This window comes from Pseudomonas sp. Q2-TVG4-2 (genome assembly GCF_013620795.1).
Lineage (GTDB): Bacteria > Pseudomonadota > Gammaproteobacteria > Pseudomonadales > Pseudomonadaceae > Stutzerimonas.
Window position 1 is genome coordinate 171,527 of the sequence record NZ_LGLW01000006.1, and the last position, 230,686, is coordinate 402,212.

194 protein-coding genes, 1 pseudogene and 2 riboswitches (2 of these 197 cut by a window edge) are annotated in these 230,686 nt (G+C 61.1%); of the genes and pseudogenes, 108 read left to right on the forward strand and 87 right to left on the reverse strand.

Going from position 1 to position 230,686, the window contains the following annotated elements:
• Positions 1–316, forward strand: partial view of a permease-like cell division protein FtsX gene (gene ftsX, locus H3028_RS14165; RefSeq protein ID WP_181297688.1) — the 3' end only. 695 nt of this gene lie to the left of the window's left edge; only the last 316 of its 1,011 coding nucleotides appear in the window; its start codon lies off the left edge, out of view; its stop codon occupies positions 314–316.
• A 107-nt stretch (positions 317–423) separates the two neighbouring features.
• Positions 424–1,278 (forward strand): RNA polymerase sigma factor RpoH, encoded by an 855-nt coding sequence (gene rpoH / locus H3028_RS14170; RefSeq protein ID WP_168422834.1) that lies wholly within the window; start codon positions 424–426, stop codon positions 1,276–1,278.
• Between the two features lie 93 nt (positions 1,279–1,371).
• Here rpoH and H3028_RS14175 read toward each other — a convergent pair whose 3' ends face one another.
• Complete coding sequence (locus H3028_RS14175; RefSeq protein ID WP_181297690.1) at positions 1,372–3,930, reverse strand: CHASE domain-containing protein; 2,559 nt, start codon at positions 3,928–3,930, stop codon at positions 1,372–1,374.
• A gap of 306 nt (positions 3,931–4,236) precedes the next feature.
• Positions 4,237–4,944: a monofunctional biosynthetic peptidoglycan transglycosylase gene (mtgA, locus tag H3028_RS14180; protein ID WP_181297692.1), complete on the reverse strand. Its 708-nt coding sequence runs from the start codon at positions 4,942–4,944 to the stop codon at positions 4,237–4,239.
• A 70-nt stretch (positions 4,945–5,014) separates the two neighbouring features.
• On the opposite strand from mtgA, the gene H3028_RS14185 reads away from it, so the two are divergent.
• From H3028_RS14185 to H3028_RS14205, 5 genes are all read left to right on the forward strand, one after another.
• Entirely contained in the window at positions 5,015–5,389 is a 375-nt protein-coding gene (locus tag H3028_RS14185) for a DUF423 domain-containing protein (protein WP_181297694.1), read from the forward strand.
• Between the two features lie 106 nt (positions 5,390–5,495).
• Positions 5,496–5,696, forward strand: a complete 201-nt coding sequence (gene thiS / locus H3028_RS14190) for a sulfur carrier protein ThiS (protein ID WP_122164645.1) — start codon at positions 5,496–5,498, stop codon at positions 5,694–5,696.
• An 83-nt stretch (positions 5,697–5,779) separates the two neighbouring features.
• Entirely contained in the window at positions 5,780–6,574 is a 795-nt protein-coding gene (locus H3028_RS14195; RefSeq protein ID WP_181297696.1) for a thiazole synthase, read from the forward strand.
• 108 nt (positions 6,575–6,682) lie between these two features.
• Positions 6,683–7,354: a tRNA (guanosine(46)-N7)-methyltransferase TrmB gene (gene trmB, locus H3028_RS14200; RefSeq protein WP_219920181.1), complete on the forward strand. Its 672-nt coding sequence runs from the start codon at positions 6,683–6,685 to the stop codon at positions 7,352–7,354.
• Positions 7,355–7,526: 172 nt separating this feature from the next.
• On the forward strand, positions 7,527–8,864 hold the full coding sequence (locus H3028_RS14205; RefSeq protein WP_181297700.1) for a DUF1329 domain-containing protein: 1,338 nt from the start codon (positions 7,527–7,529) through the stop codon (positions 8,862–8,864).
• Between the two features lie 102 nt (positions 8,865–8,966).
• On the opposite strand, the gene H3028_RS14210 is transcribed toward H3028_RS14205, so the two are convergent.
• From H3028_RS14210 to H3028_RS14255, 10 genes are all read right to left on the reverse strand, one after another.
• Positions 8,967–9,290 carry a DUF3392 domain-containing protein gene (locus H3028_RS14210; RefSeq protein WP_181297702.1) on the reverse strand — a complete coding sequence of 108 codons (324 nt, stop codon included), beginning with the start codon at positions 9,288–9,290 and terminating at the stop codon, positions 8,967–8,969.
• Positions 9,291–9,299: 9 nt separating this feature from the next.
• Positions 9,300–10,514, reverse strand: a complete 1,215-nt coding sequence (gene hemW / locus H3028_RS14215) for a radical SAM family heme chaperone HemW (protein ID WP_181297704.1) — start codon at positions 10,512–10,514, stop codon at positions 9,300–9,302.
• Positions 10,511–11,107: an RdgB/HAM1 family non-canonical purine NTP pyrophosphatase gene (gene rdgB, locus H3028_RS14220; protein WP_181297706.1), complete on the reverse strand. Its 597-nt coding sequence runs from the start codon at positions 11,105–11,107 to the stop codon at positions 10,511–10,513. The genes hemW and rdgB overlap by 4 nt, the downstream gene beginning before the upstream one ends.
• Positions 11,104–11,526 carry a DUF4426 domain-containing protein gene (locus H3028_RS14225; protein ID WP_181297708.1) on the reverse strand — a complete coding sequence of 141 codons (423 nt, stop codon included), beginning with the start codon at positions 11,524–11,526 and terminating at the stop codon, positions 11,104–11,106. The genes rdgB and H3028_RS14225 overlap by 4 nt, the downstream gene beginning before the upstream one ends.
• A gap of 26 nt (positions 11,527–11,552) precedes the next feature.
• Positions 11,553–12,152 (reverse strand): methionine biosynthesis protein MetW, encoded by a 600-nt coding sequence (metW, locus tag H3028_RS14230; RefSeq protein ID WP_181297710.1) that lies wholly within the window; start codon positions 12,150–12,152, stop codon positions 11,553–11,555.
• A gap of 9 nt (positions 12,153–12,161) precedes the next feature.
• Positions 12,162–13,301 (reverse strand): homoserine O-acetyltransferase, encoded by a 1,140-nt coding sequence (locus tag H3028_RS14235; protein WP_181297712.1) that lies wholly within the window; start codon positions 13,299–13,301, stop codon positions 12,162–12,164.
• 83 nt (positions 13,302–13,384) lie between these two features.
• Positions 13,385–15,346: a dynamin-like GTPase family protein gene (locus H3028_RS14240; RefSeq protein WP_181297714.1), complete on the reverse strand. Its 1,962-nt coding sequence runs from the start codon at positions 15,344–15,346 to the stop codon at positions 13,385–13,387.
• Positions 15,347–15,458: 112 nt separating this feature from the next.
• Entirely contained in the window at positions 15,459–16,049 is a 591-nt protein-coding gene (locus H3028_RS14245; protein WP_181297716.1) for a YggT family protein, read from the reverse strand.
• A 9-nt stretch (positions 16,050–16,058) separates the two neighbouring features.
• Positions 16,059–16,886: a pyrroline-5-carboxylate reductase gene (proC, locus tag H3028_RS14250; RefSeq protein ID WP_181297718.1), complete on the reverse strand. Its 828-nt coding sequence runs from the start codon at positions 16,884–16,886 to the stop codon at positions 16,059–16,061.
• A gap of 16 nt (positions 16,887–16,902) precedes the next feature.
• Complete coding sequence (locus tag H3028_RS14255) at positions 16,903–17,595, reverse strand: YggS family pyridoxal phosphate-dependent enzyme (protein WP_181297720.1); 693 nt, start codon at positions 17,593–17,595, stop codon at positions 16,903–16,905.
• A 66-nt stretch (positions 17,596–17,661) separates the two neighbouring features.
• On the opposite strand from H3028_RS14255, the gene pilT reads away from it, so the two are divergent.
• Positions 17,662–18,696, forward strand: coding sequence for a type IV pilus twitching motility protein PilT (gene pilT / locus H3028_RS14260; protein WP_181297722.1), 1,035 nt, complete (start codon positions 17,662–17,664; stop codon positions 18,694–18,696).
• A gap of 78 nt (positions 18,697–18,774) precedes the next feature.
• Positions 18,775–19,920 carry a PilT/PilU family type 4a pilus ATPase gene (locus H3028_RS14265; protein WP_181297724.1) on the forward strand — a complete coding sequence of 382 codons (1,146 nt, stop codon included), beginning with the start codon at positions 18,775–18,777 and terminating at the stop codon, positions 19,918–19,920.
• On the opposite strand, the gene H3028_RS14270 is transcribed toward H3028_RS14265, so the two are convergent.
• The gene (locus H3028_RS14270; RefSeq protein WP_181297726.1) at positions 19,921–20,751 is read right to left on the reverse strand and encodes a TIGR03915 family putative DNA repair protein; all 831 of its coding nucleotides are present in this window, start codon (positions 20,749–20,751) and stop codon (positions 19,921–19,923) included.
• Positions 20,751–21,962: a putative DNA modification/repair radical SAM protein gene (locus H3028_RS14275; RefSeq protein ID WP_181297728.1), complete on the reverse strand. Its 1,212-nt coding sequence runs from the start codon at positions 21,960–21,962 to the stop codon at positions 20,751–20,753. Before H3028_RS14275 ends, H3028_RS14270 begins: the two co-directional genes overlap by 1 nt.
• A 136-nt stretch (positions 21,963–22,098) precedes the next feature.
• Here H3028_RS14275 and H3028_RS14280 point away from each other — a divergent pair, with 136 nt between their 5' ends.
• Complete coding sequence (locus H3028_RS14280; RefSeq protein ID WP_181297730.1) at positions 22,099–22,497, forward strand: TM2 domain-containing protein; 399 nt, start codon at positions 22,099–22,101, stop codon at positions 22,495–22,497.
• Between the two features lie 56 nt (positions 22,498–22,553).
• Here the strand turns inward: H3028_RS14280 and H3028_RS14285 are convergent, their stop codons facing one another.
• The 7 genes from H3028_RS14285 to gshB all read right to left on the reverse strand — a co-directional run bounded on the left by H3028_RS14285 (position 22,554) and on the right by gshB (position 28,510).
• Entirely contained in the window at positions 22,554–23,825 is a 1,272-nt protein-coding gene (locus tag H3028_RS14285; RefSeq protein WP_181297732.1) for a dihydroorotase, read from the reverse strand.
• Positions 23,825–24,841: an aspartate carbamoyltransferase catalytic subunit gene (locus H3028_RS14290; protein ID WP_168422810.1), complete on the reverse strand. Its 1,017-nt coding sequence runs from the start codon at positions 24,839–24,841 to the stop codon at positions 23,825–23,827. The genes H3028_RS14285 and H3028_RS14290 overlap by 1 nt, the downstream gene beginning before the upstream one ends.
• A gap of 10 nt (positions 24,842–24,851) precedes the next feature.
• Positions 24,852–25,364 carry a bifunctional pyr operon transcriptional regulator/uracil phosphoribosyltransferase PyrR gene (pyrR, locus tag H3028_RS14295; RefSeq protein WP_181297734.1) on the reverse strand — a complete coding sequence of 171 codons (513 nt, stop codon included), beginning with the start codon at positions 25,362–25,364 and terminating at the stop codon, positions 24,852–24,854.
• 24 nt (positions 25,365–25,388) lie between these two features.
• Positions 25,389–25,817, reverse strand: coding sequence for a Holliday junction resolvase RuvX (gene ruvX / locus H3028_RS14300; protein ID WP_181297736.1), 429 nt, complete (start codon positions 25,815–25,817; stop codon positions 25,389–25,391).
• On the reverse strand, positions 25,814–26,383 hold the full coding sequence (locus H3028_RS14305) for a YqgE/AlgH family protein (RefSeq protein ID WP_181297738.1): 570 nt from the start codon (positions 26,381–26,383) through the stop codon (positions 25,814–25,816). Before H3028_RS14305 ends, ruvX begins: the two co-directional genes overlap by 4 nt.
• 92 nt (positions 26,384–26,475) lie before the next feature.
• On the reverse strand, positions 26,476–27,372 hold the full coding sequence (locus H3028_RS14310) for an energy transducer TonB (protein ID WP_181297740.1): 897 nt from the start codon (positions 27,370–27,372) through the stop codon (positions 26,476–26,478).
• Positions 27,373–27,547: 175 nt separating this feature from the next.
• Positions 27,548–28,510, reverse strand: a complete 963-nt coding sequence (gene gshB, locus H3028_RS14315) for a glutathione synthase (protein WP_181297742.1) — start codon at positions 28,508–28,510, stop codon at positions 27,548–27,550.
• Between the two features lie 236 nt (positions 28,511–28,746).
• Here gshB and pilG point away from each other — a divergent pair, with 236 nt between their 5' ends.
• From pilG to H3028_RS14355, 8 genes are all read left to right on the forward strand, one after another.
• The gene (pilG, locus tag H3028_RS14320; RefSeq protein WP_019339789.1) at positions 28,747–29,154 is read left to right on the forward strand and encodes a twitching motility response regulator PilG; all 408 of its coding nucleotides are present in this window, start codon (positions 28,747–28,749) and stop codon (positions 29,152–29,154) included.
• A gap of 44 nt (positions 29,155–29,198) precedes the next feature.
• Positions 29,199–29,564 carry a twitching motility response regulator PilH gene (gene pilH, locus H3028_RS14325; RefSeq protein WP_021206021.1) on the forward strand — a complete coding sequence of 122 codons (366 nt, stop codon included), beginning with the start codon at positions 29,199–29,201 and terminating at the stop codon, positions 29,562–29,564.
• Between the two features lie 38 nt (positions 29,565–29,602).
• A complete protein-coding gene (locus H3028_RS14330; protein ID WP_168422804.1) occupies positions 29,603–30,139 on the forward strand; it encodes a chemotaxis protein CheW in 537 nt (178 codons plus the stop codon).
• Positions 30,140–30,217: 78 nt separating this feature from the next.
• Positions 30,218–32,266 carry a methyl-accepting chemotaxis protein gene (locus H3028_RS14335; protein ID WP_181297744.1) on the forward strand — a complete coding sequence of 683 codons (2,049 nt, stop codon included), beginning with the start codon at positions 30,218–30,220 and terminating at the stop codon, positions 32,264–32,266.
• A gap of 58 nt (positions 32,267–32,324) precedes the next feature.
• A complete protein-coding gene (locus H3028_RS14340) occupies positions 32,325–33,191 on the forward strand; it encodes a CheR family methyltransferase (protein ID WP_181297746.1) in 867 nt (288 codons plus the stop codon).
• A gap of 11 nt (positions 33,192–33,202) precedes the next feature.
• Complete coding sequence (locus tag H3028_RS14345) at positions 33,203–40,396, forward strand: Hpt domain-containing protein (RefSeq protein ID WP_181298151.1); 7,194 nt, start codon at positions 33,203–33,205, stop codon at positions 40,394–40,396.
• Entirely contained in the window at positions 40,389–41,441 is a 1,053-nt protein-coding gene (locus H3028_RS14350) for a chemotaxis protein CheB (protein WP_181297748.1), read from the forward strand. Before H3028_RS14345 ends, H3028_RS14350 begins: the two co-directional genes overlap by 8 nt.
• Positions 41,438–41,908, forward strand: a complete 471-nt coding sequence (locus H3028_RS14355; RefSeq protein WP_181297750.1) for a chemotaxis protein CheW — start codon at positions 41,438–41,440, stop codon at positions 41,906–41,908. The genes H3028_RS14350 and H3028_RS14355 overlap by 4 nt, the downstream gene beginning before the upstream one ends.
• 55 nt (positions 41,909–41,963) lie before the next feature.
• Here H3028_RS14355 and H3028_RS14360 read toward each other — a convergent pair whose 3' ends face one another.
• On the reverse strand, positions 41,964–42,692 hold the full coding sequence (locus H3028_RS14360; RefSeq protein ID WP_181297752.1) for a 16S rRNA (uracil(1498)-N(3))-methyltransferase: 729 nt from the start codon (positions 42,690–42,692) through the stop codon (positions 41,964–41,966).
• Between the two features lie 81 nt (positions 42,693–42,773).
• On the reverse strand, positions 42,774–44,180 hold the full coding sequence (locus tag H3028_RS14365; protein ID WP_181297754.1) for an adenosylmethionine--8-amino-7-oxononanoate transaminase: 1,407 nt from the start codon (positions 44,178–44,180) through the stop codon (positions 42,774–42,776).
• 168 nt (positions 44,181–44,348) lie between these two features.
• On the opposite strand from H3028_RS14365, the gene H3028_RS14370 reads away from it, so the two are divergent.
• From H3028_RS14370 to adeC, 5 genes are all read left to right on the forward strand, one after another.
• Entirely contained in the window at positions 44,349–44,897 is a 549-nt protein-coding gene (locus H3028_RS14370; RefSeq protein ID WP_181297755.1) for a cytochrome b, read from the forward strand.
• A gap of 28 nt (positions 44,898–44,925) precedes the next feature.
• Entirely contained in the window at positions 44,926–45,501 is a 576-nt protein-coding gene (locus H3028_RS14375; protein ID WP_181297756.1) for a YceI family protein, read from the forward strand.
• A gap of 240 nt (positions 45,502–45,741) precedes the next feature.
• The gene (locus tag H3028_RS14380; protein ID WP_181297757.1) at positions 45,742–46,869 is read left to right on the forward strand and encodes an efflux RND transporter periplasmic adaptor subunit; all 1,128 of its coding nucleotides are present in this window, start codon (positions 45,742–45,744) and stop codon (positions 46,867–46,869) included.
• 24 nt (positions 46,870–46,893) lie between these two features.
• Positions 46,894–50,028, forward strand: coding sequence for an efflux RND transporter permease subunit (locus H3028_RS14385; RefSeq protein ID WP_181297758.1), 3,135 nt, complete (start codon positions 46,894–46,896; stop codon positions 50,026–50,028).
• Positions 50,025–51,455, forward strand: coding sequence for an AdeC/AdeK/OprM family multidrug efflux complex outer membrane factor (adeC, locus tag H3028_RS14390; RefSeq protein WP_181297760.1), 1,431 nt, complete (start codon positions 50,025–50,027; stop codon positions 51,453–51,455). The genes H3028_RS14385 and adeC overlap by 4 nt, the downstream gene beginning before the upstream one ends.
• A gap of 99 nt (positions 51,456–51,554) precedes the next feature.
• Here the strand turns inward: adeC and H3028_RS14395 are convergent, their stop codons facing one another.
• From H3028_RS14395 to H3028_RS14410, 4 genes are all read right to left on the reverse strand, one after another.
• Positions 51,555–53,384, reverse strand: a complete 1,830-nt coding sequence (locus H3028_RS14395; RefSeq protein ID WP_181297762.1) for a DEAD/DEAH box helicase — start codon at positions 53,382–53,384, stop codon at positions 51,555–51,557.
• A gap of 236 nt (positions 53,385–53,620) precedes the next feature.
• Positions 53,621–54,469 (reverse strand): methylenetetrahydrofolate reductase [NAD(P)H], encoded by an 849-nt coding sequence (gene metF / locus H3028_RS14400; RefSeq protein WP_181297764.1) that lies wholly within the window; start codon positions 54,467–54,469, stop codon positions 53,621–53,623.
• 94 nt (positions 54,470–54,563) lie between these two features.
• A complete protein-coding gene (ahcY, locus tag H3028_RS14405) occupies positions 54,564–55,973 on the reverse strand; it encodes an adenosylhomocysteinase (protein ID WP_181297766.1) in 1,410 nt (469 codons plus the stop codon).
• Positions 55,974–55,996: 23 nt separating this feature from the next.
• A riboswitch (S-adenosyl-L-homocysteine riboswitch) is annotated at positions 55,997–56,148 on the reverse strand.
• Positions 56,149–56,241: 93 nt separating this feature from the next.
• Positions 56,242–57,495, reverse strand: coding sequence for a sodium:proton antiporter (locus H3028_RS14410; RefSeq protein ID WP_181297768.1), 1,254 nt, complete (start codon positions 57,493–57,495; stop codon positions 56,242–56,244).
• A gap of 182 nt (positions 57,496–57,677) precedes the next feature.
• On the opposite strand from H3028_RS14410, the gene H3028_RS14415 reads away from it, so the two are divergent.
• On the forward strand, positions 57,678–58,112 hold the full coding sequence (locus tag H3028_RS14415) for a hypothetical protein (protein WP_181297770.1): 435 nt from the start codon (positions 57,678–57,680) through the stop codon (positions 58,110–58,112).
• Between the two features lie 72 nt (positions 58,113–58,184).
• Positions 58,185–58,631, forward strand: coding sequence for a cytochrome c (locus H3028_RS14420; RefSeq protein WP_181297772.1), 447 nt, complete (start codon positions 58,185–58,187; stop codon positions 58,629–58,631).
• A gap of 23 nt (positions 58,632–58,654) precedes the next feature.
• Here H3028_RS14420 and H3028_RS14425 read toward each other — a convergent pair whose 3' ends face one another.
• On the reverse strand, positions 58,655–59,020 hold the full coding sequence (locus H3028_RS14425; protein WP_181297774.1) for a DUF1090 family protein: 366 nt from the start codon (positions 59,018–59,020) through the stop codon (positions 58,655–58,657).
• Positions 59,021–59,076: 56 nt separating this feature from the next.
• Positions 59,077–60,747 (reverse strand): NAD-dependent DNA ligase LigB, encoded by a 1,671-nt coding sequence (ligB, locus tag H3028_RS14430; protein WP_181297776.1) that lies wholly within the window; start codon positions 60,745–60,747, stop codon positions 59,077–59,079.
• A gap of 362 nt (positions 60,748–61,109) precedes the next feature.
• Here ligB and H3028_RS14435 point away from each other — a divergent pair, with 362 nt between their 5' ends.
• Together H3028_RS14435 and H3028_RS14440 are read left to right on the forward strand one after the other, a co-directional pair.
• Positions 61,110–62,039 (forward strand): ABC transporter ATP-binding protein, encoded by a 930-nt coding sequence (locus H3028_RS14435; protein WP_181297778.1) that lies wholly within the window; start codon positions 61,110–61,112, stop codon positions 62,037–62,039.
• Complete coding sequence (locus H3028_RS14440) at positions 62,036–62,797, forward strand: ABC transporter permease (RefSeq protein WP_181297780.1); 762 nt, start codon at positions 62,036–62,038, stop codon at positions 62,795–62,797. Before H3028_RS14435 ends, H3028_RS14440 begins: the two co-directional genes overlap by 4 nt.
• Positions 62,798–62,884: 87 nt before the next feature.
• Here H3028_RS14440 and metK read toward each other — a convergent pair whose 3' ends face one another.
• From metK to H3028_RS14460, 4 genes are all read right to left on the reverse strand, one after another.
• On the reverse strand, positions 62,885–64,075 hold the full coding sequence (metK, locus tag H3028_RS14445; RefSeq protein WP_168422783.1) for a methionine adenosyltransferase: 1,191 nt from the start codon (positions 64,073–64,075) through the stop codon (positions 62,885–62,887).
• A gap of 15 nt (positions 64,076–64,090) precedes the next feature.
• Entirely contained in the window at positions 64,091–65,092 is a 1,002-nt protein-coding gene (locus H3028_RS14450; protein WP_181297782.1) for a metalloregulator ArsR/SmtB family transcription factor, read from the reverse strand.
• 78 nt (positions 65,093–65,170) lie between these two features.
• Positions 65,171–65,773, reverse strand: a complete 603-nt coding sequence (locus tag H3028_RS14455) for a LysE family translocator (RefSeq protein ID WP_181297784.1) — start codon at positions 65,771–65,773, stop codon at positions 65,171–65,173.
• Complete coding sequence (locus H3028_RS14460; RefSeq protein WP_181297786.1) at positions 65,770–66,663, reverse strand: TauD/TfdA family dioxygenase; 894 nt, start codon at positions 66,661–66,663, stop codon at positions 65,770–65,772. Before H3028_RS14460 ends, H3028_RS14455 begins: the two co-directional genes overlap by 4 nt.
• A 147-nt stretch (positions 66,664–66,810) precedes the next feature.
• Here H3028_RS14460 and H3028_RS14465 point away from each other — a divergent pair, with 147 nt between their 5' ends.
• From H3028_RS14465 to fba, 7 genes are all read left to right on the forward strand, one after another.
• Complete coding sequence (locus H3028_RS14465; protein WP_181298152.1) at positions 66,811–67,731, forward strand: LysR substrate-binding domain-containing protein; 921 nt, start codon at positions 66,811–66,813, stop codon at positions 67,729–67,731.
• Positions 67,732–67,896: 165 nt separating this feature from the next.
• A complete protein-coding gene (gene tkt, locus H3028_RS14470) occupies positions 67,897–69,894 on the forward strand; it encodes a transketolase (protein WP_181297788.1) in 1,998 nt (665 codons plus the stop codon).
• Between the two features lie 168 nt (positions 69,895–70,062).
• Entirely contained in the window at positions 70,063–71,109 is a 1,047-nt protein-coding gene (epd, locus tag H3028_RS14475; RefSeq protein WP_181297790.1) for an erythrose-4-phosphate dehydrogenase, read from the forward strand.
• Positions 71,110–71,170: 61 nt separating this feature from the next.
• Positions 71,171–72,334, forward strand: coding sequence for a phosphoglycerate kinase (locus tag H3028_RS14480; RefSeq protein WP_181297792.1), 1,164 nt, complete (start codon positions 71,171–71,173; stop codon positions 72,332–72,334).
• Between the two features lie 110 nt (positions 72,335–72,444).
• Positions 72,445–72,639: a hypothetical protein gene (locus H3028_RS14485; protein WP_181297794.1), complete on the forward strand. Its 195-nt coding sequence runs from the start codon at positions 72,445–72,447 to the stop codon at positions 72,637–72,639.
• 27 nt (positions 72,640–72,666) lie between these two features.
• Positions 72,667–72,999, forward strand: a complete 333-nt coding sequence (locus H3028_RS14490; protein ID WP_181297796.1) for an MliC family protein — start codon at positions 72,667–72,669, stop codon at positions 72,997–72,999.
• Between the two features lie 183 nt (positions 73,000–73,182).
• Entirely contained in the window at positions 73,183–74,247 is a 1,065-nt protein-coding gene (gene fba, locus H3028_RS14495) for a class II fructose-bisphosphate aldolase (RefSeq protein ID WP_181297798.1), read from the forward strand.
• A gap of 98 nt (positions 74,248–74,345) precedes the next feature.
• Here the strand turns inward: fba and H3028_RS14500 are convergent, their stop codons facing one another.
• A complete protein-coding gene (locus H3028_RS14500; RefSeq protein ID WP_168422774.1) occupies positions 74,346–74,723 on the reverse strand; it encodes a response regulator in 378 nt (125 codons plus the stop codon).
• Positions 74,724–74,936: 213 nt separating this feature from the next.
• On the opposite strand from H3028_RS14500, the gene H3028_RS14505 reads away from it, so the two are divergent.
• From H3028_RS14505 to H3028_RS14525, 5 genes are all read left to right on the forward strand, one after another.
• Entirely contained in the window at positions 74,937–75,557 is a 621-nt protein-coding gene (locus H3028_RS14505) for a bifunctional 2-polyprenyl-6-hydroxyphenol methylase/3-demethylubiquinol 3-O-methyltransferase UbiG (RefSeq protein WP_181297800.1), read from the forward strand.
• 203 nt (positions 75,558–75,760) lie between these two features.
• Positions 75,761–76,039, forward strand: a complete 279-nt coding sequence (locus H3028_RS14510) for a DUF3509 domain-containing protein (RefSeq protein WP_181297802.1) — start codon at positions 75,761–75,763, stop codon at positions 76,037–76,039.
• Between the two features lie 115 nt (positions 76,040–76,154).
• Positions 76,155–76,628, forward strand: coding sequence for a hemerythrin domain-containing protein (locus H3028_RS14515; RefSeq protein ID WP_181297804.1), 474 nt, complete (start codon positions 76,155–76,157; stop codon positions 76,626–76,628).
• 280 nt (positions 76,629–76,908) lie between these two features.
• Positions 76,909–77,271 carry a hypothetical protein gene (locus tag H3028_RS14520; protein WP_181297806.1) on the forward strand — a complete coding sequence of 121 codons (363 nt, stop codon included), beginning with the start codon at positions 76,909–76,911 and terminating at the stop codon, positions 77,269–77,271.
• A gap of 59 nt (positions 77,272–77,330) precedes the next feature.
• Positions 77,331–77,519 (forward strand): hypothetical protein, encoded by a 189-nt coding sequence (locus tag H3028_RS14525; protein ID WP_181297809.1) that lies wholly within the window; start codon positions 77,331–77,333, stop codon positions 77,517–77,519.
• A 39-nt stretch (positions 77,520–77,558) separates the two neighbouring features.
• Here the strand turns inward: H3028_RS14525 and H3028_RS14530 are convergent, their stop codons facing one another.
• Positions 77,559–78,743 (reverse strand): NAD(P)/FAD-dependent oxidoreductase, encoded by a 1,185-nt coding sequence (locus tag H3028_RS14530; protein ID WP_181297811.1) that lies wholly within the window; start codon positions 78,741–78,743, stop codon positions 77,559–77,561.
• Positions 78,744–78,902: 159 nt separating this feature from the next.
• Between H3028_RS14530 and H3028_RS14535 the strand changes: the two genes are divergently transcribed.
• Positions 78,903–79,661: a transporter substrate-binding domain-containing protein gene (locus tag H3028_RS14535; RefSeq protein WP_309109549.1), complete on the forward strand. Its 759-nt coding sequence runs from the start codon at positions 78,903–78,905 to the stop codon at positions 79,659–79,661.
• On the opposite strand, the gene yccS is transcribed toward H3028_RS14535, so the two are convergent.
• Positions 79,652–81,838 carry a YccS family putative transporter gene (gene yccS / locus H3028_RS14540; protein ID WP_181297813.1) on the reverse strand — a complete coding sequence of 729 codons (2,187 nt, stop codon included), beginning with the start codon at positions 81,836–81,838 and terminating at the stop codon, positions 79,652–79,654. The two genes, H3028_RS14535 and yccS, sit on opposite strands and share 10 nt — an antisense overlap.
• A 191-nt stretch (positions 81,839–82,029) precedes the next feature.
• On the opposite strand from yccS, the gene H3028_RS14545 reads away from it, so the two are divergent.
• Positions 82,030–83,508, forward strand: coding sequence for a PhoX family phosphatase (locus tag H3028_RS14545; RefSeq protein WP_181297815.1), 1,479 nt, complete (start codon positions 82,030–82,032; stop codon positions 83,506–83,508).
• A 129-nt stretch (positions 83,509–83,637) separates the two neighbouring features.
• Here the strand turns inward: H3028_RS14545 and dbpA are convergent, their stop codons facing one another.
• On the reverse strand, positions 83,638–85,017 hold the full coding sequence (gene dbpA / locus H3028_RS14550) for an ATP-dependent RNA helicase DbpA (protein WP_181297817.1): 1,380 nt from the start codon (positions 85,015–85,017) through the stop codon (positions 83,638–83,640).
• A 146-nt stretch (positions 85,018–85,163) separates the two neighbouring features.
• Here dbpA and H3028_RS14555 point away from each other — a divergent pair, with 146 nt between their 5' ends.
• From H3028_RS14555 to H3028_RS14570, 4 genes are all read left to right on the forward strand, one after another.
• Positions 85,164–85,685, forward strand: a complete 522-nt coding sequence (locus H3028_RS14555) for an ATP-dependent zinc protease (protein WP_181297819.1) — start codon at positions 85,164–85,166, stop codon at positions 85,683–85,685.
• 696 nt (positions 85,686–86,381) lie between these two features.
• Positions 86,382–86,645: a DUF4212 domain-containing protein gene (locus H3028_RS14560; RefSeq protein ID WP_045163945.1), complete on the forward strand. Its 264-nt coding sequence runs from the start codon at positions 86,382–86,384 to the stop codon at positions 86,643–86,645.
• A 6-nt stretch (positions 86,646–86,651) separates the two neighbouring features.
• Positions 86,652–88,424 carry a sodium:solute symporter family protein gene (locus H3028_RS14565; RefSeq protein ID WP_181297821.1) on the forward strand — a complete coding sequence of 591 codons (1,773 nt, stop codon included), beginning with the start codon at positions 86,652–86,654 and terminating at the stop codon, positions 88,422–88,424.
• A 97-nt stretch (positions 88,425–88,521) separates the two neighbouring features.
• A complete protein-coding gene (locus H3028_RS14570) occupies positions 88,522–89,043 on the forward strand; it encodes a hypothetical protein (protein WP_181298154.1) in 522 nt (173 codons plus the stop codon).
• 246 nt (positions 89,044–89,289) lie between these two features.
• Here the strand turns inward: H3028_RS14570 and H3028_RS14575 are convergent, their stop codons facing one another.
• From H3028_RS14575 to H3028_RS14610, 8 genes are all read right to left on the reverse strand, one after another.
• On the reverse strand, positions 89,290–89,499 hold the full coding sequence (locus H3028_RS14575) for a hypothetical protein (protein WP_181297823.1): 210 nt from the start codon (positions 89,497–89,499) through the stop codon (positions 89,290–89,292).
• Complete coding sequence (locus H3028_RS14580; RefSeq protein ID WP_181297825.1) at positions 89,496–90,620, reverse strand: PepSY domain-containing protein; 1,125 nt, start codon at positions 90,618–90,620, stop codon at positions 89,496–89,498. The genes H3028_RS14575 and H3028_RS14580 overlap by 4 nt, the downstream gene beginning before the upstream one ends.
• A gap of 59 nt (positions 90,621–90,679) precedes the next feature.
• Entirely contained in the window at positions 90,680–93,091 is a 2,412-nt protein-coding gene (locus H3028_RS14585; protein ID WP_181297827.1) for a TonB-dependent receptor, read from the reverse strand.
• A 164-nt stretch (positions 93,092–93,255) separates the two neighbouring features.
• On the reverse strand, positions 93,256–94,233 hold the full coding sequence (locus tag H3028_RS14590; protein ID WP_181298155.1) for a FecR family protein: 978 nt from the start codon (positions 94,231–94,233) through the stop codon (positions 93,256–93,258).
• 2 nt (positions 94,234–94,235) lie between these two features.
• The gene (locus tag H3028_RS14595) at positions 94,236–94,754 is read right to left on the reverse strand and encodes an RNA polymerase sigma factor (RefSeq protein ID WP_181297829.1); all 519 of its coding nucleotides are present in this window, start codon (positions 94,752–94,754) and stop codon (positions 94,236–94,238) included.
• Between the two features lie 127 nt (positions 94,755–94,881).
• Positions 94,882–95,586, reverse strand: a complete 705-nt coding sequence (locus H3028_RS14600; RefSeq protein ID WP_181297831.1) for a PolC-type DNA polymerase III — start codon at positions 95,584–95,586, stop codon at positions 94,882–94,884.
• The gene (locus tag H3028_RS14605; protein ID WP_181297833.1) at positions 95,583–97,517 is read right to left on the reverse strand and encodes a putative nucleotidyltransferase substrate binding domain-containing protein; all 1,935 of its coding nucleotides are present in this window, start codon (positions 97,515–97,517) and stop codon (positions 95,583–95,585) included. The genes H3028_RS14600 and H3028_RS14605 overlap by 4 nt, the downstream gene beginning before the upstream one ends.
• A gap of 187 nt (positions 97,518–97,704) precedes the next feature.
• Entirely contained in the window at positions 97,705–99,882 is a 2,178-nt protein-coding gene (locus H3028_RS14610) for a malate synthase G (protein WP_181297835.1), read from the reverse strand.
• A gap of 296 nt (positions 99,883–100,178) precedes the next feature.
• Between H3028_RS14610 and H3028_RS14615 the strand changes: the two genes are divergently transcribed.
• Positions 100,179–100,697, forward strand: a complete 519-nt coding sequence (locus H3028_RS14615; RefSeq protein WP_181297837.1) for a glycine cleavage system protein R — start codon at positions 100,179–100,181, stop codon at positions 100,695–100,697.
• A gap of 16 nt (positions 100,698–100,713) precedes the next feature.
• On the opposite strand, the gene rarD is transcribed toward H3028_RS14615, so the two are convergent.
• Complete coding sequence (gene rarD, locus H3028_RS14620) at positions 100,714–101,610, reverse strand: EamA family transporter RarD (protein WP_181297839.1); 897 nt, start codon at positions 101,608–101,610, stop codon at positions 100,714–100,716.
• A 194-nt stretch (positions 101,611–101,804) separates the two neighbouring features.
• Between rarD and H3028_RS14625 the strand changes: the two genes are divergently transcribed.
• Both H3028_RS14625 and treF read left to right on the forward strand, forming a co-directional pair.
• The gene (locus H3028_RS14625) at positions 101,805–102,572 is read left to right on the forward strand and encodes an SDR family NAD(P)-dependent oxidoreductase (protein ID WP_181297841.1); all 768 of its coding nucleotides are present in this window, start codon (positions 101,805–101,807) and stop codon (positions 102,570–102,572) included.
• A complete protein-coding gene (treF, locus tag H3028_RS14630; protein WP_181297843.1) occupies positions 102,569–104,194 on the forward strand; it encodes an alpha,alpha-trehalase TreF in 1,626 nt (541 codons plus the stop codon). The genes H3028_RS14625 and treF overlap by 4 nt, the downstream gene beginning before the upstream one ends.
• Before the next feature lie 154 nt (positions 104,195–104,348).
• Here the strand turns inward: treF and H3028_RS14635 are convergent, their stop codons facing one another.
• The 3 genes from H3028_RS14635 to H3028_RS14645 are packed head-to-tail and all read right to left on the reverse strand — an operon-like array spanning position 104,349 to position 107,002.
• On the reverse strand, positions 104,349–104,849 hold the full coding sequence (locus H3028_RS14635) for an LEA type 2 family protein (protein ID WP_181297845.1): 501 nt from the start codon (positions 104,847–104,849) through the stop codon (positions 104,349–104,351).
• Between the two features lie 5 nt (positions 104,850–104,854).
• Positions 104,855–105,616: a slipin family protein gene (locus H3028_RS14640; protein WP_181297847.1), complete on the reverse strand. Its 762-nt coding sequence runs from the start codon at positions 105,614–105,616 to the stop codon at positions 104,855–104,857.
• Positions 105,617–105,619: 3 nt separating this feature from the next.
• On the reverse strand, positions 105,620–107,002 hold the full coding sequence (locus tag H3028_RS14645; RefSeq protein WP_181297849.1) for a nodulation protein NfeD: 1,383 nt from the start codon (positions 107,000–107,002) through the stop codon (positions 105,620–105,622).
• A 213-nt stretch (positions 107,003–107,215) separates the two neighbouring features.
• Between H3028_RS14645 and H3028_RS14650 the strand changes: the two genes are divergently transcribed.
• The 7 genes from H3028_RS14650 (at position 107,216) to H3028_RS14680 (ending at position 115,172) form a co-directional block, all read left to right on the forward strand.
• Positions 107,216–108,049 (forward strand): MBL fold metallo-hydrolase, encoded by an 834-nt coding sequence (locus H3028_RS14650; protein WP_181297851.1) that lies wholly within the window; start codon positions 107,216–107,218, stop codon positions 108,047–108,049.
• The gene (locus tag H3028_RS14655) at positions 108,049–108,270 is read left to right on the forward strand and encodes a hypothetical protein (protein WP_181297852.1); all 222 of its coding nucleotides are present in this window, start codon (positions 108,049–108,051) and stop codon (positions 108,268–108,270) included. The genes H3028_RS14650 and H3028_RS14655 overlap by 1 nt, the downstream gene beginning before the upstream one ends.
• A gap of 399 nt (positions 108,271–108,669) precedes the next feature.
• A complete protein-coding gene (locus H3028_RS14660) occupies positions 108,670–108,828 on the forward strand; it encodes a YqaE/Pmp3 family membrane protein (protein WP_003282625.1) in 159 nt (52 codons plus the stop codon).
• 216 nt (positions 108,829–109,044) lie between these two features.
• On the forward strand, positions 109,045–112,554 hold the full coding sequence (locus H3028_RS14665) for a response regulator (RefSeq protein WP_181297853.1): 3,510 nt from the start codon (positions 109,045–109,047) through the stop codon (positions 112,552–112,554).
• A 1-nt stretch (position 112,555) separates the two neighbouring features.
• A complete protein-coding gene (locus H3028_RS14670) occupies positions 112,556–113,374 on the forward strand; it encodes a protein-glutamate O-methyltransferase CheR (protein WP_181297855.1) in 819 nt (272 codons plus the stop codon).
• Entirely contained in the window at positions 113,371–113,973 is a 603-nt protein-coding gene (locus H3028_RS14675; protein WP_181297857.1) for a chemotaxis protein CheB, read from the forward strand. The genes H3028_RS14670 and H3028_RS14675 overlap by 4 nt, the downstream gene beginning before the upstream one ends.
• Positions 113,974–113,975: 2 nt before the next feature.
• Entirely contained in the window at positions 113,976–115,172 is a 1,197-nt protein-coding gene (locus H3028_RS14680; protein ID WP_181297859.1) for a hybrid sensor histidine kinase/response regulator, read from the forward strand.
• An 18-nt stretch (positions 115,173–115,190) separates the two neighbouring features.
• Here the strand turns inward: H3028_RS14680 and H3028_RS14685 are convergent, their stop codons facing one another.
• From H3028_RS14685 to H3028_RS14710, 6 genes are all read right to left on the reverse strand, one after another.
• Positions 115,191–115,844 carry an HAD family phosphatase gene (locus H3028_RS14685; RefSeq protein WP_181297861.1) on the reverse strand — a complete coding sequence of 218 codons (654 nt, stop codon included), beginning with the start codon at positions 115,842–115,844 and terminating at the stop codon, positions 115,191–115,193.
• Complete coding sequence (locus H3028_RS14690; protein ID WP_181297863.1) at positions 115,844–116,845, reverse strand: ABC transporter ATP-binding protein; 1,002 nt, start codon at positions 116,843–116,845, stop codon at positions 115,844–115,846. The genes H3028_RS14685 and H3028_RS14690 overlap by 1 nt, the downstream gene beginning before the upstream one ends.
• A 40-nt stretch (positions 116,846–116,885) precedes the next feature.
• Positions 116,886–117,686: an ABC transporter permease gene (locus H3028_RS14695; protein ID WP_181297865.1), complete on the reverse strand. Its 801-nt coding sequence runs from the start codon at positions 117,684–117,686 to the stop codon at positions 116,886–116,888.
• Positions 117,673–118,584, reverse strand: coding sequence for an ABC transporter permease subunit (locus H3028_RS14700; RefSeq protein WP_258237800.1), 912 nt, complete (start codon positions 118,582–118,584; stop codon positions 117,673–117,675). Before H3028_RS14700 ends, H3028_RS14695 begins: the two co-directional genes overlap by 14 nt.
• Positions 118,581–119,384 carry an alkaline phosphatase family protein gene (locus tag H3028_RS14705; RefSeq protein ID WP_181297867.1) on the reverse strand — a complete coding sequence of 268 codons (804 nt, stop codon included), beginning with the start codon at positions 119,382–119,384 and terminating at the stop codon, positions 118,581–118,583. Before H3028_RS14705 ends, H3028_RS14700 begins: the two co-directional genes overlap by 4 nt.
• 170 nt (positions 119,385–119,554) lie before the next feature.
• On the reverse strand, positions 119,555–120,613 hold the full coding sequence (locus H3028_RS14710) for an ABC transporter substrate-binding protein (RefSeq protein ID WP_181297869.1): 1,059 nt from the start codon (positions 120,611–120,613) through the stop codon (positions 119,555–119,557).
• Between the two features lie 350 nt (positions 120,614–120,963).
• On the opposite strand from H3028_RS14710, the gene H3028_RS14715 reads away from it, so the two are divergent.
• Positions 120,964–121,680, forward strand: a complete 717-nt coding sequence (locus H3028_RS14715; RefSeq protein ID WP_181297871.1) for a UTRA domain-containing protein — start codon at positions 120,964–120,966, stop codon at positions 121,678–121,680.
• 538 nt (positions 121,681–122,218) lie between these two features.
• Here the strand turns inward: H3028_RS14715 and H3028_RS14720 are convergent.
• The 7 genes and pseudogenes from H3028_RS14720 to H3028_RS14750 form a co-directional block, all read right to left on the reverse strand.
• Complete coding sequence (locus H3028_RS14720; RefSeq protein WP_181297873.1) at positions 122,219–122,983, reverse strand: hypothetical protein; 765 nt, start codon at positions 122,981–122,983, stop codon at positions 122,219–122,221.
• Between the two features lie 2,733 nt (positions 122,984–125,716).
• A pseudogene (tssI, locus tag H3028_RS14725) lies at positions 125,717–127,726 on the reverse strand (type VI secretion system tip protein TssI/VgrG); the annotation flags it as partial.
• A gap of 187 nt (positions 127,727–127,913) precedes the next feature.
• Entirely contained in the window at positions 127,914–128,432 is a 519-nt protein-coding gene (locus H3028_RS14730; RefSeq protein WP_021206448.1) for an Hcp family type VI secretion system effector, read from the reverse strand.
• 281 nt (positions 128,433–128,713) lie between these two features.
• Positions 128,714–130,174 carry a protein adenylyltransferase SelO gene (gene selO / locus H3028_RS14735; RefSeq protein ID WP_181297875.1) on the reverse strand — a complete coding sequence of 487 codons (1,461 nt, stop codon included), beginning with the start codon at positions 130,172–130,174 and terminating at the stop codon, positions 128,714–128,716.
• Positions 130,175–130,255: 81 nt separating this feature from the next.
• A complete protein-coding gene (gene mscK / locus H3028_RS14740) occupies positions 130,256–133,555 on the reverse strand; it encodes a mechanosensitive channel MscK (protein WP_181297877.1) in 3,300 nt (1,099 codons plus the stop codon).
• 109 nt (positions 133,556–133,664) lie between these two features.
• Positions 133,665–135,410 carry a potassium/proton antiporter gene (locus H3028_RS14745; RefSeq protein ID WP_181297879.1) on the reverse strand — a complete coding sequence of 582 codons (1,746 nt, stop codon included), beginning with the start codon at positions 135,408–135,410 and terminating at the stop codon, positions 133,665–133,667.
• A 212-nt stretch (positions 135,411–135,622) separates the two neighbouring features.
• The gene (locus H3028_RS14750) at positions 135,623–137,425 is read right to left on the reverse strand and encodes an acyl-CoA dehydrogenase (protein ID WP_181297881.1); all 1,803 of its coding nucleotides are present in this window, start codon (positions 137,423–137,425) and stop codon (positions 135,623–135,625) included.
• Between the two features lie 308 nt (positions 137,426–137,733).
• On the opposite strand from H3028_RS14750, the gene fni reads away from it, so the two are divergent.
• On the forward strand, positions 137,734–138,783 hold the full coding sequence (gene fni / locus H3028_RS14755; RefSeq protein WP_181297883.1) for a type 2 isopentenyl-diphosphate Delta-isomerase: 1,050 nt from the start codon (positions 137,734–137,736) through the stop codon (positions 138,781–138,783).
• A 28-nt stretch (positions 138,784–138,811) separates the two neighbouring features.
• On the opposite strand, the gene H3028_RS14760 is transcribed toward fni, so the two are convergent.
• Positions 138,812–139,867, reverse strand: a complete 1,056-nt coding sequence (locus tag H3028_RS14760; protein ID WP_181297885.1) for a nitronate monooxygenase family protein — start codon at positions 139,865–139,867, stop codon at positions 138,812–138,814.
• 143 nt (positions 139,868–140,010) lie between these two features.
• On the opposite strand from H3028_RS14760, the gene H3028_RS14765 reads away from it, so the two are divergent.
• The gene (locus H3028_RS14765) at positions 140,011–140,850 is read left to right on the forward strand and encodes a 23S rRNA (adenine(2030)-N(6))-methyltransferase RlmJ (RefSeq protein WP_181297886.1); all 840 of its coding nucleotides are present in this window, start codon (positions 140,011–140,013) and stop codon (positions 140,848–140,850) included.
• Between the two features lie 84 nt (positions 140,851–140,934).
• Here the strand turns inward: H3028_RS14765 and H3028_RS14770 are convergent, their stop codons facing one another.
• On the reverse strand, positions 140,935–141,909 hold the full coding sequence (locus H3028_RS14770) for a serine/threonine protein kinase (protein ID WP_181297889.1): 975 nt from the start codon (positions 141,907–141,909) through the stop codon (positions 140,935–140,937).
• 67 nt (positions 141,910–141,976) lie between these two features.
• Positions 141,977–142,684 carry a ComF family protein gene (locus H3028_RS14775; RefSeq protein WP_181297891.1) on the reverse strand — a complete coding sequence of 236 codons (708 nt, stop codon included), beginning with the start codon at positions 142,682–142,684 and terminating at the stop codon, positions 141,977–141,979.
• An 83-nt stretch (positions 142,685–142,767) separates the two neighbouring features.
• Between H3028_RS14775 and bioB the strand changes: the two genes are divergently transcribed.
• The 10 genes from bioB to H3028_RS14825 all read left to right on the forward strand — a co-directional run bounded on the left by bioB (position 142,768) and on the right by H3028_RS14825 (position 155,102).
• Entirely contained in the window at positions 142,768–143,826 is a 1,059-nt protein-coding gene (bioB, locus tag H3028_RS14780) for a biotin synthase BioB (RefSeq protein WP_181297893.1), read from the forward strand.
• A 123-nt stretch (positions 143,827–143,949) separates the two neighbouring features.
• Positions 143,950–145,131, forward strand: a complete 1,182-nt coding sequence (gene bioF / locus H3028_RS14785) for an 8-amino-7-oxononanoate synthase (RefSeq protein ID WP_181297895.1) — start codon at positions 143,950–143,952, stop codon at positions 145,129–145,131.
• On the forward strand, positions 145,124–145,846 hold the full coding sequence (locus H3028_RS14790; protein WP_181297897.1) for an alpha/beta fold hydrolase: 723 nt from the start codon (positions 145,124–145,126) through the stop codon (positions 145,844–145,846). The genes bioF and H3028_RS14790 overlap by 8 nt, the downstream gene beginning before the upstream one ends.
• 14 nt (positions 145,847–145,860) lie before the next feature.
• The gene (bioC, locus tag H3028_RS14795; protein ID WP_181297899.1) at positions 145,861–146,664 is read left to right on the forward strand and encodes a malonyl-ACP O-methyltransferase BioC; all 804 of its coding nucleotides are present in this window, start codon (positions 145,861–145,863) and stop codon (positions 146,662–146,664) included.
• Entirely contained in the window at positions 146,664–147,350 is a 687-nt protein-coding gene (gene bioD / locus H3028_RS14800) for a dethiobiotin synthase (RefSeq protein WP_181297901.1), read from the forward strand. The genes bioC and bioD overlap by 1 nt, the downstream gene beginning before the upstream one ends.
• A gap of 90 nt (positions 147,351–147,440) precedes the next feature.
• On the forward strand, positions 147,441–147,698 hold the full coding sequence (locus tag H3028_RS14805; RefSeq protein ID WP_181297902.1) for a hypothetical protein: 258 nt from the start codon (positions 147,441–147,443) through the stop codon (positions 147,696–147,698).
• 236 nt (positions 147,699–147,934) lie between these two features.
• On the forward strand, positions 147,935–149,755 hold the full coding sequence (locus H3028_RS14810) for a phenylacyl-CoA dehydrogenase (RefSeq protein ID WP_181297904.1): 1,821 nt from the start codon (positions 147,935–147,937) through the stop codon (positions 149,753–149,755).
• A 147-nt stretch (positions 149,756–149,902) separates the two neighbouring features.
• Positions 149,903–151,201: a GGDEF domain-containing protein gene (locus H3028_RS14815; protein WP_181297906.1), complete on the forward strand. Its 1,299-nt coding sequence runs from the start codon at positions 149,903–149,905 to the stop codon at positions 151,199–151,201.
• Positions 151,202–151,310: 109 nt separating this feature from the next.
• The gene (locus H3028_RS14820; RefSeq protein ID WP_181297908.1) at positions 151,311–153,104 is read left to right on the forward strand and encodes an acyl-CoA dehydrogenase C-terminal domain-containing protein; all 1,794 of its coding nucleotides are present in this window, start codon (positions 151,311–151,313) and stop codon (positions 153,102–153,104) included.
• Positions 153,105–153,323: 219 nt separating this feature from the next.
• On the forward strand, positions 153,324–155,102 hold the full coding sequence (locus H3028_RS14825) for an acyl-CoA dehydrogenase C-terminal domain-containing protein (protein ID WP_181297910.1): 1,779 nt from the start codon (positions 153,324–153,326) through the stop codon (positions 155,100–155,102).
• 404 nt (positions 155,103–155,506) lie between these two features.
• Here H3028_RS14825 and msrA read toward each other — a convergent pair whose 3' ends face one another.
• The gene (gene msrA, locus H3028_RS14830; protein ID WP_181297912.1) at positions 155,507–156,154 is read right to left on the reverse strand and encodes a peptide-methionine (S)-S-oxide reductase MsrA; all 648 of its coding nucleotides are present in this window, start codon (positions 156,152–156,154) and stop codon (positions 155,507–155,509) included.
• Positions 156,155–156,254: 100 nt separating this feature from the next.
• The gene (locus tag H3028_RS14835; RefSeq protein ID WP_181297914.1) at positions 156,255–158,927 is read right to left on the reverse strand and encodes a bifunctional diguanylate cyclase/phosphodiesterase; all 2,673 of its coding nucleotides are present in this window, start codon (positions 158,925–158,927) and stop codon (positions 156,255–156,257) included.
• A gap of 109 nt (positions 158,928–159,036) precedes the next feature.
• Here H3028_RS14835 and H3028_RS14840 point away from each other — a divergent pair, with 109 nt between their 5' ends.
• A complete protein-coding gene (locus tag H3028_RS14840) occupies positions 159,037–159,564 on the forward strand; it encodes a hypothetical protein (RefSeq protein WP_181297916.1) in 528 nt (175 codons plus the stop codon).
• Positions 159,565–159,643: 79 nt separating this feature from the next.
• On the opposite strand, the gene aceF is transcribed toward H3028_RS14840, so the two are convergent.
• Both aceF and aceE read right to left on the reverse strand, forming a co-directional pair.
• Complete coding sequence (gene aceF / locus H3028_RS14845; RefSeq protein WP_181297918.1) at positions 159,644–161,647, reverse strand: dihydrolipoyllysine-residue acetyltransferase; 2,004 nt, start codon at positions 161,645–161,647, stop codon at positions 159,644–159,646.
• Between the two features lie 27 nt (positions 161,648–161,674).
• Positions 161,675–164,320, reverse strand: a complete 2,646-nt coding sequence (gene aceE, locus H3028_RS14850) for a pyruvate dehydrogenase (acetyl-transferring), homodimeric type (protein ID WP_181297920.1) — start codon at positions 164,318–164,320, stop codon at positions 161,675–161,677.
• Between the two features lie 277 nt (positions 164,321–164,597).
• On the opposite strand from aceE, the gene glnE reads away from it, so the two are divergent.
• The 14 genes from glnE to H3028_RS14920 all read left to right on the forward strand — a co-directional run bounded on the left by glnE (position 164,598) and on the right by H3028_RS14920 (position 181,539).
• On the forward strand, positions 164,598–167,543 hold the full coding sequence (gene glnE, locus H3028_RS14855; RefSeq protein WP_181297921.1) for a bifunctional [glutamate--ammonia ligase]-adenylyl-L-tyrosine phosphorylase/[glutamate--ammonia-ligase] adenylyltransferase: 2,946 nt from the start codon (positions 164,598–164,600) through the stop codon (positions 167,541–167,543).
• Positions 167,544–167,588: 45 nt separating this feature from the next.
• On the forward strand, positions 167,589–168,512 hold the full coding sequence (gene ilvE / locus H3028_RS14860) for a branched-chain-amino-acid transaminase (protein ID WP_181297923.1): 924 nt from the start codon (positions 167,589–167,591) through the stop codon (positions 168,510–168,512).
• 73 nt (positions 168,513–168,585) lie between these two features.
• Positions 168,586–169,620 (forward strand): lipopolysaccharide heptosyltransferase II, encoded by a 1,035-nt coding sequence (gene waaF / locus H3028_RS14865; protein ID WP_181297926.1) that lies wholly within the window; start codon positions 168,586–168,588, stop codon positions 169,618–169,620.
• Entirely contained in the window at positions 169,621–170,622 is a 1,002-nt protein-coding gene (waaC, locus tag H3028_RS14870; RefSeq protein WP_181297927.1) for a lipopolysaccharide heptosyltransferase I, read from the forward strand.
• Positions 170,622–171,743 (forward strand): glycosyltransferase family 4 protein, encoded by a 1,122-nt coding sequence (locus tag H3028_RS14875; RefSeq protein WP_181297929.1) that lies wholly within the window; start codon positions 170,622–170,624, stop codon positions 171,741–171,743. Before waaC ends, H3028_RS14875 begins: the two co-directional genes overlap by 1 nt.
• Positions 171,740–172,555 (forward strand): lipopolysaccharide core heptose(I) kinase RfaP, encoded by an 816-nt coding sequence (gene rfaP / locus H3028_RS14880; protein WP_181297931.1) that lies wholly within the window; start codon positions 171,740–171,742, stop codon positions 172,553–172,555. Before H3028_RS14875 ends, rfaP begins: the two co-directional genes overlap by 4 nt.
• Positions 172,552–173,289, forward strand: a complete 738-nt coding sequence (locus H3028_RS14885) for a lipopolysaccharide kinase InaA family protein (RefSeq protein WP_181297933.1) — start codon at positions 172,552–172,554, stop codon at positions 173,287–173,289. Before rfaP ends, H3028_RS14885 begins: the two co-directional genes overlap by 4 nt.
• Positions 173,290–173,356: 67 nt before the next feature.
• The gene (locus tag H3028_RS14890) at positions 173,357–174,796 is read left to right on the forward strand and encodes a lipopolysaccharide kinase InaA family protein (RefSeq protein WP_181297935.1); all 1,440 of its coding nucleotides are present in this window, start codon (positions 173,357–173,359) and stop codon (positions 174,794–174,796) included.
• 98 nt (positions 174,797–174,894) lie between these two features.
• Positions 174,895–176,634 (forward strand): carbamoyltransferase, encoded by a 1,740-nt coding sequence (locus H3028_RS14895; RefSeq protein ID WP_181297937.1) that lies wholly within the window; start codon positions 174,895–174,897, stop codon positions 176,632–176,634.
• A gap of 2 nt (positions 176,635–176,636) precedes the next feature.
• The gene (locus H3028_RS14900) at positions 176,637–177,788 is read left to right on the forward strand and encodes a glycosyltransferase (RefSeq protein ID WP_168424365.1); all 1,152 of its coding nucleotides are present in this window, start codon (positions 176,637–176,639) and stop codon (positions 177,786–177,788) included.
• A 29-nt stretch (positions 177,789–177,817) separates the two neighbouring features.
• Positions 177,818–178,513 (forward strand): CatB-related O-acetyltransferase, encoded by a 696-nt coding sequence (locus H3028_RS14905; protein WP_181297939.1) that lies wholly within the window; start codon positions 177,818–177,820, stop codon positions 178,511–178,513.
• Positions 178,510–179,469 (forward strand): glycosyltransferase, encoded by a 960-nt coding sequence (locus H3028_RS14910; protein WP_168424363.1) that lies wholly within the window; start codon positions 178,510–178,512, stop codon positions 179,467–179,469. Before H3028_RS14905 ends, H3028_RS14910 begins: the two co-directional genes overlap by 4 nt.
• Positions 179,470–179,471: 2 nt before the next feature.
• A complete protein-coding gene (locus H3028_RS14915) occupies positions 179,472–180,383 on the forward strand; it encodes a DUF6625 family protein (RefSeq protein ID WP_178114079.1) in 912 nt (303 codons plus the stop codon).
• A 25-nt stretch (positions 180,384–180,408) separates the two neighbouring features.
• Entirely contained in the window at positions 180,409–181,539 is a 1,131-nt protein-coding gene (locus H3028_RS14920) for a glycosyltransferase (RefSeq protein ID WP_168424361.1), read from the forward strand.
• Here the strand turns inward: H3028_RS14920 and H3028_RS14925 are convergent.
• The gene (locus tag H3028_RS14925) at positions 181,485–182,120 is read right to left on the reverse strand and encodes a toluene tolerance protein (RefSeq protein ID WP_168424360.1); all 636 of its coding nucleotides are present in this window, start codon (positions 182,118–182,120) and stop codon (positions 181,485–181,487) included. The two genes, H3028_RS14920 and H3028_RS14925, sit on opposite strands and share 55 nt — an antisense overlap.
• Positions 182,121–182,218: 98 nt before the next feature.
• On the opposite strand from H3028_RS14925, the gene H3028_RS14930 reads away from it, so the two are divergent.
• The 3 genes from H3028_RS14930 (at position 182,219) to hldE (ending at position 186,755) form a co-directional block, all read left to right on the forward strand.
• The gene (locus tag H3028_RS14930) at positions 182,219–183,403 is read left to right on the forward strand and encodes an O-antigen ligase (RefSeq protein WP_168424359.1); all 1,185 of its coding nucleotides are present in this window, start codon (positions 182,219–182,221) and stop codon (positions 183,401–183,403) included.
• On the forward strand, positions 183,400–185,217 hold the full coding sequence (gene msbA / locus H3028_RS14935; protein WP_168424358.1) for a lipid A export permease/ATP-binding protein MsbA: 1,818 nt from the start codon (positions 183,400–183,402) through the stop codon (positions 185,215–185,217). Before H3028_RS14930 ends, msbA begins: the two co-directional genes overlap by 4 nt.
• 116 nt (positions 185,218–185,333) lie before the next feature.
• A complete protein-coding gene (hldE, locus tag H3028_RS14940; protein WP_181297941.1) occupies positions 185,334–186,755 on the forward strand; it encodes a bifunctional D-glycero-beta-D-manno-heptose-7-phosphate kinase/D-glycero-beta-D-manno-heptose 1-phosphate adenylyltransferase HldE in 1,422 nt (473 codons plus the stop codon).
• 32 nt (positions 186,756–186,787) lie between these two features.
• On the opposite strand, the gene H3028_RS14945 is transcribed toward hldE, so the two are convergent.
• The 4 genes from H3028_RS14945 to H3028_RS14960 form a co-directional block, all read right to left on the reverse strand.
• Positions 186,788–187,675: a metal ABC transporter ATPase gene (locus H3028_RS14945; RefSeq protein WP_181297943.1), complete on the reverse strand. Its 888-nt coding sequence runs from the start codon at positions 187,673–187,675 to the stop codon at positions 186,788–186,790.
• Positions 187,676–187,712: 37 nt separating this feature from the next.
• Positions 187,713–188,525, reverse strand: a complete 813-nt coding sequence (locus H3028_RS14950) for an aldo/keto reductase (RefSeq protein WP_181297945.1) — start codon at positions 188,523–188,525, stop codon at positions 187,713–187,715.
• Positions 188,522–189,697: an FAD-binding oxidoreductase gene (locus H3028_RS14955; RefSeq protein WP_181297947.1), complete on the reverse strand. Its 1,176-nt coding sequence runs from the start codon at positions 189,695–189,697 to the stop codon at positions 188,522–188,524. The genes H3028_RS14950 and H3028_RS14955 overlap by 4 nt, the downstream gene beginning before the upstream one ends.
• A gap of 79 nt (positions 189,698–189,776) precedes the next feature.
• Positions 189,777–190,109, reverse strand: a complete 333-nt coding sequence (locus H3028_RS14960) for a multidrug efflux SMR transporter (protein ID WP_181297949.1) — start codon at positions 190,107–190,109, stop codon at positions 189,777–189,779.
• Between the two features lie 146 nt (positions 190,110–190,255).
• Between H3028_RS14960 and waaA the strand changes: the two genes are divergently transcribed.
• Positions 190,256–191,527, forward strand: a complete 1,272-nt coding sequence (waaA, locus tag H3028_RS14965; RefSeq protein WP_181297950.1) for a lipid IV(A) 3-deoxy-D-manno-octulosonic acid transferase — start codon at positions 190,256–190,258, stop codon at positions 191,525–191,527.
• A 146-nt stretch (positions 191,528–191,673) separates the two neighbouring features.
• On the opposite strand, the gene H3028_RS14970 is transcribed toward waaA, so the two are convergent.
• Positions 191,674–193,131, reverse strand: coding sequence for a TolC family outer membrane protein (locus H3028_RS14970; protein ID WP_181297952.1), 1,458 nt, complete (start codon positions 193,129–193,131; stop codon positions 191,674–191,676).
• A 197-nt stretch (positions 193,132–193,328) separates the two neighbouring features.
• Positions 193,329–193,435: riboswitch (TPP riboswitch) on the forward strand.
• A gap of 103 nt (positions 193,436–193,538) precedes the next feature.
• On the opposite strand from H3028_RS14970, the gene thiC reads away from it, so the two are divergent.
• Positions 193,539–195,419: a phosphomethylpyrimidine synthase ThiC gene (gene thiC, locus H3028_RS14975; protein ID WP_375154418.1), complete on the forward strand. Its 1,881-nt coding sequence runs from the start codon at positions 193,539–193,541 to the stop codon at positions 195,417–195,419.
• 153 nt (positions 195,420–195,572) lie between these two features.
• Positions 195,573–196,868, forward strand: coding sequence for a putative hydroxymethylpyrimidine transporter CytX (gene cytX / locus H3028_RS14980; protein ID WP_181297954.1), 1,296 nt, complete (start codon positions 195,573–195,575; stop codon positions 196,866–196,868).
• Here the strand turns inward: cytX and H3028_RS14985 are convergent.
• The gene (locus H3028_RS14985; protein ID WP_258237802.1) at positions 196,840–197,568 is read right to left on the reverse strand and encodes an RsiV family protein; all 729 of its coding nucleotides are present in this window, start codon (positions 197,566–197,568) and stop codon (positions 196,840–196,842) included. The genes cytX and H3028_RS14985 overlap by 29 nt on opposite strands.
• Before the next feature lie 227 nt (positions 197,569–197,795).
• Here H3028_RS14985 and nudF point away from each other — a divergent pair, with 227 nt between their 5' ends.
• The 9 genes from nudF to H3028_RS15030 all read left to right on the forward strand — a co-directional run bounded on the left by nudF (position 197,796) and on the right by H3028_RS15030 (position 207,170).
• Positions 197,796–198,413 carry an ADP-ribose diphosphatase gene (gene nudF / locus H3028_RS14990; RefSeq protein WP_181297957.1) on the forward strand — a complete coding sequence of 206 codons (618 nt, stop codon included), beginning with the start codon at positions 197,796–197,798 and terminating at the stop codon, positions 198,411–198,413.
• Positions 198,410–198,856: a DUF1249 domain-containing protein gene (locus H3028_RS14995; RefSeq protein ID WP_181297959.1), complete on the forward strand. Its 447-nt coding sequence runs from the start codon at positions 198,410–198,412 to the stop codon at positions 198,854–198,856. Before nudF ends, H3028_RS14995 begins: the two co-directional genes overlap by 4 nt.
• A 150-nt stretch (positions 198,857–199,006) precedes the next feature.
• Complete coding sequence (gene cpdA / locus H3028_RS15000; RefSeq protein ID WP_181297961.1) at positions 199,007–199,822, forward strand: 3',5'-cyclic-AMP phosphodiesterase; 816 nt, start codon at positions 199,007–199,009, stop codon at positions 199,820–199,822.
• Between the two features lie 157 nt (positions 199,823–199,979).
• The gene (locus H3028_RS15005; protein ID WP_181297963.1) at positions 199,980–200,597 is read left to right on the forward strand and encodes a YqiA/YcfP family alpha/beta fold hydrolase; all 618 of its coding nucleotides are present in this window, start codon (positions 199,980–199,982) and stop codon (positions 200,595–200,597) included.
• A gap of 18 nt (positions 200,598–200,615) precedes the next feature.
• Positions 200,616–202,502, forward strand: a complete 1,887-nt coding sequence (gene parE, locus H3028_RS15010; RefSeq protein WP_181297965.1) for a DNA topoisomerase IV subunit B — start codon at positions 200,616–200,618, stop codon at positions 202,500–202,502.
• Positions 202,499–203,482, forward strand: coding sequence for an esterase-like activity of phytase family protein (locus tag H3028_RS15015; RefSeq protein WP_181297967.1), 984 nt, complete (start codon positions 202,499–202,501; stop codon positions 203,480–203,482). Before parE ends, H3028_RS15015 begins: the two co-directional genes overlap by 4 nt.
• Positions 203,479–204,006 carry a TIGR02281 family clan AA aspartic protease gene (locus tag H3028_RS15020; RefSeq protein WP_181297969.1) on the forward strand — a complete coding sequence of 176 codons (528 nt, stop codon included), beginning with the start codon at positions 203,479–203,481 and terminating at the stop codon, positions 204,004–204,006. Before H3028_RS15015 ends, H3028_RS15020 begins: the two co-directional genes overlap by 4 nt.
• A complete protein-coding gene (gene parC, locus H3028_RS15025) occupies positions 204,003–206,261 on the forward strand; it encodes a DNA topoisomerase IV subunit A (RefSeq protein ID WP_181297970.1) in 2,259 nt (752 codons plus the stop codon). The genes H3028_RS15020 and parC overlap by 4 nt, the downstream gene beginning before the upstream one ends.
• 213 nt (positions 206,262–206,474) lie before the next feature.
• Positions 206,475–207,170 carry a membrane integrity-associated transporter subunit PqiC gene (locus H3028_RS15030; protein WP_181297972.1) on the forward strand — a complete coding sequence of 232 codons (696 nt, stop codon included), beginning with the start codon at positions 206,475–206,477 and terminating at the stop codon, positions 207,168–207,170.
• 172 nt (positions 207,171–207,342) lie between these two features.
• Here H3028_RS15030 and H3028_RS15035 read toward each other — a convergent pair whose 3' ends face one another.
• A complete protein-coding gene (locus tag H3028_RS15035; protein WP_181297974.1) occupies positions 207,343–208,902 on the reverse strand; it encodes an AhpA/YtjB family protein in 1,560 nt (519 codons plus the stop codon).
• A 205-nt stretch (positions 208,903–209,107) separates the two neighbouring features.
• Between H3028_RS15035 and serB the strand changes: the two genes are divergently transcribed.
• Positions 209,108–210,322: a phosphoserine phosphatase SerB gene (gene serB, locus H3028_RS15040; RefSeq protein WP_181297976.1), complete on the forward strand. Its 1,215-nt coding sequence runs from the start codon at positions 209,108–209,110 to the stop codon at positions 210,320–210,322.
• Positions 210,323–210,468: 146 nt separating this feature from the next.
• On the opposite strand, the gene H3028_RS15045 is transcribed toward serB, so the two are convergent.
• The 5 genes from H3028_RS15045 to H3028_RS15065 form a co-directional block, all read right to left on the reverse strand.
• Complete coding sequence (locus H3028_RS15045) at positions 210,469–212,535, reverse strand: EAL domain-containing protein (RefSeq protein ID WP_181297978.1); 2,067 nt, start codon at positions 212,533–212,535, stop codon at positions 210,469–210,471.
• Between the two features lie 63 nt (positions 212,536–212,598).
• Positions 212,599–214,422 carry a molecular chaperone gene (locus H3028_RS15050; protein WP_181297980.1) on the reverse strand — a complete coding sequence of 608 codons (1,824 nt, stop codon included), beginning with the start codon at positions 214,420–214,422 and terminating at the stop codon, positions 212,599–212,601.
• A 157-nt stretch (positions 214,423–214,579) separates the two neighbouring features.
• Positions 214,580–215,482 (reverse strand): archaetidylserine decarboxylase, encoded by a 903-nt coding sequence (gene asd, locus H3028_RS15055; protein WP_181297982.1) that lies wholly within the window; start codon positions 215,480–215,482, stop codon positions 214,580–214,582.
• 11 nt (positions 215,483–215,493) lie between these two features.
• Positions 215,494–216,309, reverse strand: a complete 816-nt coding sequence (locus H3028_RS15060) for a rhodanese-like domain-containing protein (protein WP_181297984.1) — start codon at positions 216,307–216,309, stop codon at positions 215,494–215,496.
• Positions 216,310–216,354: 45 nt separating this feature from the next.
• On the reverse strand, positions 216,355–217,869 hold the full coding sequence (locus H3028_RS15065; RefSeq protein ID WP_181297986.1) for an HDOD domain-containing protein: 1,515 nt from the start codon (positions 217,867–217,869) through the stop codon (positions 216,355–216,357).
• 164 nt (positions 217,870–218,033) lie between these two features.
• Here H3028_RS15065 and motA point away from each other — a divergent pair, with 164 nt between their 5' ends.
• Both motA and motB read left to right on the forward strand, forming a co-directional pair.
• Positions 218,034–218,885 (forward strand): flagellar motor stator protein MotA, encoded by an 852-nt coding sequence (gene motA, locus H3028_RS15070; protein ID WP_181297988.1) that lies wholly within the window; start codon positions 218,034–218,036, stop codon positions 218,883–218,885.
• Positions 218,886–218,887: 2 nt separating this feature from the next.
• On the forward strand, positions 218,888–219,904 hold the full coding sequence (gene motB / locus H3028_RS15075) for a flagellar motor protein MotB (protein ID WP_181297989.1): 1,017 nt from the start codon (positions 218,888–218,890) through the stop codon (positions 219,902–219,904).
• A gap of 46 nt (positions 219,905–219,950) precedes the next feature.
• Here the strand turns inward: motB and rsgA are convergent, their stop codons facing one another.
• On the reverse strand, positions 219,951–220,982 hold the full coding sequence (gene rsgA / locus H3028_RS15080) for a small ribosomal subunit biogenesis GTPase RsgA (RefSeq protein ID WP_181297991.1): 1,032 nt from the start codon (positions 220,980–220,982) through the stop codon (positions 219,951–219,953).
• A 125-nt stretch (positions 220,983–221,107) separates the two neighbouring features.
• Here rsgA and H3028_RS15085 point away from each other — a divergent pair, with 125 nt between their 5' ends.
• Positions 221,108–221,890, forward strand: coding sequence for a class I SAM-dependent methyltransferase (locus H3028_RS15085; protein WP_181297993.1), 783 nt, complete (start codon positions 221,108–221,110; stop codon positions 221,888–221,890).
• A 54-nt stretch (positions 221,891–221,944) separates the two neighbouring features.
• Positions 221,945–222,487 (forward strand): oligoribonuclease, encoded by a 543-nt coding sequence (gene orn / locus H3028_RS15090; RefSeq protein ID WP_181297995.1) that lies wholly within the window; start codon positions 221,945–221,947, stop codon positions 222,485–222,487.
• Between the two features lie 25 nt (positions 222,488–222,512).
• Here orn and H3028_RS15095 read toward each other — a convergent pair whose 3' ends face one another.
• The 3 genes from H3028_RS15095 to H3028_RS15105 all read right to left on the reverse strand — a co-directional run bounded on the left by H3028_RS15095 (position 222,513) and on the right by H3028_RS15105 (position 225,385).
• A complete protein-coding gene (locus H3028_RS15095; RefSeq protein WP_181297997.1) occupies positions 222,513–223,154 on the reverse strand; it encodes an oxidoreductase in 642 nt (213 codons plus the stop codon).
• Positions 223,155–223,174: 20 nt separating this feature from the next.
• A complete protein-coding gene (locus H3028_RS15100; RefSeq protein WP_181297999.1) occupies positions 223,175–224,854 on the reverse strand; it encodes a C13 family peptidase in 1,680 nt (559 codons plus the stop codon).
• Positions 224,855–224,929: 75 nt separating this feature from the next.
• Complete coding sequence (locus H3028_RS15105) at positions 224,930–225,385, reverse strand: MaoC family dehydratase (RefSeq protein WP_181298001.1); 456 nt, start codon at positions 225,383–225,385, stop codon at positions 224,930–224,932.
• Positions 225,386–225,573: 188 nt separating this feature from the next.
• Here H3028_RS15105 and H3028_RS15110 point away from each other — a divergent pair, with 188 nt between their 5' ends.
• From H3028_RS15110 to H3028_RS15120, 3 genes are read left to right on the forward strand one after another with little or no spacing between them, the layout of a single operon-like run.
• Complete coding sequence (locus H3028_RS15110; protein ID WP_181298003.1) at positions 225,574–225,936, forward strand: CidA/LrgA family protein; 363 nt, start codon at positions 225,574–225,576, stop codon at positions 225,934–225,936.
• On the forward strand, positions 225,933–226,652 hold the full coding sequence (locus tag H3028_RS15115; protein WP_181298005.1) for an LrgB family protein: 720 nt from the start codon (positions 225,933–225,935) through the stop codon (positions 226,650–226,652). The genes H3028_RS15110 and H3028_RS15115 overlap by 4 nt, the downstream gene beginning before the upstream one ends.
• Positions 226,653–226,661: 9 nt before the next feature.
• Positions 226,662–227,252, forward strand: coding sequence for an LON peptidase substrate-binding domain-containing protein (locus tag H3028_RS15120; protein ID WP_181298007.1), 591 nt, complete (start codon positions 226,662–226,664; stop codon positions 227,250–227,252).
• A 27-nt stretch (positions 227,253–227,279) separates the two neighbouring features.
• On the opposite strand, the gene H3028_RS15125 is transcribed toward H3028_RS15120, so the two are convergent.
• Positions 227,280–228,599 (reverse strand): bifunctional DedA family/phosphatase PAP2 family protein, encoded by a 1,320-nt coding sequence (locus H3028_RS15125; RefSeq protein ID WP_181298009.1) that lies wholly within the window; start codon positions 228,597–228,599, stop codon positions 227,280–227,282.
• Between the two features lie 244 nt (positions 228,600–228,843).
• Here H3028_RS15125 and H3028_RS15130 point away from each other — a divergent pair, with 244 nt between their 5' ends.
• Both H3028_RS15130 and nadD read left to right on the forward strand, forming a co-directional pair.
• On the forward strand, positions 228,844–230,109 hold the full coding sequence (locus tag H3028_RS15130) for a glutamate-5-semialdehyde dehydrogenase (protein ID WP_181298158.1): 1,266 nt from the start codon (positions 228,844–228,846) through the stop codon (positions 230,107–230,109).
• Positions 230,109–230,686: the 5' portion of a nicotinate-nucleotide adenylyltransferase gene (nadD, locus tag H3028_RS15135; RefSeq protein WP_181298011.1), read on the forward strand. The gene runs 82 nt beyond the window's last position; 578 of the gene's 660 nt are visible here — the first part of the coding sequence; the start codon lies at positions 230,109–230,111; its stop codon lies beyond the right edge, outside the window. Before H3028_RS15130 ends, nadD begins: the two co-directional genes overlap by 1 nt.

The window sequence follows — 230,686 nt, forward strand, 5'->3', positions numbered from 1 at the left end:
CGAGAACCGGCGCACCGAGATCGAGGTGGTCAAGCTTGTCGGCGGAACCGACGGTTACGTGCGTCGCCCCTTCCTCTACATGGGGGCGCTGTACGGGCTGGGCGCTGGGCTGATCGCCTGGCTGCTGCTGGCGTATGGCCTTGGCTGGCTGAACGAGGCGGTCGTCGGGCTCGCGGGCTTGTATGGCAGCGATTTCGGTTTGGCTGGTGTGCCGGCTGAGGATGGTCTGTCGCTGGTGTTGGGTGCCGTGTTGCTGGGGTACATTGGTGCCTGGCTGGCCGTAGCGAGGCATCTGAGCGAGCTTGCTCCTCGGTAAGTAGTTGATTTAGAAGCTTTTTATTAGCTGTAAGGAAACTTTTCCATAGGCTTGCAGTCTCATTCGGCAGTGCTAAACTGCTGCAGCTTCAATTTTGGAGGATCTGCATGACTACAAATCTGCAACCTGTTCAAGCCCTGGTCCCGGGAGGCAATCTCGAGGCCTATGTGCAGACGGTCAACAGCATTCCGCTGCTTACGGTCGAGCAGGAACGCGACCTGGCTGAGCGTCTGTTCTACAAACAGGACCTCGAGGCCGCACGTCAGATGGTGCTCGCCCACCTGCGATTCGTCGTGCATATCGCCCGGAGCTACTCGGGTTATGGTTTGGCCCAGTCCGATCTGATTCAGGAAGGCAACGTTGGTCTGATGAAGGCAGTCAAGCGCTTCAACCCTGAAATGGGTGTGCGTCTGGTGTCTTTCGCAGTTCATTGGATCAAGGCCGAGATTCACGAATTCATCCTGCGCAACTGGCGCATCGTTAAGGTCGCCACCACCAAGGCGCAGCGCAAGCTGTTCTTCAATCTGCGCAGCCAAAAGAAACGTCTGGCTTGGCTGAACAATGACGAGGTCGAGCGGGTTGCTGACAGCCTCGGTGTTGAAGCCCGCGAAGTGCGTGAGATGGAAAGCCGTTTGACGGGGCATGACATGGCCTTCGATCCGTCAGCTGATGCCGATGATGACAGCGCCTATCAATCGCCTGCGCATTATCTCGAGGATCATCGCTACGATCCGGCACGGCAGCTCGAAGACGCTGATTGGAGCGATAACTCCAATTCCAGCTTGCACGAGGCGCTGGACACGCTGGACGAGCGGAGTCGAGACATTCTCCAGCAACGCTGGTTGAGTGAAAGCAAGGCGACCCTGCACGATCTTGCCGCCAAGTACGGTGTATCCGCGGAGCGCATTAGGCAGCTTGAGAAGAATGCGATGAACAAGCTCAAGGGGTCCATCCAGGCCTAATATGGCTCTGACCCTCAGAGGCGCTGCAGCTGCAGCGCCTTTTTTATGCCCGCCAGATCGGGGTGGGTCACCGCTGTATATGAGTTTCGGTGGTCACGGAAGCGGCCGGGCGCCTTCCAGGGAATCGGTGAGTGCAATCAATAGCTGCGCTGCACTGATGGGCTTATGCAGCCAGGTGACGCCAGTGTCTTCATCGTTCTGCTCGAACTGGCTAGCCGCCGAAATCACGATGATCGGGAGTCTCTGCGTATCGGGGGTTCTGCGTATTTCGTCGATCAGCTCGCGTCCGCTGCCGTCCGGTAAGTGCAAATCGAGCGTGATCGCTTCGTAGCGGGTGCTGGCGAGTTTGTCCCGTGCCGCATGCAGGCTCTGCACCCGATCAACCGCATAACCCGCGTCACGCAGCATCAGGTGCAGCAGTCGACCGGTATCCGGCTCGTCCTCGATTACGAGCAGGCGTGGCTGGCCTTGATCCACTGCTGATGTGGTGGACTCGACGATGGGTAACTCGCACCAGAAGGTCGTACCGCGCCCCTCTTCGGTATCGAAGCCGACCCGCCCCCCCATGCGCTCGATGAATTCCTTGGTAATGGCCAGGCCCAAGCCGGTACCGCCTTTCTGGCGATTATCGGAGGCATCCGCTTGGGCGAACTTTTCGAATACCCGTGTCTGAAAACTCGGTGCAATACCCGGGCCCTGATCGGTGATGTTGATCCGTACATGACCAGTATCGGGCAGGCTGCAGTGCAGGGTCACTTCACCGCCTTCCGGGGTGTACTTGATGGCATTCGATAGAAAGTTGGCGAGCACCTGCTGCAGCCGCAGACCGTCGACCCAGACATTGACCTGTGCGGGGTTACGCAGCACGCAACTCACACCGAAATGCGCGGCGAAGGCCTGGTTGCTGGCCAGTGCCTCGTCCAATAGCCGGCAGAGCGAGTGTTCGCGCAGATCAAAAGACATTTTGCCGGCCGCGACCTTTTCCATATCCAGCAGATCGTCGATCAGGTGCCCCAGGCGTAGGCTGTTGCGATGGGCTATTTCCAGCATCTGTTGCATTGATGGCGGAATGTCACCCACGGCCCCGCCGGTCACCAGCGCCAGAGCGCCGCTGATGGAGGTCAGCGGGGTGCGCAGCTCATGACTGACGGTCGAGATGAACTGATCTTTCATCTGCTCGATGCGTTTGTGCTCGGTCAGATCCATGCTGGTGCCACTGATACGCAGCGGCTGGGCGTCCCTGTCGCGCTGGATGTAACCGCGAATAAGGACTGGAACTACCGTGCCGCTTTTATGCTGAAAGCGTAGTTCGGTGGTGAAGTGATCGACCGCCGAGAGCATGATCCGCGCGAGCTGTGTCCTGGCCTGGGGCAGGTCTTCGGGAACCATGATCCGCTCCCAGAGCTTGAGATCCGAGTGCAACTCGCCGGGACGATACCCGAGCATGTGCCAGGCGCGCGGCGACGCATAAAACGTTCCTGCATTCAGGTTCAAATCCCAGAGACCGTCATTGCTGCCCTTGAGCGCGAGGCTGAGACGCTCCTCACTGAGCTGAAGGGCGCGTCTGTTTTCTCGGATATGCTCGGTCATCTGTTGTGCCAGCGCCTCGGCGCGGCTGCGTCTGAGCGAAAGCGAGGAGATCAGAAAGAACAACAGCAGGCTCAGGCCAATGCCAAGGGCGAGTACCAGTTCGTTGTTGGCATGAAAAAACGCCTCGAACTCTGGGAGGCTTTCCAGGCGCAAGGTCCAGGTCCGTCCATAGACATCGAGGTGCAGGACTCGGCTGTACTGGGCCGGCTCGGTCCGTGGCAGCTCCCGGCTGGCGAAAATAAGGGACTCGGGTTGCTCGTCATCGCCGGCATAGATATGCAGGCTGAGATTCGGGTCGGCTGCACCGAGAATGCCACGCATCAGATCGTCCATCCGATAGGGGCTGTAGACGAACCCCTTGAGCGCTTGCAGGCGTTGCTGTGGAGAGCGGATCGGCGCGCCCGGTTGATACAGCGGCACGTACATGAGGATGCCGGCCTGCATCTTGCCGTGGGTTTCCTGGCGTAACCTGACCTTGCCGGTGATATGTGTCCGGCCCGATTCGGCCGCCTGGAGCATGGCCTGCCGTCGCACCGGCTCGGCGAACATGTCATAGCCGAAAGCGGCCAGGTTGCGGTCGCGGAAGGGTTCAAGGTAAACGATTGGCGTGCGCAGCGAGGCGTCCGGGTCGAGTGGATGCACGTCGTAGCTAGCAAATCCTTCGCTGCGAACGCTCTGGATGTGCGTCTCTAGCTCATCGGCAAGCACTGCCTTGGCGAATCCCACCCCCTGAATGCCGGGGTAGCGTTCGGCCAGCTGCAGGCGGTCGTTGTAGGCGCGCCACTGTGCGCGCGAGACCTTACCGCTGACATCGAACAGGCCGGCGGCGCCGAGAAGGACCTGCTCATGGTCGAGCATGCGCTTGCCGATGGCTTCGGTGGTGGTTTTCACCAGGAAATCGAATTGCTGGCTCGCAGCGCGATCCTCTTTCAGCTTCAGATGCTGAAGAATGGCCAGCTGCACCAATAGGGTGAAGACAAGGACAAGCCAGGCGATGCTGTTACGCCAGTGGAGAAATTGCCGCACCTTGTTCAAAGGGGCGTTGGTTGCGGTTTCGCTCATGCTATCGCTGCCGTGCGTTCCGTGGCGAATCGGTGAGAAGGTGACTGCACGTCTGCCTCGATGACCTTCTGCATCCGGGCGTGGTTTGCATTTCGCAACGTGTTAAATGCAGCTTACTCGTTGCGATAGCGTACTGCCATAACGCTCGCTCAGGCAGCGCCGGCCATCGTTTATTGTCCGCAGTGGCTGATTGTCAGCGGGCGTGGCGACATGTCGAAGCTGGAGCTGGAGCTGGCATCGCGTCGACGGGGCTGGTTCGGCGCGTTGGCTCGACGGGTCGACGCTCGCTGCGCGCTGGCGAGTCCGTTAACGTGTTTCGGCTCGAAGCTGGTTTAGATAATGGCTCCCGCCCAGCTGGCGTATCTGCTGCCGAATCCAGCTGGCGCGCCGGCGAACATGCGGGCCGGGACGACCCGCGCTCCACTCGCGCGGGTTGGGCAGCACGGCAGCCAGCTGGCTGGCTTGCGCCGCCGAGAGATACGGGGCGCCAACGCCGAAGTGGTGCTGAGCAGCCGCCTCTGCGCCGAATACGCCGCTGTCCCATTCAACACTGTTCAGATAGACCTCGAGGATGCGCTGCTTCGGCCATAGGAGTTCGATCCAGCCGGTGAACCAGACTTCGAGTCCTTTGCGAATCCAGCTGCGCCCGGACCAGAGGAACAGGTTCTTTGCCACCTGCTGGCTGAGCGTGCTGGCGCCTCGCAGCGAGCCGCCGCGTTCGTTATGTGCGAACGCCGCGCGGATGGCCGCAATGTCGAAGCCCCAATGATCGGCGAACTTCTGATCTTCGGCCGCAATCACCGCCATCTTCAGGTTATCCGGGAGCTCTTTCCAAGGCCGCCAGCTGCGCTGTAGGTCGATGCTTTCGCCGCCGGTCCAGGATTCGACCTTGCGCTCGATCATAAGCGCCGTGAAGGGCGGCGGAATCCAGCGCAGCACCAATACCAGCAGCACGGACAGCGCGGTCAGCCAGAGCAGCAATTTAGTGAGGCGGCGCAGCAGGGCTCGGAGCATGGGGCGTGGTCGCGACCAGGGGGAACGGGCATTATAACGGCGACATCCGACCCTGACTGGAAGCACCCGAATGATTCGTCTCTTTCTTCTGTTTGCCGCATTCTTCGGGCTGACCGGCGTGGCGCTGGGCGCCTTCGCCGCGCATGGTTTGAAAAGCCGCCTCGGCGCCGATTACCTCGCGGTATTTCAGACTGGCGTGCAGTATCAGCTGATCCATGCGCTGGCATTGTTTGGAGTGGCTCTGCTCGCCTTGCACGCGCCGAGCCGCCTGCTGGTTGCCGCTGGTGGTCTGTTCGCCCTGGGCGTTCTGCTGTTCTCAGGCAGCCTTTATCTGCTGACTCTGACGGGTTTGAGCAAGCTGGGCATCATCACGCCAATCGGCGGCACCGCGTTCCTGGGGGGATGGATCTGCCTGATGCTGGCGGCCTGGAACCTTCGCGGCTGAACGGGAAACACAGTGACCTGCCAAGATGAATGGCCGCGCTCACCGCCTTGGTGCTCCGGGTCGATCGGGCTAGAATGCGGGCCCCTCGGCAATGGTGGCGATCACTATGCACATTCAGTTGAACGGCGAGCGCTACGAACTCCCTGATGGTCAATCGGTGGCCGATCTGCTGCAACGCCTGGAACTGACTGGCCGCCGGCTGGCGGTCGAACTCAATCGCGACATCGTGCCGCGCAGCCAGCATGCCGCGACGGTACTGGTCGAAGATGATCAGGTCGAAGTCGTGCATGCCATTGGCGGCGGCTGACAAGCTCGCCACATCGATATTCCCGAACGCCGCCCGTGCAGCGGCGTACTTCTCGCTTCATTAGGTCTGAACAGGATGGTCGCATGAGCCCAGTTCCGCACGACAAACCCTTCACGCTTGCCGGCCGCACCTATCAGTCGCGCCTGCTGGTGGGCACCGGCAAATATAAGGATCTCGAGGAGACCCGCGCCGCCATCGAGGCCTCCGGCGCGGAGATCGTGACCGTTGCGGTGCGCCGTACCAATATCGGTCAGAATCCGGGCGAGCCCAATCTGCTCGACGTGATCTCGCCGGATCGCTACACCATTCTGCCGAACACCGCCGGCTGCTACGACGCCGAAGAAGCGGTGCGCACCTGCCGCCTGGCTCGCGAGCTGCTCGATGGCCACAAGCTGGTCAAGCTCGAAGTGCTGGCCGACCAGAAGACGCTGTTCCCCAATGTCATCGAAACCCTCAAGGCCGCCGAAGTGCTGATCAAGGATGGCTTCGACGTGATGGTTTATACCAGCGACGATCCGATCATCGCCCGCCAGCTGGCGGAAATGGGCTGCATCGCGGTGATGCCTTTGGCCGGCCTGATCGGTACGGGCCTGGGGATCTGCAACCCTTACAACCTGCGCATCATTCTCGAAGAAGCCACGGTGCCAGTGCTTGTCGACGCCGGTGTAGGCACCGCGTCCGATGCCACGATCGCCATGGAGCTGGGCTGTGAGGCGGTACTGATGAACAGCGCCATCGCTCATGCACAGAATCCGGTATTGATGGCTGAGGCCATGAAGTACGCGATTGATGCGGGGCGCCTCGCTTATCTCGCCGGACGCATGCCGAAAAAACTCTATGCCAGCGCCTCTTCGCCTCTGGAAGGCCTGATCCGCTAATTTTTTCTTGTTTCCGGCCGCGTGCTCGCCTGATCGCGCGGTCGGTTCACGTTATCTGCAGGTTCGTTCATGAGTGACACTTCTCCCCCGGCCAACGGCCAACGGCGCATGCGCACCGTTAAGAGTTTCGTGATGCGTGCCGGTCGCATGACCGAAGGCCAGCAGCGTGGTTTGGATCAGGGCTGGCCGCGGTTCGGCCTGGAGCTGGCCGACGGCCTGCGTGACTTCGATCAAGTCTTCGGTCGGCAAGCGCCGCGTACTTTCGAAATAGGCTTCGGCATGGGTCATTCCACCTTGGAAATGGCCGCGGCGGCACCTGAGCAGGATTTCATTGCCGTTGAAGTGCACTCGCCGGGTGTGGGTGCGTTGCTAAACGGGCTGCTGTCACAAAATATAAATAATGTCCGGGTCTACAGTTGCGATGCGCTTGAAGTGCTGCGTGAATGCGTTCCCGATGCCAGCCTGGACCGGGTTCTGCTGTTTTTCCCCGATCCCTGGCACAAAAGTCGCCACCACAAGCGGCGCATCGTCCAGCCGGCATTCGCCGATCTGGTGCGGCAAAAACTCAAAGTCGGCGGCGTGCTGCACATGGCAACCGACTGGGAGGCCTATGCAGAACACATGCTCGACGTCATGAGCGTCGCGCCTGGCTACAGCAATCAGGCAGCAAATGGACAGTACGTCGAACGCCCACAAGAGCGCCCGACCACCAAGTTCGAACGCCGTGGTGAGCGCTTGGGCCACGGGGTCTGGGACCTCAAGTTCGAACGCATCGACTGAAACGAAAAGGGCGGTATCGCGGCGCCCACCAGAGCCGTATCAACGGCCCAAGGAAGATCTGACGAAGAACGCCATGCCAGGACGGCACGATCCCCAACGCCTCATTAGCGCCCTGCCTGTCGGCAGAGGCCGTCAGCTGCCGCGCGCCGGTTGCGCAGCAAGGAGCAAAGAGATGTACAGGAAATTTGGAATTCTGCTGCTGGCGGTTTGCGCCAGCCATGCCCAGGCTAAGGTTGATGACGCTCAGGCCGCGCGTCTAGGGCAAGAGCTGACACCGCTGGGCGCCGAGCGCGCCGCCAATGCCAGTGGCAGCATCCCGGCATGGACCGGTGGGGTTCAGCCGCCCGCCAGCTATTCCGTCGGGATGCACCACCCCGACCCCTTTGCAGCCGATCCAATGCTCTACCGGGTCGATAGCAGTAATGTTGGACAATATGCAGCCCTCCTGCCTGAAGGGCTGCGGGCGCTGGTCGAGCGCTACCCGGACTTTCATATGCGTGTGTTCCCGACACGCCGCAGCGCCGCGGCACCGCAGCGCATCTATGACGAGACGCGTGCCAACGCGGTCTCTGCCGAGCTGATTGCCAATGGCAACGGTATCAAGGGAGCGGTGGCTGGCATCCCGTTCCCGCTGCCGCAGGACGGTATGGAGGTTATCTGGAACCATATCCTGCACTACAAGGGTGAGCAGACCCACATGATCAACAACCAGGCCGTGGTCATCAACGGCAGGGCCAATTTGATCAAGCGAGATCGGCACATCTACTACGTTTACAACCGCGAGGGCATGGATAGGGCGCAGCTGGATAACACACTGCTCTATTACAAGTACCGTGTCACCGCGCCGGCGAAGCTATCCGGCACGTCGTTGGTGGTACAGGACCCGATGGATCAGGTATTGGCGATCCGCAAGGCTTGGCGTTACAGCCCGAGCGACCGTCGCGTACGGCGTCTGCCTTCGCTGGCTTACGACTCGCTGCAACCGGACACCAGCGGACTGGCCACCGCGGACGTGGTCGACTCCTTCAACGGCGCCCCGGATCGCTATGAGTGGAAGCTGGTCGGCAAGCGGGAAATGCTGGTGCCTTATAACAGCTACGCCGTTCACCAGCAGGGCATCCCCTATGACTCGATCATCGGTGCGCGCACCTTGAATCCTGAGCTGCTGCGCTACGAGCAGCATCGGGTATGGATCGTCGAGGCGACGCTGCGCAAGGGGTTCAGCCATCCTTACAGTATGCGCCGGTTCTACATCGACGAAGACAGCTGGCAGATACTGGCGGTCGATCTGTTCGATGAGGACGCCGAGCTGATCGGCCTGCAGGAAAGCCACCCGATCAGTTACTACGAGGTGCCGATGTTCGGCAGCACACTGGAAACCCTGTATCACCTGCAGGATGGCAATTACTTCGTCGACGGCCTGGACAACAACGAGCCGATGTACGACTTCAACGCCCAGATGGGTCCCCGTGATTTCTCCCCGGCAGCCCTACGCCGCGGGGCGAACTAAACCGGCCCGGATACAACGAAGCCGCCTGTCAGGCGGCTTCGTCGTTTATGCGTATCCGGTCATGCAGCGGTACATCGTGCTCCGGGCTGCGCTGCACCTCGCTCAGTTGCGGTCGGCCACGACACCGATGATAAACAGCATCAACAACAGCACCGGTGCCAGGGTGTAGTTGTTGAATTGCCCCAGACCCTTGGCCAGCCAGGGGCTGAGATAGATGATGCCGAGGCCGTAGACCAGCGCGCAGAACACCACGAAGGCCAAGGTGCGCAAGACGAAATTCAACCCGCCAATGTTTTTCTGCACCCAGGCGTTCAGCGCCGGCCCGAACAGCACGAAGAGCGTGGCCATGATGGCCAGGGAAATATCGAATAAATGATGACGGCTCCAGCGCGACAGCGTGGCGATGAGGTCGAGTACAAGATCCATGCAAGGTCCTTAGGGCAGGAAAAGCTGTAGCAGGTCATTCAGGAACAGTTGTCCCTTGGGCGTGGCGACCAGCCGTTGCGGGTCGTTTGTCAGCAGGCCACGGGCTTCGGCCTCGTGCCGTGCTTCGGCCAGCAACTCCAGCGGCAGGCCGGTGCGCTGAGTGAACAACAAGGAGGGAACGCCGTCGGTGAGGCGCAGCACATTCATCAGGAATTCGAAGGGTAATTCGTCCGGCTGCAGGCGCTTGTCGCCCGCGCGAAAGGGCTTCGCTGGATCGAGGTAATCCTTAGGCAGGCGCGTCTTCCAATGACGCCGAATCTGCCCATCGGGATAGCTCGACTTGCCATGTGCCCCGGAGCCGATACCGAGGAAGTCGCCGAACATCCAGTAGTTGAGATTGTGCCGTGCCTGGCGTCCGGGTTGGGCGTAGGCGGAGGTCTCATATTGACCGTAGCCATGCTCGGCGAGCAGCGCCTGGCCGGCTTCCTGGATATCCCATAGCGTCTCGTCTTCGGGTAGCTGAGGCGGCTTGCTCCAGAACTCGGTGTTGGGCTCCACGGTGAGCTGGTACCAGGACAGGTGCGTTGGCTGCTGGGCGATGGCGGTTCGCAAGTCGCTAAGGGCATCGTCCAGGCTCTGCTCGGGCAGGCCGTGCATCAGGTCGAGGTTGAAATTATCGAAGCCGGCCGCGCGCGCCATGTCGGCAGCACGTACGGCCTCGTCACCGTCGTGGATGCGGCCCAGCGCCTTCAGCTTGGCGGCCTGGAAGCTCTGCACCCCGATCGACAGGCGATTGATCCCCAGGCTGCGGTAGTCGCGGAATTTGGCCTGTTCGAAAGTGCCCGGATTGGCTTCGAGGGTGATCTCGATGTCGTCGGCAAAGCCGACCCGCCGTTCCAACCCGTCGAGAATCTGGCCCAGCGCCCTGGCGGAAAACAGGCTTGGGGTGCCGCCACCGAAGAAGATCGAGGTGAGCGCGCGGCCCTGAACCTGATCTTGATCGCAATCCAGATCGGCAAGCAGCGCGGCGACATAGGCGTCTTCTGGCAATGCCGGGCCCGCTGCGTGCGAGTTAAAGTCGCAGTAGGGACATTTACGCACGCACCAGGGTATGTGGACGTAGGCTGCCAGCGGCGGTAGTTGGAAACCTGAATCCTGACGCTCGATGCTGCCGGTGTGCTTTTCGCTTCCAGCTTGCGGCTTCTGGCTCCTCGCCCCGCTCATGCGATTCCCAGGCGCTGCTTGAGCAAGGCCATGGCACGTGCGCGGTGGCTGAGTTGATTCTTGTCCGCGGGCGCCATCTCGGCGCTGGAGCAGTTGCGCTCCGGGACCCAGAACAGGGGGTCATAACCGAAGCCATGCTCGCCTTGCGCGGCATGCAGAATGCGCCCGTGCCACAGACCTTCGCAGATGATGGGCAACGGATCGTTGGCATGCCGAACAAGTGCCAGTGCGCAGACGAACTGTGCTCCACGCTCGGCATCCGGTACCTCTTTGAGGGCATCGAGCAGCTTGGCATTGTTCGCTGCATCGCCCTGGCCGTCGGCGTAGCGCGCCGAGTAGATGCCCGGAGCGCCGCCGAGATGATCCACTGCCAGGCCCGAGTCATCGGCGAGCGCCGGGAGTCCGGAAACCTTGGCCGCGTTGCGTGCCTTGAGAATCGCGTTTTCGACGAAGGATAGCCCGGTTTCTTCCGGCTCGACGTCGCTGAATTCACCAATCGAGCGGACGCGCACGGCGTCTCCCAGCATGGCTTGCAGTTCCTTGAGCTTGCCGGCGTTATGGCTGGCCAGCACCAGTTCGTTGAGGGGCATCATTCGTCCGGAAAGAATTCTTGAGTGAAGTCGAAGTTGATCGAGGCCGCGCCCGTGGGTTGTATGTTCAGGTTGAAGCGCAGGTTCTCTCGGGAGTCGAAGGGAAACTGTGCGAGGTAATAGATGGCCTCGTCACCTTCCTTGAGCTGCTTGAACGTCAGAGGATAATCCTGGCCGAGAAGGTTTCTCACCGTGCCACTGACTTGGGCGGCCACCGGCTTACCGGCCTTGAGCACCGAGACGTTAACCACGCCTTGGGCCTTGCTGCGTACAAGGCCAGCTGCAGCCGCAATATCAGGCTGCAGGAAGCCGGAATTGAAGGCGATGTAATGCACATCGTATTCGCCAACGCTGTGTTTGCGCTCGGCCATGGCAGGTAGTGTCAACAGCAGGGCGAATAGGCATATCAGGCTGCGTTTCATGGGCGTTCCTCCTGTGATGAAGCGGATCACCGGCCCGGGCCGGTGACGCGATAGATGCCGATCTCTCCGATCAGGTTGGGCCATAGCCGGCTGGCCACGCCGTGCCTGTGATGGCGGTCCACCGCCAGCCGCTCGAGGACCCGGGCACCGCTTTCGCGACACAGCCGCTCAAAGTCCTCGAAGGTGCAAAAGTGAATGTTCGGCGTGTTGTACCAAGTGTAGGGGAGAAACTCCGACACCGGCATGCGGCCCTTGCTCGCCAGGTACCAGCGGCAACGCCAGTGACCGAAGTTGGGAAAGGTGATGATGCACTGGCGGCCGACCCGGAGCATTTCCTTGAGCAGCAGGTGAGGGTAATGAACCGCCTGCAGCGCCTGGGTCATGACCACCATGTCGAAGCTGTCACTGGCGAAGTTGCCCAGGCCCTTATCGAGATCCTGCTCGATGACGTTGACGCCTTTCTCGATGCAGGCGGCAATGTTGTCGGGATCGATCTCCAGCCCGTAGCCACTGACCTGCTTGTTGCCTTGCAGCCAGGCCAGCAGCTCGCCGTTGCCGCAACCGAGGTCGAGCACGCGGCTACCTGCTGGTATCCAGTCTTGGATGATGTCCAGATCGGCGCGCATGTGAGTTCCTTATACAGCGATGCGGTTCATATAGCCGCGAAACGCCTGCAGATAGCGGGGGATAGGAATAAGAAAGGCATCGTGGCCCTGGGGAGCGTCGACTTCCAGGTAGCAGACATTCTTGCGTGCCGCCATCAGCGCATCGACGATTTCATGCGAGCGCTCCGGCGAGAAGCGCCAGTCGGTGGTAAAGGAAATCACGCAGAAATCCGCCTTGGCGGTCGATAAGGCTTTGGCCAGGTCATCGTTATAAGCGGCGGCCGGGTCGAAGTAGTCCAGCGCCTTGGTCATCAATAGGTAGGTGTTGGCGTCGAAGCGGCTGGAAAATTCCTCGCCCTGGTAGCGCAGATAACTTTCGACCTGAAACTCGACGCTGTTGAAATCGTAGTTGAGCTTTTCGCTCTTCAGGCCGCGGCCGAACTTGGTGCCCATGGCGTCATCGGATAGGTAGGTGATGTGCCCTACCATGCGGGCGAGCATTAGGCCGCGCTTGGGAATGACGTTCCGCTCCTGGAAGTGACCGCCGTGGAATTCTGGATCGGACAGAATCGCCTGGCGGGCCACCTCGTTGAACGCGATGTTTTGTGCCGACAGCTTGGGTGCCGAAGCAATGGCGACGCAGTGACGGACGCGCTCCGGATAGCTCATGGTCCACTGCATGGCCTGCATGCCGCCCAGGCTGCCACCCACTACCGCCGCCCATTGCTCGATACCCAGCACATTAGCCAGTCGTGCCTGGCTATTGACCCAGTCCTCAACGGTAACCACCGGGAAGTCTGCCCCGTAAGGCTTGCCGGTCAGTGGGTTGGTGCTGCTGGGGCCGGTCGAACCGTTGCAACCGCCAAGGTTGTTCAGGCTGACCACGAAAAACCGATTGGTGTCGATCGCCTTGCCCGGCCCGATGCAGCTGTCCCACCAGCCGGGCTTGCGCTCGTTAAGATCATGGAAACCGGCCGCGTGGTGATGCCCGGACAGGGCATGACAAATCAGCACAGCGTTGCTGCGCGCGGCATTCAGTTCGCCGTAGGTTTCATAGATCAGTTGGTAGTCGTTCAGCGTGCGTCCGCAGGCGAGTGCCAGCGGCTCGGCGAAATGCTCAACCTTCGGACTCACCAGACCAACGGAATCGGCTGGAATAGCTGTGGGCATCGACCCTGGCTCGTACTGGAAGAAGAAGGCGGCAAAGTCTAAAGGTTAGCGCGCTTCAATTCATCCTCAATCGTAAGCGGCGATCAGCTCAGGCTGGCGCTGGTGAGGCTGACTACCTTGCCCTGGCGGCGGATCGGCGCGGGTCGCCGCAGCAACCGCAGCATTTCCCCGGCCTGGGCCAGTTGCTGTTCCAACTCGACGCTGTAGCGCGCCAGCAGCCGACCACGCTGGCTGCTCTGCTGGCTGTCCTGCGCCAGACTCTTGAGACGTAGCATGTGTGCTTCGAGCTGCTGCTTATGCTCCAGCGAATGCTGCATCAGCGGCATCAAGGCTTCACCGGCCCATTGTTCGGCCTCTTGTCGCAGGCGTTGATGCATCCCGATCACCTCTTGCGCAAGGGTGGCGAAGAAGCGGCGGGTCAGGGTGCGTTGCTCGGTAAGGAGTGTCTTGAGCTGCAGGCGGAACTGGTCTCCCTTGATCTGCAGACCTTTGAGCTCCTGCTGATAAGGAGCAAGCAGAAACAGCGGAGCGTCCACGCCTTGCAAGGGGCTCGCTTCATTGTGCCGCCGATAGATCGCCGAGACGATCTTGTTTGCCAATGCTGCTTCGTGTTCAAGCGCGCCCAGGTCCTGCTCGACCGAGCGGAAGAAGTGCAGGATGCTCAGGTTGATGCCCAGGGTGGTCAGGCTGCCGGTCAGGCTTCGGCGCAGGCGTGTCAGGTGCTCTTCCAGGCGCTCGGCGCGCACGGTGCTGCGCAGCAGTTCACCCTGACGTTGCAGCAGGCGCTGGTTGGTCTTCAGCTGCAGTAGGCGCTTGTGGTGCTGGTTGTGTTCATGGCGAGTGCGGGCGGTCAGTTCCAGCAGCAGCTGCCCGCTGTCCTGACGATGGTTATTGAGCAGCTCGCTCTGCTCGCGAACCTTGACCAAACGCTGGGTCAGAATGTGTTGGCTGTTCTGCAGCAGGGCGAGCACCTGGCGCACCACTTGCTGCTCCAGCAGACCTTCCTTCTGCGCGAGGATGCGTTCGCAGAGCAGATGTTCCAATGCCAACAGTCGGCTGCGCTCGAGCAAGGCCTGGTCGCCGCGAATCTTTGCCAGCAGCGCCTGTTTAGCCGAGAGCGGTAGCACGTCTTCGACAGCGATCCCCAGTTGCTGAGCGGTGCTGGTCTGCATCCGTTGAATCGCCTCATTGACGAAGGCATCGCCGGAAACGTCGTCCCAGAGCACGTCGATCTTGTTCAGTACGGCGAACAAGTGGTTCTGGTTGCCGCCGTCGAACTGACGGATGTGCTGCCGCCAGATATCCATGTCGCTGGCCGTCACGCCGGCATCGGCGGATAGCAGAAAGATCACCGCCTGGGCGTTCGGTAGCATCGACAGGGTGAGTTCCGGCTCGCTACCCAATGCATTCAGGCCGGGGGTGTCGAGAATACGCAGGCCTTGGCGCAACAGTGGATGATCGAAGTTGACCATGGCGTGTCGCCAGGCGGGCACCATCACTTCGCCGGCAGTTTCCGATTGCTCCAGGGCGTCGGGGTGGAATCCGAGCTGGATGGCCTGTTCTTCAGGCAGCGACCTGGTGGCTGCGACCTGGATGAAGGCTTCGACCATGGCGTCCGGGTTGTCCGGATCCAGCGGGATATTTTTCCAGAAACGCGGGGTGCGCTTGAGCTGGGCGATGCTGGTCTCTTCCAGGCGTGATTCGATAGGCAGCAAACGGATGTAGGAGCGTTCCGCGCGCGGATCGAAAAACAGTTCGGTCGGACACATGGTGGTGCGACCAGCCCGTGACGGCAGTATGCGTTGGCCGTACCCGGAGAAAAACAGGCTGTTGATCAGTTCCGTCTTGCCCCGGGAAAACTCGCCGACAAAGGCCAGTGTAATGTGATCGGTGCGCAGCAGTTTCAGCGCGCGCTCCAGTCTGGCATCGACCGTCTCGGAACTGAGGCGATTGTGTGTCAGCCAGCTGCGGTAGCGAGTGATCTCTCGAATGAGGTCGCGCTTCCAGGTGACGTAGGCATCCACCTGCCGGTCGAGTCGTTCCATGATCGTGCTGCATCCTGAAGGCGTAATCGGGCGATTATCCCAGTCGCCCGGTGCGCGTCAATGTAGCCGTTGTGAACTGCCGCCCAAAGGTCGCATCAGGCGAATGGCGGCGTCAGATCAGCGAACGAAGAATGTTGGGCATGTGCGTCATCATTGCCAGGTTATTAATGACCAGCATGTCCAGCAGCTTGATCGCGAGAAACGCAAAGATCGGCGAGATATCCAGTCCGCCGAGATTGGGCAGGAAGCGGCGGAACGGAGCGAGCGCCGGCTCGCAGATCTGGCTGACCAATTGCGCACCGGGGTTGTGGCTACCGGGCGCAACCCAGGACAGGATTACGCTGATGATCAATGCATAGAAGAAGATGTTAAGGAACAATCCGGTTACGCCAATGATCGCCCAGACCAATAGCTGCAGCGGGTTGCCAATGCTGCCATAGGCGAGCATGAGGATCGCGCCCATCAGCAGCAGCTGGATTATGATCGCCAGCACCAGCGATGACAGGTCAATGCCGCCGATGCTTGGAATCACGCGGCGCAACGGCCGTAGCAAGGGGTGCGTGGCGCGCACGATGAACTGGCTCAGCGGGTTGTAGAAATCAGCCCGAACCAACTGCAGGATAAAGCGCAACAGCACGATCAGCAGGTAGAGACTGCCGAGCGTCTGGATGATCAGGATCAGGGCTTGCGAGAGTTGTGACATGAAGGCTCCTTAATTGCCCAGTTGTTCGGCGAGTTCGGCCGAGCGGTGTGCGGCTGCATTCATCGCTTGTTGAACCAAGGGCTCGAAGCCGCCCGCCTGGAAGGCTTTGATCGCCGCTTCGGTGGTTCCGTTCGGCGAGGTGACCCGGCGCCGCAGTTCCGCTGCTTCGAGGTCGCTTTCGCAGGCCATGCGGGCAGCGCCCAGCGCGGTATGCAGGGTGAGCTGCGCCGCGGTTTCGCGCGGCAGGCCGAGCTGCTCTCCGGCCGCGGTCATGGCTTCGATCATCAGGAAGAAGTACGCCGGGCCGCTGCCGGATACCGCAGTGACGGCGTCGATCAATGCCTCCTTGTCTAGCCAGAGCGCCAGACCAACCGCCGACAGCAGCTGCTCGGCCTGCTGTTTCTGTGCGTCGCTGACCTGGGCATTGGCAAACAGCCCGCTGACGCCCTGGCGCAGTAAGGATGGTGTATTCGGCATGCAGCGCACGATCGCTCGTGGCGTCTGCGCGCCCAGCCAATCCTGCAAACTGGTGCAATTGATCCCGGCGGCGATCGACACGATCAGCTGATTCGCTTGCAGATGCCCGGCAAGGCCACGGCAGACCGCCTGCATCACCTGTGGCTTGACTGCCAGCACGACGACATCGGCACCAGCCAAGGCCTGGCCGTTGTCCGCAAAAGTCTCGATGCCGTGGGTGGCCTGGAGCTCGGCGCGGTTGTCGGCGCCGGGATCGCTGGCACAGATGGAGGTGGCTGGGATGCCTTGGGCACGGAGCCCACCGATCAGGCTGGCAGCCATGTTGCCGCCGCCGATGAAGGCAATACGGGGTGTGCTCATGCGTGGGTTCCTTTGTTCATGCGGGCGGGCGGCCATAGTCTCGAGCACCGAACAGAGCGGTGCCGATACGGACCCAAGTGGCGCCTTCGGCGATGGCGGCCTCCAAGTCCTGGCTCATGCCCATGGAGAGAGTGTCGAGTTCGAGGTCGAGCTCGTTTTGCAGTTGACGCAGGCGGGCGAAAGCGGCGCGCTGCTCGGCGGGGTCGTCGGTCGGTTCGGGAATCGCCATCAGCCCGCGCAAACGGAGGCGGGGTAGGGCGGCAATGGCGTGGGCCAGTTCCGGTACATCCTGCGGTTCGCAGCCGGACTTGCTGGCTTCGCCGCTAACGTTGACCTGCAGGCAGATATTCAGCGGTGGCAGTGATTCGGGACGCTGGTCGGAGAGCCGCTGAGCGATCTTCAGGCGGTCCACCGAATGAACCCAATCGAAGTGTTCGGCGATCGCCTTGGTTTTGTTTGACTGAATGGGGCCGATGAAATGCCAGGTGAGGGAGAGGCCGCCCAGGTCGGCCTGTTTGTCCAGCGCCTCCTGCAGGTAGTTCTCGCCAAAATCGCGCAGACCGGCATCGCTGGCCTGGCGAATGGCGTCGGCGGGCTGCGTCTTGCTCACGGCCAGTAGGCGCACCTCGTCGGGATCGCGCGCTACAGCTTGCGCCGCCTCACGGATGCGCGCTGCGACCTTTGCAATATTGTTCGCTATCGTGGACATTACCTGCGCCTGCCACCTTAGGGTCTGCGCGGCATTCTACCTGCTTGCTTGTAATTGGGGAGTCCCATGGATATCACAGAACTGCTGGCCTTCAGTGCCAAGCAGGGTGCGTCTGATTTGCACCTGTCTGCCGGCCTGCCGCCGATGATCCGCGTCGACGGCGATGTGCGGCGAATCAACCTGCCGGCGATGGACCACAAGCAGGTGCACGCGCTGATCTACGACATCATGAACGACAAGCAGCGCAAAGATTTCGAGGAATTCCTCGAGACCGACTTCTCGTTCGAAGTCCCTGGCGTGGCGCGCTTTCGGGTCAACGCGTTCAACCAGAATCGCGGTGCCGGTGCGGTGTTCCGGACCATTCCGTCGAAGGTGTTGACCATGGAAGACCTCGGCATGGGCGAGGTCTTCCGCAAGATCACCGACGTCCCGCGTGGCCTGGTGCTGGTGACCGGTCCCACCGGCTCGGGCAAGTCGACCACCCTGGCGGCCATGCTCGACTACCTGAACAACACCAAGTACCACCACATTCTCACCATTGAAGATCCGATCGAATTCGTTCACGAATCCAAGAAGTGCCTGGTCAACCAGCGCGAAGTGCACCGCGATACCCTGGGCTTCTCAGAAGCCTTGCGCTCGGCGCTGCGGGAAGACCCGGACATCATCCTTGTCGGCGAGATGCGCGATCTGGAAACCATTCGCCTGGCGCTGACTGCCGCGGAAACCGGCCACCTGGTGTTCGGCACCCTGCACACCACCTCGGCGGCCAAGACGATCGACCGCGTAGTCGACGTATTCCCTGCAGAAGAGAAATCCATGGTCCGCTCGATGCTATCCGAATCCCTGCAGGCGGTGATCTCCCAGACGCTGCTTAAGAAGGTCGGTGGCGGCCGGGTCGCGGCGCACGAGATCATGATCGGCACACCCGCGATCCGCAATCTGATCCGAGAAGACAAGGTGGCGCAGATGTATTCCTCGATCCAGACCGGTGGATCGCTGGGTATGCAGACGCTTGACTCCTGTCTCAAGGGCTTGCTGGCCAAAGGGTTGGTCTCGCGCGATAGCGCCAAGGAAAAGGCCAAGCAGCCGGAAAACTTCTAACCTACCGTAGGCTCGGCGGCGTTGTCGCCGGGCTTTCGCTTCGCTACGACGCGGCTACGCCAGACTACGAGAACGACGATGGAATTCGAGAAACTGTTGCGCCTGATGGTGGAAAAGGGCGGCTCCGATCTGTTCATCACCGCTGGTGTGCCGCCTTCGATGAAGGTCAATGGCAAAATCCTGCCGGTGAACAAGACACCAATGTCGCCGGAGATGACCCGCGAAACCGTGCATGCCGTGATGAACGAGCAACAGCGCCGCGAGTTCGCCGAAAACCACGAATGCAACTTCGCCATCAGCGCGCGCGGCATCGGCCGTTTTCGTGTCAGCGCCTTCTATCAGCGCAATCTTGCCGGAATGGTGCTGCGCCGCATCGAAACGAACATTCCGACGCTCGAAGAGCTCAAGCTACCGGACGTGTTGAAGAAGCTGGCGATGACCAAGCGTGGCTTGGTGCTATTCGTCGGTGCGACCGGCACCGGCAAGTCCACGTCGCTAGCGGCGATGATCGGCTACCGCAACAAGAATTCCAGCGGTCACATCATTTCCATTGAAGACCCGATCGAGTTCATCCATCAGCACCAGAGTTGCATCGTCACTCAGCGTGAGGTCGGCATCGACACCGATTCCTTCGATGTGGCCCTGAAAAACACCCTGCGTCAGGCCCCTGACGTAATTCTCATCGGTGAGGTGCGGACCCGTGAAACCATGGATTACGCTGTGGCTTTCGCCGAAACCGGCCACCTCTGCCTGGCGACCCTGCACGCTAACAACGCCAACCAGGCGCTGGACCGGATCATCAACTTCTTCCCTGCCGATCGTCAGCAGCAGGTCTGGATGGACCTCTCGTTGAACCTCAAGGCCATCGTCGCCCAGCAGCTGATTCCCACGCCGGATGGCAAGGGGCGCCGTGCTGTTATCGAAGTGCTGATCAACACGCCGTTGGCGGCCGATCTGATCCGCAAGGGCGAGGTGCACGAACTTAAGTCACTGATGAAGCGCTCCACCGACCTCGGCATGCAGACCTTCGATCAGGCGCTCTACAACCTCTACGTGCAGGGTGAAATCACCTATGAGGACGCTTTGCTCCACGCCGACTCGTCCAACGACCTGCGCCTGATGATCAAGCTGGGCTCGGAGACTGATGGCGAGCACCTGTCCAGCGTCTCGCAGGGACTGACCCTGGAAGCCAGCGACGACAATCCCGGTCGCAGCTTCCGCTGATTAGATCTGTCCGGGCAGGCCGATGCGTTTACCCGGGCGGCTGGCAACACACTCGGCCTGGCCATCACGTTGGGCGCCGGCTCGGGCGCGGCTCATCAGCTGCGGAATTAACGGGCCTTCCGGCAGGTTTTTCCAGAAGCGTACGGGCAAGTTGCTCTGCATCACCTCGCGGTTGAGCCGTGCCGGGTTGAAGGTGCTTTCGTAGTAGGTTTTCCACAGTTGCGCGCCCGGATCTTGTGCGGTCTGTGCCAGCTGCCTCCAGGCGGGTGGGCAGGGCTCGGCGTAGTGCATGACCTGGCCATCCCATAGCACCGCGTCATCCGGTGTTGCGATCAGCCAGGAATGCAAGCCCATCCGTTCGGCGAAATGGAGCGCCGCGCTGGGCAGGATATCGTGTGCAGGCTCGAACCAGGCCACATAGTCCGGGGCGTCTTTTGATTCCGTTGGACTGAAGCGGAGAAAGGCATGCAGATGGTGCGTTTCGCGGCGTACTGCCTTGATCCGCGCCTGAAGCTCGCTGCCATCGGCATCGCCGACCAGTCTCGCTGTTTGATCACCTTTGGCGACTCGCCAGAGAATGCGATACAGCAAGCTCCAACGATCACCCGTGCGAAAGCGCGCAGCTGCCTCCAGTTCGGCTAGCAGTTGCCGTTGAATGCGTATCGGCCGGGGCTGCTCGATCAGCTCGAGCGCATCCGGCTGATCGAACAGACCACCCGGCGTGTCACCGCTTAGCCATTCCACCTGATGCGGTGCGACCCTGCCGAGCAGCAGACGGCGCGCGGCGGCGCGCCAACCATTGAAACTGCCATCAAAACGTACCTGGCGCATCACCAAAGCCCCATCTGTACGGGGCCTTCGCTGAGCTGCCGGCGCAAGGTGGCTGACTCACGGTAAGCCAGACTGGGTCGGTAGTCCTGGGTAATGACGAAAGGTTTGGCTTTCTCCAGCGAGCAGCGCAGGCGGGTCAGGTCTTCGAAGCGGATGTGCTTCTGCCGACGCAGGGCGACCAGGCGTTTGGCACTGAGTATCCCGATCCCAGGGACGCGTGCGATCAGTGCGGGCTCGGCTCGGTTCAGATCCACCGGAAACTGGTCTCGATTGGACAGGGCCCAGGCCAGCTTGGGGTCGATGTCCAATGGCAGGTTGCCGGGGCCGCTGAGCAGTTCGCTGGCCTTGAAGCCATAGCCGCGCATCAGAAAGTCGGCCTGATACAGGCGATGCTCGCGCAGCAGCGGCGGTGCTTCGAAGGGTACGGTCTTGGGGCTGTGCGGAATCGGGCTGAACGCCGAGTAGTAGACCCGGCGCAGACGGTAGTCGCCATACAGCGACTGAGCGGTATGGAGAATCGTGCTGTCGTCCGTAGCATCGGCACCGACGATCATCTGGGTACTCTGGCCCGCCGGAGCGAAGCGAGGCGCGCGTTTTTCCGCCTGGGCTTCGGTCTCGCCCTGGTGAATCGAACGCATCGCCTGTTTGATCGTCACGATCTGCTTCTCCGGCGCCAGGCGGATCAGGCTGGATTCGGTCGGCAGCTCGATGTTGACGCTGAGACGGTCGGCGTAACGGCCTGCTTCTGCGATCAGAAGAGGGTCAGCATCGGGAATGGTTTTCAGGTGGATGTAGCCACGGAACTCGTGCTCCTCGCGTAGCAGCCTGGCCACGCGATTCAGCTGTTCCATGGTGTAGTCCGCCGAGCGAATGATGCCTGAGCTGAGGAACAGGCCGCTGATGCAGTTTCGGCGGTAGAAATCCAACGTCAGCGTCACTACCTCTTCCGGTGTGAAGCGAGCGCGGGGTACATCACTCGAGCGCCGATTAACACAGTACTGGCAGTCATACAGGCAGAAATTGGTCAGCAGAATCTTCAGCAGCGCTACGCAACGCCCATCCGGTGTAAAGCTGTGGCAGATGCCCATACCATCTGTGGCGCCGAGCCCGCTGCGGCCTTTCGAGCTGCGTTTTGGTGCGCTGCTGCTGGCGCATGACACGTCGTACTTCGCGGCGTCGGCCAGTACGCTGAGTTTCTCTATCAGTTGCATGAGGGCTGCCATAACACTGTTTGTATGTACAGTATCACGATGGCGTGGCTGAACAACGCCCGCTCGGCAGAAGCTACAAGCAATCGGAATCGGATAAGCTCAACGGGCGTTACCCAAACCAGACAGCGAGGCTCAGATGCGGCAGAACACCCATAGCACCCTGATCGGTTATCTTCTGTGGATCTTTGGATTCCTCGGCTCCCACCGTTTCTATTACGGCAAGCCGATCACTGGCACCATCTGGTTCTTCACCCTCGGCTTGTTCTTTGTCGGCTGGATCATCGATCTGTTTCTCATCCCGTCGATGGATCGGCAGGCCGACATGCGCTTCCAGCCGGGACCGATCGATTACACCGTGGCCTGGATCCTGCTGACCTTTCTCGGCGTGTTCGGCGTGCACCGTATGTATCAAGGCAAATGGATTACCGGCCTGATCTATCTGTGCACGGGCGGGCTGTTCTTCCTGGGCGTGCTCTATGATTTCTGGACGCTGAACAGCCAGATATCGATGCGCAACATGGAAAAGCGCTGGTAGCGGCGAGTCTCAAGGCGGCCTGGGCTTGCGAGCCGGGCCGCCTGAGCATCATCGAGTCAGCCTTGGAAGGCGACTCGGCCGTCCACGATTGTGTGGCGCACTGCGCCCGGCAGACAGTGGCCGATGAAGGGGCAGTTGCGGCCTTTTGAGTGCCAGACTTCGCCGGCCAGCGTAGAGCTGCGCGGATCGAACAAAACCAGATCGGCAGCTTCGCCTACAGCCAGTCGTCCGACAGGCAGACGCATCGCGGCGGCCGGGCCGCTGCTCAGGCGGGCTAGCAGCGCTGGCAGTTCGAGCAGGCCATCTTCCACTAGCGTCAGAGCCAGCGGCAGGAGAATTTCCGCGCTGCTGATACCTGGCTCGGTTTCACCGAAAGGTGCCTGTTTGGCATCTGCTTCGTGGGGCTGATGGTGGCTGGAGATCACCGAGATGACACCGGATCTAACGGCATCACGCAGGCCCTCGCGGTCGGCTGCGCTGCGCAATGGCGGCTGCACGTGGTAAAGGCTGGAAAAGCCATGCAATGCGTCATCGGTCAGGATCAGCTGATACATCGCCACATCGGCTGTGACCTGCAGACCGCGCGCCTGGGCTTCGGCGATCATCTGTGCACCACGGGCTGTGGTGAGCTGGCTGAAGTGGGCGCGAACGCCGGTCTGCTCAACCAGCAGCAGGTTGCGCGCCAGCGCGATGGTCTCGGCGGTTTCGGGGATGCCGGCCAAGCCCAGGAAGGCCGCTGTGGGGCCTTCGTGAGCCAGCCCACCGGTGGCCAGGTCGGCGTCCTGGGAGTGGATAACCACCGTGAGGTCGAACGTCGCCGCGTATTCCAGAGCGCGGCTAAGGTTGCGATTGCTGTTGAAGTTGGTCAGGCCGTTGCCGAAGGCGACGCAGCCAGCATCGCGCAACGCCACCAGCTCGGCGAGCTGTTCACCCGCCAAGTCGCGAGTCAGGGCGCCGATCGGGAAGACCTTGGCATGACCGGACTCGCGGGCGCGGTCGAGAATCAGCTCGGCAACCGCCGCGGTGTCCAGCACCGGCCGGGTGGCTGGTGGGCAGCACAGGCTGGTGATGCCGCCTGCCGTAGCGGCGAGTGTCTCGCTGGCGATGTTGCCCTTGCGGCTATAGCCCGGCTCGCGGAGGGCGACGGACAAATCGACCAGGCCGGGCGCGGCGACCAGACCCTGGGCGTCGATGGTGTGCGCTGCGCTGAAGCCTGCCGGCGCCTGGCCGATCGCAACGATCCTGGCGTCCTGGCAGTAGATATCGGTGACTTCATCGCGCCCGCTGGCAGGGTCGATCAGGCGTGCACCGAGGATTTGGGTTGGCATCAGTTCTGCTCCTCGGCTGCGTATTCGTTTTCGAGCTGCCGTTGGGCAGTCTGGCCGCTCATCGCCATGGAAAGCACTGCCATACGGATTGCGATGCCATAGGTCACCTGGTTGAGAATGACCGACTGAGGGCCATCCGCCACTGCCGACTCGATCTCGACGCCACGGTTGATCGGCCCCGGATGCATAACGATCGCGTCCGGTTTGGCCAATGCCATGCGCTGTGTGGTCAGACCGTAGAGGCGGTAGAACTCGCCCTCGCTGGGCAGCAGGCCACCTTGCATACGTTCACGTTGCAGGCGCAGCATGATCACCACGTCGACGTCGCGCAGGCCTTCGTTCATGTCGTGATAGATGCTGACGCCGTACTGCTCCAGACCGACCGGCAGTAGCGTTTTCGGACCGATCACACGAATGTCCGGACAGCCGAGGGTCTTCAGGGCAAGCATGTTCGAGCGGGCCACCCGCGAATGCAGTATGTCGCCGACAATAGCCACCGACAGTTTCTCGAAGTCGCCCTTGTGTCGGCGAATGGTGAGCATGTCGAGCATGCCTTGGGTCGGATGCGCGTGGCGACCGTCACCGCCATTGATGACCGCCACATCGGGGCAAACCTGTTCCGCGATGAAATGCGCGGCGCCTGAATCGGCGTGGCGGACAACGAACATGTCGGCGGCCATGGCTTCAAGGTTGCGCAGCGTATCGGTGAGGGTTTCGCCCTTGCTGGTGGAAGAGGTCGAGACGTTCAGCGTGATTACGTCTGCCGATAGCCGCTGGGCCGCCAGTTCGAAGGTGGTGCGGGTGCGCGTGGAGTTTTCGAAGAAGACGTTGCAGACAGTTTTGCCGCGCAGTAGCGGGACCTTCTTGACTGCCCTGGCGCCGACCTCGAGAAAGGAGTCGGCGGTGTCGAGGATTTCGGTAAGCAGTGCGCGCGGCAGGCCATCCAGGGACAAGAAATGGCGCAACTGACCGTTGTCGTTCAGCTGTAGCGGGCGCTTGGCGTCGATAGGCGTCATCGCGAGGGTCTCAATTGGCGGAGGCGAGGGTCTGGAGCTCAAGTGCGAGCGGGGTGGGGCCAAGCAATTTGACGCGTTGGTCGGGCGGCAGAGATAGCGTCGCCCCGACCACGTCCGGTCGGATCGGCAGCTCGCGAGCGTTGAGGTCGAGCAGGCAAATCAGGCTTACGCTGGCGGGTCGGCCATAGTCGAACAGCTCGTTGAGTGCGGCGCGGACGGTTCGCCCGCTCATCAGCACGTCGTCAATGAGCACCAGGTGTTGTCCATCGATCTCGAACGGCAGCGCCGAGGGGCGAACCTGGGGATGCAGGCCGTTCTGGGTAAAGTCGTCGCGATAGAAGGACACGTCCAGCACACCGAGGGCTTCCTGTTTGCCGCGCAAGTCCAGCAGTGCCTGGGCGACCCAGACGCCGCCGGTGTGGATGCCGATAAAGCGGGGCCCCAATATGCCGTGGCTGCTCAGGTGCTGCTCCAGTGCTGCGGTCATTTCCGGAAGCAGTTGGTCAGGATTCGGCAGGATCATTCGTTTCTCTCCTTGAAGCGGCTTTCAGGCGTTGTGCTGCGCGGTCAGCCAGCCTTCGAGTAAAAGGGCCGCGGCGAGGGCATCGACCGGGCGCTCGCGATAGCCGCCTTGCTGTCCGCCGCGCAGGCGCTCGCCTTTGGCTTCGTAGGTTGTCAGGCGCTCGTCGTGGGTGTGTACCGGCAGATTGAACCGGCCGTTGAGGCGACGCGCGAACTTCTCCGCGCGAGCGCTCATCTCACTGGGACTGCCATCCATGTTCAATGGCAGGCCGACCACCAGCGCATCGGGTTGCCATTCGCGCAATAACGCCTCGATCTGCGACCAGTCGGGCACGCCGTTTTGCGCCTTGATCACGCAGAGTTCTCGCGCCTGGCCAGTGATCGCCTGGCCGACCGCGATGCCGATCTGCTTGGTGCCATAGTCGAAGCCCAGCAATAGGCGCAGGGCGGTCATGCGTGGCCGACCTGGCTACTGAGCAGGCCGAGGTCAACCCCTAGCGATGCAGCGGCGGCAGACAGGCGTTGCTCATGGGGCAAATCAAACAGGATATGCGGCTGCGCCGGGCAGCTCAGCCAGGCATTGTCGACCAGCTCCGCCTCGAGCTGGCCCGGCTCCCAGCCGGCGTAGCCGAGGGCGATGAAATGCTGTCTCGGGCCATAGCCATCGGCAATTGCAAAAAGCACGTCCTGGGACGTGGTCACACCTAGCTCGCCAAGTCCGAGCGTCGCCTGAAACTGGGCGTCGGATGGGTGCAGTACGAAGCCTCGGTCGGTCTGCACCGGGCCGCCGGAGAAGATCGATACCTGCAGGCTGCCTTTGTCGATGGGTTCTTCCGGGCGCAGTTGCTCGAGGATGTCGGCCAGATTCAGCCCGCTTGGTCGATTGACGATGAGCCCCATCGCACCGTCCCGATTGTGCTCTACAAGGTAGATCAATGCCTGGGCAAAGTTAGGATCTGCCATGTGTGGCATGGCAATCAGAAAATGATGCTTGAGGTAGCTGGGCGAGGTTGCGTTCATGGGCGCTAGCTTAAGCGTTGCGAGCAGGGTCGTGAAGCCGCTCGAGCTGGCTTGTTGTGCTCGAGGTTTCACGGCCTGCGTTTGATCACCAATCAGCGGCTCGATAGCCGGTCGCCGCGCTCGAAACGCCAGGTCCTGATGATTTCGACCTGGTCGAACTTCTGCGCCAGCTCGCCGGAAAAGGGCGCGAAGGGTGCTGCGAGCCTGACGATGCGCATGGCCGCCTCATCGAGCACTGCTTGACCGGAGGATTCGAGCACCCGAAGCTCCTGTACCGCGCCGTTGCGATCAATGACCACCAGCATGCGCAGGCTGCCATATATCTGTTGACGACGTGCTTCGTCGGGGTAGTTGAGGTTACCGATACGCTCGACTTTCTTGCGCCATTCGTCGCGGTACCAGGCGCTGATGTCGCGCATGGTGGCGGCGCTGTTCTGGCGGCTGACCCGCGGCCGCTTGGCGTATTGCTCGACCTGCTGGGCCAGCTCCGCCTCGAGGCTGGCGATCTCCGCGCTGAGCTGTGAGCTGTCATAGACGGGCGCCGGCTGCGCCTGGGGCTGCGGCTTGTTTTTCTGGGGTTTTACCGGGGTCTTGTCCGGTTGCGGCGCGCGGGTCGCCACGGCAGTCTTCGGCGCCTCGCTGCGAGTGCTCGGTGGCGGCGAGGAGGCGGGCGTCACCTTGCGTACCTGGGTGTCCTGAAACGGTGCTTGCTCGGTCGTTTTCGGCGACGCCTTATGTTCCAGCGTGCCGCTGCCCTGCTGGTTGTCCTGCGCGAGGAAGTCGGCCTCTTTCGGCTTGTCTTCGCTTTTGAAAGTAGACAGGGTGATTTCCAGTGTCTTGCTGATCTGCTTCGGCTCGGATAGCGAGAAGCCGAGGCCGAGGATCAAGGCTGCATGCAGCGCGGCGGCGAGAAATATCGTGAAGCCGAGACGATCCGCCGGACGGACGCCGGTATGGGCAGGAGTGGGTTGGCGTGTAGCGGCGTTCATCGCATTTCAGTCGGCTCGAAGTGCGCGCAGTCTGCCCAGCGTGACTGCAAAAGTCTATGAACCAGGCGGCAGCTTTGGTGAGTCAGTATGACGAGGTAGCGGAGAAGGGTGGCCGGCAATCCGCTCTGCCTGCGGAGGGTTGCGGCTGGCCCAGCGCGCCAGCCGCTGTCGCTTGCTAGGCGTTGTGCCGGTCTTGCAGTTTCGTGGCGATAGCATCCATCAGGCGCTCGCCGATACGGGTATTGAACGCGTTATCGATCTCGCGAATGCAGGTCGGGCTGGTGATGTTGATCTCAGTAAGAAAATCGCCGATCACGTCCAGTCCGACGAACAGCAGTCCACGCTTTCGCAGCTCCGGCCCGACGATGCCGGCAATCTCTCTATCGCGATCGGACAGCGGTTGTGCCACACCGCGTCCGCCGGCGGCAAGATTGCCACGGGTTTCACCAGCGGCCGGGATGCGAGCCAGGCAGTAGGGCACCGGCTCACCGTCGATCATCAGGATTCGCTTGTCGCCATCCTTGATGGCCGGGATGTAGCGCTGCGCCATGATCTGGCGACTGCCATGCTCCGTCAGCACTTCAAGAATCACCGAAAGGTTCGGATCGCCTTCGCGGTGGCGGAAAATCGAGGCGCCGCCCATTTCATCCAATGGTTTGAGAATGATGTCACGCTGCTCGCGGGCAAACTCCCGCAGAATGTCGGACCGTCGACTGACAAGCGTCGGCGGCGTGAGTTGCGGGAACTGTGTAGCAAAGAATTTCTCGTTGCAATCGCGCAGGCTCTGCGGTCGGTTCACCACCAGCGAGCCGGCTTGTTCGGCAAGCTCCAGTAGGTACGTGGCGTACACGTACTCGCTATTGAAGGGTGGGTCCTTGCGCATCAGGATGACGTCGAGCTCGGCCAGTGCGCTGTCGACCTCTTCGTCGGCCTCGTACCAGCGTTGGGGGTCGTTGAAGACCTGGAGCGTGCGCATGCGGGCACGCGCTTCGCCGCCGAGCTGGTAAAGATCGCGCTGCTCCATGTAGTAGAGCGTCCAGCCGCGGGCCTGAGCAGCCAGCAACATCGCCAGAGAGCTGTCCTTCTTGAATGCGATCTGCGCGATTGGGTCCATGATGATCCCGACGCGAACAGTCATGTGATGATCTCCAACGAGGGGCAGGACGGAGCTGCCAGGGGCTTGAAAGGTCGACGCAGATTGGCGGCGGTTGTGCGTTGGGTCAAGGAAAATCCCGCTGCTCCGGCGTCAGATAGCTTGCATTTGAGGAGTGTGCTAAAAAGGTCCGGCGATTGGGTGCAGCCCATCGATGACAGGGCCTCTGGCGCACTGACATAACGATAAACTACGACTCACCGAGGCGATGGTAGGGCGAAATGGAACAGCACTCCGAGGGCTTGAAGGTCATGGTGATCGACGATTCGAAAACGATTCGTCGCACCGCCGAAACGCTGCTGAAGAAAGTAGGTTGTGATGTGATCACGGCGGTGGATGGCTTCGATGCGCTCGCCAAAATCGCGGATAGTCACCCGCGCATCATTTTCGTCGATATCATGATGCCCCGACTTGATGGTTATCAGACCTGTGCGCTGATCAAGAACAACAGTTCTTTCAAGTCCACCCCGGTAATCATGCTGTCCTCCAAGGATGGCCTGTTCGACAAGGCCAAGGGGCGGATCGTGGGGTCAGACCAATACCTCACCAAGCCTTTCAGCAAAGAAGAGTTGCTCGGTGCTATCAAGGCCCATGTGCCCGATTTCGCACCGGTAGAGCAAGTATCCTGAAGTTCGGCCCTGTGTGCCGCTGAAGCCTTTCCCACGGAGTAACCATGGCTCGCGTTCTGATTGTTGATGACTCGCCGACCGAGATGTACAAGCTGACGGCCATGCTGGAAAAGCATGGCCATGTCGTTCTGAAAGCCGAAAACGGTGCCGATGGCGTAGCGCTTGCGCGCCAGGAAAAACCGGACGCCGTTTTGATGGACATCGTTATGCCCGGTCTGAATGGTTTTCAGGCCACTCGCCAGCTGACCAAAGATGCTGAAACCAGTCACATTCCGGTAATCATTGTGACGACCAAGGATCAGGAAACCGATAAGGTCTGGGGCAAGCGTCAAGGTGCCAAAGATTACCTGACCAAACCAGTAGATGAGGCGACGTTGCTGAAGACCCTGAACGCCGTACTGGCCGGTTAATCGGCGGTTTCGTAATTCGGACAAGGGATGTTGCCAGCATGTCGGATACGCCTACGCCGTTTCAGCGACTTCTGGAAATCGATGCCCGTTGCCGAGCGTTGGCTGCTGGCCTGCCTTCGCAGCAGGAAGCCATCCAGACCTGGGCTGGCATCGGTTTTCGAATGGGGGGGCGTTTGTTCGTTGCCCCAATGGGGGAGGTCGGCGAAATACTCCATGAGCCTCGCTACACGCTGCTGCCCGGTGTAAAAGCCTGGGTGAAGGGTGTGGCGAATGTTCGCGGCAGGCTGTTGCCAGTCATGGATCTGTGCGGTTATTTCGGTTTGGAGCTGTCGCCTTTGCGCAAGCAGCGGCGGGTTCTGGTGGTCGATCACCAGGAAGTATTTGCGGGGCTGACGGTCGACGAGGTGTTCGGCATGCAGCATTTCCCGGTAGATGCTTTCTCCGAACAGCTGCCGCCGGTTGAGGCGTCGATTCAGCCCTTTATTCATGGTGTGTTTCAGCGCGAGCAGCCGTGGCTGGTGTTTAGCCCACACGCGCTTGCCGCGCATCAGACATTTCTGGACGTGGCGTATTGATTTAGGTGGGGTCGGCTAATGCCGGCCTTTTGGTTCTTGGAAGGAAACGTACGGGTGGTCCAGGCGGGGGCCGGAAAAATGAAAAAAATGAACGCAAATGCATTGCTGGCAGGGGTACGTAGCAATACGTTGATCGCCGGGCTGTTTATCCTTCTGATCGTGTCGATGGTGCTGTTGTTCGTGAACTTCGCGTACATCAATACCCAGGCCGACTATGACAATGAATATATCGGACACGCCGGTGAGCTGAGAGTTCTGTCGCAGCGCATCGCGAAGAACGCGGTAGAAGCAGCCGCCGGTACGCCGGATGCGTTCGACTCGCTGAAAGACGCACGAAACGACTTCAGCGAGCGCTGGGGCTATCTCTCCGAAGGTGATGAGCGCATCGGGCTGCCGGCGGTTCCACAGTCGCTGCAAGCCGAAGTCGCTGCGGTGCAGCAGGATTGGGATACCTTGCGGCAGAACACCGACGCGATTCTCGCCAGCGAACAAACCGTACTGTCCCTGCATCAGGTCGCGGCCACCCTCGCCGAAACCATTCCGCAATTGCAGGTCGAGTACGAAGAGGTTGTCGACATCCTTCTGGAAAGTGGCGCCCCGGCGGCTCAGGTTTCCGTCGCGCAGCGTCAGTCGCTGCTTGCCGAGCGTATTCTGGGTTCGGTGAATAAGGTGCTTTCCGGTGATCAGGACTCGGTTCAGGCGGCCGATATGTTCGGTCGCGATGCAAGCCTGTTCGGCCGCGTACTCAACGCGATGCTCGAAGGCAACGAAGCCATGGGTATCACTCGAGTCAATGATGTCGAGGCGCTGGATCGTCTGGCCGCGATTTCCGAGCTGTTCCAGTTCGTATCGGGTTCGGTAGACGAAATTCTCGAAACCTCACCGGAGCTTTTCCAGGTACGTGAGTCATCGAACAGCATTTTCGAGGTGTCGCAGACCCTGCTCGATAAGACATCGGTGCTGACCCAGGGACTTCAGGGTCGTGCCGAAGCCCGCTACATTAATACCTTGGCTGGGTATCTCCTCGGCGCGCTGGCCCTCGCCTCGATCTTGCTGATCGGTCTGGTTATGGTTCAGGAAACACGTCGTCGTCTGAGTGAAACAGCGGAAAAGAACGAGCGTAACCAGACGGCAATTCTGCGCTTGCTCGATGAGATCGGTGACCTGGCTGACGGTGACCTTACGGTAGCCGCCACGGTAACCGAAGACTTCACCGGTGCCATCGCTGACTCGATCAACTACTCCATCGACCAGTTGCGTGATCTGGTCGAAACGATCAACCAGACTGCCGTTCAGGTATCGGGCGCAGCCCAGGAGACCCAGGCGACCGCCATGCATTTGGCCGAGGCTTCCGAACACCAGGCCCAGGAAATTGCCGGCGCCTCCGCGGCGATCAACGAAATGGCCGTGTCGATTGACCAGGTATCGGCCAACGCCGCCGAGTCCTCTGCTGTGGCGGAGCGGTCCGTAGCCATTGCCAACAAGGGCAACGAGGTGGTGCACAACACCATAACCGGCATGGACAATATCCGTGAGCAGATCCAGGATACGTCCAAGCGAATCAAGCGGCTTGGTGAGTCGTCCCAAGAGATCGGTGACATCGTCAGCCTGATCAATGACATTGCCGACCAGACCAACATCCTTGCATTGAACGCCGCCATTCAGGCCTCCATGGCCGGTGACGCAGGCCGAGGTTTCGCTGTGGTTGCGGACGAAGTACAGCGCCTCGCTGAACGTTCATCCGCTGCGACCAAGCAGATCGAAGCGCTGGTTAAGACTATTCAGACGGACACCAACGAAGCCGTTATCTCCATGGAGCAAACCACCTCCGAAGTGGTGCGAGGCGCTCGCCTGGCCCAGGATGCGGGTGTCGCGCTGGAAGAGATCGAAAAGGTATCCAAGAGCCTTGCAGCCTTGATTCAGAACATCTCCAACGCGGCCCGCCAGCAGGCTTCGTCGGCCGGCCATATCTCCAACACCATGAACGTCATCCAGGAAATTACCTCGCAGACCTCCTCGGGTACCACCGCTACCGCTAAGAGCATTGGTAACCTTGCGAAGATGGCCAACGAAATGCGCCATTCGGTTTCCGGCTTCACCTTGCCGGAAACGCAGGATCAGGCCTGACTGAGAGCACAGCGGCCGGCTACGGGCGCTGTGAAAGTCCATGAGTAAGGGGCAGGGCATGCAGCCAAGCGTTGACTGGTCACTGAGACCCTTGGCCGATATGTCGTCAGCGGAGTTTCATGACTGGCAAGCCTTGCTCGAAGAGCGCTCCGGTATGGTGGTTACCGAACAACGTCGGATATTCCTGCAGGCGAATCTGAGCAGCCGCATGCGCGAAGTCGGAGTGACTGACTACGCCAGCTATTACCGCCAGGTTACCGATGGTCCGCGGGGCGCGGTGGAATGGTCAACGCTGATGGATCGCCTGACGGTACAGGAAACCCGCTTCTTTCGGCATCCACCGTCGTTCGCGCTGCTGTCTGCCTATATGCAACAGCGGTGCGAGTCGCGCGGCGCTGCACAGCCCTGGTCGTTGTGGAGTGTGGGGTGCGCAAGCGGCGAGGAAACCTATTCACTGGCAATCTGCGCAGCGGAAGCGTTGACGCTCGACGGCTGTGACGGGCAATACGGCGTGATCGGCACCGATATCAGCCTCAGCGCGCTGAGCCGGTCACGGGATGGGCTTTACAGCCGCCGCCGACTCGAGCAGATGGACCCCGATCTGTGCGCTCGGTATTTCCAGCCAATGCCGGACGGGCGCTTCCAAGTGACGCCCAGCCTGGCTGCGCGCGTGTGCTTTGCCAGACTTAACGTGCTGGAGCTGAACGGTGCGCCTATGTCCGATATGGACGTCATTTTTTGTCAGAACCTGTTGATTTACTTTCGTCGCTGGCGCCGCCGCGAAATCCTCAATCGTCTGGTCGAACGCCTGGCGCCGGGAGGATTGCTGGTTATCGGTGCAGGCGAGGTGGTTGGCTGGCAGCACCCAGAGCTGGTGCCGGTAGCTGATAGTCAGGTTTTGGCCTTTACCCGGAAATGTTTATGAGCGGAGTCGCTATGGGTGATCGGCACGATTATGTCGCCCTGGAGTGGGTGAAAGGCGAGATTGCCGAAACGTTGAAGCAGGCACGGCAGGCCTTGGAAGCGTTCGTCGAAAACCCGCAGGACTCGACGCGGATGCGCTTCTGCCTGACCTATGTGCATCAGGTGCACGGCACCCTGCAGATGGTCGAGTTCTACGGCGCTGCATTGCTTGCCGAGGAAATGGAGCAACTCGCCCGCGCCTTGCTGGACGAGCGCGTCGCCAGCCAGGCCGAAGCGCTTGAAGTGTTGATGCAGGCGATTCTGCAGATGCCGGCGTATCTGGATCGCATCCAGAGTGCCCGCCGTGACCTGCCAATGGTCGTGCTGCCTCTGCTCAATGACCTGCGTGCCGCGCGGGGCGAGAAGCTGCTATCGGAAACCAGCCTGTTCTCGCCCGATATGTCGGCCCGGACGCCGGCCCTGTCGGGCGAGTTCCTGGCTCAGCGGCAGACCTCGGATCTCCCCGGCTTGCTTCGTAAGCTACGGCAGATGTTGCAGGTGGCGCTGGTCGGGGTGATTCGCAACCAGGATCTGCCTACCAACTTGGGGTACATGGCGCGGGTTTTCGCGCGTCTGGAAATGCTCTGCAAGGATGCACCGCTGGGTGCGCTGTGGCAGATCGCATCGGGCGTGGTCGAGGGCATGGCCAGTGGCGCGGTCACTAACGGCACCACGATTCGCAACTTGTTGCGCCAGGTCGACAAGGAGCTCAAGCGGCTTGTGGCGCAGGGCGCCGACGGGATTAATCAGGCTGCACCGGACGAGCTGACCAAGAATCTGCTTTTCTATGTCGCTAAGGCACCCTCACAGTCTCCCCGTATCCAGGCGTTGAAGGCCGAATACAGCCTGGACGATGCGTTGCCCGACAGCGCCGTGGTCGACGAGGAGCGTGCCCAGTTGGCAGGTCCGGATCGCGGGGCTATGCGTTCGGTTGTGGCTGCGCTATGCGAGGAGCTGGTCAGGGTTAAGGACAGCCTGGATCTGTTCGTACGCAGCGATCGCATGGGTCTCGCCGAGCTCAGCGCGCTGCAACCGCCGCTCAAGCAGATCGCCGACACGCTTGCGGTGCTGGGTTTCGGCCAGCCACGCCGGATCATTCTCGATCAGATCGGAGTGATCGATGCCTTGGCGCAAGGGCAACAGCAGGCCGATGATGCGGCGCTGATGGATGTTGCGGGTGCGCTGTTATATGTCGAGGCGACCCTGGCTGGTATGGTCGGTGGCACGTCTGACGAGCGAGGCGAAGAAAGCCATCTGCCAACTACCGATGTTGCCCAGATTCATCAGCTGGTTATTCGCGAAGCGCGTACGGGCCTGGAGCAGGCCAAGGACGCCATCATCGAGTTCATCGCGTCCCAGTGGAATCATCAACATCTGGCTCGAGTGCCGGAGCTGCTGACGCAATCGCGCGGTGGGCTGGCGATGGTCCCGCTTGCCCGTGCCGCCGCCCTGCTGGAGGCCTGCAATCGCTATATACAAGAACAACTGCTCGAGCCTCAGGCGATTCCGGATTGGCAGAGCCTGGATACGCTCGCCGATGCGATAACCAGCGTCGAGTATTACCTTGAGCGCCTTAGCGAGGACTGTGGATCGCAGGGTGATCTGATTCTCGACGTGGCCGAAGAAAGCCTCGAGACGCTGGGCTATCCATTGCGCGAGCAGCCGGTGCTGAACCACCGCGATGAGCTCAGTGCTGAGGCAGATCTCACGCTGTCCGATCCGCTGGACGAGATCGAAGTGTTGCCGGAACCAGACCTGGTGCTCTCTGACACATGGCAGTCGGATCAAGGCAACCTGCAATCCGGTGGTACATCGGCTGAGGACCTGGCGGCTGGTGCGGCCGAGTTCGTCATTGATTGGAATGACGAAGAACACAGCGTCCACGGCGATGATGCAATCGAGTCCGATGTTACCGCTTGGCCGAGCGAGACCATCGAGCTCACCGAGCCTGAGTTTGCGCCCACTGTGAAGGCTGATGACCTGTCGGAGGGGGCTATCGAGCAGGCTGAGGGCGATTTGCTCGGCTATACGGTGGATTGGAGTGAGGCTGAAATGGCTGAGCTCGATATGCCTGAGGTCATACTGCCTGAACCGGTCGAGCAGCCAGCTGCGGCGGAACCGGCGATGAGCATGGAAGACGTCATGGCGGCGCCGGCCGTCTCGATCAATCCCCCTGCACGAAATATTCCGCAGAGCTTGTTGCCGCCGCCTGAAGGCGAGGAGCCGGTTGATGAAGACCTGCTTGAGGTCTTCATCGAGGAAGCGGCAGAGGTTCTCGAAACGATTGGTGAGTATTTGCCGCGGTGGTGCGCCGACACCACGGATAAGGGGGCCCTCGGTGAAGTGCGGCGAGCCTTCCACACGCTCAAGGGTAGCGGACGCATGGTGCGCGCCCTGATCATCGGCGAATTGGCGTGGTCGGTGGAAAACCTGCTAAACCGTGTCCTCGATCGCAGTGTCGAGGCGAGTGATCCGGTGAAGAAGCTGGTGGCCGATGTGGTCGCGCTGATGCCGGCGCTGGTCGACGAGTTCGCTGCCAAGGCGCAACGTCAGCGCGACGATGTCGATCGGTTGGCGGCCGACGCACATGCGCTGGCCAAAGGTCAGCCGACCGACCCTGATCCGCAAGGCGGCGATGCGCTCGATGAGCCATCACAGGAGCCGGCCAACGAAGACGTGCTGGACCCGCAATTGCTGGAAATCTTCCGCAACGAGGCGGAATCCCACCTCACCACACTCGTCGATTTTCTTGCCGATTGTGCGCAACGTCTTCCCCAGCCGGTGACTGACGCCCTGCAACGAGCGCTGCACACCTTGAAGGGCAGCGCACATATGGCTGGAATCCTGCCGGTGGCGGAAATTGCCACTCCGCTGGAGAAGATGGTTAAGGAGTTCAAGGCCAATCTGATTCAAATGGATCTGGCCGAAGCGGAGCTGCTACATGCGGCTGAACAGCTGCTGCGTCGTGGGCTGGAGCACCTAGAGCGCGACCCGTTGGCACCGATCGAAGGTGCTGAAGACTTCATCGCTCGGGTCCACGCATTGCACCAGGCTCGGCTGGAGGACGCTGGCGAGCGTGGTGACAACCAACAGGGTGAGCCTCGCGATCCCGGCATGATTGCGTTGTTCCTGTCCGAAGGCATGAATATCCTGCTGGATGCCGAAGACCTGCTGCAGAGCTGGCGCGAGCATCCTGCCGAACGCCAGGAACTCACCGCACTGCTGGAAGAGCTTACGACGCTCGGGCTCGGTGCGCAGATGGCCGATCTCCCGCAGATCGACGCGCTGTGTCAGGTGCTGCTCAACCTGTATGCGGTTGTGCAGGACGGCCGTCTCGCGGTTAGCGCGCGGTTCTTTGATGACGCTGAAGAGGGGCACGAGGCGCTGGTCGGCATGATGGACCAGGTCGCTGCGGGTCTTCAGGTGACCGGACAGCCTGAACTGGTGGCTCGCCTCCAGGATCTGCTAGCCGAGGCGATCGACCCGTATTCATACGAGCTGCCTGCCGACGAGACGCAGCCGGAATCCCTTGCTACTACCACTTCGGTTGGCGACGTAGCCCAGAATACCGCCGAAGCCGAAGCCGAAGCCGAAGCCGATGCTTGGCCTGCCGAGTCTCGCTCGGAAGTGGACGAGCTGGATGAAGAAATGGTCGAGATTTTTCTCGACGAAGCCGTCGATTTGCTGGAGAGCGCGGGTGGCGCGCTGGAACGCTGGCTTGGAGATTCGTCCAACCAATTGGCGCTCTCCGCCCTGCTGCGTGACCTGCATACCCTCAAGGGCGGCGCGCGGATGGCCGAGATCCGGCCGATCGGCGATCTGGCCCATGAGCTCGAAACCCTTTATGAAGGGCTGTCCGACGGTCGCTACGTGCATGCCGACGATCTCGCCACGTTGCTGCTGCGCAGCCACGATCAGCTTGCAGTGCAGCTGGAGCAGCTCCAAGCGCACAAGCCAATGGATGCCGCAGTAGGGCTCATCGAGCGTATTCGGGCCTATCGGCAGGGCGTCACGCCGGCCTTCGAAAAAGGTGCTACCGCACTTGAGCAAGCGATAACTCCGTCTGAGGGCACAGACGCGGTGCCGGCCGATGAACCTGCGCTTCTGGAGCCGGCGGACCTGATTGACGAGACCCCGCGCATTCCCGACGCGGAGGCATCGATCGACTCGGATATCGGTCAGGCAGAGGGCAAAGGCACATCGGACGGTGCGCTCGCCAGCGAGCCTGGAATCCCGGACGAAGAGGTGCCAGAAGTTGCGGCAGAGTTACTGGAGTCCGAAGCGATCGAACAACCCCAGGCGAAGGTGTCTCCAGCCATCGCAGAGCCCGCCACGGCCGAGGCCACCGGTTGGGAGAACCGTGATCCCGAACTGGTGGAGATCTTTCTGGAGGAAGGTTTCGACATCATCGAACGAGCCGGCGCATCGCTGCAGCGCTGGATGGACGACGTCGGCAATAGCTTTGAAATTGAAGCGCTACAACGGGATCTGCATACGCTCAAAGGCGGAGCGCGGATGGCGGACATACGTGAGATCGGGGATCTCGCGCATGAGTTGGAGTATCTCTACGAGGGGCTGTGCGCCGGTAGTTATCGCGCAAGCCCAGCACTGTTCACACTGCTACAGACCTGCCACGACCGGCTCGCGGCGATGCTCGATGCCGTACGTGCTTACCGCGAGCTGCCCGGCGGGCAGGATCTGATCGAAACCATTCGGCAGTTTCGAGCGAGCCCTGAAGAACAACTGAGCATGCCCAGCAGCGTTGCCTTGACAGCGGCTCAGGACGCTGCCCAGGACGCCGCCGAATCGGAGATCCTAGACATCTTCGTCGAAGAGGCCGATGAGCTGCTCGAAGAGATGGAATCCGCGCTGGGACGCTGGGAAGCTACACGTGACGGCACAGCACCTCTGGTTGACATGATGCGCGTGCTGCATACGCTGAAGGGCGGCGCGCGCCTGGCTGCCCAAGGGCGCCTGGGCGACATGGCGCATGACCTCGAACAGCGCCTCAGTGAGGCGCAACAGCAGGGCAGTGGCTGGACGGATAGCGTGTTCTTGGATGTACAGGGCAGCTATGACGGCTTGATGAAAGAAGTCGAATCGATGCGCTCGCGCTTGTCGAGCGAATCCGATACCGCTACCGATGAGCAGCCGCAGGAGCATGATCAGGGCGATCATCCCGCCTCTTCCGTCATTACGCTCGAAACGCCTATCGTCGCCGCCAGTGCTCAGGCGCCGATCACCAGTGCGCCGGCCAAGGTTTTGCCTTTCATTCGTCGCGCCGAGCAGGCAGCGCTGGACGCCGCGTCCCGTCGTGCACCACAGGAACTGGTGAAGGTACCGGCCGACCTGTTGGAAGGGCTGGTCAATCTGGCGGGCGAAACCTCGATTTTCCGTGGACGGGTCGAGCAACAGGTCAGTGACGTAGGCTTCACGTTGGGCGAGATGGAAGCCACTATCGAGCGGGTACGTGATCAATTGCGGCGGCTGGATACTGAAACCCAGGCGCAGATCCTCAGTCGCTATCAGGCCGAAGCGGAGCGCGCCGGGTACGATGATTTCGATCCGTTGGAAATGGATCGTCACTCGCAGCTCCAGCAGCTTTCCCGCGCATTGTTCGAGTCGGCTTCCGACCTATTGGACCTGAAGGAAACCCTGGCCGCGCGTAATCGCGATGCCGAAACCCTGCTGCTGCAGCAGGCGCGGGTCAATACCGAGCTTCAGGAAGGTCTCATGCGCACGCGCATGGTTCCCTTTGATCGGCTGGTGCCACGCCTGCGCCGGATCGTCCGTCAGGTGGCTGGCGAGCTGGGCAAGCAGGTCGAATTTCATGTCGGCAATGCCACGGGTGAGATGGACCGCAGTGTCCTAGAGCGCATCGTTGCGCCGCTGGAGCACATGCTCCGCAATGCCGTCGACCACGGAATCGAAACCGCAGCCAAGCGTGTGGCGGCGGGCAAGCCCGAGCAGGGCAACATTCGTCTCGATCTGAGCCGTGAAGGTGGCGACATCGTTCTGGCGTTGAGCGACGACGGAGCGGGCATCAATCTGGAAGCTGTTCGTCGTAAGGCGATTGAGCGTGGCCTGATGCAGTCCGGCAACGATCTGTCGGACCATGAGGTACTGCAGTTTATTCTCGAGGCGGGATTCTCCACCGCCGAGCAAGTAACCCAGATATCCGGCCGTGGTGTCGGCATGGACGTTGTGCATTCCGAGGTCAAGCAGCTCGGCGGCTCCATGAGCATCGAGTCGAGGCTCGGCAGCGGTACGCGCTTCCTGATCCGCCTGCCGTTTACCGTATCGGTCAACCGGGCGCTGATGGTGTACTCCGGGGAGGATCTGTATGCGATCCCTCTGAATACCATCGAAGGTATCGTGCGGGTGTCGCCATACGAGCTGGAAGCCTACTACCAGCCGGGCGCTTCGCGTTTCGAGTATGCGGGTCAGACCTACGAGTTGCGCTATCTCGGCGAGCTGCTGAACAACGGTCAACGGCCCAAGCTGGTTGGCCAGAGCTTGCCTTTGCCGGTAATCCTGGTGCGCTCGAATGAACACAGTGTGGCGGTGCAGGTCGACAGCCTGGCCGGCTCCCGCGAAATCGTGGTGAAGAGCCTGGGTCCGCAGTTTGCCACCGTGCCGGGGATTTCCGGTGCGACCATTCTTGGTGACGGTCGGGTGGTGGTGATTCTTGATCTACTCGCGACAATCCGCGTCCTGCATGCGCACCTGCTCACGCAGCTGCAACCGCTGCGCCTGCTTGGCGGGGATGAGCCGGCAGAGGTCGAAGCTGATCGGCCAACGCTAGTGATGGTGGTGGATGATTCGGTCACCGTGCGCAAGGTAACCAGCCGCCTGCTGGAGCGGAACGGGATGAACGTACTGACCGCCAAGGACGGCGTCGACGCCATCACCCAGCTGCAGGAACGCAAACCGGACATCATGTTGCTGGACATCGAAATGCCGCGCATGGATGGTTTCGAAGTGGCGACCCTGGTGCGCCACGATGAACACCTGAAGGATCTGCCGATCATCATGATTACCTCGCGAACCGGTGAAAAGCATCGGGATCGGGCAATGGGCATCGGTGTCAACGAGTACCTCGGTAAGCCGTATCAGGAATCGCTGCTGCTTGAGACGATCCAGCAACTGGTCAAGCGCCATGAGTGAAGTCGTTGCGGCACGCATCGGCGTGATCGCCGACACCTCCCTGCAACGGCACGTGCTGCAGCAGGCCTTGAGCGCCAACGGCTACAAGGTGGTGCTCAACAGCGACCCCGCAAGGCTAGAGGAAGCGGACCTGATGGCGGTGGAAGCCGACCTCTGGCTCGTCGATCTGGCCCAGACGGAAGACTCGCCCCTGGTCAACGCGCTGCTCGAACGAGACAGTTGCCCGGTTCTGTTTGGAGAGGGGCATGCCCCGGAGCGCCACTCCGAGCACTATCCTCGTTGGGAACGACGCTTATTTGGCAAGCTGAAACGGCTGGTCGGTGATCCATCACGGGCCGTCGGCCCGCGCCTTGAAGTGCTGCGCGAGGACGCGGAACGCCCGGTGCGCCTGCAGTTGCCTGGGGCGCTGGCTAATGCCGATTCGATGACGGGCGAACCGGCTCATGAAGTTTGGTTGTTGGCGGCATCGCTGGGCGGCCCGGAAGCGGTAAAGGCGTTTCTCGATGCGTTGCCGGGTGGCTTGCCGATTGGCTTCGTCTACGCTCAGCATATCGAGGCGAGTTTCGAGTCGGCGCTGTCGCAAGTGGTGGGCCGGCACAGCCAATGGAATGTCAATTCGAGCCGGGAAAACGATTCGATTCGCTGTGGCGAAGTCATCGTGGCGCCCATCAGTCAGGAGATGGGCTTCGGCAAGGATGGCACCATGTTGTTTAGCGGACGCAGCTGGCCCGAGCCCTACAGCCCTTCCATCGATCAGATGATGCTCAACCTGGCGCAGCAATTCGGCAGCCGTTGTGGCGTCATTGCCTTCAGCGGCATGGGCAGCGATGGCAATGCGGCGGCCGCCTACGTGCTGCGCCAAGGTGGCAGAGTCTGGACCCAGCGCGCCGATTCCTGTGTCTGTTCGAGCATGCCGGACTGTCTTCGCGAGGGCGGCTACAGCTCACTCAGTGGCGATCCGCGCGAGCTGGCGCAGGCCCTGGTCAATCATTTCGCGCAACAGGCCAATCAGCCTGTCGTGGCTTTACAATTGGATACCCCATGAGTCAATCCGCTATCACTCAGGATACGTCTGCCAGCGTCACCGGCCTCCTGGTGCCTTTGGCTGACCGCACACTGCTGTTGCCCAACGTCGCCGTCGCCGAGCTGATTCCTTATCGCCCCCCGCAATCCACTCAGGGCATGCCGTCCTGGTTTCTCGGACAGGTCACCTGGCGTGACCTGACGTTGCCGCTGCTGTCATTCGAGGCGGCGTCCGATGGGCAGCCCGAAACGGGTTCACAGGCGCGCGTGGCGGTGCTCAACGCCTTGGGCGGACGCGATCACGTGAAATTCATCGCCTTGCTGGTGCAGGGCATTCCTCGCTCGATCAAGGTTGACCCGAGCCTGGCACGCTCGGACGTGGCGCTCGCGCCGCTGGAGTTGGATGCGGTCAACCTCGGTGACGTACAAGCACGGATTCCGGACCTGGTCGCGCTGGAGCAGAAGCTGGCGGATGCTGGGTTGATTTGATAGGCCCGCTTAGCTCGGCTTCTGCGACCGCCCGTTACTCAACGATACGGTGTTATCAGGCGTCGGCCTGAAAGTCGCCCCAAAGCAGCTGTGCAACGCTCAATGCGACCACCGGCGCGGTCTCGGTGCGCAGCACGCGCGGCCCGAGGCTAGCCGGCTGAAACCCGGTGCTGCGGGCCTGTTCGACTTCCGAGTCACTCAAGCCGCCTTCCGGGCCGATCAGAAACGCCAACGTGGCGGGTCGCTGGTGGGTTGACAGCGATTCGGCTACCGGGTGGAGGACCAACTTCAGCTCCGCGTCCACCGGCAACCAATCCTGCAGCGGCACTGGCGGATGGATGGTCGGAATGACCGAGCGGCCACTCTGCTCGCAAGCACTGATGGCGATCTGGCGCCAGTGGGCCAGGCGCTTGTCGGCTCGTTCGTCCTTCAGGCGTACTTCGCAGCGCTCGCTGACGATGGGCGTGATCTCCGTGGCGCCAAGCTCAGTCGCCTTCTGAATCGCCCAGTCCATTCGCTCACCGCGCGACAGCCCCTGGCCGAGGTGAATCTTCAGGCCCGGCTCGGGCAGACCGGGCAGTTGCTCGCTCAGTTCGACCGTCACCTGCTTCTTGCCTACCTCGGCCAGCTCGCCCCGGTATTCCTGACCACTGCCGTCGAACAGCTGCACCACTGCGCCGCCCGTAAGCCTCAGGACTCGGCTGATGTAATGGGCTGAGGCTTCCGGTAGCGCATGAGCGCCGAGTGAGAGTGGTGCATCGACGAAGAATCGGGATATGCGCATCGGGACAACTACGGTCGAGAAATGAGGCGGCAGTCTATAACGTTGGCCACAGCCCCTGAAGCCCCGCAGTCCGGACCTGCGCTAACCGGGATCACGAAAATCGCTGGGCGCTCCTGGCGTCACTGCGACGCTGACGGATGCGCGCGTTGCGATATCGATGCCTTCGGTGGCGACCTCGGCGAGGAAGTCGATCTGCTCTTCGGTGATGGTATAGGGCGGCAGGAAATACACCACGCTGCCCAATGGGCGTAACAGGGCGCCACGTTGCAGGGCGTGCTGGTAGACCTTGAGCCCGCGGCGCTCCTGCCACGGATAAGGGGTCTTGCTGGCCTTGTCTTGCACCATCTCGATCGCAACGGCCATGCCTGTCTGGCGCACCTCGGCCACCTGCGGATGGTCGCTGAGGAGCGCGGTGGCTTTCGTCATTCGCGCGGCCAGCACCTTGTTGGCTTCGATGACGTTGTCCTGCTCGAATATGTCCAGGGTCGCCAACGCCGCAGCGCAGGCCAACGGATTGCCGGTATAGGTGTGCGAATGCAGGAAGGCGCGCAAGGTCGAGTAGTCGTCATAGAACGCTTGATACAAGTTGTCGGTCGTCAACACGGCGGCCATCGGCAGGTAACCACCGGTGAGCGCCTTGGACAGGCAGAGGAAGTCCGGCGTGATACCCGCCTGTTCGCAGGCGAACATGGTTCCGGTACGGCCGAAGCCGACGGCGATCTCGTCGTGGATCAGGTGTACATCGTAGCGATCACAAGCCTCGCGCAGCAGCTTGAGGTAGACCGGGTGATACATGCGCATGCCGCCGGCGCCTTGTATCAGCGGCTCAACGATCACTGCGGCGACCTCATCATGATGCTCGGCCAGAGTCTGCTCCATATGGGCGAACATATTGCGCGAATGAGCTTCCCAGCTCATGCCGTCGGGGCGCAGGTAGCAATCCGGGCTAGGGACCTTGAATGTGTCCAGCAGCAGTGGCTTGTAGGTATCGGTAAACAGTGCGACGTCGCCCACTGACATGGCCGCCACGGTTTCGCCATGATAGCTGTTGGTCAGGGTGACGAAACGCTGTTTGTTCGGTTGCCCGATGTTGCGCCAGTAATGGAAGCTCATCTTCAGCGCAACCTCGATGCCGGTCGAACCGTTATCGGTGTAAAACACCCGATCGAGGCCGGCAGGTGTGATCTGTACCAGTCGCTCGGAAAGCTCGACTACCGGCTGATGACTGAAACCGGCGAGCATTACGTGTTCCAGCTGATCGAGCTGATCCTTGATGCGCTGATTGATTCGTGGGTTGGCATGACCAAACACATTGACCCACCATGAACTGACCGCATCCAGATAACGCTTGCCGTCGAAGTCCTCGAGCCAGACGCCCTCGCCGCGTCGTATCGGGATCAGCGGAAGCTGCTCGTGGTCCTTCATCTGGGTACACGGATGCCAGAGTACCGAGAGGTCGCGCTGCATCCAGCTGTCGTTCAGGCTCATGGTCGCTCCTTTGCGTGAATGGAAACCGGCGCAGCCTAGCAGAACTCGTCGGCAGCGCTTTACCGCTGGCGGACATATCTGCCTGGTCGATAGATTGAAACAAAAAAATGCGATCCAATTCGATCTGTTAGTCGTTAGGCTTGTTGGACTTAATTTCGGACCTTTTCCATGCGTTGGCGAAACTCTTCGAACAACTACGGCCTGATCAGCATTTTGATGCACTGGCTAGTGGCAATTGCCGTGGTCGGGCTGTTCGCGTTGGGTTACTGGATGGTAGGCCTGACCTACTACAGCAGCTGGTACCGCACCGCACCGGATGTTCACAAGAGCATCGGCTTGCTGCTGTTGGGGTTGATGATGCTGCGAATCATCTGGAGGTTTGTCAGTCAGGGTCCGGCGCCGCTGGCAAGCCATGGCCGGGCGACGCGTTTGGCTACCAAGGCCGGGCACGGGCTTCTTTATCTGGGCCTGTTCGCCGTGATGATTTCCGGCTACTTGATTTCCACTGCAGATGGCCGCGCGATCAGCGTCTTTGGTTGGTTCGAAGTGCCTGCCTTGGTGACTTCGATACCGAACCAAGAGGACATCGCCGGCCTGGTCCATGAATACCTCGCGTGGGCCTTGGTGATTCTTTCCGGCGTGCATGCTCTGGCGGCGCTGAAACACCATTTCATCGATCACGATTCGACGCTCAAACGAATGCTCGGCCGCGCTTGAAGTATTAATTATCCCAAGGAGACCACAGATGTTAAAAAAAACCTTTGCTGCACTCGCCCTAGGCTCGATGCTGTTCGCAGGACAAGCCGCCGCCGCCGACTATGCGATCGATAAGAAAGGCCAGCACGCCTTCGTCAATTTCAAGATCAGCCACCTCGGTTATAGCTGGCTGTGGGGTACGTTCAAGGACTTCGACGGCAGCTTCAGTTTTGATGCGGCCCAGCCTGAAGCCAGTGAAGTCAACGTGACGTTGCAAACCGCCAGTGTCGATTCCAACCATGCCGAGCGCGACAAGCATCTGCGCAGCGACGATTTCCTCAACGTCTCAGAGCATCCAACTGCCACCTTCAAATCCACTTCGGTGAAGTCGACGGGTGAAGGTACCGCTGATATCACCGGTGATCTGACTCTCAATGGTGTGACCAAGCCGGTGGTGATCGCGGCCAAGTTCATTGGTGAAGGTAAGGATCCCTGGGGCGGTTATCGCGCCGGTTTCGAAGGCGCCACGACGCTGAATCTGAAAGATTTCGATATCAAGATGGACCTGGGGCCAGCATCGCAAACCGTCGATCTGATCATCTCGGTTGAAGGCGTCCGCCAGTAAGGCATTACGCGAACAAGGAACGCCGGCGCAAGCCGGCGTTTTGTTTTCCGCCTCCGAGCGGCAGGACAGGCGCGGATTGAAGCACGGTATGTCCGCTGTAATACGCAGGGCAGAGCCCAGTTTGAGCCCTTGGCTATTTACAAACAGTCGTGCATGTAAGAACATTCGCTGCATTCTGCCATCCGTATCTGGCCAGGGGCGTGCGCTCCCTTGGTTTGCCCGTTCAACGAGGTTCTATTCATGCCCATCAAGTCAGCCGGTGCTGCTCTGATCTCCCTTTTCGCGGTGGTAACCCTGCTCAGCGGCTGTGAGAAAAAAGAGCCCGCGGCACCTGCCGCTCAGGAAATGCCCCAGGTCGGAGTGGTGACGCTCGAGGCTGAGCCTTTCGCCCTGACTACCGAGCTTCCCGGACGGGCGCAACCCTATCGCATCGCCGAAGTGCGTCCCCAGGTGGACGGCATCATTCAGAAGCGGCTGTTTACCGAAGGTAGCGATGTCAAAGCGGGGCAGCAGCTCTATCAAATTGACGACTCGGTCTATCAGGCTGCATACAAGAGCGCCCAGGCCAGCCTGGCATCCACCAAATCGTTGGCCGATCGTTATGCGCTACTGGTCGAAGAGCAGGCGGTCAGCAAGCAGGCTTACGAAGAAGCTCGGGCAGCCAGCCTGCAAGCCGAAGCCAACCTCGAGCAGGCGCGTATCAACGTGCGCTACACCAAGGTCCTGGCGCCTATATCCGGACGTATAGGTCGCTCGGCGATTACCGAAGGAGCGCTGGTCAATAACGGCCAGGTGCAAGAGCTGGCGGTCATCCAGCAGCTCGACCCGATCTATGTCGATGTGACTCAGCCGGCCCGGGAACTGCTCAATCTGCGCCGTGACTTGGCCGAAGGGCGGCTGGAAAAAGCCGGCGAGAACGCAGCCAAGGTGACGCTGACCCTGGAAGACGGCAGTGAATACCCTCACGAGGGCAAGCTTGAGTTCTCGGAAGTATCGGTAGATGCCAGCACCGGTTCGGTGGTGCTCCGCGCCGTGTTTCCCAACCCTGACAAAATGCTGCTCCCAGGCATGTTCGTCCATGCACAGCTGGTGGCCGGCGTGAGAAGTGCCGCGATCCTAGCACCGCAGCAGGGCATCACCCGTACGCCAAATGGCAATGCGACCGCCCTCGTCGTCAACGCCGGCAATCAGGTCGAGCTTCGCCAGGTGGTGGCCTCGCGGACCGTTGGAAACCGCTGGCTGATCAATGAAGGCCTGAACGCTGGGGATCGTCTGATCACCGAGGGCCTGCAATTCATTCGGCCTGGTGTTGAAGTCAAAGCCGTACCGGCTTCCAACGTTGCGTCTGCCCAGCCAAACGCCCAGTAAGGCTGAGCCAAGGATAACCATCCAATGTCTAGATTTTTCATCGATCGTCCCATTTTTGCTTGGGTCATCGCCTTGGTGATCATGCTTGCCGGGGGGCTTGCGATCCTTGGTTTGCCGGTCAACCAGTACCCGAGCATTGCGCCTCCAGCGGTGGGCATTCAGGTTAACTACCCGGGCGCGTCTGCGCAGACCGTGCAGGACACTGTGGTTCAGGTGATCGAACAGCAACTGAACGGCATCGACGGGTTGCGCTACATGTCGTCGGAAAGCAACTCGGACGGCAGCATGAGTATCACGGTGACCTTTGAGCAAGGCACTGACCCGGACATCGCGCAGGTGCAGGTGCAAAACAAGTTGCAGCTGGCTACTCCGCTGCTGCCGCAGGAAGTCCAGCAGCAAGGTATCCGCGTCACCAAGGCAGTGCGTAACTTCCTTATGGTGATCGGTGTGGTGTCCACTGACGGCAGCATGCGCCGAGGTGACCTCTCCGATTACATCGTATCGAACATCCAGGACCCGATTTCCCGTACGGCCGGGGTCGGCGATTTCCAGGTTTTCGGCTCGCAATATGCCATGCGGATCTGGCTCGATCCGGCGAAGCTGAACAATTTTGCCCTTACCCCAGTCGACGTCGGTGATGCGATTCGAGCGCAGAACGTGCAGGTTTCCGGCGGGCAGTTCGGTGGATTACCAGCCGTCCCAGGGCAGCAGCTCAGCGCGACCATCATCGGCAAAACCCGTCTGCAGACACCGGACCAGTTCCGCGACATCCTGCTCAAAGTCAACAATGACGGCTCCCAAGTACGCCTGGGCGACGTTGCACGGGTCGAGCTGGCGGAGCAGAGCTCGGCCATCAGCGCGCTGTATAACGGTAAGCCCGCATCGGCAATCGCCATCAAGTTGGCAACCGGGGCGAATGCGCTGAACACCGCCGAGGCCGTACGCGCGACGATCGCCGAGCTGGAGCCGTTCTTTCCTCCAGGCATGGAAGTGGTTTACCCGTATGACACTTCCCCAGTGGTCTCGGCATCGATTACTGGCGTCGTGCATACCCTGTTCGAAGCGATCGTCCTGGTTTTTCTGGTGATGTACCTGTTCCTGCAGAACTTTCGTGCCACGCTGATCCCGACGCTGGCCGTACCGGTTGTGCTGCTGGGCACGTTCGGCGTTCTTGCAGCGTTCGGATTCAGCGTCAATACGCTGACCATGTTCGCAATGGTGTTGGCGATCGGCCTGCTGGTGGACGATGCCATCGTGGTTGTGGAAAACGTCGAGCGGGTGATGGCCGAAGAAGGTTTGTCACCGCTCGAAGCAACACGCAAGTCGATGACTCAGATCCAGGGCGCGTTGGTGGGTATCGGTCTGGTGCTTTCCGCGGTGTTCGTACCGATGGCGTTCTTCGGTGGCTCGACCGGCGTGATCTACAGGCAGTTCGCGATCACCATTGCCTCGGCCATGACGCTTTCGGTGCTGGTGGCGCTGATCTTCACGCCAGCGCTCTGTGCCACGCTGCTCAAGCCTATTCCGAAGGGGCATCATCACGAGAAGCGTGGCTTCTTCGGCTGGTTCAACCGAACCTTCGATCGGGGCGTCGGCGGCTACGAGAAGGGTGTGCGTAGCGTTCTCAAGCGCAAGATTCCCTACCTGTTGTTATACGCAGGCATTGTTGCCGCCATGGCTGTTCTATTTACCAAGCTGCCAACCTCCTTTCTGCCCGACGAAGACCAGGGCGTGCTCTTCGCCCAGGTCCAGACGCCGGCGGGGTCAACCGCCGAGCGTACTCAGCAAACCGTCGATGCGATGCGTGAGTATCTGTTGAAAGAGGAGTCCGACGTGGTCCAGTCGGTCTTCACGGTGACTGGTTTCAACTTCGCCGGACGCGGGCAGAACTCTGCAATGGCCTTCATCGGCCTGAAGCCCTGGAGCGAGCGCACGGCAGAGGGCCAGGACGTAGCGTCTCTGGCGCAGCGTGCTCAGCGGCACTTTGGTACGTTTCGCGATGCCATGGTCTTTGCCTTTGCGCCGCCTGCCGTCATGGAGCTCGGCAACGCAACCGGTTTCAACTTCTACCTGCAGGACCGCGCCGGTGTCGGCCACGACGTGCTGATGAATGCGCGCAACCAGTTCCTCGGGCTTGCTGCGCAGCATCCGGCGCTGACGGCGGTGCGACCGAACGGCCTCAATGACGAGCCGCAGTATCAGCTGCAGATCGACGATGAGAAGGCTCGGGTGCTTGGCGTGTCGCTCGCGGCAATCAACAACACGTTGTCGATTGGCTGGGGCTCGAGTTATGTGAACGACTTCATCGACCGCGGCCGCGTGAAGAAGGTTTACATGCAGGGCGAGGCGTCTGCGCGAATGAATCCAGAAGACTTTCAGAAATGGTACGTACGCAACGACGAGGGAGAAATGGTGCCGTTCAGCGCATTCGCCAGCGGTGAGTGGGTTTATGGGTCACCCAAGCTGTCGCGCTACAACGGTGTGTCGGCGATGGAAATCATGGGTCAGGCTGCGCCGGGATACAGCTCCGGTGAGGCGATGGCGGCGGTGGAGGAGCTGGCCCAACAGCTGCCGCCGGGCGTGGGTATCTCCTGGACCGGGCTGTCGTACGAAGAACGGCTCTCTGGTGACCAGGCGCCGGCGCTCTACGCGTTGTCCTTGCTGGTTGTTTTCCTCTGCCTTGCGGCGCTCTACGAGAGCTGGTCGATTCCATTCGCGGTCATGCTCGTGGTGCCGCTGGGGGTGATCGGTGCGCTGCTTGCCACCCTCGGCCGCGGTTTATCCAACGATGTGTTCTTCCAGGTTGGTCTGCTGACAACCATCGGCTTGACTGCGAAGAACGCGATCCTGATCGTCGAGTTCGCCAAGGACCTGCACGAGCAAGGCATGAGTCGCTTCGATGCGGCAGTCCAGGCCTGCCGGATGCGTTTGCGTCCTATCGTCATGACCTCGCTGGCCTTTACCCTTGGCGTGGTACCACTAGCGCTGGCGAGCGGTGCGGGTGCCGGCAGCTCGCATGCCATCGGTACCGGTGTAATCGGCGGAATGATCACTGCGACCCTGCTGGTGATCTTCTGGGTGCCGCTGTTCTATGTTCTGGTGTCCTCGATCGGTGATCGTAGAAAAACCGTCGAAGAACCTAAGGGAGATTCACAATGAACAAGTCGGTATTGGCCCTGGCACTGATGGCAGCGCTGAGCGGCTGTTCCCTGATTCCCGAATACCAGCGTCCGGACGCGCCGACAGCGGCCAGTTGGCCGAAAGGCGAAGCCTATGAGTACGCTTCCGGTGCAAGCCAGGGGCAGCAAATGGACTTGGGCTGGGAGGCGTTTTTCCGTGACCCCGCGCTGCGCCAGCTAATTGGCGTGGCGTTGGAAAACAACCGTGATCTGCGTGTCGCGGCGCTCAACGTTGACGCCTATCGGGCGCTGTATCGTATCCAGCGAGCCGACCTGCTGCCCGCCGTGAGTGCCGATGGCGCCGGTAGCCGCACCCGCACGCCAGGGGATCTCAATCAGACCGGGCAAAGCGCGATCAATAGCCAGTACAGTGCGACGCTCGGCGTATCCTGGGAGTTGGATCTCTTCGGTCGTCTCGACAGTTTGCGCGAGCAGGCGCTGCAGGAATACTTCGCCACCGAAGCGGCGCAGCGCAGCACCCAGATCAGCCTGATCGCCAGCGTCGCCAGCGCCTGGCTGACGTTGCAGGCTGACCAGGCGTTGCTGCAGGTCAGCCGCGACACGCTGAAGACATACGAGGAGAGCTTCGGCTTGACGCAGCACAGCTTCGACGTGGGCGTCGCTTCAGCGCTCGAGCTGAGCCAGGCGCGAAGTGCCGTGGACACTGCGCGGGTTCGCATCGAGCAGTACACGCGTCAGGTGGCCCAGGATCGCAACGCCCTGGCCCTGCTTCTCGGGCAGAACGTTCCTGGCAATCTGCCGGCGGCTGGCGAACTGGAGCGCGAGCAGTTGGCGGCGCTGCCCATTGGCCTGCCATCCGACCTGCTCCACAAGCGTCCGGATATCCTTCGGACCGAGCATCAGCTCAGGGCGGCGAATGCCAATATTGGCGCGGCACGAGCTGCATTCTTTCCACGTATTAGTCTGACGGGCGCAGCAGGCACGGCGAGCAGCGAGCTCTCCGGTCTGTTTGACGGCGGCTCCAGCTACTGGAACTTCTCGCCGAGCATCAGTGTGCCGATTTTCAATGCCGGCCAATTGCGCGCCAATCTCGACTACGCCGAAATTAGCCGCAACATTCAGGTCGCCCAGTACGAGCAGGCTATCCAGACAGCATTTCGCGAGGTAGCCGATGGTCTGGCTGCGCAGGCGACCTATACCCGCCAGGTGCAGGCGCAGCGCGATTTGCTGGAGACGAGCGAAGACTACTTCCGGTTGGCAGAACGGCGTTACCGAACCGGCGTGGACAGCTACCTGACCCTGCTCGATGCCCAACGCCAGCTGTTCGAGGTGAAGCAGCAGTACATCGGCGATCGTTTGGCGCAGATGATCAGCGAGGTCGATCTATTCAAGGCGCTGGGTGGCGGTTGGGACGCGCAAGCCGAGCCGATTCCCAGCGAAGGCTGACAGCCGTTATCGGCAGGTATCGCCGCTCGCTATACCTGCTGGAGCTGCACCAACAAAAACGCCGCCTTTGAGGGCGGCGTTTTCGTTGGGCTTTACGACTCAGCGATTGCGGGTGAGCAAGGCTGGTTTTTCGCTACGAGGCTTGCTTGGTAGCTGGTCCAGCTGCTCAACACTCGGTAATCGATCGAGCTTCGATTCCTTGTGGATGATCACCGGCTGCTTTTCCTTCGGTTTGGCGGCGACCTCCTGGCGGGCGCCGTCGTCGCGGTCGTTCCGACGGCCTTCGTTCTTGCGTCGAGGCTGGCTACCGCGGGGCTGGCCCTGCCGCTTGCCTTTGCCCTGACCCGCGCTGCCTGTCGAGGCGCCAGCGCCACGAGGATTTGCCGCAGCAGTGCGCGGCTGGCTGGTGCCTGGTTGAGCGGGAGCGCCCGGACGGCGGCCACGGTTCTGCTTTTGGTAAGGGCTGACGTAATCAACGCGGTTGCCGAAGTTGTCCAGCTCGTCATCCAGAAACACTTCGGGATCACGATCGTTGGGCAGGCGCGGCGGACGGCTGGCCGGTGCTGCGGCGGTGCCGGGCGCTGCTGAGCTCTGGCTGGTACCGGTACTGGTACTGGTGTTGGTGCTGCGTGGCTTGTTCCGGCCACGGCGATTGCGCTCACGCTCTTTCGGTTCACTGCTCGTTTCAGCGGTCTTGGTGGCGCGGGGCTTGCGTTCGCCGTTGCGAGGCGGGCGCGGCTGACGTGGCTCGCGCACTTCCGGCTTTTCCGCCTCGATGGTGCTGGCATCGAAGCCCATCAGATCCCCGTCCGGGATCTTCTGCTTGGTCATCCGCTCGATGCCTTTGAGCAGCTTTTCCTCGTCGGGTGCCACCAGCGAGATGGCCTCACCGCTGCGTCCGGCACGGCCGGTACGACCGATACGGTGTACGTAGTCTTCCTCGACATTCGGCAGCTCGAAGTTGACCACATGGGGCAACTGATCGATATCCAGGCCGCGCGCGGCGATATCGGTGGCGACCAGGATACGTACCTGGTTGGCCTTGAAGTCGGCCAACGCCTTGGTACGCGCGTTCTGGCTCTTGTTGCCATGAATCGCGACCGCCGGCAGGCCATGCTTGTCGAGGTACTCGGCGAGGCGATTGGCGCCATGCTTGGTGCGGGTGAACACCAGCACCTGTTCCCAGGCACCCTGGGTGATCAGGTGGGCCAGCAGGGCACGTTTGTGCGAGGCAGCCAGGCGGAATACGCGCTGCTCGATGCGTTCGACCGTGGTGTTCGGCGGCGTGACCTGGATCTTCTCCGGTTCGTGCAGCAGTTTGCCGGCAAGGTCGGTGATGTCCTTGGAGAAGGTTGCCGAGAACAGCAGGTTCTGGCGCTTGGTTGGCAGCTTGGCCAGCACCTTCTTGACGTCGTGAATGAAGCCCATGTCGAGCATGCGGTCGGCTTCATCAAGGACCAGAATTTCCACATGGGAAAGGTCGATGGCCTTCTGGTTAGCCAGGTCGAGCAGTCGACCCGGGCAGGCAACCAGTACGTCAACGCCTTTGGCCAGCGCCTGGACCTGCGGGTTCATGCCGACGCCGCCGAAGATCACCGCGCTTTTCAGTGGCAGATCGCGGGCGTAGAGCTTGAAGCTGTCGTGTACCTGGGCGGCGAGTTCGCGCGTTGGCGTCAGCACCAGCACGCGCGGTTGGCGCGGGCCGTGGCGATGCTCGCGGTCGGGATGGCCGCCCGGGAAGAGAATTTCCAGTACGGGGAGAGCAAAACCACCGGTTTTGCCGGTGCCCGTCTGTGCTGCGACCATCAGGTCGCGTCCTTGCAACACGGCGGGAATGGCCCGCTGTTGCACGGGTGTAGGCTGGGTATAACCGGCGGCCTCGACGGCACCGGCCAAAGCCTCGGAGAGACCGAGGGAAGCAAAGGACATGAGAAATCCTGTCTTGTGTAGGGCGCGGCCCTGGGATGGTCATGCCTGGTTTGAATCGCGACTGGCGTGCGATCCCGTCCGGTCCTGCCGCATTGAAAGATGCTGGCATCCGGGCGTAAACCTGGCGGAAGCGCGGAGTATAACAGAGCCTGTTAACGCCGCATTGGTAGGACAGTGTGGCAGTTCGCAGGTTCATTGGCCAGCTCCCTGTTTTCGCAGGGAGCTGGATCGATGGTTCAGCGGGCCAGCTTGAGGTTGTTCCAGATGGCCAAGCTGGGCTCGGCCTGGTTCAGCGTATAGAAGTGCAATCCCGGCGCACCACCGGTCAGCAGCTTTTCGCACATCTCGCTGATTACCTGTTCGCCGAAGGCCTGGATGCTTTCCATGTCATCACCATAGGACTCTAGCTGCTTGCGAACCCAGCGCGGAATCTCGGCACCACAGGCGTCAGAGAATCGCGCGAGCTTGCTGTAGTTGGTGATCGGCATGATGCCCGGGACGATCGGCGTCTGCACGCCTAGCTTGCGCACCCGCTCGACGAAGTAGAAGTAGCAGTCGGCGTTGAAGAAATACTGGGTGATGGCACTGTCCGCGCCGGCCTTGGCCTTACGCACGAAGTTGGCCAGGTCCGCCTCGAAGTTGCGCGCCTGCGGATGCATCTCCGGATAAGCCGCGATTTCGATGTGGAAATGATCGCCCGTTTCGGCGCGAATGAACTCGACCAATTCATTGGCGTAGCGCAGCTCGCCGCTGGCCATGCCCATGCCGGATGGTAAATCGCCGCGCAGCGCAACGATGCGCTTGATGCCGGCGTTCTTGTACAGGTTCAGCAGCTCGCGCAGTTCCTGTTTGCTATCGCCGACACAGGAGAGGTGCGGTGCGGTGGGCACCTTCACATCGCCGTCGAGTTGCAGCACAGTGTTCAGTGTGCGGTCGCGGGTCGAACCACCGGCGCCGTAGGTGCAGGAGAAAAAATCGGGTTTGTATTCGGCCAGCTTGCGTGCAGTGGCCAGCAGTTTTTCGTGCCCGGCTTCGGTCTTGGTAGGAAAGAACTCGAAGCTGATGGAGGGGCGGGGAGACGTCATTGTTGGAGATTCCTTTAGCGGCAAGCATCGAGACGAAAGCTGCAAGCCCGCACTGTGCGGCTTGCAGCTTATAGCTTTCAGCTCGAGGCTGCTCTTAGTAGCGATAGCTATCCGGCTTGAACGGACCTTCGACTTCCACGCCAATGTACTCGGCCTGGGTCGGCGTCAGACGGGTGATGACGCCACCGAAGCCTTTGACCATTTCGGCAGCGACTTCCTCGTCGAGCTTCTTCGGCAAGACCATCACGGTGACGTTCTTGGTCTTTTCGATCACCGGCAGATCGGCGAACTTTTCATTGAACAGGTGGATCTGTGCCAGCACCTGGTTGGCGAACGAGCCGTCCATGATCCGGCTCGGGTGGCCCGTGGCGTTGCCCAGGTTCACCAGACGACCTTCAGCCAGCAGAATCAGGTAGTCGCCGTTGTTTGCATCGAAGCTGCCCGGGCCGGTGCGGTGGATCTTGTGCACCTGCGGCTTGACCTCTTCCCACGCCCAGTTCTTGCGCATGAAGGCGGTGTCGATCTCGTTGTCGAAGTGACCGATATTGCACACCACGGCGCGCTTCTTCAGACCCTTGAGCATGCCGGCATCGCAGACGTTGGCGTTGCCGGTGGTGGTGACGATCAGGTCGATCTTGCCCAGCAGCGCGGTGTCGATGCAGCCATCGGTGCCGTCGTTGAGGCCGTCCTTGTATGGAGAGACCAGTTCGAAGCCGTCCATGCAGGCCTGCATGGCGCAGATGGGATCGACTTCGGAGATTTTGACGATCATGCCTTCCTGGCGCAGCGACTGCGCCGAGCCCTTGCCCACGTCGCCATAGCCAATCACCAGTGCCTGCTTGCCGGACAGCAGGTGGTCAGTGGCACGCTTGATTGCGTCGTTGAGGCTGTGGCGGCAACCGTACTTGTTGTCGTTCTTGCTCTTGGTGACCGAGTCGTTGACGTTGATCGCCGGGATCTTCAGGGTGCCTTTCTTCAGCATGTCCTGCAGGCGATGCACGCCGGTGGTGGTTTCTTCGGTGACGCCATGCACGCACTCGAGCACTTGCGGATATTTGTCATGCAGGATCTGAGTCAGGTCGCCACCATCGTCGAGGATCATATTGGCGTCCCACGGCTGGCCGTCCTTGAGGATGGTCTGCTCGATGCACCATTCGTATTCTTCTTCGGTCTCGCCTTTCCAGGCAAATACCGGGATACCGGCGGCGGCGATGGCTGCGGCCGCCTGATCCTGGGTGGAGAAGATGTTGCAGCTGGACCAACGTACTTCGGCGCCGAGGACGGTCAGCGTCTCGATCAGTACAGCGGTCTGGATGGTCATGTGGATGCAGCCGAGGATTTTCGCGCCTTTGAGCGGCTGCTCACCAGCGTACTTGTGGCGCAGACCCATCAGGGCGGGCATTTCGGATTCGGCGATGATGATTTCGCGACGGCCCCAAGCGGCCAGGGAAATGTCGGCGACCTTGAAATCGTTGAAACCGGCAGGCGTCATGACAGCGCTCATTGAAGAGTTCTCCATTCGTTTTGTGCGAATGGGCGCCGTTGATGCGTATGGTTAACGCCCCATCCGAGCCTGACAGGTGAAGCCTGATTTGAATCTGCTGCGCCGCGTCAGGTAGCTCGCGTGGCTTGCAAGATCCGAAACAGGTTTCATACCTGCTGCAGCGCCCCTCGGACAGGTGGCGGGCACGGCCGAACAGTGTCGGCGGTGTGAAGCCCGGCGATTATAGCTGTGACCGCAGCCAATCCCAAGTCCGGCGCAGCGCAGTCCGTCAGGGCTGGTAGGCGCTGTCGCGGATGCAGATCCGCTGTACCAGGCGGCCGATGCTCAGGCCCTGTACGAGGATCGAAAAGAGCACCACCAGATAGGTGATGTTGAGTAACAGGTTGCGCTCTTCGCTGGCCGGCAGCGCCAGGACTAGAGCAACCGAGATGCCGCCACGCAGCCCACCCCAGGTGAGGATGCGCACGGTGCCGTTAGGTAGGGCTCGGCCGAGCCTGCGTAGCAGCAGCGCTGGCGGGCCGACCGCCACCAGACGCGTGGCGAGTATCAGCAGCGTGACGCACAGGGCAATCAGCAGGTATTGCGCGCTGAAGGGCAGCAGCACCAGCTCCATGCCGATCAGTACGAAAAGCACAGCGTTGAGAATCTCGTCGAGCAGCTCCCAGAAATTGTCGAGGTTCTCCCGGGTGTGCTCGGACATGGCGTGACTACGGCCCTGATTGCCGATAATCAGCCCGGCTACAACCATGGCGATCGGGCCGGATATGTGCAGGTGCGTCGCCAGTGTATAGCCGCCCAGAACCAGGGCCAGCGTCAACAGCACCTCGATCTGATACTGATCGATGCTTTTCAGCAGGGCGAAGGTCATTGCGCCGAGCAGTGCGCCGAGCAGCATGCCTCCGCCGGCTTCCTCGACGAACAGCCAGACCGCTTCGCCGGCGCCCGGCGCTTCACCTCTGGCCAGCACGCCCAGCAGCACGGTGAATACCACCACCGCGACGCCATCATTAAAGAGTGATTCGCCGACGATTGTGGTCTCCAGCGTCTTCGGCGCACCGGCTGAACGCATGATGCCCAGCACTGCAATCGGGTCGGTGGGGGAGATGAGCGCGCCGAACAACAGGCAGTAGATCAGTGGCGGTTGCAGTCCGAACAGATCGAGAATCCACCAGCTGCCGAAGCCGATCACGGTGGTGGAGAACAAGACGCCGATGGTCGCCAGCAGACCGATCGCCCAGCGACGAGCGCGCAGATCGGACAGGTTGATGTGCAGGGCGCCGGCAAACAACAGGAACGACAGCATGCCGTCCATCAGCAGGTGGTTGAAGTCGATGCGCCCTACTAGCGCTTCGATCTGCGCTTCGAGCGCCGGCAACCCCAGCATGGTCAACCCATGCAGCAAAAGGGAGAACGCCAGGGCCGTGGCCATGACCCCGATCGTGGGTGGAAGCCCTATGAAACGGTAATTGACGTAGGCGAGTAGCGCAGTGAGGCTGATAAATATGGCCGAGAGTTCAAGCATGCGATCCCCGAGTCGAGTTTCAGTGTCGAATGCAGAGTGGACCCGTCAGCGAACAGATTGGTGCCGACGCGAACGCCGGCCGGGCGTATGTCCGGCGGTGGCAGAACTCAGCCCGCACGAGAACGGTCACAACAAACAGGTTCGGTGAATCTCGCCGGGCGCATGACTCAGGAGCCGCCAACATGAATTTCTTGTTCCGTTGCGTTCTGCTTGCCCTAGCTGCCGCCTTTACCCTGCCGGCTGCCGCCAATTCCTGCTATGTCAGTGCCGAAACCTCCGGTGCGGTTCCGCCGCCTGTGGCGACGGAAAAATGCTTCGAATATCAAGGCGTGAAAGACGACGCCATCGACTGGGTATGCCAGGACAACGAAGCGATCAAGAATTCCCATCGGGAAATCCGGGATAGCTGTCCAGCTGGTCATTTTGGCATCTGCACCGCAGCGCTTACACCTGCAACCCTCGCCAACGAGCGTGCCACTGGTTCGCAGGCGGATAACGGCACCTTGCCGACCACCGTCCCCAAGGATGCTCGGATAGTCACCTACCATTACCAGTCCAGTGATCGTGCGCAGACCAAGATCGATTGTGAAAGCGCCGGCGGTGAATGGTGGCAGTAGCCCCGAGGCGTTTGGTGAAACGACCGCTTGCAGGGATAATCGCGGGCCGTTGTACTTCCGAGTGGTCGAGCCATGAAACTGTTCCCGTTGAGTGTGTCGCTGGTCGCCGCCCTTGCATTGGTCGGCTGCGACCGCATCGACCCCAACTCACCGCTCGGCAAGCGCAAGGCCATCTATCAGGAGATGCTCGATACCAAGGAAGACCTGGGAGGCATGCTGCGTGGGCGTCTGGCGTTCGACCCGCAGGGTTTCGTCAACGGCGCGGCAAAGCTGGACGAGCTGTCGCGGCAACCCTGGCAGCACTATCCTGAGGTCAAGGAAGAACAGAGCGATGCCCGCGAAGACGTCTGGCAGCAGCAGGAGCGCTTCAACCAGATGGCTCGAGAGCTAGAGGCGCACACTGCGGCACTGGTTGCCGTGACGACTCAGGCGCCCGTGACTGCCGACAGCGTCGCGCCGGCCTTCCAGCGCGTGGAAGATGCCTGCGAAACCTGCCATAAAGAATTCCGAGCGTATTGATATCAGCCCGAAGCGGCGGCTGATCAGCGCTTGGCTGCTTCCAGCTGCTTACGTGCATGGTCCAGGCGTCGCTTGCCCAGCTCGATCATCTGGGCATCGCCCGTTCCGAGCGCTTCGCGCAACTGCGCTTCGCGCTCGCTGGCCAGGCGGGTCGCCTGCTCAATCTCGGCATGATTAGGGTGTATCGGGATCATGCCACGGCAGCGTTCGTTGAGGTTTTTCAAGCGTTCTTCAAGCGCTATTCGGTGACTGTCGTCACCCTTGAGGCGAGCATCCTGGATCTGTTCGCCGAGCGTCTTGCGGGCGTCGCGGCAGGCGTCGGGTGCAGCAATCGATGCCTGCGCGCTGCAGAAGCTGAAAAACAGCAAAAGAATGCTTCGCCGGAACATGGGTACTCCTTTTCTTATTGTTGTTGTTCTGACTGGGTTGAGCCGGCTAAGTGCCGTCAGAACCCGGCGATCCCCGCCCTGCGTAGTTGATCGCGCAACTTGACGACCTCTGGCACTCTAAAGAATGCGTGCAACTGACGTGCTCGCGCGGCGCCGATTCCCGGCTCAGCCTGCCATTGTGCGGCGCTTCTCGCTGCCAGGGTGTCCCAGTCCGCCGCGATGGTGGCATCGCCGCTTGGCGGTAAACCGATCGCCTGCAGCCAGGCGCCGAATGTGCGCCCACGAGCCAGCCGATAGCTGGCCACCAACGCTTCGGCGCGGATCTGGCCGATGCCGGGTATCTGTTGAAGTCGGGCTTCGTCCAGGTTCAGCCAGCCGAGCAGTTCAGTCAACGCGCCCGCATCGACCAGTGTTTTCCACGTGCCCGGTCCCATTCCCGGCAGATCCAGCCCTTTGTTGCCACTCAACCAGGTCAGACGTGCGATGAACTGCTGACTGCAGTCCGGAGTGGCGCGCCAGCAGCTCTGCCAATGGTAGTCGGCGGGGTTGGGCGCTTCGATCTCGCCTCGTCGCTGCGCTCGCCGGACAACCGCATCGAGCTGCGGAATCGTCAGCCCGGCTAGGGTGATCGCGACCTGATCGCCGGGCAGGACGTCGTCTGCACGCCAACGCGCGACAGAACCGAGGCTGACGCGAGTGATGCGTCGACCATCGAGCCGGACCGGCTCCAGCTGCAATACTGGCGTGATCCGCCCACTTCGCCCGATCGTGAACTGCACTTGCCTGACCTGTGTCAGCGCGGTGCGCAGCGGATATTTCCAGGCTGCCGCCCAGTGCGGTGGCTGGGCTTGCCAGCGTTTGCCGTTCGGCCGTGTACCCTGGCGCAGCACCACGCCGTCCGTGGCGAAGGGCAGTGGCCGGCGATACCAGTGTTCGCGCCAGCGCTCGGCTTGCTGTGGGCTGATGATCGGCTGGGTCAGCTCCGCGCTTGCGCTGAAGCCAAGGGCAGCCAGGCCATCCAGGCGCGGCTGCATTTCTGCCGGCCCGTTGGGCCAGTCCCAGACAAACAGACCGATTCGTGCCGCTGTGGTCTCGTCGACCTCCTGTCGAGCCATGGCACCTGCGACCTTGCTGCGTGCACCCGCGCTACCAGCCGTTGCCTGGATATGCGCATTGAGGCGCCAGTAAAGCTCGCCTTGCAGGATCAGTTCGTCATGGCCCGGCAAATGCTGCGGTATTGCCGGCAGTTGCCTGGCCCGTTCGGTCCAATCCTGTCCATGACTGCCATTGCCACGGCTGATCGCCTGGCTCAGGCGCCCGTTCCGGTAATGCAACGTGACCGCGATACCGTCGACTTTCGGCTGAATCCAGAGGTCTTCTCGAGATCCGATCCAGGCTTGTACGGCGGCGGTGTCGGCCAGTTTCACGAGACCGGTTTGGGCGATGGGATGCGCGACCGGCCCAGTGCTACTGCCGAGCGGGTCCGTGGCACTCGATGGGATACGCGGAAAGCAGGTCTGCCAATGCTCCAGCTGCTGTCGTGACTGGTCGTACAGCTCGTCATCGATCAGGGATATACCGCGCCGATGGTAGGCATCGTCCCAGGTGCTCAGTTGCTGCTGGAGGCCGGCGATTTCTTCAGCGGCGTGACGGTCGTTCCAATCGGGGCAGCTGGCCAGGCTGACGGCGGAGAACAGAGAAAATATGAATGCGATCGAACCTTGCATGGGAGCATCCTTGCTCGTTGGGGAGCACCATTCTGCCTCGCTGTGCCTGACGCGGCCGTGCGCTGGCGCATGTTGAGCCACTCCGGAGAGACCGCCGCATCAATTCACCGTACGCAGGGATCTCGCTCGGGTGAACCATGTCCGCCCGTCGCGGCCAGAACCGGATGTCATCGAAAAATCATCCGCAGGCTTAACGGAGCAGTGTTGTGCCCAATGCGCCGGCGATTATAGGCGGCCGAGCCATCACCGGCGGCTCTCTGTAGCCAGTGTCGGCTGCATGATCGGTATCAACCGCATCGATTAGTGAGCTAACCAACTGCGTCGTACAATCGTCAGCCAATGTTTTGAGGAGCGTTTCATCCGTGCAGCCCGTGATCTCCATCGAACAGCTGAGCAAGACCTACGCGTCAGGGCATCCGGCGCTCAAACAGATCGACCTGCAGATCCGCCAAGGCGAAATCTTCGCCCTGCTGGGCCCCAATGGGGCAGGCAAGACCACGCTAATCAGCATCATCTGTGGCATCGTCAACCCGGGTAGCGGGCGGGTAATGGTCGACGGCTTCGACATCATCAGCGACTACCGCGAAGCCCGTTCGAAGATCGGGCTGGTGCCGCAGGAGCTATTCAATGAAGGCTTCGAAAGCGTCTGGGCCACGGTGCGCTTTTCCCGCGGGCTGTTCGGCAAGGCACCGGATGATGCTTATCTGGAAAAGCTTTTGCGTGATCTATCGCTGTGGGACAAGAAGAGCGCACGGATCATCGAGCTATCCGGTGGGATGAAACGCCGTGTGATGATTGCCAAGGCGCTGTCGCACGAACCGAGCATCCTGTTTCTCGACGAACCCACCGCTGGCGTCGACGTCGAGCTGCGGCGCGACATGTGGGAGATGGTGCGCGGCCTGCGCGAGCGCGGGGTGACCATCATCCTCACCACGCACTACATCGAAGAGGCCGAGGAAATGGCCGACCGCATCGGGGTGATCAGCAAGGGCGAGATCATCCTGGTCGAGGACAAGCAGGTGCTGATGCACAAGCTCGGCAAGAAGCAACTGACTCTACATCTGCAGCGGTCGCTGGCGGAGATTCCGAGCGAGCTGGCCGGGTATCCGCTGGAGCTGGTCGATTCCGGCAACCAGCTGGTGTTCACCTTCGATGCTCAGCACGAGGACACCGGTATCGCCGACCTGCTCAGGCGTCTCGCCGAGCACGGCATCGATTTCAAGGATCTGCAATCGAGTCAGAGTTCGCTGGAAGAAATCTTCGTCAGTCTGGTAAAGGGCAGCCGCACATGAATTTCCATGCAATCCGCGCCATCTACCTGTTCGAGCTGGCGCGCACCTGGCGCACGCTGTTGCAGAGCATCGCTACACCGGTAATCTCAACTTCGCTGTACTTCGTGGTGTTCGGCTCGGCCATTGGTTCGCGTATGGAGGCGATGCATGGCATCCCTTACGGCGCGTTCATCATCCCCGGCCTGATCATGATGGCGCTGTTGACCGAAAGCATCTCTAACGCCTCGTTCGGTATCTACATGCCGCGTTATTCAGGGACGATCTACGAGGTGTTGTCGGCGCCGGTCTCGTACTTTGAGATCGTCATCGGCTATGTCGGTGCGGCGGCGACCAAGTCGATCATCCTGGGGCTGGTGATTCTGCTGACCGCTCGATTGTTCGTCGATTACGAAATTGCCCACCCGTGGGTGATGGCGCTGTTCCTGGTGCTGACGGCGGTGACCTTCTGCCTGTTCGGTTTCATCATCGGCATCTGGGCGGACGGTTGGGAAAAGCTGCAGATCGTCCCGTCACTGATCGTCATGCCGCTGGCCTTTCTGGGCGGTAGCTTCTATTCCATCGAAATGCTTCCGCCGCTGTGGCAGAAGGTCACTTTGTTCAATCCAGTGGTGTACCTGATCAGCGGGTTTCGCTGGAGCTTTTATGGGGTATCCGACGTTAACGTCGGCATCAGCCTGGTCATGACGCTGGGCTTCCTGGCGCTGTGTTTGGGCTTGATCTGGTGGATCTTCAAGACGGGTTACCGGTTGAAGAACTGAGCCTGGTCCGTCGTACGGCTACGTACTCATCGCAAAAAAAGCCCCGCTCAGCTCTGCGCTGGCGGGGCTTTTTGCTGCGGTCTGTACTTACAGGCCAGCAGCCGCGCGCAGGGCGTCGGCCTTGTCGGTCTTTTCCCAGGTGAAGGCGGTGAAGGTGTCGCCACCGACCGTCATTTCATAGGGATCGCGACCGAAGTGGCCGTAGGCCGCGGTGGCTTTGTACATCGGGTGCAGCAAGTCGAGCATGGTGGTGATCGCGTACGGGCGCAGATCGAAATGCTCACGAACCAGCGCAACGATCTTTTCATCGCTGAGCTTGCCGGTGCCGAAGGTGTTGATCGAAATCGAAGTCGGTTGTGCGACGCCAATGGCGTAGGAAACCTGGATCTCGCAGCGCTCGGCAAGACCTGCGGCGACGATGTTCTTCGCCACGTAGCGGCCCGCGTAGGCAGCGGAGCGGTCGACCTTGGACGGGTCCTTGCCGGAGAAGGCGCCGCCGCCGTGACGGGCCATGCCGCCGTAGGTGTCGACGATGATCTTGCGTCCGGTCAGGCCGCAGTCACCTACCGGGCCGCCGATGATGAACTGGCCGGTCGGGTTGATGTGGAACTGGGTGTCTTTGTGCAGCAGTTCGGCCGGGATCACGTGTTTGACGATCAGCTCCATCACCGCTTCCTGCAGGTCGGCATGCTTGACCTCAGGGTTGTGCTGGGTGGAGAGCACGATGGCGTCGATGCCGACAACCTTGCCGCCTTCGTAACGGCAGGTGACCTGGCTCTTGGCGTCTGGGCGCAGCCACGGCAGCAGGCCGTTCTTGCGCGCTTCGGCCTGGCGCTCGACCAATGCGTGGGAGAAGCGGATCGGGGCGGGCATCAAGACGTCGGTCTCGTTGCTGGCGTAGCCGAACATCAAGCCCTGGTCGCCGGCACCCTGGTCTTCCGGCTTGGTGCGGTCGACGCCCTGGGCGATGTCCACCGACTGCTTGCCGATGATGTTGATGATGCCGCAGGTGGCGCCATCGAAGCCGACTTCGGAGCTGTTGTAGCCGATGTCGATGATAACGTCGCGCACCAACTGCTCGAGGTCGACCCAGGCGCTGGTGGTGACTTCGCCGGCAACGATCGCAACGCCGGTCTTGACCAGGGTTTCACAGGCCACACGGGCGTGTTTGTCCTCGGCGATGATGGCGTCCAGCACCGCATCGGAGATCTGGTCGGCGATCTTGTCCGGGTGCCCTTCGGACACGGACTCGGAGGTGAAAATCGAGTATTCGCTCATCTATCGGTTCCTAAATTACCGGTGGGTGAGTCGGCTGTCAGTGGTGGGCCGGGAAAAGTACCGGGCCTGGATCTGAAAACCGTTCTTCAAGCCAATGTAGAGGCTCTCGCCGGGCGTGAGCCCCGCGGCATCGGCCCAACGGGCCAGATCGTCCTGTTCGAAGCCCAACCAGAGATCGCCGCAGGCCTCCCTGGCCCAACTCTGGTTGTGGCTGCACAACTCGGTGATCAGCAGACTGCCGCCCACGTTCACCAGCCGTGTCAGTTGCTTCATTGCTTCGCCCGGCGCTGCCAGGTGATGCAGAACCATGTTCAATACGACGCAATCGGCTGAAGGACATTCGTCCTGCAACGCGTCGGCGAGTTTCAGCTCGACATTGTTCAGTGCTGCTTGCTCGCAGCGTGTGCGTGCCAGCTCAAGCATTGCTGGGCTGTTATCGACCGCCACCACCCTCGCGAATCGGTGCGCCAGCTCGGGCAGAAAGCTGCCATCCCCCGGCCCGACTTCGAGCGCTGTCGCCGTGGGCGCGAAATTCAGCGCATCGAGCAGCGCCACTACGCTATCGCGATATTGCGGCAGCCCGGCGATCAGGTCTTGGCGGGCCTGGAAGCTGCCGGCCATGCGTGCGAAGAAATCTTCGCTGGCCGCGCTGCGCTGGGCATGCACCGCCGCGATTCGTGCCTGCACGTCGAGCGGCAGGCTCAACTGGTCGACTTCCTCCAGCAGGGCGGCGTGCAGTTTGCCACCAAGGCTGTCGCCCTGGGGCAGGGCTCGGCGGTAGAAGATCGCATTGCCTTCGCGTCGGGTCGCCAGCAGGCCGGCCTGGGTCAGCACCTTCAAGTGGTGACTGATACCGGATTGTCCTGTGGCGAAGATCTGCGCCAGCTCGAGCACACCGAACGAATCGTTGGCCAGCGCCCGCAGCACATTCAGACGCAGCGCATCGCCGCCGGCCTTGCACAGGGCGGCGAGCTGATCGCTGTCATCGAAGGAAATCTGGGGAATGCGCAGGCTCATAGGCCGCGCAGTCTAGTCGGTCACTTTTCGTCCAGCAATGGCTGTATCAAAAAGTTTTGATATTGAATGGGCCGGCAATTAGTTGACCAAGCTGGTAATGCCCATGCCACAGGACACCAATCCAAGGGCGAGAAGGAAAAAATTCGGCAGCAGATCAAGCAGTTGCTGCAGCCGCTCGTGGCTGGACAGCTTTCGCGAGACCAGGCTGTAGGCAATCAGAATCGTCACATCGACCAGCGCCCAGATGACGATCAGTGCTGCAGCCTGAGGTGCGAACGGCTGAGCGGGGAGAATGAAGCCCGGCAGGAAGGCGAGAAAGAACAGAATGTCCTTGGGGTTCGACAGGCCGACCGCCATGGCGCGCCAGAAGTAATGGACATGCGACCGTGGTAGGTGCGGCTTTGCATCGTTGCCCCCGCACAGGCCATCCGCGCCGAGCCAAATCAGATAAAGGCCACCGAGCACCTGGCCCCACTCAAGAATGATCGGCTCCAGGTCCAGCGCCAGGTAGATCAGAACCAATGCTGCGATCAGCAGGAGCTGGGCGGAGAGCACGCCGCCAAGAATCGTCCAGGCCGGCCAGCTGCGCCGTGCATCGGCGATCACCAGCGCGACGACTGGCCCGGGGGAGGCAATCAACAGGGCGACCGCGGCGGTGAAGGCGAGGTAGGTGGCGTTCATAGTTCGGTTACCAGTTCGAAGATGCGCGACTGTTTGCCCAACTTTTCCGTGTAAAAGCGCAGGTTGCAGGTGGCGAAGGCGCGTTGCATCCAGCGGTCACTGCCGTCGAAACGGGCCGTGAAGGGGCTGCGTGCGTGCGCGGTGCGACGGTTGTCGATGATCAGCAGATCGCCACAGCTGAGCCGCACCGGCTCGACGACATCCCAGGCGATGCCGTGCAGGGCATCGAGAGTGCGTTGGGCGCGGTCGCTGTAGGCGACCATGAACTGCGGATCGAAACGAAAGAAAGGTGCATTGGGATCGCCATAAAGCACGGTCTGATGCTTGTTGATATCGATGCGCTGATTCTTCTCGGTCGGGCCGTAATCGGAGAAGAAGTTGTACGGCTCGTTGAGCAAGAACGCCTGCTGCTCATAGCTCAGGCGCTCGAGAATGCGCTCAATCGAGGCAACGTAGGTGACCGCTTCGGCCGCCGGATCTTGGCGTAGGCAGAGAAGGACGAGGTAGTCCGGTTGGATGGCGTGAAAGGCGTTCTCGGTATGCAGGTCGAGTTCAGTATCGAAGCTGTCCGAGGTCGCGGTGCGCGATTGCGTCTGGTGCGGAAAGAAATTGTTGACGATGCCGCCATTGGATTCCTGGACGTAGCCGATCGGCTCGCCGAGCAGGGCGGTGGCCTGAAGTAGCAGACGTTCGCTGCGATCGTCCGTCTTGCAAAGCGCCTCACGTGACACTGGAGTAGCCGGTATGTCGCCGATGGGCATGTCTGACAGCAGTAGAAATCCCTGAGGATTTCCGAATAGTCTGAATTTGAGAATCTGTTCAATCTGTGTCTGGCTCAGCCCTCCGGTGCTGATGCTGGAAGCCAGAAGTTCATCGATGGGGTTGGACATATCATCCTTACCTGTTGTTAATGGGGTCCTGGTTGGCAGGGCTTCGCTACCGACCCCGCGAAGCGAGTATTGGTGCGTGTCGGAGGGTTTCAAAATGGAAAATGCGGGCGGGTACGATGAGTTTTACTCATGCTGGTGGCTAGGGGCATGACGTTGCGCCTGCCCCCGCTCTACGCGTTACGTGCATTCGAGGCCGCCGCACGTTTCAGCTCGTTCACCCAGGCGGCGAACAGTCTGTGCATCACCCAGAGCGCAATCAGCCGCCATGTCCGCACCCTGGAAGAAAGCCTTGGCTGTCAGCTGTTCGAGCGTCATGGCTCCAGGCTGGCGCTGACCGACGCCGGTCGGCGGCTGGCAGGGGACCTCAAACACGGTTTCCGGTTGATCGAGAGTGCCTGCGTGGCGGTCAGCCGTCAGGGCGGCGCGTTGCGCCTGAAGGCGCCTTCCACCCTGACCATGCGTTGGTTACTGCAGGTGCTTGATGGTTTTCATGCCGAACATCGTCAGGGGCGGGTGCACCTGACCAGTGCCTGGATGGACCTTGACGAGGTGGATTTCTATGGCGAGCCGTTCGATTGCGCGGTGCTGCTGGGCAACGGTGATTTTCCGGCCGAGTGGCGCAGCGTAAAGCTGTTCGATGAATGGCTGGTGCCGGTCTGTTCTCCCGCGATCTGCACTGACAGGCCCTGGGATGCCGAGACGTTAGCCGCTGCTGAATTGATTCACCCGTCGCGCGATTGTCGCGACTGGCGGCGTTGGCTGGAGCGGGTAGGGTTGGGCGAGGCGGTGGACTGGCGCAAGGGCACGCTGTTCGACACCCTGGAGCTGGGTATCTCGGCCGCGGCGCTGGGCCATGGCGTGTCCATTGGCGACCTGGCACTGGTGGGCGCTGAGCTACGCCGCGGAACCCTGGCATTGCCGTTCGATACGGCGGTGCGCACCGGCGACAGTTATTACCTGGTCTGGCCCACGCGTAGCGAAGAACACAGCATGCTGGCCCGCATGCGGGATCATCTGTTGGCGAACCTGCCAGAGCCCCAGCAACCGGGCATGCGGCTGCTGGACTGAACGGAGCCTCCGCCTATGCGCCGCAGGAATGCCCGCAGAGGCCCACTGGATCGCTGAAGACCAGCCAAAAGCATTCACCGGAGGTCGCATCTGTCATTGCCCTTGCATGCTCCGGTGGGCGAAAATGCTCGCCTTTTTCCGAGTACACCCGCAGGAGATTCAGCGATGCCCAGCCGTCGTGAGCGAGCCAATGCCATCCGCGCCCTCAGCATGGATGCCGTGCAGAAAGCCAACAGCGGCCACCCGGGTGCCCCCATGGGCATGGCGGACATCGCTGAGGTCCTCTGGCGCGACCACCTCAAGCACAGCCCGACCAACCCGCTGTGGGCCGACCGTGACCGCTTCGTGCTGTCCAACGGTCACGGCTCGATGCTGATCTACTCCTTGTTGCATCTGACCGGTTATGACCTGTCGATCGAGGACCTGAAGAACTTCCGTCAGCTGCACAGCAAGACTCCCGGCCATCCCGAATTCGGCTACACCGCCGGCGTCGAGACCACTACCGGGCCGTTGGGCCAGGGGCTGGCCAATGCTGTCGGTTTCGCCTTGGCCGAAAAGATCATGGCGGCGCAGTTCAACCGTCCCGGCCATGAAATCGTCGACCACAACACCTATGTATTCATGGGCGATGGCTGCCTGATGGAAGGCATCTCCCACGAAGTTTGCTCGCTAGCCGGCACCCTCGGACTGAACAAGCTGATCGGGTTCTACGATGACAACGGCATCTCTATCGATGGTGAAGTCCACGGCTGGTTTACCGACGACACCCCACGCCGCTTCGAGGCCTACGGCTGGCAGGTGATCCGCAATGTCGATGGCCATGACGCCGACGAGATCCAGATCGCTATCGACACCGCCCGCAAGAGCGACCGCCCGACGCTGATCTGCTGCAAGACCATCATCGGTTTCGGTTCGCCGAACAAGCAGGGTAAGGAAGAGTCGCATGGCGCTGCGCTGGGCGATTCGGAGATCGCGCTGACCCGCGAGGCGCTGGGATGGAAGCACGGCCCGTTCGAGGTTCCCGCCGACATCTATGCCGAGTGGGATGCCAAGCAGAAGGGCGCCGAAGCGGAAAATCAGTGGAACAAGCGCTTCGCCGCTTATGAAACCGAATTCCCTGCGCTGGCTTCAGAGTTCAAGCGGCGCATGGCCGGTGAGTTGCCGGAAGACTTCGCCGAAAAAGCGTCAGAGTTCATTCGTGAGGTGGCAACCAAGGGCGAAACCATCGCCAGCCGCAAGGCCAGCCAGAATTGCCTGAACGCCTTCGGTCCGCTACTGCCGGAACTGCTCGGTGGCTCAGCGGACCTCGCCGGCTCCAACCTGACCCTGTGGAAGGGCTGCAAGCCGGTGGTTGCCGAGGATGCCTCGGGCAACTACATGTATTACGGTGTGCGCGAGTTCGGCATGAGCGCCATCATGAACGGCGTCGCCCTGCACGGCGGCCTGATCCCCTACGGCGCGACCTTCCTGATGTTCATGGAATATGCGCGCAATGCGGTGCGCATGTCGGCGCTGATGAAACAGCGCGTGCTTTATGTCTTCACCCATGACTCCATCGGCCTCGGTGAAGACGGCCCGACCCACCAGCCGGTCGAGCAGCTGACCAGCCTGCGTACTACGCCGAACCTCGATACCTGGCGTCCGGCCGATACCGTCGAGTCGGCGGTGGCCTGGAAGCATGCCATCGAGCGCAAGGACGGCCCGAGCGCGCTGATCTTCTCGCGCCAGAACCTGCCGTATCACATCCGTGACAACGAAACCGAAGCTGCCATCAGCAAAGGTGGTTACATCCTGAAGAACTGCGTCGGCGAGCCGGAAGTGATCCTCATTGCCACCGGCTCGGAAGTCGGCCTGGCCGTTCAGGCCTATGACAAGCTCACCGAGCAGGGACGCAATGTACGTGTGGTGTCCATGCCGTGCACCAGCGTCTTTGACGCCCAGGACGCGGCCTGGAAACAGCAGGTATTGCCGGTCGAGGTTGGCGCGCGTATTGCCATCGAGGCGGGCCACGCTGATTACTGGTACAAGTACGTCGGACTCGACGGTCGCATCATCGGCATGACCACTTACGGTGAATCGGCTCCGGCCGGTCAGCTGTTCGAGGAGTTCGGTTTCACCGTCGACAACATCCTCAGCGTCGCCGAGGAGCTGCTGGAAGATTAGATAAGCAGCTGGAGGCCTGAAGCTGGAAGCTTGAAGAAAAGCGGCCGGGAACAGGCTTAAGGGATCACAGCAGCTGAGAAGTTGCGGCTGGACGTTGGAAGTGACAGCGGCACGAACACTTCCGGCTTCCGGCTTCCAGCTTCCAGCTCGCCCAAAGACGAGCCGCGAATGCCCCGAATTCCTTCTTACCGCGTCGCCCTAAACGGCTACGGCCGCATCGGCCGCTGCGTGCTTCGTGCCTTTCATGAGCGCAATGGGGCATTTGATTTCGAGTTCGTCGCCCTCAACGATCTCGCCGATATGGCGAGTCTCGAATACCTCACTCGCTTCGACTCCACCCATGGCCGCTTCCCTGGCGACGTGGTGGTGGAGGGCGATTGCCTGCATATAAACGGTCACAGCGTAAAAGTCCTGCGCGAATCGACGCCAGAAGCGATTGACTGGCGCGCCCTGGGCGTTGACCTGGTGCTGGAATGCTCCGGCGCCTACAACACCCGCTCCGGTGGGCAGCGTTTCCTCGATGCCGGTGTGCCTCGGGTTTTGTTCTCGCAGCCCATGAGCGGCGCGGGGGATGTCGACGCCACGGTGGTGATGGGCATCAACCACGAGCAGCTGACCGGCGCCGAGCGACTGGTGTCCAACGCCTCTTGCACCACCAACTGTGGCGTGCCGTTGCTCAAATTGCTTAACGATGCGGTCGGGCTGGAATACGTGTCGATCACCACCATCCACTCAGCGATGAACGATCAGCCGGTAATCGACGCCTACCACCACGACGATCTGCGCCGCACGCGTTCGGCTTTCCAGTCGGTGATTCCGGTATCTACCGGGCTGGCGCGTGGTATCGAGCGATTGCTGCCGGAACTCTCGGGGCGGATTCAGGCCAAAGCCGTGCGGGTGCCGACGGTGAACGTGTCCTGCCTGGATATCACCTTGCAGATGTCTCGCGATACCGATGCGCAGGCGATCAATCAGATACTGCACGAAGCGGCGGAATTCGGACCGTTAAAGGGCCTGCTCGCGTACACCGAGCTGCCCCATGCCAGCTGCGATTTCAACCACGACCCGCACTCGGCGATCGTCGATGGCAGCCTGACGCGCGCCTCCGGGCCGCGACTGGTGAACCTGCTGGCCTGGTTCGACAACGAATGGGGGTTCGCCAACCGCATGCTCGACGTGGCCGACCATTATTTGCAAGTTGCCCGCCGCGCATAGCCGGTCGCACCTAGCCAGCCGCACTGAATAGACATCGCCGTTTGAACTTAAGGAAGATGACATGACCGTTTTGAAAATGACCGACCTCGACCTCCAGGGTAAGCGGGTGCTGATCCGAGAGGATCTCAACGTGCCGGTTAAGAATGGCGCGGTGAAAAGCGATGCGCGCATTCTGGCTTCGCTGCCGACCATCAAGCTGGCGCTGGAGAAGGGCGCCGCCGTGCTGGTCTGCTCGCACCTGGGGCGTCCGGAGGAGGGCGTCTACAGCGAGGAAGACAGCCTCCAACCGGTCGCCGATTACCTGAGCAAGGCGCTTGATCGGGAGGTGCCGCTGATCAAGGACTATCTGGACGGCGTGCAGGTACAGGCGGGTGAGCTGGTGCTGCTGGAGAACGTGCGCTTCAATAAAGGCGAGAAGAAGAACACCGACGAGCTGGCGCAGAAGTACGCGGCGCTCTGTGATGTCTTCGTCATGGATGCTTTTGGTACCGCACACCGCGCCCAGGGCTCGACCCACGGCGTCGCCAAGTTCGCCAAGGTCGCCTGTGCCGGCCCGCTGCTGGCCGCCGAGCTGGATGCCCTGGGCAAAGCGCTGAAGAGCCCGGCCAAGCCGATGGCCGCCATCGTCGCGGGTTCCAAGGTCTCGACCAAACTGGACGTGCTGAACAGTCTGAGCACGGTCTGCGACCAGCTGATCGTTGGCGGCGGAATCGCCAATACCTTCCTTGCCGCCGCCGGTTTGCCAGTGGGCAAGTCGCTGTACGAAGCCGATCTAGTCGACACGGCCAAGGCGATCGCGGCCAAGGTCAGCGTGCCGCTGCCAGTCGATGTGGTGGTCGCCAAGGCCTTTGCCGAAGACGCCGAAGCCACCGTCAAGGCCGTCGGCGATGTGTCGGAGGACGACATGATCCTGGATATCGGTCCGCAGACCGCCGCCAACTTCGCCGAGCTGCTGCAATCATCGAAAACCATTCTCTGGAACGGCCCGGTTGGTGTATTCGAGTTCGATCAGTTCGGCGAGGGCACCAAGGTGCTGGCCAAGGCCATCGCTGAAAGCCCCGCATTCTCCATCGCTGGCGGCGGCGACACGCTGGCGGCGATCGACAAGTACGGCGTGGGGGAGCAGATCTCCTATATATCCACCGGCGGCGGGGCCTTCCTCGAGTTCGTCGAGGGGAAAGTCCTGCCCGCGGTGGAAATTCTCGAGCAGCGCGCTGCGCAATAAGCGTCCGCGCCGGAGCCGCTTAGGTGTCTCCGGCGCAACAAGCGCAACGGCAAAGGCAACCCTCGAGGATTGGTGCTGTCTCTGTTCTGTCCGAACAAGTGGAGGTTCACATGCGTTATGCCGTTATCGCTGTTTGCTGTCTTGGACTGGCCGGTTGCGCCGGCGGAACGCCGGACTCGGCCTGCGAAGTGTTCGACCCACCGCCAGCGGAAAGCCCCACCGCGCAGAACGATCAACGGGTGCAAATGCAGAGCACCGGCGACCCAACCGCGGGTACCGCTGCCGATGTTCGGGATTGCCCCTGAGCCGATGCGGCCAAGCAAGGAGAAGCGATGAAAGGCCTGTTCATTCCGTTTGCTGCGCTGCTGCTTAGTGGCTGCGGTCATTGGCAATCCGGTCCCGATGCGCCCTTCGTGCGCTGGAAATGCCAGAGCCAGCAGAACATCGCCTGGCGCTATGCTGACGACAGTCACCAGACCGTCGACCTGAAAATCGGCAATAGAGAGCAGGTTCATACACTGCGCAAGGAACCTGCCACCCATGGTGCTTTCTATAGCGATGGCGTTGTGGCCTTCCATAACAAAGGTAATGAAGCGCTAGTCTTTCGGCTCGCCGACGACAAGCTGCTGGCCCATGGGTGCAGTGCTTCGCTGATCAGTCTCTGATGACAGTAATGGCATGCGCTGCGGGGCCGCGATGAGCGAATTTGCGACGTTTTTGCCAGAGCCCGTGGCTTTTGGCTCGTCCGCCACTACAATGCCGCGCCATACCGCGCGGTGCTTGAACACCGCCAGCCCCTGCGGCAGGCTTTACATGATTAATCGACCCTAACCGGGAGAAAGGAAAACATGGCACTCATCAGCATGCGCCAGATGCTCGACCACGCCGCCGAATTCGGCTACGGCGTGCCGGCCTTCAACGTGAACAACCTTGAGCAGATGCGAGCCATCATGGAAGCGGCCGACAAGACCGACTCCCCGGTGATCGTCCAGGCTTCGGCCGGTGCTCGCAAGTACGCTGGCGCGCCCTTCCTGCGCCATCTGATTCTCGCGGCCATCGAAGAATTCCCGCACATTCCGGTGGTCATGCACCAGGATCACGGTACCAGCCCGGACATCTGCCAGCGTTCGATTCAGCTGGGTTTCAGCTCGGTGATGATGGACGGCTCGCTGCGTGAAGACGGCAAGACGCCATCCGATTACGAATACAACGTCCGCGTCACCCAGCAGACCGTTGCCTTCGCCCACGCCTGCGGCGTGTCGGTGGAAGGTGAGCTGGGTTGCCTGGGCAGTCTGGAAACCGGTATGGCCGGTGAAGAAGACGGTGTCGGTGCCGAAGGCACACTGGATCACAGCCAGCTGCTGACCGACCCCGAAGAGGCGGCTGATTTCGTCGCTAAAACTAAGGTGGACGCGCTGGCGATTGCCATCGGTACCAGCCACGGCGCCTACAAGTTCACCAAGCCGCCAACCGGTGACACCCTGTCGATCCAGCGTATCAAAGAGATCCATCAGCGCATTCCCGATACCCACCTGGTGATGCACGGCTCCTCCTCGGTTCCGCAAGAGTGGCTGAAGATCATCAACGAGTATGGTGGTGACATCAAAGAAACCTACGGCGTGCCGGTCGAGGAAATCGTCGAGGGCATCAAGTACGGCGTGCGCAAGGTCAACATCGACACCGACCTGCGATTGGCTTCTACCGGTGCGATTCGCGAGTTCATGGCGAAGAACCCCAGCGAGTTCGATCCGCGCAAGTACCTGGGCAAGACCGTGACAGCCATGCGCGACATCTGCGTTGCTCGTTACGAGGCATTCGGCACTGCCGGCAACGCCTCTAAGATCAAGCCGATCTCCCTGGAAGGCATGTTCGAGCGCTACGCGCGCGGCGAGCTAGATCCCAAGGTCAACTGAGCCTGAAGCATGAAGAAGAGCCCGCCTTGTGCGGGCTCTTCTGTTTCCGGGGTAAGGCGCGGGAGTTGGTTTCGGCGGGCTAAAGGTTGCGGCGAGCGTCAGGCCAGCAGTTGTTGGATCCGGCTGTGCAGGCAATCCAGCGAGAAGGGCTTGGCAATGATCGGGGCGGAGCGGGCGATCGGGCTGCCGGATTCGTGAATTTCGATCGGGTAGCCGCTGATGAAGATGACCTTCAGGTCTGGCCGCAGCTTGAGCGCTGGCTCGGCAATCATCACGCCGGAAACGCCACCCGGTAGCCGGAAATCAGTCACCAGCAGGTCAAGCTGTGGCTTGGTCGCCAAGATCTCAAAAGCCTGAACGGAATCCGCGGCTTCAAGAACCTTATAGCCTTCGCCGGCGAGATAGTCAGATAACAGACAGAGAATGTGGGGTTCGTCCTCAACGAGCAGGACAACTTTGGCGGGTGCTTGGCTCATCGGAAATATTCTCGACGATTTTTATGAAAATATTGTTTCGAACGGTATTAATTACGGCCAAACGAGCATGTTGGAGCGTTGTAGAGCTCCGCAAGTTCAGGGATCCGCAGCGATCCGACAAGTCTTTGTTTTGTAACTACCGGGCCCCGACGCGCGTTGGCAATCAGGCCATGCATCGCTAGGCTCGGAATTATCCATCTTTGGGAGCCCACCATGACTGACGAAAATGCCCATACCATCGCCGACCGGACTCTGGATGACTACCGCGCCAACGCCGAGGCGTTTCGCGACGGGACGCGCGACCATGATGTCAGCCAGAATATCGATGCGTTGCTGCGACACATCCAGGGTGAGCCGCCATTTCGCATCCTCGACCTGGGCTGCGGGCCTGGGCGAGACCTCAAGGCTTTCACGGCACGTGGCCATATCGCCGTCGGGCTGGACGGTGCCGAACCCTTCGTGAACATGGCACGAGCCGAGACCGGTTGTGAGGTTTTGCACCAGGACTTCCTGCAACTGGATCTACCCGCCGAAGCGTTCGACGGCGTTTTCGCCAATGCAGTGCTGTTTCATCTTCCTAGCCGCGAAATCGCCTCAGTATTGCTGAAGCTGCATACGGCGCTTCGCGGTGGCGGGGTGCTGTTCAGCTCCAATCCCCGCGGCAACAATCAGGAAGGCTGGAGCGGTGCTCGTTACGGTACTTGGTATGACTGGCCGACCTGGCGCGGCTTGCTGCAATCGGTCGGCTTCATCGAGCTCGAGCATTATTACCGGCCGACAGGCTTGCCCCGGGACCAGCAGCCCTGGCTCGCGAGCGTCTGGCGCAAGGGGTGACGCGGCAGACATCGGCAGTCAGAGATTGTTCATCAGGCAACGCAGAATGCATGCCGCAAACCTGGTTTTCATGCGTTTTGCATGCATACAAAACGCTATTATGTGACGCAAGTCACTGAATAACCTTGGTTTGTTGATCTCCTTCGGTTGGCACGAACGCTGCTCCATCAATGGATGCTGGACCATAACCGGAGTACACAATAATGATCGCCGCTGAAAAAACTCTCTCTGCCGCGTTTCCTGAGTTCGAAGTACTCACTGCTCCTCGTCCGGATGGCGGGCTGCTACTGACGCTGCGTAACGATGATCGGGACATCATCAAGCGCGCTCTCTCGAAGGGACAGGCCCAGACCGATATTCAGCTGGAATGGGTCATCAGCTCCATTCGCCGTGACCTGGCGCTGGAGGCTGGTATGTCGCCTGCAATCGCCCGGTTGCAGAGCCAGAGTCGCACCGGGTTGCCCACCTACGAGTACGCCTGAACCGAGCGGTCGGCTCGCAGGCCGACCGCACACGCTGCGCAATCCAGCGCAGGCGATCCGACCCGGCCGAAGAGCCTGGGTGCTTCGCAAAGCCTGATAGCGATGAGGAAACCGCATGAACGCCATCGACCTGTTGATCGACGACCACGAGAAAGTGAAGGATATCCTGACGCGCCTGACCGATAGCACTGAGCGCGCCGTTAAGACCCGCACCGAATTGCTGCAGAAACTGGAGATGGAAGTCACCATCCATACCCAGCTCGAAGAGCAGATCCTTTATCCCGCCTACAAGGAAGCCGGCGGCAAGGAAGAGCTGAAGATGTATCACGAGGCCAAGGAAGAACACCGCACGGTGGATTCGCTGGTACTGCCCGACCTCAAGGCCACCGATCCATCCAGCGTCGAGTTCTCCGGGCGCGTCAAAGTGTGCAAGGAGTTGCTTGAGCATCACATCGAGGAAGAGGAATCGGAGATGTTTCCCAGCGCACGCGAGCTTTTCGACAAGGCCCGGCTGGAAGAAATGGGCCAGCAGATGTCCGAATTGCGAAACCGCCTGAAGAAAGAATTCACCGCCAGCCAGGCTGCCTGATTCGTTCCGTTGCCGGGGCGCAACGCCCCGGTGGTGTACGCCGTTACGGGTTCGCCCAGGTAACCAATCTGTGGAGGGAATAACGGCTCGGCTGATCGAACGCGGGGCTGTCTATAAGCAGGTGTCAGCGAATGAGGACACCAGGGGGCACCGTTGGGCGGTCGGCGCAGCTCCGCCGGGCACTATGGGGCACTCTGTTCTCTGCGCAGGGTCAGTCTGAGAGGGATTTCAATATCCACTTTGCCGGCTTCGGTCGGCTCTCACTATCTGGAGATTACCCATGCGTCTTGCTTATCTATCTGCCCCTGTTCTGGGCCTTCTGCTAGTTGGTTGTGGTGCGGATGAAGAACCAGAACGGGAACCGATGCCGCCGCAGCCCACCACTGAACAGCCGGCTCCACCACAACCGACCACCACGCCGCCGTCCGATACTGACGCTGGCGCTGGGATGGGTACAAGTCCAGGCACCACGGGTACCGGTCTTGGCGCTGGTCCGGAGACTGGCGCCGGAACAGGCATGACCACTGGTCCATCGGGTGACATGAGCACGGCGCCGGCCGACAACGGCAGCGGTCTGGGTACCGAATCAGGTGCCGGTACCGCGCCTAATACCACTGGCACCGGTACGGGAGCCGCACAGTAAGCAAAGTCAATCCATTGAGGAGGCCCCGTTATCTGGCGAGGCCCCTACGGGAGATCCGTATGACGTCGAAACGCATTGCCATCGCCGCTGCGCTACCGCTTTCGCTGATGCTTGCCGCCTGCTCCCCCGACGAGGAGCCCTCGGCAATGGACAACGTCAGCGAAAACCAGCAGGAGTACCAGAACACCGCGACCGATCCGGCCGGGCCGCGTGAGGTTTCGCCGCCGTCGAACATGTCCAACGAGTGATATTGCGCCCCGTGGCCGGGGTGTCACCGCCGCGGGGCGTTATACGTACTGCGCCGCCGCATAGCCAGACGCCCAGGCCCACTGGAAATTGAAACCGCCCAGGTGGCCGGTGACATCCAGCACTTCGCCGACGAAATACAGACCCGCTGCCTTTTGCGATTCCATAGTTTTCGAAGACACCTCTCGGGTATCCACGCCGCCCAATGTCACCTCGGCGGTGCGATAGCCCTCGGTTCCTGCCGGCACCAGCTGCCAGTTGCCAAGCCTTTCCGCTATCGCTTCGAGCTCGGCCGGGGTGTGCTGCTTCAACGGCTTAGAAGCGAACCAGTGCTCGGCCAGTAGTCCGGCCATCTTACGGGTGAACAGCTCGCCAAGCAGTGTCTTTAGCTCGGTATTGGGTCGTTCGCTTTGCTGTTGGGTCAGCCACTCGGGTAGGTTCAGGTGTGGCAGCAGGTTGACCTCGATTACATCACCCGGCTGCCAGTACGAAGACACCTGCAGGATCGCCGGCCCGGAGAGTCCGCGATGGGTGAACAGAATGTTTTCTCGGAACGTCTGGCCATTGCAGCTGACCAGGCAGTCCTCGACCGACGTACCGGATAGCGCTTCGCACATACCCTTGAGTTGCGGTTCGGTGATGGTAAATGGCACCAGGCCGGCGCGGGTCGGCAGCACGGTGTGGCCGAACTGCCGGGCAATCTGGTAGCCGAAGCCACTGGCGCCCAGCGTTGGGATTGACAGCCCACCGGTGGCGATCACCAACGACTGACAGGTGAGGTCGCCGATGCTACTGCGCAACAGATAGCCGTCTTCGGTTTTCTCAACGGACTGCACGGCCGTGTTCAGGTGCAGGCCGACATCGGCCTGCTGGCATTCGGTCAGCAGCATATCGAGGATGTCGCTGGCCTTGTTGTCGCAGAACAGCTGACCGAGTTTTTTCTCATGATAGGGCACGCCGTGACGGCTGGTCATCTCGATGAAATCCCATTGGGTGTAACGTGCCAGAGCTGATTTGCAGAAATGAGAATTGGCGGACAGAAAGTTGGCTGGCTCGGTGTACATATTGGTGAAGTTGCAGCGCCCACCACCCGACATGAGGATCTTCTTGCCGGCCTTGTTGGCATGGTCGAGCAGCAGCACCTGACGGCCTCGCGCCGCCGCTGTGAAAGCGCACATCAACCCGGCTGCGCCTGCACCAATCACTACCACGTCCGTCTGCAACACTGCTCACCCCGGCCACGCCTGAAAACGCGGCATGGTACTCCCCCGGCTCGGTAGATGCAGTGTCCATCGGCGATCGGAACGGCTAGCCTCGGATAAGCGGCCTGATTTGTACTTTGGGCCAACGGTGCTTGGCCATTATCAAGAGCGGGACAGAACGTCGTGAAACGAATATGGACTCTGCTGCTGGCGCTACTGACGATAAGCACGTTAACGGCTCAGGCCGAGGTGCTGCGTCTGGCTGGCAACGTCTGGCCGCCGTATACGGATCATCGCTTGCCTGGCGGTGGCCTGTCGGTGGAGCTGATTCGAACCGCTCTTGGCCGCGAGGGCTACCAAGTGGATTACATCGAGGTGCCCTGGGAGCGCGCCCTGCTGGGCCTTCGGTATGGCAGCTACGACCTGGTCAATGCCTGGCCCGCCTCGGGCCGGATGGAATACGGCAGCTACTCGCGGCCCTTTCTGACCAATCGCGTGCGCTGGATTCGGCGGCGCGACCAGAACATCGCATACAGCGGCCTGGACAGCCTGATTCCGTATCGAATTGGGCTGGTTCGGGGCTACGCCTACAGTGAGGCGTTAGAAGACGATTCTCGGCTGAACAAGGGCTACGCTGCCAACTTCGTTCAGCTGGCCAAGATGCTCGGCGCGGGACGCATCGACCTGACGCTGGAAGATGAGCGTACGGTGTTGTTTCATCTGCACCGAGAGCTCAGGGATCTGCAGGACGCCTATCGGTTTGTGCCTGGGGCGTTCAGCTTGCTGGACCTCTCGCTGGTGGTGCGCACCGACCATCCGCAGCGGGAGGAGATCGTCGCCACGTTCAATCGTGAGATCGAAGCGATGGTGGCGGATGGCAGCTATGCCGAAATCTTCCATCGCCATGGGCTGCCGGCCCCAGTGTCGCTGCCTCAGCCCTGAGGTGTCGGTAACTGGCGAACCAGGTGGCTGGCCATGCTGCGCAGCGGCGCGAGCTGGCGGCAGATCAGGCCCAGCTGGGTCTGTAGCAGGCGGTGTGCATCGTCCATGTCATCAGGCGCCTGCTCGAGCTGCTGCGCAAGGGCCTCTTCGTCTTCGCTGTATACCGCCACCGGCTGATTGCTCTGCAAGGATATAGCCAGTTCGTCGAGGCTATCGGCCAGCCGCTGCGCGGCGCTTTCCAGCAGTTCGTCACGCGCGTCGTCGGGCAGGCTTTCACGATGAGCGCCCAGCCCCGAGAGGTAATTGAGCAGCGTGTGCGAGAGGATTAGAAAGCGAAACCCGGTCTCGGCGTCCTTTCGGAAATGACCGGGTTCCAGCAGCATGTTCGAGAGTGTCGTCGAGAGGGCGGCATCGGCGTTGTGGGCGTTACGGCGGGCCAACCGGTAGGCGAGGTCGTCACGCTTGCCGCTCTCGTATTGGCGCATGATCTGACGCAGGTAGTCAGCGCTGCGGCTGAGGGTATTGGCGACCACCAAATTGAGGCGGCGGCCCTGCCAGTCTGGCAGGATCAGAAAGACGGCGGCAGCGGCGATCAGGCTGCCCAGCACGGTGTCGACCAGGCGCGGCCAGATCAGCCCGTAACCGTCACCGACCTGGTTAAAGCAGAACAGCACCAGCAACGTGATCGCTGCAGTCGCCAGCGTGTAACGGCTGCTTCGGGTCGCAAAGAACACCACCCCGGCGACCACGGCGAACAGCGCTTGAATCTGCTGGCTCGGGAACAGATCGAACAGCGCCCAGCCCACCACCAGTCCCAGCATGGTGCCGGTCACCCGCTGCACCAGCTTAATCCGTGTCGCGCCATAGTTCGGTTGGCAGACGAACAATGTCGTCAACAGCACCCAATAGCCCTGCTCCGGATGAATCGCGTGCAACACCGCATAGCCGCAGACAAGCGCCAGGCTGATGCGCAGGGCGTGGCGAAACAGCAGCGAGGTAGGCGTCAGCTGCAAACGGATGCGTGTGAGAGCGTCGCGTATCGACTGCGGGTCACGGTCCAGCAGGCTGCTGTCCTGCTCGCCTTCCAGAGCGTCAGGATTGCTGGCGCTGGCGAGCTGGCGCTGCATCGTCGACAGGTTGCCCGACAATGCGCGCAGCGAACGCAACAACCCGCGCCAGGCCGGATTGCTCTGCATCCGCAAATGTTCCAATGACGATTCAAGATCGGCCAGCGCCTGGGCATTGGCTTCGCTGTAGCGAAATGGCAGGCGCAGCTGAACGGCATTAGCCAGGTCGGCGCAGGCCACGCCTTGCAACCGCAGCAGCCGTCCACAGCGGAACAGTACGTCGCTATGGAAGAACGCCTCGGCCAGCGCCTGATACGGATAGTGCGAGGAACTGACGCGCTCGTGCAGATCCTGCGCAAGGAAATACAGCTTGAGGTAATGGCTGATCTTGACGCCCGGACGACCATTGCCGAGGCGATGCAGCAGGGTTTCCTTGGTGGCGTTCAGCGCGCTGACCACTCGCCCGTTTTGCTGCGCCAGTTGCAGTCGACGCTCCTCCACGTCGAGCTGGCGCACCGGCTCGAACAGCGCGGCCTTGAGCTTGAAGTACTGACCCAGCTCCCGGTAGAGCCTGGCCAGGCTCTGTTGCACCGGTTGATGGGAGAACAAGGCGTTCCAGAGCACTGACAACAGGCCGTACCAGGTCGCCCCGGCGAGTAACAGCAACGGATCACTCCAGGGATGGAGCGCAGCACCGCCGCGCTGATCGGCAGCGATCATGCTGTATATGGATAAGATCAGCGTGGCTTGGGCAATGGTTGCGTAACGTTCCCCCAGCGCTCCCAGCATCACCAGCACGAATGCCGCCACGGCCATGCCGGTGACGAACAGCAGCGGGTAGGGGAACAGCAGCTGCACCGAGACGGTTGCTACGCTGAAGCACAGCAGCGTGACCAGCAACGCCGAGAGGCGGCCGAGCCAGCTGTCGTCGGTTTCCGCCAGGGCGCTGGCGATTACCCCGAGAAACAGCGGAATGGCCATCGAGGGTCGTTCGAGGTACCAGCTCAGCCCCATGCTGCTGGCCAGCGCGATCAATACGCGCAGGCTATAGCCGAATTTCTCCAGGGCCCAAAGTCGGCGCAGGGAATGGCTGAGCGATGGTGAACGCATAAGGACGGTCAGACCTGGCTGTAGGAAGTGATTGGACGCCCGAGGCGATCGGACGTCACCGCTTGCGTGGCAAAGCTTATACCGACCTTCCGTCCCGCATCACCGGAACGCCATCGATTGGTCATCGTTCTGCCGTATTTGCCTGGCTTCATTCATGCGCCCCTCCCCATTCCGATAACAGAGGACAACGCATGAACCGTGAACATGATGCCAGCCGTCGTAACCTGCTCAAGGGCAGCGCCATCGCCGCCGTGGTCGCTACCACGCCCTTTCTTGGCACGTTGCAGGCCTTCGCTGCACGCAACGCACAGGGTCGCGGTGCCGGTCTGGTTCGTAGCAGCTACGGTCCGCTGCGGCCGACCAAAGATCTGAGCACGGGTCTGGAGCTGCTGCAGCTGCCTGACGGTTTCCAATACAAAAGTTTCTCCTGGACTGGCGACGTGATGGAAAACGGCCAGCCGGTGCCCACTTCCCACGACGGCATGGGCGTTATCGATGTGCGACGCGGCCCCAATGGGCCCGAAGTCGTGCTGGTGCGCAATCATGAGGCCAGCACCGGCCCGCTGATCGAAGCCAACGGAATCTATGACGGCGTTACCCTTGCCAACGGTCAGCGCCCGGCCGGCGGCACCACCAATCTGTACGTTCCTCGCGGTATCGATCAACCCGTGCGTACCCTGCCAAGCCTTGGCGGTACTCGCACCAACTGCGCCGGTGGCGTGACCCCGTGGGGCACTTGGCTGTCCTGTGAGGAAACCACCGCCGACTACAGCAGCGTCGGCGGCCGGGCGCACGGCTATGTTTTCGAAGTCACCGCTGATCCCACCTTGACCACCGGTCAGCCGATCATTCAGATGGGCCGCTTCGCCCACGAGGCGGTGGCGGTGGATCCGAGCAACAGTTACGTCTACCTGACCGAAGATGCTCGCAACCGTTCCGGTTATTACCGCTACGTCCCCATCGACGCCAGCCAGCAGCCCGGTTCACTCTTGGCTGGTGGGATTCTTCAGGCCGCACGGGTACGCAATCATGCGCTGGCCGATCTATTGACGCCGAAACAGGGCGACAGCTATCAGCTTGAATGGGTTGAAGTACCGAATCCGGACCTCGAACCACAGCCTGAAGGCAGCGGCCCCTTCGCCCAGGCCCGTCGCGCAGGCGGCCTGAGCATGAGCCGCGGCGAAGGCATCTGGTACAGCGAAGGCAAGCTGTTCATTGTCGATACCAGTGCCGGTACCGATGCTTCCGGACGTGCCGGTTATGGCAACGGCGCGGTATGGATGCATGATCTGGCGACTGATCGGTTGACCTGCATTTTCGCGTCCACCGACGAGGAGATCGCCAACAACCCCGACAACATCACCGTCAGCCCACGCGGCGGCCTGCTGCTCTGTGAAGATGGCGGTGGTGTGCAGGACGACTTCGGCTTTGGGGAGCGTCTGCTCGGGCTAACCACGGCGGGCGAGGCTTACATCTTCGCCAAGAACAATGCGGTCTTTGATGACGTTCAAGCCGCCGCAGCCGGCAAGAATGTGTCCGGTGGGGATTACCGCAACCGTGAGTTCGCTGGTGCCTGTTTCGATCCGACCGGACATTTCCTGTTCGTCAACATCCAGACTCCAGGCATCACCTTTGCCATCTGGGGCCCTTGGGCGCGTGGGTCGTTGTAATAGAAGCAGCAGGAGCTTGAAGTAAAAGCCTCTGTCTTCGACCGTAGGGTGGATGTGACTTTTCACATCCACCTTGCTCGGCTTGGTGGAACCGTGAAGCGTGATCCACCGGACGGTCTGGCTTCCAGCTTATAGCTGTCTTACCTTCAACGAACGGCCCTTGATTTTCCCGGCATTGAGGCGGCTCAGTGCTTGCTTGGCGACACCGCGTTCCACTGCGACAAAAGCCTGGAAATCGAAGATCGCAATCTTGCCCACCTGAGTGCCGGGGATCCCCGCATCGCCGGTGAGTGCGCCAAGAATGTCACCGGGGCGCAGCTTCTCCTTGCGGCCTGCGCCGATGCAGAGGGTGACCATTGGCGGCTGCAATGGCTCGCCAGGTTGCGCTTTCAGATCGCTCAGCGGTTGCCAGTTGAGTGCCGCCTTCTGTCGCTCTTCAATGGCCCGGGCGCGATGAGCTTCGGCAGGCGCAACCAGGCTGATGGCGATGCCCTTCTTGCCGGCTCGCCCGGTTCGCCCAACGCGGTGGATATGAATCTCAGAATCGCGCGCCAACTCGACGTTGACCACCATGTCCAGCGCGTCGATATCCAGGCCGCGCGCGGCGACGTCGGTCGCTACCAGCACCGACAGGCTGCGGTTGGCGAACATCGCCAGGACCTGATCGCGATCACGCTGCTCGAGGTCACCGTTGAGTGCCATGGCCGAAATGCCCTTGGCGCTGAGTTGGTCGACCAACTCCTGGCATTGCTGCTTGGTGAAGCAGAAGGCGACGCAGGTTTCTGGGCGGAAGCTGGCGAGAATGCGTACTACGGCGTCCATTCGATCTTCCGGATCGATCTCGTAGAATCGCTGTTCGATCTGCGAATCGTCATGCAGCGCCTCGGCCTTGACCTGCTGCGGGTCGCGCATGAAGGTTGCCGAAAGCTGCTTGATACCGGCAGGGTAAGTGGCCGAGAACAGCAACGTCTGGCGCTTGCTCGGGGTCTGCCCGATGATCTCGGCGATGGCGTCATAGAAGCCCATGTCGAGCATGCGATCGGCTTCGTCGAGCACCAGCGTGTTGAGGCCGTCGAGTTTCAGCGTGCCCTTTTTCAGGTGTTCCTGAATGCGTCCAGGCGTTCCGACGATGACATGGGCGCCATGCTCCAGCGAGCCGATTTGCGGACCGATGGATACGCCGCCGCAGAGCGTGAGGATCTTGATGTTCTCGGCTGAACGCGCGAGCCGCCGCAGTTCCTTGGCGACTTGGTCAGCCAGCTCGCGGGTCGGGCACAGAACCAGCGACTGGCAGCCAAAATAGCGTGGGTTGAGCGGCTCGAGCAGTGCGATGCCGAAGGCGGCGGTCTTGCCGCTACCGGTCTTGGCCTGTGCGATGAGGTCCATGCCCTTGAGCATCACGGGCAGACTCTGGGCCTGAATCGGCGTCATCTCGGTGTAGCCGAGCGCGTCGAGGTTGGCCAGCGTTGCGGGGCTGAGGGGCAGGGTGGCGAAGGCTGAACTGGGCACGGTGGTCATCTGCAGGGGAAGTGGTGGGCAGTCTAACAGGCCTGTGTGGTCGTCGCGTGGCAACCGGCGGAGCGGGCCACGGTGTGCGGAACAGATGAAGGCACAGTGGGTCCCAAAGACATCATTGGATACCCTAGGAGGCTGTTTTGTCCCGTTTGTTGTTGCTGCTGAGCGCGTTATCCCTTCCCGCTATGGCGGCTGCAGAGCCAACGCTCTTCGGCCGGTATGAACAAATCAAGATCGAGGACCTTGGCAAGACCCTCAAGGCCAAGATGGACACCGGCGCGATGACCGCCTCGCTGTCGGCGCGTGATATTGAGCGCTTCGAGCGCGACGGGGAAGACTGGGTGCGCTTCCGCCTGGCCGTCGAAGGAGCTGGAGACACGCTTTATGAACGCCCACTGGCGCGTATCGCCGAGATCAAGACTCGCGCAGAGGAGGCTGATCCCGACGATGACACCGACCTCGAACGAGGGCCCGACGTCGCCGAGCGCCCAGTGGTGGAAATGCAGCTGTGCATCGGTGATCGGTTGCGCGAGGCGGAGGTCAACCTCACCGACCGCAGCCATTTCCGCTATCCCTTGCTGATTGGCGCCACGGCGATCCGCGATCTGGACGCGGCGATTGATCCCTCGCAGAAATACACTGCGGGTCGCCCGACCTGCTAGGGCCCGCCAGATGAGGAGGGGCGTGTTTGTTGCGGTTCGACCGAGGTGTGCATGCGAGAGGGGCGGCCCCGGGCCCTTATGCTTGCTGCGTGTCGACAGGCTTTTTAGGTGCCGATCAAGCCAAACAAAGCGGCGAAAGATGGTACTAAAACCTATCTACCATCTTAATGTGCGAATAGTTAAGGTGACTGTCGTCACGTATCGCCTCTCTTGTTTACGGTTAGTAGGCGTTTTTGTTGATTTAATAAAGCTGCGTTGTAATTAATTGTTGACGCTGCATGTGATTTGCTTGTTTTTTATCAATACTGACTAAGCGCTTTGGGTCGGCTTTAGGGAACAACCCTGCGGTTTCGGTAGTGCAAATAGCTCATTGTTTATGTGACCAGCCAGTCAATCGATGCTGGCGGACTTGCGGATCGCATGGGCTCGGACAAAACGCCCTTCATTTCCTGGGGTTTAATCTGGGATCCGCTCTGTTTATACGCCGGAAGGCGAGTTTGCACGGCTGATTGTGCAGCCGCCTTCGATGCTCCGCGAGGGCCTGCTTTGCTGCTCCTTGAGCCGCAAAAAAAAGTGCGTGTCAGTGGCTGTTATAGAGCTTCAGACTAAAGTCGGGGCTATCCTTTCGCGACTCATCCTTGTTAGATTCACGATGTGGTTCCCTTTACCCGTAATAAAAATAAGACGGAGAACGTCATGGCCGACGCCGATAAAGAAAATGCTGCTGCGTACTGGAAGGCGAACGTTCGCCTCATAACATGGAGCCTTGTGGTCTGGGCTCTGGTCTCGTATGGCTTTGCTATCCTCTTGCGCCCGTTGCTGTCCGGTATCCCGGTCGGCGGAACAGATCTGGGGTTCTGGTTCGCGCAACAAGGTTCCATCATTACGTTCATTTTGATCATCTTCCACTACGCGTGGCGGCTGAACAAACTGGACAAGGAATTCGGGGTCGAGGAGTAAGCCAGAATGAGCCAATATTGGATAAATATGTTGTTTGTGGGCGCATCCTTCCTGCTCTATATAGGGATTGCGGTGTGGGCCCGAGCTGGATCGACCAAAGAATTCTACGTAGCTGGCGGTGGCGTTCATCCCGTAACTAACGGTATGGCAACTGCAGCTGACTGGATGTCTGCGGCGTCTTTCATTTCGATGGCGGGTATCATCGCGTCCGGTGGTTACGCGACTTCGGTCTACCTGATGGGCTGGACTGGCGGCTACGTGCTGCTAGCGATGCTGCTGGCACCCTACCTGCGTAAATTCGGCAAGTTCACCGTGCCTGACTTCATCGGTGACCGTTTCTACAGCCGAGGCGCTCGCCTGGTTGCGGTTATCTGCCTGATTCTGATTTCGGTCACCTACGTGATCGGCCAGATGTCCGGTGCTGGTGTGGCCTTCTCACGTTTCCTCGAAGTGAGCAACGACGTGGGCATCTGGCTAGCCGCCGCGATCGTGTTCGCCTATGCGGTATTTGGCGGCATGAAGGGCATCACCTATACCCAGGTGGCGCAGTACGTGGTGCTGATCATCGCCTACACAATCCCTGCCGTGTTCATCGCCTTCCAGCTGACCGGTAACCCGATCCCGATGTTCGGTATGTTCGGTACCCACGTCGAATCCGGTATGCCTCTGCTCGATAGGCTTGACCTCGTCGTCCAGGACCTGGGCTTCGCTGCTTACACTGCCGATGTCGATAACAAGCTGAACATGTTCCTGTTCACCCTGTCGCTGATGATCGGTACTGCTGGCTTGCCGCACGTTATCATTCGCTTCTTCACCGTACCGAAAGTGGCTGATGCTCGCTGGTCGGCTGGCTGGACCCTGGTTTTCATCGCGCTGCTGTACCTGACTGCTCCGGCCGTTGCGTCCATGGCTCGCCTGAATCTGGTGGACACCATCTATCCAAATGGTACTGCTGAAGCCCAAGCGATTCTTTATGAAGAGCGTCCGACCTGGATGCAGACCTGGGAAGAAACCGGTCTGATTCAGTTTGAAGACAAGAACAACGATGGCCGCATCCAGATGTACAACGACACCAACGCTGCCTTTACTCCTACTGCGCAGGAGCGCGGCTGGAATGGCAACGAGCTGGTCGTCAACAACGACATCATCGTTCTGGCTAACCCGGAAATCGCCAACCTGCCTGGCTGGGTCGTCGGTCTGATCGCGGCGGGCGGTATTGCAGCGGCGCTGTCGACAGCTGCAGGTCTGCTGCTGGCTATCTCCTCGGCTATCAGCCATGACCTGATCAAGACGATCATCAATCCGAAGATCAGCGAGAAGAAAGAGATGTTGGCTGCCCGTCTTTCCATGACAGGTGCGATTCTCGTGGCAACCTGGCTGGGGCTGAATCCACCAGGCTTTGCGGCACAGGTGGTGGCACTGGCGTTTGGTCTCGCAGCATCGAGCCTGTTCCCGGCGCTGATGATGGGGATCTTCTCCAAGCGTGTGAACAGCAAGGGCGCGGTCGCGGGCATGCTGGTTGGTCTCGGGAGCACCAGCGTCTACATCTTCCTGTATCTGGGCTGGTTCTTCATTCCAGGTACTGCGTCGTTCGCCAACACGCCAGACCAGTGGATGTTCGGTATTTCTCCGCAAGCCTTCGGTGCTATCGGTGCGATGCTTAACTTCGCAGTGGCTTACGCCGTTTCGATGTCTACTGAAGCACCTCCGCAGGCGATTCAGGATTTGGTTGAAAGTGTCCGTACTCCGAAAGGTGCTGGCGCCGCGCTCGATCATTAACTGATAACGCAACTAGGCGTCAGGCATGGTCTGACACTGGTTGATGCAGGAATCGGGCTTCCAACTGGAAGCCCGATTTTTTTTAAGGAAGCTGTATATGATCTGGCACTTATTCGCTGCAATCACTGCCGCTCTGGCAGGCGCGGGAATCGCGTTGCTGCTGCGCAATCTGACGCGAAATCGAATACCGAAATGGATCGTTCCGGTATTCGCTGGGATCGGAATGCTTGCCTATACCGTTCACTACGAATATACCTGGTTCGAAACCAAGCAAGCACGCTTGCCGGAAGGATCCGTGATCGTGGAAAGTGAAATAGGCCATATGTTGTGGCGCCCATGGACTGTCATGTATCCCATGCCGCTGAGCTACACGGTGCTTGATGGCGCGAACGTGCAGGTCGAAGCTACCACTCAGGGACGTATCGCCCGTTTCGTTCTGTACAGATTCAAAAAGGAGCACTTGGTCTCCACGGTGACGAGCAGCAACCGTCAGCTGATCTGCAACGAGCGTGCAATGTTCAGGCTGAATGAGGCAGGCCAGGCGAAGTTAGAAACCATGACCATGCTGGATGCCGATGCGCCGCTTTATCGGGTCATCTGTGCTGGCGAAAAGCTCTAGTTCGCGTCGAGTCGGAGTTAGCGACCCGGCGGGTATGGATAGGGTTCGCGGCGCGCATCTGGCCGGATGCGCACCGGTCTGAGTCAAGCTAGGGGACTCAAGACGTGCGCTCGCGCCAAGTAGCCTGGCGATCCGCAACGACCACGAAGCGTGGCGGATATCGCGACGCTAATCACTCGAGTGAGAAAAACCATCTCGCACGGCGCTGTTTCAGCAATTTACTCACGGCATCACGGCATCACGGCATCACGGCCGCTCGGCACGTGGGATCCGATTTTCGTTCACCGTAGCGCTACGACGAGGCAGAGCCCAGACGCTTAGCAGCGCTGGCAGACCGAGACCAAGCCAGGCCGCCACATCCCACCAGCCATCACCGAGCAAAGCCGCGAAAAGGCCGGCAAAGCCGAGCACGGCAATTAGCATCGGCAGCATGAAGGTCGACTCCCGCCAGCTCATGCGGTCACCTCGCGCGTGGCTGATTGCGTGCCTCGACGGCGAACCCACCACAGATACAGCCCACTACCCAGCACGATGATCGTCAGCACGTCGAGAACGGCCCAGAGGATCTGCATAGGCCGGCCGCCGTAGTCGCCGAAGTGCAGCGGCTGGGACAGGCCAAGTGCATCCATGTACCACGGACGTTCCCCCACTGCCGTCACGTTCAGCGTCTGGGCATCGACCAGTACCGGCGTGAACAGGTGAGAGGTCAGGTGGCTGCTACCGTTCATGAATACGGCGTAATGATGTTCGCTGGAAAAGCGTGTGCCGGGAAAGGCAATGAAGTCTGGTCGCATTCCCGGTGCCGCCTGTGTTGCAATTTCCAGCAGATCGCTCGCAGGCGCTCGTGTCGTCAATGGCGGCGCATCTTGATAAGGCTCGAGCATCGCTGTCAGCGTCTCGGCCCGCCAGGCCTCGATCAGCAGGTCTGCACAGGCACTGACGACCCCGGTGATGCCAACCACCAGCGCCCAGCTGAGTGTGACCACGCCGATCAGATTGTGCAGATCGAGCCAACGGGTACGATTGGAGCGGTCATGCCGGACCTGAGCGAATTCGAGACGGCGCATGAACGGCGCATAGAGCACGACGCCAGAAATGACCGCCACGACGAACAAGATACCCATGAAGGCCAGGAACAACTTGCCGGGCAAGCCGGCGAACATGTCCACGTGCATGCGCAGGAAGAACATCATCAGGCCGCCATTGGCCGCAGGCATCTCCACCGCTTCTCCGGTGCGCGCATCGAGCATGAAGGTATAGGAGGAGTTTGGTTCGGTGCCGGCGGTCGCAGCGGTAATGGCCACGACGCCATTGGGTTCGTCGGCTTCCCAGCCAAAGTACTGTACTACCTCGCCGGTCCGGTGCTGCTCGGCGGCACCGACCAACTGCTGCAGATCCAGGTGCGGCGTGTCGGCAGGCATCTCACGCAGCTCGGGTGCCTCGCCGAGCAGATGTTCCAGCTCATGGTGGAAGATCAGCGGTAGCCCGGTGATCGCCAGCATCAGCAGGAACAAGGTGCAGATCAGGCTGGTCCAGGTATGGACGAAGGACCAGCGGCGGATGGTTTTGCTTCGCATCAGGTGAATCCTGTAATGACAAAGCCGGCCATTAGGCCGGCCCGGAAGGCAACCGCTGATCAGAACTCCAGTTGCCCAGAGAACGTCAACGTGCGCGGATCGCCGAGGTAATGACTGTTCAGCCAGTATTCCTTGTCCGTGAGGTTACTGACATTGGCTCGCAGGGTAAGCGTATTGCCGGCCACTGGCATACGGTAGCGCGCCCCAAGGTCGAAGGTGGTGAACGAAGACAGGCTGTACTGGTTTTCTGCATCGCTGTACTGCTTGCCGGTGTAATAGGCACCGCCGGTAACGGCGAAGCCCGGAGCGCTAGCCACGTCATACTCGGCGTAGAGCTTGGCGAGCTTAGAGGCGACATTGGTCGGCTTGTTACCGTTATTGGCCGCGACACTGGAGTTATTCACGCTTGCATCAAGCAGGGTCAGCCCACCTACCAGCGTCAATGCCGGCGTAACCTTACCGGTGACGCCAAATTCTATCCCTGTGTTCTCCTGACGCCCGTTGGGCGTGTAGACGAAATTGGTGATGTAATTCGGTTTGTCGATGTTGAACAGCGCAACAGTGAACAGCGCATCACCCCACAAGGCCTTGGCACCTATTTCGTACTGCTCGCTGACTTCAGGCGGCAGCGAGACGGTTGGGCCACCGGGAAATACAGAGGTCGAGCCGCCGGCTTCCAGCCCTTCGATATAACTGGCGTAAGTCGTCAGCCACGGCACTGGCTTGTAGATCAGTGAGACGTTCGGCGAGGTTTCGCTCTTCTCGTATTCGGTTACCCCGGTGCCATAAACGAAATCGTTCGAGAAGGTTTCGATCTTCGAATGGACGACGCCGAGGATCGTCGACCACTGTGGATTAAAGGTGATTACATCGCCGATCAGAACACTGCTGAGGTCGCTGGTTGCCGATAGGTGCTTGCTGCTATTGCCGATGTTATAGGCGGGCTTGCCAACCTGAGGTGCTTCGCCGATCGGTACGTTGCCAACCACAGAATTCCATTGGAAACCGAAGGGGACATGGTCGGTGTGCTGCTTGGTGCGCAGGCTGCTGCCCTGATATCCGACGGTGAGCTTGTGGCCAAGGGGGCCAGTTTGAAATACCGAATCGAGAAAGAGGTTGGCGGATGTCTCTTCGTTATCGACGGGGGCGAACGCGTAAAGCGGCTGCGCATAGGTTCCGGTGGGTGTACTGGCGTCAATTGTCGGACCGGTATAGACGTATTCGTCGGTGTATTCGGCGTAAGCCAGCGCCCCGCGTAGCGTAAACACGTCGCTCAGACGCCAGTTGAAACGGCTCCCGACGCGATCATGTTCGCTGTCGGAGATCGCCCAGCGCTGGCTATACAGTTTGTCGTTATCGAGATCGCTGGCGCTCGGACGACGGCTGCCGTCCGCCACAAACCAGTAGCTGGTAAGCCCGTGAGTCTCATTCTCTTTATGCGAGGCATCGAACTGAATCAGCAGGTCGTCGCTAACGTTCCAGTCCAGCGCCAGGCTGATCATCTGGCGGCGCCGCTTCTGCATGTCTATTGCGGTTTCGCCGTCCTGAGTCAGCATGTTCAAGCGATAGGCAAAGATCCCTTGGTCATCGACCTTGCCGCCGAAATCGCCATGCAAATAGTAGTTCTCGCCTCCGGCATTGCCGAGAGTCACGCTGTTGTAGCGCTCGTAGGTAGGACGTTTGAGGACATAGTTGACCAGGCCGCCGGGGCTTGCCGGCCCGTATAGAAAGCCGCTGAGGCCAGTGAGCACCTCGATCTGCTCCATTTCCTCGACGAAATTGCCGCTGTCATAACCGGTACTGAAGCGCAGACCATCATTGGCGATGCTCAGGTTGCCGGCATCGCTGAAGCCCCGGATCGCCACTGCGCTGGCGTAGCCTGCGTTCTTCGGTGAATAGAGTTGAGTGAAAGGGTTGCGCTTGAAGACCTCGTCGGTCGAGGTGGTCTGGGTATTGCGCAGCATGTCCGAGGAGACCACGCTGATTGAGTAAGGGGCGTCCTGCAGTGCCATCCCGCCCAGCGCACCGACGTTTCTCGCCGTTGTGGTCCGATAGCCGCTGTCTTCGCTGCCTTCGACGAGTGGCTCGGAGGCGGTCACGGTTACATCCGGCAGCGCCATCGCATCGGTTGGCGCCGGCTGCACGCTATAGCTGCCGGGGTTGGCCTGACGCAACTCAAGGCCGGTACCGCGCAGGGCTTCGCGCAAGGCGCCCTGGCCATCGAAACGGCCCTGAACTGGCTGGGCCATGCGCTCGCGGGTCAGCGCTGGGTCGATGCTTAGCACCAGTCCGGCTTCAGCAGCGATACGGTTGAGCGTGGTTGCGAGGGGAGCGGCAGGCAGCGCGTACTCACGAACGTCGTCGACAGTTGCTGCGCTGTCGCTGGCGGATTGAGCGAGCAGCGGCAGGGGTGCGAAGGCGATGGCGACGGCCAGCAGGCTTGGACGAAACAGTGAAATCAGCGATGGCATTGTGAACGGCTCCCGAATAGGAATATGTCTCAGTTACTCACCAAGCCGAAGCAGAAACCGAAAGTGATAGGGGCGGCGAAAAAATATTCCGTGAAACGGCATCCGTATGGATGCCTCGCTGAATCAGCTGGCCACCTTTACGGTACGGTTCGCAGTTGGCGAGGCTACTGCTTGTCTGTATCGGCGACTGGCTTGGCCGGAACCACCTTGACCCACCAGTCAGTGTGGCGCTCGATCTGCACAGGCAGGCTCGGTGGTAGGGCCGCGAGCGCACGGTCGGTGTCATGCAGCGGGAAGCTTCCGCTGATGCGCAGGGATTCGAGGCTCGGGTCGAGGCCGAGATAGCCCTGGCGGTATTCGCTTAGCTTCGCCAGTAGTTCGGCCAGCGGCAGGTTTTCCACCACGAGCATGCCGCGGCTCCAGGCGTCTGCAGCGATAGGTGCTTCCCGGCTATCACCGAGATGGCCACGGTGCATCAGCACCTGCTCACCGGCCCGCAGGGTTCGGCCTGCCTGCAGATCGCCCGGGAGCGCGGCGACAGCCGAGCGGAGCACGATCAGGCGGGTGGCATCCCCCTCACGGCGAACGATGAAACGCGTGCCCAGCGCACGCAGGTCGCCCTGATCGGTTTGCACGATGAAAGGTCGCTCGCCTGGTGCAGTATCGATCAGCACTTCGCCCTGGTGAAGAAACAGCCTGCGCTGGCGCGCATCGAAGCGGATATCCAGCGCGCTACGGCTGTTCAGCTGGATATGGCTCTGGTCGGACAGGGTAACGCTGTGTTGTTCGCCGGCGCCGGTGCGCTCGTCCGCCAACCAGACCGGCAGCGGCTGTGCCTGGAGTGCCAGCCCGATACCTACCGCACATGACACTCCCATCCCGATCAGGACGCGGCTGGCTGGACGGTAGGGACGGGACCTTGCGCTGGTCTGCAAAGCTTTTCGCGCGCTCGGTGAATTGATCGTGCCCAGGTGTCGGTCGATGCCGCCTAACTGCGCCCAGGCCCTGGCGTGTTCGGTACTCTCATTCAGCCAACGTTCGAGCTCGGCGCCAAGCTGCGAGTCTGCCGCTCCGCCGCCTACGCGCAGCTGCCAGGCGATGGCCTCGTCGAGAACCCGCGCCGAAACCGGTTGGCGAGCCATGTTCATGTGGGCTCGCCATAGACGGCGATGTAGCACTGGCGCAGCGCCTGAGCCAAATACTGACGCACGCGTGGCACCGAGACACCTAGACGCTCAGCAATCTCGCCGTGCGCCATACCGTCCAGGCGGTTGTAGAAAAAGGCCGCTCGAGCTTTCGCTGAAAGTTGACCAAGCAGCGTATCCACCTCGCGCAGCGCTTGAAGGGTCTGTAGCTGCTCCTCGGCGCTGGGTTGGGTTTCTTCCGGTTGTAGCGCCAGCTCATCGAGATAGGCGCGCTCCAGAGCGCTGCGGCGGAAATGGTCGATCAGCAGCCCGCGGGCGATAGTGGCCAGCAATGCCCGGGGTTCACGGACATTGCTAAGGTCGTTGCGTTTGAGCAAGCGAAGAAAGGTGTCCTGGCTCAGATCCTCGGCGCGGTGCGGACAGGCCTGATACCGCCGCAGCCAATTGAGCAGCCAGTCGCGGTGATCGCGATACAGCGAACCCACGAAAAGTTGGTTGGACGACTCACCAGCCGACAAGGCGACGCTCCAAGGCCGACGGGCGGCCAGTAACGAGAACTATTCGCAGTATGATCGCAAGTTGCCGCCATTGGTGCAACGGTAGTTAATGCATCCCAGCCTATCGGTACCTGGCGCCGGCGAGACGCTACATGAAATTCGCCTGCTGCCGTTGTCGCCAGTTGGCCAAGCGCTGATTCAGAGCGCTCAGGTTATCCAGGCCCTGGCGTCTCGCTTTGCTCATCAGAATCAGGGCTAACTCTGCAGTCACCAGCGCATCGGCGCTGGCGTGATGGCGCTGCAGCACCTGCAGGCCGAAATGGGTACACCAGTCGTCCAGGTAATTCTGCCTTGGCCGGTTGTCCGGGCAGAGCATCGGTGCAAGCTCGGCGACATCGATGAAAGGATGGCGCAGCTTATAGCCGAGCGCCTGTTTCAGTGCGCGGGTCAGCATGCGTTGATCGAAACCGGCATGGAAGGCCAGGATTGGGCTGTCGCCGACAAATTCCATGAAGTCCAGCAGCGCTTCGGCGGGCTCCTCGCCGTTTTCCAGCTCGTTCGGTGCGATGCCATGGATCAGGACGCTCTCGCTGATCTTCTGCGCCGGGCGCAGCAGGGTTGACTCGAACTGATCCCCCAGATGGATGCTGCTTCGTTCGATCACGACGGCGCCAATGGACAGCACAATGTCGCGGCGCATATCCAGGCCGCTGGTTTCCAGATCGAGCACCACCATGCGCTGCGTCTGCAGCGGGCACAGGTCGAGCGGCGCGGGTGGGCGCAGCCGATCGCGCCGCTGCAGCTGTTCCAGGCTAAGGATGGGGCCGCGTTGTTTGAACCAGGGCATATTCATAACTGATAGCGAACCGCCAGGCTGCTTTGCAACCGCTGGGCCTGGCGAAAGGATTCACGCAGGATGCGCCGGTCCAGATGATTGAGGCTGTCGGGGTCGAGCCGGTTGGAATATGGCCGTCCCTCGCGTGCCTGCTGCTGGTGCTGCTGCATGCGCGTCTGCTGGATGAAATGGTAGGCCTCTTCGAAGGCTGCGCCATCCTTTTCGTCGATGACATCGTTTTCGACCAGCTGGCGCAACCGGTCGAGGGTGTTGCAAGTGGCGATGCCGTGAGCCAGCGCAAGCAGGCGCGCCCCGTCGACGAACGGCGTCAGGCCTTGCACTTTGAGGTCCAGCGTCGCCTTGCCCTCGCCCTTACGGGTGACGACGAAGTCGCGGAAGCGGCCCACCGGAGGTCGTTGGCGCAAAGCGTTCTCGGCCAGCATGCGTTGGAACAGGCTGTTGTCGCCGATCTCATCGAGTAACTCGTTGCGCAGCTGCTCGCAACCTTCAGCGGGACCCCAGATAGCTCGCAAGTCGAAATAGATCGTACTGTTGAGCAGGTTCTCCGAGGTCGACTCCCGGATGAACGAGCTGAAGCGTCGCCGCCATTCCTGCCGTGACAGGCACAGCTGGGGATTGCCGGCCATGATGTTGCCCTTGCACAGGGTGAAGCCGCAGGTATCGAGGTCGCGGTTGATGCGCTCGGCGAGTGGCAGCAGGCGCCCCCGGATATGTGCGGCCTCCGCGGCATTGGCGGCCTCGAACAGGATGCCGTTGTCCTGGTCGGTGTGCAGCGTCTGTTCTCTACGCCCTTCGCTGCCGAAACACAGCCAGGTAAAGGGGATACCCGGATCGCCCAGTGCGTCGATGGCCAGTTGGATCACGCGGCAGACCGTGTGGTCATTAAGCAGCGTAATGATGTGGGTGATCTGCGTCGACGACGCGCCGTGCGCCAGCATGTTGTCGACCAACTGCAGTATGCGGCTGCGGATGATCACCAGTGTCTCAACGCTGTCGGCGTGAGAGATGGCCTGCGCCAGGTGCACCAGGTCGACGCGCTGCAGCGAGAACAGATCGCGCTCGGAAATAACGCCGCATAGGGTGCCCTTCTCGACGATGCAAACGTGGGCGATATGCCGTTCGGTCATGGCGATCGCTGCGTCGAACGCGCTGGCGTCTGGCGGCAGATGGAAGGGATCATGCGTCATGAACCTGGAAATCGGCACGGATAGCTCAGTGGTGCCAGTGGCGATCACACGCCGAAGGTCGCGCAGCGTGAAGATGCCTAGCGGATGCAATTTTTCGTCGGTGATCACGATGCTGCCGACATTGGTTTCGTTCATCAGGCCGACCGCTTCGGGCAGCGGCATGGTTGGCAGGCATGAAACCGGATGGTGCAACGCCAGCTCGCCGATACGGGTATCGAGTGAATATTGCGCCCCTAGGTTTTCCACCGCGCGCATTTGTGCCTGCTGGTTGACCAGGTCGAGCAGGCTGCTTACGCCGCGCATGGCGAAATCGCGGAACGCGGCGGACTTGGATACCAGTCTGATGAAGGCTGGTTTGCTCAGCAGAAAGCAGAAGGTGTCCTCGGCGGCGAAATGACTGGTGCGAGTGGCTCGCTCGCCCATCAGCGCCGCCATCGGAAAGCATTCGCCGACGATGACTTCGAAGGTGGTCTCGGTACCGCGCTTGCTGGTATGTGGGCGCTGACCATGCACGCGGCCCTGCTTGACGATGTAGAAGTGTTCGACGGCGCCGTCATCGGGCGAAATAATGCAGTCGCCTTCGCTGTAAAAACGCAGCTGGCAGTTTTCGACCAGGTAGGCGAGGTGGCCCGGTTCCATCTGATTGAACGGCGGGAACTTGCGCAGAAACTCCATGGTTCCGTGGATGTTCTGCAGCACAGCGGTCTTGCCCGCCTCGGCGAAAGCATCGGCTTTGCTCATGGTTCGCTTCCATTTTTTGCGCCCAATGGTGGGCTGTGGGTCGGCAGGGTCACATTGGACGTAAGTCTAGTTGGAGGCTAGCCAGCTCGGGCTGACAGGATCAGCGATTCGGTGGAGTTGTAGCGAAGTTACATAGGCAATAAAAAAGCCGCCCCGGAGGGCGGCTTTGTTCGCTTTGGCTCTCGGATTACAGGCCGTTCTTGGCCTTGAATTCGCGGCGCCGGCGGTGCAGTACCGGCTCGGTGTAGCCGTTGGGCTGTTTGGTGCCTTCGAGCACCAGCTCAAGAGCGGCCTGGAAGGCGACGTTGTTGTCGAAATCCGGGGCTAGCGGGCGGTAGGTCGGGTCGCCTGCGTTCTGGCGATCGACGACTGGCGCCATGCGCTTGAGGCTTTCGATTACCTGCTCCTGAGTGACGACCCCATGACGCAGCCAGTTAGCCATGTGCTGGCTGGAGATGCGCAGGGTCGCGCGGTCTTCCATCAGCGCGATGTCGTTGATATCCGGCACCTTCGAGCAGCCGACGCCGGCATCGATCCAGCGCACCACATAGCCCAGGATGCCCTGCGCGTTGTTGTCCAGCTCGTTGCGCTTCTCGTCTTCGTTCCAGTTGGCGTCGGTAGCCAGCGGAATGGTGAGGATGTCATCGACCGAGGCCTTCTCGCGCTTGGCCAGCTCGGCCTGGCGGGCGAATACGTCGACCTTGTGGTAGTGCATCGCGTGCAGGGTGGCGGCTGTCGGCGAGGGGACCCAGGCTGTATTGGCACCGGCCATAGGGTGGCCAATCTTCTGCTCGAGCATGCTCGCCATCAGGTCGGGCATGGCCCACATGCCTTTGCCGATTTGCGCCTTGCCCTGCAGGCCGCACGCCAGGCCGACGTCGACGTTATTGTTCTCGTAGGCGCCGATCCACTTCTCGGCCTTCATCGCCGCCTTGCGGACGACCGGGCCGGCCTCCATGGAGGTGTGGATCTCGTCGCCGGTGCGATCAAGGAAGCCGGTGTTGATGAACACCACGCGTTCGCGTGCTTCCTTGATGCAGGCCTTGAGGTTGATCGTGGTGCGGCGCTCCTCGTCCATGATGCCGACCTTGAGCGTGTTGCGCGGCAGGCCAAGAACGTCTTCGACGCGGCCGAACAGTTCGGTGGCGAAAGCCACTTCTTCCGCGCCGTGCATCTTCGGCTTGACGATGTACATCGAGCCGGTGCGGCTGTTGGCGCGGGTGGTGTTGCCCTTGAGGTTGTGCATCGCGGCCAAGCCGGTGAACAGGCCGTCCATGATGCCTTCCGGTACTTCGTTGCCTTCCTTGTCGAGGATGGCGTCGTTAGTCATCAGGTGGCCGACGTTACGGATAAACAGCAAGGAGCGGCCATGCAGGGTCAGTTCACCACCGTCGACCTGGGTGTAGACCCGGTCCGGGTTCATTGCGCGCGTGATGCGCTTGCCACCCTTGTCCAGCTCTTCGACCAGATCGCCCTTCATCAGGCCGAGCCAATTGCGGTACACGAGGGTCTTATCTTCGGCGTCGACGGCGGCGATGGAGTCTTCGCAGTCCATGATGGTGGTCAGCGCCGCTTCCATCAGGATGTCTTTCACGCCGGCCGCGTCGGTCTGGCCGATGGGGCTGGTCGTGTCGATCTGGAGTTCGAAGTGGATGCCGTTGTGCTTGAACAGCACGGCGATTGGCGCGCTGGCCTCACCCTGAAAACCGAGCAGCAGCTGCGGGTTCTTCAAGCCGGTGGTGCTGCCGTTCTTCAGGGAAACGATCAACTTGCCGCCTTCAATGCGATAGCCGGTGGAATCGGCATGCGAGCCGCTTTCCAGCGGGGCGGCATCGTCCAGGAAGGCGCGGGCGTAGGCGATGACCTTGTTGCCGCGGATTTCGTTGTAGCCTGGGCCCTTGCTGGCGCCATCTTCTTCAGAGATGGCGTCGGTGCCGTAGAGCGCGTCATACAGCGAGCCCCAGCGGGCGTTGGCGGCGTTCAGGGCGAAACGCGCGTTCATGATCGGTACGACCAGCTGCGGGCCGGCCATGCGGGCGATTTCTTCGTCGACGTTCTGAGTGGTGGCCTGGAAGTCTTCGGCTTCGGGCAGCAGATAGCCGATTTCCTGCAGGAAGGCCTTGTAGACCACCGGATCGTGAGCCTGGCCCGCACACGCCTGATGCCAAGCATCGATTTGTGACTGCAGGTCGTCACGTTTGGCCAGCAGCGCGCGGTTCTTCGGCGCCAGGTCGTGGATGACGCTGGAAGCGCCGGCCCAGAAGGCATCTGCATCAACACCGGTACCAGGAATCGCTTCGTTGTTCACGAAGTCGTACAGGACTTTGGCGACCTGCAGGCCACCGACTTCAACGCGCTCAGTCATTACTCGCCTCACTTGGTTCTTCAATCCGACACGGACGATTGCAGTTCTTGTAGTCCGGGCTGCCGGATACTACATGAAGCCGTTCGGAAAATCAGTCCGTCGCGCTTGGTCTCACCGGCCATCTCCGGCGTCTTTCGCCGACAGTCGGCGCTGCCGTGTAGCCTGACATCGGCGCGGCGAAACCGGTACTTTGATCTATACCTATGGAGTCGGGCTCCGCAGGCGATTCCCCTCACATCCTGATGCGTGCGGCTGTCGCCGGGCGTGCGCATTTACCAACAGAAGAGGAGCCAAAGATGGATCATCTCGTCCTTACGGTCATCGCCGAGGATCAGCCGGGGTTGGTCGAACGCGTGGCCAAGTGCATCGCCGAACATGGCGGCAACTGGCTGGACAGTCGTATGTCGCGCATGGCCGGCCAGTTCGCTGGGATTTTACGGATCGCGGTGCCGGCCGACGCGCATGCCGAGTTGGCCGATGCGCTGCAGCAGCTGGAACGCGACGGCATCCGCGTGGTATTCGCCCGTAGCGGCGAGGTGCCCGAGCGCAGCTGGCGAATGATTCATCTGCGGCTGGTGGGTAACGACCGCTCGGGCATCGTGCGCGACATCACCCGTCTGCTGGCGGGGCATGGCATCAACGTGGAGAGTCTGAATACCGACGTCTTGCCTGCGCCAATGACCAACGAGCTGCTGTTTCATGCCGACGCGCGTCTGGCGGTGCCGGCCGAGCTGTCGCTGGATGAGCTACAGCAGCACCTGGAAACTTTGGCCGACGAGCTGATGGTGGAGCTGAAACTGCAACCGGCCGAATGAATGAGCGAGCTTGCCCTCAGCTCACCACTGGCACCTTGCGCATCAGGCGCCAGGCATCGTAGCTGTACACCGCCAAGCCGGCCCAGATGCAAATGAAGGCGAGCTGCCGGTCTCTGGGGAAGGGCTCGTTGAACACCCACACCGCCAAAATCAGCAGCAGGGTCGGGGTGATGTACTGCAGAAACCCCAGGGTTGAATAAGGCAGGTGGCGCGCCGCAGCGTTGAAGCACAGCAGCGGCAGCAGCGTCACCGGGCCGGCTGCGACCAGCCAGAGGGCCTCCGGCTGGGTCCAGAAGGACCATTGCGTACTCGGTCCGCTGCCGAAGAAGAACAGCCAGCCCAGGGCGATCGGCAGCAGCAGCCAGGTTTCTACTACCAGGCCCGGCAGCGCCGCCACCGGCGCCTGCTTGCGCAGCAAGCCGTAGCTGCCGAAGCTCAGCGCCAAGACGATCGATACCCAGGGAAAATCGCCGAGCGTGACCAGCTGCAGCAACACGCCGACCGCCGCCATCGCCACCGCCAACCACTGCAACGGACGCAATCGCTCGCGCAGCACGATCAGCCCGAGCAGAACGTTGACCAGCGGATTGATGTAGTAACCCAGGCTCGCCTCAAGCATATGGTTGTGGTTCACCGCCCAGACGTAGATCAGCCAGTTGGTCGCGATCAGCACGCTGGAGATCATCAGCACGCCGATCCGTCGTGGGTGCGCCAGCAGTTCCTGCCACCAGCCCGGATGGCGCCATAGCATCAGCACCAGCGTGCCGAACAGCGCCGACCAGATCGCACGCTGGGTGACGATCTCCAGCGCGGCGTACTGCTCGATGGACTTGAAATAGAGCGGAAACATGCCCCAGATGGAGAAGGTAATCAGACCCAGCAGGTACCCTTTACGCAGTTCAGCAGTGGCCATGAGTGTCTCGTAACGCGGCAGCGGAGAGCCGGCCATTTTGCGCCTGCGCGGAGGCGTTTGTCTGCCGTTGTGGCTGTTTTCCAGCGTCATGAAATCTCTATGAACAGACGCGGTTGAACGCAGCCGGCGACAGCTCGTCTGAGGAGGACGACCCAGTGTTGCCGAGGCGACGCGTCAGCCATACGAGGTGTTCGATGAAGCTGCAGAACAAGGTTGCTCTGGTCACGGGAAGCTCCCAGGGCATCGGCCGCGGCATTGCCGTGCGCCTTGCCGAGGAGGGCGCCGACCTGGTCATCAACGGCCGGCATGATGATGAAGAAGCTCGCCAAACCCTTGAGCAGGTTCGTGCCTTCGGCCGCCGTGTCTGTTTCATCGCCGCCGATGTCGGTGTAGTCGCCGAATGCCAGCGGCTGGTGGCGCAGGCGATCGAGCAGATGGGGCATCTCGATATCGTGGTCAATAATGCTGGAGTGCAGCGTCACAGCCCGTTTCTCAATGCCGGCGAAGGGGACTATGACCTGGTGCTTAACGTCAACCTGCGCGGCCCGTTCTTCATTGCCCAGGCGTTCGCACGGCATTTGCGCGACGCCGGCAGAGGCGGGCGCATCATTAACAACAGCTCGGTTCACGAAGAGCTGCCGTTTCCCAATTTCACCGGTTACTGCGCGAGCAAGGGCGGGTTGAAGATGCTTATGCGCAACCTGGCGATCGAACTGGCACCGCTGGGCATCACCGTTAACAACATCGCACCGGGCGCGATCGAAACGCCGATCAACCGGACCCTGATGAACCAGCCGGACAAGCTGGCCGGCCTGCTGGAAAACATCCCCGCCGGTCGCCTCGGTCAGCCGCGTGATGTCGCCGGTGCGGTGGCCTTTCTCGCCTCGGATGAGGCCGACTACATCACCGGTACTACACTGGTGATAGACGGCGGACTGCTATGGAATTACAGCGAGCAATGACCGATACCGATCCGAGCCCCTTTGATTACGACACCCGCGCGGTTTCTGCCGCCGATACCCTGACCCCGGCGGACCGTTATCAGGAACTGTTTGTAGCGGTACAGACGCAGCGGGTGTTTCCCGACAGCAAGACCTTCGTCGACTGCGCGCCGCGCCAGCATCCGGAGCGAATTCTCGAGGCGTATCGGGCGCAGAGCGGCGACCAGGGCTTCGACCTGAAAGCCTTCGTGATGGAGCATTTCGAGCTCTACCAGATGAAGCCGACAGAGTTCGTCGCCAACCCTGACGATAGCCTGGCTGAGCATATCGACCGGCTCTGGCCGGTGCTGACCCGGCATCCCAGGCAGCATCCGGAGTTTTCCTCGCTGTTGCCGCTGCCCCATGACTACGTAGTGCCGGGCGGGCGCTTTACCGAGCTGTATTACTGGGATTCTTACTTCACCATGCTCGGCCTGGACGAGAGCGGTCACTGCGAGCTGCTGCGCTCGATGGCCGATAACTTCGCCTACCTGATCGACACATACGGCCATGTACCCAACGGCAACCGCTCGTACTACCTGAGCCGCTCGCAGCCGCCGGTGTTCGCGTTGATGACCGACCTGTTCGAGGAGACCGGCGTGCATCGGGCCAGCGATTACCTGCCGCAGCTGCGTAAGGAACACGCGTTCTGGGTCGATGGCGGCGATCAGCTGCGCCCCGGCGAGGCGCATCGACGCTGCGTCTGTCTGGCCGACGGCAGCGTGCTCAATCGTTACTGGGACGAGCGGGACACACCCCGCGAGGAGTCTTATATCGAAGACGTCGAGACCGCGCGCTCCTCGAGCCGGCCGGCTCACGAGGTCTATCGCGACCTGCGCGCCGGTGCCGAATCAGGCTGGGACTTCAGTTCGCGCTGGCTGGGCGATCCCGCGCGGTTGTCGAGTATTCGTACCACGCAGATCATTCCGGTGGACCTGAACAGCTTTCTCTACAAGCTCGAGCGGCAAATCGCCCGTCTTAGCGAGGTGAAGGGCCGGCATGAGTGTGCCGAAGAATTCCGTCAGCGTGCCGGTGCACGTCTCGCCGCGATCGACCGCTACCTGTGGAATGACCACCGCGGGGCTTATTTCGATTACGACTGGGTGTTACAGAAGCCGCGCGACAACCTCACCGCAGCAACCCTGACGCCGTTGTTCCTGCAGCTGGCCAGCCCTGACCAGGCGGGGCGGGTGGCCGATATTGTCGGTGAACGGCTACTCGCCCCCGGCGGCCTGTCGACCACCGAAATCGCCGGCAGCGGCGAGCAGTGGGACCGGCCCAACGGCTGGGCCCCGCTGCAGTGGATGGGCATCCGCGGGCTGCAACACTACGGCCACGATGCACTGGCGCTGCAGATCGAGGAGCGCTGGCTGAGCATCGTCTCGCTGCTGTTCGAGCGGGAAAGCAAGCTGGTGGAGAAGTACGTGTTGCGGCCTTGCACCGAGCATGCCGGTGGCGGTGAATACCCGCTGCAGGATGGCTTCGGCTGGACCAACGGCGTGACCCGCAAACTGATGCAGGAGGATCCGACCCACGAGGCCCACCGCTGCCGCGCGGGGCAATGCCGGCCGGAATGGGCTCAGGCGGACAGCCGCCGCGGTTGAAGCGGGCCGGCAAGCCTGCCCTTGGCGGGCCAGCGCGCTCCTACGGAGCGGAGCGGCTGCAGGATCGAGCTTGCTCGCGATCAGGCGTTCAGAGAGGACCGGCTGCCAACTATCCGCTTGCAAGGGAGCGTCTGCCGCCTACGAAACGCCGCCATCACCGCCGTCGGTAAGGGCTCGGCAGTGTGCCTTCCAGATCCAGGGTGCCTTTCTCGACGAAACGCTGGGTGCCGAACAGACCACCGGCCAGCTTGCCGCGCAGTACGTAAGGCACCTCATCCATACCGATGTGTTCGGCCAGCCCCAACGCCTGGCGGGCGGCCGAAAACGCGGAAATAGTCATGGGCACGCTTAGCACGGTTTCACCGAAGCGCGGCACGCTGCCCCGCGCGTCGCTGACACCGCTGGCCAGGCGCCGACCGTTGACTTCCAGCTCGAGCGCCGCGCCGTTGTAGTCGAGCGCGACGTCGTTAGGGTTCTGTATCCGCAGCTTGACCGCCATGCGCAACTCCAGTCCCTCGCCGGGTAGTGGCTGAATACCCGCGACCTGGACGTTGAGCGGGTCGCGCTGGCCGAAGGCGGCGCAACCGGCCAGGCTCAGCACGAGCAAGAGGGCCAATAGCAAGGGTGCAACGGGTACCACGGGGCGCATGGGCATAGGCCTTACTCAGGTTTCCTGGTGAGTTTGTCCAGCCCCTGCAACAGCTCCATGGGCAGCGGAAAGACGATGGTGGAATTCTTGTCGCCTGCGATGTTGCTCAGCGTTTGCATATAGCGCAGCTGCATCGCCCCGGACTGACGACCGAGCATCTCGGCGGCCTGCATCAGCTTTTCCGAAGCCTGCAGCTCGCCCTCAGCATGAATGACCTTGGCGCGTCGCTCACGTTCCGCTTCTGCCTGGCGCGCGATGGCGCGGATCATCGATTCGTCGAGGTCGACGTGCTTGATCTCGACGTTGGCCACCTTGATTCCCCAGGCATCGGTCTGGGCGTCGAGCACCTGCTGAATGTCATTGTTGAGCTGCTCGCGCTCGGCCAGCATATCGTCCAGATCATGCTTGCCCAGTACCGCGCGCAACGTGGTCTGCGCCAGCTGGCTGGTGGCTGAATGGTAATCCTCGACTTGAATGATGGCTTTCTCGGCATCCAGCACACGGTAATAGATCACAGCGTTGACCTTAACCGAGACGTTGTCACGCGAGATCACATCCTGGGTCGGCACGTCCAGCACCAACGTCCGCAGGTCGACCCGCACCATTTGTTGGAGCCCGGGGATGACCATAATCAGCCCTGGCCCCTTCACTTTCCAGAAGCGTCCCAGCTGGAATACCACGCCACGCTCGTATTCACGGAGGATACGGAAGGTTGATGCCAGCAGCGCAATCAGTAGCACCAGTACCGCGATGAAGCTCATTTCGAAACCCATGATTCACCTCTTCTCGATTGGCGGCGTGTCAGCCGCGGTGACGTCCAATAGCAGTCCGCGCCTGGCCACGACGCGGACCTGTTGTCCAGGACGCAAGGGCGTGGGGCTGACCACCTGCCAGTGCTCGCCCTGCAGCTGCACCCAGCCGCAGGCGGGATCGTTCGCCTCGATGCGAGTCACCGGCGCCAGACTGCCGACCAGCTCGGCGTCGCCAGTGACCAAGCGTTGGCGGCGCGCCTTGAGCGCCATGGTGACGATGGCGAACACCAGCAGCGCGCTGACCACAGCGAGCGTGCCGATCAAGGCCAGCGGAATGCCGTAGCCCGGCACGTCGGTGTCGAACAGAATCACCGAACCGGTGACAAAGGCGACCACCCCGCCAAGGCCGAGCACGCCGAAACTGGGTATGAATGCTTCGGCGATCATGAAGCCCAGCCCCAGCAGAATCAGCGCGACCCCGGCGTAGTTCACCGGTAGCAGTTGCAGCGAGTACAACGCCAGAAGCAGGCAGATACCACCGACCACGCCGCCGCCACCGGTGCCTGGGTTGGAGAATTCGAATATCAGGCCGTAGATGCCGATCATCATCAGGATCAAGGCCACGCTGGGATTGGTGATCACGGCCAGCAGGCGTACTCGCCAGTCGGGATCGTAGCGATCAAGCGCGGCGTTTGCAGTCTGCAACGTTCGTTCTCCGGCGCTGGTCTCGACGGTCTTGCCATCGACTTGGTCGAGCAGATCCTGAAGATCGGTCGCGATGTAGTCGACCACGTTGAGCTTTCGCGCCTCGCTGGCGGACAGGCTGACAGCCTTGCGTACCGCCTGCTCCGCCCATTCCGCGTTGCGCCCGCGTAGCTGCGCCAGGCCGCGTATATAGGCGGCCGCATCGTTGACCTGCTTGCGGCTCATCGCATCGCCGCCGCTCTCGTCATCCGGCGCTTGTGCGTCCGGTTGCTCGTCGGGCGGCGTGCCCGGTGCACCACCTATCTGCACCGGCGTGGCGGCACCGAGGTTTGTGCCTGGGCTCATTGCCGCGATGTGACTGGCGTAGAGCATGTAGGTGCCGGCGCTGGCGGCGCGCGCCCCGCTGGGCGTGACATGCGTGGCGATCGGCACAGGGCTGGCGAGGATTTCCTTGATGATCGCACGCATCGAGCTGTCCAGACCGCCGGGCGTATCGAGCTGCAGCACCAGCAGCTGCGCATCGGTCTGCGCCGCGCGCTGTATACCGCCAATCAGATAGTCAGCGCTGGCCGGGCCGATCACGCCCTCCACCCGCAGGACCGTGACCTGCGTTGCAGCCTGGGCCGCACTGGCGAGGCCCAGCCATGTCAGCAGCAGTAGCGTCGGCAGCCAGGCCAGTCGTTCAAAGGGGCGGCGGCGCATTGGCGTGATCCTCCCGGGTCGGCGAGCGGCGCGACGGCGAATCGCGGCAGTACCACAGAGGATAGTTCAGGAAGGCGTGAGGTAACGCCCTTAGTCGTCGATCATTCACCCGGCCGGCTTGAGCGCCTGAACTCTGGCGCGTTATCGGACCTCACAATCCACATGAGGCCGTTTCCTCACGAAGCGCCTCGGGCCCAGCCATGAGGAGTGTCCATGCGTATTCATCATCTCAACTGCGGCTGCATGTGTCCGGTGGGCGGTCGGCTGTTCGACGGTTTCAGCGACGGGCTAACAGCCAACCTGGTGTGTCATTGTCTGTTGATCGAGACCGAGCAGCACGGCTTGGTGCTGGTTGACACCGGCTTTGGCAACTGCGATGTACTGGAGCCGCGCAAGCGCCTCAGCGCATTCTTCATCGCCTTCAACAATATCAAGTTCGAGCGGCGCTTCACGGCGTTGGAGCAGGTCCGCCAGCTCGGGTTCGACCCGGCAGACGTCCGCCATATCCTGCTGACGCACCTGGATTTCGACCACGCCGGTGGGCTGGTGGACTTCCCCGAGGCACAGGTTCATGTACTGCAGCGGGAGATGGATGCGGCGCGCTCGACCCATAGCTTTATTGGCCATCAGCGCTATCGCCACCGGCAATGGGATGCGGTGCGCCACTGGCAGTTCTACGAGCCGGGTGGCGATACCTGGTTCGGCTTTCAGGCGGTTAAGGAGCTGCGCGGTCTGCCACCGGAAATTCTACTGATTCCGCTGACGGGCCATACCCATGGTCACGCGGGCGTGGCCGTGCAAGGCCATAACGGCTGGCTGCTGCATGCCGGGGACGCCTATTTCTACCGTGACGAAGTGGGCCAGACCGAGCGCCACTGCACGCCGGGGCTGCGCTTTTATCAGCGCATGATGGAGGTCGATCGCACGGCGCGCCTGGCAAACCAGCATCGCCTCTGGATGCTGTCCCTAGAACACAAGGACGAAGTGACGCTGTTCTGCAGCCATGACGCCAAGGAACTCGAGCGCATGCGGGCGAGATCGCACTGATGTCGTCACAAGACGATGATCGCGTTGGTGGGGCGGTGCGCACCATGATGGGCTATGTGCGCTGGATCGGCCTGGTGGCCTGCTCGGTGGCCGGGCTGGGGTACCTGCTGGTGGGCAACTTCAATATGGTCGGGCTGATGTTCGCCCTGGCAGCGCTGTCCTGGATCAATATTCGCCGCAAACGCAGCGGAGGATCTGGGGCGCCGCCGGGCAGGCATTAGCGAGACTGGGCTAAATGGCAGCCTAAACGCGAAATCGCGAGCAGGCCTTCGACTTTCTGCGTATGGAGGTCGTGCCTCGGTTCTGCAATAGTTAGCAGGCTAAGCGACGGACCGTTTGCGATGCGTACCGCCCACAAGGTGATTCGTATCGGCGCAGCAAAACTGGCTCAACCCTGCGGCCAGTCGCGTCTCCTTACCTAGATGGGTGCCTGTCGGCACTCCCTTGCGGCCCAAACGGCCGCTACCGGTTTCGACAACCGCTGCCTATGGGCGGCGGTTGCCGTTCCTTCCGTCTCCCCGCTGCGCTTCTGATAAGCGATTTCAAGGAACCCCCAACGCATGATCAGGTCGACTCACAGTAAGCTTTTCAGCCAGAACCAGACCTGAGGGGACCCAAAAATGGACCTGATCCGAATAATCATCGCGATACTGCTGCCTCCACTCGGGGTGTTCCTGCAAGTCGGCTTCGCTGGCGCCTTTTGGCTGAACATTCTGCTGACCCTGCTGGGCTATATCCCGGGCATCATCCACGCCGTGTGGATCATCGCCCGGCGCTAAGTTTGACTATGCGGTACAAACAGCCCGGCCGTTCAGCCGGGCTTTTTGTGCTTGCAAGCGAGGCGGTGTAAAGTCCCGGGTCGACTTGCGTGCGTGGGTCAATCTCGCGCCAATCAACCTTGAACATGACGGGGTCGGGGCGTTCGCCTGCTGGCAACGCAGCTGCCCGCGCTGCCGTGGGTAACTGTCATTGCTCAGCACCTGGGAAGGAACCAGATGGGTAACTCTTTCATCGATCAGAACCACTTCAGGCGCATCCTCAACCGCAACGTGGCGGTTCCCCTCGGCTTCGGTTTTCTCAGTGCGTTTTTCTTCAGCATCATCGTTTATTACCTGCTGAACGTTAGTTCTTGGGTCGAGCGTTCGGTGCTGGGCGTTTCCTACGCCCATGAGATGCTGAAGGAGGTGGGGGAGCTGGAAGCCTCGATGCGCGGCTACCTCATCGCAGGCGACGAGGTATTTCTTCAGCCCTACCGGAACGAACTGCCGAGATTCCAAAACCAGCTGAAGCAGATCAAGCAGTACGCAAGCGGCGACCCGGTGCAGCTGGGTCGGATCGAGCGTGCCGAGCAACTGCATGCGCAATGGGTCAGATTCGCCGAAGAGGCGATAGCCCGTCGTGCGCAGGACGGGCCAATACTCGAATACATACGCAGTCAGCGAGGGTTGGAATTAAAGGAAGAGCAGCGCCAGTTGCTCAACGACTTCATCGCTCACGAGCGTCAGGTTCGAGCCGAGCGCACCGACACCGCGGAGATGGTCACCACCGCACTGATTGGCGGCTTTCTGCTGTTCAGCCTGATTTTCAGCGGCTTGCTGGTCTACTTTGGGCGCCGCGATCTGATCGGCCTGTCAGCCAGCTATGCCGATTCACTCGAGCGCCAGCAGACCCATGCGGCGGCGCTGGAAAAGCTCGCCTGGTATCGCGCCGGCCAGACACAGCTCAGCGAGTCGCTGATCGGCGAGCAAGCGCTGCCGACGCTGGGGCAAAACGTGCTCAGCTTCCTTTCGCGCTACCTGGAGGTCGCTGTGGGTGCGCTCTACGTAACGCAGGACGGTAAGCTGGAGCGGATCGCGGAATTCGGTTGGGATAAGGACAAGCTGCACAGCGGCCGCACCCTGGCGCTCGGCGAAGGGCTGGTGGGGCAGGTGGCCCTGGAGCGTCGAACGATGGCCCTCGACAGTCTGCCGCCCGGTTACCTGAAGGTCAGCTCGGCCCTGGGCAGCACTGACGCCAGGTCCGTGTTGATTGCGCCGGTGGAAGACAACGGCATGCTCAACGCCGTACTGGAGGTCGGCTTCCTGCGGCCGTTGAGCGAAGAAGACAGCGAACTTCTGCGCCGCGTCAGCGAACATATCGGTTCGGCCATCGAGGCCGCGCGCTATCGCCAGCGTCTGCAGCGTGTACTGGCCGAAACCCAGCAGCTCAACGAGGAGTTGCAGGTGCAGCAGGAAGAACTGCGCGCCGCCAATGAGGAGCTCGAAGAGCAATCGAGCGCATTGCGCGAATCTCAGGCGCACATGGAAGAGCAGCAGGCCGAGCTGGAGCAAACCAACGAGCAGCTCGCCGCGCAGACTCATGAGCTGGCGCGCCAGCGCGACGAGATGGACCTGAAGAATTTCCGCCTGCACGAAGTGCAGCTGATGCTCGAGGAGCGTGCCGACGAGCTGCAGCGCGCCAGCCGCTACAAGTCGGAATTCCTAGCCAACATGTCTCACGAGCTGCGCACACCATTGAACAGCTCGCTGATTCTCGCCAAGCTGCTCGCTGACAATCCCGAGGGCAATTTGAGCGACGATCAGGTGCAGTTCGCCCGCTCCATCTACTCGGCAGGCAACGATCTGCTCCACCTGATCAACGATATCCTCGATATCTCCAAGGTCGAAGCCGGCAAGCTCGATGTCCACCCCGAGCTAATGATGCTTACGCGTATGGCCGACGGACTGAAAAGCCTGTTCCTCGCCCAGGCGCAGGACAAGTCGCTGCAGTTCGACATCGAACTGGGCGATGGGCTGCCGGCGAGCCTTTATACCGACCGCCAGCGGCTTGAGCAGATCCTTAAGAATCTTCTGTCGAATGCGTTCAAGTTCACCGAGAAAGGCTCGGTCTCGATGCGTGTCACACGCTATGACGACCATCGCATCGCCTTCGCCGTGCAGGATTCGGGCATCGGCATTCCTGAAGACCAGCAGTCGGTGATATTCGAGGCGTTCCGCCAGGCCGATGGCACCACCAACCGGCGTTACGGCGGCACCGGCCTCGGGCTGTCGATTTCCCGCGAGCTTGCGCAGCTACTTGGCGGCACCATCGAGGTGCGCAGCAATCCGGGCGCGGGCAGCGTGTTTACTCTGATCGTCCCGGCAAACTACAGCGAGCCCGTCGCGGTGCAAGCGGAGGCATTTCCGGTTTCGGTGCAGGCCGAGCCTGAGCCGATCGCCGTCGTGGCGAAACTCCCGGAGGCACTCGCTGCAGCGCCGGCACCGTCTGGAGAGCCGTCTACGGCGGTACTGGCTGATGATCGCGACGGCTCGCCTTTCGGCGAGCGGTCGGTGCTGGTGATCGAGGACGATACCCAGTTCGCCTGCATCCTGCGCGATCTCGCCCACGAGCTGAGGTACAACTGCCTGATCGCGCAGAACGCCGACGATGGCTTCGACACCGCCGTCCAGTATCGGCCCGATGCCATTCTGCTGGACATGCGCCTGCCCGATCATTCCGGCCTGACGGTGCTCGAGCGCCTCAAGGAAAATCCGATTACCCGGCACATTCCGGTGCATATCGTCTCGGTGGAGGACCGCAAGGAAGCGGCCCTGCAGATGGGCGCCATCGGCTATGCGACCAAACCGACGACACGCGAGGACCTGAAGAAAGTGTTCGGCCGGCTCGAAGCGAAGCTGGCGCAGAAGGTCAAGCGCATCCTCTTGGTCGAGGACGATGCCCGGCAGCGTGAAAGCGTGTCGCGGCTGATCGAAGATATCGACGTGGAAATCACCGCCGTGGAGTTCGGCGAGCAGGCTCTCGAACTGCTGCGCTCGACGGTTTTCGACTGCATGATCATCGACCTCAAGCTGCCCGACATGGATGGCCACGAGCTGCTCGAACGCATGGCCCGAGAGGAAATCTGCTCGTTCCCGCCCGTGATCGTCTACACCGGGCGCAACCTGACCCGCGACGAAGAAGCGGCACTGATGAAGTACTCACGCTCGATCATCATCAAGGGAGCACGCTCGCCGGAACGCCTGCTCGACGAGGTCACGCTGTTCCTGCACAAGGTCGAGTCGGACATGCCGCCGGAGCGGCAAAAAATGCTCAAGAGCGTCCGCAGTCGCGAAAAAGCCTTTGAGGGCCGGAAAATCCTGGTAGTTGATGACGATGTACGCAACGTCTTCGCACTCACCAGTGCGCTGGAGCAGAAGGGCGCGCTGATTGAAATCGCCCGCAACGGTCATGAAGCCATCGCCCAGCTGCAGAACATCGATGACATCGATCTGGTGCTGATGGACATCATGATGCCCGAGATGGACGGTTTTACCGCGATGGAAGAGATCCGCAAGGATTCACGCTTCGCCAAGCTTCCCATGGTGGCAGTCACGGCCAAGGCCATGAAGGACGATCAGGATCGCTGCCTGCGTGCCGGCGCCAACGACTACCTGGCCAAACCGATCGATCTGGATCGTCTGTTCTCGCTCATTCGCGTATGGCTGCCAAAAGTGGAGCTGCTGTGACATGCCTGACCGCATCCAGGCCATCGAGCTGAAGCTGCTGATCGAAGCGATCTACCTGCGCTACAGCTACGATTTTCGCGACTATTCCGGCGCCTCGCTCAAGCGCCGGATATTGCTGGCACTGAAGCAGATGCGCTGCGAGAACATTGGGCAGCTGCAACACAAGGTGCTCCACGATCCGCAGGTGTTCATGGAGCTGCTACAGTTCCTCACCATTCCGGTGAGCGAGATGTTTCGTGATCCTGGCTACTTCCTGGCACTGCGTGAGCAGGTGGTCCCGGTGTTGCGCACCTACCCGTCGCTGAAGATCTGGATCGCCGGTTGCAGCACGGGCGAAGAGGTCTACTCGATGGCCATCTTACTCAAGGAGGAGGGCCTGCTGGAGCGCACTATCCTCTACGCCACCGACATCAATCCGCGTTCGCTGGAGCAGGCGCGACGGGGCATATTCGATATCGGTGACATGCGTCAGTACACCGAAAACTACCAACGCGCCGGTGGCAAGCAGAGCCTCAGTAGCTATTACACCGCTGCCTATGATTCGGCGATCATCGATAAGTCGTTGAAAGAAAAGGTCACGTTTGCCGATCATAGTCTGGCGACAGACAGCGTTTTTGCGGAAACCCAGCTGATTTCCTGCCGCAATGTGCTGATCTATTTCAACAAACCCCTGCAGGATCGGGCCTTTGGCCTGTTCCATGATTCCCTCTGTCATCGAGGCTTTCTTGGGCTGGGCAGCAAGGAAACCGTCGAGTTTTCCGGCTACGCTGGGCGCTACGAGGCGTTTGACAAGCAGGAAAGGATCTTCCGCAAGTTATGAAACGCGCAACCGCCAATGCTCCGGCCAGATCAATTGCCCAGCCTGTGGATGCCGTTGTGATTGGCACCTCGGCGGGCGGCCTGGCGGCGTTGAGTACGCTGGTCGATGGTTTGCCGGCGGACCTGCGCCAATCGCTGCTGGTGGTCCAGCATGTGCCGGCGAGCGGACCGACGCAGCTGGCCGATATCTTCCAGCGCAAGACGGCGCTGCGGGTCAAGGAGGTGGATGACAAGGAGATGCTGTGCGCTGGAACCATTTACTTCGCTGCGCCCGGCTATCATCTGCTGGTAGAAGCGGACCTGACGCTGTCCCTCAGCCAGGACGATGCGATTCACTTCTCCCGCCCCTCGATTGATGTGCTGTTCGAGTCGGCCGCCGATGCCTGGGGCGAGCGTGTCGTCGGCATCCTGCTGACTGGCGCTAACGAGGATGGCGCGGCCGGCCTGGAAGCGATCAGGCGCGCCGGGGGGATCACCATCGTGCAGGACCCGGACGAAGCCGAGGTTCCGGCCATGCCGCTTGCAGCACTCCAGCGTTTTTCGCCGGATTACATTTTGCCCTTGCGCGACATTCACCGACTGTTGCGCGAACTGGAGTGACCATGCCTGACCAGACCGATGAAGCGAACCTGCTGATCGTCGATGATTTGCCGGAAAACCTGCTGGCGTTGGACGCCATACTCAGGAGCCCGGGGATTCGCGTGCATCAGGCCGAGTCGGCGGAGCAGGCGCTCGAGCTGTTGCTGCAGCATGAGTTTGCGTTGGCCATTCTCGACGTGCAGATGCCTGGGATGGATGGTTTTCAGCTGGCAGAGCTGATGCGCGGCACCGAGCGCACCAAGCAGATTCCCATCGTCTTCGTCAGCGCTGCCGGTCGTGAGCTCAACTATGCGTTCAAGGGGTACGAGAGCGGTGCCGTAGACTTCATGCACAAGCCGCTCGATACCCATGCGGTGCGCAGCAAGGTCAGCGTTTTCGTCGACCTCTACCGCAACCGCAAGCGAATGGCGCGTCAGCTCGAAGCGCTCGAGCGCAGTCGCCGAGAGCAGGAAGTGCTGCTCGATGAATTGCGCAGCACCAAGGCCGAACTGGAAGACGCGGTGCGCATACGTGACGATTTCATGTCGATCGTCTCCCATGAGCTGAAAACCCCGCTCAACACGCTGATTCTTGAGGTTCAGTTGCGCAAGCTGCAGCTCGGGCGAAACAACTTCGCCGCATTTAGCGAAGACAAGCTGCGGCAGATGGTAGACAAGGACGAGCGGCAGATTCAGAGCTTGATCCGCCTGATCGATGACATGCTCGACGTTTCACGGATTCGCACGGGCAAGTTGTCGATTCGTCCTAGCCACGTCGATCTGGGCAAGCTGGCGGCCAGCGTTGTGGAGAACTTTGCTCCGCAAATGGAAGCCAGCGGCTGCACGCTGCTGTTTCAGCGCCCGGAGCCGATCGCTGGGGTTTGGGACGAGTTCCGCATTGAGCAGGTGCTGGCGAATCTGCTGACCAATGCGATGCGCTACGGCGCGGGCAAACCGGTGCAGGTCAACGTCAGTGCCACCTCGACGGCCGCCTGTCTCGAAGTGCGCGACCACGGTATCGGTATCAACCAGAAGAGTCTCGAACGGATTTTCTGCCAGTTCGAGCGCGCCGAAGGCAGCGAGAGCAGCGCCGGGCTGGGCCTTGGCCTGTTTATTGCCGAACAGATCGTCAAAGCCCACAACGGTCGCATTCAGGTCGAAAGCGAAGAGGGCAAGGGCGCGTTGTTCCGCGTCCTGCTGCCGCTGAACGGCGAGGCCTGAAGCGACCTCGCCAGTCGCTCAGGTCCAGGACAGCTGCGGCCAGCCCTTGGCTCCGGCCTGTTCACGCAGCAGAGGATCGGGATTCACGACATGCGGATAAGCCACCTGCTCCAGCAATGGCAGGTCGTTGATCGAATCTGAATAGAAATGCGCACCCTCGAGTGATTCACCGTGCTCCGCCGCCCACTGCCGAAGCCGCGTCACCTTACCGTCGCGGTAGCTGAGTATGCCCAGCGTGCTGCCATTGTAAAAGCCGTGCTGTTCTTCCAGCTGGATCGCCAATGTATCCTCGACACCGAGTCGTGCCGCAATCGCTTTTACCAGAAACTCCGCCGACGCCGAGATGATCAAGATGCGGTTACCTACCTTGCGATGTTCAGCGATGTGGCGCATGGCGTCGCTATAGATCAGCGGCTCAATTACCTCTTCGACGAAGGGCGCCACCACATGCGCCACCTCGTCGGCGGTGCGGCCTACCAGTGGCGTCAGGCTGAATATCATGTAGTCCTCCATGGCCAATCGGCCAAAGGCATACTCGGCCATCAGCTCGGCGTCCTTGCGTAGGAAGGATTCGCCATCCACCCAGCCGATCTTGGCCATTTCCCGTGCCCAGAGGCTGGCGCAGTCGCCGTCGATCAGGGTCTCGTCCAGGTCGAAAATTGCCAGTGCCATCAAGCCACCTCATGAATTGCCGAGGCGTCAATGGTAAGGCCTACCTGGCGACCGTGCGGGTACAGATCGGCAGCGGAGCGATTGAGCACATCCACCAGCAGTTCAACCCCGCGTGCTTCGACGCGGTAACGAATCACGTTGCCGAGCAGGCTGTGGCTTTTGATCACCGCGGCGATCCCGCCGCTACCGTCGGCGGCATTGAGCAGTGCTATGGCTTCCGGGCGGATCGCCACCTGCCCATCGATCGGGCGTTGCAGCAGGCGTGAGGCGACGTCTGCGGCAAGCAGGTTGTAGTTGCCGATAAAGCCCGCAGCGAAGGCATCCACCGGTGCCGTATACAGGGTTTCGGCGTCCGCGCTCTGGACGATCCGGCCGGCATTCATCAGCAGGATGCGATCCGAGAGGGTCAGCGCCTCTTCCTGATCGTGGGTAACGAATATCGTGGTCAGCCCCAGCTCCTGCTGGATCGCCCTGATCTGTTCACGCAAATGCTTGCGGATGCGCGCATCCAGCGCCGACAGGGGTTCGTCGAGCAGCAGCAGGCGAGGGCGCGTTACCAGCGAGCGCGCCAGTGCCACACGCTGACATTGCCCGCCCGACAGTTGGCTCGGGTAACGCCGGGCAAATTCGCCGAGCTCGACCATCCCCAGCACCTCGGCCACCCGCTCGGCGCTTTCCTCTCTTGCGATTTTTTGCATACGCAAGCCAAAGGAGACGTTCTGTTCCACGGTCATGTTGGGGAACAGCGCATAGCTCTGGAAGACCATGCCAATCTGACGATTCTGCGGCGACATGGGCACCAGGTCCTCGCCATCTAGCAGGATTTTCCCGCCGTCGACCTCGGTAAGTCCGGCGATGCAGCGCAGCAGCGTGGACTTGCCGCAGCCGGAGGGGCCAAGCAGCGTGATCAGTTCGCCCTTGGCGACTTCGCAATCGATATCGCTGAAGACCCTGGTGTCGCCAAAGGCTTTGTACAGACCACGAATGGAAAGATAGCTCATGGGGAATTCCTGTCTGAATGGGTCACGCCTGTTCGCACTGTCAAGCCGTGCGTTCCCGATTCAACCGAGCCGCCGCCCAGGTGAACACCAGCACGAAGAAGAAGTAGGAGATCACCAGCGCACTGTTGAAATGGCCGCTGCTGTTCTTCATGTTGTTCAGGTAGACCTGCAGGGTTTCGTAGCGCGTGCCGACCAGCAGGTTGGCGAAGACGAATTCGCCGAACAGAAACGAAAACGACAGAAACAGCGACACCATCAGCCCCTTGCGAAGGTTCGGCAGCACCACCAGAAACGCCGCCTTCCAGGTGCTCGCGCCGAGCAGGTGAGCGGCATCCATCAGATCGCGAATATTGATTGCCTGCAGGTTGTTGCTAATGGCGCGGTACATGAACGGCAGGGCGATGGTGAAGTAGGCGCCAATGAGGATCCAGGGCGTGCCGACCATTGCCAGCGGCCCCGAGCCGTAGAGCTGCAGCAGGCCGACCGACGACACCACCGGTGGCACGGCGAACGGCAGCAGGATCAAGATGTTCATCAGCCCGTCGAGCTTCGGGAAGTGGTAATGCACGACGAACAGCAGCGGCAGGATCAGCACCACCGCCAAAGCCAGCGCACCAAAGCAGACCAGCAGTGATTGGGCGAACGCCCGTAGGAAGCGTTCGTCACTCCAGAGCTGCAGGTACCAGTCAAAGGTCAATCCGTCCGGCAGGATGGTCGCCGACCAGCTGCTGGAAATCGAATAGAGAAAGGTCGCAGCCAGTGGTAGCAGCAGGATGAGAAACAGCAGCCAGACCACCATGCGGTGATATAGCGCACCACGTTTGGCTTCAGCGGCTCGCATGGTAACTCCTCTTGAGCAGCACTTGATGCGCCACGGTAATCACGCCCATCAGCCCGACCAGCACCATAGACAATGCGCTGGCCATGTTCGGGTCGAGGGAGATATCGCCGGAAATCATCGCCGCGATGCGGATCGGCAACACGTTGAAGTTGCCCGTAGTGAGGTAGTAGACCGTGGCATAGGCCCCCAACGCATTGGCCAGCAGGATGACGAAGGTGCCGAGCAGCGCTGGGGTGAGCACCGGCAGGCCGATGTAGCGCCAGTAGCTCCAGGTGCCTGCACCTAGCAACGAGGCCGACTCACGCCAGTCCTCGTGCAGCGCATCGAAGGCGGGGTAGAGCAGAAGCACGCCCAGCGGGATCTGGAAATAGGTGTAGAGCACGATCAGGCCGGTTTTGGAGTACAGGTTGAAGTCTTCGATGACTCCGGCCTGCTTGAGCAGGATCGTCAGTGCCCCGTTGAAGCCGAGCAGGATGACGAAGGCAAAGGCCAGCGGCACGCCCGCGAAGTTGCTGGTCATGTTGGAAAAGGCCATGACGAAGTCGCGTAATTTCGAATCGACCTGGCGTAGTGAGTAGCTGCCGAGAATAGCGATGACGATGCCGATCAGGCTCGACCAGAACGCGATCTGCAGGCTGTGCTTGATGGCTTGGAGGTAAAACTTCGAGCCGAAGACTTTCTGGAAATTGGCCAGGCCCCAGCCATCGGCAGTGTTCAGGCTGTTGAGCGTGACCCAAAGCAGCGGGGCGATCTGAAAGGCGAAGAAGAACAAGGCGAATGGCAGCAGGCAAAGCAGCGCCAGCCGTTTGCTGTGCGGGGCCCGACGGCCTGCAACCCCAGGGCCAGCGCTGTCTCGAACGGCTGCAGTCTTGACGTTGTCTTCGAGCTGCGCAGTCATTTCAGCAGCTCCGGGCACAACGGCTTGTCATGCGGGACGCCGAGCAGTTCGCACAGCGTGCCGCAGAGTTCGGTCTGTTTTGGGCGCGCGGCGGGGTCGAGGCTGAACGCCGAACCCAGCACGAACAGCGGCACCTCGCGTTCTTCCGGTAGCAGACCATTATGCGAGCGGTCGTTGTTCATGCCGTGATCGGCTGTTACCAGCACCTGATAGCCGTCATCCAGCCAGCGTTGCAGGTGGTCGGCAAGCAGGATATCGGCGCGCCGTGCAGCGTTGCGGTACTGAGACGAATCCAGACCGTGCTTGTGGCCGGCGTCGTCGATGTTCATCGGGTGCACCAGCAAAAAGTTCGGGTTGTGCCGTAAGCGCAGGTTTTCTGCATCGGCGAACAGGTGAGAGTCGGGGTAATGGTCTTCGTAGTAGAAATGGCCGTGCTGTATCGGCAGCTCGGGCGTCTCGCTGTGACGATCGCGTGTCGCCTGGAACGGCGTGCGGTTATAGAGTTCGCTGATCCAATGGTAGGCCGCGGCCGCTGTGCTCAATCCGGCGTCGCGGGCGTAATGGAAGACGCTGTGCTCGGTGGATAGCCGTATTACCTGGTTGTGCACCACGCCGCTGTCGATCGGTGTCACGCCGGTCAGTATGCATTCATACAGTGGCCTAGACAGCGCCGGTAACTCACATTGCAAGCGGTACAGCGCCCCGCGCCCGGCCACGCAATACGCCTGCAAGTGCCCGAGGGCGTGCTCGGCGACCCGGTAGTTAAGGCCGTCGAGCACAACGAGGATGGCTTGGCGCATGCTTTCGTTCCTGCTTAGCTTTGTGGGAGCCGGGGGCGCGCAGGGCCTTTGCTCGCGAACAGCTTTGCCAAGCCCAGCCGCTAGCAATCTCGCTCCTATAGGTCCGTAGGGTGGGCAAAGCGGAACGCCGCCCAGTCCACATCTACGATCCTGAGCCAATTGGCCGGCGATCACTCCATTTCGATGATCACGTTCTCCTGCCACTGCTGCGGCAGTGCCTTCGAGGTTGCTTCCCAGGCTTCAGCGTCCTTGATCGGCTTGACCTTGGCGTACTGCTCGTTCGGCAGCAGCTTGGCCTGTACCTCGGCGGGCAGGGTCAGGTGCTCGGCGCGGATCGGCCGGGCGTTACCCTTGGCCAAGTTGATCTGCCCGGCGTCAGAAAGGATGTACTCGCGGGCGAGCTTGGCGGCGTTGGGGTGCTTGGCCCATTTGTTGATGATGGTCGTATAACCGGAGATCACCGAGCCATCCGAGGGGATCAGCACTTCGAATCGGCTGGGGTCGATTTGGTCGCGGTACGACAGGCCGTTGAAGTCCCAAACCACACCCACTTCCACTTCGCCGCGCTCAAGCGTCTGAATCGTCGGGTTCGATAGTGACAGGCGGCCCTGCTTGGCGATCTCGGCGAAATAATCCAGGCCTGGCTGGATATTCTTTTCGTCACCGCCGTTGGCTACGGCCGCTGCCAGTACGCCGTTGACGGCCTGTGCGGCAGCGCTGACATCGCCGATGGCGACTTTGTAGTTACCGTCCTTAAGCTCAGCCCACGAGGTCGGCGCTTCCTTGACCAACTGCTTGTTGACGATAAAAGCGATGGAGCCGGTATAGGCCAGCATCCAGTGGCCATCCTGATCCTTGGCCCAGTCCGGGATCTGTTCCCAAGTGCTCGGCTTGTATGCTTGGGTAACGCCTTGCTGTACGGCAATTGGCCCGAACGCGGCGCCGACATCGCCGATATCGGTCGTGGCGTTATCCTTTTCCGCAGCGAACTTGGCGATCTCTTGGGCCGAGCTCATGTCGGTATCCATGTGCTTGAGACCGTATTTTTTCTCTAGATCCTGCCAGGTGTCCTTCCAATTGGCCCAGCTGTCCGGCATGCCGACGCTATTGACCTCACCTTCCGCGCGCGCCGCCTCTTCGAGGCTTTTCAGGTCCGTTTGTGCCGCGTTCGCCGATGTCGCCAGGGCGATAGCTGATCCCAGCAGTGAAGCCAGCAGCAGTCGTTTCATTCGAAGCTCCTTTCGCAGGTCGTATTGGTCTAGATCAGCAGGGCTGAGGCCAATCTAGGGCGTGCAAATGACACTTTGATGTCGTTACCTCCGCCATCGCCCTGAGGAGCGACACTGCGACAGGAGTGCCATAGCAAGCCTAGCTCAGCCTGGAAACCTTGCCCGGGCGGGCTCTCGCCGGGTGCCGAAGCGCTGTCGTATCCTGCGCAGCCATTTTTTAGCAAGCCGATGCACAGACAATGTCACGCAGCGTTCATCCAGCTTGCCTAGGCTGATCGGTACGATCGACGAGAAAAGGCGGCAATCAAACGCACCGTTTTAGTGCTGGACTAGGCCATGAGGAGAGCTTGATGCGTGACGAGGCACCGCGGACCGTTACGGCGATCTGCCGCTCGCTACAGGAACAGATCGATCATGGCCTGCTGCCCGCCGGCGGGCAGCTGCCATCCGAGCGAAAGCTCAGCGAGCTGTTCGATACCACCAGGATCACCCTGCGCGAAGCGCTCGGCCAACTGGAGTCCTGCGGCCTCATCTACCGCGAGGATCGCCGCGGCTGGTTCGTGTCGCCGCCTCGGCTGCTCTACAACCCGCTGGTGCGCAGCCACTTCCACGCCATGGTCGGCGAGCAGGGGCGGTCACCGGCGACTGAGGTGCTATCGGCGAGGCTGCAACCCGCCAGTGCGGGAATCTGCGCGCGGTTGGAGCTCGCGGCGTTGTCGAGCGTCATCCAGATCCGCCGCGCCCGGCGCATCGATGGCCGCCTGGTGCTCTACGTCGAACACTATCTGAACTCCTGCTATTTTCCGGGCATCCTCGACTATGACCTGACTCGCTCGCTTACCGAACTCTATGCCAGCGAATATGGCATCCAATACGGCCGGGTCCGCTTCGACATGGTCCCTACCGCCCTCCACCCCGAAGCCGCCACCACCCTGCGCATCGCCCCCGGCAGCCCAGCCCTGCGCATCACCCGCCTAAATCGCGACCAGCACGAGCGGATCATCGACTGTGACGTGGAGTACTGGCGGCATGATGCGATTCATGTGTGTGTGGAGGTGCCGGAGTAGGGGTAGGCCGTTTAGGCGGGTTTGGCCAGCACCGCCAGCTTCGCATTGCGCTCAGCGGTCGCTCGTTCCCGCTCGGTGAGCGTTGGCCCATTGCGAAGTTGGCAGGCTTGAACCATTCGGCGAATTCGGAAGCTGTGAGGTCGCGGGGGAGCGAGCTTCTAGTGCAGCAACATCGTAATGAGAAGTCCAAGTAGTGCTGCCGCATGGTCGGCCTGTCTAGAAAACTGCCGCACGGAAATGCGTCACTCTTTTAGCTATAGATTTTCAGGTTTTTTCGGATCAGGTTGATATGTCTCTCGAAGTTATGCTTTTGAGAATATACATGCAATTTTCATGTTATAGCGCCTTGCCTTGATTTCCACTCTAGCAATGCAGGTTGATTAGCGTGCTTCCGGTTGGTAGTGATCTGGAAATGCGATGTATTGATATTCTCTGAAATCCGCACCATCTAAACCCCTGTTTAGGATTTTTCGACCTGTAGTGCTTTGGATCCATGTTATAAATGGATGTACTAGTCGATTAAGTTTTTTTGTACTATTTAGTAGATATCAAACGACTCATGAACTGTCTGCAGATCAGGCCGTTTCTGAGTTATGTTTTGGAGGATGGTTGCTAGTTGTTGCTTCTTGCAGAATAAGAACAGCACGCCTTTGTCCATGGCCTGGAGATGTGTGTTGAAATAATCGAAGTGCAGCCCTATGACTGGGCGATTCGTATGGATTGATATTCTTTTGTAACGCGTCCACTCATGGTCGCGATGATGATATTCGGTATGCATCTCTTGAAATTTACTGGAGTTGGCCAGTCCCAGGTAAAGCAACCCCATACCGCCAGGGCCGACGAGTGCTACCCAAAAGATTGACAGGTCGAGAGCGATAACAAATAACACGGCGATAGCTGCGATAACTGTCAGCCATTTCAAGGCGATCATCCAGCCTTTGCCAGGAGCTTTCCATTCGCAGACCTCAATACCTTGCTCGATCAGACGATAAGCGAACTTTGTTTTTTGGTGAGTTGTGCCGTAAATAGCTGTCATGGCTAATATGTAAAATGGTATCCCTATCGCTGTAGATTTTGCTGAGCTGGGGTTGAAAATCTCCCCCATCCATCCAAAAAAGATAGTGGTAATTAGGAAAATAAAAAAGAACATCGCGTTTGCGACTGTTGTGTTATAAGGTCTTGCCTTGATTCTCCACTCTAAAAGAGCAGGTGAGTTAATGCGCTTCCACTGATGGTGGTCTGGAAGTTCGATGGGCTGATTCCAGGGCAGAGCCTGTAGAAATCCGTTCAAGATACTGCTCATAAGCATTCATTCATTCGCGTGTGGCACCTGCAGGGGGAGCAATCGGGTGCTTTGTGAAGAGAGCACCATGTCGCTATTGGGTTCCTTGCTGAAAGCATTACTTTCCAGGTCAGCCTCGGAGGAGGAGGCGCCTATGTCCACGCGGAACATATAGCCCCGGCCGTTAGTGCTCTCCAAAATCTGCTCTGGGTAGCGAACTTCCAGTTCCAGCACGGGGGCGCGTTGGTAGGCAATCCAGGTTTGCCATAGACGGTGCTGTGTGTCCTTGGGGTAGAGAGAGTCGCCGGGCAGCGGCCCGTTGGAACGCTGTGCGGGCGGTTGTCCAAATCGTTCGATGGGCGCCCAATGGCCTTCGAGGAGCTGCTCGTAGAACCTGTCTGCCATGCCTTGCATCAGGCTATCGGAAAACCAGCCGCTGTCGACCATGGCCGGTTGCAGCTTTACGGCTGTTCCAGCCAGTTCGGACGGTAGCAGGAGCTGTAGCCAGAAGCCGGTGTAGATACGAGGGCCACGGCCGTAGTAAGGCAGGGTGGTGGCGCGAGCCGCCAGGCTTGGACGCAGGCAGATTTCGTTTAGGGTGCGCAATTCCTCCTTGTGATCCTCGTCGCTGTGCGTCCAGGTGGGGGATTTACCCCAACTGCTGCGATACAGCCAGAGCCGCAGGCCTTCTCGCTTGTACTGGTTGGCAATCATGCTGGAGATAAGGTAGATCACGCCGAGCAGCGCGATGATGATGGTCACCGGGTTGGACATGATCCAGGCGAAGCCGAACCAGAAGCCCAAGGCACTGCCTATTAGTTGGGCGCCGGCAACCGTCGTCATTGCCATTAAGGTATACATTTTTACGTTCAATGCAGTTTCTTCGGCTTTACTGGTCGCTTTATCCACATCCTTTGAAACCTGCCAAGCCTCCACTCCCGCAGCGATAGCGCCGAAAGCGGCCATTCCCGCAGTACGAAGGGCGAGACTGCGGGCCAAACGCCCATATTGAGTGTTAATGCCCCAAGCTTTTACTCCAACCTGAGCCAATTGGACGGTCTTTTCGTTCACAACCGATTTGAGGCTTGCCCACTTGTTCCACGCCGGTACCGTCCAGAGCGCCATCAGCGCATTAGCCGTATAGGCGGCGTTGGCGCCCACCGTGCGCAGCTCATCCTCACTGAAGCTGCCATCATTGCGTGCCTTATCCAGGCTGTTGAGAAAGTTCCAGATATTCAGACCTGCGACCAGAACGGGCAGGCTGCCGCCGAGTTCCTGATTGACCCACTGGCGGCTACGGGCGGCATAACCAGAGGCACTTTTTGCTTTGAGCTGTAGCTGTTCCAGTAGCTCCGATTGGCCCAGTGTAGCCAGCCATGCATTCACTTGGCGGGTTTGTGTGGTTGTGATGCATGTTTCTTTGGCAATTGCTCCCATAACCTCGTTCGGTCTTTGCAGATTGAGTGTGTGGAGTTTTTGCTCAAGATCTTGTAGCTGGATACGTGCCGAACGTTTGTCCACCCCTTTTCCTGGGAGTGCGAGGCCGCGCTGCAGGCCCTTTATGTTCTTGTTCAGTCGGGCATATTGCATCAGCCATTTGCGATTCTTCTTAGCAAATTCAGGATCGCGGATCAGTTGGGTTTGCGTGGATATTTCGGTCGAAACCAGTACCTGCGTAACGCTGAAGGCAAAAATGCGAGCCTCGGGAGCGAATTTCGTGCTCAAAGCCGGCAGCAGGACGAAGGCCATCAGGTTCCAGCTGTCTTTGGCTTTTTGTCCCACCACGGCGCGCAATGTCTCGAAGGCGCGCTTGCCCGGCTCGGAAAGGCTCTTGTACAGGCTGCTGCCTTGTACGCTCGGCAGGTCAAGTACCGACTTCACTTCGTTGGCCCGGCTGACTTCACTAGTGGTGTCGGATAGCCAGCCGTGGGCCTGACCACTACCTTCACCCTGTCGCCCCTGGTTGTCGATGGTGCCGTAGGTGGTGAAGTTGACAGAAATCTTGTCGATCAGTGCGGAAAGCTCGGCGCTGAAATTGAATAACGCCAGGCCCGCCAGCGTGGTGGGCTTGCCGTACTGCTCGCATAGCCATCTCTTACCCGTATCGCTCGCGCCCAATTGCTCATAGAGACTGGCCATCGTTTCCAGCAGTTGGGTCGATTGCTGCTGGTGGCAGGGATCATAAAAAACCTCCTCCGCTTTCGGACTGAGACTTTTCAGCCAGGCGAGTAGGTCGCTCTCGCTGCGCTGTATGTGCGCGTTGAGGCGCTCCATTTCATCGGAGCGTTCTTGTAGATAAGTCCAGGTCTCTTCGAAGCGAACGTCCTTGCGCCAGGTCGTTTTCTGTTGCCATTCGTCTACCAGTGCGCGCCATTCTTTTCCCGAGGGTGAGGTGCCCCAGTTTGTGCGGAACTGCTGTTGAGCCTGCTGCACTTTAAGTGATTTGAGTGTCAGGGTCGCGTCACTGCCACTGTGATTGAGTAGCTGTGCTTCGCTATCGAGCAGGTTGTGAACGTCTTTGGTGAAAGCCTGCTTGCGGCTTGGGTCGGTTGACACCGATTTGGGCATGAGGTGGTCTAGTTTGACGCCGCAAAGCCCCTGGATAAGGGTAGCGCTATTGATCTTGTTGGCATGCTGCGTGTCTGCTGCTGCCAGTTCCAGCCAGCGTCCCTGTAGGTTCATGGCCAGGTCGTCGACGATGGCCATTGGATCGTCCAGAGCGACGAAGAGGGCGCTGTCCTGGTCGGGTACGCTGCCCAGAATATCCGCATCTGCCGATTTCACCTCGCCCGGCAAAATCGGCGCTGCCTCAGAACCTTTTCCGGGGCTTCCGCCCGAATTCATCCTGATTACCGGGCCGACCATGGTGATGCCGCCCGCATCCAGCTTGATAAAGCTACCGGCGGCCCTGAAGGTCAGTTCGCTGCCGGCTTCGAGGACGACGTTGAGGCCGCTGGAGAGGTGGATTTCGTTGCCGGCTTCGATGAACTGGCCGGTGCCTATCTTGACGTGCTGGTTGTTGCCCACGGTGAGGTGGTCGTTGGCTTTGATTTCGCTGCGGCGGTCGGCGTAGGTGGTGCGGTGCTCTTCGGCTTTGAATTCGCTGTAGCTGTTGGCCTCGACGGTGTCGTGGCGCTCGTGGCCGACGCGGATCTTCTGGTCGTGCTCGACGTTCTCGTCCCAGTCGCGCTGGGCGTGGATATAGATTTGCTCGGCGTCCTTGCGGTCTTCGATGCGCAGCTCGTTGTAGCCATCCCCGCCGGGGCTGCTGAGGGTCTTGAACACGCTGCGGGTTTTATTCGCCGGCAGGTCGTAGGGGACGGCATTTTCCTTGTGATACAGACAGCCCGTGATCAGCGGTTGGTCGGGGTCGCCTTCGAGGAAGGTGATCAACACTTCCATGCCGACACGGGGGATGGCGATACCGCCGTACTGGTCGCCGGCCCAGCTGGAGGAAACACGCAACCAGCAGCTGGTCTTATCGTCGGCTTGGCCTTCGCGATCCCAAAAGAACTGTACTTTCACCCGGCCGTACTCATCGCAATGGATTTCTTCGCCGGCGGGGCCTGTGACCACTGCGCTCTGGCTGCCAAGGATGCGTGGTTTGGGGTGTTTCAGTGCGGGGCGGTAGGGAACGATCCATGGCGTGGCTGTGAAGCGGTTGCGGTAGCCTTGGGTGAAACCGCTGGCCTCCAGACGATGGGCGACACCCTCCGGTATCTCTTCCCGTAAGGGAGGGTGGGCGCGCGTAGAGATGCTTGGCAATTCAATAGAGGATTCTTCCAGCACTTGTGGCTGTTTGCCTTCGTGGTGGACTTCGTTGAGCAGCCAGAGCTGATTCCAGTCGCCACGTGGATGCCCGGTTAGGGGCAGGAAGTGGCCGCTGAGCAACCGCTGGTCACTTTCGCCTTCGGCCAATTCGAAGTCGTGGCCGTGACGTTCCAGGACGCGCTGAGCCAGATGCTTGCCTCGTTCACGGTCGACGAAGCGGCCGGGGTAGTCGTAATCCTCGAGGTCGGGTCGAGCATCGTTGCGAACAGCCGCTTCCATGGTCATGCGTGGCTTTTCGAAATCGTAATCGCGGCGGGACACCCGGTTGGGTCGGGTTTCGACACGCACGCCGAAGCGCTTGATCACCGGCTCGTCGGCAACCAGGCCGCTGTCCTGCTGACAAGACACAGGCGCGAGCTTGGGGAATACCGTCTGGTCGTCGCCGAATACCAATACGTGGCCGGACTCGCGGTGTTGAAAGTGGTAGTGAATGCCTTCTTCTTCGCAGAGTCGCTGGATGAAATGCAGGTCTGTCTCGTCGTACTGAACGCAATAGTCCCGCTCGGGATAGATGACCGGGCCGAGATCGAAACGATGGCCGTTACCGGTAAGGATGCCGTGCTCTTCAAGCACTTTGGCGATGATTTGCGGCACCGACAGGTGCTGGAAGATGCGCTGGTTGGTCCGGTGCGCCAGGTACGCGAGCTTGGGGACGATTACCAGTTGGTAGCGCGTCAGGCGTTTGCCCGATTCACCCTGTGCCGCTTGGTAGAGCTGGCCATGAATACCGCCGCCATATTCAGCGAGCGTCAGGAACGTGGATCGATGCAGCAGGCTTTCTAGATCAAGATCCGGGCGCTCGCTGACCAATTCAAGTTCGAAGCGATACGGCTGGCTGATGGCTTCGCGGCCGCTGAATTCGAGCACCTGGAAGTCGTGTTCGATGCCTTCGATGTGCAGGGAAAAATGGGTCTGGTTGGCGGGGGCGAACATCCTTGTTCCTCCTGAATCCGTCCATGGGATTGCGCCAGGGCGCAGCGGGGGTATCGATGTATCACGAGGCGGCGCCGTCGCGGTGCGCCAGGTCGCGCATTACCGTGCGGTGGCTCGAATTTCCGCTACTGCTTCGCAAAAAGCTTCGGCCAGGCGAGGCCCGACCGAAGCTTTCCATGAGAGCGTGTCAGCTGGCGATCGGGGTGCGCCAGTCGTCGGAGCCGGAGGTGCCGGAGACTTCGTGAGTCCAGACGATTTTGCGGTAGGTGAAGTACACGTCTTCAAGATGGGTGAAGTGGGACATGTTCGGGTCTTGGCAGTTGGGCATGCGCGACTGCACATCGACGATTACCGCATCTTCCAGTTCGATGGTGAAGTAGTGCTCCTGGGTTCCGGTGGAGGAGGTGCGGTACCACTCCAGGCGGCACTTGTTCAGGCGCTCACCCGAAGTCAGGGCGTTGAAGATCAGCGGCGATGATTTGTCGAACACCTTGGTGATCATCAGCGGCTTGTGTACGCGCTGGCCGGTGGGCTGGCCGGACTGTGGATCGCGCGGGATGATGACCTGGTGCTGGAAGGCCTGCACCAGGATCTGGTCTTCGTGTCCTTCCTGGAAGATGTTGCCGACCGAGTCCTCGGTGAAAGTGCCTGCGGTGATCAGGCCTTGCTTGGTGCCTTCGAGGGACAGATACGCGGGTGTTGGCATGAACGCTCTCCTTGCCTTGTTGAATGCCGGAATGGCCTAAAGACAAGCGCAAGCGTTGTGCCATCGGAATAAAATCATTAAGAATCAGCAGCTTATGAATTTCGTTCGAAAGCGTTTGGGCCGCTATGCGGGAGGGCTCACATTTAGCTGGGCAACATCCTGCCAGCAGCAGCGCAAGGTTTGGCGCACGTGCGCGCGAGTCCAGCAATCACGCGCCGTGCGGCTATAGACGTCGCGCCGCCAAGCGGAACGCTGTGCAGTATCTTGCGCAGGGCGGCTGCTCAGGATGAGCAGCTGATTTCCAGGTGCTTGCCCCACTCCGGGGGTCGCTCGGCGTAGCGTTCCATTCCCGGGTGTTCGTCGAAGGGGCGACTGAGCACCGCATGTAGTTCGCGCACCGGGCCGTAATCTCCCGCCTCGGCCGCTTCGATTGCTTGCTGGGCGAGGTAGTTGCGCAGGATGTACCTGGGATTGGCCGCATGCATGCGCGCCTGCCGCTCGGCTTGGGCGTCACCTTCACGCTCGGTGCGTTGGCGGTAGGCCGCAGCCCAGTCGTCGAACGCCTTGATGTCGATGAAATCTTCGCGTAGACGGGCCAGGGTCTGCTCAGGCGCATTGCCACCGAGCTCGCGAAAGAAATTCGTATAGTCAATTGCGCCGTCCTGCATCAGTTGCAGCAGGCGTTGCACCAATGCCTTGTCGTCTTCCTCGGCGGTCCGAAAGCCCAACCGCTTGCGCATCAGATCGAGCCAAGCCGCTTCGTAGATCGGCAGGAACAGGTTCATCGTCTCGCGCAACTGCTCCACCGCGACGAAGGGCGTCAGGGCCTGGGCCAGGGCGGCCAGGTTCCAGTGCGCGATGGGCACCTGGTTTTCATAGGAGTAGCGCCCCGCATCGTCGGAATGGTTACAGATGAAGCGCGCATCGAAGTCGTCGAGGAAGGCGTAGGGGCCGAAATCGAAGGTGATGCCCAGGATCGACATGTTGTCGGTGTTCATCACGCCATGACAGAAGCCATATGCCTGCCAGTAGGCGATCAGTTCGGCGGTGCGCTCCAGCACCTCGCGGAAGAATGAATGATAGGGCTCGGGATGCTCCAGGCAGTCGCTGAAATGGCACTCGACGACGTGATCGAGTAGCTGCTTCAGTTCATCGTGTTGCTTGGTGTAGTAAAAGTACTCGAAATTGCCGAAGCGCACATGGCTTTGCGCCAGGCGCAGCAGCATGGCGCCACGCTCCTGGCGTTCGCGATAGACCGGCGTATCCGAGCCGGTCACGCAGAGCGCGCGTGAGCTGGGAATGCCCAGCGCATGTAGGTGCTCGCTGGCGAGGAATTCACGAATCGAGGAGCGCAGCACGGCGCGGCCGTCACCCATGCGGGAGTACGGCGTCTTGCCTGCACCCTTGAGGTGCAGGTCCCAATGTTCCCCCGCATCATTGACCACTTCGCCCAGGAGCAGGCCGCGACCGTCGCCCAGGCGCGGGTTGTAGCTGCCGAATTGATGGCCGGAATAGACCATGGCCCGTGGCTCGGCCGTGCTCCAGAGCTTGTGGCCAGAGAACAGCTCGGCGAACAGCGGATCCTCCGCCACTGCCGGGTCGAGATCCAGCAATGCCATGGCCGCCTCGCTGGCCACCACCAGGCGCGGTGCTTCCAGCGGTTGAGGCGTTACCTCAGTGGAAAACACATCGCCGAGACGGGCGAAGCGGTTATCGAAATTCAGCTCGGTGAGAGTCTTCACGGGGGCTCCGGGCGGTCCTGAAATGTAGCGCTCGCAGGCGAGGGCACGTTGAATTGGAGGTCTTGCCTGTCGGAGCGTTCCTCAAGTCTGACCGTTGGCAGGCGCCCCAAGAGGCGTTTCGTTGTGATCGGACCGCGGTATTTCCAGGCCCGGCGGGGCACTTTTCAGGTGCACGTCCAGCTGACGGAATGCGATGACGATCCCGCGAGCGCGGAACTCCTGATCGATACGTCGGTTTATCTCATCGATAACCGGATTGCGGTCCCCGAGATCCCGCACATGCAGGCGAAGCTCATGCTCCAACCGGCTCTCGCCGAAGTTGAGGAAGAAGACCTGCGGTTCAGGCTCCTTGAGCACACGGGGGTTCTCTCGGGCTGCCTGGAACAGAAGATTACGCACCTCTTCGAGCTCGGAACCGAACTGCACGCCGATGCGAATCGTGACCCGGGTGATGGTGTCGTTGAGCGACCAGTTGACGAGCTGGTCGGTCACGAACGTCTTGTTCGGGACGATGATCTCCTTGTTGTCGAAATCGGTAATGGTCGTCGCCCGGATACGAATGCGGCTGACTGTCCCGGACAAATTGCCAATGGTTACCACGTCGCCGATGCGTACCGGTTTCTCGAACAGAATGATCAATCCCGATACGAAGTTGGCAAAGATCTCCTGCAGGCCGAAGCCTAAACCCACCGACAACGCAGCAACCAGCCATTGCAGCTTGTCCCAGCTCACGCCAAGGGTGGATAGCGTCGTGACAATGCCGATGCCAACCAGTGTGTACGAGAGCAAGGTGCCCGTCGCATAAGCACTGCCCTGAGCCAGGCGCATCCGGGACAGTACAAGTACCTCGAGGAGGCCCGGCAGGTTGCGTGCGAGCGCGAAAGTTATGACGACCGTGGCCAGTGCACCGAGCAGGTTGTTCAGTGTGATGGCAGACGTGCTGGCGGTCTCACCGCTGCCGCTGGTGAATTCGTACAGGGTGACGTTATCGAGGTACGACACCACACTGATCAGGTCAGCCCAGACCCAATAGAGCACAACGAAGAACAGGCCGAACATGGCCAGCCTGGTCAGGCGCAGGGATTGTTCATTGACCTGTTCGATGGCAAGACCTGGCTCGGCCGCACCTTCGTTGGCGGCACCGGCATCATCGGAACCGGCTTCTCGCTTGGCGATGGCCCGCTTGTATGCCAGGCGTCGCGCAGCCACGGTCAGGCCTCTGATCAGCGCGGCCTCGATGACGACCCAGGCTAGCAAGAGATACAGCGTATCGATCAGTCGGCCGGTCAGCTTAAGGGCGGTGTAGTAATAACCGAGCCCCACGACCACGATCAGCGCCAGTGGCAGCATGCTGAACAACAGACCGATGATGCGCCGCACTGGCGGAGCGTTCTGGCTTGATGGGCCTTTGAGCAGCAGGCGCGTCAGGCGCCAGCTCATCAGCGCGAAGCAGGTCAGCACCACGACAATGCCGATCACGTCCTCGACCAGGCTGCCCGGTTGATGTTCGGCAATTGCCACGACCGCTACGAGGGCTATGACTACCAACCCCAGACGACGAATCTCGTTGCGAAGGAAGATCACCTGGGGGCGGAACCAGCCGAAATGTGTCTCGGCCACGCGATTCGGCGAGAGCATGCGATAGGCGCTGTAGAAGACCAGCCAGGCCTGCGCCATCTGGTAGAAAGCGGCGCCGAGGCTGACGTTCTGTCCTCGCCCGTCCATCTGCAGGAGGTAACCACAAAGTGCCAGGAACAGCGCGCCGGGAAGCGCCAGCAAGAGATTGAGCAGCAGCGCCAGCGGCGTGTGCAATTGACTGTCGTGGCGGAAATGGCCGATGTCGGCGCTGAGCAAATCGAGCTTGGCGTTGATGGCGTTGCGGCGCCAGAGCAGTAAGCCGATCACCAGTAACAGCGGCACGAAGAACAGCGGTCGTTCCAGCAGTCCGGCGCCGAGCGCCTCGAACACGGAGCCCCAAGGCATCGCACGCAACTGGCGATCCAGCAGCGTCGGCACATTCTTGAACCAATCCAGATCCAGCGGCTTGTTGCTCGGGATCCAAAACATCTGCTCGTCCAGCGTTTCGCGCAGAGCCTGGGCTTTGGTCTGAAGCTGGCGTTGATTCAACTGCAAAGTGATCGATTCGCTAAGCAGTGCGTTGAGCTCGTGATTGAGCCGGTCGAGCAGCTCGCTGCGAGTGCGTATCAGCTCCAGCAATGCACTACGCAGCTCCGGCGTGACTTCGTTCGGCGGTAGCTTGGCGAGCTGCTGATCGACGTAATCTTCGACGTTGCCGCTGAGCTCCCGACGCTGGTTCAGCTCGAACTGGTAGAGGCGGATGTCGGCGATCTCGTCGGCCAGATTCTTATCCAGGCTTAGCTGCGGCAACGCCTGCTTCTGCTGGTAGAGAACCTTCGATAGCAGCAGGCTGCCCTCGAGCACGGCAATCTGTTCTTCCAATGCCTGGTCGGCCTGGTTCAGCGTGTCCAGCTGCTGGCGCGTCTGCAGATTTTCCTGGGTCAGGTCGTTGAGGCGTTCGGTGGCGCGTAGCAAGTAATCGGAGAGCTTGCGGTTCTCGGCGCTTTCGGCGGGCAACAGCTTGTCGGAGCCGGCTTTCTCCGCTTTCAGCGAGAACTCTGCGACGGTCTGCTCGGACTCTTCGCGGCGTTTGTTGTTGATCGCCGTCTGCAGCGCCATGGTTTCCTGCTCGGCGCGTGCGATGCGCTCGGACAGCAGATCGCGCCGGGCGACGCCAAGGTCTTGTAGCAGGCTGTTGCCGGCCAGCTCGTTGCGGCGCAGCTCGATTTGCGCCTTGAGCGCGGCCCTCTCGGCGCCGAGCAGTGCGCGGCGCTCGTCACTCAGCGGCTTGCCGCTTTCGCGCCCTGCCTTGAGCAGGCTGTTAATCTCGTCGATGCGAGTCTGGTGCTTGCTGATGTCTGCCTGGGCACGTTCAGGACGCGTCTGGGCGCTGATGATCATGCTGTTGGCTGCTGCCAGGGCGGTTTGCCAAGCCGACAGCTGCTCGATGCGCTCGGCCAACCGTTGTTCGAGCTTGGGAACCGTCAGCTTGGCCAGCTTCGCCGGCATATCGCTGGTGTCGCTGCCTTTGAGCTTGCTTAATTCCCGCTGAGACTCGGCGATCTCCTTGGCTGCGCCCGCGAGTTCGGCCTTGAGTTCGTCCAGGCGTCGCTGCGCCGTTTCGGTTTGTTCCGCGAGCCGCTGGGCACTTTCATCAACGCTGGGCTGCGCGTCTTTCGGTGCTTCTGCTTCGCCAGCCTGGCTGCCAGGCAGGCCGGGCACCGTGGGTGCGGCTTGAACGTAGGCGGAAGACGGGGCGATGACGAACAGTGTCGCCAACAGCAGGGTGCGGAAGAGGGCCATGGGTACTATCAGAATACGAAATGAGTGCGGAGTCTAAGGGCTGCGGATGGCCGAGGCGAGTCCATAGATCGGAACGCCTCAGCCCGCGTTATATGCGGCGAGGCACGTCTCAGAAATGCAAGCTCGGGCCCGGCGGATTGCCTTCCGGAAACTTCAGGCCGACCTTGCGTACTTCCCCGTGCTCCATCGCCGCGATGGTCCACGTCAGGCCGTTCCACTCGACCTGATCACCGACGACCGGCTTGCCGCCGACGCGTTCGGCCATGAATTGACCGATCTGCTGGTCGCCGTTCACATCGCCCAGTTTCAGTCCGTAGAGGGCCGCGAGAGCGCTCATCTGCGCCTCGCTTTCCAAAATGAAGTCACCGAAGAAGCGCATGTCGCGCCCGCGCTGTGGCGCCTCGCTGAACAGCTTGCCGAGCGCTGGCAGATCCTCTTCGTGGCCGATCACGCAGAGAATGTCATCGACCTGCAGGCGGGTGCTGCCGGAGGGGTGAAGCAGCGCTTTGCCGCGGAACAGTGCGGCGATGCGGGTGCCGGTTGGCATCTTCAATTCGCGCAGCGCAGCGCCTACGCACCATTTTTTCGCAGTCAGCCGGTAGATGAACATCTCCCACTGACTGGTGGTGTGGATCTGCAAGCCGGCGCGGGAGATTGGCAGTGGCGACGGTGGCACTTCGACCTTGGCTTTCTTGGCGGCCCAGGTCAGTGTCGTCCCCTGCAGCAGCAGCGAGACCAGCACGATGAAGAACGCTACGTTGAAGAACAGCTGGGCGTTCTCCAAACCTGCCATCAACGGAAACACCGCGAGGATCACCGGTACCGCGCCGCGCAGACCGATCCAGGATATGAAGAGTCGTTCGCGCAAATGGAAGCTGCGAAACGGCGCCAGGCCAATGAATACCGCCAGCGGCCGGGCAAAAAGGATCATCCACAACGACAGCGCCAGCGCCGGTAGGGCGATCGGCAATAACTCGCTGGGCGTAAGCAGCAGCCCGAGGACCAGGAACATGCCGATCTGGCTGAGCCAGGCCAGGCCGTCGAACATGTGCAGGATACCGTGGCGATTGCGAATGGGCCGGTTGCCCAAGAGCAGACCGCAGACATAGACCGCAAGGATGCCGCTGCCGCCGATGGCACCGGACAGCGCGTAGATCATGATGCCACCGGCCACGGCCAGCAGCGGGTAAAGGCCGTCAGCGACTGAGAGACGGTTGATCAGGTGCAACAGCAACCAGCCGCCGGACAGGCCCAGCAGGGTGCCGATCCCGAACTGCTGCAGCAGATTGAGAAAGAAGCCCCAGCCGAAGCCGGTCTCGCCGGAGGCCAGCATGTCGATCAGCGCGACGGTGAGGAACATCGCCATGGGATCGTTGCTGCCTGACTCTATCTCCAGCGTCGAACCGACCCGTTCGTTGAGTCCACGCCCGTTGAGTAGATTGAACACGACCGCTGCGTCCGTCGAGCCGACGATGGCGCCGATGAGCAGGCCTTGCATCAACGGCAACTGGAACAGCCAGGCCGCGGCCAGACCGGTCAGGCCGGAGGTAACCACTACGCCAGCAGTAGCCAGCGAAAAGGCTGGCCAGAGCGCCACGCGAAAAGTGGCAGCTCGGGTACGCATGCCACCATCGAGCAGAATGATCGCCAGCGCCAGGTTGCTGATCAGGAATGCCAGCGAGTAATCGTTGAATACGATACCGCCAATGCCGTCGACACCGGCGAGCATGCCCACCGCGAGGAATATCACCAGAATCGGCACGCCGAGGCGGGTCGACAGGGAGCTCATCAGGATACTGGCCGCAACCAACAGGGCACCGATAAAGAACAGGTGGTTGATGTTGCCGATATCCAAGCGCGCGCTCCGTAGATCAGTGTCGCTGATGTCATGCAGGGTGCATGCCAGGGATTCTAACCTGCTGATTTAGCGAGCTGTCAAAAAAAGCCGGCGGAACGACGGACGTGCCCCGCCGACACCAAGCCTGGTGTCGGCGGGGGCATGAAATGGAATGTGCGTAGGGCGCCCTGCGGTCCTGACTTAGTTGCCGGGCCGGACGCACTGCTTCGTCAGAACCAGCTGTCCTGCATGGTCAGGCAGGTGTCATCGCGGCTGGCGAGGATGGCAAGCTCGTGATGGCAGCTCGGTACCTCCCAGGTCAGGAAGTAGCGCGCCGCCTGCAGCTTGCCGCGGTAGAAGTCCGTGTCCGCCGGGTTGCCGTCCGCCAGACCCTGTTCGGCGTGGATCGCCTGCTCCAGCCAGCGCCAGCCGATCACGGCGTGACCAAAGACCTTCAGGTACAGCGCCGAGTTGGCCAGTGTCTGGTTGACCTTGCCTGCCATCAGATCGCCGAGCAGCGCCTGCGTCACTTCGGTCAGGCGCGCCAACAACTGCTCCAGGGGTAGGCGCAAGGGGTCCAGCGAGCTAAATGCTCCGGCGCGCTGGCAGGTGCCTTGAATCAGACCGACCAGCTGACGCAAGCCGGCACCGCCGTTCTGGCTCAGCTTGCGTGCCAGCAGATCCAGCGACTGGATGCCCTGGGTGCCTTCGTGGATCGGGTTCAGACGGTTGTCGCGGTAGTACTGTTCCACCGGATACTCGCGGGTATAGCCGTGGCCGCCGAGGATCTGTATCGCCAGTTCGTTGGCCTTGAGGCAGAACTCCGATGGCCAGGATTTAACGATGGGCGTAAGCAGATCCAACAGCTCGTGGGCATGTTTGCGGTCATCCTCGCTCGGCGCGGTATGTTGTTCGTCCACCAGGCGCGCGGCGTACAGCCCCAGATCGAAAGCGCCTTCGACATAGGCCTTTTGGGTCAGCAGCATGCGCTTGATGTCGGTGTGCTGGATGATCGGCACCTGCGCTGAGGCCGGGTTCTTGCCATCCGGGAGGCGGCCCTGCGGACGCTCGCGAGCATAGTTCAGCGAGTACAGGTAGCCGGCGTAGCCGAGCATGATCGCGCCCATGCCGACGCCGATACGCGCCTCGTTCATCATCTGGAACATGTAAGACAGGCCCTTGTGCGGCTCGCCCACCAGATAGCCCACGCAATTGCCGTTGTCACCGAAGTTCAGCGCGGTGGAGGTCGTACCGCGCCAGCCCATCTTGTGGAACAGCCCGGCCAGGATCACATCGTTTCGTTCGCCCAGCGAGCCGTCATCGTTGACCAGGAACTTGGGCACGATGAACAGGCTGATGCCCTTCACCCCAGGCGGGGCGTCCGGCAGCTTGGCCAGCACCATGTGCACGATGTTCTCCGAGAGCGGATGGTCGCCGCCAGAGATGAAGATCTTGTTGCCTTTAAGCCGGTAGCTGCCATCGGCGGCTGGCTCGGCGCGGGTGCGCAAATCGGATAGCGACGAACCCGCGTGGGGCTCGGTCAATGCCATGGTGCCGAAGAAGCGGCCTTCGATCATGGGCTGCAGGAAACGCTGCTTCTGTTCTTCGCTGCCGAAGGTCTCGATCAGGTGCGAGGCGCCCATGGTCAGCATGGCGTAGGACGAGGTGCCGACGTTGGCGGCCTGGAAATGTGCGAAGCAGGCCCGCGCGAGCAGGTTGGGCAGCTGCATGCCGCCGTCGTCGAAGCTGCGCGAGGCGTTGTGAAAGCCCGCTTCGATGAAGGCGTCGACCGCCGGCTTTACCTCGGGAATTAGCACTGCTTCGCCGTTCTGGTAGATCGGCTCGTTCTCGTCGGCCTTGCGATTGTGCGGAGCGAAGAGGTTCTCAGCGATGCTGCGGGCGGTGTCGACTGCGGCGTTGAAGGTCTCTCGGCTGTGGTCGGCGAAGCGCTCGCGCTGGGTCAGGGCCTCGGCATCGAGCACTTCATAGAGTTCGAATGCCAGGTTGCGTGGGCAAAGCAGAGTCTCGGACATGACAATTCCTCCGTTTCTATGCGGCCGAGTCTAAGGAGGCGCCGAGACGGCTGCCTAGCACCATACATTCGAGTGATGAAAGGACACAGCGGTGCTTGCTGGCCCTTGCCAGATGCCGTTTCAGTGTGGGCTGTTGGATGCCGCCGGCAATTGGGTCGGTTGTCCATTGCCGCTTTCGGCATTGATCAGCACTGCTCGGCGCGGCTGGTCTGCTCGGTTGTTCCGTCTGCCAAACCAGCGGCGATATTGTTCAGGTGCACTTTCGTCGCGCGCGTCCGTCAACAGAAATGCATCCGAACGAGGCGCCAATGAAAAAAGACCTTATTGCCGAGCGTAAGAACGACCATCTGAACATCGTTCTGGACCCGCATCGGGCCGGCCCCCGCGTCGATTCAGGCTTTGCGGCGCTGACGTTCGAGCATTGTGCGTTGCCAGAGTTGCGGCTCGACGAGGTAAACATCCAGAGCCGACTACTCGGCCGAACGCTCGCAGCGCCTCTCCTGATCAGCTCCATGACCGGCGGTGCCGAGCGGGCCGCGCAGATCAACCGGCACCTGGCCGAGGCCGCCGAGGCGCTGGGCATCGCTCTGGCGGTGGGGTCGCAGCGCATCGCGCTGGAGACCGGCGCCAGTCAAGGGCTTACCCGTCAGCTACGGCAGCTGGCCCCGGGCATTCCGCTGCTGGCCAACTTCGGCGCCGCGCAGTTGGTGTCCGGTTATGGCCTGGACGAGGCGCGGCGTGCAGTCGAAATGATCGACGCCGACGCGCTGATCATTCACCTCAACTCTTTGCAGGAAGCCGTGCAGCATGGCGGCGACCGCAACTGGCGCGGCGTGTTGGCGGCGATCGAGACGCTGGCTTTGCGTCTGCCGGTGCCGCTGGTGGTAAAGGAGGTGGGTGCCGGTATCTCCGTGGACGTGGCGCGACGGCTGCTCGATATCGGCGTTTCGGTGATCGACGTGGCGGGCGCGGGTGGCACCAGTTGGGCCGCCGTCGAAGCCGAGCGCGCCAGCGATCCGCAGCAGCGCGCCATCGCTCAGGCGTTCGTCGGGTGGGGCATTCCCAGCGCCCAGGCGATTGCGCGGGTGCGTCGGGCTTGTCCGGATGCGCAGCTGATTGCCTCAGGCGGTATTCGCGACGGCATCGATGCGGCGAAGGCGATACGGCTGGGCGCCAATGTGGTCGGTCAGGCGGCAGGAGTGCTGGACGCGGCGCTGCGCAGCCCGGAGGCGGTAGTCGAGCATTTCCAGGTGCTGATCCAACAGCTGCGAATTGTCTGTTTCTGCACCGGCTCAGCCGATCTGGCCGCGCTAGCTCGGGCGCCGCTGCTGCCGGCCTTCGATCCCTCTTCTTTTTGAGGGATCGGGATTTTCGACCGGCTATCGCTCAGGGCTCGGCTTGACGGCGCCAGCCGATGGCCAATGCCTCGGTCAGTTGCGCTGCTGGAACGGCACGGCAGCCGCTGACGTTCTGTCCGGCCCAAAGCGGCGAGAAATGATCGAGCCCCTGGGCTTCCGCCTGAGCCCGCAGTGCGCCGATCGCGTTGCCAGCCAGGGGAAACGCCGGAACCGCATCGGGCCGGGGGCCAAGCTCGCGAATCAGGCGATTGACGATGCCGCGGGCGGGGCGGCCGGAGAACAGCGTGGTCAGCACCGTGTGTTCTGCTGCCGGGCTCTGTAGCGCCTGACGATGCAACGTGCTGGCACGACTCTCGTCACACAGCAGATAGGCGGTGCCGACCTGCACGCCGGCTGCACCGAGCGTTTGCGCCGCGGCAACGGCGCCCGCGTCGGCAATCCCGCCGGCCGCGATGACAGGTATATCCAGCGCGGCGACCAGCTGCGGTAAAAGGGCGAAGGTGCCGACCTGGCCGTCGATGTCCTTGCTGAGAAAAATCCCGCGATGGCCGCCGGCTTCCAGGCCCTGGGCAATCACCGCGTCTACGCCTTGCGCCTGCAACCAGCGGCCCTCCTCAAGGGTGGTGGCGCTGGAGAGAATCTTCGCACCGGTCGCGCGCACGCGCTGTAACAGCTGCGGCTCGGGCAGCCCGAAATGAAAACTGACGACGGCCGGACGATGACGCTCAAGCACCTCGGCCATTGCGGTATCGAAGGGCTTGCGTGTGGCGCCGCCGGGAATGCTAGCGGCGTCGATCCCCTGCTCATCGAGATAAGGCGCCAGCAGGGCCAGCCAGGTTTGGTTACGTGCGGGGTCTTCAGCAGGCGGTTGGTGGCAGAAGAAGTTGACGTTGTAGGGGCGGCCAGTGAGGGCCGTCATGGCGCTGAGCTCGGTATCCAGCGACTCGGCGTTGAGCATGCCAGCAGGAATCGAGCCCAGACCGCCCGCGTTGGATACGGCCGCGGCGAGTTGATGGTTCTGCGAACCGGCCATTGGCGCTTGGATTATCGGCAGCTGAATGCCGAAGAGGTCTCGAATGTCCATCCTGGGTTCCTTGTCGCTTGCCTCGGAGAGTAAGCACTTTAGCAGCGACTACGTCGATCTTCGCCATTTGGCCGGGCGCCGCGTCTTGCCTCTCTGAATCGGCACGCTGGGCAGTTAGACTGGGCACTCTTCAGGAGTGCTCGATGAACTACCGCCACGCTTTTCACGCCGGCAATCACGCCGACGTGTTCAAACACCTCGCCCTGTCCCGGCTATTTGCCTTGCTCGCTCGCAAGGAGGCACCGTTCGCCTACCTCGACAGCCATGCCGGCGTCGGGCTGTATGACCTGGCCGGCAATCAGGCCAGCCGCACCGGCGAATGGCTGCAGGGCATCGCCCGATTGTGGCAGGCCGATGGCATTCCGGCTTCGGCCGAAGCCTATCTGAACGTGATCCGCGCGCTTAATCCGGACGGCGCGCTGCGCTACTACCCAGGGTCGCCGGAGCTGGCGCTACAGCTGACCCGCCCCCAGGACCGCTTGCAGCTCAACGAGAAGCATCCCGAGGATGGGCGTCTGCTGAAGGACAATATGGCCGGCGACCGCCGCGTTGCCGTGCATCTGGGGGAGGGTTGGCATGTCCCGCGTGCGCTGATGCCGACCCAGGAAAAGCGCGTGGTGCTGTTGATCGATCCACCATTCGAGCAGGCTGATGAGCTGGCTCGCTGCGTGCAGGCGTTGACCGAGGCGCTCGGGCGCATGCGCCAGGCAATCGGGGTGATCTGGTATCCGATCAAGGACGAGCGCCAGCTCAAGCGCTTCTATCAGCAGCTATCGCGCAGCGGCGCGCCGAAGCTGTTGCGTGCCGAACTCTATGTTCATCCCACCGATGAGGCGCTGCGTTTGAATGGCTCGGGTCTGGCCATCAGCAACCCGCCGTGGGGCCTGGAAGAAGAGCTGCGCGAACTGTTGCCCTGGTTGGCTACATTGCTCGGGCAAAGCGAAGGCGGCTGGCGGCTGGATTGGTTGATCGAGGAAAAGTAGCCACAACGCTCGAAGCCTGAGCGCTGCTCGGTGGAGCGGTGGATCGTTATCCACCCTGCCAAGCTCCACCATCCTGGCTTCGCGCTAGAACAGTTTCAGCGGTTCTTCCTGTAGCGCGGACATCTGCTCACGCAGGATCAGCACCTGATCGCCCCAGTAACGCTCGGTGCCGAACCAGGGGAAGCTCATCGGGAAAGCCGGATCGTCCCAGCGGCGTGCCAGCCATGCGCTGTAGTGCATCAGGCGCAGGGCGCGCAGCGCTTCGATCAGAGGCAGTTCGCGCGGGGCGAAATCGTGGAATTCGTTGTAGCCATCGACCAGCTCGGACAGCTGTCCGAGCCGCTCATGGCGCTCGCCGGCGAGCATCATCCAGATATCCTGAACCGATGGTCCCATGCGGCAATCGTCCAGATCCACCAGATGGAAGGCGTCATCGCGGGCGAGAATGTTGCCGGGATGGCAGTCGCCATGCAGGCGGATCGGCTGAAATTCCGTACGGGCGAAGGCATCATCAACCCGTTTGAGCAGGTCACGAGCCACCGATTCGTAGGCCGGCAGCAGGCTTTTCGGTATGAACCCGCCGTCCAGCAGGGTAGCCAGCGAGTCGTGGCCGAAATGCTGAGCCGTCAGCGTTTCGCGGTGCTCGAACGGGCGGCTGGCGCTGACCGCATGCATGCGACCAAGCAGCTGGCCCAGGCGGTACAGCTGGTCAAGGTTGCCCGGCTCCGGGGCGCGACCGCCACGCCGCGGGAACAACGCGAAACGAAATCCGGCATGTTCGAACAGCGTTCTGCCCGCGTACTCCAGCGGTGCGACCACCGGGATCTCGCGGTCGGCCAGCTCGTGCGAAAACTGATGTTCCTCGAGAATTGCTTCGTCGCTCCAGCGGCCGGGGCGGTAGAACTTGGCCACGAGCGGTGTGCTGTCTTCGATGCCAACTTGGTAGACGCGATTTTCGTAGCTGTTCAATGCCAGTACGCGGGCATCGCTGATGAAGCCGGCACTTTCCACCGCATCGAGCACAAGATCAGGCGTGAGTGTGTCGAAGGGGTGGCTCATGGTCGGCTCCGTAAATGGGTCGGCCAGTGTATTGCACTGGCGGGTTTACACAACCGCGGCTCTGACCCTAATCGCCTGGCTTCGGCGTACGCGCCAGGCAATAGATATCGACCCGCACGGCGCCCGCATGTTTCAACAGGCGAGCCAACGCTTCGGCGGTTGCGCCGGTGGTGAGTACGTCGTCTATGACAGCCACGTGGCGACCGACGATCTGTCGCTCATCGGTCAATGCAAAGGCCTGGCGCAGATTTCGGCGTCGGCCGGCGGCATCCAGTTCTTGCTGTGACTGGGTGTCCTGAGTACGTTGCAGCAGCTCGTTCCGCACAGGCAGGTTCAGCACTGGGCTCAGCCAGTTGGCGAGCATCTGCGCCTGGTTGAAGCCCCGCTGACGCAATCGTTTGCGGGCTAGTGGCACGGGAAGCAACAGGTCCGGACGCGGCAGGCCTTCGTCGAATCGATGCTGCAGGTAGCGCGCCAGATGCTCGGACAACAGCCGGCCGAATGGCCAGCGCGACTGATGCTTGAAACGGCTGATCAGGCTATCCACCGGGAAGGCGAAGCGCCAGGGCACGGCGACATGCTCGAACGCCGGAGGATGTTTGAGGCATTGGCCGCAAATCAGGGCGGTTGCGGCCAGCGGCAGCGCGCAGATAGAGCATTGCCCGCCGAGCCAGGGCAGTTCGGCCTCGCAGGGTCCGCACAGTGAATGGCCGGTTTCGCAGCGCTCATCGCAGAGCTGGCAGTGGTGTTCGAGTTTTAACCAGTTGTAAACCATGAGTCCTTTCCAGGTTGACAGCATCTTTGGCTTGGCTAACCATCTCGCATCCGTGCCAAGAACCTATGTACAAGGAATGCCCCATGAGCGCCACTGCCGCTTTTGCCACGCGTCACGACTGGAGCCTCGCTGAAGTCAAGGCGCTCTTCGAGCAACCCTTCAATGACCTGCTGTTCCAGGCGCAGACGGTGCATCGCCAGCACTTCGACGCCAACCGCGTGCAAGTCTCCACGCTGCTATCGATCAAGACCGGTGCCTGCCCGGAAGACTGCAAGTACTGCCCGCAGTCCGGCCACTACAACACCGGTCTCGATAAAGAGAAGCTGATGGAAGTGCAAAAGGTGTTGGAAGCCGCGGCCGAAGCCAAGGCCATCGGCTCGACACGCTTCTGCATGGGTGCTGCCTGGAAGCATCCCTCAGCCAAGGACATGCCCTATGTGCTGAAGATGGTCGAAGGCGTGAAAGCCCTGGGTCTGGAGACCTGCATGACCCTAGGCAAGCTCGATCAGGAGCAGACCAAGGCATTGGCCACGGCGGGGCTGGACTACTACAACCACAACCTCGACACCTCGCCGGAGTTCTACGGCAACATCATCACCACGCGCACCTACGCAGATCGTCTGGAAACGCTGAGCTACGTACGTGAGTCGGGGATGAAGATCTGCTCCGGCGGCATCCTCGGCATGGGCGAGTCGCTGGACGACCGCGCGGGCCTGCTGATCCAGCTGGCCAACCTGCCTGAGCAGCCCGAGTCGGTGCCGATCAATATGCTGGTCAAGGTCAAGGGCACGCCGCTGGCCGAGGAGCAGGACGTCGACCCCTTCGACTTCATCCGTATGCTCGCCGTGGCGCGGATCATGATGCCGAAATCCCACGTGCGGCTGTCCGCCGGCCGCGAGCAGATGAACGAGCAGATGCAGGCGCTGGCGTTTTTCGCGGGTGCCAACTCGATCTTCTACGGCGAAAAACTGCTGACAACCGGCAATCCGCAAGCCGATAAGGACATGCTGCTGTTCAAGCGCCTGGGCATCCAACCCGAAGCGCGCGAAGAGCACGACGACGAAGTGCATCAGGCGGCCATCGAGCAGGCATTGGTCGAGCAGCGCGACAGCAAGCTGTTCTATGACGCCGCCTCGGCCTGATCCACACCAACCTGGCTACACGAATCCTGTAGGAGCGAGCGGGGCGCCTGATCCCGGCTCGCGAAGCAATGCCGCTGCTACAGGTTCGCCAGCAAGCTGGCTCCTACAACAAGTCCGTCCGCCATGCCTTTCGATCTCGCTTCCCGTCTCGCTGCGCGCCGCGCCGCGCACCTTTATCGTCAACGTCCTTTGCTGGAAACGCCGCAGCAACCGGAGGTCGTGGTCGACGGTGAGTCGCTGCTGGCGTTCTGCTCCAACGACTACCTCGGTCTTGCCAGCCATCCCGAGGTGATCCGTGCGCTGCAGCAGGGGGCCGAACGTTGGGGTGTCGGCGGTGGCGCTTCCCATCTGGTGATGGGGCACAGCACGCCGCATCACCAGCTCGAGGAGGCCTTGGCCGAATTCACCGGACGTCCACGGGCGCTGCTGTTTTCCACTGGCTACATGGCCAATCTCGCGGCGGTCACCGCACTGGTGGGGCAGGGCGATACGGTGCTCGAAGATCGCATCAACCACGCCTCGTTGTTGGACGCCGGTTTGCTCAGTGGCGCGCGTTTCTCGCGGTACCTGCACAACGATGCGCACAGCCTGGCCAAGCGTCTGGATAAAGCAACGGGCAATACCCTGGTGGTGACCGACGGCGTGTTCAGCATGGATGGTGATCTGGCCGATCTGCCAGCCCTCTGCGCCACCGCGAAAGCCCGAGACGCCTGGGTGATGGTTGATGATGCCCATGGCTTCGGCCCGCTGGGCCAAACCGGCGGCGGCATCGTCGAGCATTTCGGCCTCGGCATCGATGACGTGCCGGTGCTGGTCGGCACGCTGGGCAAGGCCTTCGGTACCGCTGGCGCATTCATCGCCGGCAGCGAAGAGCTGATCGAGACGCTCATTCAGTTCGCCCGCCCTTACATATACACCACCAGCCAGCCGCCAGCGGTCGCCTGCGCGACGCTGAAAAGCCTCGAACTGCTGCGTAGCGAAGGTTGGCGCCGCGATCATCTGAATCGACTGATTGCACGCTTCCGTCAAGGCGCAGCCGACATCGGACTGAGCCTGATGGACAGCCCGACGCCGATCCAGCCGATTCTGGTCGGTAGCAGTGAGCGCGCCTTGAAGCTCTCGGCGGCCCTTCGCCGACGCGGCGTCCTGGTCGGCGCCATTCGTCCGCCAACTGTGCCGGCCGGCAGTGCGCGGCTGCGGGTGACATTCAGTGCGTCCCACAGCGAGGCGCAGGTTGAACAACTGCTGGATATCCTGGCCGAAAGCTGGAATCGATTGGTCGAGGAGCCAGAAACCGATGCGTGATCAGCTGATATTGCTGCCCGGATGGGCGTTCGGCCCGGCGGCCTTGCAACCTTTATACGACGCATTGGCCGATTTGGCGCCAGATCTGGAGGTGGTTATCGAGCCTTTGCCGGAACTGGTCGCGAAAGAGGCCTGGCTCGATGAGTTGGACCAGCGTCTGCCGCATGGCAGCTGGCTGGCCGGATGGTCGCTGGGCGGTATGCTCGCCTCGCAACTGGCCGCGCGCCGCGTCGACACCTGTCGCGGCCTGATCACCATCGCCAGCAACCCCTGTTTCCGTGCCCGGCCGCAGTGGCCGGAAGCCATGGCGCCGGACATCTTCGATGCCTTCCATGAGGCGTTCCGCCTCGATCCTGAGGAAACGCTCAAGCGCTTCCGCTCGCTGTGCGGTCGTGGTGGTTACGACCCACGAACGCTGGCGCGACAGCTGCAAGTCAGTCAATCCCAGCTGCCAGCGCCAGTGCTGGATGCCGGTCTGCAGCTGCTGGCAGAACTGGACGGGCGCGGCGCGCTGCATGGCTATTTCGGCCCTCAACTGCATCTGTTCGCGGCTAACGATGCGCTGGTGCCGGCGGCGGCCTGTGATGCCCTGCGACGATGGATGCCCGGGATTGTCACTAGGCTGATACCGGGCGCCAGTCATGCGCTTCCGCTGGAGCGCCCAGATGAAGTTGCCGCGGCGATGGTGGCGTTTATCAAGGGTGCTGCGGCATGAACAGATCGGCTGCGATGAGCGCATCAACTGCCAGTTCCGGCTTGCCCGACAAGCGCCAGGTTGCCGCATCGTTTTCCCGCGCTGCCGCCAGCTACGATGCCGTGGCCGAACTGCAGCGGGCTGTCGGCAATGCACTTGCCGATCGTTTGCCCAGCGATCTGAGCCCCGCGCGCTGGCTCGATCTGGGCTGTGGCACCGGTTATTTCTCCCGGGCGCTGGCGAGCCGTTTTCCCGCCGCTGATGGCATGGCAATGGATATCGCCGAAGGCATGCTGCGTCACGCGCGACCGCAAGGTGGCGCCGGCGCGTTCGTCGCAGGCGACGCCGAGTGTCTACCGCTGCGCGACGCATCGGTCGAGCTGATCTTCTCCAGTCTGGCGCTGCAATGGTGCGATGATTTTACCGCGGTGCTGAGCGAGGCGAGCCGGGTGTTGCGCCCGGGCGGGGTCCTGACTTTCAGCAGCTTATGCAGCGGAACCCTGCAGGAGCTGCGCGACAGCTGGCAAGCGGTGGATGGCTTCGCCCACGTCAATCGCTTCCGTAGCCACGAGGCGTATCGGCAGCTCTGCGCCACCAGTGGCCTGAATGTCGTCAGCCTCGATGTACAGCCGCAGGTGCTGTATTTCGCCGAGCTGCGCCAGCTGACCACGGAACTCAAGGCGCTTGGCGCGCATAACCTTAATCCGGGCCGTCCCGGCGGTCTCACCGGGCGCGCGCGAATCCGAGCGTTGATCGATGCCTACGAACAGTTCCGAACCCCCGCCGGGTTGCCGGCCACCTATCAGGTCATTTACGGCGTAATGCGCAAGGAGCAGTGATGGCTGCGTTTTTCGTGACCGGAACCGACACCGAAGTCGGCAAGACCACCATTGCCGTCGGGCTGCTGCATGCCGCTCGACTGTTGGGGCACAGTACGGCGGCGGCGAAACCGGTGGCGTCGGGCTGCGAGAGGACGGCCGAGGGGCTGCGCAATAGCGATGCGCTGGCATTACTCGGCGAGTGCACCCTGCCGATGCACTATGAGGCGGTCAATCCATTCGCCTTCGAACCGGCCATTGCGCCGCATCTGGCGGCGCGAGAGGCGAGTGTCGATCTAAGCGTTGCGCAATTGATTGCTCCGGTCCGGCAGATGCTGGCGCTGCAGGCCGATTTCTCGCTGGTCGAGGGTGCAGGTGGCTGGCGCGTGCCATTGGCGGGTGACGAAACGCTGTCCGATCTGGCCGTGCAGCTCGGGCTCCCGGTGATCCTAGTGGTCGGGGTTCGCCTCGGCTGTATCAACCATGCGCTGCTCAGTGCTGAAGCCATCGAACGCGACGGGCTGCGACTGGCGGGTTGGGTCGCTAATATCATCGATCCCTCGACGTCGCGGCTGGAGGAAAACCTCGCCACGCTGGCCCAGCGACTATCAGCCCCCTGTCTCGGACGAGTGCCGCACCTCCCGCCGGCTGGTCCATCGGACGTGGCAGCCTATCTGGATATCGAGCCGCTCATTCCGGCCCGCTAAGCGTGCTTATCCGTTATAGCGATACGTCATTGGCGAGAACATTCCGGCTCTGCTTCAATGATGGCTAACTGATTGCGCGAGGATTGCAGCATGCAAATCAACAACAGCCTCCTCTCTGCCGGACTGGGCGCCTACCAGGCTGGGCAGCAGCGCGTCGATGACGCCGGCGCTGCAATCGCCACCGGCGCTCTGCCGGTCGCAGAGAATTCACAGGCGGTTGCCGATACGGTCGAGCTGACCGAGCAGCTGATCCAGATGAAAGTCGGGGAGCACACTGCGAAAGCTGGCGTGCGGCTGCTGCAAAGCGCTGACGAAGTACTCGGAACCCTGATCAACACCAAAGCCTGACTCCCACCGGTCGCACGACCGGCATTCCTTTCTGGTGGTATCCCTCTCCTGTCTTGTCTCGATGCGGCACCGACCAACGGTGCCTGGGTCCCTGCTTGACATCGCGCAGGCCTAAACGTATGTTTCAAACGCCTGTTTGACCTGCCGTGCTGCTGCCTGGCGGTCACAATCCAATCCAAGTCTGGCCGGGCAAGCCGGTCAACTGAGCCAAAGAACCCACCGCTGAGGTTTACGCTATGCCTGATTACAAGGCCCCCTTGCGCGATATCCGCTTCGTACGTGACGAACTGCTCGGCTACGAAGCGCATTATCAAAGCCTTCCGGGTTGTGAAGACGCCACACCGGACATGGTCAACGCCATCCTCGATGAAGGCGCCAAGTTCTGTGAGCAGGTCATCGCTCCGCTGAATCGCGTGGGTGACATCGAAGGCTGTACCTGGAGCGAGTCCGGTGTGAAAACACCGACTGGCTTCAAGGAGGCTTACCAGCAGTTCGTCGAAGGCGGCTGGCCGAGCCTGGCCCATGACGCTGAGCACGGCGGACAAGGGCTGCCCGAGTCGCTGGGCATGGCCATCAGCGAGATGGTCGGGGAGGCGAACTGGTCGTGGGGCATGTACCCGGGTCTGTCCCACGGTGCGATGAATACGCTGCACGAGCACGGCACCCCTGAGCAGCAGCAGACCTACCTGACCAAACTGGTGTCCGGCGAGTGGACCGGCACCATGTGTCTGACCGAACCGCATTGCGGTACCGATCTGGGCATGCTGCGCACCAAGGCCGAACCTCAGGCCGACGGCAGCTATAAGGTGTCGGGCACCAAGATCTTCATTTCTGCGGGCGAACACGACATGGCCGAAAACATCGTCCATATCGTGCTGGCTCGCCTTCCTGACGCACCGCAAGGCACCAAGGGCATTTCCCTGTTCATCGTGCCCAAGTTTCTACCAAAAGAAGGCCTGCCGAACGCCGAAGGCGGTGTGGGTGAGCGCAACGGTGTGTCGTGTGGCTCGCTCGAGCACAAGATGGGCATCCACGGCAACGCCACCTGCGTAATGAACTTCGACGGTGCCACCGGTTTCCTGATCGGTCCGCCGAACAAGGGTCTGAACTGCATGTTCACCTTCATGAACACCGCGCGTCTGGGTACCGCTCTGCAGGGCCTGGCTCACGCTGAGATCGGGTTCCAAGGCGGCATCAAGTATGCGCGTGAACGTCTGCAGATGCGTTCGCTGACTGGCCCGAAGGCGCCGGAAAAAGCTGCTGATCCGATCATCGTGCACCCAGACGTACGCCGCATGCTGTTGACCATGAAAGCCTTCGCCGAAGGCAACCGGGCGATGCTCTACTTCGCCGCCAAGCAGGTCGACATCACCCAGCGCAGTCAGGACGAGGAGCAGCGCAAGGCCGCCGATGCGATGTTGGCTTTCCTGACACCCATCGCCAAGGCGTTCATGACCGAAGTCGGTTTCGAATCCGCCAACCACGGCGTGCAGATCTATGGTGGCCACGGTTTCATCGCCGAGTGGGGCATGGAGCAGAACGTTCGTGACAGCCGCATCTCCTGCCTGTACGAAGGGACCACCGGTATCCAGGCGCTCGATCTGCTGGGCCGCAAGGTCCTGATGACCCAGGGCGAAGCACTGAAAGGCTTCACCAAGGTGGTACACAAGTTCTGCCAGGCCAACGAAGGCAACGAGGGGGTCAAGCAGTTCGTCGAGCCGCTGGCCAAGCTGAACAAGGAGTGGGGCGATCTGACCATGAAGGTTGGCATGGCCGCGATGAAGAACCGCGAAGAAGTTGGTGCCGCTTCGGTGGATTACCTGATGTACTGCGGTTATGCCTGCCTGGCCTACTTCTGGGCCGACATGGCGCGTCTGGCGTCTGAGAAGATCGCGGCGGGCGAAGACACCGACGGTTTCTACACCGCCAAGGTGCAGACTGCGCGCTTCTACTTCCAGCGCATCCTGCCGCGTACCCGCACCCACGTCGAAGCCATGCTGTCGGGCGCCGACAACTTGATGGATATGGACGAAGCCCATTTCGAGCTGGCGTACTAAGGCCCTTCGTGACAAAGAAACCGCTGCCTCGGCAGCGGTTTTTTTGGTTTCGAAAAAGCGCGCTGACCTCTGCATCCCCATATTTGGTGATTGGCTTACCGACTGCTGGCACAATGCCTGCTTCCTCGCGTCTACGCCGGAGCCGCCGTGTCTCGTCTGAGCGCACGCTTGTTCAGCCATTTCTATACGCCGTTGGCATTGTTGCTCGGTGGACTGGCGGCCGCCCGACAGCCGAGTCTCAACGAGTTCTTCACCTCACTTTTCAATGTACTGCCGACTGTTCTGCTGCTAGTCGGCGGGGCGTTCTGCATCGCCTACGCGCGGATTCGCGAGGCCTGCCTGCTGGCGGTGACCTACCTGAGCTATTTCTTGCTTGATACCCAGGTCGATCATTACCGTCTCACCGGCACGCTGTTGCCTGAGGCAGCGCTGACCTTTCATCTCTGCTGCCTGCTGTTGCCAGCGCTGTACGGGCTGTATGCGCTGTGGCACGAGCGTACGCACTTGCTGCAGGACGGGCTGGCGCGTCTGGCGGTGTTGTTTGCGGTCGCGGTGCCAGCCTTCGCCCTGGCGCGGCGGTTCCCCGAGGCGACGCTCGACTGGCTGGCAGAGATCCGCTGGCCGTTCCTGCAGGCGGACTGGCTGCCGCTGATCCAGCTGGCCTATCCGGTGTTTGTGGTTGCGCTGCTGGGGCTGTTCATCCAGTACCTGCGGCGTCCGCGACCGGTACACGCCGCGAAGCTGGTGGTCCTGGCCGGCCTGTTGCTGATGCTGCCGCAAGTGTTTAGCCGTCCGGGTGCGCTCAATGTGTTGAGCAGCGTGATGATGCTGGCCCTGGTGGTGTCGATTGCGCAGGAGGCCTACCAAATGGCCTTCCGTGATGAGCTGACGGGTCTTCCTGGACGCCGAGCACTCAACGAGCGCTTGCAGCGGCTGGGTCGGCATTACGTCATTGCCATGGCCGACGTGGATCGCTTCAAGGCGTTCAACGACACTTACGGTCACGACGTCGGCGACCAGGTGCTGCGGCTGGTGGCGAGCCGGTTGCGCAAGATTGGTGGCGGTGGGCGTGCCTACCGTTACGGCGGTGAAGAGTTCGCGCTGGTTTTCCCTGGACGCGATCTGCAGCACTGCCTGCCGTACCTGGAGGCGGTCCGGGGGGCGATTGAAAGCTATCCCCTGCAGCTGCGCGACAAAACCAGTCGGCCAAAAATTGCCGAACAGGGTCGGCAGCATCGCGGTGCCGGTGCCGCTGGCACAGTATCGGTGACCATCAGTATCGGTGCTGCCGAGCGGCTGGCGACGCAGCGCACACCGGAAGAGGTCATCAAGACCGCGGATCAGGCGCTTTACAGCGCCAAGGGGGCGGGCCGTAACTGCGTCCGAGCGCATGGCGACAACCGTCGAGGTGCCGTGCGCGCAGAAAAGCAGACGACCAGCGCCTGATCCAGTTATGACGGCGCATTCATTGCCCGCAATGTGATTGTTGAAGAGTCCGATCTACCAGTAGCGTGCCTGCGATAACAATGCACCGCGCCGTTTACTGGAGAACCCTATGCCCGCTTACAAGGCCCCCTTGCGCGACATGCGCTTTCTGATCGATGAAGTGTTCGATTTTCACGGCAGTTACGCCGCTAACGGTGCTGACGACGCCACGCCGGACATGGTCAGTGCCATCCTCGAGGAGGGCGCCAAGTTCTGTGAACAGGTCCTCGCGCCGCTGAATCGCAGTGGCGACGAGGAGGGCTGTCATTTTGAAAACGGCGCGGTGACCACACCCAAGGGGTTCAAGGAAGCTTTCGCTCAGTACGCCGAAGGCGGCTGGATGGGCCTGGCCTCGGACCCGGCCTACGGCGGCCAGGGCCTGCCGCATTCCCTGGGACTGGTCATCGGGGAAATGGTCGGTTCGGCCAATACATCCTTTGGCATGTATCCAGGGCTGACCCACGGCGCGATGGCGGCGATCGGTGCCCACGGTACTGAACAACAGAAGCAGGCCTATCTGACGCGCATGACCGAAGGTCGCTGGACTGGAACCATGTGCCTGACCGAGCCGCACTGCGGAACGGACCTGGGCATCATCAAGACCCGCGCCGTGCCGCAGGCCGATGGCAGCTATACGATCAGCGGAACCAAGATTTTCATCTCCGCTGGCGAGCACGACATGAGCGAGAACATTGTGCATCTGGTGCTGGCCAAGCTGCCCGATGCGCCCGCTGGCACCAAGGGCATCTCCCTGTTTATCGTACCGAAGTTCATGCCCAACGCTGCGGGCGAAGCGGGCGAGCGTAATGGCGTCGTTTGTGGCTCCATCGAACACAAGATGGGAATCAAGGCCTCGGCCACCTGTGTGCTCAACTTCGACGGTGCTACCGGCTTTCTCGTCGGCGAGCCGAACAAGGGCCTGAACTGCATGTTCACCATGATGAATCACGCACGTCTCGGTACGGGCATGCAGGGGTTGTGCAATGGCGAGGCGAGTTTTCAGGGCGCAATCCAATATGCCAACGACCGTTTGCAGATGCGTTCGTTAACGGGTGCGAAATTTCCTGACAAGCCCGCCGATCCGATCATCGTGCACCCGGACGTGCGCCGCATGCTGCTGACGATGAAGGCGTTCAACGAAGGCAACCGCGCACTGGCCTACTTCACCGCGCAACTGCTCGATCAGACCCACAGCCCGGACGAAGCCAAGCGCCAGGAAGCCGAAGCGCTGCTCGCGTTCCTCACGCCCATCTGCAAGGCCTTCATGACCGACACGGGGCTCGAGGTCACCAACCTAGGCATGCAGGTGTTCGGCGGCCATGGCTATATCCGCGAATGGGGCATGGAACAACTGGTACGTGACTGCCGTATCGCGCCGATCTACGAAGGCACCAATGGGATTCAGGCGCTCGATCTGCTTGGGCGCAAGGTCCTGGGCAGCCAGGGCAAGCTGATGCTCGGCTTTACCAAACTGGTGCACAAGTTCTGCGAAGCCAACGCGCAACATCCTCAATTGCAGGGCCACGTAGGGCAATTGGCTGGCATCAACCGTGATCTAAGCGAGATCACCCAGCGGCTCGGCATGGCGGCGATGAAGAACCCGGACGAGGTCGGCGCGGCATCGGTTGATTACCTGATGTACTGCGGCTATCTAATTCTCGGCTACCTCTGGCTGCGCATGGCCGTGGTGGCGCAGGGCAAACTGGATGCTGCGAAAGGCGATGCGGCCTTTTATCAATCGAAGGTAACCACTGCCGAGTTCTACTTTGCACGGTTGCTGCCACGTACGGCGGGGCACAAGAGCGCCATTGAAGCCGGTAGCGCAAGCCTGATGAAGTTGGCGGCAGATCAATTCGCTTTCTAAGTCATCCGTCAGAACCGAGCCCGCCATGTGCGGGCCTTTTTATCGATTCGATGCCGGCTCTTGCCAGTCACCTGCGTGCTGTCAGGCATGACTATTTTGTCGAGATGAGAACCATTTGGTCATTTTAAGACGCTTCGGGCGCCGATTAGTCTTCAGTTAGACTCGCGAAACTGCTGCGGCCAACCGGCCAGGCGATACGTTTCTGCGAGGTCCTTTCCTATGGCTGACTACAAAGCGCCGTTGCGCGATATGCGATTCGTCCTGAACGAAGTCTTCGAAGCCTCGAAGCTCTGGCAGACGTTGCCAGCGCTGGCCGACGTTGTGGATGCCGAGACCGCTGAGGCCATCCTTGAGGAAGCGGGCAAGATCACCGCGAACTCCATCGCGCCGCTTAACCGCAGCGGTGACGAGGAAGGTTGTCGCTGGGTCGATGGCGCGGTCAGCACGCCGGCCGGCTATCCCGAGGCCTATCGCCTCTATGCCGAAGGCGGTTGGGTTGGCGTCGGCGGCGATCCGGCCTACGGCGGCATGGGCATGCCCAAGGCGATCTCGGCGCAGGTCGAGGAAATGATGAATTCCGCCAGCCTGGCGTTCGGCCTCTATCCGATGCTTACCTCTGGCGCCTGCCTGTCCATCTACGCCCACGCCAGCGAGGAGCTGAAACAGAAGTATCTGCCGAACATGTATGCCGGTATCTGGTCCGGCTCGATGTGCCTGACCGAGCCCCATGCCGGCACCGATCTGGGCATTATCCGCACCAAGGCTGAGCCCCAGGCCAATGGCACCTACAAGGTCAGCGGTACCAAGATCTTCATTACAGGTGGCGAGCACGATCTCACCGAAAACATTATCCATCTGGTACTGGCCAAGCTGCCCGATGCACCGGCCGGCTCGCGCGGCATTTCGCTGTTTCTGGTGCCCAAGGTCATGGTCAACGAAGACGGAAGCCTCGGTGAGCGCAACAGCGTGAGCTGCGGCTCGATCGAGCACAAGATGGGCATCCAGGCTTCAGCCACTTGCGTGATGAACTTCGACGGCGCCACCGGCTGGATGGTCGGCGAGCCGAACAAGGGCCTGGCCGCGATGTTCACCATGATGAATTACGAACGCCTGGGTGTCGGCATTCAGGGGTTGTCGACGGGTGAGCGCTCCTACCAGAGCGCCATCGAATACGCGCGTGAGCGTATCCAGAGTCGCGCCCCGACCGGTCCGGTATCACAGGACAAAGCTGCCGACCCGATCATCGTGCATCCCGATGTTCGTCGGATGTTGCTGACCATGAAGGCGTTGAACGAGGGCGGTCGCGCTTTCTCCAGCTACGTCGCCCTGCAGCTGGACATCGTCAAGTTCAGCGATGACGCCGGCGCCCGCCAGCGCGCCGAAGCGCAGGTAGCGCTGCTGACGCCGGTAGCCAAGGCCTTCCTCACCGATATGGGACTGGAGACCACGTTGCATGGCCAGCAGGTCTTCGGCGGCCACGGCTTCATTCGCGAGTGGGGGCAAGAGCAGCTGGTGCGTGACTGCCGCATCACTCAGATCTACGAGGGCACCAACGGTATCCAGGCGCTGGATCTTCTTGGTCGCAAGGTGGTGGGCAGCGGCGGTGAGCTTTACCAGGCGTTCGCTGATGAAATTCGGCGCTACTGCGCCGCAGCCGGCCCGGAGCTCGGGGAGTTCGTCACGCCGCTCCAGGCCGCGCTGGAGAACCTGGACGCGCTCACTGCCTTCGTCCTCGATAGTGCGAAGAACAACCCTAATGAGATTGGTGCGGCCTCGGTGGAGTATCTCCACGTGTTCGGTTACACCGCTTACGCCTATATGTGGGCGCGGATGGCGGGTGCTGCGATCGGCAAGGAAAGTGAGGAGGACTTCTACCTGAGCAAGCTCGGCACGGCGCGGTTCTACTTTGCACGGCTGCTGCCGCGTATTCATTCGCTGAGCGCATCGGTCCGCGCCGGCAGTAATTCCTTGTACCTCTTGGATGCCGCTCAATTCTGAACAGCTTAATCCGTAAAGGCATAATGAAATTAATGCGCCATGATGGGGAACAACGCGCCACTACTCCAGTCATAGATCTGCACCGTTTGTAGCCGATGGCTTACACGCTTAACCCATGGATGGGTTGCTTGTAAGCAAAAGCCTACAAACCGTGGTGCAAATTGCTACTACAGGTTTATCCGACCGGGCGGTAGTCTTTTGCCTTATGGACGCCGCGTAGGGAAGCGCATCGAAAAACACGGAAGCGTAGCGGAACGACGCCAGGAAGGCGCAAGTCATGGATGTCAGGATTCAGTCTGCAAAGGCCCCGCTTCGGCGGGGTTTTCTTTTTGCAAGTCGAAAACCGGCCGCCGTGCATTCGCATCGGCATGCCTCGCGCCTAGGCATTAATGCTCGGGCCAGCCTCAGGCTGGCATGCACACGCCAGTGCCGCCGAGCCCACAATAACCACCTGGATTCTTCGCCAGATACTGCTGATGGTAGGCCTCGGCGTAATAGAACGGTGGGGCTTCGGCAATTTCGGTGGTGATGCTACCTAGCCCGTGCCGGTTCAGTTCCGTCTGGAAACTTTCTTCGCTGAGGCGTGCCGCCTTAAGTTGGGCGGTATCGAAGCAGTAGATCGCCGAGCGATACTGGGTGCCGATGTCGTTGCCCTGGCGCATGCCCTGGGTCGGGTTGTGTGCCTCCCAGAACAGACTGAGCAATTCGTGGTAAGCGATTTGCTGCGGATCGAACACCACCAACACGGCTTCGGTATGTCCGGTGAGGCCGGAACAAACCTCCTCGTAGGTGGGGTTCGGCGTGTGACCACCGGCATAACCCACGGCAGTGGTCCAGACGCCGGGTTGCTCCCAGAACCGTCGCTCAGCCCCCCAGAAACAGCCCATGGCAAATACAGCTTGTTGCAGGTGAGCCGGGAAGGGGGGCTGCAGCGGGTTGCCGTTGACGAAATGAGCAGCGGGCACGGGAACCGCGGTGGCGCGTCCAGGCAGGGCTTGTCCCGCATCTGGGAGCGCCTGTTTGTGAACGAGAATTTGCGAGCGCAGGGTCATGATGGTCCTCGTGCCTGATGGTCGTATGGGCTGCTGGAAGCCTAGGCTACCAAGCGACTAAAACCAAAGCGCTTTACACGGATGATGTGCTGACGAAAGGTCAGAGCCAATTCCTGTAGCGGCGGAGCGAGTTGATCAGCTCTCGGCCGGGGATCGGCTTATCGAACAGGTAGCCTTGGCCAATATCGCAGCGTTGGTGGCGTAGAAAGGCCAGCTGTTCGGTGGTCTCGATGCCTTCGGCAACCACCTTGAGGTTGAGATTGCGAGCCATGGCGATCACGGCCGAAGTGATCTCGATATCGTCCTGGTTGCCCGGGATGTCCTTGATGAAGCTTCGGTCGATCTTGATTACATCGATCGGGAATTTCTTCAAGTAGCTCAGCGAGGAATAGCCGGTACCGAAGTCATCCATCGCCAATGTCACACCCAGCGCCTTTAAGCCGATCAGCTGTTGGCGGGTCTCCTCGGTGGCGTCGAGCAGCAGGCCTTCAGTCAGCTCCAGCTCCAGACAGCCAGGCGGTAGCCGTTCTTCGGAAAGAATGGCGGCGATCGAGCCGACAAGATTGGGATCGGAAAACTGTTTTGGCGACAGATTGATTGCGATCTGCGGTGCACCGATACCCAGCGAAGCGAGTTGTAACCCCATCCGGCACGCTTCGCGAGCCACCAATCTGCCAATAGGGATGATCAGCCCGGTTTCTTCGGCGACGCTGATGAACTGGTCTGGCTGAATCATGCCTTTTTCCGGATGATTCCAGCGCAGCAAGGCTTCCAGGCCCTGCAGGCGGCCGGTACGCAGACAAAGCTTGGGCTGGTAAAACACCTCAAGCTCGTTCTGCACCAGTGCGCGACGCAGGTTGTTCTCAACGAATAGCTTGTAGTTGGCTTCGGCGTGTAGGGCTTCGGTGAACACCTGAACCTGATTCTTGCCGTTGGCCTTGGCTTTGTGCAGCGCCTGCCCGGCGTGTTTCATCAGCGTCTCCGGGTCGCGGCCATGCAGGGGGGCACAGGCCAGGCCCAGGGAGCCGCTGACATTGATCAGCTGTTTGTCGACGAACAAGGGCTTGTCCAGGATGCGTAGCACCTGATTCGCCAAGTGCTGGCCTTCTTCCAAACCCATGTCGTCGAGCAGAAGGGCGAACTCGTTGCTGGCGAAGCGCGCCAGTACGGTGTCCCGCTTCAGGCTGTTACGCAGACGTCGCGCGAGACTGGCGAGCAGCTTGTCGCCAGTCTGGTGGCCGAGACTGTCATTGATGCGCTTGAAGTTATCGATGTCGACCAGCAGCAGGCACAGGTGCGGCGCCTGGTTGTTGGCGAAGCGCTCCTCGATGCTGCGGATGAAGAACGGGCGATTGCCGAGGCTGGTCAGGTTGTCGGTATAGGCCAGGCGCTCGATGCGCTGCTGCGCTAACTTGCTCTGAGTGATGTCCTCATAGATACCGATGTAGTGCGTCAGCTCGCCGCTCTCGCCGTAAACCTTGGAGATCGACAGCTGGCCCCAGTATGGTTCGAGATCCTTGCGTCGGCTTCGGAACTCGCCCTGCCAGCTGTTGTTCTCGGCCAGGCTGGACGAGGAGTCGAAAAGCAGCTGGCTGAGGCTGTTCAGCGTGGTCAGCTCGGTGAGGCGACGTCCACGGACTTCATCGGCAGAGTACTGAGTGATGGCCGTAAAGCTTGGGTTGACGTAATCGACAACGCCGTCTTTGTCGACGAGGAGGAAGGCGCTTGCGCTCTGCTCCACCGCCCGCTGGAACAGATGCAGGGTATGTGTGGCGCTGAGCCGTTGCTGGTTGGCCAGCACCTGTGCGTACTGATCTGCCAACTCCCCGGCGAAGGCCACCTCGTCTGCATGCCAGACGCGCGTGCTACCTGAATGCTCCAGGCAGAGCACGCCGATAACCTCACCGCCGACCCGGATGGTTGCATCCAGAGTGGATATGGTTTTCGGCATCTTGAACAAGCGGTCGGTCAGTTCTTGGGTGCGAGGGTCCCGTTGAATGTTGGACACATCGATGGCTCGGCCGCTGTGCAGCGATTCCATGTAGCGGGGGCAGGCAGATATGTCCAGTGCTGACGGGTATTCATGGCCGTCCTTGTCGCCTCGATAAGCAGCAACGGCCTCGAGTTGATTGCCGTTTAGGTGCCAGATGGCGGCTCGCGAAATGCCATAGGCTTCGCTCGCGGCCTGGGTGATCAGCTGCGCGGCCTCAAGCTGAGGGTTAGCGGAGCTGTAGCGATGCCGGGCCAGACGTACGATCAGACTCTGCTGTGTGCGTGATCGAATCAGATGTTCGAGATGCACATCGGTCGTTTGCTGATAGAAATCTGCCGACAGCGCTGGCACCGAGCCCGGTAACTGCTGTTGCGGCGCTGATCCTGAATGCGGCTCGATGATCAGGTAGCCCCGGAGCAATTCTCGACCATACTGTTGGCAAAGCTCGCCGATCTCCAGCAGATCCAGCACGCCGTTGGTCGAATGCAGGGAGTAACGGATCGAGTAGTGGCCCCGGATGGCCAGTTGTTCCTGAACGATGTCGTGCGTCTGCAGGCGTACCGCAGGCTCCATCAGGCTGGCATATGGCGAATCGATCAGCGAGCACAGCTCGTGAGCCGGTTGGCCGAGGTGGCGTTCGCAAGCGGGGTCCAGGTAAAGCAATGCCCAGCTGGATTCGTTCAGACGCTCGAAGCGCAGCATCCCGAGCCTGGAAGGCACTGGCAACTGCGTCACAACCTCGGTCGCCAGACGGCTGGCGGCATCGGTATGTATTTTCATCGAGCGGTTTGCTTCCAGTATGCTGCGGGAGCCGCTTCGCTAGCCGAGCTTACGGCGTTTTAGTGGCGAAGCGATGGCTAAATAATATTAGATACGGCAAGGGTGCATCATGCGACAGGGACTGACAAGCCGGCTTTCGAAGTTACTTCTGATCTCGTTTTTTCTAGGCTCCAGCTTACCGCTGCAGGCGGTTGAATCGAACACTCTGGATTCAGCCGAATCAGCCAGTTACCTGGCCGGGTTGAAGGCGCTCTACCTCACCTCGGATGAACAAAAGGCCCTGCTTTCCCATAGCAACGCCTTGCTGGAAACCCACGCGCTGAAGGCTGCTTATCAGGTCGGTCAGGCCAATCCGCAGGACCTGAGTTATCGTCTGAGCGTGGGCGCGCCAGGGGAGTTGCGGATCCGTGAAGAGCGACGCGATGCCACCGGCAACATCGCCGTGCGCAACCGCAGCCTTTCGGTATTCGGCATGGATCCCTACTTGCAATATCAATGCCCGCCGCAGGGCATCGTTTGCGTTTTTGCCAGCCCGGCGGGAGGTGATCCCTGGCTGACTATTCTGCGTGACCCCGAAGGCGCCGAAGCGCTGGCGAAGGCCTTGTCGTTCCTGTTTCGTAATCTGCAGAAAGGCTGAGACGAGCCGCGCCTGATGCCGGGGCTCGCATCTCAAAAAAAACCCGCCGGAAGGCGGGTTTTTTGTATCGCTCAATGAATCACAGCAGCATCGTGCGGATATCCGCCAGCAACTCGGACAGGCGCTTGGTGAAGCGCGCGGCCGCGGCGCCGTTGATGACGCGGTGGTCATAGGACAATGACAACGGCAGCATCAGTCGCGGCTGGAAGGCCTTGCCGTCCCATACCGGCTGCATGGCTGCCTTGGATACGCCGAGGATCGCCACCTCCGGTGCATTGACGATCGGCGTGAAGCCGGTGCCGCCAATATGACCGAGGCTGGAGATGGTGAAGCAGGCGCCCTGCATGGCATCCGGGGAAAGCTTCTTGGTGCGCGCCTTTTCGGCTAGCTCCGCCGCTTCCCCTGCCAGCTGCAGCAGGCTCTTCTGATCGACGTTGCGAATCACCGGGACCATGAGACCGTCCGGCGTGTCCACCGCAAAACCAATGTGCACATACTTCTTGCGAATCACCGCCTTGCCGCTCGGTGCGAGCGAGCTGTTGAATTCCGGCAGCTCCTTGAGCAGGTGTGCACAGGACTTGAGCAGCAGTGGCAGCACGGTCAGCTTGACGCCAGCTTTTTCCGCTATCGCCTTTTGCGAGACGCGGAAAGCCTCCAGCTCGGTGATGTCGGCCGACTCGAACTGCGTCACGTGCGGTACGTTGAGCCAGCTGCGATGCAGGTTGGCGGCGCCGACCTGCATCAGGCGGGTCATGGGCACTTCTTCGATTTCACCGAAGCGGCTGAAATCCACGGTCGGGATCGGCGGGATGCCCGCGCCACCCGCAGCGCCTTCGGTCGGTGCCTGCTTGGCCTTGCCCATCATGGTCTTGACGTAGGCCTGGACGTCTTCCTTGAGAATCCGCCCCTTCGGGCCAGTCCCCTGGACGTCGGCCAGTTCGACACCAAACTCGCGCGCGGTCATGCGTACCGCAGGGCCGGCATGTACCTTAGTGCCGGCCTTGCTTGGACCGCTGACCGCCGGGGCTGGAGTCGCGGCAGCCTTGGCTTCCGGTACGCCTTGTTTGTTCGGAGCGGCTGCCTGCTGCTGCGGAGCGGCTTCCTCTGGCTTGGCAACGGGCTTTTTCGCCGGCGCGGCGCCTTTGACCTTGAGGGTCAGGATCAGATCGCCGGTCTTGGCTTCATCGCCGACCTTGATCGACAGGGACTCCACGATACCGGCCTTGGGAGCCGGAATTTCCATGCTGGCCTTGTCCGATTCCAGCGTGATCAGCGATTGGTCCGCCTCGACGCTGTCACCGGCCTTGACCATCACTTCGATGACATTCGCGCTGCCGCTGGAGCCGATGTCCGGGATACGAACCTCTTCCACGGAATCGCCTGCGGCTTCGGCGGGCTCTTCCGCCGCTGGCTCGCTCAGTTGTTCCTTGGGCTCGCTCGCTGCCTGGTTTGCCGGGGCCTTGCTCGCTGCCGGCTTGCTTGGCGCTGCACCCTTGAGGACCAGGATCAGATCGCCGGTGCCGACTTCGTCGCCTACCTTGACCGAAATGCTTTCGACCACGCCCGCTGCAGGAGAGGGAATCTCCATGCTGGCCTTGTCGGACTCGAGCGTGATCAGCGGCTGCTCGGCAGCAATGGTATCGCCGGGCGTGACCGAGATTTCGAGCACGCTGGCTTTGCCGGAGGAGCCGATATCCGGCACCTTGATCTCCTGCGATTCGCCTTCCTCGGCCGAGGCTGAAGGATCATCATCGCCGGGCGGCGTGGACGCTTCGGCTTCGTCTGCGGGGCCGCCGGTAGCAGCGCCCGCTGGCTCGGCAGCGGCTTGTGCCGGTGCCTCTTCCTGGCCTTCCTCGCTTTCCAGCTCGAGCAGCTCATCGCCTTCTTTCAAACGATCGCCCAGCTTGACCTTCAGGCTTTTCACCACGCCCGCCTTGGGCGCTGGAATTTCCATGCTGGCCTTGTCGGACTCAAGCGTCAGAATGCTCTGGTCGGCTTCGATACGGTCGCCGACCTTGACGAACAATTCGATTACTTCACCCTCACCGCTGCCGATGTCGGGTACGCGTATGGTTTCACTCACAATAGGTTCTCCTGTGCGCACGCAGCATCAGCAATCCAGCGGATTGCGCTTCTCGGGGTCGATACCGAGCTCGGTAATGGCATCGGCCACGACCTTGCGTTCGATGGCGCCGCGATCGGCGAGTGCCTGCAGTGTGGCGACGGTGACCCAGCGACGGTCGACTTCGAAGAAGTCGCGCAACTTGGCGCGCGAGTCGCTACGACCGAAGCCGTCGGTGCCCAGCACCTGATACTCGCGGGACGGCACCCACTGACGGATTTGGTCGGCGAACAGCTTCATATAGTCGGTGGAGGCGATGACCGGGCCGTCGCGACCTTCCAGACACTGCTCGACATAGCTCTTGCGCCGCTCTTCGGTGGGGTGCAAGCGGTTCCAGTGATCGACTGCCAAGCCATCGCGACGCAGTTCGTTGAAGCTGGTAACGCTCCAGACGTCGGCACCCACGCCCATCTTGGCAAGGATATCCACCGCGGCGCGCACTTCACGCAGGATGGTGCCGGAGCCCAGCAGCTGTACGCGGTGCTTGAAGTCGCCTTTGGCTTCCTCGAGCAGGTACATGCCCTTGAGGATGCCGTCTTCGACGCCCTGCGGCATGGCCGGCTGCTGGTAGTTTTCGTTCATCACGGTGATGTAGTAGTAGACGCTTTTCTGCTGCTCCATCATCTCGTGCATGCCGTGATGCATGATCACTGCCAGCTCGTAGCCGTAGGTGGGGTCATAGCTGCGGCAGTTGGGGATGGTGCTGGCGAGGATGTGGCTGTGACCGTCCTCGTGCTGCAGGCCTTCACCGTTCAGCGTGGTGCGCCCGGCGGTACCGCCCAACAGGAAGCCGCGAGTCTGCGCATCACCGGCCGCCCAGGCCAGATCGCCGATACGCTGGAAGCCGAACATCGAGTAGAAGATGTAGACCGGCAGCATTGGCTGGTTGTAGTTGCTGTAGGCGGTGCCCGCCGCGATGAACGAGGAGAAGGCGCCGGCCTCGTTGAGACCTTCCTGCAGGATCTGGCCGTCCTTTTCTTCGCGGTAGTACATCACCTGATCGCGGTCGACCGGCTCGTACAGCTGCCCCACCGGGGAGTAGATACCGAGCTGGCGGAACATACCTTCCATGCCGAAGGTGCGTGCTTCGTCGGCGAGGATCGGCACGATGCGCTTGCCCAGATCCTTGTCCTTGACCAGCTGAGACAGGATGCGGCCGAACGCCATGGTGGTGGAGATCTCGCGATCGCCGGAACCGTCGAGGACTGCTTTGAGTGTTTCCAGCGGCGGCGTCGGGATGCTGAAGCTCTTCGGCCGGCGCTGCGGCAGATGACCGCCGAGCTTTTCACGGCACTTGCGCAGGTACTTCATCTCCGCGCTGTCTTCGGCCGGACGATAGAACGGCAGCTCTTCGAGTTGGGAGTCGTTGACTGGAATGTCGAAGCGGTCGCGGAATTTCTTCAGGCTGTCGATATCGACTTTCTTGGTGTTGTGGGCGATGTTCTTCGCCTCGCCAGCACCAGTGCCATAGCCCTTGATGGTCTTGGCCAGAATGACGGTCGGCTGGCCCTTGTGGTTGACGGCCTGGTGGTAGGCCGCATAGACCTTGTACGGATCGTGGCCGCCACGGTTGAGCTTCCAGACTTCCTCGTCGGACAGTTTCTCGACGCGCTTGAGCAGCTCAGGGTCAGCACCGAAGAAGTGTTTGCGCACGTAGGCGCCGTCTTTGGCCTTGTAGTTCTGGTATTCGCCGTCGATCGCCTCGTCCATGCGGCGCTGCATGCGACCGTCTTCGTCGACTGCGAACAGCGGATCCCACATGCGGCCCCAGATGACCTTGTTGACGTTCCAGTTGGCGCCTTTGAACACGCCTTCCAGCTCCTGGATGATCTTGCTGTTGCCGCGAACCGGGCCGTCGAGACGCTGCAAATTGCAGTTGATGACGAACACCAGGTTGTCGAGATTCTCACGGCCGGCCAGGGAGATCGCGCCGAGGGTTTCCGGCTCGTCGCACTCGCCGTCGCCGATGAAGCACCAGACGCGCTGCTTACCCTTCGGGATGAAGCCGCGGTTCTCCAGGTACTTCATGAAGCGCGCCTGGTAAATCGCGGTGATCGGGCCCAGACCCATGGAAACGGTCGGGAACTGCCAGAAGTCCGGCATCAGATGCGGGTGCGGATAGCTCGACAGGCCCTTGCCATCGACTTCCTGGCGGAAGTTGAGCATCTGGTCTTCGGTCAGTCGGCCTTCGAGGAAGGCGCGCGAGTAAATCCCCGGCGAGGCGTGGCCCTGATAGTAGATCAGGTCGCCGCCATGCTCCTCGGTAGGTGCCTGGAAGAAGTAGTTGAAACCGATGTCGTAGAGCGTCGCGCTGGAAGCGAAGGTGGAAATGTGCCCACCCAGGTCCGGGTCCTTCATGTTCGCGCGCATTACCATCGCGAGCGCGTTCCAGCGGACCAGGGAGCGAATGCGTCGCTCCATGAACAGGTCGCCGGGCATCTTGGCTTCACGGGTAACGGGGATGGTGTTGCGGTACGGCGTGGTGATGCCGTAAGGCAGTGGCGTGCCGCTACGGGTGGCCAGTTCCCCCATCCGGGTCATCAGATAGTGGGCGCGGTCTTCGCCTTCGCGGTCGAGTACTGACTCGAGGGCGTCCAGCCATTCCTGGGTTTCGACGGGATCGAGATCTTGCATGGCTTGCTCCAGGGCGGAAAGGCTTCCAGAATCGGTTGCCTGCTTCGCGGCCGGCTTTGTGGGCCGGGGCGTATATGTTCTTGGATGTTGGGCCGGGGGTAGAGCCGGGCTCTGTAGTTTTACTACAAAACAGCGGCCAATTCAGCCCCCTCTGACATACTTTCGTAGTAAAACTACAATATCGGTGGTTCTATCTGGCTGGCTAACCCGCGCGCTAACGGCTCTAGCCCGGCGCTTCCGCTGTCCTGCTGCCGGCTAAGGCGTTAAGGAACTTTCTATGAGTTTGCCATCACGGGTTGCATTGCCGACATCGCTACTGCCATTGGTCAACCGTGCCGAGGAGTCGTTCCTGCGTTCGTTGCGCGACTCGTCGGAGCAGGCGCTCAGACGCTTTGATACATGGCCTGCTGCCCGCCGCGACGCATTCGGCCGAGTCTGTGCGGCCAGCGACTTCGTCACCGAACAGGTTAGCCGAGATCCGGAAATGCTGCTGCATCTGGCCGAGTCGGGGCTGCTGGAGCGCTCGTTGAAGGCTGGAGAAATGCGTGCGGCGCTTGCCGACGTGCTCGCCGATTGTACAGACGAGGACAATCTGGCGAGCCTGCTAAGGCGTTTCCGCAACCGCCAGCAAGTGCGGATCATCTGGCGAGACCTGGCCCGCCAGGCGGACCTTGCCGAAACCTGCGGCGATCTGTCCGATCTGGCGGATGCCTGTATCGACCTGGCGTATCAGTGGCTGTACTCGCGGCACTGCGATCAGTTCGGCGTCCCGACCGGCCGGCGCACTGGTAAGGCGCAGCAGATGGTGGTTCTCGGCATGGGCAAGCTGGGCGCGCGCGAACTCAATTTGTCTTCGGATATCGATCTGATCTTCGGCTACCCCGAGGGCGGCGAGACCGTCGGGGCGAAGCGTTCGCTGGATAATCAGGAATTCTTCGTTCGCCTCGGCCAGCGGCTAATCAAGGCGCTCGATGCGCCGACCGTCGACGGTTTCGTATTTCGTGTGGACATGCGCTTGCGGCCCTATGGGTCGTCCGGCTCGCTGGTGTTGAGCTTCAACGCGCTCGAGCAGTATTACCAGGATCAGGGGCGCGACTGGGAGCGCTACGCGATGATCAAGGCGCGTGTGGTGGCTGGCGACCAGACGGCTGGCAAGGAGCTACTGGATATGCTGCGGCCATTCGTTTATCGGCGCTACCTCGACTTCTCGGCCATCGATGCGCTGCGCACCATGAAGCAGCTGATCCAGCAGGAAGTGCGACGCAAGGGTATGGCGGCCAACATCAAGCTGGGCGCCGGGGGCATCCGTGAAGTGGAATTCATCGCCCAAGCCTTCCAGTTAATCCACGGTGGGCGCGATCTGAGTTTGCAGCAGCGGCCCCTGTTAAAGGTGCTGGCAACGCTGGCCGGGCAGGGCTATCTGCCGCCGGCTGCCGTCGAGGAGCTGCGCGAGGGCTATGAGTTCCTGCGCTACACCGAGCATGCGTTACAGGCCATCGATGACCGCCAGACACAGATGCTGCCGGATAGCCAGATCGATTGCGATCGTGTCGCCTTCATGCTCGGGTTCGACAGCTGGGAGGTGTTCCATGAGCGCCTGTTGTATTGGCGTGGGCGGATCGACTGGCATTTTCGCCAGGTAATCGCCGATCCCGACGAAGATGAATATACCGAAGGCGAGGCGTTGGTCGGAGGTGAGTGGCTGCCCTTGTGGGAGCAGGACTGGGACGAGGAGTTCGCCTGCCGCCAGCTGAGCGATGCGGGGTTCCGTGACGGTTCGGCCGCCTGTCAGCGCCTCGCCGCGCTGCGTAGCGGGAACCAGGTGCGAACCATGCAGCGCCTCGGGCGGGAGCGGCTAGACGCCTTCATTCCTCGTTTGCTGGCCCAGGCAGTCGAACAGGATGATCCCGATCTGGTGTTGGAGCGGGTCCTGCCGCTGATTGAAGCAGTGGCGCGGCGTTCGGCCTATCTGGTCCTGCTGACGGAAAACCCCGGTGCGCTGCAGCGATTGCTGGAGCTTTGCGCAGGCAGCCCCTGGATTGCCGAACAGATCGCACGCTTCCCGCTGTTGCTCGATGAGCTGCTCAACGCTGGGCGGCTATTCAGCCCGCCTCAGGCGCCGGAGCTCGCGGCCGAATTACGTGAACGCCTAGCGCGGATTCCCGAAGACGATCTCGAACAGCAGATGGAGGCGCTGCGGCATTTCAAGCTGGCGCACCGGCTGCGCGTGGCGGCTTCGGAAATTGCCGGGACCTTGCCGCTGATGAAGGTCAGCGATTACCTCACCTGGCTTGCCGAAGCGATCCTCGAACAAGTGCTGGCGCTGGCCTGGCGGCACACCGTCGCTCGTCATGGCCAGCCGCAGCGCGTTGGCGGAGCGCTTTGTGATCCGGCGTTCATCATCGTCGGCTATGGCAAAGTCGGAGGTATCGAGCTCGGTCACGGCTCCGATCTGGATCTGGTATTCATCCACGACGGCGATGCCAATGCCGAGACCGACGGAGTCAAGCCCATCGATGGCGCGCAGTTCTTCACTCGCTTGGGGCAGCGCATCATTCACTTGCTAACCACCCAGACCACCTCCGGCCAACTTTACGAAGTCGACATGCGACTGCGCCCCTCCGGAGCGTCCGGGCTGTTGGTCAGTTCGCTGAGTGCCTTCGATCGCTACCAGAGCCAGGAGGCCTGGACCTGGGAACACCAGGCGTTGGTGCGCGCACGTGTGCTGGTGGGCTGCCCGCAGCTGTCGGCGGATTTCGAGAAGGTGCGGGCCGTTGTGCTGGGGCGTCCGCGCGATCTCGAGCAGCTGCGACGAGAGGTCACCGAGATGCGTGCGAAGATGCGCGACAACCTTGGCACCCGCACAACGCAGGCGGGCCTCGCTGACAAGGCATTCGAGGCGGAAGGCGAGTTCAATCTCAAGCAGGATGCCGGTGGTATCGTGGATATCGAATTTATGGTGCAATACGCGGCTTTGGCGTGGTCGCACCAGCATCCGCAACTGCTGCGCTATACCGATAACATCCGCATTCTCGATGGGTTGGAGCAGGCCGGGTTGATGACCGGCGAAGAGGTTCGGCTGCTGCAGGATGCCTACAAGGCATACCGTGCTGTTGCTCACCGGCAATCACTGCAAAAACTGCCCGGCGTGGTGAGTGGGGATCAATTTCATGACGAGCGTCGCGCGGTGATGCGAATCTGGCGTGAGCTGGGGCTCAGCTGATCTCGTCTGCAAACAGAGCTTTTATCGAATTCCGAGGTGGCAACAATGTCGATGGCCGATCGTGATGGCGTGATCTGGTATGACGGTGAGTTGGTACAGTGGCGCGACGCGACCACCCATGTGCTGACCCACACCCTGCATTACGGCATGGGCGTTTTCGAAGGTGTGCGCGCATATAACACACCGGCTGGTACGGCGATCTTCCGCCTGCAGGCGCATACCGATCGTCTGTTCGACTCGGCGCATATCATGAACATGCAGATGCCGTACTCGAAGGAAGAAATCAACGAGGCGACTCGTGCCGCCGTGCGCGAAAACAACCTGGAAAGCGCCTACATCCGCCCGATGGTCTTCTACGGATCCGAAGGCATGGGCCTGCGTGCCAGCGGCTTGAAGGTACATGTCATCGTCGCCGCCTGGCACTGGGGCGCCTACATGGGTGATGAAGCGCTGGAGCTGGGCATCAAGGTGCGTACCAGCTCCTTTACCCGTCACCACGTCAACATCAGCATGACCCGCGCCAAATCCAACGGCGCCTACATCAATTCCATGCTGGCCCTGCAGGAAGCCATTTCCGGCGGCGCCGACGAGGCATTGATGCTGGATCCGGAAGGCTACGTGGCCGAGGGCTCGGGCGAAAATATCTTCATCATCAAGGACGGCGTGATCTACACCCCGGAAGTCACCGCCTGCCTCAACGGTATCACCCGCAGCACCGTACTGACCCTGGCCGACGAGCTGGGTATCAAGGTGGTCGAGAAGCGCATCACCCGCGACGAGGTCTATATCGCCGACGAAGCCTTCTTCACCGGCACCGCCGCGGAAGTCACCCCGATTCGTGAAGTCGATGGGCGCAACATCGGCATCGGTCGCCGCGGTCCGGTCACCGAGCGCATCCAGAAGGCCTATTTCGATCTGGTGTCCGGCAAGACCGAAGGCCATGCCGAATGGCGGACGCTGGTCAAATAAGTCACTGGCTGGAAGCCAGAAGCTGGAAGACCGAACCTTCCAGTGCCCGCTTCCAGCTTCAGGCTTCGAACTTATGAATATTCTGATTGTGGGTCCTAGCTGGGTCGGCGACATGGTGATGGCGCAGACGCTGTTCGTCTGCCTGAAACAGCGCCACCCGGACTGCCAGATCGACGTACTGGCGCCGGAGTGGAGTCGGCCGATTCTCGAGCGTATGCCGGAAGTGCGCCAGGCGCTGAGTTTTCCGGTAGGCCACGGTGTGCTCGACATGGCGACCCGACGCACCATCGCCCAGAGGCTGCGTGGCCAGTATGAACAGGCGATCCTGCTGCCGAACTCTCTGAAGTCGGCGCTGGTACCGTTCTTTGCCGGGATTCCCAAGCGTACTGGCTGGCGCGGCGAGATGCGTTTCGGCCTGCTCAACGACATGCGCAAGCTCGACAAACAGCGCTATCCATTGATGATCGAACGCTTCATGGCGCTGGCTTTCGAGCCAGGCGCTGAGCTGCCCACACCCTATCCGAGGCCGTCGCTGCGCATCGACGCCGAGAGTCGCGATGCGGCGTTGGCGCGCTTTGCGCTGAGCGTGGATCGGCCCGTCCTTGCCCTTTGCCCGGGTGCTGAATTCGGCGAATCCAAGCGCTGGCCGGCCGAGCATTTCGCGAAGGTCGCCGAAGCGAAGATCCGCGAAGGCTGGCAGGTCTGGCTGTTCGGCTCGAAGAATGATCATGCCGTGGGCGAGACTATCCGCCAGCGGTTGATCCCTGGGTTGCGCGAAGAGGCACTCAACCTGGCGGGCGAAACCAGCCTGGCCGAAGCGATCGATCTGCTGTCCTGCGCTGAAGCCGTGGTCTCGAACGACTCCGGCCTGATGCACGTGGCCGCCGCGCTAGGCCGCCCGCTGGTATCGGTTTATGGTTCTACCTCGCCGGCTTTCACCCCGCCACTATCCGAGCAGGTCGAGGTCGTGCGCCTGGGCCTCGATTGCAGTCCGTGCTTCGAGCGAACCTGTCGTTTCGGCCACAACAATTGCATGCGCGAACTTGAGCCGCGTTCGGTCATCGAGGCGCTGGATCGCCTGCTTCCGCAATCGATCGAGGTGCGCTGAGTGAGGGTGTTGCTGATCAAGACATCCTCGCTGGGCGATGTGGTGCATACGCTTCCGGCTCTGACCGACGCGCAGCGCGCAATGCCCGGCATACAGTTCGATTGGGTCGTCGAGGAGGGCTTCGCCGAGATTCCCGCTTGGCATTCGGCCGTGGCGCAGGTGATCCCCGTGGCAATTCGCCGCTGGCGCAAGCATCCCTTGCAAACGCTCTACTCGGGTGAATGGCGTCGTTTCAAGGCGCGTCTGCGCGAGGCACGCTATGACCTGGTGATCGATGCGCAGGGCCTGCTCAAAAGTGCCTGGCTGACCCGTTACGTCAATGCCTCGGTCGCCGGGCTGGATCGGGATTCGGCTCGCGAGCCGCTGGCGTCGCGCTTCTATGATCGCCGCTACGCTGTGCCGCGCGATCAGCACGCGCTGGAGCGGGTGCGGCAGTTGTTTGCGCAGTCGCTCGGTTATCCGCTTCCCAGCTTGAGCGCCGACTACGGCCTGGATCGCCGCTTGCTGGCGACGCCCAATGAACAGCCCTATCTGTTGTTTCTGCATGGCACCACCTGGCCGAGCAAGCATTGGCCGGAACAGTATTGGCGCGAGCTCGCCGAGCGCATGAGCGAGTTCGGCTGGGCGATCCGCTTGCCTTGGGGCAATGCGGACGAAAAAGCACGCGCCGAGCGCATTGCGAAGGGCCTGGGCGGCGTGTCGGTGTTGCCCCGGCTGAATCTCGGTGGTATTGCCAAAGTCGTCGCGGGCGCGCGCGCATGCGTTGCGGTGGACACCGGCCTCGGGCATCTGGCAGCGGCACTGGATGTGCCTGGCATCTCGCTTTACGGTCCGACCCTGCCCGGTCGTGTTGGCGCGTATGGACGCTCGCAAGTACATCTGTGCGCAAGTGGCCCGAACGCCGGCAAGGGCGATCGTCATAAACCCTGCTTCGACGACCTGCCGCCCGAGCGCGTCGCCAGCGAACTCAAGGCCCTGTTGCGGTCATCGGAGACACACTGATGCAGCTGGCCTTCATTCTGTATAAATACTTCCCCTTCGGTGGGCTGCAGCGCGACTTCATGCGCATCGCGCTGGAGTGTCAGCGGCGCGGGCATGCCGTCCGCGTCTACACAATGATATGGGACGGGGAGATCCCGGAAGGGTTTGAGGTGCTGATCGCACCGGTCAAGGCTGTCTTCAATCACACCCGTAACGAGCGCTTCACGGCCTGGGTCGAGCAGGACCTGGCGAAGCGCCCGGTCAGCCGGGTGATCGGCTTCAATAAGATGCCGGGGCTGGACGTTTACTATGCGGCCGATCCCTGTTTCGAAGACAAAGCACAAACCCTGCGCAATCCGATCTACCGGCGCTGGGGCCGTTACAAGCATTTCGCCGAGTACGAACGCGCGGTGTTCGAGCCGCAGTCGAAGACCGAAATTCTGATGATCTCCGAGGTGCAGCAGCCACTGTTCATCAAGCATTACGGGACACCGGCCGAGCGTTTCCACCTGCTACCGCCGGGGATTGCTCAGGATCGTCGCGCGCCATCCAATGCTGCTGCTATAAGGGCCGAGTTCCGCCGAGAATTCAAGCTTGGGGACGACGACCTGCTGCTGGTGCAGATCGGTTCCGGTTTCAAGACCAAGGGGCTGGATCGCAGCTTGAAGGCGCTCGCTTCGCTGCCACTGACATTGAAGAAGCGCACGCGCTTGTTCGTCATTGGTCAGGACGACCCCAAGCCCTTCCAGCTACAGGCCCGGAACCTCGGGATTTCCGCTCAGGTGATGTTCCTCCAGGGACGCAACGATGTTCCGCGCTTTTTGCTTGGGGCCGACCTGCTGATTCATCCCGCCTACAACGAGAACACCGGTACCGTGCTGTTGGAAGCGCTAGTTGCCGGGCTGCCGGTACTGGTCACCGATGTCTGCGGTTATGCCCATTACATCGCTGATGCCGATTGCGGGCGCGTAGTGCCCAGCCCATTCGAGCAGAGCCGGCTTGATCGTCTTTTGGCCGAAATGCTGGTCGACGATGAGCAGCGCCGGCACTGGGCAATAAATGCGTTGGCCTACGCAGACAGCGCTGACTTGTACAGCATGCCCCAGCGCGCGGCGGACGTGATTCTGGCGGAGCGACCATGAAATTGATTCTGGCGGAGCCCTTCAAGTCGCTGTGGGCCGATCGGGATGCCTTTGAGGCGGTCGAGCAGCTGCAGGGGCAGGTATATCGGGAGCTGGAGGGTCGCCGTACGCTCAGAACAGAGGTCGAGGGGCGCGGCTACTTCGTCAAGATCCATCGTGGCATCGGCTGGCGCGAAATCTTCAAGAATATCGGCACAGCCAAGGCGCCGGTTCTCGGTGCCGGCCAGGAATGGCGGGCGATCCTGCGCTTGCACGAGGTCGGTGTGCCGACCATGACCGCTGTGGCGTACGGCGCGCGCGGCAGCAACCCGGCGACGCAGCATTCGTTCATTATCACCGAAGAACTGGCGCCCACCATCAGTCTTGAAGATTTCTCAATGAACTGGCGTGAACAGCCGCCACCGCCATCGCTCAAGCGCGCGCTGATCGCAGAAGTCGCCCGCATGGCCGGCACCATGCACCGCGCCGGAGTCAACCATCGCGATTTTTACATTTGCCATTTCCTGTTGCATACCGACAAGCCGGTGAAGGCGAACGATTTCCGCCTGTCGCTGATCGATCTCCACCGCGCTCAGACCCGCAACCAGACGCCAAGGCGCTGGCGCGACAAGGACCTGGCCGCACTGTATTTCTCTGCGCTGGATATTGGCCTGGCCCGCCGCGACAAGCTGCGTTTTTTGCGGCTGTATTTCCAGCGGCCGCTGCGGGAAGTCTTGCGTGACGAGGCTTCTTTATTGGCCTGGCTGCAGCGCAAAGCCGAAAAACTGCAAAGCCGTTTCCAGCGTAAGTACGCGCCAGGTGCACAGAAGTGAGCCGTTGGCGAATCGTCGGCGAAGTCAACGCCGACGCGGCACGTGCATTTGCCAGTTTGGAGGTGGTTTTCGCGCTGAGTGGAGAGCAGATTACCCGTGACCCTCTGTCCGAAGTGCTTCGTGTCAGCGTTGGCGGTCAGCGTTTTTACGTGAAGCGCTACTGGGCGGCCGGAAAAGGCGTGCGACGTTTTATCGGGCGCTCACGGGTCGAAGCCGAGTGGCAAAACCTTCAGCATTTTCACGACTGGGGGATTGCCGTTGCGCCGCTGGCTGCCTGGGGGCTGGAGCGACGAGCGGGGCTTTTTCGGCGTGGGGCCTTGATCACCCTGGAAGTACCCGGAACCACTGACATGGCGGCCATGGCCCTCGTTGGTGATGCGCGTCTGGCGGACCCGCATTGGGTTCGCCACGTCAGCGAGCAGTTGGCTAATGCAGCGCGGACACTTCACGAGCACAACTTTGCGCACAACGATCTGAAATGGCGCAACCTGCTGGTTAACGAAGCAGAAAAGCTGTTCTTGATCGATTGCCCGTCCGGCGACTTCTGGTGGGGGCCGTTTTTACGGCATCGGGTGGTCAAGGATCTGGCCTGCCTGGACAAGGTGGCGAGATACACATTGTCTCGTACCCAGCGGCTGCGTTTCTTCCTGCTCTACAGGCGGCGGGCGCGGATCGGCGTCGGTGACAAGGCGTTGATCCGAAAAATACTGACTTATTTCGAGGGGCGCGAGTGAAGGGTTTCATTTCGCTGGGAGCCTGCGCGCCGCATCGCATATGTCTGTCGAGAACGAGGATGCTTGCGTGAAGCTTGATCAGCTACGCCTGGCCGGGCGAACTCCTGCGTTGCCGCTGAGCATTGCGCTGGGTACCGAAGACTTGCATGTCGAGCAGTGGCTACGGGTATTACCTGGGCAGCGCTACGTAGCGCGAGCCCAGTGGCGCGGAAGTCCTGTGCTGGCCAAGCTTATGGTCGGCGAGCGCGCGCGCCGCCATTTCGAGCGCGAGCTTACGGGTGCGCAACTGCTCGCCGCGCAGCAGCTGACCACGCCGGGGCTGCTGGATAAGGGCTTCGACGAAAAGGGTGGTGGCTGGCTGCTGTTCGAGTTTCTGAATGGGGCGCAGAGCCTGCACCACGCTTGGCTTGGCGTGGCCCGGCAGGTGCCGTTGAGCGCTGACCAACAGAACGTGCTCGGCATTGCGCTGGCGGAAATCGCGAAGTTGCACGCCCAAGGGCTCTGGCAGAGCGACCTGCATCTGGACAATTTGATGCGCCACGATCAGCGGCTCTATCTTATCGACGGTGGCGGGGTTCGTGCCGAGGAGCCCGGCCAGCCGTTGTCTAGGGAGCGCGTGCTGGAGAATCTGGCGCTTTTCTTCGCTCAGCTCCCTGCGGTGCTGGAGCCCTTCATCGAAGAGCTGCTGGTGAACTACCTGTTGGTCAACAACGCGCATGCACTTCCGCTCGAGGCCCTCCTCGATAAAGTGCATGCGGCGCGGTATCAGCGGCTTGCCAGCTACCTCAAGAAGGTCGGCCGTGATTGCACGGCGTTCAGCGTGCGCCGCGATAGCTCCGGCCTGGTCGCCTTGCGCCGCGAATGCGAGGCGCAGCTGCGCGAAGTGCTAAGCGACCTGGATGGTCACGTCATCGCAGGCGTGCCGCTCAAGCAGGGCGGTAGTGCCACGGTTGCACGTGTGGATACCCAGGGCCAAGCATTGGTTATCAAGCGCTACAACATCAAGGGCGTGGTGCACTGGCTCAAGCGCTTCTGGCGTCCGTCTCGTGCCTGGCACAGCTGGGTCGAAGCGCATCGTCTGGAGGTTCTGGGCATCGCTACGCCGCAACCGCTGGCCATGGTTGAGGTGCGTCGGCTCGGCCTCCGTGGGCGCAGCTATCTGATTACCGGCTATGTGGATGGGCAGGATATAATCACGCGTTTCGCCCCTTACGTGGATGGTGTGCCCCCCGAACAGGAGTTGCTGGCGCTGGAGCAGCTGTTCGCTGCGCTGATTCGCGAGCACATCAGTCATGGCGACCTGAAAGGTACCAATATGCTATGGCTGGACGGTAGCTGGGCACTGATCGACCTGGATGCGCTGCAGCAGCATCGCAGCATCGCTCGATTCAATCAGGCCTTTGCCAAGGATCGTGAGCGTTTGCTGCGCAACTGGCCTGTCGACAGCGCTCTGTATCGTTTGCTGGACCAACGTTTACCGAAAGGCAGCTTGAAGCAGGACGCTTAAAGCTGGGACAGAAGCCCGCAGGCTACTTACTACAACACGCTATTGCTTCAAGCTTCCGGCTTTAAGCTCCAAGCTGCTTTCTCAAGAGGCTTTATACAGTGGCACTGACAATTCTCGGCCTTTCCGGCGCCCTCAGTCACGATCCTTCCGCCGCGTTGTACATCGACGGCAAGTTGATCGCCGCAGTGGAAGAAGAGCGTTTCGTGCGCGACAAGCATGCGAAGAATCGCATGCCCTACGAGTCAGCCAAGTTCTGCCTGGAGCAAGCCGGTATCAAACCTGCCGACGTCGATGTGGTGGCGATTCCTTTCGCGCCGATCAGCATCTTCGAGAAAGCCCGCTGGCACTACGCCAAGCGCTACTGGTATGCACCGGATCGCGCGCTCGATGCCATTCTGTTCGGTAATCGCCGCTACAAGCGCTACCACAAGCGCATCCAGTGGTGCCTGCAACAGCTGGGTTTCGATCTGAAAAAGATAAAGATCGAGCCGGTCGAGCACCATCTGGCCCACGCCTCGAGCGCTTATCATTGCTCGGGTTTCACTGAAAAAACTGCGATTCTCGGCATCGATGGCAAGGGCGAGTACGCCACAACCTTCTTTGGCTACGGCGAGAATGGCCGCATCCACAAGATAAAAGAGTTCTACGATCCGGATTCGCTGGGCGGCCTGTATGGCGCGATCACCGAGTTCCTCGGGTTCGAAATGCTCGACGGCGAATTCAAGGTCATGGGCATGGCGCCCTACGGTGATGCGGCCAAGTACGACTTTTCGCGTTTGGCCAAATTCGAGAATGGCGAGCTGACCATCAACACCGATTACGCCAACGTCATCGGCTTTCGCCGCTACAAGGAAAAAAGTAAGGGTTATTACTTTTCACCCAAGCTGATCGAGTGGCTGGGGCCGAAGCGCGAAGGCGATATCGCCGACGACCCCTATATCCACTACGCCGCCAGTATGCAGGCCCTGTTCGAAAAACTGGCGCTGCAAATGATGGATTACTACCTGGGCGACATCCTCAACGAGACCGGCAAAATCGCCTTCGCCGGCGGCTGTGCGCTTAACGTGAAACTCAACCAGAAGATCATCGCGCGCCCGGAAGTGAGGGAGCTGTTCGTCCAGCCCGCCTCCGGCGATGCCGGTACAGCAGTTGGCGCGGCGGCTTACGTCTCGCATCAGCGTGGCGTGCCGGTGGAAAAGATGGAGCATGTCTATCTTGGGCCTGCCTACACCAATGAAGATATCATTGCCGCATGCGCGCGCCATCCTAACAAGCCGACCTGGCAGCAGATCGATAACATGCCCCAGCGGATCGCGCAGATCATGGTCGAGGGCAATCCGGTTGCCTGGTTCCAGGGCCGTATGGAGTTCGGCCCGCGCGCCCTTGGCGGTCGATCAATCATTGGCTGTCCGAGCGTGCCGGGCGTGGCCAATCGCATCAACGAGCAGATCAAGTTCCGTGAGCGCTGGAGGCCCTTTTGCCCATCGATGCTCGACACCGTCGCACCGCAGATGCTTAAAGTCGACCATCCAAGCCCCTTCATGACCTTTACCTTCGAGGTCAACGAGGGCTGGAAGGAGCGTGTGGGTGAAGTGGTGCACGAGGACGGCACCTCGCGCGCTCAGGTTTTGGAACGCCGCCATAACCCGCGCTGGTATGACCTGATGCTCGAATTGGAGAAACTCACCGGCAATGGCGTGTCGTTGAATACGTCGCTGAACCGCCGTGGCGAGCCAATGATCTGTTCACCGACTGATGCGCTAAATATGTTCTACGGATCGGATCTGCAGTATCTGATCATGGAGGATGTGTTGGTGGTGAAGGATGGGAAGGGCTAGGCATGAGCTCATCGAAGGATCCCGGCAGCCAGCAGTGGGTGCTGCAGCTTTGCCATGGCTATGACGGTCCCTTCCTTGACTGCGCCCGACAATACGCAGTGCTATTCAGCGGGACGCCATACAAGGTTTGCACCGTCTATTTGACCGGTGCGCCAAGTGCAGAGGCCGAGAACGGTTCGGCTTCTGACGAAGTGATCTTCCTCGGCTATAGCAGCAAAGACTTGCGCGGTCTCAAGCTCGACGCCATGCGCCGACTACGACGGATCGTCGCGGGGCGAAATTTCCGCTTCTGCATCGCCCACCGCTTCAAGCCAATCTACGTTGCCTTGTTAGCGACCCGAGTGCCGGTGATTGGCGTGCATCATGCCTTTGGCGTGTACAGCCGGCGGATGCGCCGTTGGTTCGTCAACTGTTTCCGCTCACGCCTGTTGCTGCTTGGTGTTTCCAATGCGGTGCGCGACGAGATTCGCACCCATCTTCCAAACTGGGAGTCCGCGCGCATCGAGACGCTGTACAACCGCATCGATGTCGCCGCGGTACAGGCTGAGCAGGTCTCGCGTGAAGCCGCTCGTGAAGCGCTCGGCCTGCCGGATGGTATATGGGTGGTCGGCAATGTTGGTCGACTGCACCCTGACAAAGACCAGACCACCCTTATCCGCGGTTTTGCTCAGGCGTTGCCTCAATTACAAAATGGAAGCCTGCTGGCGATCATGGGCAGCGGGCGCCTTGAGGGCTCTCTTCGCCAATTGGCGAAAGATCTGAATATCGCTGAGCAAGTTCTCTTCCTTGGGCAAGTCCCATCGGGCCGGCGCTATTTCAAAGCCTTCGATGTGTTCGCTCTGACCTCTGACCACGAGCCGTTTGGCATGGTGTTGCTGGAGGCAATGGCGGCCGGGGTGCCGGTTGTTACGAGTGACTGTGGTGGTGGGCGGGAAGTGATAGATGGCGCTGGCCTTGTATTTTCACTCGGCGACAGCACAGTACTTGCGAACAGGTTGATTCAGATATCGGATATGAGCGGTGAAGAACGCGCCTTATGCACGACGAGAATGCTCGATCGACTGGGCGATGCCTTTTCGGATAGCGCTGTGCGCTCTTGTTTCTGGCAGATGGATATCGTTTCTTCTATCGCTCGGTCGGCCATGGCTTCCTGAGGCGAGCGAGTTTAGGAGTTCCCGGTTGCATGATTACCTGGCTTAGAAATGAATATTGGAAGCGATGGATTCGTCGACACGGGTGCAAGTTAGCAAGCGGCGTATCGGCTTTGCGCAAGGGAAGCCGCTTAACCATCGAGACTGGCGCCGAGCTTGGGCATGTTCAATTGCTCTTTGATGAATTGAACATCGGTACTCGTACCTATATGCGAAGCGGCGGCGAGCTGCAGAACGTCGCTTCGATCGGGCGCTTCTGCTCAATCGGGTCGAATGTCGTGCTGGGCCAGGAACGCAATATCCACCCTAGTGACTGGGTCAGCTCTCACCCGTTCCAGTATTCCGGAACCGCTTGGCATTACCAGGCACGTTCCACCCCGGCTTGCGTCGGACATGACGTGTGGATAGGGCGCGACGCTATGGTTATGGAGGGCGTAGATATCGGTACTGGTTGTATTGTGGCAGCTCGCTCGGTAGTCACTAAAAGCCTTCCGCCTTACTCGATTGCCGCCGGCGTTCCAGCCAGGGTCGTCGCGCAACGGCACCCCCAACTCATGGCGCAGCAACTGCTCGCGTCGAAATGGTGGGACCTTCCGATAGCCGATCTAATCCGCCTGCCGCTCAACAATCCTGAGGCATTCCTGCGGGAACTGAGCGAAAGGACGTCTGTCGCTGGACTCAGGCCTAAAACTTTATGCATAACGCCGGATCGCTGCCACACTCTATGAATATTTTGTTGCTTGTTCAGGCCGAACAGCGCGCAATCCTTGATCGCTTGTACGAGGGCATCTCCACACATTGCAATTGCGATCTCCGTTGGTTGAGCTGTGAGGATCAGACGGATTTGCGCGGCTATTTTCGTCGGGAAGTCGACGTACATCGCTATGATCGGATCCTCTTTTTTCTTCGCTTCAAGCAGGAAATCCGCCAGGTTTCGTTTATCCGTACCGTACCTAATCTGGTAATTCTCGAGCACGATGCTTATCAGAACTACATTTCTTGTAAGTACGCCGGAAAGTTCAGCAAACACTATGCAAAGTTACCTTGGGCGCGAGTAATCAGCTCTGGGTACATGGTAAGTGAGCGGCTGCGCAAAGAGGGCTTTGATGCGATATTTGTTCCAAAAGGCTACGATCAGACCGCCTTGGTTGACATGCGGTTGGAGCGAGATATAGAACTAGGGTTCATCGGCAGCATAAAGAGTGGCGCTTATAGCGAACGGAAAGCCTTGCTGACCGAGCTGGCAAAGTTTGAAGATCTGGTCGTGACGCGCACCAACTCCGGTGAGGATTACCGGACCATGCTCAACCGCATTCGTTTCTTCGTCAGTGCCGATGTTGGCATGGGCGAATATATGATCAAGAACTTCGAGGCCATGGCCTGCGGCTGCGTATTATTCGCTTGGGATCAGGGCGAATCGGAAAATAAGGCGTTGGGTTTTGTCGATATGGCGAATCTGGTGCTTTACCGAAGTCTCGAGGAGCTGCGAAGCAAACTTGGGATACTGCGTTCCGATCCCGCGCTGGCTGTCCGCATTGCTGCGGCGGGGCGAGCATTGGCCGAGGAGCGATATACTTTTTTGAACATTGGGCGGCTTATTGTCCAAGCACTGGAGGAACCGCTTCGAGAGCGCCCGGCGATGGGGCTGTTAAATCGGTTGCGCCTGCGATTAGGGATGAAGTGAACATGCGTATTCGTCTTTTGATTCCCTATTTCGGTCGCTGGCCGTTTTGGCTGCCTTTCTTTTTGCAAGCCTGCAGATGGAACACTGACATCGAGTGGCTTTTTTTTACGGATTGCGGTGCGCCAGATAATTTGCCAGAGAACGTAAAGATCCAGCCAATGTCTTTCGCAGGCTACTGCCAATTAGTGAGTAAGGGGCTCGGCATCTCGTTCAACCCAACTAGCCCTTACAAACTCTGTGACATCAAGCCAGCATTGGGATATTTACATTCCGAGCATTTGGAGGGCTTCGATTTTTGGGGTTTCAGTGATATCGATCTCATCTATGGGGATTTGAGACAATATTTTTCTGATGAGCGGCTCTCCAGATACGATCTAATCTCTACGCACGCCCGCCGTATTTCTGGCCACCTGTGTATGTTGCGGAACAATAAGCGCATGCGCGAGGCCTTTATGAACATTCCCGGTTGGCAGAGCTGTTTCGAAGACCCTGCCCACTATGCGTTCGATGAAGGGGCGTTCAGTCGATTATTTATTCGACACAAAAACTGGCCAGAAGGGATTCGGCGGATAGCTGATAAGTTTAATCCGTGGCGCCGGCGTAGCGAATTCACTGAAGCGTTCAGCACCCCGCATGCTCGCGTTCCCTGGCTCGGCGGTGGCTTCGACTTCCCAGAGTGCTGGATGTGGAACGTTGGAAAACTAACGAACAACCGGGATGGTTTACGTGAATTCCCCTATTTCCACTTCATAACTTGGAAGAGCTCGAAGTGGTCAGATGGTCAGTCTGAAACATTGATCCAGCCTCCGGATCTGTCTTCAAGACCCGCATGGTGTATCACGGAACAGGGTTTTCGACCTTATGGCCGCAGTCTGGGCTCTGAGGAAAAAGCCAGTGTCGTTGAAGTGCTTTAAAGCGGCCTGACTGGAGACGGCAAAAATGAGCACAATCAGTATTGTCTGGTCCTCGGGCAAGGCTTATGCGTCGATCCACAAGGTGCACGACCAGATTCTGTCACTGGCAGCTAACCGGGGCGATATACACACCTGGGTTTTGCAGGGCCAGGAGGATGCGGCGGCTCAAGCGAGCGGAAGGCCGTTGTATTGGCAGACAAGCACGAGAGCGCTGAAAGGCAAAGGCGTTTGGAGGTTATTGCAGTGGAGGCTGCAACGGCGTCTCGCTCGTGAAATAGGTCGTGTTAAGCCCAAGGCGATGCTGCTTGATGGTATTGGCGTGGCGCGGCTGATTGTGCCGGTAGTCGTAGGGTCGCATGCCGCTGAGCCCCAGGTGATTGTGGTCTTTCATGGTGAGGGCCGTCTTCGAGAAAAGGATAAAAGCCTGCTCAGCGCTTTGCCAGCGCATCGCTTGAAATTGATCGCAGTATCCGAAGCCCTTGCCGAGTCGCTACGCTTTAAGCTGGGCATGCCAGTAACCGCAGCGAGAACAGCAACCAACCCACACTCATTCAGACAATCGCTTATCCCTGGTCACGAAGCCAGGGCAAGGCTGGGTGTCGATAGGGACTGTCTGCTTCTAGGAGCGGTAGGGCGCCTGGTTGAAGGCAAAGGCTATCTGGCGATACTCGACGTTATGATTAGGCTGTCACGAAGCCGGGACGATCTACATCTCGTCATCGTAGGCGAAGGTGCGCAACGGTCTGAGCTGGAAAAGCGTATCCGGAGCTTAGGGCTAGAATCAAAGGTAACCTTGGCGGGGTATCGTGACGACGCTGCACGGCTTTACCGAGCCTTTGACGTAATGCTGATTCCATCGCACAACGAGGGGTTGGGTCTGGTACTGCAGGAGGCTGTACTGGCCCGGGTACCGGTTGTTTGCAGCGACCTGCCTGTTTTCATCGAGCAGCTTGGCCCCAGCGGCGTCTATGTAGCAACGGATGATATCTCCGGCTGGGTCGGTGCCGTTGGGCGAGTGATCGACTCGGATCGCGAACTGCTTGCAGGCGAGCAGGATCGTCAACTCGCGCCAGAAGTCAGTTGGAAGCAATTCTGTAAAGGCTACGCAGACTTACTGCTATCTGACGGCGACTCTGATCCGGTCAAAGCCTTGTAGAACTGGGAGAACGGAAATTCGTTCTGCATTTTTTCTCGCTTCAAATATCGACTGAAATGCGCGAGGTTGCGCTTGACCATGTAGTTTGGCAGTGGTTTGCCCAGGAACCGCATATCCGCAATATCGATCAGGCCCAGCGCGTTTTCCGGCGTCAGAACGATGTTACCTAGGTGAAGCGAGCGGAAGTAGACACCCCGTTCGTGTAGTCCACGAACGAACAGGATGAGCTTTGGGAGGATTTGCTCCCAGCTGAATTCGGGCCGGACGGCAAGCTGGGTCAAGGACGTGCCTGGCAAGGGTGCGTAAAGCACTGCACTGAGCGACGTGTCAGGTAATTCGTACAGCGTGTGAACTCTCAGCGTAGCGATGCCAAGTGCTCGCAGTCGCTCAGCGTTTTCGGCGAAACGGCGCGAGTAGGGCCGCAGGAGAGCAGAGGATAGCCATCTCTTGCGGCGAAAAAACTTCAAGAACTGGCCGTTCTCGAGTCGCAAAACCTTCGGGCCGAGGCTATCCGCCTCCAGAACAACGGCGTTAGTGGTGAGCAGTTGCAAGTCTCGCTGGCATAATTGGCTTACGTGCATCAATGACTAGGCCTGGATCGCGTACGAACGTTATAAGGGGCGCGTATTCTAACATCGCCGTTAGTGGCACATTTCGCTTGTCTTCTAAAAGGAGTTTTATGGATTGCCGTCGATTGGGGCTGGCCTGGTTAACCTTGGGTCTGCTCTGGTTTTTGCTTGGAATAACCTGGAGTTCTACGACGAAGCTATACCAGCAAGGTTTGATAGTTTTGTTCTGGCTTCCGGCTTTATGGATGTCCTGGTCACGGAGGCAGTTTCTCCTTGACGTCTGGCGGCTTGAAAAACCTCTCGTATTAGCCCTGTTTGCTTTGCTCGTGTGGAGTGCACTCAGCGTGATATGGACCGCTGCAGACGAGCCCGCACGTGAAGCCAAACGGCTGCTCTATGTCGTGTGTTTCTTGCTAGGCCTGCTGTTGGTGGGGGACGTACCTTCCCGTATGACTGCTGTACTGCGATGGGCTGGCTTTGGGCTGGCACTCGCTGCGTTAACAGCACTTGTTTACCACTACGGTATTGTGGGCATGCCTTGGGAATGGAGGGTTGTGGGGCTCGGCCTGCTTGACCATCCAATTATCGGCGGCTATGTGGTCGGAATGGCGTTGATATGGTGGTCATGTTTGCCTCCTAGACGAACAGTTCTGCGTCTTGTCTGGGCGGCCGGGCTGTTGATGCTGTTTACGTTTGCGGTGATGACGCAAAGCCGTGGATTGTGGATCGCGCTGTTGGTTAGCGTACTGTTGATTCCCACCTGGCAAGCCGGGCGTGCAGGCTTGATCATGGCCTTACTGTTCGTAGTTGCGGCGATCATCGGTTATTGGTTATTTGGCCAGTATGTGGTCGCCAGAGGCACATCCTACCGTCCCGAAATCTTTGCTGCCAGCGTTGGGATGATTGCTGACAAGCCCTGGCTGGGCTTGGGGCTGGGAAGCGATTATCGAGTCGAAGCGCTGGGGCGCTTGTTTGATCACACGCATAACCTGTTCATCCACGTGGCCTTGGAACTGGGCCTGCCTGGCCTCATCCTCTGGCTAGTGATTTGGGGTCGCAGCTTCGTCATAGCAGTGCGCGAGCGCGCTACGACTCTAGGCAACATGCTGATCGGTCTATGGGTGTTCTGTACCATGGCACTGCTTTTCGACGGCGCGAGTCTTTGGAACTCCCCTCGACCCGAATGGTTCTTGACCTGGTTGCCGGTGGGGTTGGCGCTGGGGCTAATCGGCGTGCGAGCTACCTCGAAGTGTTACCATTCCCGCCCTTCAACGCGCGAGTGCAGTCCTCTATGAGTGGCTCATCCCTGAACGCTGACACGGCATCCGGTCTTAGCATTTACTTGCGCTTGCTGCGCTATGTGATCCCCTACTGGAAATTGTTCGCTGTCAGCCTGCTGGGCTTTCTGCTTTTTGCCTCCACCCAGCCGATGCTCGGCTATATCCTCAAGTTCTTTGTCGATGGGCTGAATAATCCCGATGCAAGCTTTTTTGCCCAGGTACCGCACCTGAGCGAACTGAAGTCGCTGGCCGATCTCAAGCTGCTGCAGGCTGTACCGCTACTGATCGTGCTGATTGCGGTGATGCAGGGTATTGGCTCTTTTCTCGGCAATTACTTTCTCGCCAGAGTATCGCTGGGGTTGGTGCACGACCTGCGCGTGGCCTTGTTCAACAACCTGCTCGTGTTGCCAAACCCTTATTTCGACAATCACAACTCCGGTCATCTGATTTCGCGTATTACCTATAATGTGACCATGGTGACCGGCGCAGCGACGGACGCGATAAAGGTAGTGGTGCGAGAGGGCATGACCGTGATCTTTCTGTTCGCCACGCTGTTGTGGATGAACTGGAAGCTGACGCTGGTGATGGTGGTGATTCTCCCGGTCATCGGCGTAATGGTGTCCAGTGCCAGCAAGAAGTTTCGCAAACAGAGCAAGAAGATTCAGGTCGCGATGGGTGACGTCACCCATGTGGCATCCGAGACGATTCAAGGTTACCGGGTGGTGCGTAGCTTCGGTGGCGAATCGTATGAGCAAAATCGCTTTTTTGATGCCAGTACCGACAACACCGGCAAGCAGCTGCGCATGGTCAAGACCAATGCGGTCTATACCCCTACGTTGCAGTTGGTGATTTACAGCGCGATGGCGGTGTTGATGTTTCTGGTACTGTACATGCGCGGAGACGCCTCGGCGGGTGATCTGGTCGCCTACATTACGCTTGCCGGTTTGCTGCCCAAACCGATCCGGCAACTTTCCGAGGTGAGTTCCACTATCCAGAAAGGCGTTTCTGGAGCTGAAAGTATCTTCGAGCAGCTTGATGAGTCGCCCGAAGCAGACAGTGGTACGTTCGAGCGCGAGAAAGTTACCGGGAAGCTGGAGGTCAGCGATTTGAGCTTCGTTTATCCAGGGACGGATAAGCAGGTGTTGCACGACGTCAGTTTCAGTGTCGAACCGGGGCAGATGGTGGCGCTGGTTGGACGTTCTGGGAGCGGCAAGTCGACTCTGGCCAACCTCATACCTCGTTTTTATCATCACACTCGTGGGCAGATCCTGCTAGATGGTATGGAGATCGAGGATTACACCCTGCGTAATTTGCGTCGGCACATCGCTTTGGTTACGCAACAGGTCACGCTGTTCAATGACACAGTCGCCAACAATATCGCTTATGGCGATTTGGCGGGCGCACCGCTTGAGGATATCCAGCGCGCGGCCCGCGATGCCTACGCCGATGAGTTCATTCGGCAGATGCCTCAGGGCTACGACACCCATGTTGGTGAGAATGGCGTGCTGCTTTCAGGTGGTCAGCGCCAACGCCTGGCCATTGCCCGCGCGCTGCTGAAGAACGCGCCGGTTCTTATTCTTGACGAGGCTACGTCGGCGCTGGACACCGAGTCCGAGCGGCACATCCAGGGTGCGCTGGATCATGCAATGACGGGGCGTACGACGCTGGTCATTGCCCATCGGTTGAGCACGATCGAGAAGGCGGATTTGATCTTGGTGATGGAGCAAGGTCGCATCGTCGAGCGTGGTACCCATGCGCAACTGCTCTTGACCAACGGCGCTTACGCCCGATTGCACGAGACACAGTTCAAGAGCGACGAGCCGGAGTAAGTGGCGCTGTCTGCCATGCGCCGCCGGTCTTCAATGCCCGTCTCCTTAGAGTAGCTGCGCCGGCTTGGGCGGTTCGTCATGTTATGATCCTCCGCTTTTTTTGCTCCGGAGCCCCCATGAAGCTGTCCATGCCCCGATTCGACCAAGCCGCCGTTCTGGTGGTTGGTGATGTCATGCTCGATCGATACTGGCATGGCGGTACCTCGCGGATATCGCCGGAGGCGCCGGTGCCTGTGGTGAAGGTCGAGCAGGTGGAGGATCGGCCGGGCGGTGCGGCCAACGTCGCGCTGAACATTGCGGCACTTGGTGCGCCGGCAGCATTAGTGGGTGTGACCGGTGTAGATGAGGCGCGGCAGAGTCTGACGGACAGCCTGGCCGCCGCCGGGGTAGGCGCGCATTTCCAATCCATCGAGCATCAGCCGACGATCATCAAACTTCGCGTCATGAGTCGTCATCAGCAACTGTTGCGGATGGATTTCGAGGAGCCCTTCGATACGGATCCCGTTGCGCTGCTGGCGCAAGTCGAGGAGTTGCTGGATGGCATCAAGGTGGTGATCCTCTCCGATTACGGCAAGGGTGCGTTGCGTAATCACCAGGCTTTGATCCAGGCTGCTCGCAAGCGCGGCATTCCAGTACTGGCCGACCCCAAGGGCAAGAATTTTGAGATTTACCGAGGTGCGTCGGTGATCACGCCGAATCTTGGTGAGTTCGAAACCATCGTTGGTCATTGCGCAGACGAAGCCGAACTGGTGGCCAAGGGCGCCGAGCTGATGCATAGCCTCGAACTGGGGGCTCTGCTGGTCACACGTGGCGAGCACGGCATGACCCTTTTGCGACCGGAGCATTCGGCACTGCACCTGCCGGCGCGGGCCCGTGAAGTATTTGACGTCACCGGTGCCGGCGATACCGTCATCTCTACCTTGGCCGCTGCGATCGCCGCCGGTGAAGAGCTGCCGCAGGCCGTGGCGTTGGCCAATCTGGCGGCCGGTATCGTCGTCGGCAAGCTGGGGACGGCCTGCATCAGTGCGCCTGAGCTGCGTCGTGCCGTTCAGCGCGAGGAGGGCTCCGAGCGCGGTGTGATGACCCTTGAACAGCTGCTCACTGCCATCGAGGATGCCCGAGCCGAGGGTGAGCAGATCGTCTTCACCAATGGCTGTTTCGACATTCTGCATGCCGGTCACGTGACCTATCTGGAGCAGGCCCGCGCGCAGGGCGATCGGCTGATCGTCGCGGTTAACGATGATGGCTCGGTGAGCCGTCTGAAAGGGCCGGGGCGACCGATCAACTCGGTCGATCGGCGGATGGCCGTTCTAGCTGGTCTCGGCGCGGTGGATTGGGTGGTCTGCTTCCCCGAAGATACGCCGGAAAACCTGCTGGCGCAGGTGAAACCGGACGTTTTGGTCAAGGGCGGCGACTATGGAGTCGATCAGGTTGTAGGTGCGGATCTGGTCGCGGCCTACGGTGGCGTGGTGAAGGTGCTAGGGCTGGTTGAAAACAGCTCCACTACCGCGATAGTCGAGAAGATACGCAGCCGCTAAAGCGTACCGGGCACGATGGGACGATTCTGCCGCTAATGGCAAGCGGCAGCGGTGGTCGTGTCGATCCAATCGCGCCAGCGGATGCGTTCGTCCCGCACGACCCACTCATGCTGCGGCGCAAAGCTCTCCGACAGCCATAACCCGCGCGTGCTGGCGGGCACCGGCTGGCCCTTGCGCAGGGTTAGCAGCGAGGCGGTGGGACGCCCTTGTTGCAGCGGAATCAGGTACAGATCGGGACGGCTGCGATCCAGCTGCGCCACGAGCTTGCCGTCTTCGAGGCGCTCGTCGACGTGGAATAGGCTCAGCTCCCGGGTCTCCTTTGGCAGCTCCAGGCGCATGTCGTAAACCAGCTGCAGCGATGCGGTGGGGAGGTGCACGTAGGCCCTCGGCCGCTCCATGAGGGTCATTTGTCCGCATTGGACCGGCCGGGCCGATCCGGACAGCGAAGCCAGAGTGAAGTGCACGGCTTCGCGGTAGCGCAGGCTGCCTTGATAGGGCGCCGGTAGCCAGATATCACCGAAGCGTCCAGCGAGCCAGCCTTCCGGGGTTTCCAGCAGACATTCCTCGGCAACTTCCTGGATGGCCGTCAGCAGCGGCAGGCTGAGTTCGTGTGCTGGTACATAACCGGAGATCAGCTTCAGCACGACATCGCCGCGATCCAGACGTTGCTGACGCACCAGTACCCAGTAGTCCTGGCCTTGCCAGCGGAGCGTCAGGCGCACCGAAACACCGAGGTTGGCCAGTTCGAGGCTGAAGCGGGATGGATCGTCGACCGCAACTGGCCGCCGTCGCTCGAGCATCTCGCCGAAGTTTAGCGGGCGGCCTAGGCTCTGGTAGCGCAAGCCATCTGCGCTGGCTTCGACAAGCAGCGGCAGGGTCTTGAAAGCGGTGGGATTCTTGCGGATCAACACGCGCGGCATCGGCTCCTCCTGGCGTCGGGCGGCCGTAGGGCCGTCGTTATTGTTGTTGGGACAAAACGGCTGCAGCGATATGCACGTTATCTGACAGGTGTTGCGGGTTGATGGTGCCGACAATGGCGGCGCTGACACCCGGATGAGCGAACAGCAGCTCGAAACTGGCTCGCACCGGGTCTTCGCCTGGCTTCAAGCAGGCATGACCGCTGGCCAGGGCTTTTTTTATCAGGATGCCCTTGGTGCGGGATGCAGCGTAGTCGAGTACCGGGCGTTCGGCCTGTTCATTGAGATTGTAGGTCACCATGGCGCAGTCGCCCTGATCGAGCGCAAGCAAGCCGCCTTCGACGGTTTTGCCGGACAGTCCGTAGCCGAGGATTTTGCCCTCGCGCTTGAGTTCCGCAAGCGTCTCGTATACGCCGCTGTTTCGCAGAATATCCACGTCCCGTCCATCCGAATGCACCAGCACCAGGTCGATTCGGTCGGTCTGTAGGCGCTTGAGGCTGCGCTCCACAGAACGCCGAGTATGTTCCGGGGAGAAGTCGAAATGCGATTGGCCGTCGATGAATTCTTCGCCGACCTTGCTGACGATGACCCACTGATTGCGTTGGCCCTGCAGCAGCGGGCCCAGGCGCTGTTCGCTGATGCCATAGGCCGGGGCGGTGTCGATCAGGTTGATGCCAAGGTCCTGCGCCAGCCCGATCAACTGCCGCGCCTGCGCATCGTCTGGAATGCGAAAACCATTGGGATACTTGACGCCTTGATCGCGGCCCAGTTTGACGGTACCCAGCCCCAGTGGCGAAACCATCAGGCCGGTGCTGCCGAGCGGACGGCGCAGGTCGTGTAACGTTTCGCTCATGACAATAGCCCCTCCCAGAAAGGCCCGGTGACGGCCGGGCGCGGCAGTGCTGGCAGCGGAGAGTACTGCTGCGGGTGGATGCCGTCGCGGATCAGGGCAGCCTGAACGCGGTCAGCGAAATCCGGTGACAGCGCCAGTTTGGTCGGCCAGCCCACCAGCAGCCGCCCTTGTTCCGCAAGAAAGGCATTGTCCGGCCTGGACTGGGCCGACTGGGCCGGTTCGGCGCGATCGATGCGAAGCGTGGCCCATTGGGCGGATGAGAGGTCGATCCAGGGCACGAGTTCGGCCAGCTCCTTCTTCGCCGCAGCGATCTGCGCCGCTTCATCGCGTGCTACACCGTCGGCCTCCGCCAGGTCCCCCCCCAGGTACCAGATCCATTCGCCATCGGCCGCCGGGTGGCTGGTCACCGTGATCCGCGGCTTCGAGCCGCCTCCCAGGCAGTGTGCGTACAGCGGCTTCAGCGTGGCAGCCTTGACCAGCACCATATGCAGTGGGCGTTTTTGCATGGCTGGCTGTGCGAGGTCCAGTGCGCGCAGCAGCTCCGCATTGCCGGCGCCGGCGCTCAGGACGATGCGCTGCGCGCGTATCACGCGACCATCAACGATCAGCCCCGTCAATTCATTATTCTCGCGCAGCGGCTCGACCGTGTCGGCAGCCAGCAGACCGCTACCGGCCAGTTCCGCCAGGCGCTGGATCAGGCTGGGTACGTCCAGCACCAATTCGCTGAGTCGATACACCTTGCCCTTGAAGCGAGCGTCCTGCAGCGCGGGCGGCAGCTCGCTGCCCTTGACCTGGCCGACTCGCGAGCGCACGGCCTTGCTGGCAAAAAAACTGGTGAGGTTGCCGGCCAGGGTGCCGGGTGACCACAGATAGTGCGCATCGGAGAGCAGCCGCACGCCGGAAAGATCCAGTTCCCCGTTGCCGGCCAGGGCCTCGCGCCAACGCCGCGGCATATCGGCGATGGCTTCCGACGCACCGGTCAGAGCCCCGCTTAACGCGTACTTGGTGCCGCCGTGAATGATTCCCTGTGACTTGACGCTTTGCCCGCCACCGAGCGCACCCTTGTTGATCAACAGAGTCGAGTAGCCTTGCTGGCGCAGGCGCGCGTTCAGCCACAGACCGGCGACGCCACCCCCTACGATCAGGATGTCGGTGCTCAGGGAATCGGACATGGGCGGGCCTCATTGTGGAAACAGGCGCGCAGTATAACCGCTTGCCCATCGGCTTCATGTCACCGCCCATAGTGGGATTTCAGTGCCCTGTACTACCGGAAAATACCTGGATCACCACCACGCCGGCAACGATCAGAGCCATGCCGAGTATGGCCGGCGGGTCGAGCTTCTGCTGATAGATCAGCGCTGCCGCGATGCTCACCAGAACGATACCGAGGCCGGCCCAGACGGCATAGGCGATCCCCACCGGAATGGTTTTGACCACCAGGCTGAGCATCCAGAACGAAATGCTATAGCCGACGACGACCAGCAACAGGGGCAGCGGGCGGCTGAATCCGTCCAATGCCTTCATCGAGGTGGTCGCGATCACTTCGGCGATGATAGCAATAGCAAGGTAGATGTAGCCTGTCATGCGGCCTCCGGTGGCATGCAGGGCGAGCGATTCGCGCTGCGGTTCATTCGGCTGCGCCAGCGCTGGCAAGTTCGGAGCGCTGTCGCTTTTCCTTTCCAGCCGTCGTGGTGGCCGTTTCGCAGAGGCCTTTGCTAAGCTCCGCGCCCATGAATCGTACCCTTTATACCTTGTTGTTCCATCTCGCCTTGCCCGTTGTGATGGTTCGCCTACTCTGGCGCGCCCGGCGTGCGCCTGCCTATTCGAAGCGCATTGGCGAGCGTTTTGCCGTTGGGCTGCCCGACTTCCAGCCGGGGGGGATTTGGGTCCACGCGGTCTCGGTGGGGGAGAGCATCGCCGCCGCGCCGATGGTCGGTGCGCTCAGGGCGCGCTACCCACAGTTGCCGATTACCGTGACCTGCATGACCCCGACGGGCTCCGAGCGGATCAGGGCGCTGTTTGGCGATACGGTGCAGCATTGCTACCTGCCTTATGACCTGCCCTGGGCAGTTTCGCGTTTCCTGCAAAGGTTGCAGCCGAAGCTGGCGGTGGTAATGGAAACGGAGTTATGGCCGAACCACATCCATCAGTGCGCCCGCCGCGGTATTCCCGTGGCGCTAGCCAATGCGCGGTTGTCCGAACGCTCGGCCCGCGGCTATGCGCGCTTCGCCCGGTTGACCGGCCCGATGCTCGCCGAGCTGAACCTGATCGCTGCACAGACCGAGGCCGAGGCCGCACGTTTCCGCCAGCTCGGTGCGCGCGACGCTGCCGTGCAGGTGACTGGTTCGATAAAGTTCGATCTCATGATTGATCCGACTTTGTCGAGGCAGGCGGAAGCCCTCCGGCAAGAATGGAGCGCTACCGCCCGTCCTGCTTGGATCGGCGCCAGCACCCATACCGGCGAAGACGAAATTCTGTTGGCCGCCCAGCGGCAGTTGCTCGTCGCACATCCCGACGCCTTATTGATCCTGGTGCCACGGCATCCGGAGCGCTTTGGCTTGGTGTTCGAGTTGTGCAGAAAGCAGGGCTTTACCACCGTCCGCCGCTCGCTCGGCGAGCCGCCCCTGGCGGGAACACAGGTGCTGCTTGGCGACACCATGGGCGAGTTGCTGTTTCTCTTTGCGCTGGCGGACGTGGCCTTTGTCGGCGGCAGCCTGGTACCCACTGGCGGCCACAATCTGCTGGAACCCGCTGCCCTCGGCAAGCCGGTGCTGACCGGTCCGCATGTGTTCAACTTCCTAGACATCGCCGCGCAACTGCGAGATGCCGGCGCGCTAAAGGAGGTCGGCAGCGCGCCTGAGCTGGCGGCGGGAATCGAGGCGTTCTGGACAGATCCGGCGAGTACCGAGCAGGCTCGATCCGCGGGATACCATGTGTTGAAGAACAATCAGGGCGCACTGGGCCGGCTATTGGAGGGATTGGCCCGGCTGCTCAATGACTGAGTCGCAGCCCGCTTGCTATCGGTGGGTTTCACTTAATCCATTCTCACGCCGGAAGGGCGAGCAGCGCGCGCCGCAGAGCGGGTTGTTTCGCCCAAGCCAATTCCTCGGTCAGATCAGACCTCAGGCGAGCGAACTCCGCCGCTGTCCTACTCCACGCGCACGGGTCGACCGAAACTCTCCGACAGATCCGGCGGCAGGAAGTCGCTGTCCGGGTCGTAATCCGATTTCAAATAGCGCTGCAAGTCCTCCAGGTCGCCCGGGTTGAGCGTGCCGGCCGCCTGCTTCAGGCGCAGGCTGTCGAGAATGTAGTCGTAGCGGGCATTGTTGTAGTCGCGGACTGCGGCGAACAGCCGGCGCTGGGCGTCGAGTACGTCGACAATATTCCGCGTCCCCACCTGATAACCGATGTCGGTGGCCTCCAGCGCGCTCTGGTTGGAGATGATCGATTGCAGGCGTGCTTGCACCTGCTCGACATCCGTATTGACCGCGCGGTGCAGGTTGCGGGTGGATTCGACTACCTGCCGGCGCAGGCTCTCGCGTTGCTGCTCGGTCTGGGTGAGTTGATAAAAAGCTTCGCGGCTCTGTGACGTGGTCAGGCCACCGCTGTACAGCGGAATGTTCAGCTGCAGGCCAATGCTGCTTTGCTCGACGTTGCCGTTGTAACGCGGCAGATCGAACCCCGGAATATCGGTTGAGCCGGTATTGGAGAAGCCCAGGGTGTCGTTGTCGCCCTTGCTGTAACGCGCGACGGCATCGAGCGTCGGTGCATGGCCGGCACGGCGCTGGCGCAGGGTTTCCTCGGCGGCGGTGACTGCTTGGGTGCTGGCCAGCAGATCGAGGTTTTGTTGGGCAGCAGTATTGACCCAGGCGCTGGCGTCGTTCGGGACTGGTGGTAGCACCGGCAGGCTGTGCTCGATGCCTTCGAGCGCCAGGTACTCACGATTGGTGAGGGTGAACAGTGCCTGGAAGGCATCGTCGACCTGGCGCTGGGCGATCATCCGATTGGCGCGGGCGGTGTCGAAGCCAGCCTGGGCTTCGAGCACATCGGTGCGATCGGAAAGGCCTACTTCGAAGCGCTCGTCGGCCTGATCGAGTTGCCGCTTGAATGCGGATTCCTCGGCCTTCGTGGCGGCGAGGTTGTCTTGTGCACGTAGCACCGCGAAGTACGCCTGAGCGGTCAGGCGGATCAGATCCTGCTCGGCGATGGAATACTCAAGCGCCGCCTGCTCGCTGATGGCTTCGGCCGCCTGCAACTGGAACCAGCGCTCGGCGCGAAAGATCGGCTGGCTCAGCGTCGCCTGATAGACGGTACCGGTGCGTGACAGCGAGCGGGAACCGGCGTCGGTGTCGAGCTCGGTGCGGGTATTGCTCATCTCCGCACCAGCGGTGAGATTCGGCAGCAGGCCGGCACGCGCCTGAGGTACGACTTCCTGGATAGCCTTGTACTGGGCGCGCGCCGCCGCAAGGTCGGCGTTGTTCTCGACGGCCTGACGATACACGCTCACGAGGTCGGTGCGGCTGGAGAGGGCGGGTGCAGTTTCGGCCCATACCAGCCCCGAGGAGGCGACGGTCACGGCGAGTGCCAGCGTGAGTCTGCGCAGCATGTGCGTCTTTCCCTGAAGCGGAGTGATGGGCAAGGCTATGCGCCGCCATGCGGCCGGTCAAGCAGCGTGGCGATGCAGCCATGACGCTGCCTGCGGGCGTTCCGACAGGCACGGCGAGTCATGGCAAAAATGACCCGACGGTCGCGCCATTTTCGGTTCGACGTGGCTTTCCCACGGACTCTTGATTAGACTCGGTCCCGTTCTTGTCGGGGTGCCTTGAATCGAAGGCTGAGATCGGAAAGTTCCGGATCCCGTTGAACCTGATCAGGTTAAGGCCTGCGTAGGGAACAAGATGTGCTCGCCAGCCGCCCCGGCGAGCGCTCTCGGCGCCAGTTCCGGCGCGCCCGATGCCCTTCACCCGCCGTGTTTTTCAGGTTCGCTCCGACAACTATCGAGGAGCCAGTCTGATGCGTGAAGAACAACAAAACTTGAGTGAGTCGGCCCAGGTCGACCAGCAATCGATCCAGCCTTTCCCGCGTTCACAGAAAATCTACGTACAGGGTTCGCGCCCGGACATTCGCGTGCCGATGCGCGAGATCAGTCTTGACGTGACCCCGACCGACTTCGGTGGCGAAATCAACGCGCCGGTGCTGGTCTACGACACCTCCGGTCCCTACACCGATCCGAGCGTGACCATCGATGTGCGTAAAGGCCTGGCGGATGTACGTTCGGCTTGGATCGACGACCGCGGCGACACCGAACTGCTCGATGGGCTGACCTCTCAGTTCGGTCAGCAGCGGCTGACCGATGCCGAGCTGACCAAGATGCGCTTCGCCCACGTGCGCAACCCGCGCCGTGCCAAGCCAGGCAAGAATGTCAGCCAGATGCACTATGCACGTCAGGGCATCATCACGCCCGAGATGGAATTCGTCGCCATCCGCGAAAATCTGAAGCTGCAGGAAGCGCGCGCCGCCGGTCTGCTTACCGAGCAGCACGCTGGGCAGAGCTTCGGCGCCTCGATTCCGAAGGAAATCACCGCCGAATTCGTGCGTGACGAAGTGGCCCGCGGCCGGGCCATCATCCCTGCCAACATCAACCACACCGAGCTGGAGCCGATGATCATCGGCCGCAATTTCCTGGTGAAGATCAACGGCAATATCGGCAACTCGGCGCTGGGCTCGTCCATCGAGGAAGAAGTCGCCAAGCTGACCTGGGGCATTCGCTGGGGCTCGGACACCGTAATGGACCTGTCCACCGGCAAGCACATCCATGAAACCCGAGAGTGGATCATCCGCAACTCGCCAGTACCGATCGGCACCGTGCCGATCTATCAGGCACTGGAAAAGGTCAATGGCGTCGCCGAAGACCTGACTTGGGAGCTGTTCCGCGACACGCTGATCGAGCAGGCTGAGCAAGGCGTGGACTACTTCACCATCCATGCCGGCGTGCTGCTGCGTTATGTTCCGCTGACCGCCAAGCGCGTCACCGGTATCGTCTCGCGTGGCGGTTCGATCATGGCCAAGTGGTGCCTGGCCCATCACCAGGAGAATTTCCTCTATACCCATTTCGAGGAAATCTGCGAAATCATGAAGGCCTACGACGTCAGCTTCTCGCTGGGCGATGGCCTGCGTCCGGGCTCGATCGCCGATGCCAACGATGCCGCGCAGTTCGGCGAGCTGGAAACCCTCGGCGAGCTGACCAAGATCGCCTGGAAGCACGACGTTCAGTGCATGATCGAAGGCCCTGGCCACGTGCCGATGCAGCTGATCAAAGAGAACATGGACAAGCAGCTGGAATGCTGCGACGAGGCGCCGTTCTACACCCTCGGCCCGCTGACCACCGATATCGCGCCGGGCTACGACCACATCACCAGCGGCATCGGCGCGGCAATGATCGGCTGGTTCGGTTGCGCCATGCTCTGCTACGTCACGCCCAAGGAGCACTTGGGGTTGCCGAACAAGGATGACGTCAAGACTGGGATCATCACCTACAAGATCGCCGCGCATGCCGCCGACCTGGCAAAGGGCCATCCGGGCGCGCAGATTCGCGACAACGCCCTGTCCAAGGCGCGCTTCGAGTTCCGCTGGGAAGACCAGTTCAACCTCGGTCTGGACCCGGATACCGCCCGCAGCTACCACGACGAGACGCTGCCCAAGGACTCCGCCAAGGTGGCGCATTTCTGCTCCATGTGCGGGCCGAAATTCTGCTCGATGAAGATCACCCAGGAGGTCCGTGAGTACGCCGCGCAGAACGGCCTGACCGACGAGCAGAAAGCCATCGAGGCCGGGTTCAAGGAACAATCCTCGCGCTTCAAGGATGAAGGCTCGGTGATCTACAAGCAGGTGTGACGCAAAGGATCGTTCTCATGCTCTCGCATGGGAGCGATCGGCTTTCTTCGTAGGAGCGGGCCTTGCTCGCGAATGCTCTGGAGCCCTGCGCAACCGAGCTTCGCGAGCGCTCCTGCCTGTTCAGTGCCAATCCTGGCCTTTTGAGAAATCGACGTGAACATTCCCGGTCGCTATTCCCCACATCAAAGCATCGCCTCCGAGCATCGTGTGTTCGGCGGGCGCGATATGTTTTCCCTGTGGTTTTCGCTGGGTATCGGTCTGATGGTGCTACAGCTGGGCGCCTTGCTGGCGCCGGGGCTGGGTATGAGCAGCGCCTTGCTGGCGATCGTTTGCGGCACCGCGGTTGGCGTCTTGCTGCTTGGTGCGGTCGCGGTGATCGGCAGCGACACTGGGCTGTCGTCCATGGCCAATCTGAAGCGCACGCTCGGCGATCGCGGCGCGGTACTGCCGGCCTTACTCAATCTGGCGCAGCTGGTGGGTTGGGGTGCGTTCGAAATTATCGTCATGCGCGACGCTGCGAGCCTGCTCGCGGCCCGTGCGTTCGGCGAGCAGAGCTGGCTAATCAGCCCCGCGCTCTGGACGCTGTTCTTCGGGACGCTGGCGACGCTGCTGGCGGTCACGGGCCCGCTGACCTTCGTGCGACGGATTCTACGCAAATGGGGTATCTGGCTGTTGCTTGGCGCCTGTACCTGGCTGACCTGGAACCTGTTCGACAAAGCCGATCTTGATGCGCTCTGGGCGCGGCGGGGCGACGGCTCGTTGCCCTTCGCACTGGGCTTCGATATCGCCATAGCCATGCCGTTGTCGTGGCTGCCGCTGATTGCTGACTATTCGCGCTTCGGCAAGTCCGCAGGCCGCGTATTCGGCGGCACGGTGCTCGGATTCTTCATCGGTAACGTCTGGCTGATGGGATTGGGAGTGGCCTATACCCTGGCCTTCGCCGATAGTAGCGAAGTCAACGCACTGCTCCTGGCGCTGGCCGGCGCAGGACTGGGTATTCCGCTGCTACTGATCCTGCTCGACGAATCGGAGAACGCCTTCGCTGACATCCATTCGGCGGCGGTGTCGGTAGGTGTGCTGCTACCCGTTCGGGTCGAACAGCTGGCGCTGGTCATCGGTGCGCTCTGCACGCTGATCGCCTGGTTTGCGCCGTTGGCCGAGTACCAGAGCTTCCTGCTGCTGATCGGCTCGGTGTTCGCCCCGTTGTTCGGCGTGGTGCTGGTTGATCACTATCTGCTCCGTCGCCGTGGTCTGTTGCCGGCACCGCACGAAACCTTGCGCTGGGAGACGCTGCTGGCCTGGGGATGCGGCGCGGTCACCTACCACGTGCTGGCGCGCGTCTGGCCGGAGATCGGGGCCAGCCTGCCGGCGCTGTTTCTGTCTGGCGGCCTGCTGCTGTTGCTGAGCCGCTTCGGTCGCGCTACGGCAGGTACGCCGGTTTCACAATAGCCTCGAGCGCTTCGTAAGGAATCTCCAGCTCGGGATGGCCGCTCGAATACGGCGCGATGCTGTAGACGTCATATTTGAGCAGCACCTTGTCGCGTAGCAGCGCGACATTGGCGGTCCGCTGGAAAGGCCACTGCCGAGAGAATTCGGCGTCATGCTGGTTGGCCAGCAGCCAGCGCTGATGCGCCTGTGCGGCGGCGCGCCAGAAGGCGCCTTCCTTGCCCGGGACGAGGATGTCGGCGAGACCCACTTCGCGGTCCTGGTCACGGTCATAGTTGATAAAGCCGCGACCGGGCATGCCGTGGGCGCCCCCGGTATAGAGATAACTCGACAACTCGACGACCAACAGCGAGTCATGTCGCTGGCGCAGCTTGGCCTGCAGGTAGCTGCTCCAGCCTCGCTCGGCGTCGCGTAGAAAGTCGCGCTGGTAGCCCTCCAGCGTCGCCGGCAGCTCGGCGTCAGGGTTGTTCATGGTCATCTTGCGCAACCGCTCGTCGATCAATGCGTTCAGCGCAGGCTCATCGACGAACAGATGGGTATCGATGTTGACCAGCGGGCAGTTATCGTCCTGCTCGGAGCAACCGGCAGGGCGCTGCTCGCTGATGACCTGTCGAACCTCGACAGGCGATTCGCCGCGAAAGTGCTGGCAGGCGCTGAGTAGCAGGCTGAGCGCGATCAGTGGGAGGGCTTGGCGAAAGGGCATCAATGGTTTCATGGCTTTTGTAGTGACTGCGGTGCGGTTTCGAGTGCCTTCGGTGTGCGAAGTTCGTAAGCGGGCGTCGGGTAATTTTTACCGATGCGAGTGGTCTGCAAAGGGCTGCGCCTGAATAAACGGCGCGCTAGGATGACACCTGAGAGACCGCTCACGCCGTGACGGTTGCAGCCTTTCCCCGCCAGGCTGGCGCGGACAAACCGATATGTGAGTGATTCATGACTGATACTTTCAAATCCGGCCCGGATGATGTCGAGATCATTGAGCGAGAGCAATGCTTCAGCGGCTTCTATCGCCTGGATCGCCTGCAGCTGCGGCATCGCCTATTCAGCGGCGGCATGGGCCGGCAACTGGAGCGCGAGCTGTTCGTCCGTCACGATGCGGTCTGCGTGTTGCCCTACGATCCTCGCCGCGATGAGGTCGTGCTGATTGAACAGTTCCGGGTCGGTGCGATAGGCAAGGTCGATAATCCTTGGCTGATCGAGCTGGTGGCGGGTCTGATCGACAAGGAGGAGCAGCCCGAGGAAGTAGCGCGTCGCGAAGCGATCGAGGAAGCCGGGCTGGAGGTGGGCGAGCTGTGGCCTGTGACCACCTACTTCCCCTCGCCGGGCGGCAGTACTGAGCGCGTGCACCTTTATGTCGGGCATTGCGATAGCTCCAATGCTGGCGGCGTGTTCGGCCTGGACGAGGAGGGTGAGGATATCCGTGTACATGTCTGGTCGGTGCAGCGGGCGTTGCAGGCCGTGCGCGATGGCGGCATCGACAATGCCGCGAGCATCATCGCGCTGCAGTGGTTGGCTTTGAATCGCGACGAAATCAGGGGGGCGTGGACATGAGACGGACGCGCGAACGGTACCGCGTCGACCTGCTGGAGCTGCAGGCGGCCTGCGAAGCGAATTACATGCGGCTGATGCGTCTGCTGCCCGACATGCGTAACCAGCCCGATACGCGCCGGATTGCGATGAGTCAGGGTGACCGGCTGTTGGGCGTGCTCGTACTGAAGGTAGTGGAAAGTTGCCCCTACACCACCACCGTGCAAATCAGCCAGCAGGACTGCCTGCCTTGGCTGCCAGTGCCGCAGATGGATGTGCGCGTCTATCACGATGCACGCATGGCTGAAGTGATCAGTGCCGAGCATGCCCGGCGTTTCCGCGGCATCTACAGCTATCCCAACGCGCAGATGCACCAGCCTGACGAGAAGAATCAGCTCAACCTTTTCCTCGGCGAATGGCTCGGTCATTGCCTGGCCTGTGGCCACGAGTTGGAACCCGTGGTGTAACGATCAAAACCCTCTGAGCTGCCATCGCCGCTGCCTTCGCACCTGTCGCGCCAGCAAGCGGTTCTGTGATGCATGCCCGCATCGCGCAGTTTACCCCTACAGCCGCGAGCCACCATAATTCCTCTGCGATTTCGCCAAAGGAGACGGGTCTTGGCTGCTGCGCCCCCTACTGCTGAAAAAGATTCGGTACTGCTCGTGCAGCTCACCGACAGCCATCTATTTGCCGAGACGGGTGGCAAGCTGCTGGGCATGGATACGGCTGAAAGTCTGCAGCGGGTAGTCGATCTGATCCTTGACGAGCAACCATGCGTTGACCTGATGCTGGCCACCGGGGATTTGTCTCAGGACGGCTCGATCGCTTCTTATGAACGGTTCAGAAAGCTCTCCGAGCGCATCGAGGCGCCCATGCGCTGGTGCCCCGGTAATCACGACGAACTGGATGCAATGCGACAGGCTGCTCGTGAGAGCCAATTGATGGCTCCCGTTCTCGAAGTCGGCGCCTGGCGTGTGGTGTTGCTGGATACGTTGGTACCCGGCTCGGTCTTCGGCATGCTTCGTGATGATCAGCTGGAACTGTTGGAAAGAACCCTGTTACAGGCGCCGGAGCGGCCCCATCTGGTCTGTTTGCATCATCATCCGGTCATGATTGGCAGCCGCTGGATGGACAGTATCGGACTGCATAATCGCGAAGCGCTGTTCGAGGTTCTTGATCGTTTCAGCTGCGTGAAAGCGTTGCTCTGGGGACACATTCATCAGGAATTCGACGGCTGGCGCAGCGGCGTCCGATTGTTGGCCACTCCGTCGACCGGCGTGCAGTTCACGCCTGGCAGCGAGGATTTTCAGGTCGATACGCGTGCGCCGGGCTACCGCTGGCTGCGCCTGTATGCCGACGGAGCACTTGAGACCGGCGTCTCGCGAGTGGTTGGCATCGATTTCGAGATCGACTACAGCGTCAAAGGGTATTGATAGCTCCAGGGCCGCCCGAAGGCTGAAGCAAAAAAACCTTGGCGCTGGCGAGCCACATACTGGTTCGCTTCCAGCTTCCAGCTTCCAGCTTCCAGCTTGCAGCACGCGCGCCTCGCCTAGTAGCCTTTCCCGTCTTTTGTCAGCTCAGCGAGCCCGCATGACCAGCACGCAGCCCGCCATTCTTTACATGCACGGCCTCAACAGTTCTCCGCTCTCGCACAAGGCGAGCCAGCTGACCGCAGCGCTTGAGCGTATCGGCATGGGCGCGAGGCTTCGGGTGCCAGCATTGCATCATCATCCGCAGCAGGCCATCGCCCAGCTCGAAGCGGCAATCGGCGAGCTGGGGCGTCCCGTGCTGGTCGGCAGCTCCCTCGGCGGATACTATGCAACGCACCTCGCCGAGCACCATGGCCTCAAGGCTTTGCTGATCAATCCGGCCGTGGCGCCGCATCGTCGCTTTGACGGTTATCTCGGGCCGCAGACCAATCTCTATTCGGGTGAGGTCTGGGACCTGACCGAGGATCACATCGTCGCTCTGGCCGGACTGGAAGTCCCACCACCTCAGGACGCCGAGCGCTACCAGGTCTGGCTGCAAACCGGTGACGAGACGCTGGATTACCGCCACGCGGCGGATTTCTACAAGGGTTGCGCTGTGCGCATTCAAGCCGGCGGCGATCATGGCTTCCAGGGTTTCGCCGAGCGGCTTCCCGCGTTGCTGGCCTTTGCCGGCTTCGACCCGGCCATCTTTGCTGAACTCGATTTTTCCGATTTATAAGGACATCACGAGACGCACATGTCTTATACCGCCGAAGCCATTGAAGTCCTGTCGGGCCTGGACCCCGTCCGCAAGCGTCCGGGCATGTACACCGACACCTCTCGACCCAACCACCTCGCTCAGGAAGTCATCGACAACAGCGTCGACGAGGCCTTGGCGGGCCATGCCAGCTCGGTGCAGGTGATCCTGCATCAGGACAACTCGCTGCAGGTAATCGACGATGGTCGCGGCATGCCGGTGGATATTCATCCGGAAGAGGGCGTGTCGGGTGTTGAACTGATCCTTACCAAACTGCATGCCGGCGGCAAGTTTTCAAACAAGAATTATCAGTTTTCCGGCGGCCTGCACGGGGTGGGCATCTCGGTGGTCAACGCGCTGTCGACGCGGGTCGAGGTGACGGTCAAGCGTGACGGCAACGAATACCGCATGGCCTTCACCGATGGCTTTAAAGCCAGCGAACTGGACATCATCGGAACGGTTGGCAAGCGCAACACCGGCACCAGCGTGCATTTCTGGGCAGACCCCAAATATTTTGATTCGCCAAAGTTTTCCATCAGCCGGCTCAAGCATGTGCTCAAGGCCAAGGCAGTGCTCTGCCCAGGGCTGAACGTCAGCTTCGAAGACAAGAGCACCGGCGAGAAAGTCGAGTGGCATTACGAGGATGGTCTGCGTTCGTATCTGGTCGATGCGGTCAGCGAATTCGCCCGTCTGCCTGACGAACCCTTCTGCGGCAGTCTGGCCGGCAGCAAGGAGGCCGTCGACTGGGCGCTGTTGTGGCTGCCTGAAGGCGGTGACAGTGTTCAGGAAAGCTACGTCAATCTGATCCCGACTGCGCAGGGCGGTACCCACGTCAACGGCCTGCGTCAGGGCCTGCTGGATGCCATCCGCGAGTTCTGTGAATTCCGCAATCTGCTGCCACGCGGCGTCAAGCTGGCGCCCGAGGACGTCTGGGAACGGATTGCTTTCGTGCTCTCGACGAAGATGCAGGAGCCGCAGTTTTCCGGTCAGACGAAAGAGCGTCTGTCCTCCCGCGAGGCTGCGGCGTTCGTCTCCGGCGTGGTCAAGGATGCGTTCAGCCTCTGGCTCAACGCGCATCCTGAACTGGGGATGCAACTCGCCGAACTGGCCATCAGCAATGCCGGTCGGCGACTCAAGGCAAGCAAGAAGGTCGAGCGCAAGCGCATCACCCAAGGCCCGGCGCTACCCGGTAAGCTCGCGGATTGCGCCGGGCAGGATCCGGCGCGCTCCGAACTGTTCCTGGTCGAGGGCGATTCCGCCGGCGGCTCTGCCAAGCAAGCGCGGGACAAAGAATTCCAGGCGATCATGCCCTTGCGCGGCAAGATCCTGAACACCTGGGAAGTCGACGGTGGGGAGGTGCTGGCCAGCCAGGAAGTGCACGACATCGCGGTGGCCATCGGTGTCGATCCCGGTGCGGCGGACCTGGCTCAGCTGCGCTACGGCAAGATCTGCATTCTCGCCGACGCTGACTCGGATGGCCTGCACATCGCCACGCTGCTTTGCGCGTTGTTCGTTCGCCACTTCCGCCCGCTGGTGGATGCCGGCCATGTCTATGTGGCGATGCCGCCGCTGTACCGCATCGATCTGGGCAAGGAAATCTTCTATGCGCTGGACGAGCCGGAGCGCGACGGCATTCTTGACCGTCTGATGGCCGAGAAACGCCGCGGCAAGCCGCAGGTCACTCGATTCAAGGGGCTCGGGGAGATGAATCCGCCACAGTTGCGTGAAACCACCATGGATCCGAACACCCGTCGGCTGGTGCAGTTGACGCTTGATGATTTCGATGGCACTCGCGAGATCATGGACATGCTGCTGGCCAAGAAGCGCTCAGGCGATCGCAAGAGCTGGCTGGAATCCAAAGGCAATCTCGCCGAGGTGCTGATTTGAACGGTCGTTGGATTGCGCTCTTGTTTGCGCTGGCGGCGCCGACTTGGGCGGCCGAGGGCGCGGTGGAGCTTGCGCTGGTCAGCGAGCATCCCATCGAAGGGCTCGAACAAGGCAACCTGTCCGGGTTGGCCTGGTGCGGTGACGGGCTTTGGGCTGTCTCGGATCGGGACGACAATCGGTTGTATCGACTCGACGCGAGCGAGAGCGTCTGGCAGGCCGAGAGTGAGGGTTTCGAGCTGCCACCCGTGCCGAACACCGGTCTGGCCTGGGGCATGCGTGTGCGCACGGCCATCAGCGGGATGGTTCGCGGCGGCAATATGGACTTCGAAGGGCTCAGCTGCGACAAACTAGGCAATCGCTATCTGGCCAGCGAGGCACATGCCGCTGTGCTCCGCGTCAGCCCTGCCGGAACCGCCGAATGGCTCAATCTTCCCGGTGGGCTGGTTCGCCAGGCGCGCGCAAGCGGCATGCTGCTGGGTTTCAACGCCATGCTCGAGGGCATAGCGGTCGATCCCGAGGCCGGACGGCTATGGCTCGCGGCCGAGCGTGATCGGCGCGGTTTGATGGTCATGCATCGCAACCAGACCAGCTGGCAATGTATCGGTGGCTGCGTACTGCTTGCCGAGGGCGGCCGCGAGTTGCCGCCCCCCGCATTGGGTAAACAGCCGCAGCCACGGCGCTTCTCCGGACTGGCGTATCACCAGGACAAGCTGTTCACGTTGGAGCCCACGGCGCACCAGGTTTGCCGGCGCAATCCGTCCAACGGTGACTCTGAACGGTGCTGGTCCTACGCCGCCACGGCACTGGCCGACCCGCGTCGCTATGATTCGCCGTTCGGTAATGCCGAGGCGCTCTGGGTCGATGCCGAGGGCGCCTGGGTCGGCATCGACAACAACGGACTCACGCGTGCCGATGGCGAAAAACGTCCCGTCGCCTGGCGCTTTGCCGCGCCAAAGGGCGGCTGGGGTGCCAAGCAGTGACCCAGCCTGCCGGCCGCCGTGCCGGCCGCGTCATGCTGGTGCTGGCGTGGGGCGCGGGGTTGCTGCTGGCCACTCGTTTTTTTGGCGATTGGGAGCAGAGCCGTTTCAATCCCAATCGTGAACCCGTTTCAGTGGTGCAGGGCGATCAGATCGAGGTGCGGCTGGAAAGCAACATTCAGGGCCACTTCGTCGCTGACGGGCTGATCAACGGCGAACCGGTCACCTTTCTACTGGATACCGGTGCTACGGACGTGGCGATACCTGCCGAGCAGGCGGAGCGCCTCGGTCTACCCCGTGGCGCCCCCGTGGCGCTGCAGACCGCCAACGGTCAGACCACCGGTTATCGTACGACGCTCGACAGCCTCACCCTGGGGGAGATCGTGCTGCACGATGTGCGTGCTCTCATCGCGCCAGGCTTTGGCGGCGAACAGGTGCTGCTCGGCATGAGCGCCCTGAAACAACTCGAATTCACTCAGCGCGCGGGCACTCTGGTGCTGCGCCAACACGCCACGGATCGACCATGAGCGAAACTATCGACCTAAGCCTGGACGGCGTGGAGCGTCGCTCCCTCGCCGATTTTACCGAGCAGGCTTACCTCAACTACTCGATGTACGTGATCATGGATCGCGCATTGCCGCATATCGGCGATGGCCTCAAGCCCGTGCAACGGCGGATCATCTACGCCATGAGCGAGCTGGGGCTGAACGCCGATTCCAAGCACAAAAAATCGGCGCGTACCGTCGGTGATGTGCTCGGCAAGTTCCACCCGCACGGCGACTCCGCCTGCTACGAAGCCATGGTGCTGATGGCCCAGCCGTTCAGCTATCGCTACACCCTAGTCGACGGTCAAGGCAACTGGGGCGCACCGGACGATCCGAAATCTTTCGCCGCGATGCGCTACACCGAAGCACGCCTGTCGCGCTATTCGGAAGTGCTGCTGACGGAGCTTGGGCAAGGCACCGTGGATTGGGTGCCGAACTTCGATGGCACCCTCAACGAGCCGGCGACACTACCGGCCCGCCTGCCCAACCTGCTGCTCAATGGCACTACGGGCATCGCCGTGGGCATGGCCACCGACGTGCCACCGCATAACCTGCGTGAAGTCGCCGCCGCCTGTGTGCGCCTGCTCGACGAACCGGGCACATCGGTGGAACAGCTCTGCGAGCATGTGCAGGGTCCGGACTATCCGACCGAAGCGGAGATCATCACGCCGCGCGCCGACCTGCTAAAAATCTACGAGACGGGCCGCGGCTCGGTACGCATGCGCGCCGTTTACCGCGTCGAGGACGGCGATGTCGTGGTCACTTCGTTGCCGCATCAGGTGTCCGGCTCCAAAGTGCTGGAGCAGATCGCCGCGCAGATGCAGGCCAAGAAGCTGCCGATGGTGGCCGATCTGCGCGACGAATCGGATCATGAGAACCCCTGTCGGATCGTCATCATCCCGCGCTCCAATCGGGTCGATGCCGACGAGCTGATGCAACACCTGTTCGCCACTACCGAGCTGGAATCCAGCTACCGGGTCAATACCAACGTTATTGGCCTCGATGGCCGGCCGCAGGTGAAGAACCTCAGGGTACTACTGAGCGAATGGCTCACCTACCGCATCGGTACCGTGCGCCGCCGTCTGCAGTTCCGTCTGGACAAGGTCGAGAAGCGCCTGCATCTGTTGGAAGGCTTATTGGTGGCCTTCCTGAACCTCGACGAGGTGATCCACATCATCCGCACCGAGGACCAGCCCAAGCCGGTGCTGATGGCGCGTTTCGAACTGTCCGAATTGCAGGCTGACTACATTCTCGACACGCGCCTGCGTCAGCTGGCACGGCTTGAGGAGATGAAGATTCGCGGCGAGCAGGACGAGCTGGCCAAGGAACGCGAGAAACTGTTGGCGCTGCTCGGCAGCGAGGCCAGGCTGAAGAAGCTGGTGCGCAAGGAGCTGATCGCCGACGCCGAAACCTATGGCGACGACCGCCGTTCGCCCATCGTCGCGCGGGCCGAGGCCAGGGCGTTGTCGGAGAACGAGTTGCTGCCTTCCGAGCCGGTAACCGTGGTGATTTCCGAAAAGGGCTGGGCGCGTTGCGCCAAGGGCCACGATATCGACGCGACCGGGCTTTCGTACAAAGCCGGTGATGGCTTCAGAGCCGCCGCCGCGGGTCGTTCCAACCAATACGCCGTATTCATCGATTCGAGCGGCCGCAGCTATTCGCTGGCGGCGCATTCGCTGCCTTCGGCCCGCGGGCAGGGTGAGCCGCTGACTGGGAGGCTGACGCCGCCGCCTGGTGCCAGTTTCGAATGCGTGCTGCTGCCGGATGACGAGGCGCTGTATGTGATTGCGTCCGATGCCGGTTACGGCTTCGTCGTCAAGGGAGAGGACTTGCAGGCCAAGAACAAGGCCGGCAAGACGCTGCTGTCGTTGCCGGCTGGCGCGCGCGTGGTCGCGCCGCGGCCGTTGAGGAATCGCGATCAGGATTGGCTAGCCGCGGTCACAACGGAGGGCCGCTTGCTGGTGTTTCCGATCCGCGACCTGCCGCAACTGGGCAAGGGCAAGGGCAACAAGATCATCGGCATCCCTGGCGATCGCGTAGCCAGCCGCGAAGAGTATCTGACGGACCTCGCCGTGCTGCCCGAGGGAGCGACGTTGGTCTTGCAGGCCGGTAAGCGCACGCTGTCGCTCAGGGCCGATGACCTGGAACATTACAAGGGCGAGCGTGGCCGGCGCGGAAACAAGCTGCCGCGCGGCTTCCAACGTGTGGATGCGCTGTTGGTCGAAGTTGTGAACTGAGCCAGGAGGTCACTATAGGCTGGCTTCCGACGGCGGTTTCACGGAAGATAGCGACCTTCATTTTTCAACCGATTCGCCGAAGCGGCTGCGTCATCAGCCGTATCGGGAGCCGATGACAATCGGCACGGGGCCGCTGGTGATCGACAACAGCAAGGCGGACAGACGCCTGCTGACTCAACGTCGCCAGGGTCCGGTGCAAGGGTAGAGACGAACGTGCAGCGCCTCACAACTGTTTTACTGCTAGCCTGCGCCAGCCTCGCTGGTTGCGTTACCCAGCCAGTGCCGATGTACCAGCTCGACAACGGTGCTGTCGAGATGCCTGCGCAAGCGGACGATGGCGCGGCGATACTGCTTGGGCCGGTTATCTTGGCTGACTATTTACGGCATGACGCCTTGCTGCAACGTCTGCCGGATGGCGGTCTGGCTCCTGACGTGCAGCAGGCGCGCTGGGCCGGTGATCTGCAGGGCAACGTAAACCAGCTGCTGTTGCGTCAACTGGCCTGGCGGCTGAAAACTCAGAGTCTTGAGCTCAGCCCAGGCAGCAAGGGTTTCAATCCTGACGTGCAGGTTGAGCTCGAAATCACCCGGCTGGATTCTGGCCCGCAGCACCCCGCGGTGCTTGAGGCCCAATGGCGCTTGCTGGACAAGCAAGGAAAGCGTCAGAGCAGTCGCCTGGTTCGGTTGCAAGAACCGCATCAGGGCAGTACCGGCGATCAGGTGCGGGCGCAAAGCGAGCTGTTGCAGCGGTTGAGTGAGATGATAGCCACTGCTATCGAACCGATGGCAGTCGCGGCCAGGACGCCGTCCAAGCGCAACAGCGTAAAGGCGCCAAGCAAATCCGAGCCGGTACCCCCAGCTATTCCCGCCGCCGAGCCGATCAGAACCGATCTGGAAGTGTTCCGCTTCTGACAGGCTATCCCTGGCAGTAGATTGGGGCGGTCAGCTGCTGCGCTTCAGGCTCGGGCTGATCGCAATCGTCACCAGATGCGACCATGCAGGTTCCAGCCACACCACGATTGGCGCGCGCTGGGATGCTGCACCAAACGTCCAAACCTGTCATCGAAGTGGGCTGGTTCTGGCTTCAGCTGCGGCTACGAAGCTCATGCATGCGTGCGAGCTGGCGCTCGAGCAGGGAAGGATAGGGTTCGAGCAGACGCTCTACGCAGCAGGCGCCTTCCGGGCTGGCAATGGGGCGGATGCGCGCCCTTTGCCGAATCAGGCTGTCTTCGCCAATACCACGCTCGACAAGCAGCAGGTTGCGGCTGTGCTGGGACATGGCCAGGGCGGCTTGTGCCGGCTCACTCAGCAGGAGATCGCCCTGGCTGAGGTCATAGAGCCGTTCGCCCTGGGTCAGACCTAACTGCAGCTGCAGGGTAATGCCACTATCGGCCACTTCAATCTGCAGGGCGTGTCCGAGTGCGCGCATCAGCTCACCGCAGCAAATGGCATGGGTCAGGTAGTTCTGCTCATCGTCCTGGCTGTGGAACAGCATCAGGCTGCTGCCATCATTGAGTGTGTGCAGTTCTGCCTGATACAGGGTTGCGGCCTGCTGCAGGCAATCGCGGTAGCGTTGCAGTAGCTCTGTGAGCCGCGCGCGCGGCAGGCGGCGGAGTTGCTCCTGAGCGCCGAGCTGAATCGCCAGCACCCCACTTTTGCCGGCCATGACTGGCGGTGTGGGAGCGACGATTACCGGGGCCGCCACTGGTTGCGTCTCGGCTTCTTCGAACGAGGGATCGTCATCGAACGGGTCGAAGTCATCTGAGCTAATTGCCGCATCGGTGTTCTGGGCCGCCGCATGCGCGTCTTGACCTTCATCGTCGAGGCGATCAACAGGTTCACCAACCTTGGAGTGCTGGTAGCCAGCGACCGGTGCTGGTGCAGGTACTTCGAAATGTGCTGAATAGAGGTCCTGCATACTATCGTCCAGCTCGATCTCCGGCTCGGGCTCTTCAGGTACCAGGCGTGCCTGGAGCTGCCGGGCCAGATCACCGATCTCGTCCTGTCGGCCTGCACCGGGTGCCGGATCGCCCGGGTCGCGCAGCCATAGGCGCAGCTGCATTAGGGGAAGCGAGAGTTGCCGGCCCAGGCGCATGCTGAGGGTAAGGGCGAGCGCAAGCAGGATCAGGCTGAGCAGGCCCATACTCTGCAGGCTGATGGTCATCGGTTGCTGGAACTGGCGCATGTCGAGACTGATGCGCAGGTGGCCGGCGATCACCTCCTGGAAACTGATAGGCGTGGAGTAGAGGCCCTCCTCGTCGCCCAGCATATTTCGCGGCGGGCGTGAACCTGACTCAGCCAGCACGCGATTGTCGACGCTGTAAATCGCTGCGTGCGCCACCAGCGGGTTTTTCACCAGATTGCTCAGCAGCACATTGAGGCTGAGGATGTCATTGGCCACCAGCAGATCGGTCGCCGAGGCGGCGGTCTGTGTCATCAGGCTTTGGCCCAGGGCATCGGCCTGCTGCTCCATAGCGTGTTTGAACTGCATGCCCATTACCCAGGCATAGATAATCAGTGCCAGAGCGACCAGCAACAGCGTGTGGCTGGCCACCCGCAGCACCAGCGGAACGCGTCGCTGGCGCAGTGCACGGTAGATCAGCAGGAAGAAATTGTCGGGCTTGACGGATGCGGGCCGGTTCACAGAGCGCGGCTCTACTCTTAGGGAAGTGCCGCGCAGTATACGGAAAGCGCACTGGGGGCTGAAGGTCTGCCGGCCAAAGCTGACGAATTGCAGATAACGGTGTGGCATCCGCCGTGTCGGTCGTAATCATGAGGGACGGCTATGGCGCTCAGCGGCAGGTCGGCTGTTGTAGAATGCCCGCCTTCTTTGCCATAGGAGCTGCGCCTTGCGCGAAATCGTCCTGATTAACATCACCGGGGAAGATCGCCCCGGATTGACCGCGGCCATTACCGGCGTGCTCGCTCAAGGCGGCGTGAATATTCTTGATATCGGTCAAGCCGTCATTCATGACACCTTGTCGTTCGGCATCCTGGTGGAGATTCCCGATACCGAACGCGCCTCCTCGGTACTCAAAGATGTGCTGTTCATGGGTTACAAGCATGACCAGCAGGTGCGCTTCACGCCGGTCGCCGCGGAGGACTATCAGCAGTGGGTCGCAGGGCAAGGCAAGCCTCGGCATATCGTCACGCTGCTGACTCGCAAGGTTACCGCCGAGCAATTGCAACGGGTCAGCTCGATCACCGCCAAGTACGGCCTCAACATCGATCACATTGATCGTCTTTCGGGGCGCCAGCCGCTGGATATGCCCGAGGAAATGGGCAAGGGCTGCATTGAGTTCTCGGTACGGGGTGAACCGGCCGATACTGCAGCGCTGCGCGCCGAGTTTCTCAGCGTGGCACAGGAGCTCAATGTCGATATCGCCTTCCAGCGCGACTCGGTGTTCCGGCGCAATCGCCGGCTGGCGGTGTTCGATATGGATTCCACGCTGATCGAAGCGGAAGTCATCGATGAGCTGGCCAGGGTGGCTGGGGTTGGCGATCAGGTTTCGGACATCACCGAGCGCGCCATGCGCGGCGAGCTGGATTTTCGCGCCAGCTTCAAGGAGCGTCTGGCCTTGCTCGAGGGGCTGGAGGAGCGTGCGCTGGCCGAAGTCGGTGCCAATCTACGGCTGACCGAGGGGGCTGAGCTGCTGTTCGCCGAACTGAAGCGGTTGGGCTACAAGACGGCGATCCTGTCGGGCGGCTTCACGTACTTCGCGCACCAGTTGCAGGCCAGGCTTGGCATCGATTACGTCTATGCCAATGAGCTGGAAATCGTCGATGGCAAGCTTACCGGCGTCGCCCAGGAGCCCATCGTCGACGCCCAGCGCAAAGCCGATCTGCTTCGCGAACTGGCCGAGCGGGAAGGCTTGCGCCTGGAGCAGACGATTGCCGTCGGTGACGGCGCCAACGATCTGCCGATGCTAGGGTTGGCCGGTTTGGGTGTGGCCTTTCGGGCCAAGCCGCTGGTCAAGCAATCCGCCAAGCAGGCGATCTCGACGCTGGGGCTGGATGGCATCCTGTATTTGCTCGGCTTCAGGGATAGGGAAGGGGTTGAGTAGGGCAGAAGCAGCAATGAGCTAGAAGCCGGAAGCTAAAGCTAAAAGCAGTTGCAAGGCGCATGGCACCTGTTTTCGGCGGATTGCTGCCGCCCTCCGGCAGCAGGGGTCTGATTGCCTGCTGCAGGCTGTACTGATCCAGCTTCCAGCTATTCGTCGTCCGAGGAGAAGTTGTAGTCCATCGACTGGCTGGGGCCCTGCAGATATTGACCCTGAATGTAGCCGACACCCGCCTGCCACAGTGTGGCGAGAACGGTGGCGCTGTCGACGAAGGGCACGATGGTCTGTTTGGATTGTTCGTGAAGATCTGCCAGCAGTTGCTTGAGCGCTTCTTGGTTTTCCTGGCGGCTGAGGTCCTGAGTATAGGAGCCGTCGATCTTTACGAACTCGACCTTGAGGTGCTTGAGCGTGTTGAACGGATTGAGCACGCAGCCGAATTGGCTGAGGGCGATGCGGCAGCCCAGCCCGATTAGCCCCTGGGTAAGGGCCTTTGCCTGCTTCAGGTAGGCAACGGCGTCCTGCTCGTCGAGCTGGAAGACCAGCGAGTCGGGCGGCAGGCGCGACGCCTTGAGCGCAGCCCCCAGCCAGTTAAGCAGTGACGGGTCCTGCAGGCTGCCGCTGGAGAGGTGGATGAACAGCCGCGTGCTGTGGCCCTTGCTGCGGTGTTCAGCGACCAGCTTGATGGAATTGAGCAGGACCCAGCGATCGATCTTGGTGGCTAGCCCTGCTTCTTTCGCCGTGCCGAGAAATTCTCCGGGCGGCACTTCAACGCCTTGTGGGTCAAGCAGGCGTAGCAGGACCTCGTAATGCTCGTGGCTGTCGCCGCGCAGGCTGATGATCGGCTGGAACAGCAGACGGAAGCTGTTCCTTTCCAGTGCCTGCTGCAACATCGCCAGAATGTTGCCTCGGCTGGCTGCCGCCGCCAGCTCGTCGGCTGGGTCGAACACGCGAAGCGCATTGCCGTCGGAAAGTTCCTCGGCACAGCGGTGGGCGCGGTCGATCACATCCCGGGCTTTCGCGGTCTGTTCGTCAAGCGCGGCGACGCCGATGCTCAGGCTGGTCTGAACGGTACGGCCACTGATATCGAACAGATGTCCCTCGACCTTGCGCAGCAACTCGGTCAATGGTTGTTGAAGTTGCTGGGGCGTGGCCTCCGCCATCAGCACCGCAAAAGCGTCGTCGCCGAAGCGTGCCAGCTCGGCCTTCTGCGGAAACTGCTCGCGTAGCAGCCCGGCCAGTTCGGCCAGCAATCGGTCGGAATCGCCCAGGCCGATCTCGGCCTGCAAGCTGGCAAAGCGATCAATCCGGATATAAGCGAGGCTTGAGCCTTGGCCAGCGTTCACCGCGCGCTCGACCGCGCTGTCCAGCGATTCGAGGAAATGGTTGCGGTTGTAAAGTCCCGTCACCACGTCCTGGCTGCTGATCTCACGCAGCTTTTCCAGCTCGGCATTGCCGCTTTCTGCGCGAATGACGACCTGAATACAGGGTTCACCATCATAGCTGGCCGGCGAAAAATGCATGCGAGCTTTGAAACTGCCGCCATCGGCACGGACACCGCCGCACACCAGTTCGGCGGTGCCCTGCAGGCTCTGATAGTTCTTCAGAAAGCCTTTGAACTCTCCCTGATCGCAGGAGGCGATCAGGTCGATCATCGGCATGCCCTCCAGCTCCTCTACATCCTCATAGCCGAATAGCTCGAGATAGGCGCGGTTGGCGTAGATATGCATGCCGTCATGGACATACGCGATGGCATCCACTGAGCTGTCCAGCAAGAGCTGGCAGCGCTTCTCGGCCTCACGCAGCGCCAGCTCCGCAGCGCGGCGCGCGCGGCGGTCCTCAAGGTTCGCCAGTTCTCGGTTGGCGATCAGGATCAGCCATTCATCCTCGCCCTGGGGTAACGCGCCGTGTGCACCCAGCGCGAGGGCTTCGGTGATGGAATCAGCGTCGTTGCCGTCGATCAGCTGGATGACCGGAATGTCCTTGGCTTGCTTGCGGATGGCGCCGATGGTTTCGCTGGGGTCGAGATTGACGCTGGTCGGTGCATTGATCAGCAGATCCCAGGTTTGCTGGAGTACATCGGCAAGGTCCTCGCTGGAGGTGAGTCGATGCACCCGCGTCGCCTGGCCTGCATTGCGAAACAGGCTGACGAGTCGCTCAGCTTCATTCTGCGAATCCTCAAGGATCAACAGGCGGATGGTTTTCTTTTGCGGGGCCATGGCAGCAGCTTTGGAGCGCGCCGTAGAGGAGGGCGCGAAGGCTAAAAAACGGTGAGCCGCAATCTACAGCGTGTTCCAGAGCGAGTCAAAATCTTCGCCCTGAGGTACTGCCTGGAGGCCCCGCGCTGTGACCGGCATCTCCTGGGGAACAGCTACCAGGCCCACCAATTGATATTCGAACTGGTTGTAGCTGCTGGTGCCGGTCTGGCGACGGCAGAGCAGCGCGCGCTGCTCATCGCCGTTCTGGTTGATTTGCACTTTCTGGCCCTCTTGAAACGGCAGGCGCGGCACGATCAGCGTCGCCGGGCGTGAGATGACGCTTATTTCCGGCAGGAGCAACGCGCGTAGATATTCGCTGCCCTGCTCTGTCTTGCGTAGCAGACGAAGGCCGCAGGGTTGAGCTGACGGAGCGATGAGTTCCACACCCATTTGCGGCCCGCTGCCGCGAACCTGGCGAATCCAGCGCACTACCGCAACGCTCCAGGTCTGGCTGGTGGCGTCCTGCAGTCCGAGCAGCTCGCCTGCTTGGAGTTGTGCCGGCACTTCGCCTGGCCAGGACAGGCAGAAGCCGCCAGGACTCTGGTCGACCCGCTGCACCTTAAATGTCGGAAACAGGCCGTCGGCCGGTGGCGTCTCGAGCTCGTCGTCGTCCTCGTCCGTCGTGGTTGCCATGACGGGGCGGACGAATTCGATGTGGTCGTTCGGCAGGACCCCGTTTTCATTGACCGCCTGGGCGTCGAACGCAACGGCCCAGATGTCGGGTGCGGCATTGTTAAGCTTGAACACCGCAGACCGCATTGCGTCGGGCCGCTTCAACAGCTCCCCGAACGGGCGTTGATCCGCCAGGTAGTAATGCAGCGCGCTCATGCCGATGCATAGCGTCATCTGCCCTTGCGCGGCGGTGCGCTGAAAGCTGCGCTCGGAGATATCGCCCCAGGCCGCGCTCAGATGCTGCAAGAGGTCGAGGCTCAAGCCTTCGGGGACTATGAACGCCGTCTCCTCAGGGGTCTCCGATGGCGACTGTAGATGCCTCTGAATGGCCTTGACCAGGCCGTGCGGGTCAATGCCGAGCAGGTTGGCCCGCCCGTCGGAGGCAAACATCGATCGATAGCGCGGCGGGCCATCGATACGGGGCGATACGCCGAACAGGCTGGACGGATTTTGCGCGGTCTGCAGGCGAACCAGTGCGCTCCAGGGTTCCAGCACCTGCGCCAATTGCGCCACGTTCTGCTGGCGCATCTGGTTGCAGCGCGCGCTGCCGATCATGAGGGCGACAATGTAGCTCTGTTCGGCGCTCAACCCCTTGACCCGGTAGGCCAGGTCATCACGTACGAGGGTGCGATGCACACCATGAGCGGCGGCGATGGCGTACAGCTGATGAAGTTCGAGCCACAGACCGTCGGGCGTAGGGCTGTACAGCTGCGTCGAGCGAACGAGCATTGCGCAGAGGCTGCGGATCGCCCGTTGCAAGGAGATGGTGAGCAGTTGCAAACGCTCGCGCCCGGTTTGAGGAGCAAGTTCGACCGAGATCAGTTTGTAGCCAATGGCGAGGTGGTTGTGCAGCGCCTGGCATAGGCTGGCGACTTTGCGTGGGCGCTCGCCGAGTACGATCGGCTGGTTGATGACGTAGCGTTCCAGCTCGCGGCAGACGAAATGGATTTCCGGCCGCAGCAATTCGAGCAATTGCAGACGGTTCTGGGCCGTCGTTCGGAGCTGGTTGAGTTCCAGCATCGCCTTGTAAAGCTGCCGTGCAGTTTCACCGAGATTGGCCTTGGGCAGGCCGGAAAGCCAGCGCCTGACGCCGCGCGCGCTGGGCTCGCAGAAGGATAACTCCTGGCAATCCGGCGTTGGGACGCGCAACGGCGATGGTTGGCTCTGGTTTTCCAAGCAATGACCTCCGTGGCGTATGCCCGTCATGCATCGCCGGCGATTAGGCGATGCGTGAGCGGCACTCGTCACTGCATGATGTCAAAATGCAATCGTTGCGTGACATCATAGCGAACACGGAGAGGTTGGCTAGCGGCAGCCGACCATTGGTTCGGTTCTATGCCTGCGTCGAATCGGAACCCGACGTGTTAAGCGGCGAAGCGGGCTTGGCCTGGCCCAGACTCTCACCCATGCATACTGGCGTCAGCGCCGATAGTTGCTCGGCCCAGCTGACCTGATCCGGCCCGAACAGCACGATCACCGTGGAGCCCAGTTTGAATCGGCCCATCTCGGCGCCTTTCTCAAGCCGGATTGGGGCTCGGGCCGGTTCGTCGTAGCGGAAGGCTTTGGGCGTGCGCTTGGGAGGGGTCACCAAGCCGGCCCAGACCGTCTCGATGCTGGCAACGATCATCGCGCCGACCAGAACCATGGCCATCGGTCCGCGCTCGGTATCGAACAGACAGACCACGCGTTCGTTGCGAGCGAACAATTCCGGGACGCCTTCGGCGGTGACGGTATTTACAGAGAAGATGCGACCCGGTACGTAGATCATTTCGCGCAGAGTGCCTGCCAGCGGCATGTGTACACGGTGATAATCCTTGGGCGACAGGTAAACGGTGGCGAATTCGCCGCCCATGAAGGGCGCCGCACGCTCATGGTCGCCGCCGAGCAGCTCCATCACGCTGTAGCTATGGCCCTTGGCCTGGAAAATCCGCCCCTGCTCGATCTGGCCCAGCTGGCTGATTGCACCGTCACAGGGGTTAAGGACCGCGCCGGGTGCCGGATCCAGCGGACGGGCGCCGTCTTTCAACGCGCGGGTGAAAAACGCATTGAAATGCTCGTAGGCAGTCGGGTCTTCGACCTGGGCTTCACGCATATCAACCTGAAAGTGCCGCACGAACCATTTGATGAAGGTGTTCTTCACCCAGGGCAGGCGGCACTCGGCGAGGCAACCGGCGATGCGCGAAATCAGATGGTGCGGGAGCAGGTACTGGCTGAATACGAACAAGCGATCTTTCATGGATGACCTTTTCATTGCTGGATCGGGGTGTCGGGCAGGTTGCCCCATTCGCCCCAGGAACCTGGGTATGCCTTGATTCGCGGATAGCCCAGGGCCTTGGCCAGCAGGTAGGTGAAGCCGGAGCGGTGATGCGTCTGGCAGTGAGTGATTATTTCCTTGTCGGCGGTGATACCGAGTGCCTCCAGCCGTTCGGCGATGTCCTCGCGGATGCGCAGCGAGCGCGCCGGATCCATAGCCGCCGTCCATTCGAAATTGATCGCGCCGGGAATATGACCGGTACGTGCTGCGAGTGCTTTTTCGCCGCGGTATTCCTCGGGCGAGCGGGCGTCCCAGATCACCAGATCGGAAGCGCCGAGCCGGCTTTCGATGTATTCACGGGTCGCGCTGGGAGTTTCGTCGAGTTGCAGTGCGATCGGCCCGCCCGTGGCGGCGGGGCTGTCTTGTGACAACGACCGCTGCTCGGCCAGCCAGGCATGCAGCCCGCCGTTCAGGTAGTGGTAGTGGCGGTGACCGATAATATCCAACAGCCAGATGAATCGCCCGGCCCAGCCGCCCCCTTCATCGTCGTAAACAACGTAGACCGCGTCGGCACGATGCCCCAGCGCGCCGAACAGGCTTTCCAGCAGGGACTTGCCAGGCAGCTGCCCCGGCGCTGGCGGCTGGCCAAGCTGGGTCTGCTTGGGATCGACGAATCGCGCCCCGGGCAGGTGGCCTTCGGCATAGCGGGCCGCGCTCGTCAGGTCGACCAGGATCAGTTCGGGGGCATCCAGTCGCTCGGCCAGATCGGCCGGCTCGATTACCAGGGGCAGGGTTGAAAAGGCGGACACGGCAAGCCTCGGACGGTCGGAAAGGACCAAGTCTAGCGAAAAAATTCAGCGGCCGCGTTTGCTGTATGTCGCCAGGGCTCGCTCGATGCACTGGACGGTCTTGGTAAACGCTTGCAGGCCCACTTCGCTGAACGCGGTGTTGCTCTGGTCGGCCACCAGCAGCATGACCACCCGGCCTTCATGACCCACGGAGCGCAACAGCACATGTTCGCTGGGGAACAGCGCCTTCAGGGTTCCCGGCAACAACGCCGAAAACTGCGCCACGTTGTCGGGCTTGAGCCGCAGCAGCACGGGCTTTTCCAGCAGTCTGCGCAACACCTGGCTCTGGTTCGCATCGAGGGTCAGCCTGGCGTCTTCGTGCGGCAATCCGTTCGCCTGCTGGCTGACCAGGCGCTGTTGCTTGCGGTCGACAAGCATCAACAGCACCCGCTGCATACCGGCACAGGTCAGCGCTTGGCATGCGGTCGCGGTGAGCTGAACGATATTGTCGTATGGACAGGGTTCGCTGAGCAGTTCACGACAATGCGTGCGCCATTGCGCCAGCGCTTCGGTATCGGGCAGCTTCGCCGGCCGTTCGGCCTGAAAAACACTTGCCCATGGCCACAGAAGGCCTTGCGCCGGATGCCAGAGATCGGTCGGCCCAGTCTCCTGTGCGCTGGCTACGGCTTGCTGATGCACCATTTGCTGCAGCTCGGCCAGCGGTACCTGCAGATAGAGCCCGGCGAGACGCTGCCAGCGCAGGCTGTGAATGCCGCTCCAGCTGTGGTGTGCCGAGAGCGCCAGGCCATTGGCGAGGACGATGGTGTTGCTTGGCAGGGTGAGCCAGCGACGCAGCTCCGGATCGGCATCGAGCATTTGTTGCTGGTGCAGCGGGTGTTCATTGTCCCGGGCGATATGCAGTGCCTTGATCAACATGCGTCGATTCTCGCTGAGCAGCCTGTAGCCCTGGGCGATCCAGCCAGGCAGTCCCCAGTGCTCGGCGGTCGCCACGCAAAGCTCCAGCAGCGACACGCCGAGCAAGGATTGCTCCACCTGGTGGGCCGGTTGGCGCTTGACCAGGACTCGCTGCTCCCAGGCCTCTAGCAGTTCCGGATGAGCCGCGATCAGCGCCCAGATGGGCGCGAGAAACAGCAGACTGCTCCAGTGAATTTCCTGCCAGAGCCGCGCGAGGCGGGCGGCGAACAGCCCGTTGGCTTGCTGGCTGGCATGAGCGCTGATAAGCAACATCTGCCGCAGAGGCATCGGAATGTCGCGGGGTTGGCTTGCTGGAATCCGTGCGAACAGCGCCTCGGCGCGTTTCAGGCCAATGCGGCTGAGCGCCACTTCGAGACTCTCGGCGGGCTTGCTGGTGGATACGGCGTTACGATTCGCTTCGCGAATCACGTTCAGCGCCAGGACCGGGCTTTCCTGGATCAGCTCTGCGATCTGGCGCATGGACATGCTGCTATCGCCCAGCGCCCGCTGGACGCGCGCATACGGGTCGGCAAACGCAGGCAACACAACGGCGTCCAACGTCTTGAGCCAGGCGGGAAGGGAGCGGGGGAGAGGAGTCGTGGTCATGGCGCCATCGAACTAGCATTTCATCGGGATGGCCTTTAGTCTGGCGCAAAACTACCGATAACCCGAACAATTCTTTCATACGCCCCGCCTGTAACCCAGTCGGCGCGCGACACCGCGCGGCTTCTTCCAGGTGCCCTGTGATCAGGTTCTAGACGTACCCTCCTATGGCAAAAATCATCGGCATCATCGTAGTCATCGCCAGCGTACTCGGCGGTTTCGTGCTGTCCGGCGGCAAACTCGGCGCGCTTATTCATCCATTCGAACTGATGATCATCGGTGGCGCAGCACTGGGCGGCTTCCTCCAGGCGAACCCGGGCAGCACCATCAAGGTTGTGTTCCGAAAGTCGCTACAGATGTTCAGCTCGCGGTATACCCACAAGTACTACCTTGAAGTGCTGGGGCTGCTCTATGAAATCCTCAACAAAAGTCGTCGCGAGGGCATGATGGCGATCGAGGCGGATCTGGAGGAGCCCAGCACTAGTCCGATCTTCAGCAAATATCCGGCGATTCTGAAAGACGAGCGGATGACTGCGTTCATCTGCGATTACCTGCGGATCATGTCGTCGGGCAACATGGCCCCGCATGAACTGGAGGGGCTCTTCGACATGGAGCTGAACAGCATGAAAGAGGAACTGGAGCATCCCTCCCATGCCGTAGCACGCGTTGCCGATGGCCTGCCTGCGATGGGTATCGTCGCGGCGGTGCTGGGTATCGTCGTTACCATGTCGGTGCTGGCCGAGGCGAACAATGCGGAAATCGGCGAAAAGGTCGGCACGGCCCTGGTCGGTACCTTCCTCGGCATCCTTGCCTCCTATGGCTTCTTCGGTCCGCTGGCGGCCGCGCTCGAACATGACGCCAAGGAAGAGCTGAACCTCTATGAGGGCATCAAGGCGACCCTGGTCGCGTCCGCCTCCGGCATGCCGCCGACCCTGGCGGTGGAGTTTGGCCGCAAGGTGCTGCTGTCCGCGCACCGGCCGAGCTTCTCCGAGCTGGAACAAGCCATGCGCGGTAGCTGACCGTGGACAACAACCAACCGATCATCATCAAGCGGGTCAAGAAAACGGCCGCCGGTCATCACGGTGGCGCGTGGAAGATTGCCTTCGCCGACTTTGCGACCGCCATGATGGCCTTCTTCCTGGTGATGTGGCTGATGTCCTCGGCCACGCCGGAACAGAAGCGCGCCATTTCCGGCTACTTCCAGGACCCTATTGGTTTCACTGAAAGTGCGAGCCCGCATGTGATCGATCTCGGTGGCACGCCAACGCCAGCACCCGACCGTACCCTCAATGATGCAGTGGACCCGGCCGTCCAGCAGAGCGAATCGAAGATTGATGCCGAGCAGGCGGAAACCTTTGCCGAGCAACTGGAGCGCGAGCGGCTGGAGCTGTTGCTCCAGGAGTTGCAGAACAAGGTCGATGAGAATCCGGATCTGACCCGCTTCAAGGACCAGATTCTGTTCGAGATCACCCAGGATGGCTTGCGCATCCAGATCATGGATGCGGCCAATCGGCCGATGTTCGCCTTGGGCAGCTCGCAGCTGCAGCCCTATTTCGAAGACATCCTGCTGGCAATGGCCGATACCATTCGCGCGGTGCCGAACAAGATCAGTGTCAGCGGCCACACCGATGCCAAGCCTTACTCGGGGCGAGGCGATTTCGGCAACTGGGAGCTGTCCTCGGGGCGTGCCAATGCGGCTCGGCGTACCCTCGTCGCCGGTGGCTACGCCGAGGAGCAGATTGCCCGCGTGGTGGGCTATGCCTCGTCGGCACTGTTCGACCGTGAAGATCCATTGAATCCGGTCAATCGGCGCATCGACATTCTAGTGCTGACCAAGAAGGCGCAGCGCAACATCGAGGGCGAACAATCGGACGCGGTAGGTGCGTCATTGGCTCCAGAGCAAGCGACCCCGAGCGATGCGCCCGTGCCGGCTTCAACGGAAGAGGTCACCGAGCCGCTGCAACCGCCGCAATTGCGTGAGCGATTGAACATCTTCGAGGATGGCGTGCTGGAGTTCGACCAGCCCGGCGGCAAGTGACTCAGAGGCTTTGCCTCCGGTTGCGCGGAGCCTGCCTGCTAACTACTTAGTAGTCGGCTTCCGGCAGGCTGCTGATGATATGCCGGTAGCTGGCCATGCGCTGCGGCTGGATCTCCCCCTGCTCCAGCGCCTTCAGCAGGGCGCAGCCCGGCTCGCGGTCGTGCTTGCAGTCGCGGAAGCGGCAATGCCCCAACAGTTCCTGGAACTCGATGAAGCCGGCTTCCACATCGGCGCGACTGACGTGCCCCAGGCCGAACTCGCGAATGCCCGGAGAATCGATTAGCTCGCCGCCGCCGGGAAAGTGGAACAGTCGTGCGGTGGTAGTGGTATGTGTGCCCTTGCCGGTCATTTCCGACAAAGCCCCGACACGGGTATCGACGCCGGGTAACAGGCTGTTCACCAGAGACGACTTGCCTACCCCTGACTGGCCGACAAACACGCTGACGTGCCCGTCGAGCCGTGCCTTCAGCGCGTCCATGCCTGCGCCGCCATGGGCGGAAACCTCCATCAGCGGATAGCCCAGCGTCCGGTACACCCCCAGCAATGCATTGAGGGCGCCTTCGTTCTGTGCATCGATCAGATCCGCCTTGTTCAACAGCAGCAGCGGCGTAATACCAGCGTGCTCGGCGGCGATTAGGTAGCGGTCGATGAGGTTGGCGTGGGGTTCCGGCAAGGGAGCGAAGACGATGACGATCAGGTCGACGTTGGCGGCCACCGGTTTGAGCTGGCCGCGAGTGTCGGGGCGGCACAGTTCGGTTTGCCGCGGCAGCTGCGCGACGATCACGCCGATGCCCTGATTGCCTGGGCGCCAGACCACCCGATCGCCGGTGACCAAGGCTGGCAGGTTGGCGCGCAGGTGGCAGCGGAAAACCTGCCCGCGGTGCTCACCCTCCTGGGCCTCTACTTCAACCTGCACCCCGAAGTGGGCGATTACCAGGCCGGTCTGCTCCGGACCGAGATCGCCGCCCTCGAGCTCTTCGATGGTGCGTGATTCTCGCCGTGCTGCGCGCGAGGCGCGCTCTTCCTGGATCTTCTCGATGCGCCAGTTTTGTCGGCGGTTGAGGTGGCGTTTGGCCATTTGCGTGCGGTGCCCAGGCTGGAAAAGTAGCCGAGTCTAGCATGCCGCCAAGCGCAGCTACGGCCCTGTATGGGCTGCTGCCCGACGGTTAGACTTCGCTTCCGTTCTTGCTGCAGCGAGCGCCCATGCCAGCTTTATCTGTTGCGCGATATCCCGCTTTGCTGGCGTTGTTCAGCCAGTTGTCGTCACTGCTTGTCAGCTGGCTGTTGCTGCTGGTTCTGGCGCGGTTGCTGGGTTGGCATGTCAGTCTGCTGAACGCGGCCTGGCTGCAGGGATCGCTCGCCGCGCTGATCGGACAACTATCCGGACTGTCGCGCTGGTGGCTACCGATCAATCTCGGCTTCGTGCCAGGGCTGGTGCTGCTGCAGGGGCATTCTTTGCCGCCCTGGCTGTTGCTGGTTGGCTTCATTGTGCTGTTGTTGTTGAACTGGAACGCGCTGATCGAACGGGTGCCGCTGTATCTGACCGGTACCGCGACTGAGCAGCGACTGATTTTACGGTTGGCGCAACTGCCGGATAGCTTTCGCTTTATCGACCTGGGAAGCGGCCTCGGCGGCACCCTGCTGCGGCTGGCGCGGGCCTTTCCGAACGGGCATTTCGTTGGCATTGAGACCGCGCCGCTGACCTTCGTGCTGTGCTGGTTGCGCTGCCTGTTCCAGCGCAACTGTCGGGTGCGCTTTCGTAGCTTCTGGCGCGAGCCGTTAGGTAAGTACGATGTGATCTACTGCTTCCTTTCTCCTGCACCCATGCCGGCCTTGTGGGTGAAGGCGTGTGAAGAGATGCGGCCGGGCGCGCTGCTGATCAGCAACAGCTTCGAAGTGCCGGGCGTTGAGGCGCAAGAAGTCCTACCTGTCGATGATTGGCGTCACTCGCGCCTACTGATCTGGCGACCCGGGGCCGATGCGTAACTGACGGCCGCCCTGCGAGCGGCTAAACTGCGCGCCATAGCCAAGGAGCTCACCATGCAGAACCCGCAGAACCTGATCTGGATCGACCTGGAAATGACCGGGCTGGATCCGGACAACGACGTCATCATCGAGATGGCGACTATTGTCACCGACAGCCAGCTCAACGTTCTGGCCGAGGGGCCGGTCATTGCGGTCCATCAGAGCGCCGAAATTCTCGCCGGCATGGATGAGTGGAATACCCGCCAGCATGGCGGCTCGGGACTGACTCAGCGGGTGCGTGACAGCCGGATCTCCACCGAGGAGGCCGAAGCTCAGACGCTGGCGTTTCTCGAGCAGTGGGTACCCAAGGGCAAGTCACCGATCTGCGGCAATAGCATCTGCCAGGATCGGCGCTTCCTGTACCGTCGCATGCCGCGCCTGGAGGCGCATTTTCACTACCGCAACCTGGATGTCTCGACCCTCAAGGAGCTGGCCGCGCGTTGGGCGCCGGAGGTGCTGGCCAGCTTCAAGAAGGGCGGCACGCATCTGGCGCTGGATGACATTCGCGAATCGATCGCCGAACTGCGCCACTATCGCGAGCACTTCATCAAGTTTTGAACGACAGCCACACGCTTGCAGCTGCTTACCGCCCCAACTTCCGCAGCTCGTCGGATTCGACCACCCGCGTACCGTCGCCTTCCTCCAGCGCCAGGCGCCAGAGCGCGCGAGCGAGGGTGCAGGCAGGGATGCCGCGGTATTTGCCGGGCAGCAGATAGGACAGTGGCGCGGTCAGCCGCTCGACTGGCCGCACCTCCATGCGCGGACCGAGCAGCTGCGATGGGCGTGCAATAGTCAGTTGCGGCCAGTCCTGGGCGCGCAGAGCCTCTTCCATCTCACCCTTGACCCGACAGTAGAAGATCGAGCTGTCCGGGTTGGCGCCCAAGGCGCTGATTACCAGTAGATGCCGCACGTCCAGTTCGCGTGCGCGTCTGGCGAACTCGACGACCAGATCATGATCGACCGCACGGAAGGCTTCCTGGCTGCCTGCTTCCTTGATGGTGCTGCCCAGGCAGCAAAAGGCGGTGTCGATGTCACCCGACAACTGCGGCAGCAGCGCCTGCAGCGGTCCGACTGGGTTTTCAAGCCGCGGGTGCTCGGCCAAGGGCTTGCGGCTGGGCGTCAGGACGCACTCCACTGTGGGTTCGTTGAGCAGGCGGTCGAGTAGATGCTCGCCGGTTAGCCCGGTGGCGCCGGCAAGCAAAATGCGCTGTGGCGTCAAATACATGGTTTGGCTTCCTGTAACGATCAGTCGGTCGGCGTGGGCTCTTGTTCGTTCAGCGCACGCCAGTGTTCGACAACCTGCTCCGGCGCCCAGATCTGCGGCTCCGAAGCCTGATAGTGGTCGGCTTGCTCTCGTTCGGCAACTCTCTCCTGCGCCAGCGTGAAGGCCTCCACAATATCCCTGGTTTGCTGCAAGGCCTCGGCGAACAGCGCGCGGCCGAAGTAGGTGAAGTCGCTTTCCTCGGAGCAGCCGAAGGACACCCGGTCGGCGCGAGCAGCTGTAATTACCAAGGTATTTGGGCTTTTCAGCGGTTCGATGAAACCGCCGGAATAGCAGGCGGAGATCACCACCACCTTGTCGCGTCCGGCGAGCGGCTGCAGCAACGCCGCCAGATCAGCTGCGGGCAGGTCCTCCAGCGCCAGCCGCGGTTGTGCCAGTACCAGCTTATGATCGGCCGAGCCGTGACTGGTTAGATAGATGAAGATCAGGTCTTCTGCACCGCTGCGCTCGGATAGTGTGTGTATGGCGCGGGAGAGATTTTCGCGGGTCGCCAGCGGCCGATCGGCGAGGTGGTCGCGGTGGTTGATCAGGGTAATCTGACCATGGGCGGCGAAGCGCTCCGCTAATAGCTTGTCGACATAACCCACCTCGCGCAGGAATACGCTCTGCTGCCCGTCTCCGGCGAGGGTCAGGCTGTAGAGCTCCGCCGCCGGGGTCGATGCCGGCACTGCCTCGAGCGCCTCGGTGAGCAGCTTCCCCTGGCGCAGCAGGCCGATCTCCAGCGGATCCGGCAGACGCTTGCCGGTGGCGTCATGGCTCAGGCGACCGGCACGCCAAATACCGGTCTGTGTCGTGCTGTCAGCGAGAGTGAGCGTGCCCGCTCCGTCGAACCGGCCCGCTCGGAAACGGCCCTTGTAACGGCTGCCGCCCGGCTGCAGCAGGTCACCCTCGCCGTGATACTGCCAGCGCCTGAACCCTCCGCTATAGCGGGTGCCATCGACGCCCTCATACTCGCCCTCGCCGCTCAGTTCGCCGTGTCTGAACGTGCCCTTCCAGACTTCGCCAGTGGCGTCTTCATAGCGGCCCGGACCATGGAACAGGTCGTCGTGGAACTGACCCAGGTAGTGTGCGCCGTCACTGCCCCGATAAACGCCTTCGCCGTTCAGGCGGCCTTTGACGAAGGTGCCGCTAAACTCGCCGCTGGCATCGCTGCGGGTGCCTTCGCCGTCGGGCTGGCCATCGACGAAGCTGCCCTGATAGGTGGTGCCGTCGGCGTGCTGCAACGTGCCGGTGCCATGGTAGAGATCGTGCTGGAATTCGCCTTCGTAGCTCAGGCCCTGCTCGGTATAGCGGCCCTTGCCGTTGAGGCTGCCACGCAGGAAGCGCCCCTCGTAGACGCCGCCCGTGGCATAGGTGAAACGGCCTTGGCCGTCGAACAGCCCCTGTTTGACTTCGCCTTCGTAGTGATCGCCGTTGGCACCCTGCCAGATGCCCTGGCCGTGCCACTGCCCATCTTTGAACGAGCCGCGATAATGGCTGCCATTCGGGTAGTCGATACGCCCTTCGCCCTGTAGCAATCCATCGACGACCTCGCCGCGGTAGCGTCCGCCGTCCGGCAGCACGGCGTCGGCGGGAAGCAGCGGCTTGCCCTCACCGCAGGCGGTCAGGAGGCAAATGAACAAGAACGGGGCGAGGTGGCGCATGCGGCGATCCAGAAATGCGATGACCGCAGTATGCCGCAAACCCGACGGGGTGCGACAACGCCGCACCCCGTCGGCTCAGATGACGCAGAGCGCCAGGGTTTCGGCGACATAGGCGGGCTTCTCCACGCCCTCGATTTCCATCACGGCACGTGATTTGAGCAGCCATTGCCCCGGGTTTTTCTCGTAAGCGTCGAGCAGTGTCGCGGCCACGCGAACCCGCGAGCCGACCCTGACGGGCTGGATGAAACGCAGGCTGTCGAGCCCGTAGTTGACGCCCATCTTGGTGCCTTCGGGCCTGACCATCAGATGCTCCATCAACATCGGCAGCAGCGACAACGATAGGAAGCCATGGGCGATGGTCCCGCCGAAGGGCGTCTGCGCTGCCTTTTCCGGATCGATGTGAATGAACTGATGGTCGCCGGTGCAATCGGCGAATTGGTCGACTCGCTGTTGATCGACGGTGAACCATTCGGAGCGACCAAGCTCCTTGCCAATATAGTCCTTGAGTTCTGCAACGGGTACTTGCGGCATATATCCCTCCGGGCATTTGTTGTTTTGTTCGGATACAACTGCGGACGGTTAGATCAGCACGCGACAGGCGGCGAAACAACCAAGCATGGTCGCCGCGAATGGTGGGGCATAGGCTGGGCCGGCGTTTGTCGCGGGTTTCAGCGAGGGCTGAGGCCTATAATCGTGCTTCTTTTGCTTCGGAGGCTTCCATGCTGCTACGCGGGTTAACCTGGCTGATGCTGTTCCAACTGCTCGGCACCGTGCTCAACGTGATACTGCTGCCGATACTGCCAGGCCCGATCATTGGCCTTCTGCTGCTGTTCGTGGCGTTGTTGGCGCGCGGCCAGGCCAGCGAATCGCTGCAGTTGGCGGCTAGGAGTCTGCTGCGCTATCTGCCCCTGTTGTTGGTCCCGCCAGCAGTGGGCGTGATGGCCTATACCGAAGCGATCCTCGATGACTTTTGGGCCATCGTTGGGGTATTGGTGCTTTCGCTGGTGGTGTCGCTGATATTCACCGGTTGGCTGATGCAGCTATTGATTCGCCGCCAGCAGCGCAGGGCGGGTCGCGCATGATTGCGGTGCAGTGGCAGGCGGCCTGGGACTCGGTGATCCACCATCCGCTGTTTGGCGTGACGATCACCCTGGCTGCTTTTCAGTTGGCTTATGCCGCCTATGAAAAGACCCGCTGGGTGTTCCTGCAACCGGTGCTGGTATCGATGCTCATGGTTGTCGGTACGTTGCTGGTCTGCGGGCTCAGCTATGATGAATACCGCGGCAGCGCGCAGATGCTCACCGTGCTGCTCGGGCCTGCCACCGTGGCGCTAGCGGTGCCCCTGTATCTCAATCTGCGGCGCATTCGCGAGTTGTTCGGACCGATCATGCTCACCTTGCTGCTGGCCGGTACCGGCGCCACGGCCCTGGGAATGGCGCTCGCCTGGGTCTTCGGGGCCGACCAGATGATTCTGATGACTCTGGCGCCCAAGTCGGTGACCTCGCCGATCGCCATGCTGGTAGCTGAGCAGATTGGCGGCGTGGTGGCGCTGGCGGCCGTTTTCGTGATGATTACCGGCATCATCGGCGCGATCGTCGGTCCGGAACTGTTGCGCCGCTTTGGCGTTCTGCATCCTGCTGCCCGCGGCATGGCGCTGGGCCTGACCGCGCATGCTGTGGGGACCGCGCAGGCCCTGCAGGAAGGCGACGAGTGCGGTGCTTTCGCGGCGCTGGCGATGAGTCTGATGGGTGTGATGACAGCGGTGCTGCTGCCGCTGGCCGTGTTGCTGTTGTCGTAAGGAGCTTGAATGAAACTGCCGTTGTTTCCGCTCGATACCGTGTTGTTTCCCGGTTGCACACTCGATCTGCAGATTTTCGAGGCGCGCTATCTCGATATGGTCAGCAGCTGCATGAAGGCGGGGCATGGCTTTGGTGTGGTGCGCATTGTCGAAGGCAGCGAGGTGGGGCTGGCGGCAAGCGAATATGCCCCGGTCGGTTGCGAGGCGCTGATCCGCGATTGGCAGCAGCGCCCCAATGGTTTGCTGGGCATCCGCGTCGAGGGCGGGCGGCGCTTCGATGTGCTCTCGGCCGAGGTGCAACGCGATCAGCTGACGGTCGCGGAGGTCAATTGGCGCGATGAGGGTGATGATCGACCGCTGGGTGACGACTACGCGGACCTGGCGATTCTCCTCGAGGCCCTGGGTCAGCACCCGATGGTCGAAACCCTGGGCATGGGCGGCGGGGCGCAGGGGCAGCGTTCGCTGGCGCATCAGCTGGCTTATCTGTTGCCCTTTCAGCCGGAGCAAAAGGTTGAGTTGCTGCAGTTGGACGATCCGCAACAGCAGCTCCAGCGCATCCAGCGTTGGCTGGAGCAATTGCAGGGTGATGCCATCGACTAGCGCTGCCTGGATACTGTCGCCGTGCGGTTACTGATAGCGATACAGCAGCATGGCGCCCGGTAGTGCCCAGACCGCAAACGCTCCGATCAGCCCCAGGGTCGCGGGCAGAATCAGCCACCATATCCGGGGCGAGAGCGCTTCCATCGGTGTGCGCCACTGCACGATGGTCAGGCTCACGGCGCAAATGGTGGCGGCCAGCAAGGCGCCGGCGATCACATCGGTAGGCCAGTGCACGCCCAGATAAACCCGTGACAGGGCGATGGCGGTCGCCGGCAGCCCAGCCAACAGCACCCAGGCCAGGCGCAAGCGCGGTGGCTGGCCACGCCCTGCAAGTACCCCGAGCGTGAGAAAGAAAGCGAACGCCGCCGAACTGTGACCGCTGGGGAAACTGAAGCTGTGCAAGGGGTCGACAAGTATTTCCGGGCGGACCCTTCCGAACGTTGCTTTCAGCGCACCATTGGCCAGTGCTGTGCCCAGTAGCGTGAAGATGGCAAAAGCGGCCGCGCGCGCCTGTTTCACCGCGATTAATAGCAGGCTCAACAGTACCGCGGCCCATAGCTGCGTGTGGAAGTCGCCGGCGCGTGTGACCACCACCATGAAACGGTCGAATATCGGGCTACGTTCGCCTTGGACGACAGTCATCAGGCCTTCGTCGAATTCCACAAGATAAGGCCAGCCGAGGAACAAGCCGATCAGAATGGCGGCGCTGAGGCCGGCGGCCAGCGGCGTGACCCAGCGCATCTGATGCAGGCTACTGTGCACCACGCCGCCAATAAGTATCAGCAGTGCGCCGAGGATGAGCCCGGCCTCCGCCCAGAATCCATCCGGCAGCGGTAGTCGTACGGCAGCGCCAGCGGTCCAGCCCGGCAGCAGATAGGCCATCGCCCAGCCGGCCGCGGCGATCAGGCTGACCAGGAAAAAACGCCCGAACGGCATATCGAGCATGCCGGCGGTGAGTGGCAGCATGGGCCGCAGCGGTCCGATGAAACGGCCCACGAGGAGGCTGGCGATGCCGTAGCGCTCGAAGTACAGCTCGGCCCGCGCCAGCCATTCCGGGTGGTCGCGCAAGCCCCGCATGCTGCGAATGTTCTGGTGATAGCGTCGCCCCAGCCCGTATGACAGTAGATCGCCTAGCAGGCCGCCGGCGTAGCCCAGCAGTAATGTTTCGCCGAGACTCAGCACGCCGCTGCCGGCGAGCACGGCGATGGCGAACACCAGGACGGTGCCGGGCATCAGTAGGCCGACCACCGCCAGGCATTCCAGACAAGCCACCAAGAACAGGCTGAGGCCCAGCCACTGGGGGTTTTCAGCGAGCCAACTGGTGAGTGCGGTGAGCCATTCGGGCATGGGTTTTCCTTGAATCGAGACGGTTTCGACCTGGCACTGGGTGCCTCGGTTTCAACTCTGCGCTGATAATGCCAATGCCATCGGCAGCTGACGATGGCTTCAGTACGGGCTCGTCAGGCCATATGGCCGGGGCGGTTGCACATCAGGGGCCGGCGCTTTACAGCCATTCGCCCGGCGCCGCTGTGCGTAAGGCGCGCGGGTGGCTATAATCAGCCGCTTTCCCTTCAGTCAGGCCAGCCAGACCATGACCGAGTCCGTACTTGACTACATGACCCGCCTCGGTCGCGCCGCGCGCGAGGCGTCGCGCGTGCTTGCGCGTGCCACCACCGCGCAGAAGAACCGGGCGCTGCACGCCGCTGCTGCCGCGCTCGATGCCGCGCGCGAGGAGCTGGTCAGTGCCAACCAGCAAGACCTCGCGGCGGGTCGCGCGAATGGCCTGGATGAGGCCATGCTCGATCGTCTGGCGTTGACCGCTGCGCGCATCGACGACATGATCGAAGGATTGCGTCAGGTCGCGAGCCTGCCCGATCCAATCGGCGAAATTCGTGACATGCGCTACCTGCCGTCGGGCATTCAGGTCGGCAAGATGCGTGTGCCGCTGGGTGTAGTCGGCATCATCTATGAGTCGCGGCCGAACGTAACCATCGACGCGGCCAGCCTCTGCCTGAAATCGGGCAACGCCACCATTCTGCGTGGCGGCTCGGAAGCGATTCATTCGAACCAGGCGATTGCCCGCTGCATCCAACTAGGGCTGGCCGAGGCCGAGCTGCCGGGGGCAGCGGTGCAGGTCGTCGAGACCACTGATCGTGCTGCCGTCGGTGCGCTGATCACCATGCCAGAATATGTCGATGTCATCGTGCCGCGCGGTGGCAAGGGTCTGATCGAACGTATCAGCCGCGATGCCAAGGTGCCGGTGATCAAACATCTGGACGGCATCTGCCACGTGTTCATCGATCAGGCTGCTGATGTCGGCAAGGCCATTCGCATCGCCGACAACGCCAAGACCCAGCGCTACGCGCCCTGCAACACCATGGAAACGCTGCTGGTGCACGCGTCCATCGCTGAGCGTGTCATGCCGCGGCTGGCTGCGATCTATCGCGACAAGGGGGTTGAACTGCGTGGCTGCGCGCGAACCTGCGAGTTACTGGGCAAAGAAGTGCTAGCCGCCAGCGAAGAGGATTGGTCCACCGAGTACAACGCCCCGATTCTGTCGATTCGAATGGTTGACTCGCTGAGCGACGCCATTGAACACATCAACCGCTACGGTTCGCAGCACACCGATGCGATCGTCACGGAAAACTTCACAGATGCGCGACGTTTCATCACCGAGGTCGATTCGGCATCGGTAATGGTCAATGCCTCCACGCGATTCGCGGACGGATTCGAGTACGGCCTGGGTGCAGAAATCGGCATTTCCACCGATAAGCTGCATGCACGAGGCCCGGTTGGGCTGGAAGGGCTGACCAGCGAGAAGTATGTAGTCTTCGGCGACGGCCACGTGCGTACTTGATGAGCGCTACTCGTACGCCACGGCGCATCGGTGTTCTCGGTGGCACCTTCGATCCGGTGCATATCGGGCACCTGCGAGGGGCACTCGAAGTGGCCGAAACGCTCGGCCTCGATGAGGTTCGCCTGGTTCCGAATTTCCGCCCGCCACACCGTGAGACGCCGAACAGCTCCGCGCAGGACCGTCTGGCCATGGTTCGGCTGGCGGTGGAGGATCTGCCGATGCTGGCGGTCGATGCGCGCGAGCTGGAACGCGACAAACCGTCGTACACCCTCGACACGCTGGAGTCGCTGCGTGACGAGCTGGAACACGACGACCAGATCTTTCTCATCGTCGGTTGGGACGCCTTTTGCGGGCTGCCCAGCTGGCACCGCTGGGAAGAGCTGCTCGATCATTGTCATATTCTCATCATGCAGCGGCCGGATGCCGACAGTGAGGCGCCGGAAGCGCTGCGGGACCTGTTGGCGGCACGCAGCGTGAGCGACCCGCTGGCGCTTGCCGGCAGCAGCGGGCAAATCGCCTTCGTCTGGCAGGCGCCTCTTGGGGTGTCGGCAACACGAATTCGTCAATTTCTGGCCAG

Excerpts from the sequence above, each read along its gene's own strand:
- H3028_RS15095 (WP_181297997.1), bottom strand. The coding sequence starts at position 223,154 with ATGTATTTGACGCCACAGCGCATTTTGCTTGCCGGCGCCACCGGGCTA.
- H3028_RS14245 (WP_181297716.1), bottom strand. The coding sequence starts at position 16,049 with ATGTCACAACTCTCGCAAGCCCTGATCCTGATCATCCAGACGCTCGGC.
- H3028_RS14690 (WP_181297863.1), bottom strand. The coding sequence starts at position 116,845 with ATGAGCTATCTTTCCATTCGTGGTCTGTACAAAGCCTTTGGCGACACC.
- H3028_RS14460 (WP_181297786.1), bottom strand. The coding sequence starts at position 66,663 with ATGTCCAACCCCATCGATGAACTTCTGGCTTCCAGCATCAGCACCGGA.
- H3028_RS14265 (WP_181297724.1), top strand. The coding sequence starts at position 18,775 with ATGGAATTCGAGAAACTGTTGCGCCTGATGGTGGAAAAGGGCGGCTCC.
- rarD (WP_181297839.1), bottom strand. The coding sequence starts at position 101,610 with ATGGCCACTGCTGAACTGCGTAAAGGGTACCTGCTGGGTCTGATTACC.
- H3028_RS14765 (WP_181297886.1), top strand. The coding sequence starts at position 140,011 with ATGAACTACCGCCACGCTTTTCACGCCGGCAATCACGCCGACGTGTTC.
- H3028_RS14610 (WP_181297835.1), bottom strand. The coding sequence starts at position 99,882 with ATGACTGAGCGCGTTGAAGTCGGTGGCCTGCAGGTCGCCAAAGTCCTG.
- H3028_RS15100 (WP_181297999.1), bottom strand. The coding sequence starts at position 224,854 with ATGCGCCACCTCGCCCCGTTCTTGTTCATTTGCCTCCTGACCGCCTGC.
- fba (WP_181297798.1), top strand. The coding sequence starts at position 73,183 with ATGGCACTCATCAGCATGCGCCAGATGCTCGACCACGCCGCCGAATTC.
- H3028_RS14375 (WP_181297756.1), top strand. The coding sequence starts at position 44,926 with ATGTTAAAAAAAACCTTTGCTGCACTCGCCCTAGGCTCGATGCTGTTC.
- H3028_RS14385 (WP_181297758.1), top strand. The coding sequence starts at position 46,894 with ATGTCTAGATTTTTCATCGATCGTCCCATTTTTGCTTGGGTCATCGCC.
- epd (WP_181297790.1), top strand. The coding sequence starts at position 70,063 with ATGCCCCGAATTCCTTCTTACCGCGTCGCCCTAAACGGCTACGGCCGC.
- waaF (WP_181297926.1), top strand. The coding sequence starts at position 168,586 with ATGAATATTCTGATTGTGGGTCCTAGCTGGGTCGGCGACATGGTGATG.
- H3028_RS14205 (WP_181297700.1), top strand. The coding sequence starts at position 7,527 with ATGTACAGGAAATTTGGAATTCTGCTGCTGGCGGTTTGCGCCAGCCAT.
- hemW (WP_181297704.1), bottom strand. The coding sequence starts at position 10,514 with ATGAGCGGGGCGAGGAGCCAGAAGCCGCAAGCTGGAAGCGAAAAGCAC.
- H3028_RS15130 (WP_181298158.1), top strand. The coding sequence starts at position 228,844 with ATGACCGAGTCCGTACTTGACTACATGACCCGCCTCGGTCGCGCCGCG.
- H3028_RS14810 (WP_181297904.1), top strand. The coding sequence starts at position 147,935 with ATGCCTGATTACAAGGCCCCCTTGCGCGATATCCGCTTCGTACGTGAC.
- bioB (WP_181297893.1), top strand. The coding sequence starts at position 142,768 with ATGAGCGCCACTGCCGCTTTTGCCACGCGTCACGACTGGAGCCTCGCT.
- H3028_RS14910 (WP_168424363.1), top strand. The coding sequence starts at position 178,510 with ATGAATATTTTGTTGCTTGTTCAGGCCGAACAGCGCGCAATCCTTGAT.
- H3028_RS14370 (WP_181297755.1), top strand. The coding sequence starts at position 44,349 with ATGCGTTGGCGAAACTCTTCGAACAACTACGGCCTGATCAGCATTTTG.
- H3028_RS14565 (WP_181297821.1), top strand. The coding sequence starts at position 86,652 with ATGAGCCAATATTGGATAAATATGTTGTTTGTGGGCGCATCCTTCCTG.
- H3028_RS14640 (WP_181297847.1), bottom strand. The coding sequence starts at position 105,616 with ATGGGTTTCGAAATGAGCTTCATCGCGGTACTGGTGCTACTGATTGCG.
- thiC (WP_375154418.1), top strand. The coding sequence starts at position 193,539 with ATGCGTGAAGAACAACAAAACTTGAGTGAGTCGGCCCAGGTCGACCAG.
- hldE (WP_181297941.1), top strand. The coding sequence starts at position 185,334 with ATGAAGCTGTCCATGCCCCGATTCGACCAAGCCGCCGTTCTGGTGGTT.
- H3028_RS14305 (WP_181297738.1), bottom strand. The coding sequence starts at position 26,383 with ATGAACGCAACCTCGCCCAGCTACCTCAAGCATCATTTTCTGATTGCC.
- waaA (WP_181297950.1), top strand. The coding sequence starts at position 190,256 with ATGAATCGTACCCTTTATACCTTGTTGTTCCATCTCGCCTTGCCCGTT.
- bioD (WP_181297901.1), top strand. The coding sequence starts at position 146,664 with ATGGCTGCGTTTTTCGTGACCGGAACCGACACCGAAGTCGGCAAGACC.
- msbA (WP_168424358.1), top strand. The coding sequence starts at position 183,400 with ATGAGTGGCTCATCCCTGAACGCTGACACGGCATCCGGTCTTAGCATT.
- H3028_RS14440 (WP_181297780.1), top strand. The coding sequence starts at position 62,036 with ATGAATTTCCATGCAATCCGCGCCATCTACCTGTTCGAGCTGGCGCGC.
- rsgA (WP_181297991.1), bottom strand. The coding sequence starts at position 220,982 with ATGGCCAAACGCCACCTCAACCGCCGACAAAACTGGCGCATCGAGAAG.
- H3028_RS14760 (WP_181297885.1), bottom strand. The coding sequence starts at position 139,867 with ATGGACATTCGAGACCTCTTCGGCATTCAGCTGCCGATAATCCAAGCG.
- metF (WP_181297764.1), bottom strand. The coding sequence starts at position 54,469 with ATGACGTCTCCCCGCCCCTCCATCAGCTTCGAGTTCTTTCCTACCAAG.
- H3028_RS14840 (WP_181297916.1), top strand. The coding sequence starts at position 159,037 with ATGCGACAGGGACTGACAAGCCGGCTTTCGAAGTTACTTCTGATCTCG.
- H3028_RS14600 (WP_181297831.1), bottom strand. The coding sequence starts at position 95,586 with ATGAATATGCCCTGGTTCAAACAACGCGGCCCCATCCTTAGCCTGGAA.
- H3028_RS14900 (WP_168424365.1), top strand. The coding sequence starts at position 176,637 with ATGAGCTCATCGAAGGATCCCGGCAGCCAGCAGTGGGTGCTGCAGCTT.
- H3028_RS14995 (WP_181297959.1), top strand. The coding sequence starts at position 198,410 with ATGAGACGGACGCGCGAACGGTACCGCGTCGACCTGCTGGAGCTGCAG.
- pilG (WP_019339789.1), top strand. The coding sequence starts at position 28,747 with ATGGAACAGCACTCCGAGGGCTTGAAGGTCATGGTGATCGACGATTCG.
- H3028_RS14560 (WP_045163945.1), top strand. The coding sequence starts at position 86,382 with ATGGCCGACGCCGATAAAGAAAATGCTGCTGCGTACTGGAAGGCGAAC.
- bioC (WP_181297899.1), top strand. The coding sequence starts at position 145,861 with ATGAGCGCATCAACTGCCAGTTCCGGCTTGCCCGACAAGCGCCAGGTT.
- H3028_RS14685 (WP_181297861.1), bottom strand. The coding sequence starts at position 115,844 with ATGGCACTGGCAATTTTCGACCTGGACGAGACCCTGATCGACGGCGAC.
- H3028_RS14185 (WP_181297694.1), top strand. The coding sequence starts at position 5,015 with ATGATTCGTCTCTTTCTTCTGTTTGCCGCATTCTTCGGGCTGACCGGC.
- fni (WP_181297883.1), top strand. The coding sequence starts at position 137,734 with ATGAAAAAAGACCTTATTGCCGAGCGTAAGAACGACCATCTGAACATC.
- H3028_RS14455 (WP_181297784.1), bottom strand. The coding sequence starts at position 65,773 with ATGAACGCCACCTACCTCGCCTTCACCGCCGCGGTCGCCCTGTTGATT.
- H3028_RS14360 (WP_181297752.1), bottom strand. The coding sequence starts at position 42,692 with ATGCGCATATCCCGATTCTTCGTCGATGCACCACTCTCACTCGGCGCT.
- H3028_RS14510 (WP_181297802.1), top strand. The coding sequence starts at position 75,761 with ATGATCGCCGCTGAAAAAACTCTCTCTGCCGCGTTTCCTGAGTTCGAA.
- H3028_RS14195 (WP_181297696.1), top strand. The coding sequence starts at position 5,780 with ATGAGCCCAGTTCCGCACGACAAACCCTTCACGCTTGCCGGCCGCACC.
- pilT (WP_181297722.1), top strand. The coding sequence starts at position 17,662 with ATGGATATCACAGAACTGCTGGCCTTCAGTGCCAAGCAGGGTGCGTCT.
- H3028_RS14775 (WP_181297891.1), bottom strand. The coding sequence starts at position 142,684 with ATGGTTTACAACTGGTTAAAACTCGAACACCACTGCCAGCTCTGCGAT.
- H3028_RS14285 (WP_181297732.1), bottom strand. The coding sequence starts at position 23,825 with ATGCCAACCCAAATCCTCGGTGCACGCCTGATCGACCCTGCCAGCGGG.
- H3028_RS14575 (WP_181297823.1), bottom strand. The coding sequence starts at position 89,499 with ATGAGCTGGCGGGAGTCGACCTTCATGCTGCCGATGCTAATTGCCGTG.
- H3028_RS14410 (WP_181297768.1), bottom strand. The coding sequence starts at position 57,495 with ATGCTTGAACTCTCGGCCATATTTATCAGCCTCACTGCGCTACTCGCC.
- asd (WP_181297982.1), bottom strand. The coding sequence starts at position 215,482 with ATGAAAGATCGCTTGTTCGTATTCAGCCAGTACCTGCTCCCGCACCAT.
- H3028_RS14500 (WP_168422774.1), bottom strand. The coding sequence starts at position 74,723 with ATGAGCCAAGCACCCGCCAAAGTTGTCCTGCTCGTTGAGGACGAACCC.
- H3028_RS14520 (WP_181297806.1), top strand. The coding sequence starts at position 76,909 with ATGCGTCTTGCTTATCTATCTGCCCCTGTTCTGGGCCTTCTGCTAGTT.
- mtgA (WP_181297692.1), bottom strand. The coding sequence starts at position 4,944 with ATGCTCCGAGCCCTGCTGCGCCGCCTCACTAAATTGCTGCTCTGGCTG.
- H3028_RS14660 (WP_003282625.1), top strand. The coding sequence starts at position 108,670 with ATGGACCTGATCCGAATAATCATCGCGATACTGCTGCCTCCACTCGGG.
- H3028_RS15005 (WP_181297963.1), top strand. The coding sequence starts at position 199,980 with ATGACCAGCACGCAGCCCGCCATTCTTTACATGCACGGCCTCAACAGT.
- H3028_RS14525 (WP_181297809.1), top strand. The coding sequence starts at position 77,331 with ATGACGTCGAAACGCATTGCCATCGCCGCTGCGCTACCGCTTTCGCTG.
- rpoH (WP_168422834.1), top strand. The coding sequence starts at position 424 with ATGACTACAAATCTGCAACCTGTTCAAGCCCTGGTCCCGGGAGGCAAT.
- rdgB (WP_181297706.1), bottom strand. The coding sequence starts at position 11,107 with ATGATGCCCCTCAACGAACTGGTGCTGGCCAGCCATAACGCCGGCAAG.
- H3028_RS14875 (WP_181297929.1), top strand. The coding sequence starts at position 170,622 with ATGCAGCTGGCCTTCATTCTGTATAAATACTTCCCCTTCGGTGGGCTG.
- H3028_RS14770 (WP_181297889.1), bottom strand. The coding sequence starts at position 141,909 with ATGAGCCACCCCTTCGACACACTCACGCCTGATCTTGTGCTCGATGCG.
- tkt (WP_181297788.1), top strand. The coding sequence starts at position 67,897 with ATGCCCAGCCGTCGTGAGCGAGCCAATGCCATCCGCGCCCTCAGCATG.
- glnE (WP_181297921.1), top strand. The coding sequence starts at position 164,598 with ATGAGTTTGCCATCACGGGTTGCATTGCCGACATCGCTACTGCCATTG.
- parC (WP_181297970.1), top strand. The coding sequence starts at position 204,003 with ATGAGCGAAACTATCGACCTAAGCCTGGACGGCGTGGAGCGTCGCTCC.
- H3028_RS14730 (WP_021206448.1), bottom strand. The coding sequence starts at position 128,432 with ATGCCAACACCCGCGTATCTGTCCCTCGAAGGCACCAAGCAAGGCCTG.
- H3028_RS14340 (WP_181297746.1), top strand. The coding sequence starts at position 32,325 with ATGCAGCCAAGCGTTGACTGGTCACTGAGACCCTTGGCCGATATGTCG.
- H3028_RS14670 (WP_181297855.1), top strand. The coding sequence starts at position 112,556 with ATGCCTGACCGCATCCAGGCCATCGAGCTGAAGCTGCTGATCGAAGCG.
- H3028_RS14950 (WP_181297945.1), bottom strand. The coding sequence starts at position 188,525 with ATGAGCGAAACGTTACACGACCTGCGCCGTCCGCTCGGCAGCACCGGC.
- H3028_RS14480 (WP_181297792.1), top strand. The coding sequence starts at position 71,171 with ATGACCGTTTTGAAAATGACCGACCTCGACCTCCAGGGTAAGCGGGTG.
- H3028_RS14515 (WP_181297804.1), top strand. The coding sequence starts at position 76,155 with ATGAACGCCATCGACCTGTTGATCGACGACCACGAGAAAGTGAAGGAT.
- H3028_RS14345 (WP_181298151.1), top strand. The coding sequence starts at position 33,203 with ATGGGTGATCGGCACGATTATGTCGCCCTGGAGTGGGTGAAAGGCGAG.
- msrA (WP_181297912.1), bottom strand. The coding sequence starts at position 156,154 with ATGACCCTGCGCTCGCAAATTCTCGTTCACAAACAGGCGCTCCCAGAT.
- proC (WP_181297718.1), bottom strand. The coding sequence starts at position 16,886 with ATGAGCACACCCCGTATTGCCTTCATCGGCGGCGGCAACATGGCTGCC.
- H3028_RS14960 (WP_181297949.1), bottom strand. The coding sequence starts at position 190,109 with ATGACAGGCTACATCTACCTTGCTATTGCTATCATCGCCGAAGTGATC.
- H3028_RS14930 (WP_168424359.1), top strand. The coding sequence starts at position 182,219 with ATGGATTGCCGTCGATTGGGGCTGGCCTGGTTAACCTTGGGTCTGCTC.
- H3028_RS15115 (WP_181298005.1), top strand. The coding sequence starts at position 225,933 with ATGATTGCGGTGCAGTGGCAGGCGGCCTGGGACTCGGTGATCCACCAT.
- H3028_RS14580 (WP_181297825.1), bottom strand. The coding sequence starts at position 90,620 with ATGCGAAGCAAAACCATCCGCCGCTGGTCCTTCGTCCATACCTGGACC.
- H3028_RS14705 (WP_181297867.1), bottom strand. The coding sequence starts at position 119,384 with ATGCGCCAAGCCATCCTCGTTGTGCTCGACGGCCTTAACTACCGGGTC.
- H3028_RS14255 (WP_181297720.1), bottom strand. The coding sequence starts at position 17,595 with ATGTCCACGATAGCGAACAATATTGCAAAGGTCGCAGCGCGCATCCGT.
- motA (WP_181297988.1), top strand. The coding sequence starts at position 218,034 with ATGGCAAAAATCATCGGCATCATCGTAGTCATCGCCAGCGTACTCGGC.
- H3028_RS14335 (WP_181297744.1), top strand. The coding sequence starts at position 30,218 with ATGAAAAAAATGAACGCAAATGCATTGCTGGCAGGGGTACGTAGCAAT.
- H3028_RS14655 (WP_181297852.1), top strand. The coding sequence starts at position 108,049 with ATGTCGTCACAAGACGATGATCGCGTTGGTGGGGCGGTGCGCACCATG.
- bioF (WP_181297895.1), top strand. The coding sequence starts at position 143,950 with ATGCCTTTCGATCTCGCTTCCCGTCTCGCTGCGCGCCGCGCCGCGCAC.
- H3028_RS14615 (WP_181297837.1), top strand. The coding sequence starts at position 100,179 with ATGGATCATCTCGTCCTTACGGTCATCGCCGAGGATCAGCCGGGGTTG.
- H3028_RS14545 (WP_181297815.1), top strand. The coding sequence starts at position 82,030 with ATGAACCGTGAACATGATGCCAGCCGTCGTAACCTGCTCAAGGGCAGC.
- H3028_RS14355 (WP_181297750.1), top strand. The coding sequence starts at position 41,438 with ATGAGTCAATCCGCTATCACTCAGGATACGTCTGCCAGCGTCACCGGC.
- H3028_RS14695 (WP_181297865.1), bottom strand. The coding sequence starts at position 117,686 with ATGCGAGCCGCTGAAGCCAAACGTGGTGCGCTATATCACCGCATGGTG.
- H3028_RS14650 (WP_181297851.1), top strand. The coding sequence starts at position 107,216 with ATGCGTATTCATCATCTCAACTGCGGCTGCATGTGTCCGGTGGGCGGT.
- H3028_RS14905 (WP_181297939.1), top strand. The coding sequence starts at position 177,818 with ATGATTACCTGGCTTAGAAATGAATATTGGAAGCGATGGATTCGTCGA.
- H3028_RS14425 (WP_181297774.1), bottom strand. The coding sequence starts at position 59,020 with ATGTTCCGGCGAAGCATTCTTTTGCTGTTTTTCAGCTTCTGCAGCGCG.
- H3028_RS14570 (WP_181298154.1), top strand. The coding sequence starts at position 88,522 with ATGATCTGGCACTTATTCGCTGCAATCACTGCCGCTCTGGCAGGCGCG.
- H3028_RS14920 (WP_168424361.1), top strand. The coding sequence starts at position 180,409 with ATGAGCACAATCAGTATTGTCTGGTCCTCGGGCAAGGCTTATGCGTCG.
- H3028_RS14945 (WP_181297943.1), bottom strand. The coding sequence starts at position 187,675 with ATGCCGCGCGTGTTGATCCGCAAGAATCCCACCGCTTTCAAGACCCTG.
- H3028_RS14790 (WP_181297897.1), top strand. The coding sequence starts at position 145,124 with ATGCGTGATCAGCTGATATTGCTGCCCGGATGGGCGTTCGGCCCGGCG.
- H3028_RS14310 (WP_181297740.1), bottom strand. The coding sequence starts at position 27,372 with ATGAACGCCGCTACACGCCAACCCACTCCTGCCCATACCGGCGTCCGT.
- H3028_RS14380 (WP_181297757.1), top strand. The coding sequence starts at position 45,742 with ATGCCCATCAAGTCAGCCGGTGCTGCTCTGATCTCCCTTTTCGCGGTG.
- rfaP (WP_181297931.1), top strand. The coding sequence starts at position 171,740 with ATGAAATTGATTCTGGCGGAGCCCTTCAAGTCGCTGTGGGCCGATCGG.
- H3028_RS15125 (WP_181298009.1), bottom strand. The coding sequence starts at position 228,599 with ATGCCCGAATGGCTCACCGCACTCACCAGTTGGCTCGCTGAAAACCCC.
- ahcY (WP_181297766.1), bottom strand. The coding sequence starts at position 55,973 with ATGAGCGCTGTCATGACGCCTGCCGGTTTCAACGATTTCAAGGTCGCC.
- H3028_RS14290 (WP_168422810.1), bottom strand. The coding sequence starts at position 24,841 with ATGACGCCTATCGACGCCAAGCGCCCGCTACAGCTGAACGACAACGGT.
- H3028_RS14720 (WP_181297873.1), bottom strand. The coding sequence starts at position 122,983 with ATGAGCAGTATCTTGAACGGATTTCTACAGGCTCTGCCCTGGAATCAG.
- orn (WP_181297995.1), top strand. The coding sequence starts at position 221,945 with ATGCAGAACCCGCAGAACCTGATCTGGATCGACCTGGAAATGACCGGG.
- pilH (WP_021206021.1), top strand. The coding sequence starts at position 29,199 with ATGGCTCGCGTTCTGATTGTTGATGACTCGCCGACCGAGATGTACAAG.
- ligB (WP_181297776.1), bottom strand. The coding sequence starts at position 60,747 with ATGCAAGGTTCGATCGCATTCATATTTTCTCTGTTCTCCGCCGTCAGC.
- aceE (WP_181297920.1), bottom strand. The coding sequence starts at position 164,320 with ATGCAAGATCTCGATCCCGTCGAAACCCAGGAATGGCTGGACGCCCTC.
- H3028_RS14365 (WP_181297754.1), bottom strand. The coding sequence starts at position 44,180 with ATGAGCCTGAACGACAGCTGGATGCAGCGCGACCTCTCGGTACTCTGG.
- H3028_RS14270 (WP_181297726.1), bottom strand. The coding sequence starts at position 20,751 with ATGCGCCAGGTACGTTTTGATGGCAGTTTCAATGGTTGGCGCGCCGCC.
- H3028_RS14680 (WP_181297859.1), top strand. The coding sequence starts at position 113,976 with ATGCCTGACCAGACCGATGAAGCGAACCTGCTGATCGTCGATGATTTG.
- H3028_RS14605 (WP_181297833.1), bottom strand. The coding sequence starts at position 97,517 with ATGAGCAAAGCCGATGCTTTCGCCGAGGCGGGCAAGACCGCTGTGCTG.
- H3028_RS14955 (WP_181297947.1), bottom strand. The coding sequence starts at position 189,697 with ATGTCCGATTCCCTGAGCACCGACATCCTGATCGTAGGGGGTGGCGTC.
- H3028_RS15045 (WP_181297978.1), bottom strand. The coding sequence starts at position 212,535 with ATGGCCCCGCAAAAGAAAACCATCCGCCTGTTGATCCTTGAGGATTCG.
- trmB (WP_219920181.1), top strand. The coding sequence starts at position 6,683 with ATGCGCACCGTTAAGAGTTTCGTGATGCGTGCCGGTCGCATGACCGAA.
- pyrR (WP_181297734.1), bottom strand. The coding sequence starts at position 25,364 with ATGATCCTGCCGAATCCTGACCAACTGCTTCCGGAAATGACCGCAGCA.
- H3028_RS14805 (WP_181297902.1), top strand. The coding sequence starts at position 147,441 with ATGCAAATCAACAACAGCCTCCTCTCTGCCGGACTGGGCGCCTACCAG.
- H3028_RS14275 (WP_181297728.1), bottom strand. The coding sequence starts at position 21,962 with ATGCAACTGATAGAGAAACTCAGCGTACTGGCCGACGCCGCGAAGTAC.
- H3028_RS14415 (WP_181297770.1), top strand. The coding sequence starts at position 57,678 with ATGAATTTCTTGTTCCGTTGCGTTCTGCTTGCCCTAGCTGCCGCCTTT.
- H3028_RS14175 (WP_181297690.1), bottom strand. The coding sequence starts at position 3,930 with ATGAGCGAAACCGCAACCAACGCCCCTTTGAACAAGGTGCGGCAATTT.
- H3028_RS14665 (WP_181297853.1), top strand. The coding sequence starts at position 109,045 with ATGGGTAACTCTTTCATCGATCAGAACCACTTCAGGCGCATCCTCAAC.
- H3028_RS14235 (WP_181297712.1), bottom strand. The coding sequence starts at position 13,301 with ATGCCCACAGCTATTCCAGCCGATTCCGTTGGTCTGGTGAGTCCGAAG.
- H3028_RS14700 (WP_258237800.1), bottom strand. The coding sequence starts at position 118,584 with ATGACTGCGCAGCTCGAAGACAACGTCAAGACTGCAGCCGTTCGAGAC.
- H3028_RS14485 (WP_181297794.1), top strand. The coding sequence starts at position 72,445 with ATGCGTTATGCCGTTATCGCTGTTTGCTGTCTTGGACTGGCCGGTTGC.
- H3028_RS14225 (WP_181297708.1), bottom strand. The coding sequence starts at position 11,526 with ATGAAACGCAGCCTGATATGCCTATTCGCCCTGCTGTTGACACTACCT.
- metW (WP_181297710.1), bottom strand. The coding sequence starts at position 12,152 with ATGCGCGCCGATCTGGACATCATCCAAGACTGGATACCAGCAGGTAGC.
- H3028_RS14710 (WP_181297869.1), bottom strand. The coding sequence starts at position 120,613 with ATGAAACGACTGCTGCTGGCTTCACTGCTGGGATCAGCTATCGCCCTG.
- adeC (WP_181297760.1), top strand. The coding sequence starts at position 50,025 with ATGAACAAGTCGGTATTGGCCCTGGCACTGATGGCAGCGCTGAGCGGC.
- H3028_RS14715 (WP_181297871.1), top strand. The coding sequence starts at position 120,964 with ATGCGTGACGAGGCACCGCGGACCGTTACGGCGATCTGCCGCTCGCTA.
- H3028_RS14505 (WP_181297800.1), top strand. The coding sequence starts at position 74,937 with ATGACTGACGAAAATGCCCATACCATCGCCGACCGGACTCTGGATGAC.
- H3028_RS14625 (WP_181297841.1), top strand. The coding sequence starts at position 101,805 with ATGAAGCTGCAGAACAAGGTTGCTCTGGTCACGGGAAGCTCCCAGGGC.
- thiS (WP_122164645.1), top strand. The coding sequence starts at position 5,496 with ATGCACATTCAGTTGAACGGCGAGCGCTACGAACTCCCTGATGGTCAA.
- H3028_RS14450 (WP_181297782.1), bottom strand. The coding sequence starts at position 65,092 with ATGAGCCTGCGCATTCCCCAGATTTCCTTCGATGACAGCGATCAGCTC.
- H3028_RS15120 (WP_181298007.1), top strand. The coding sequence starts at position 226,662 with ATGAAACTGCCGTTGTTTCCGCTCGATACCGTGTTGTTTCCCGGTTGC.
- mscK (WP_181297877.1), bottom strand. The coding sequence starts at position 133,555 with ATGGCCCTCTTCCGCACCCTGCTGTTGGCGACACTGTTCGTCATCGCC.
- H3028_RS15105 (WP_181298001.1), bottom strand. The coding sequence starts at position 225,385 with ATGCCGCAAGTACCCGTTGCAGAACTCAAGGACTATATTGGCAAGGAG.
- H3028_RS14925 (WP_168424360.1), bottom strand. The coding sequence starts at position 182,120 with ATGCACGTAAGCCAATTATGCCAGCGAGACTTGCAACTGCTCACCACT.
- H3028_RS14750 (WP_181297881.1), bottom strand. The coding sequence starts at position 137,425 with ATGTCCGAGACTCTGCTTTGCCCACGCAACCTGGCATTCGAACTCTAT.
- H3028_RS14825 (WP_181297910.1), top strand. The coding sequence starts at position 153,324 with ATGGCTGACTACAAAGCGCCGTTGCGCGATATGCGATTCGTCCTGAAC.
- H3028_RS14420 (WP_181297772.1), top strand. The coding sequence starts at position 58,185 with ATGAAACTGTTCCCGTTGAGTGTGTCGCTGGTCGCCGCCCTTGCATTG.
- H3028_RS14585 (WP_181297827.1), bottom strand. The coding sequence starts at position 93,091 with ATGCCATCGCTGATTTCACTGTTTCGTCCAAGCCTGCTGGCCGTCGCC.
- gshB (WP_181297742.1), bottom strand. The coding sequence starts at position 28,510 with ATGACTGTTCGCGTCGGGATCATCATGGACCCAATCGCGCAGATCGCA.
- H3028_RS14330 (WP_168422804.1), top strand. The coding sequence starts at position 29,603 with ATGTCGGATACGCCTACGCCGTTTCAGCGACTTCTGGAAATCGATGCC.
- ruvX (WP_181297736.1), bottom strand. The coding sequence starts at position 25,817 with ATGACCGCCCTGCGCCTATTGCTGGGCTTCGACTATGGCACCAAGCAG.
- treF (WP_181297843.1), top strand. The coding sequence starts at position 102,569 with ATGACCGATACCGATCCGAGCCCCTTTGATTACGACACCCGCGCGGTT.
- H3028_RS14240 (WP_181297714.1), bottom strand. The coding sequence starts at position 15,346 with ATGGAACGACTCGACCGGCAGGTGGATGCCTACGTCACCTGGAAGCGC.
- H3028_RS14280 (WP_181297730.1), top strand. The coding sequence starts at position 22,099 with ATGCGGCAGAACACCCATAGCACCCTGATCGGTTATCTTCTGTGGATC.
- H3028_RS14675 (WP_181297857.1), top strand. The coding sequence starts at position 113,371 with ATGAAACGCGCAACCGCCAATGCTCCGGCCAGATCAATTGCCCAGCCT.
- nudF (WP_181297957.1), top strand. The coding sequence starts at position 197,796 with ATGACTGATACTTTCAAATCCGGCCCGGATGATGTCGAGATCATTGAG.
- H3028_RS14915 (WP_178114079.1), top strand. The coding sequence starts at position 179,472 with ATGCGTATTCGTCTTTTGATTCCCTATTTCGGTCGCTGGCCGTTTTGG.
- yccS (WP_181297813.1), bottom strand. The coding sequence starts at position 81,838 with ATGCGTTCACCATCGCTCAGCCATTCCCTGCGCCGACTTTGGGCCCTG.
- H3028_RS14645 (WP_181297849.1), bottom strand. The coding sequence starts at position 107,002 with ATGCGCCGCCGCCCCTTTGAACGACTGGCCTGGCTGCCGACGCTACTG.
- H3028_RS15110 (WP_181298003.1), top strand. The coding sequence starts at position 225,574 with ATGCTGCTACGCGGGTTAACCTGGCTGATGCTGTTCCAACTGCTCGGC.
- H3028_RS14835 (WP_181297914.1), bottom strand. The coding sequence starts at position 158,927 with ATGAAAATACATACCGATGCCGCCAGCCGTCTGGCGACCGAGGTTGTG.
- H3028_RS14970 (WP_181297952.1), bottom strand. The coding sequence starts at position 193,131 with ATGCTGCGCAGACTCACGCTGGCACTCGCCGTGACCGTCGCCTCCTCG.
- H3028_RS14490 (WP_181297796.1), top strand. The coding sequence starts at position 72,667 with ATGAAAGGCCTGTTCATTCCGTTTGCTGCGCTGCTGCTTAGTGGCTGC.
- H3028_RS14395 (WP_181297762.1), bottom strand. The coding sequence starts at position 53,384 with ATGTCCTTTGCTTCCCTCGGTCTCTCCGAGGCTTTGGCCGGTGCCGTC.
- H3028_RS15065 (WP_181297986.1), bottom strand. The coding sequence starts at position 217,869 with ATGACCACGACTCCTCTCCCCCGCTCCCTTCCCGCCTGGCTCAAGACG.
- metK (WP_168422783.1), bottom strand. The coding sequence starts at position 64,075 with ATGAGCGAATACTCGATTTTCACCTCCGAGTCCGTGTCCGAAGGGCAC.
- H3028_RS14210 (WP_181297702.1), bottom strand. The coding sequence starts at position 9,290 with ATGGATCTTGTACTCGACCTCATCGCCACGCTGTCGCGCTGGAGCCGT.
- H3028_RS14985 (WP_258237802.1), bottom strand. The coding sequence starts at position 197,568 with ATGCCCTTTCGCCAAGCCCTCCCACTGATCGCGCTCAGCCTGCTACTC.
- H3028_RS14820 (WP_181297908.1), top strand. The coding sequence starts at position 151,311 with ATGCCCGCTTACAAGGCCCCCTTGCGCGACATGCGCTTTCTGATCGAT.
- H3028_RS15085 (WP_181297993.1), top strand. The coding sequence starts at position 221,108 with ATGCCAGCTTTATCTGTTGCGCGATATCCCGCTTTGCTGGCGTTGTTC.
- ilvE (WP_181297923.1), top strand. The coding sequence starts at position 167,589 with ATGTCGATGGCCGATCGTGATGGCGTGATCTGGTATGACGGTGAGTTG.
- H3028_RS14350 (WP_181297748.1), top strand. The coding sequence starts at position 40,389 with ATGAGTGAAGTCGTTGCGGCACGCATCGGCGTGATCGCCGACACCTCC.
- H3028_RS14635 (WP_181297845.1), bottom strand. The coding sequence starts at position 104,849 with ATGCCCATGCGCCCCGTGGTACCCGTTGCACCCTTGCTATTGGCCCTC.
- parE (WP_181297965.1), top strand. The coding sequence starts at position 200,616 with ATGTCTTATACCGCCGAAGCCATTGAAGTCCTGTCGGGCCTGGACCCC.
- H3028_RS14465 (WP_181298152.1), top strand. The coding sequence starts at position 66,811 with ATGACGTTGCGCCTGCCCCCGCTCTACGCGTTACGTGCATTCGAGGCC.
- H3028_RS14590 (WP_181298155.1), bottom strand. The coding sequence starts at position 94,233 with ATGGCTCGCCAACCGGTTTCGGCGCGGGTTCTCGACGAGGCCATCGCC.